The sequence below is a fragment of the Vreelandella titanicae genome (genome assembly GCF_014697095.1).
Classification (GTDB): domain Bacteria; phylum Pseudomonadota; class Gammaproteobacteria; order Pseudomonadales; family Halomonadaceae; genus Vreelandella; species Vreelandella titanicae.
The window spans coordinates 115,343-344,648 of sequence record NZ_CP059082.1 but is presented as its reverse complement, the minus strand read 5'-3'; the positions used below and the strand labels follow the sequence as shown (position 1 = coordinate 344,648).

General features: G+C 56.6%; 212 protein-coding genes, 1 tRNA gene and 1 pseudogene (2 of these 214 cut by a window edge). 113 read left to right on the top strand and 101 right to left on the bottom strand.

From position 1 onward, the window contains the following. The 4 genes from ftsY to rpoH form a co-directional block, all read left to right on the top strand. Positions 1 to 1,281 carry the 3' portion of a signal recognition particle-docking protein FtsY gene (ftsY, locus tag HZS52_RS01570; RefSeq protein ID WP_138800388.1) on the top strand. The gene continues 21 nt to the left of window position 1, outside the view, so 1,281 of the gene's 1,302 nt are visible here — the last part of the coding sequence; its start codon lies off the left edge, out of view; its stop codon occupies positions 1,279 to 1,281. Beyond that, positions 1,278 to 1,946 (top strand): cell division ATP-binding protein FtsE, encoded by a 669-nt coding sequence (ftsE, locus tag HZS52_RS01565; protein ID WP_022520212.1) that lies wholly within the window; start codon positions 1,278 to 1,280, stop codon positions 1,944 to 1,946. The genes ftsY and ftsE overlap by 4 nt, the downstream gene beginning before the upstream one ends. Beyond that, positions 1,943 to 2,992 carry a permease-like cell division protein FtsX gene (gene ftsX / locus HZS52_RS01560; protein WP_027957754.1) on the top strand — a complete coding sequence of 350 codons (1,050 nt, stop codon included), beginning with the start codon at positions 1,943 to 1,945 and terminating at the stop codon, positions 2,990 to 2,992. The genes ftsE and ftsX overlap by 4 nt, the downstream gene beginning before the upstream one ends. A gap of 211 nt (positions 2,993 to 3,203) precedes the next feature. Then, positions 3,204 to 4,070 carry an RNA polymerase sigma factor RpoH gene (gene rpoH / locus HZS52_RS01555; protein WP_022520210.1) on the top strand — a complete coding sequence of 289 codons (867 nt, stop codon included), beginning with the start codon at positions 3,204 to 3,206 and terminating at the stop codon, positions 4,068 to 4,070. 93 nt (positions 4,071 to 4,163) lie between these two features. On the opposite strand, the gene slmA is transcribed toward rpoH, so the two are convergent. The 5 genes from slmA to coaBC all read right to left on the bottom strand — a co-directional run bounded on the left by slmA (position 4,164) and on the right by coaBC (position 9,022). Beyond that, positions 4,164 to 4,772, bottom strand: coding sequence for a nucleoid occlusion factor SlmA (gene slmA, locus HZS52_RS01550; RefSeq protein ID WP_022520209.1), 609 nt, complete (start codon positions 4,770 to 4,772; stop codon positions 4,164 to 4,166). Between the two features lie 19 nt (positions 4,773 to 4,791). After that, positions 4,792 to 5,691 carry an acetylglutamate kinase gene (gene argB / locus HZS52_RS01545; RefSeq protein WP_007111740.1) on the bottom strand — a complete coding sequence of 300 codons (900 nt, stop codon included), beginning with the start codon at positions 5,689 to 5,691 and terminating at the stop codon, positions 4,792 to 4,794. A 121-nt stretch (positions 5,692 to 5,812) separates the two neighbouring features. After that, positions 5,813 to 7,210: a phosphomannomutase/phosphoglucomutase gene (locus tag HZS52_RS01540; protein ID WP_009288615.1), complete on the bottom strand. Its 1,398-nt coding sequence runs from the start codon at positions 7,208 to 7,210 to the stop codon at positions 5,813 to 5,815. A 61-nt stretch (positions 7,211 to 7,271) separates the two neighbouring features. Beyond that, positions 7,272 to 7,730, bottom strand: coding sequence for a dUTP diphosphatase (gene dut, locus HZS52_RS01535; RefSeq protein ID WP_009288616.1), 459 nt, complete (start codon positions 7,728 to 7,730; stop codon positions 7,272 to 7,274). Further along, positions 7,727 to 9,022, bottom strand: a complete 1,296-nt coding sequence (gene coaBC, locus HZS52_RS01530) for a bifunctional phosphopantothenoylcysteine decarboxylase/phosphopantothenate--cysteine ligase CoaBC (protein WP_190374050.1) — start codon at positions 9,020 to 9,022, stop codon at positions 7,727 to 7,729. The genes dut and coaBC overlap by 4 nt, the downstream gene beginning before the upstream one ends. Before the next feature lie 175 nt (positions 9,023 to 9,197). Here coaBC and radC point away from each other — a divergent pair, with 175 nt between their 5' ends. The 7 genes from radC to ald all read left to right on the top strand — a co-directional run bounded on the left by radC (position 9,198) and on the right by ald (position 14,726). Then, on the top strand, positions 9,198 to 9,872 hold the full coding sequence (radC, locus tag HZS52_RS01525; RefSeq protein WP_009288617.1) for a RadC family protein: 675 nt from the start codon (positions 9,198 to 9,200) through the stop codon (positions 9,870 to 9,872). Positions 9,873 to 10,130: 258 nt separating this feature from the next. Next, the gene (rpmB, locus tag HZS52_RS01520; RefSeq protein ID WP_022520205.1) at positions 10,131 to 10,367 is read left to right on the top strand and encodes a 50S ribosomal protein L28; all 237 of its coding nucleotides are present in this window, start codon (positions 10,131 to 10,133) and stop codon (positions 10,365 to 10,367) included. Positions 10,368 to 10,435: 68 nt separating this feature from the next. Beyond that, positions 10,436 to 10,591, top strand: coding sequence for a 50S ribosomal protein L33 (gene rpmG, locus HZS52_RS01515; RefSeq protein ID WP_022520204.1), 156 nt, complete (start codon positions 10,436 to 10,438; stop codon positions 10,589 to 10,591). Positions 10,592 to 10,748: 157 nt separating this feature from the next. Continuing rightward, entirely contained in the window at positions 10,749 to 11,591 is an 843-nt protein-coding gene (mutM, locus tag HZS52_RS01510) for a bifunctional DNA-formamidopyrimidine glycosylase/DNA-(apurinic or apyrimidinic site) lyase (protein WP_039860873.1), read from the top strand. A 152-nt stretch (positions 11,592 to 11,743) separates the two neighbouring features. Further along, positions 11,744 to 12,934: a class I SAM-dependent rRNA methyltransferase gene (locus HZS52_RS01505; RefSeq protein WP_039860875.1), complete on the top strand. Its 1,191-nt coding sequence runs from the start codon at positions 11,744 to 11,746 to the stop codon at positions 12,932 to 12,934. A gap of 64 nt (positions 12,935 to 12,998) precedes the next feature. Beyond that, on the top strand, positions 12,999 to 13,433 hold the full coding sequence (locus tag HZS52_RS01500; RefSeq protein WP_009288620.1) for an acyl-CoA thioesterase: 435 nt from the start codon (positions 12,999 to 13,001) through the stop codon (positions 13,431 to 13,433). 174 nt (positions 13,434 to 13,607) lie between these two features. Beyond that, complete coding sequence (gene ald, locus HZS52_RS01495) at positions 13,608 to 14,726, top strand: alanine dehydrogenase (protein WP_009288621.1); 1,119 nt, start codon at positions 13,608 to 13,610, stop codon at positions 14,724 to 14,726. Between the two features lie 60 nt (positions 14,727 to 14,786). Here the strand turns inward: ald and HZS52_RS01490 are convergent, their stop codons facing one another. Beyond that, positions 14,787 to 15,035, bottom strand: coding sequence for a SlyX family protein (locus tag HZS52_RS01490; RefSeq protein ID WP_190374049.1), 249 nt, complete (start codon positions 15,033 to 15,035; stop codon positions 14,787 to 14,789). Between the two features lie 112 nt (positions 15,036 to 15,147). On the opposite strand from HZS52_RS01490, the gene HZS52_RS24685 reads away from it, so the two are divergent. Further along, positions 15,148 to 15,693 carry a cold-shock protein gene (locus HZS52_RS24685; protein ID WP_022520199.1) on the top strand — a complete coding sequence of 182 codons (546 nt, stop codon included), beginning with the start codon at positions 15,148 to 15,150 and terminating at the stop codon, positions 15,691 to 15,693. A gap of 78 nt (positions 15,694 to 15,771) precedes the next feature. Here the strand turns inward: HZS52_RS24685 and HZS52_RS01480 are convergent, their stop codons facing one another. The 7 genes from HZS52_RS01480 to map all read right to left on the bottom strand — a co-directional run bounded on the left by HZS52_RS01480 (position 15,772) and on the right by map (position 23,576). Then, positions 15,772 to 16,161, bottom strand: a complete 390-nt coding sequence (locus HZS52_RS01480) for a hypothetical protein (RefSeq protein WP_009288622.1) — start codon at positions 16,159 to 16,161, stop codon at positions 15,772 to 15,774. Further along, positions 16,158 to 17,330, bottom strand: a complete 1,173-nt coding sequence (gene dapE, locus HZS52_RS01475; protein ID WP_190374048.1) for a succinyl-diaminopimelate desuccinylase — start codon at positions 17,328 to 17,330, stop codon at positions 16,158 to 16,160. Before dapE ends, HZS52_RS01480 begins: the two co-directional genes overlap by 4 nt. Continuing rightward, the gene (gene dapD, locus HZS52_RS01470; protein WP_009288624.1) at positions 17,317 to 18,342 is read right to left on the bottom strand and encodes a 2,3,4,5-tetrahydropyridine-2,6-dicarboxylate N-succinyltransferase; all 1,026 of its coding nucleotides are present in this window, start codon (positions 18,340 to 18,342) and stop codon (positions 17,317 to 17,319) included. The genes dapE and dapD overlap by 14 nt, the downstream gene beginning before the upstream one ends. 119 nt (positions 18,343 to 18,461) lie before the next feature. Beyond that, complete coding sequence (locus HZS52_RS01465) at positions 18,462 to 18,803, bottom strand: Spx/MgsR family RNA polymerase-binding regulatory protein (protein ID WP_022520197.1); 342 nt, start codon at positions 18,801 to 18,803, stop codon at positions 18,462 to 18,464. Positions 18,804 to 18,844: 41 nt separating this feature from the next. Further along, complete coding sequence (dapC, locus tag HZS52_RS01460; protein ID WP_190374853.1) at positions 18,845 to 20,041, bottom strand: succinyldiaminopimelate transaminase; 1,197 nt, start codon at positions 20,039 to 20,041, stop codon at positions 18,845 to 18,847. A gap of 68 nt (positions 20,042 to 20,109) precedes the next feature. Continuing rightward, entirely contained in the window at positions 20,110 to 22,785 is a 2,676-nt protein-coding gene (locus HZS52_RS01455; RefSeq protein ID WP_022520195.1) for a [protein-PII] uridylyltransferase, read from the bottom strand. Further along, entirely contained in the window at positions 22,785 to 23,576 is a 792-nt protein-coding gene (gene map, locus HZS52_RS01450) for a type I methionyl aminopeptidase (RefSeq protein ID WP_022520194.1), read from the bottom strand. The genes HZS52_RS01455 and map overlap by 1 nt, the downstream gene beginning before the upstream one ends. A 2-nt stretch (positions 23,577 to 23,578) precedes the next feature. On the opposite strand from map, the gene HZS52_RS01445 reads away from it, so the two are divergent. From HZS52_RS01445 to tilS, 19 genes are all read left to right on the top strand, one after another. Next, positions 23,579 to 23,845 carry a hypothetical protein gene (locus HZS52_RS01445; protein ID WP_027957764.1) on the top strand — a complete coding sequence of 89 codons (267 nt, stop codon included), beginning with the start codon at positions 23,579 to 23,581 and terminating at the stop codon, positions 23,843 to 23,845. Between the two features lie 63 nt (positions 23,846 to 23,908). Next, positions 23,909 to 24,658, top strand: a complete 750-nt coding sequence (gene rpsB / locus HZS52_RS01440) for a 30S ribosomal protein S2 (RefSeq protein ID WP_009288627.1) — start codon at positions 23,909 to 23,911, stop codon at positions 24,656 to 24,658. Positions 24,659 to 24,886: 228 nt separating this feature from the next. Then, positions 24,887 to 25,756: a translation elongation factor Ts gene (tsf, locus tag HZS52_RS01435; protein WP_009288628.1), complete on the top strand. Its 870-nt coding sequence runs from the start codon at positions 24,887 to 24,889 to the stop codon at positions 25,754 to 25,756. 159 nt (positions 25,757 to 25,915) lie between these two features. Further along, the gene (gene pyrH, locus HZS52_RS01430; protein ID WP_007111718.1) at positions 25,916 to 26,689 is read left to right on the top strand and encodes a UMP kinase; all 774 of its coding nucleotides are present in this window, start codon (positions 25,916 to 25,918) and stop codon (positions 26,687 to 26,689) included. 4 nt (positions 26,690 to 26,693) lie between these two features. After that, positions 26,694 to 27,251, top strand: a complete 558-nt coding sequence (gene frr, locus HZS52_RS01425) for a ribosome recycling factor (protein ID WP_009288629.1) — start codon at positions 26,694 to 26,696, stop codon at positions 27,249 to 27,251. Between the two features lie 93 nt (positions 27,252 to 27,344). Next, complete coding sequence (gene uppS, locus HZS52_RS01420; protein WP_022520193.1) at positions 27,345 to 28,133, top strand: polyprenyl diphosphate synthase; 789 nt, start codon at positions 27,345 to 27,347, stop codon at positions 28,131 to 28,133. After that, a complete protein-coding gene (locus tag HZS52_RS01415) occupies positions 28,126 to 28,956 on the top strand; it encodes a phosphatidate cytidylyltransferase (protein WP_009288631.1) in 831 nt (276 codons plus the stop codon). The genes uppS and HZS52_RS01415 overlap by 8 nt, the downstream gene beginning before the upstream one ends. After that, the gene (ispC, locus tag HZS52_RS01410) at positions 28,953 to 30,143 is read left to right on the top strand and encodes a 1-deoxy-D-xylulose-5-phosphate reductoisomerase (protein WP_022520192.1); all 1,191 of its coding nucleotides are present in this window, start codon (positions 28,953 to 28,955) and stop codon (positions 30,141 to 30,143) included. Before HZS52_RS01415 ends, ispC begins: the two co-directional genes overlap by 4 nt. A gap of 55 nt (positions 30,144 to 30,198) precedes the next feature. Beyond that, a complete protein-coding gene (gene rseP / locus HZS52_RS01405) occupies positions 30,199 to 31,557 on the top strand; it encodes an RIP metalloprotease RseP (RefSeq protein WP_022520191.1) in 1,359 nt (452 codons plus the stop codon). 100 nt (positions 31,558 to 31,657) lie between these two features. Continuing rightward, the gene (gene bamA, locus HZS52_RS01400) at positions 31,658 to 34,009 is read left to right on the top strand and encodes an outer membrane protein assembly factor BamA (protein ID WP_423250062.1); all 2,352 of its coding nucleotides are present in this window, start codon (positions 31,658 to 31,660) and stop codon (positions 34,007 to 34,009) included. A 74-nt stretch (positions 34,010 to 34,083) separates the two neighbouring features. Continuing rightward, positions 34,084 to 34,584, top strand: coding sequence for an OmpH/Skp family outer membrane protein (locus HZS52_RS01395; protein ID WP_027957768.1), 501 nt, complete (start codon positions 34,084 to 34,086; stop codon positions 34,582 to 34,584). 53 nt (positions 34,585 to 34,637) lie between these two features. After that, positions 34,638 to 35,672, top strand: coding sequence for a UDP-3-O-(3-hydroxymyristoyl)glucosamine N-acyltransferase (gene lpxD / locus HZS52_RS01390; RefSeq protein WP_009288490.1), 1,035 nt, complete (start codon positions 34,638 to 34,640; stop codon positions 35,670 to 35,672). Positions 35,673 to 35,819: 147 nt separating this feature from the next. Then, positions 35,820 to 36,263 carry a 3-hydroxyacyl-ACP dehydratase FabZ gene (gene fabZ, locus HZS52_RS01385; protein WP_022520189.1) on the top strand — a complete coding sequence of 148 codons (444 nt, stop codon included), beginning with the start codon at positions 35,820 to 35,822 and terminating at the stop codon, positions 36,261 to 36,263. Next, positions 36,260 to 37,027 (top strand): acyl-ACP--UDP-N-acetylglucosamine O-acyltransferase, encoded by a 768-nt coding sequence (gene lpxA, locus HZS52_RS01380; RefSeq protein WP_190374047.1) that lies wholly within the window; start codon positions 36,260 to 36,262, stop codon positions 37,025 to 37,027. The genes fabZ and lpxA overlap by 4 nt, the downstream gene beginning before the upstream one ends. Before the next feature lie 17 nt (positions 37,028 to 37,044). Then, a complete protein-coding gene (gene lpxB, locus HZS52_RS01375; protein WP_190374046.1) occupies positions 37,045 to 38,217 on the top strand; it encodes a lipid-A-disaccharide synthase in 1,173 nt (390 codons plus the stop codon). Further along, complete coding sequence (gene rnhB, locus HZS52_RS01370) at positions 38,207 to 38,854, top strand: ribonuclease HII (RefSeq protein WP_190374045.1); 648 nt, start codon at positions 38,207 to 38,209, stop codon at positions 38,852 to 38,854. The genes lpxB and rnhB overlap by 11 nt, the downstream gene beginning before the upstream one ends. Before the next feature lie 38 nt (positions 38,855 to 38,892). Then, complete coding sequence (gene dnaE, locus HZS52_RS01365; RefSeq protein ID WP_190374044.1) at positions 38,893 to 42,405, top strand: DNA polymerase III subunit alpha; 3,513 nt, start codon at positions 38,893 to 38,895, stop codon at positions 42,403 to 42,405. Between the two features lie 101 nt (positions 42,406 to 42,506). Next, the gene (gene accA / locus HZS52_RS01360; protein WP_022520184.1) at positions 42,507 to 43,463 is read left to right on the top strand and encodes an acetyl-CoA carboxylase carboxyl transferase subunit alpha; all 957 of its coding nucleotides are present in this window, start codon (positions 42,507 to 42,509) and stop codon (positions 43,461 to 43,463) included. Beyond that, the gene (gene tilS / locus HZS52_RS01355) at positions 43,444 to 44,742 is read left to right on the top strand and encodes a tRNA lysidine(34) synthetase TilS (RefSeq protein WP_190374043.1); all 1,299 of its coding nucleotides are present in this window, start codon (positions 43,444 to 43,446) and stop codon (positions 44,740 to 44,742) included. The genes accA and tilS overlap by 20 nt, the downstream gene beginning before the upstream one ends. Here the strand turns inward: tilS and ppx are convergent. Further along, positions 44,717 to 46,270 (bottom strand): exopolyphosphatase, encoded by a 1,554-nt coding sequence (gene ppx, locus HZS52_RS01350; protein ID WP_141440057.1) that lies wholly within the window; start codon positions 46,268 to 46,270, stop codon positions 44,717 to 44,719. The two genes, tilS and ppx, sit on opposite strands and share 26 nt — an antisense overlap. A 525-nt stretch (positions 46,271 to 46,795) precedes the next feature. Here ppx and rho point away from each other — a divergent pair. From rho to HZS52_RS01320, 7 genes are all read left to right on the top strand, one after another. Beyond that, complete coding sequence (gene rho, locus HZS52_RS01345) at positions 46,796 to 48,055, top strand: transcription termination factor Rho (protein ID WP_007111700.1); 1,260 nt, start codon at positions 46,796 to 46,798, stop codon at positions 48,053 to 48,055. Positions 48,056 to 48,114: 59 nt separating this feature from the next. Continuing rightward, positions 48,115 to 49,605 carry a 4-hydroxy-3-polyprenylbenzoate decarboxylase gene (gene ubiD, locus HZS52_RS01340; protein WP_009288495.1) on the top strand — a complete coding sequence of 497 codons (1,491 nt, stop codon included), beginning with the start codon at positions 48,115 to 48,117 and terminating at the stop codon, positions 49,603 to 49,605. 41 nt (positions 49,606 to 49,646) lie between these two features. After that, positions 49,647 to 50,387 carry an FAD-binding oxidoreductase gene (locus HZS52_RS01335; protein ID WP_027957775.1) on the top strand — a complete coding sequence of 247 codons (741 nt, stop codon included), beginning with the start codon at positions 49,647 to 49,649 and terminating at the stop codon, positions 50,385 to 50,387. 59 nt (positions 50,388 to 50,446) lie between these two features. Next, positions 50,447 to 50,575 carry a hypothetical protein gene (locus tag HZS52_RS24590; protein WP_261377686.1) on the top strand — a complete coding sequence of 43 codons (129 nt, stop codon included), beginning with the start codon at positions 50,447 to 50,449 and terminating at the stop codon, positions 50,573 to 50,575. Between the two features lie 560 nt (positions 50,576 to 51,135). Further along, entirely contained in the window at positions 51,136 to 52,233 is a 1,098-nt protein-coding gene (locus HZS52_RS01330) for a 3-deoxy-7-phosphoheptulonate synthase (RefSeq protein WP_190374042.1), read from the top strand. Positions 52,234 to 52,313: 80 nt separating this feature from the next. Then, positions 52,314 to 52,826, top strand: coding sequence for a DUF3087 family protein (locus HZS52_RS01325; protein WP_022520177.1), 513 nt, complete (start codon positions 52,314 to 52,316; stop codon positions 52,824 to 52,826). Positions 52,827 to 52,871: 45 nt separating this feature from the next. Then, positions 52,872 to 53,603: an MliC family protein gene (locus HZS52_RS01320; RefSeq protein WP_190374041.1), complete on the top strand. Its 732-nt coding sequence runs from the start codon at positions 52,872 to 52,874 to the stop codon at positions 53,601 to 53,603. Positions 53,604 to 53,624: 21 nt separating this feature from the next. Here the strand turns inward: HZS52_RS01320 and HZS52_RS01315 are convergent, their stop codons facing one another. Beyond that, the gene (locus HZS52_RS01315; RefSeq protein WP_190374040.1) at positions 53,625 to 54,695 is read right to left on the bottom strand and encodes a metal-dependent hydrolase; all 1,071 of its coding nucleotides are present in this window, start codon (positions 54,693 to 54,695) and stop codon (positions 53,625 to 53,627) included. Positions 54,696 to 54,823: 128 nt separating this feature from the next. On the opposite strand from HZS52_RS01315, the gene gloA reads away from it, so the two are divergent. Further along, on the top strand, positions 54,824 to 55,264 hold the full coding sequence (gene gloA / locus HZS52_RS01310; RefSeq protein ID WP_022520174.1) for a lactoylglutathione lyase: 441 nt from the start codon (positions 54,824 to 54,826) through the stop codon (positions 55,262 to 55,264). A 23-nt stretch (positions 55,265 to 55,287) separates the two neighbouring features. Continuing rightward, a complete protein-coding gene (locus tag HZS52_RS01305) occupies positions 55,288 to 55,743 on the top strand; it encodes an META domain-containing protein (RefSeq protein ID WP_035537745.1) in 456 nt (151 codons plus the stop codon). Positions 55,744 to 55,752: 9 nt separating this feature from the next. Here the strand turns inward: HZS52_RS01305 and HZS52_RS01300 are convergent, their stop codons facing one another. Then, entirely contained in the window at positions 55,753 to 56,892 is a 1,140-nt protein-coding gene (locus HZS52_RS01300) for an FAD-dependent oxidoreductase (RefSeq protein ID WP_190374039.1), read from the bottom strand. 32 nt (positions 56,893 to 56,924) lie between these two features. Next, positions 56,925 to 58,319 carry a GGDEF domain-containing protein gene (locus tag HZS52_RS01295; RefSeq protein ID WP_190374038.1) on the bottom strand — a complete coding sequence of 465 codons (1,395 nt, stop codon included), beginning with the start codon at positions 58,317 to 58,319 and terminating at the stop codon, positions 56,925 to 56,927. A gap of 165 nt (positions 58,320 to 58,484) precedes the next feature. Here HZS52_RS01295 and HZS52_RS01290 point away from each other — a divergent pair, with 165 nt between their 5' ends. Further along, entirely contained in the window at positions 58,485 to 58,880 is a 396-nt protein-coding gene (locus HZS52_RS01290; RefSeq protein WP_276316028.1) for a transcriptional regulator, read from the top strand. A gap of 39 nt (positions 58,881 to 58,919) precedes the next feature. On the opposite strand, the gene HZS52_RS01285 is transcribed toward HZS52_RS01290, so the two are convergent. From HZS52_RS01285 to HZS52_RS01255, 7 genes are all read right to left on the bottom strand, one after another. Further along, positions 58,920 to 61,082: an FAD-dependent oxidoreductase gene (locus tag HZS52_RS01285; protein ID WP_190374037.1), complete on the bottom strand. Its 2,163-nt coding sequence runs from the start codon at positions 61,080 to 61,082 to the stop codon at positions 58,920 to 58,922. Between the two features lie 84 nt (positions 61,083 to 61,166). After that, positions 61,167 to 61,778, bottom strand: a complete 612-nt coding sequence (locus HZS52_RS01280; protein ID WP_027957783.1) for a TIGR04282 family arsenosugar biosynthesis glycosyltransferase — start codon at positions 61,776 to 61,778, stop codon at positions 61,167 to 61,169. Beyond that, on the bottom strand, positions 61,768 to 62,499 hold the full coding sequence (locus tag HZS52_RS01275) for a TIGR04283 family arsenosugar biosynthesis glycosyltransferase (RefSeq protein WP_022520167.1): 732 nt from the start codon (positions 62,497 to 62,499) through the stop codon (positions 61,768 to 61,770). Before HZS52_RS01275 ends, HZS52_RS01280 begins: the two co-directional genes overlap by 11 nt. Continuing rightward, positions 62,465 to 63,103, bottom strand: a complete 639-nt coding sequence (locus tag HZS52_RS01270; RefSeq protein ID WP_190374036.1) for an ATP-binding cassette domain-containing protein — start codon at positions 63,101 to 63,103, stop codon at positions 62,465 to 62,467. Before HZS52_RS01270 ends, HZS52_RS01275 begins: the two co-directional genes overlap by 35 nt. A gap of 10 nt (positions 63,104 to 63,113) precedes the next feature. Further along, positions 63,114 to 64,787 (bottom strand): ABC transporter permease, encoded by a 1,674-nt coding sequence (locus HZS52_RS01265; RefSeq protein WP_190374035.1) that lies wholly within the window; start codon positions 64,785 to 64,787, stop codon positions 63,114 to 63,116. Positions 64,788 to 64,789: 2 nt separating this feature from the next. Next, positions 64,790 to 66,010, bottom strand: a complete 1,221-nt coding sequence (locus HZS52_RS01260; RefSeq protein WP_190374034.1) for an ABC transporter substrate-binding protein — start codon at positions 66,008 to 66,010, stop codon at positions 64,790 to 64,792. Positions 66,011 to 66,040: 30 nt separating this feature from the next. Beyond that, positions 66,041 to 67,084: an aminoglycoside phosphotransferase family protein gene (locus HZS52_RS01255; protein ID WP_190374033.1), complete on the bottom strand. Its 1,044-nt coding sequence runs from the start codon at positions 67,082 to 67,084 to the stop codon at positions 66,041 to 66,043. A gap of 339 nt (positions 67,085 to 67,423) precedes the next feature. On the opposite strand from HZS52_RS01255, the gene HZS52_RS01250 reads away from it, so the two are divergent. Beyond that, the gene (locus tag HZS52_RS01250; protein WP_009288510.1) at positions 67,424 to 67,939 is read left to right on the top strand and encodes a GNAT family N-acetyltransferase; all 516 of its coding nucleotides are present in this window, start codon (positions 67,424 to 67,426) and stop codon (positions 67,937 to 67,939) included. A 248-nt stretch (positions 67,940 to 68,187) separates the two neighbouring features. On the opposite strand, the gene HZS52_RS01245 is transcribed toward HZS52_RS01250, so the two are convergent. From HZS52_RS01245 to HZS52_RS01230, 4 genes are all read right to left on the bottom strand, one after another. After that, positions 68,188 to 69,306, bottom strand: coding sequence for an extracellular solute-binding protein (locus HZS52_RS01245; protein WP_223828025.1), 1,119 nt, complete (start codon positions 69,304 to 69,306; stop codon positions 68,188 to 68,190). Next, positions 69,296 to 71,047, bottom strand: a complete 1,752-nt coding sequence (locus HZS52_RS01240) for a chloride channel protein (protein ID WP_190374031.1) — start codon at positions 71,045 to 71,047, stop codon at positions 69,296 to 69,298. The genes HZS52_RS01245 and HZS52_RS01240 overlap by 11 nt, the downstream gene beginning before the upstream one ends. An 82-nt stretch (positions 71,048 to 71,129) precedes the next feature. After that, the gene (locus HZS52_RS01235; protein WP_022520159.1) at positions 71,130 to 73,976 is read right to left on the bottom strand and encodes a valine--tRNA ligase; all 2,847 of its coding nucleotides are present in this window, start codon (positions 73,974 to 73,976) and stop codon (positions 71,130 to 71,132) included. A gap of 175 nt (positions 73,977 to 74,151) precedes the next feature. Further along, the gene (locus tag HZS52_RS01230; protein WP_190374030.1) at positions 74,152 to 75,327 is read right to left on the bottom strand and encodes an MFS transporter; all 1,176 of its coding nucleotides are present in this window, start codon (positions 75,325 to 75,327) and stop codon (positions 74,152 to 74,154) included. Positions 75,328 to 75,488: 161 nt separating this feature from the next. Here HZS52_RS01230 and HZS52_RS01225 point away from each other — a divergent pair, with 161 nt between their 5' ends. After that, the gene (locus HZS52_RS01225; RefSeq protein WP_022520157.1) at positions 75,489 to 75,947 is read left to right on the top strand and encodes a Spy/CpxP family protein refolding chaperone; all 459 of its coding nucleotides are present in this window, start codon (positions 75,489 to 75,491) and stop codon (positions 75,945 to 75,947) included. A gap of 310 nt (positions 75,948 to 76,257) precedes the next feature. Here HZS52_RS01225 and HZS52_RS01220 read toward each other — a convergent pair whose 3' ends face one another. The 4 genes from HZS52_RS01220 to HZS52_RS01205 form a co-directional block, all read right to left on the bottom strand. Continuing rightward, positions 76,258 to 77,709 carry a Fic family protein gene (locus HZS52_RS01220; RefSeq protein ID WP_138800416.1) on the bottom strand — a complete coding sequence of 484 codons (1,452 nt, stop codon included), beginning with the start codon at positions 77,707 to 77,709 and terminating at the stop codon, positions 76,258 to 76,260. An 83-nt stretch (positions 77,710 to 77,792) separates the two neighbouring features. Then, positions 77,793 to 78,224 (bottom strand): DNA polymerase III subunit chi, encoded by a 432-nt coding sequence (locus HZS52_RS01215; RefSeq protein WP_022520155.1) that lies wholly within the window; start codon positions 78,222 to 78,224, stop codon positions 77,793 to 77,795. A 100-nt stretch (positions 78,225 to 78,324) separates the two neighbouring features. Beyond that, entirely contained in the window at positions 78,325 to 79,422 is a 1,098-nt protein-coding gene (locus tag HZS52_RS01210; protein WP_190374029.1) for a branched-chain amino acid aminotransferase, read from the bottom strand. 166 nt (positions 79,423 to 79,588) lie between these two features. After that, entirely contained in the window at positions 79,589 to 81,109 is a 1,521-nt protein-coding gene (locus HZS52_RS01205; RefSeq protein ID WP_159176006.1) for a leucyl aminopeptidase, read from the bottom strand. A gap of 146 nt (positions 81,110 to 81,255) precedes the next feature. Here HZS52_RS01205 and lptF point away from each other — a divergent pair, with 146 nt between their 5' ends. The 6 genes from lptF to HZS52_RS01175 all read left to right on the top strand — a co-directional run bounded on the left by lptF (position 81,256) and on the right by HZS52_RS01175 (position 87,509). Continuing rightward, positions 81,256 to 82,335 carry an LPS export ABC transporter permease LptF gene (gene lptF, locus HZS52_RS01200; RefSeq protein ID WP_190374028.1) on the top strand — a complete coding sequence of 360 codons (1,080 nt, stop codon included), beginning with the start codon at positions 81,256 to 81,258 and terminating at the stop codon, positions 82,333 to 82,335. Then, entirely contained in the window at positions 82,335 to 83,414 is a 1,080-nt protein-coding gene (gene lptG, locus HZS52_RS01195; protein ID WP_190374027.1) for an LPS export ABC transporter permease LptG, read from the top strand. Before lptF ends, lptG begins: the two co-directional genes overlap by 1 nt. Before the next feature lie 65 nt (positions 83,415 to 83,479). Continuing rightward, entirely contained in the window at positions 83,480 to 83,953 is a 474-nt protein-coding gene (locus HZS52_RS01190; protein ID WP_022520149.1) for an RDD family protein, read from the top strand. 158 nt (positions 83,954 to 84,111) lie between these two features. Next, the gene (locus HZS52_RS01185) at positions 84,112 to 84,318 is read left to right on the top strand and encodes a (2Fe-2S)-binding protein (RefSeq protein ID WP_008959830.1); all 207 of its coding nucleotides are present in this window, start codon (positions 84,112 to 84,114) and stop codon (positions 84,316 to 84,318) included. A gap of 191 nt (positions 84,319 to 84,509) precedes the next feature. Then, positions 84,510 to 84,992 carry a bacterioferritin gene (bfr, locus tag HZS52_RS01180; protein ID WP_009288515.1) on the top strand — a complete coding sequence of 161 codons (483 nt, stop codon included), beginning with the start codon at positions 84,510 to 84,512 and terminating at the stop codon, positions 84,990 to 84,992. Positions 84,993 to 85,337: 345 nt separating this feature from the next. After that, positions 85,338 to 87,509, top strand: a complete 2,172-nt coding sequence (locus HZS52_RS01175) for an esterase-like activity of phytase family protein (RefSeq protein ID WP_190374026.1) — start codon at positions 85,338 to 85,340, stop codon at positions 87,507 to 87,509. A 212-nt stretch (positions 87,510 to 87,721) separates the two neighbouring features. Here HZS52_RS01175 and HZS52_RS01170 read toward each other — a convergent pair whose 3' ends face one another. The 9 genes from HZS52_RS01170 to HZS52_RS01130 all read right to left on the bottom strand — a co-directional run bounded on the left by HZS52_RS01170 (position 87,722) and on the right by HZS52_RS01130 (position 98,123). Next, a complete protein-coding gene (locus HZS52_RS01170) occupies positions 87,722 to 89,191 on the bottom strand; it encodes a carbon starvation CstA family protein (protein WP_009288516.1) in 1,470 nt (489 codons plus the stop codon). Positions 89,192 to 89,379: 188 nt separating this feature from the next. Next, entirely contained in the window at positions 89,380 to 89,931 is a 552-nt protein-coding gene (sodC, locus tag HZS52_RS01165) for a superoxide dismutase family protein (RefSeq protein WP_041157540.1), read from the bottom strand. 81 nt (positions 89,932 to 90,012) lie between these two features. Next, entirely contained in the window at positions 90,013 to 91,185 is a 1,173-nt protein-coding gene (locus HZS52_RS01160) for a M20 family metallopeptidase (protein WP_190374025.1), read from the bottom strand. Beyond that, on the bottom strand, positions 91,170 to 92,591 hold the full coding sequence (locus tag HZS52_RS01155; protein ID WP_190374024.1) for a M20 family metallopeptidase: 1,422 nt from the start codon (positions 92,589 to 92,591) through the stop codon (positions 91,170 to 91,172). The genes HZS52_RS01160 and HZS52_RS01155 overlap by 16 nt, the downstream gene beginning before the upstream one ends. A gap of 38 nt (positions 92,592 to 92,629) precedes the next feature. After that, a complete protein-coding gene (locus HZS52_RS01150; RefSeq protein WP_101148341.1) occupies positions 92,630 to 93,643 on the bottom strand; it encodes an ABC transporter ATP-binding protein in 1,014 nt (337 codons plus the stop codon). Next, positions 93,640 to 94,689: an ABC transporter ATP-binding protein gene (locus HZS52_RS01145; RefSeq protein WP_190374023.1), complete on the bottom strand. Its 1,050-nt coding sequence runs from the start codon at positions 94,687 to 94,689 to the stop codon at positions 93,640 to 93,642. The genes HZS52_RS01150 and HZS52_RS01145 overlap by 4 nt, the downstream gene beginning before the upstream one ends. Then, positions 94,682 to 95,593, bottom strand: coding sequence for an ABC transporter permease (locus HZS52_RS01140; protein ID WP_039860523.1), 912 nt, complete (start codon positions 95,591 to 95,593; stop codon positions 94,682 to 94,684). The genes HZS52_RS01145 and HZS52_RS01140 overlap by 8 nt, the downstream gene beginning before the upstream one ends. Before the next feature lie 11 nt (positions 95,594 to 95,604). Further along, complete coding sequence (locus HZS52_RS01135; RefSeq protein ID WP_009288365.1) at positions 95,605 to 96,522, bottom strand: ABC transporter permease; 918 nt, start codon at positions 96,520 to 96,522, stop codon at positions 95,605 to 95,607. A gap of 83 nt (positions 96,523 to 96,605) precedes the next feature. Beyond that, positions 96,606 to 98,123, bottom strand: a complete 1,518-nt coding sequence (locus HZS52_RS01130) for an ABC transporter substrate-binding protein (protein ID WP_190374022.1) — start codon at positions 98,121 to 98,123, stop codon at positions 96,606 to 96,608. 182 nt (positions 98,124 to 98,305) lie between these two features. Between HZS52_RS01130 and HZS52_RS01125 the strand changes: the two genes are divergently transcribed. From HZS52_RS01125 to HZS52_RS01105, 5 genes are all read left to right on the top strand, one after another. Then, positions 98,306 to 99,253 (top strand): LysR family transcriptional regulator, encoded by a 948-nt coding sequence (locus tag HZS52_RS01125; protein ID WP_190374021.1) that lies wholly within the window; start codon positions 98,306 to 98,308, stop codon positions 99,251 to 99,253. A 130-nt stretch (positions 99,254 to 99,383) separates the two neighbouring features. Further along, entirely contained in the window at positions 99,384 to 100,157 is a 774-nt protein-coding gene (locus HZS52_RS01120) for a pseudouridine synthase (protein ID WP_190374020.1), read from the top strand. A 35-nt stretch (positions 100,158 to 100,192) separates the two neighbouring features. Further along, entirely contained in the window at positions 100,193 to 101,059 is an 867-nt protein-coding gene (tcdA, locus tag HZS52_RS01115; RefSeq protein ID WP_190374851.1) for a tRNA cyclic N6-threonylcarbamoyladenosine(37) synthase TcdA, read from the top strand. Then, positions 101,056 to 101,274: a DUF1653 domain-containing protein gene (locus HZS52_RS01110; RefSeq protein ID WP_022520136.1), complete on the top strand. Its 219-nt coding sequence runs from the start codon at positions 101,056 to 101,058 to the stop codon at positions 101,272 to 101,274. Before tcdA ends, HZS52_RS01110 begins: the two co-directional genes overlap by 4 nt. A 28-nt stretch (positions 101,275 to 101,302) precedes the next feature. Then, positions 101,303 to 103,303 carry a RecQ family ATP-dependent DNA helicase gene (locus tag HZS52_RS01105; RefSeq protein WP_190374019.1) on the top strand — a complete coding sequence of 667 codons (2,001 nt, stop codon included), beginning with the start codon at positions 101,303 to 101,305 and terminating at the stop codon, positions 103,301 to 103,303. A gap of 27 nt (positions 103,304 to 103,330) precedes the next feature. Here the strand turns inward: HZS52_RS01105 and HZS52_RS01100 are convergent, their stop codons facing one another. From HZS52_RS01100 to HZS52_RS01080, 5 genes are all read right to left on the bottom strand, one after another. Then, positions 103,331 to 104,752, bottom strand: a complete 1,422-nt coding sequence (locus HZS52_RS01100; RefSeq protein WP_190374018.1) for an FAD-dependent oxidoreductase — start codon at positions 104,750 to 104,752, stop codon at positions 103,331 to 103,333. After that, complete coding sequence (locus tag HZS52_RS01095) at positions 104,752 to 105,699, bottom strand: polysaccharide deacetylase family protein (RefSeq protein ID WP_223828024.1); 948 nt, start codon at positions 105,697 to 105,699, stop codon at positions 104,752 to 104,754. Before HZS52_RS01095 ends, HZS52_RS01100 begins: the two co-directional genes overlap by 1 nt. A gap of 4 nt (positions 105,700 to 105,703) precedes the next feature. Further along, entirely contained in the window at positions 105,704 to 106,657 is a 954-nt protein-coding gene (locus tag HZS52_RS01090) for a polysaccharide deacetylase family protein (RefSeq protein WP_190374017.1), read from the bottom strand. A gap of 28 nt (positions 106,658 to 106,685) precedes the next feature. Next, positions 106,686 to 107,351, bottom strand: coding sequence for an isochorismatase family protein (locus tag HZS52_RS01085; RefSeq protein WP_022520127.1), 666 nt, complete (start codon positions 107,349 to 107,351; stop codon positions 106,686 to 106,688). A 64-nt stretch (positions 107,352 to 107,415) separates the two neighbouring features. Continuing rightward, the gene (locus HZS52_RS01080; RefSeq protein WP_089690637.1) at positions 107,416 to 108,333 is read right to left on the bottom strand and encodes an isocitrate lyase/PEP mutase family protein; all 918 of its coding nucleotides are present in this window, start codon (positions 108,331 to 108,333) and stop codon (positions 107,416 to 107,418) included. Positions 108,334 to 108,560: 227 nt separating this feature from the next. Between HZS52_RS01080 and HZS52_RS01075 the strand changes: the two genes are divergently transcribed. From HZS52_RS01075 to HZS52_RS01050, 6 genes are all read left to right on the top strand, one after another. Then, positions 108,561 to 109,367: a GntR family transcriptional regulator gene (locus HZS52_RS01075; protein WP_190374016.1), complete on the top strand. Its 807-nt coding sequence runs from the start codon at positions 108,561 to 108,563 to the stop codon at positions 109,365 to 109,367. Between the two features lie 145 nt (positions 109,368 to 109,512). Further along, positions 109,513 to 110,952, top strand: coding sequence for a 3-isopropylmalate dehydratase large subunit (gene leuC / locus HZS52_RS01070; protein ID WP_190374015.1), 1,440 nt, complete (start codon positions 109,513 to 109,515; stop codon positions 110,950 to 110,952). Beyond that, entirely contained in the window at positions 110,952 to 111,590 is a 639-nt protein-coding gene (gene leuD, locus HZS52_RS01065) for a 3-isopropylmalate dehydratase small subunit (protein ID WP_159176019.1), read from the top strand. The genes leuC and leuD overlap by 1 nt, the downstream gene beginning before the upstream one ends. A 144-nt stretch (positions 111,591 to 111,734) precedes the next feature. Further along, complete coding sequence (dctP, locus tag HZS52_RS01060) at positions 111,735 to 112,733, top strand: TRAP transporter substrate-binding protein DctP (RefSeq protein WP_022520121.1); 999 nt, start codon at positions 111,735 to 111,737, stop codon at positions 112,731 to 112,733. Between the two features lie 61 nt (positions 112,734 to 112,794). Next, positions 112,795 to 113,301, top strand: coding sequence for a TRAP transporter small permease (locus HZS52_RS01055; RefSeq protein ID WP_138800442.1), 507 nt, complete (start codon positions 112,795 to 112,797; stop codon positions 113,299 to 113,301). Beyond that, positions 113,301 to 114,614 carry a TRAP transporter large permease gene (locus HZS52_RS01050; protein ID WP_022520119.1) on the top strand — a complete coding sequence of 438 codons (1,314 nt, stop codon included), beginning with the start codon at positions 113,301 to 113,303 and terminating at the stop codon, positions 114,612 to 114,614. The genes HZS52_RS01055 and HZS52_RS01050 overlap by 1 nt, the downstream gene beginning before the upstream one ends. 82 nt (positions 114,615 to 114,696) lie before the next feature. Here the strand turns inward: HZS52_RS01050 and zigA are convergent, their stop codons facing one another. From zigA to HZS52_RS01025, 5 genes are all read right to left on the bottom strand, one after another. Further along, positions 114,697 to 115,923 carry a zinc metallochaperone GTPase ZigA gene (zigA, locus tag HZS52_RS01045; protein ID WP_190374014.1) on the bottom strand — a complete coding sequence of 409 codons (1,227 nt, stop codon included), beginning with the start codon at positions 115,921 to 115,923 and terminating at the stop codon, positions 114,697 to 114,699. Positions 115,924 to 116,039: 116 nt separating this feature from the next. Next, complete coding sequence (locus tag HZS52_RS01040; RefSeq protein ID WP_138800445.1) at positions 116,040 to 116,315, bottom strand: TIGR03643 family protein; 276 nt, start codon at positions 116,313 to 116,315, stop codon at positions 116,040 to 116,042. An 18-nt stretch (positions 116,316 to 116,333) separates the two neighbouring features. Further along, positions 116,334 to 117,707 carry a PepSY-associated TM helix domain-containing protein gene (locus HZS52_RS01035; RefSeq protein WP_190374013.1) on the bottom strand — a complete coding sequence of 458 codons (1,374 nt, stop codon included), beginning with the start codon at positions 117,705 to 117,707 and terminating at the stop codon, positions 116,334 to 116,336. A 97-nt stretch (positions 117,708 to 117,804) separates the two neighbouring features. Further along, complete coding sequence (locus HZS52_RS01030) at positions 117,805 to 118,437, bottom strand: class I SAM-dependent methyltransferase (protein ID WP_190374012.1); 633 nt, start codon at positions 118,435 to 118,437, stop codon at positions 117,805 to 117,807. A 272-nt stretch (positions 118,438 to 118,709) separates the two neighbouring features. Further along, positions 118,710 to 119,057 (bottom strand): helix-turn-helix domain-containing protein, encoded by a 348-nt coding sequence (locus tag HZS52_RS01025; RefSeq protein WP_022520115.1) that lies wholly within the window; start codon positions 119,055 to 119,057, stop codon positions 118,710 to 118,712. A gap of 513 nt (positions 119,058 to 119,570) precedes the next feature. On the opposite strand from HZS52_RS01025, the gene HZS52_RS01020 reads away from it, so the two are divergent. The 3 genes from HZS52_RS01020 (at position 119,571) to mdoH (ending at position 126,370) form a co-directional block, all read left to right on the top strand. Beyond that, a complete protein-coding gene (locus HZS52_RS01020) occupies positions 119,571 to 121,916 on the top strand; it encodes a putative bifunctional diguanylate cyclase/phosphodiesterase (RefSeq protein ID WP_190374011.1) in 2,346 nt (781 codons plus the stop codon). Between the two features lie 355 nt (positions 121,917 to 122,271). Further along, the gene (locus HZS52_RS01015) at positions 122,272 to 123,858 is read left to right on the top strand and encodes a glucan biosynthesis protein G (protein ID WP_051052184.1); all 1,587 of its coding nucleotides are present in this window, start codon (positions 122,272 to 122,274) and stop codon (positions 123,856 to 123,858) included. Next, positions 123,851 to 126,370 (top strand): glucans biosynthesis glucosyltransferase MdoH, encoded by a 2,520-nt coding sequence (gene mdoH / locus HZS52_RS01010; RefSeq protein ID WP_190374010.1) that lies wholly within the window; start codon positions 123,851 to 123,853, stop codon positions 126,368 to 126,370. The genes HZS52_RS01015 and mdoH overlap by 8 nt, the downstream gene beginning before the upstream one ends. 90 nt (positions 126,371 to 126,460) lie before the next feature. Here mdoH and HZS52_RS01005 read toward each other — a convergent pair whose 3' ends face one another. After that, the gene (locus HZS52_RS01005; protein WP_009288377.1) at positions 126,461 to 127,408 is read right to left on the bottom strand and encodes a helix-turn-helix domain-containing protein; all 948 of its coding nucleotides are present in this window, start codon (positions 127,406 to 127,408) and stop codon (positions 126,461 to 126,463) included. Positions 127,409 to 127,622: 214 nt separating this feature from the next. On the opposite strand from HZS52_RS01005, the gene HZS52_RS01000 reads away from it, so the two are divergent. The 6 genes from HZS52_RS01000 to HZS52_RS00975 all read left to right on the top strand — a co-directional run bounded on the left by HZS52_RS01000 (position 127,623) and on the right by HZS52_RS00975 (position 134,597). Then, positions 127,623 to 129,038 carry an ethanolamine ammonia-lyase subunit EutB gene (locus tag HZS52_RS01000; protein WP_027957818.1) on the top strand — a complete coding sequence of 472 codons (1,416 nt, stop codon included), beginning with the start codon at positions 127,623 to 127,625 and terminating at the stop codon, positions 129,036 to 129,038. Next, a complete protein-coding gene (eutC, locus tag HZS52_RS00995; protein ID WP_190374009.1) occupies positions 129,028 to 129,864 on the top strand; it encodes an ethanolamine ammonia-lyase subunit EutC in 837 nt (278 codons plus the stop codon). Before HZS52_RS01000 ends, eutC begins: the two co-directional genes overlap by 11 nt. Positions 129,865 to 129,979: 115 nt before the next feature. Next, positions 129,980 to 131,419: an ethanolamine permease gene (eat, locus tag HZS52_RS00990; protein WP_009288378.1), complete on the top strand. Its 1,440-nt coding sequence runs from the start codon at positions 129,980 to 129,982 to the stop codon at positions 131,417 to 131,419. Positions 131,420 to 131,503: 84 nt separating this feature from the next. Then, positions 131,504 to 131,998 carry a CIA30 family protein gene (locus HZS52_RS00985; protein WP_022520108.1) on the top strand — a complete coding sequence of 165 codons (495 nt, stop codon included), beginning with the start codon at positions 131,504 to 131,506 and terminating at the stop codon, positions 131,996 to 131,998. Positions 131,999 to 132,079: 81 nt separating this feature from the next. Then, positions 132,080 to 133,840 (top strand): bifunctional isocitrate dehydrogenase kinase/phosphatase, encoded by a 1,761-nt coding sequence (gene aceK, locus HZS52_RS00980; RefSeq protein ID WP_190374008.1) that lies wholly within the window; start codon positions 132,080 to 132,082, stop codon positions 133,838 to 133,840. Positions 133,841 to 133,883: 43 nt separating this feature from the next. Continuing rightward, the gene (locus HZS52_RS00975; protein WP_009288380.1) at positions 133,884 to 134,597 is read left to right on the top strand and encodes an SIR2 family NAD-dependent protein deacylase; all 714 of its coding nucleotides are present in this window, start codon (positions 133,884 to 133,886) and stop codon (positions 134,595 to 134,597) included. Positions 134,598 to 134,783: 186 nt separating this feature from the next. Here the strand turns inward: HZS52_RS00975 and bioA are convergent, their stop codons facing one another. From bioA to bioB, 6 genes are read right to left on the bottom strand one after another with little or no spacing between them, the layout of a single operon-like run. Next, entirely contained in the window at positions 134,784 to 136,058 is a 1,275-nt protein-coding gene (gene bioA / locus HZS52_RS00970; RefSeq protein ID WP_041157554.1) for an adenosylmethionine--8-amino-7-oxononanoate transaminase, read from the bottom strand. Further along, positions 136,055 to 136,744, bottom strand: a complete 690-nt coding sequence (gene bioD / locus HZS52_RS00965) for a dethiobiotin synthase (protein ID WP_009288382.1) — start codon at positions 136,742 to 136,744, stop codon at positions 136,055 to 136,057. Before bioD ends, bioA begins: the two co-directional genes overlap by 4 nt. After that, on the bottom strand, positions 136,741 to 137,523 hold the full coding sequence (locus HZS52_RS00960) for a methyltransferase domain-containing protein (protein WP_190374007.1): 783 nt from the start codon (positions 137,521 to 137,523) through the stop codon (positions 136,741 to 136,743). Before HZS52_RS00960 ends, bioD begins: the two co-directional genes overlap by 4 nt. Continuing rightward, positions 137,520 to 138,266 carry an alpha/beta fold hydrolase gene (locus HZS52_RS00955; protein ID WP_190374006.1) on the bottom strand — a complete coding sequence of 249 codons (747 nt, stop codon included), beginning with the start codon at positions 138,264 to 138,266 and terminating at the stop codon, positions 137,520 to 137,522. Before HZS52_RS00955 ends, HZS52_RS00960 begins: the two co-directional genes overlap by 4 nt. After that, positions 138,248 to 139,405, bottom strand: a complete 1,158-nt coding sequence (bioF, locus tag HZS52_RS00950) for an 8-amino-7-oxononanoate synthase (RefSeq protein WP_190374005.1) — start codon at positions 139,403 to 139,405, stop codon at positions 138,248 to 138,250. Before bioF ends, HZS52_RS00955 begins: the two co-directional genes overlap by 19 nt. After that, entirely contained in the window at positions 139,398 to 140,477 is a 1,080-nt protein-coding gene (bioB, locus tag HZS52_RS00945) for a biotin synthase BioB (protein ID WP_159176033.1), read from the bottom strand. The genes bioF and bioB overlap by 8 nt, the downstream gene beginning before the upstream one ends. A 164-nt stretch (positions 140,478 to 140,641) precedes the next feature. Between bioB and HZS52_RS00940 the strand changes: the two genes are divergently transcribed. After that, a complete protein-coding gene (locus HZS52_RS00940; protein ID WP_159176034.1) occupies positions 140,642 to 141,442 on the top strand; it encodes a tRNA-uridine aminocarboxypropyltransferase in 801 nt (266 codons plus the stop codon). Here the strand turns inward: HZS52_RS00940 and HZS52_RS00935 are convergent. The 7 genes from HZS52_RS00935 to def form a co-directional block, all read right to left on the bottom strand. Further along, positions 141,377 to 142,651 (bottom strand): TraB/GumN family protein, encoded by a 1,275-nt coding sequence (locus HZS52_RS00935; RefSeq protein ID WP_159176035.1) that lies wholly within the window; start codon positions 142,649 to 142,651, stop codon positions 141,377 to 141,379. The two genes, HZS52_RS00940 and HZS52_RS00935, sit on opposite strands and share 66 nt — an antisense overlap. A gap of 45 nt (positions 142,652 to 142,696) precedes the next feature. Beyond that, positions 142,697 to 144,145 carry a TrkH family potassium uptake protein gene (locus tag HZS52_RS00930; RefSeq protein WP_022520099.1) on the bottom strand — a complete coding sequence of 483 codons (1,449 nt, stop codon included), beginning with the start codon at positions 144,143 to 144,145 and terminating at the stop codon, positions 142,697 to 142,699. A 52-nt stretch (positions 144,146 to 144,197) separates the two neighbouring features. Further along, positions 144,198 to 145,571: a Trk system potassium transporter TrkA gene (gene trkA / locus HZS52_RS00925; protein ID WP_039860535.1), complete on the bottom strand. Its 1,374-nt coding sequence runs from the start codon at positions 145,569 to 145,571 to the stop codon at positions 144,198 to 144,200. 175 nt (positions 145,572 to 145,746) lie between these two features. Next, the gene (locus tag HZS52_RS00920) at positions 145,747 to 145,953 is read right to left on the bottom strand and encodes a dodecin (RefSeq protein WP_008959783.1); all 207 of its coding nucleotides are present in this window, start codon (positions 145,951 to 145,953) and stop codon (positions 145,747 to 145,749) included. 50 nt (positions 145,954 to 146,003) lie between these two features. Next, entirely contained in the window at positions 146,004 to 147,338 is a 1,335-nt protein-coding gene (rsmB, locus tag HZS52_RS00915; protein ID WP_009288388.1) for a 16S rRNA (cytosine(967)-C(5))-methyltransferase RsmB, read from the bottom strand. After that, positions 147,335 to 148,327: a methionyl-tRNA formyltransferase gene (fmt, locus tag HZS52_RS00910; RefSeq protein ID WP_009288389.1), complete on the bottom strand. Its 993-nt coding sequence runs from the start codon at positions 148,325 to 148,327 to the stop codon at positions 147,335 to 147,337. The genes rsmB and fmt overlap by 4 nt, the downstream gene beginning before the upstream one ends. A 35-nt stretch (positions 148,328 to 148,362) precedes the next feature. Further along, entirely contained in the window at positions 148,363 to 148,875 is a 513-nt protein-coding gene (gene def, locus HZS52_RS00905) for a peptide deformylase (RefSeq protein WP_022520096.1), read from the bottom strand. Positions 148,876 to 149,097: 222 nt separating this feature from the next. On the opposite strand from def, the gene HZS52_RS00900 reads away from it, so the two are divergent. From HZS52_RS00900 to aroE, 5 genes are all read left to right on the top strand, one after another. Continuing rightward, positions 149,098 to 149,943, top strand: a complete 846-nt coding sequence (locus HZS52_RS00900) for a peptidoglycan-binding protein (RefSeq protein WP_159176037.1) — start codon at positions 149,098 to 149,100, stop codon at positions 149,941 to 149,943. 35 nt (positions 149,944 to 149,978) lie between these two features. Continuing rightward, entirely contained in the window at positions 149,979 to 151,103 is a 1,125-nt protein-coding gene (dprA, locus tag HZS52_RS00895) for a DNA-processing protein DprA (protein WP_190374004.1), read from the top strand. A gap of 43 nt (positions 151,104 to 151,146) precedes the next feature. Further along, positions 151,147 to 151,704, top strand: a complete 558-nt coding sequence (gene tsaC, locus HZS52_RS00890) for an L-threonylcarbamoyladenylate synthase type 1 TsaC (RefSeq protein WP_022520093.1) — start codon at positions 151,147 to 151,149, stop codon at positions 151,702 to 151,704. Between the two features lie 76 nt (positions 151,705 to 151,780). After that, the gene (gene hemF / locus HZS52_RS00885) at positions 151,781 to 152,734 is read left to right on the top strand and encodes an oxygen-dependent coproporphyrinogen oxidase (RefSeq protein ID WP_138800464.1); all 954 of its coding nucleotides are present in this window, start codon (positions 151,781 to 151,783) and stop codon (positions 152,732 to 152,734) included. After that, complete coding sequence (gene aroE / locus HZS52_RS00880) at positions 152,731 to 153,558, top strand: shikimate dehydrogenase (protein WP_022520091.1); 828 nt, start codon at positions 152,731 to 152,733, stop codon at positions 153,556 to 153,558. Before hemF ends, aroE begins: the two co-directional genes overlap by 4 nt. Positions 153,559 to 153,582: 24 nt before the next feature. On the opposite strand, the gene HZS52_RS00875 is transcribed toward aroE, so the two are convergent. Further along, entirely contained in the window at positions 153,583 to 154,542 is a 960-nt protein-coding gene (locus HZS52_RS00875; RefSeq protein ID WP_009288395.1) for a LysR family transcriptional regulator, read from the bottom strand. A gap of 118 nt (positions 154,543 to 154,660) precedes the next feature. Between HZS52_RS00875 and HZS52_RS00870 the strand changes: the two genes are divergently transcribed. From HZS52_RS00870 to HZS52_RS00840, 7 genes are all read left to right on the top strand, one after another. Further along, positions 154,661 to 155,794, top strand: coding sequence for an iron-containing alcohol dehydrogenase (locus HZS52_RS00870; RefSeq protein ID WP_190374003.1), 1,134 nt, complete (start codon positions 154,661 to 154,663; stop codon positions 155,792 to 155,794). 42 nt (positions 155,795 to 155,836) lie between these two features. Next, complete coding sequence (locus HZS52_RS00865) at positions 155,837 to 157,423, top strand: aldehyde dehydrogenase (NADP(+)) (RefSeq protein ID WP_190374002.1); 1,587 nt, start codon at positions 155,837 to 155,839, stop codon at positions 157,421 to 157,423. Between the two features lie 143 nt (positions 157,424 to 157,566). After that, positions 157,567 to 158,556 carry a TRAP transporter substrate-binding protein DctP gene (gene dctP, locus HZS52_RS00860; protein WP_039860559.1) on the top strand — a complete coding sequence of 330 codons (990 nt, stop codon included), beginning with the start codon at positions 157,567 to 157,569 and terminating at the stop codon, positions 158,554 to 158,556. After that, the gene (locus HZS52_RS00855) at positions 158,553 to 159,044 is read left to right on the top strand and encodes a TRAP transporter small permease (protein ID WP_190374001.1); all 492 of its coding nucleotides are present in this window, start codon (positions 158,553 to 158,555) and stop codon (positions 159,042 to 159,044) included. The genes dctP (HZS52_RS00860) and HZS52_RS00855 overlap by 4 nt, the downstream gene beginning before the upstream one ends. Beyond that, the gene (locus tag HZS52_RS00850) at positions 159,041 to 160,318 is read left to right on the top strand and encodes a TRAP transporter large permease (RefSeq protein ID WP_022520087.1); all 1,278 of its coding nucleotides are present in this window, start codon (positions 159,041 to 159,043) and stop codon (positions 160,316 to 160,318) included. Before HZS52_RS00855 ends, HZS52_RS00850 begins: the two co-directional genes overlap by 4 nt. An 86-nt stretch (positions 160,319 to 160,404) precedes the next feature. Further along, positions 160,405 to 162,090 carry a D-lactate dehydrogenase gene (gene dld / locus HZS52_RS00845; RefSeq protein ID WP_009288399.1) on the top strand — a complete coding sequence of 562 codons (1,686 nt, stop codon included), beginning with the start codon at positions 160,405 to 160,407 and terminating at the stop codon, positions 162,088 to 162,090. A 145-nt stretch (positions 162,091 to 162,235) separates the two neighbouring features. Further along, positions 162,236 to 164,140: an alpha/beta hydrolase domain-containing protein gene (locus tag HZS52_RS00840; protein WP_190374000.1), complete on the top strand. Its 1,905-nt coding sequence runs from the start codon at positions 162,236 to 162,238 to the stop codon at positions 164,138 to 164,140. Between the two features lie 136 nt (positions 164,141 to 164,276). Here HZS52_RS00840 and HZS52_RS00835 read toward each other — a convergent pair whose 3' ends face one another. The 17 genes from HZS52_RS00835 to HZS52_RS00755 all read right to left on the bottom strand — a co-directional run bounded on the left by HZS52_RS00835 (position 164,277) and on the right by HZS52_RS00755 (position 179,980). Further along, on the bottom strand, positions 164,277 to 164,537 hold the full coding sequence (locus tag HZS52_RS00835) for a hypothetical protein (protein WP_022520084.1): 261 nt from the start codon (positions 164,535 to 164,537) through the stop codon (positions 164,277 to 164,279). 17 nt (positions 164,538 to 164,554) lie between these two features. Continuing rightward, on the bottom strand, positions 164,555 to 165,358 hold the full coding sequence (locus HZS52_RS00830; protein WP_009288401.1) for a M48 family metallopeptidase: 804 nt from the start codon (positions 165,356 to 165,358) through the stop codon (positions 164,555 to 164,557). Positions 165,359 to 165,533: 175 nt separating this feature from the next. Then, entirely contained in the window at positions 165,534 to 166,148 is a 615-nt protein-coding gene (locus tag HZS52_RS00825; RefSeq protein WP_190373999.1) for a hypothetical protein, read from the bottom strand. Between the two features lie 226 nt (positions 166,149 to 166,374). Continuing rightward, positions 166,375 to 167,778: a ribosome biogenesis GTPase Der gene (gene der / locus HZS52_RS00820; RefSeq protein ID WP_022520083.1), complete on the bottom strand. Its 1,404-nt coding sequence runs from the start codon at positions 167,776 to 167,778 to the stop codon at positions 166,375 to 166,377. Continuing rightward, a complete protein-coding gene (bamB, locus tag HZS52_RS00815) occupies positions 167,775 to 168,944 on the bottom strand; it encodes an outer membrane protein assembly factor BamB (protein WP_190373998.1) in 1,170 nt (389 codons plus the stop codon). Before bamB ends, der begins: the two co-directional genes overlap by 4 nt. After that, positions 168,941 to 169,597 (bottom strand): YfgM family protein, encoded by a 657-nt coding sequence (locus tag HZS52_RS00810; protein WP_027957429.1) that lies wholly within the window; start codon positions 169,595 to 169,597, stop codon positions 168,941 to 168,943. The genes bamB and HZS52_RS00810 overlap by 4 nt, the downstream gene beginning before the upstream one ends. A gap of 67 nt (positions 169,598 to 169,664) precedes the next feature. Then, positions 169,665 to 170,966, bottom strand: coding sequence for a histidine--tRNA ligase (hisS, locus tag HZS52_RS00805; RefSeq protein WP_022520080.1), 1,302 nt, complete (start codon positions 170,964 to 170,966; stop codon positions 169,665 to 169,667). Positions 170,967 to 171,024: 58 nt separating this feature from the next. After that, the gene (gene ispG, locus HZS52_RS00800) at positions 171,025 to 172,140 is read right to left on the bottom strand and encodes a flavodoxin-dependent (E)-4-hydroxy-3-methylbut-2-enyl-diphosphate synthase (protein ID WP_039860545.1); all 1,116 of its coding nucleotides are present in this window, start codon (positions 172,138 to 172,140) and stop codon (positions 171,025 to 171,027) included. A gap of 8 nt (positions 172,141 to 172,148) precedes the next feature. After that, positions 172,149 to 173,186, bottom strand: coding sequence for a RodZ domain-containing protein (locus HZS52_RS00795; RefSeq protein WP_022520079.1), 1,038 nt, complete (start codon positions 173,184 to 173,186; stop codon positions 172,149 to 172,151). 47 nt (positions 173,187 to 173,233) lie between these two features. Continuing rightward, a complete protein-coding gene (gene pilW, locus HZS52_RS00790; RefSeq protein ID WP_022520078.1) occupies positions 173,234 to 173,968 on the bottom strand; it encodes a type IV pilus biogenesis/stability protein PilW in 735 nt (244 codons plus the stop codon). Positions 173,969 to 174,110: 142 nt separating this feature from the next. After that, positions 174,111 to 175,295, bottom strand: coding sequence for a dual-specificity RNA methyltransferase RlmN (gene rlmN / locus HZS52_RS00785; protein WP_009288408.1), 1,185 nt, complete (start codon positions 175,293 to 175,295; stop codon positions 174,111 to 174,113). Positions 175,296 to 175,384: 89 nt separating this feature from the next. Then, positions 175,385 to 175,810: a nucleoside-diphosphate kinase gene (gene ndk / locus HZS52_RS00780; protein ID WP_022520077.1), complete on the bottom strand. Its 426-nt coding sequence runs from the start codon at positions 175,808 to 175,810 to the stop codon at positions 175,385 to 175,387. Between the two features lie 230 nt (positions 175,811 to 176,040). Further along, positions 176,041 to 176,367 (bottom strand): HesB/IscA family protein, encoded by a 327-nt coding sequence (locus HZS52_RS00775; protein ID WP_022520076.1) that lies wholly within the window; start codon positions 176,365 to 176,367, stop codon positions 176,041 to 176,043. Positions 176,368 to 176,393: 26 nt separating this feature from the next. Continuing rightward, entirely contained in the window at positions 176,394 to 177,584 is a 1,191-nt protein-coding gene (locus tag HZS52_RS00770) for an aminotransferase class V-fold PLP-dependent enzyme (RefSeq protein WP_159176040.1), read from the bottom strand. 52 nt (positions 177,585 to 177,636) lie between these two features. Continuing rightward, positions 177,637 to 178,104 (bottom strand): Fe-S cluster assembly transcriptional regulator IscR, encoded by a 468-nt coding sequence (iscR, locus tag HZS52_RS00765; protein ID WP_022520074.1) that lies wholly within the window; start codon positions 178,102 to 178,104, stop codon positions 177,637 to 177,639. A 78-nt stretch (positions 178,105 to 178,182) separates the two neighbouring features. Then, positions 178,183 to 179,046 (bottom strand): serine O-acetyltransferase, encoded by an 864-nt coding sequence (cysE, locus tag HZS52_RS00760; RefSeq protein WP_138800467.1) that lies wholly within the window; start codon positions 179,044 to 179,046, stop codon positions 178,183 to 178,185. 169 nt (positions 179,047 to 179,215) lie between these two features. Next, positions 179,216 to 179,980, bottom strand: coding sequence for an RNA methyltransferase (locus HZS52_RS00755; protein ID WP_022520072.1), 765 nt, complete (start codon positions 179,978 to 179,980; stop codon positions 179,216 to 179,218). Positions 179,981 to 180,159: 179 nt separating this feature from the next. On the opposite strand from HZS52_RS00755, the gene HZS52_RS00750 reads away from it, so the two are divergent. After that, complete coding sequence (locus HZS52_RS00750; RefSeq protein ID WP_159176042.1) at positions 180,160 to 180,954, top strand: inositol monophosphatase family protein; 795 nt, start codon at positions 180,160 to 180,162, stop codon at positions 180,952 to 180,954. Between the two features lie 129 nt (positions 180,955 to 181,083). On the opposite strand, the gene secF is transcribed toward HZS52_RS00750, so the two are convergent. The 5 genes from secF to queA all read right to left on the bottom strand — a co-directional run bounded on the left by secF (position 181,084) and on the right by queA (position 186,770). Further along, on the bottom strand, positions 181,084 to 182,010 hold the full coding sequence (gene secF, locus HZS52_RS00745; protein WP_022520069.1) for a protein translocase subunit SecF: 927 nt from the start codon (positions 182,008 to 182,010) through the stop codon (positions 181,084 to 181,086). A 64-nt stretch (positions 182,011 to 182,074) separates the two neighbouring features. Next, positions 182,075 to 183,928, bottom strand: coding sequence for a protein translocase subunit SecD (gene secD, locus HZS52_RS00740; protein WP_053857131.1), 1,854 nt, complete (start codon positions 183,926 to 183,928; stop codon positions 182,075 to 182,077). A 132-nt stretch (positions 183,929 to 184,060) separates the two neighbouring features. Then, positions 184,061 to 184,387, bottom strand: a complete 327-nt coding sequence (gene yajC, locus HZS52_RS00735; protein WP_007111584.1) for a preprotein translocase subunit YajC — start codon at positions 184,385 to 184,387, stop codon at positions 184,061 to 184,063. Between the two features lie 136 nt (positions 184,388 to 184,523). Beyond that, positions 184,524 to 185,645, bottom strand: a complete 1,122-nt coding sequence (tgt, locus tag HZS52_RS00730) for a tRNA guanosine(34) transglycosylase Tgt (RefSeq protein ID WP_027957421.1) — start codon at positions 185,643 to 185,645, stop codon at positions 184,524 to 184,526. 93 nt (positions 185,646 to 185,738) lie between these two features. Next, positions 185,739 to 186,770 (bottom strand): tRNA preQ1(34) S-adenosylmethionine ribosyltransferase-isomerase QueA, encoded by a 1,032-nt coding sequence (gene queA, locus HZS52_RS00725; RefSeq protein ID WP_009286722.1) that lies wholly within the window; start codon positions 186,768 to 186,770, stop codon positions 185,739 to 185,741. A 114-nt stretch (positions 186,771 to 186,884) separates the two neighbouring features. On the opposite strand from queA, the gene HZS52_RS00720 reads away from it, so the two are divergent. Beyond that, a tRNA-Leu gene (locus HZS52_RS00720) sits at positions 186,885 to 186,971 on the top strand. Positions 186,972 to 187,077: 106 nt separating this feature from the next. Here HZS52_RS00720 and HZS52_RS00715 read toward each other — a convergent pair. Further along, positions 187,078 to 188,448: a glycosyltransferase gene (locus HZS52_RS00715; protein ID WP_190373997.1), complete on the bottom strand. Its 1,371-nt coding sequence runs from the start codon at positions 188,446 to 188,448 to the stop codon at positions 187,078 to 187,080. 198 nt (positions 188,449 to 188,646) lie between these two features. Here HZS52_RS00715 and HZS52_RS00710 point away from each other — a divergent pair, with 198 nt between their 5' ends. From HZS52_RS00710 to HZS52_RS00670, 9 genes are all read left to right on the top strand, one after another. After that, positions 188,647 to 189,414, top strand: a complete 768-nt coding sequence (locus HZS52_RS00710) for a helix-turn-helix transcriptional regulator (RefSeq protein WP_039858645.1) — start codon at positions 188,647 to 188,649, stop codon at positions 189,412 to 189,414. Positions 189,415 to 189,598: 184 nt separating this feature from the next. Beyond that, positions 189,599 to 189,955 carry a RidA family protein gene (locus tag HZS52_RS00705; RefSeq protein WP_008959745.1) on the top strand — a complete coding sequence of 119 codons (357 nt, stop codon included), beginning with the start codon at positions 189,599 to 189,601 and terminating at the stop codon, positions 189,953 to 189,955. A 1-nt stretch (position 189,956) separates the two neighbouring features. After that, on the top strand, positions 189,957 to 190,892 hold the full coding sequence (gene lhpI / locus HZS52_RS00700; RefSeq protein ID WP_190373996.1) for a bifunctional Delta(1)-pyrroline-2-carboxylate/Delta(1)-piperideine-2-carboxylate reductase: 936 nt from the start codon (positions 189,957 to 189,959) through the stop codon (positions 190,890 to 190,892). 138 nt (positions 190,893 to 191,030) lie between these two features. Beyond that, positions 191,031 to 192,104, top strand: a complete 1,074-nt coding sequence (gene dctP, locus HZS52_RS00695; protein ID WP_190373995.1) for a TRAP transporter substrate-binding protein DctP — start codon at positions 191,031 to 191,033, stop codon at positions 192,102 to 192,104. Between the two features lie 99 nt (positions 192,105 to 192,203). Beyond that, a complete protein-coding gene (locus HZS52_RS00690) occupies positions 192,204 to 192,749 on the top strand; it encodes a TRAP transporter small permease (RefSeq protein ID WP_190373994.1) in 546 nt (181 codons plus the stop codon). Then, complete coding sequence (locus HZS52_RS00685; protein WP_041157569.1) at positions 192,746 to 194,020, top strand: TRAP transporter large permease; 1,275 nt, start codon at positions 192,746 to 192,748, stop codon at positions 194,018 to 194,020. Before HZS52_RS00690 ends, HZS52_RS00685 begins: the two co-directional genes overlap by 4 nt. 21 nt (positions 194,021 to 194,041) lie before the next feature. Further along, positions 194,042 to 195,073 (top strand): histone deacetylase family protein, encoded by a 1,032-nt coding sequence (locus tag HZS52_RS00680; RefSeq protein WP_190373993.1) that lies wholly within the window; start codon positions 194,042 to 194,044, stop codon positions 195,071 to 195,073. After that, positions 195,070 to 196,176: a class II histone deacetylase gene (locus tag HZS52_RS00675; RefSeq protein ID WP_190373992.1), complete on the top strand. Its 1,107-nt coding sequence runs from the start codon at positions 195,070 to 195,072 to the stop codon at positions 196,174 to 196,176. Before HZS52_RS00680 ends, HZS52_RS00675 begins: the two co-directional genes overlap by 4 nt. Then, entirely contained in the window at positions 196,173 to 197,126 is a 954-nt protein-coding gene (locus HZS52_RS00670; protein ID WP_190373991.1) for a branched-chain amino acid transaminase, read from the top strand. The genes HZS52_RS00675 and HZS52_RS00670 overlap by 4 nt, the downstream gene beginning before the upstream one ends. Positions 197,127 to 197,307: 181 nt before the next feature. Here the strand turns inward: HZS52_RS00670 and HZS52_RS00665 are convergent, their stop codons facing one another. The 6 genes from HZS52_RS00665 to HZS52_RS00640 form a co-directional block, all read right to left on the bottom strand. Further along, positions 197,308 to 198,417 (bottom strand): pyridoxal phosphate-dependent aminotransferase, encoded by a 1,110-nt coding sequence (locus HZS52_RS00665; RefSeq protein ID WP_190373990.1) that lies wholly within the window; start codon positions 198,415 to 198,417, stop codon positions 197,308 to 197,310. A 22-nt stretch (positions 198,418 to 198,439) separates the two neighbouring features. After that, the gene (locus HZS52_RS00660) at positions 198,440 to 199,822 is read right to left on the bottom strand and encodes an FAD-binding oxidoreductase (protein ID WP_027957409.1); all 1,383 of its coding nucleotides are present in this window, start codon (positions 199,820 to 199,822) and stop codon (positions 198,440 to 198,442) included. A 35-nt stretch (positions 199,823 to 199,857) separates the two neighbouring features. Continuing rightward, complete coding sequence (locus HZS52_RS00655) at positions 199,858 to 201,498, bottom strand: ABC transporter ATP-binding protein (RefSeq protein WP_190373989.1); 1,641 nt, start codon at positions 201,496 to 201,498, stop codon at positions 199,858 to 199,860. Positions 201,499 to 201,507: 9 nt separating this feature from the next. After that, a complete protein-coding gene (locus tag HZS52_RS00650) occupies positions 201,508 to 202,341 on the bottom strand; it encodes an ABC transporter permease (protein ID WP_027957407.1) in 834 nt (277 codons plus the stop codon). Continuing rightward, positions 202,338 to 203,318, bottom strand: a complete 981-nt coding sequence (locus HZS52_RS00645; RefSeq protein WP_138801577.1) for an ABC transporter permease — start codon at positions 203,316 to 203,318, stop codon at positions 202,338 to 202,340. Before HZS52_RS00645 ends, HZS52_RS00650 begins: the two co-directional genes overlap by 4 nt. Before the next feature lie 77 nt (positions 203,319 to 203,395). Then, positions 203,396 to 204,952 carry an ABC transporter substrate-binding protein gene (locus HZS52_RS00640; protein ID WP_190373988.1) on the bottom strand — a complete coding sequence of 519 codons (1,557 nt, stop codon included), beginning with the start codon at positions 204,950 to 204,952 and terminating at the stop codon, positions 203,396 to 203,398. Between the two features lie 210 nt (positions 204,953 to 205,162). Between HZS52_RS00640 and HZS52_RS00635 the strand changes: the two genes are divergently transcribed. Together HZS52_RS00635 and HZS52_RS00630 are read left to right on the top strand one after the other, a co-directional pair. Further along, complete coding sequence (locus HZS52_RS00635) at positions 205,163 to 205,888, top strand: GntR family transcriptional regulator (RefSeq protein ID WP_041157577.1); 726 nt, start codon at positions 205,163 to 205,165, stop codon at positions 205,886 to 205,888. Further along, positions 205,866 to 206,894, top strand: coding sequence for a histone deacetylase family protein (locus HZS52_RS00630; protein WP_053856899.1), 1,029 nt, complete (start codon positions 205,866 to 205,868; stop codon positions 206,892 to 206,894). The genes HZS52_RS00635 and HZS52_RS00630 overlap by 23 nt, the downstream gene beginning before the upstream one ends. Positions 206,895 to 206,897: 3 nt before the next feature. Here the strand turns inward: HZS52_RS00630 and HZS52_RS00625 are convergent, their stop codons facing one another. Next, complete coding sequence (locus HZS52_RS00625; RefSeq protein WP_022520049.1) at positions 206,898 to 207,203, bottom strand: helix-turn-helix domain-containing protein; 306 nt, start codon at positions 207,201 to 207,203, stop codon at positions 206,898 to 206,900. Next, the gene (locus HZS52_RS00620) at positions 207,196 to 207,570 is read right to left on the bottom strand and encodes a type II toxin-antitoxin system RelE/ParE family toxin (protein WP_190373987.1); all 375 of its coding nucleotides are present in this window, start codon (positions 207,568 to 207,570) and stop codon (positions 207,196 to 207,198) included. The genes HZS52_RS00625 and HZS52_RS00620 overlap by 8 nt, the downstream gene beginning before the upstream one ends. A gap of 177 nt (positions 207,571 to 207,747) precedes the next feature. Here HZS52_RS00620 and HZS52_RS00615 point away from each other — a divergent pair, with 177 nt between their 5' ends. From HZS52_RS00615 to HZS52_RS00535, 17 genes and pseudogenes are all read left to right on the top strand, one after another. Continuing rightward, complete coding sequence (locus tag HZS52_RS00615) at positions 207,748 to 211,413, top strand: ATP-binding protein (RefSeq protein WP_190373986.1); 3,666 nt, start codon at positions 207,748 to 207,750, stop codon at positions 211,411 to 211,413. Continuing rightward, positions 211,410 to 212,045, top strand: coding sequence for a condensin complex protein MksE (locus HZS52_RS00610; RefSeq protein ID WP_035576708.1), 636 nt, complete (start codon positions 211,410 to 211,412; stop codon positions 212,043 to 212,045). The genes HZS52_RS00615 and HZS52_RS00610 overlap by 4 nt, the downstream gene beginning before the upstream one ends. After that, positions 212,042 to 213,286, top strand: coding sequence for a hypothetical protein (locus HZS52_RS00605; RefSeq protein ID WP_190373985.1), 1,245 nt, complete (start codon positions 212,042 to 212,044; stop codon positions 213,284 to 213,286). Before HZS52_RS00610 ends, HZS52_RS00605 begins: the two co-directional genes overlap by 4 nt. After that, complete coding sequence (locus tag HZS52_RS00600) at positions 213,283 to 214,152, top strand: DUF7281 domain-containing protein (RefSeq protein WP_190373984.1); 870 nt, start codon at positions 213,283 to 213,285, stop codon at positions 214,150 to 214,152. Before HZS52_RS00605 ends, HZS52_RS00600 begins: the two co-directional genes overlap by 4 nt. A 186-nt stretch (positions 214,153 to 214,338) precedes the next feature. Further along, positions 214,339 to 215,217 carry a hypothetical protein gene (locus HZS52_RS00595; protein ID WP_190373983.1) on the top strand — a complete coding sequence of 293 codons (879 nt, stop codon included), beginning with the start codon at positions 214,339 to 214,341 and terminating at the stop codon, positions 215,215 to 215,217. 91 nt (positions 215,218 to 215,308) lie between these two features. Further along, positions 215,309 to 215,890: a hypothetical protein gene (locus HZS52_RS00590; protein ID WP_190373982.1), complete on the top strand. Its 582-nt coding sequence runs from the start codon at positions 215,309 to 215,311 to the stop codon at positions 215,888 to 215,890. A gap of 223 nt (positions 215,891 to 216,113) precedes the next feature. Continuing rightward, entirely contained in the window at positions 216,114 to 216,317 is a 204-nt protein-coding gene (locus HZS52_RS00585) for a hypothetical protein (protein ID WP_190373981.1), read from the top strand. 124 nt (positions 216,318 to 216,441) lie between these two features. Continuing rightward, complete coding sequence (locus HZS52_RS00580; RefSeq protein WP_190373980.1) at positions 216,442 to 217,221, top strand: hypothetical protein; 780 nt, start codon at positions 216,442 to 216,444, stop codon at positions 217,219 to 217,221. Between the two features lie 46 nt (positions 217,222 to 217,267). Beyond that, a complete protein-coding gene (locus HZS52_RS00575; protein WP_190373979.1) occupies positions 217,268 to 218,059 on the top strand; it encodes a hypothetical protein in 792 nt (263 codons plus the stop codon). A gap of 260 nt (positions 218,060 to 218,319) precedes the next feature. Continuing rightward, positions 218,320 to 218,571: pseudogene (locus HZS52_RS00570) on the top strand (MBL fold metallo-hydrolase); the annotation flags it as partial. A 68-nt stretch (positions 218,572 to 218,639) separates the two neighbouring features. Continuing rightward, a complete protein-coding gene (locus tag HZS52_RS00565; RefSeq protein ID WP_141439980.1) occupies positions 218,640 to 219,485 on the top strand; it encodes an EamA family transporter in 846 nt (281 codons plus the stop codon). A 403-nt stretch (positions 219,486 to 219,888) separates the two neighbouring features. Beyond that, the gene (locus tag HZS52_RS00560; RefSeq protein WP_141439979.1) at positions 219,889 to 220,743 is read left to right on the top strand and encodes a Dimeric alpha-beta barrel; all 855 of its coding nucleotides are present in this window, start codon (positions 219,889 to 219,891) and stop codon (positions 220,741 to 220,743) included. Positions 220,744 to 220,814: 71 nt separating this feature from the next. Continuing rightward, the gene (locus HZS52_RS00555) at positions 220,815 to 221,513 is read left to right on the top strand and encodes a class I SAM-dependent methyltransferase (protein ID WP_190373978.1); all 699 of its coding nucleotides are present in this window, start codon (positions 220,815 to 220,817) and stop codon (positions 221,511 to 221,513) included. A gap of 110 nt (positions 221,514 to 221,623) precedes the next feature. After that, the gene (locus HZS52_RS00550) at positions 221,624 to 222,031 is read left to right on the top strand and encodes a GFA family protein (protein WP_190373977.1); all 408 of its coding nucleotides are present in this window, start codon (positions 221,624 to 221,626) and stop codon (positions 222,029 to 222,031) included. Positions 222,032 to 222,259: 228 nt separating this feature from the next. Continuing rightward, positions 222,260 to 223,222 carry a ribonuclease Z gene (locus HZS52_RS00545; protein WP_190373976.1) on the top strand — a complete coding sequence of 321 codons (963 nt, stop codon included), beginning with the start codon at positions 222,260 to 222,262 and terminating at the stop codon, positions 223,220 to 223,222. A 109-nt stretch (positions 223,223 to 223,331) separates the two neighbouring features. Next, a complete protein-coding gene (locus tag HZS52_RS00540; RefSeq protein WP_138800920.1) occupies positions 223,332 to 223,610 on the top strand; it encodes a type II toxin-antitoxin system RelE/ParE family toxin in 279 nt (92 codons plus the stop codon). 10 nt (positions 223,611 to 223,620) lie between these two features. Then, positions 223,621 to 223,908 carry a HigA family addiction module antitoxin gene (locus HZS52_RS00535; protein ID WP_022520034.1) on the top strand — a complete coding sequence of 96 codons (288 nt, stop codon included), beginning with the start codon at positions 223,621 to 223,623 and terminating at the stop codon, positions 223,906 to 223,908. A gap of 106 nt (positions 223,909 to 224,014) precedes the next feature. On the opposite strand, the gene HZS52_RS00530 is transcribed toward HZS52_RS00535, so the two are convergent. Then, positions 224,015 to 224,434, bottom strand: a complete 420-nt coding sequence (locus tag HZS52_RS00530) for a putative periplasmic lipoprotein (RefSeq protein WP_022520033.1) — start codon at positions 224,432 to 224,434, stop codon at positions 224,015 to 224,017. A 547-nt stretch (positions 224,435 to 224,981) separates the two neighbouring features. Further along, on the bottom strand, positions 224,982 to 225,503 hold the full coding sequence (locus HZS52_RS00525) for an NADPH-dependent FMN reductase (protein WP_190373975.1): 522 nt from the start codon (positions 225,501 to 225,503) through the stop codon (positions 224,982 to 224,984). Positions 225,504 to 226,167: 664 nt separating this feature from the next. Here HZS52_RS00525 and HZS52_RS00520 point away from each other — a divergent pair. After that, complete coding sequence (locus HZS52_RS00520) at positions 226,168 to 226,821, top strand: DsbA family oxidoreductase (RefSeq protein WP_190373974.1); 654 nt, start codon at positions 226,168 to 226,170, stop codon at positions 226,819 to 226,821. 99 nt (positions 226,822 to 226,920) lie between these two features. Here HZS52_RS00520 and HZS52_RS00515 read toward each other — a convergent pair whose 3' ends face one another. Next, positions 226,921 to 228,114: an E22 family MetX-like putative esterase gene (locus HZS52_RS00515; protein WP_190373973.1), complete on the bottom strand. Its 1,194-nt coding sequence runs from the start codon at positions 228,112 to 228,114 to the stop codon at positions 226,921 to 226,923. Positions 228,115 to 228,379: 265 nt separating this feature from the next. Then, positions 228,380 to 229,306, bottom strand: partial view of a PDDEXK-like family protein gene (locus HZS52_RS00510; RefSeq protein ID WP_022520027.1) — the 3' portion only. It continues 315 nt past the right edge of the window; 927 of the gene's 1,242 nt are visible here — the last part of the coding sequence; its start codon lies beyond the right edge, outside the window; it ends in the stop codon at positions 228,380 to 228,382.

Here is a 229,306-nt window from a genome sequence, read left to right as displayed (position 1 = left end):
AAGAATAAGCAAGATCCGCAACAGGCGCCTCAAGACAAGCAGGCGCAGGAGGAGCAGTTAAAGGAGCAGCCTCAAGAGCAAGCCGATGAGATGGACATTGCAACGCCCGAGACTTCCACTGACGTTGTTGAAGAGACCTCAGAAGCGCCGGAAACTTTGCCAGAGCCAGAGCCAGAGCCAGAGCCAGAGCCAGAGCCAGAGCCAGAGCCAGAGCCAGAGCCAGAGCCAGAGCCAGAGCCAGAGCCAGAGCCAGAGCCAGAGCCAGAGCCAGAGCCAGAGCCAGAGCTGACGCCCGCGCCCGCTTTGCAAGAGAAACCGGTGGCTGACAAAAGCGACCAGAAAGGCTGGTTTGCGCGTATCAAGTCAGGCCTGGGGAAAACCCGTGCCAATTTAACCGATGGCATCGCCGATCTGTTTTTAGGTAAAAAACAGATCGATGACGAACTGCTGGAAGATCTGGAAACGCAGCTGTTAATGGCCGATGTGGGCATTGATGCGACGACCGAGATTATTGGTCGCCTGGAAGCGCGGGTCTCGCGCAAAGAGTTGAACAACCCAGAAGCCCTCTACCGTGGCCTGCAAGAAGAGTTGTCCGCCATGCTGGCGCCGGTCGCCAAACCGCTTGTACTGGAAAAGGCGGGCAAGGGGCCGTTTGTTATTTTAGTGGTGGGTGTTAATGGCGTGGGTAAAACCACCACCATTGGTAAGCTCACCCAGCGTTTTCAGCGCGAAGGCAAAAGCGTTATGTTGGCGGCCGGTGACACTTTCCGTGCCGCCGCTGTCGAACAGCTCAAAGTCTGGGGCGAGCGCAACAAGGTGCCGGTCATCGCCCAACACACCGGCGCGGACAGCGCCTCGGTGATTTATGACGCGGTAGCGGCCGCCACTGCGCGAGGTGTTGATGTACTGATCGCCGATACCGCCGGACGGCTACATAACAAAAGCCACCTGATGGAAGAGCTGAAAAAAGTCCACCGGGTGATGCAGAAGCTAGATGACACCGCGCCTCATGAAGTGATGCTAGTACTGGATGCGGGCACCGGGCAAAACGCGATTTCCCAGGCCAGCACCTTTAACGACGCCGTGCCGGTCAGCGGGATCACGCTAACCAAACTGGACGGCACCGCCAAAGGCGGGATTATTTTCGCGCTGGCTAAACAGCTGGAAACGCCGATTCGTTTTATTGGTGTGGGGGAGGGCATCGACGATCTGCGCCCCTTCGAGGCCAATGATTTTGTCCAAGCGCTATTTGACCGCCAAGGGGACGATGCCAGCGCATGATCGCCTTTGAGCATGTGGGAAAACGCTACGGTGGACGCTTTGAAGCGCTGGCACATCTTAACTTTCGGGTTGCCCGGGGCGAAATGGTGTTTCTTACCGGCCACTCCGGGGCGGGGAAAAGCTCGCTACTACGCTTAATCATGCGCCTTGAGAAACCTAGCCGTGGGCGCGTCGTCGTAGCGGGGCACGACATTGCCCAGCTGCATGCCAGCCAAGTGCCGTTCTATCGGCGCCAAATTGGCGTGGTTTTCCAGGATCATCAGCTGCTCTTTGATCGCAGCATTTTTCACAATGTTTCTCTACCGCTGGAGATTCAAGGGGTTGAACCTCGGGAAGCCGCCCGCCGTGTGCGTGCCGCGTTAGATAAAGTGGGGCTGCTGCATCGTGAAAAGGCGTTGCCCATAGAGCTCTCCGGCGGCGAGCAGCAGCGGGTCGGCATTGCCCGGGCGGTGGTTAATAAGCCCGCGCTCCTGCTTGCCGATGAACCGACGGGCAATCTGGATCCCCAGCTTTCGGCGGATATCATGGCGCTATTTGAGGACTTTAATCGGATTGGTACCACCGTGATGATCGCCAGCCACGATTTGGCCCTAATTGCCCGACTGCGCCACCGCATCCTGCGCTTAAGCGACGGCAGGTTGGTAGCCGATGAGGGGGCGGTATGAGGTCATCCGCGACACCCAAGCGTCGTCAGGGAGCAGCATTAAAAACGCCGCGCAAAGCCGCTGTTAAACCAGCGGTTGAGAAAGCCCAAGCGCCACAGCGGGGCGCCAGGTCGCAGCAAACGCGCTTTTCCAGCCGCCTGCGGGCATGGGGGCGCCATCACCGCAGTATGGGGTGGGATAGCTTTCAGCGCTTGATACGCTATCCGCTGGGTAATCTCCTGACCATGCTGGCGATCGCTATTGCACTGGTACTGCCTGCGGCGCTGTGGCTAACCCTGGATAGTGCCCGCCTGCTGGATGCAGAGCTTGATGAGAGCGCCACCCTAACGGTCTACCTGGAGTTGAGTGCTGATGATGCCCAGTCGCTGCGTATCGAGGAGGCGGTCAACGCGGAACCGGACGTGCTCGAAACCCAGCTGATCAGCGCCGAGCAGGGTATGGCGGAGTTCCAGCAGTCGCTGGGGCTCGATGATGCCTTGGCAGGGCTGGAGAGTAACCCGCTGCCTATCAGTATGGTGGTGCGCCCAGAAAGCGTTGATCCAGTTGCCATGCAGCAGTTGGCCGCCCGTCTTGAAGCGCTCGCTGGGGTGGATGAGGTGCGTCTTGACCTGGCCTGGGTAGAGCGGCTGAGAAACCTAGCCGAGCTAGGTCGCCGTGTAGCGCTGGCGCTAGGGGTGCTGTTTGGTTTAGGCGTGCTGCTGGTGGTCGGTAATACCATTCGTCTCTCGGTGGAGAGTCGTCGCCGGGAAATTGAAGTCGTGATGCTCATTGGCGCCACGCATGCCTTTGTGCGACGGCCTTTCCTGTACAGCGGTGCTTGGTACGGCTTAGGCGGTGGGCTGTTGGCACTAGGTTTGTTAGGTCTGGGCAATCACTGGCTTTCCCTGCCGGTATCCGCTCTGGCGGCAAGTTACGGGGCGAGTTTTTCTTTACCCCAACTCGACGTGACAGGCTCTACAATTCTGCTATCTTGCAGTACACTACTAGGTTGGTTGGGTGCCTGGTTGGCGGTGACTCGTCACCTTTCGAGTATTCGGCCAAGATAATTGATGAATTCTAAGCAGCTAATGCGATACTGCTGGTAATGCTTAACCTGCGAACTTTATGCTTGCGTTAAGGTCTCAGTATCGCAGACATTCGTATGACTGAATGTGTATGACTGAATGTGTATGACTGAATTAGTATCACGGTTTTGTAATAGGTTATTGATAACGTGCTACGTCAACCACGATGGGTTACAGGGGAGACCACCTGCACATGAGCACTAGTCTTCTACCGGTGGGGCAGCTTTCGCCCGGCGGCGATCTGGGCGGTTATATCCGCGCAGTCAATGGAATTTCGGTATTAACGGCCGATGAAGAGCGTGAGCTCGCTTATCGCCTCTATGATGAAGGCGATCTGGAAGCCGCTCGTCGTTTGGTACTGTCGCATTTGCGCTTTGTGGTGCATATCGCGCGTAGCTATTCGGGCTATGGGTTGCCCCAAGCGGATTTGATTCAAGAAGGTAACGTTGGCTTGATGAAAGCCGTCAAGCGCTTCGATCCGAACCAGGGCGTTCGTCTGGTTTCGTTTGCCGTGCACTGGATTAAAGCAGAAATTCACGAATTTGTGTTGCGCAACTGGCGGATCGTTAAGATTGCCACGACCAAAGCCCAGCGCAAGCTGTTCTTTAACCTGCGCGGTGCGAAGAAGCGTTTGGCGTGGTTGAACAACGACGAAGTGGACGCCATCGCCAAAGATCTCGACGTTAAGCCCGAGATCGTGCGCGATATGGAAGGGCGCTTGTCGTCTTACGATGCAGGCTATGATGCTCCGGCAGGCGATGATGAAGAGAGCACCTATCAAGCGCCGGTGCACTTCCTGGATGATTCCGCTTCCGACCCTGCCACGCAGTTGGAAGATAGCAACTTCGAGGAAGACTCGACGCGCCGTTTGCAGCTTGCCCTCGAAGGGCTTGATGAGCGCTCGCGGGATATTCTTCAGCGCCGCTGGTTAGCCGATAGCAAAGAGACGCTGCATGATCTGGCCGACGTCTACGGCGTCAGCGCGGAGCGTATTCGCCAGCTCGAAAAAAATGCCATGAAAAAGCTGCGTCAGAAAATGGGTGAGGAAATGGTCGCCTAAGACCACGCTGAATGCACAATTTGTGGCTTTTCAGCATTAAAAAAACCGGCTCCCGTTAAAGGAGCCGGCTTTTTGTGCAGCCAGCACGCGAGCCTAAGCAGGCTGTGCCGTGGCGCGCAGTAAGTGGGCCGACAGCAGCGACCACTGATCTTCCCAATGTTCGGTGGGCAAGCGCTTAAAGTCGCTGCGCACATACTGTGAAATTCGCCCCTCCGCCTGGGCCGCTAACAAATTGGCAGCGGCAGAGGCCGGAATCGTGGGGCGTAGACCTTCACGCAGCTCGGCTTCGCGCAGGATCTGCTTGAGCTGCATTTCCAGGCGTTCAAACAGCTGATTAACCCGCTGGCGTAGCCGGGCGGTTTCGCCGGTGAGTACGTCGCCGCCCATCACCCGCGCCAGGCCAGGGTTTTTCTCAGCAAAGCCCAGCAGCAGCGCAAGTATGGTGCCGCAGCGGGAAGTGGCGTCGGGAACGTCTTCTAAAATACGCGTGATGCGGGCAAAAATGCTCTCTTCAATAAAGTCGATCAGCCCCTCAAACATTCGTGCTTTGCTGGGGAAGTGGCGGTAGAGCGCCGCTTCTGAAACGCCTACCTGGCGGGCGAGGGCGGCTGTGGTAATGCGCTTGCCGCTATCTTCCTCAAGCATCAGTGCCAGGGCTTGGAGAATCTGCTCGCGGCGGCGAGGTTTTTGATCTTCGCTCATAATGTGACCTCCGTCGCGGTTAGCTCGCGTCCTTGATTTGAGTACCTACCCCAGCGTTGGTGAAAATTTCCAGTAACACCGCGTGGGGGACACGGCCATCAATAATGTGCGAGCTGTTCACGCCGCCCTTCACTGCATCCAGCGCGCAGCGGATTTTGGGCAGCATGCCGCCATAAATCGTGCCATCGGCGATCAGGTCATCCACCTGAGCGGTGCTTAAACCGGTGAGCACTTCACCTTCGGTGTTCATTAACCCGGCGACATTGGTGAGTAGCATCAGCTTTTCTGCATTGAGCGCTTCGGCGATCTTTCCCGCTACCAGGTCAGCGTTGATATTGTAGCTGTGGCCTGCGGCGTCGACGCCAATCGGTGCAATCACCGGAATAAAATCACGCGCTGCCAGCATCTCGATAAGCTCGGTTGAGATCGACTCCACTTCGCCCACATGGCCAATATCGATGATCTCGGGCGCCGTCATTTCGGGACTTTGGTGCTCAACTTTGAGCTGGCGGGCACGAATTTGTGAGCCATCTTTACCGGTCAAGCCAATCGCTTTACCGCCGCTTTGATTGATCAGGTTGACGATGCTTTTGTTGACCAAGCCGCCCAGTACCATCTCGACCACGTCCATGGTTTGTGAGTCGGTAACGCGCATGCCGTTGACGAAGCGAGATTCAATGTTGAGCTTTTTGAGCAGGTCTCCGATCTGCGGCCCGCCGCCATGCACCACCACCGGGTTGATGCCGACTTCCTTCATTAACACGATATCGCGGGCAAAGGAGTCGATCAGGGTGCTTTCGGTCATGGCGTTACCGCCATATTTGACCACCACGGTTTTGCCGGAGAACTGCTGAATATACGGGAGGGCTTCGGAAAGCACCTCCACAACGACCTGGGGATCGCGACTGGCTGAACTCATGAGGTTGTCCCTTGCGAACGTTTATTATGCTGCTAACGTTTATGCTGATTAAGTGATGAGGGTCGCGCTTTCTAGGTGGTCGCGATCCCTCCAGCCCCGAGCTATTTAAAGAGCTATCTGTCTACTGGGGGAGCTCAATGTCTGGCGCGACGCGCCGAAGCGCGTCGTTAAAAATTGCTTTGATGCGTGCTAGCGCGGCCTCGTCTTTCCCTTCAAAGCGCATGACCAGTGCAGGCGTGGTGTTCGAGGGGCGGCACAGCCCCCAGCCATCCTGGTAGTCAACGCGAATGCCGTCCAAAGTTGTTTTTATACCTTCGCCGAAGTCGCCCTCGCGAGCAAGCTTATCCACCAGAGAAAATTTGTTATCGTCGGTAACCGCTATATTAATTTCCGGTGTGGCAACGTCTTGAGGGAAGTTGGCAAAAAAAGTATCGGCGTCGTCGGCTTGATTGGCGAGAATCTCTACCAGCCGAGCGGCGGCGTAGAGGCCATCGTCAAAACCATACCAGCGCTCTTGGAAAAAAATATGCCCACTCATCTCGCCACCAAGCTGAGCGCCGGTTTCCTGCATACGCGCCTTGATCATCGAGTGCCCGGTACGCCACATTTCCGGTTCGCCGCCGGCCTTGCTGATCACTTTGACCAAGTTGCCAGTGCACTTAATATCGAAAATAACCTTGGCCCCAGGTTGGCGCGCGAGCATATCGGTGGCAAACACCATCAGCAGGTGGTCGGGATAAATCAGCTTGCCAGTGGGTGTGACAACGCCCAGACGGTCGCCATCACCATCGAAAGCAAGGCCAATGTCGGCCCCGGTTTCGTGCACTTTGCGGATCAGATCCTGGACATTTTCCGGCTTGCCCGGATCAGGGTGGTGATTGGGGAAATGGCCGTCAATTTCCGCAAACAGCGGGATGGTCTCAATACCTAACCGTGCCAGCAGCTGCGGACCGAGTTCCCCGGCAACGCCGTTGCCGCAGTCGACCACGGCTTTTATCGGTCGGTTGATCTTAACGTCGCCTAGAATGCGCGTTAAATAGCGTTCACGAACATCCTGCTGGGTGATACTGCCTTGAGCATTGTCTAAGCTACTGTCTAGGTTGCCGGACTGGATACGTTCAAACAGGGCTGTAATCGCATCACCAGAGAGCGTTTCGCCGCTCAGCACAATTTTAAAGCCGTTATAGTCAGGCGGATTGTGGCTACCGGTGACCATTACGCCTGATTGGGTGCCTTCCAGTATGTGAGTGGCGAAGTAGAGCACCGGGGTGGGCACCATGCCGATATCGATCACATCGCGCCCTGCGGCGTTCAGGCCACGCATCAGCGCTGCCTGCAGCCGAGCGCCTGAAAGGCGACCGTCGCGGGCGACTACCACGCTGGATTCGCCCCGCGCGGCGGCCTCAGAGCCGACAGCACGCCCGATCATTTCTACCGTCTCTTCAGTGAGCGTGTCGTCAACGATACCGCGAATATCGTAGGCGCGAAAAATCGAAGCGGGTACAGACTGTGCGTTCATAGGGCTTCCCAGCTAAATAGACGTTTCCTTAAAAGGGTTCCTAAACAGGCGCGACCACTCGTTACTGACTGCCCGTACTGCCAAACCCGGCGCCGCCCCTTGAGGAGTCTTCAAACGCGTCCACCAAGGAGAGTTCGGCCTGTACCACAGGCACAAGCACGTACTGTGCCAGCCGATCGAAGGGGGTTAGCGTAAACGAGCTCTGACCACGGTTCCAGACCGAAATCATTAGTTCGCCCTGGTAATCTGAGTCGATTAAACCCACTAAATTGCCTAGCACGATGCCATGTTTATGCCCCAAACCGGAGCGCGGTAGGATCATGCCTGCCAAACCCGGATCTTCAATATAGATGGCAAGGCCGGTGCGTACGAGCTGGCAATCGCCGGGCGCTAATATTAACGGCTCATCCAGCAGGGCGCGCAGATCCATTCCCGCCGAGCCAGCTGTCGCGTAGGCAGGGAGGTAGTCGTGCAAACGCTCATCTAATACTTTGCACTGCAGGCGGGGGCGGGCACTCATGGGGATTCTCCAGATGTTTTCGTAGCGGCTGTTGTGGGTAGTAGGGCGAGCGCTTGACGGATGATGGTGGTGGCCAGCTGTGTCTTCGGCTGTGCAACTTCTGAGCGGCTCTCGACGCCTTGAGGGGTGCGCCAGAGTATCCAGGCGGCGTTCTGGTCGCTGCCAAAGCCCAGGCCAGCCTGGGAGACGTCGTTGGCGACGATCATATCCAGCCCTTTGCGCTGTAATTTATCCCGTGCGTAACGCTCAACCTCCTGGGTTTCGGCGGCAAAGCCGATCACCAGCGGGCGCTGTTTGGCGGGCAGTGCCGCGACGCCGGCGATGATATCGGGATTTTTAACCAGGGTCAGGGTGAGTGTGTCGCTATCATCCTGCTTTTTGAGCTTATGCTCGGCAGGGGCTGCCGCGCGATAGTCGGCGACAGCCGCGCAGCCGATAAACAGCGCCGCTTGAGGCGCTAGCCGCTGAGCTTCAGCGTGCATCTGCTCGGCTGACTCAACGTCAATTCGCGTCACGCCCTGGGGAGTGGGTAGGTCAACCGGCCCACTGATCAGCGTCACCTTGGCCCCTTCAGCTACCGCGGCTACGGCCAGGGAAAAGCCCATTTTCCCCGAGCTGTGATTGGAGATGTAGCGCACGGGATCCAGTGGCTCACGGGTAGGGCCAGCGGTGATCACAATATGGGGTGCATGTGAGTGAGGCGCTGTGGTGATAGGGGCAGCAAACAGCGCCGTAACCGCGCTAAAAATCTCTTCAGGCTCGCTCATGCGGCCTGGCCCCACATCGCCACAGGCCTGGTCACCGGCGGCGGGGCCTATGAGCTGCCAACCGTCATGCTCAAGCTGCGCTACGTTACGCTGGGTGGCGGGGTGGCGCCACATAGCCTGGTTCATCGCCGGGGCAATCAGTTTGGGCGCTTCTGAGGCCAGGCAGAGCGTAGTGAGCAGGTCGTCGGCCATACCGTGCACCAAACGAGCGATAAGGTCGGCAGTCGCCGGAGCGATCAGCACTATATCCGCCCAGCGGGCCAGCTCAATATGGCCCATGCCCGCCTCGGCTTCGGGGTCGAGTAAAGAGGTGCGCACAGGCTCGCCGGAGAGCGCCTGCAGCGTGAGCGGGGTAATAAAGGCCTGGGCCCCGTCGGTCATCACCACGCGCACCTCGCAGCCCACCTGCTTGAGCAGGCGCACAAGCAACGCGCTTTTGTAGGCAGCGATACCCGCACTAACGCCGAGCAGTACGCGTTTGCCGGCGAGCGTCGACGCGCTTGTCGAGTTAACAGCAGAGGCCATGGTCAGTGATCCATATCCGCGTTCGTAAGGAGGCTTACCATACCATTGGCACCAACAATTTGGCATATTGAGCACAAACAAGGTTAAGCTAGGTTTAATGAGGCTTATGGCTGTAAAGCTATGCGTGTTGAGGCTGGCTTCGATCGACAAAGATGGGCAGCGCGGGTGAGGTGCGATGGGAATTAATCACTGGCCGGAAGGTGAGCGGCCCCGGGAAAAGCTATTAAATACTGGCGCCCAGGCGCTCTCAGATGCCGAGTTGCTGGCAATTTTTTTGCGTGTTGGCGTACAGGGTCGTTCGGCGGTCGATTTAGCGCGGGATTTACTCAGCAGTTTCGGTGGTTTGCGCCAACTGCTAGAGGCCGATCAGGAAAGCTTCTGTGCTGCCCGTGGGTTAGGTAGCGCCAAGTACGCTCAGCTCCAGGCGACGCTTGAGCTGTCGCGGCGCCATTTAGCCAGCCAGTTGGCGCGGGGCAATGCGCTGACATCACCTGCCTTGGTGCGCCACTACCTGAGTTCGCAGCTACGCCATTTAGGGCATGAGGAGTTTGCGGTGCTTTTTTTGGATACTCAGCACCGAATTATTCGCTATGAATCGCTGTTTCGCGGTACCCTAGACAGCGCATCCGTTTACCCCCGCGAAGTTGCCAAGCGCGCATTAGAGCTGAGCGCTGGCGCCGTTATCCTGGCGCATAACCACCCTTCTGGTGTGGCAGAGCCAAGCGATGCTGATCGACGTATCACGGAACGCCTCAAAGAGGCGCTGGTACTTTTTGACGTGCGCGTGCTGGATCATTTCGTGGTGGGGGATGGAGAAGTGATCTCTTTTGCCGAGCGCGGCTGGCTATAAGCAGTATAAGAATGCACTGTTCTATGCCGTTTTGATTAAGTAAAATGAGCAAAAAAGTGCTTTTCCAGCCTTTTTTGTGGGTTTTGCTTGCTGTAAGTCGGGTGCTCTGGTATAAAGTGCCACCTTTAAACTTGGGTTGAATAACGGATTTGGATAAAGCTTGGCGGTTAACGGCGTCGACACCTTCCCTGCTCCGGTTTGCCCGACAGTTTTGAACACTCAGGTTATTATATCCTGGCCAAGCAGTTGGAGGCTCTAATGTCCAAAGTATGTCAGGTTACCGGCAAGCGTCCGGTAACTGGAAATAACGTTTCACACTCCCAGCGTAAGACACGTCGTCGTTTCTTGCCGAACCTGCACACCCATCGTTTTTGGGTTGAGTCTGAGAACCGCTTCGTCAAGCTGCGCGTTTCCACTAAAGGAATGCGCATCATCGACAAGAAAGGTATCGACACAGTTTTGGTTGCTATTCGTAAGCGTGGCGACGCTATCTAAGCCAGCTTTATTATACAAAGCCCTTTGGGCCAGGTATTTTGGGCCAAGCATTTTGGGAGAGTTAAACCATGCGCGATAAAATCAAGTTGGTGTCCAGTGCCGGTACAGGCCACTTCTACACCACTGATAAGAACAAGCGGAACACTCCGGATAAATTCGAATTCAAGAAATTCGACCCGGTCATCCGTAAGCACGTGATCTACAAGGAAGCGAAGATCAAGTAATCGCTTTTGCGATGTTGATCGGCTTCCACTGCAGGCGAGCGCCTGTTCAAAAACCCGGCCTCAAGCCGGGTTTTTGCATGCATGTCTTTCGTGTGTCGCATGCTTCGCTAAACCACCTTCATTAGGCTGTCACTACAGGCAGGTACGATGTCTAAATATGCCCGAACTTCCTGAAGTTGAAACCACCCGACGCGGGATTGCTCCCTATATTGAAGGCCAGGAAGTCACCGAAGTGCTGGTGCGTCAGCCGCGGCTGCGTGTGCCTGTGCCCGATGATCTGGCCGAGCGGTTGGTAGGTGCGCGCATTGGGGTGTTGATGCGGCGGGCAAAATACCTGCAGATTCCTATCCAGGCTGGCGGCGCGCTTGAAGGTGACGCTAGCGCGACGCTGCTCTGGCACTTGGGTATGTCGGGCAGTCTGCGGATTGCCCGGGTGGGGGATTTGCCTAAAAAGCATGACCACGTGGACGTGGTGACTGCCAGCGGCTATGTGCTGCGCTATCACGATCCCCGTCGGTTTGGCTTTGTGGATTGGCAGGTCGCAGACGCAGCGCAGGATAAACGGCTTGCTCACTTGGGCCCTGAGCCGCTGTCTGATGCGTTTAACGGCAAATGGCTCTACACGCTCTCGCGTAACAAGCGCGTGGCAGTAAAACCGTTTCTGATGGATAACCAGGTGGTTGTTGGTGCCGGGAATATCTACGCGGCAGAGGCGCTATTTATGGCCGGCATTGATCCCCGCCGCGCGGCGGGAAGAGTTTCCCGTGCTCGCTATGACGCCTTGGCCCTGGCCGTGAAAGAAGTGCTGGCGGCGGCAATTACCCAAGGTGGCACCACGCTGCGGGACTTTGTCAGTGGCCAGGGTGAGCCCGGCTACTTTGCCCAACGCCTTAATGTTTATGGCCGCCACGGCCAACCCTGTTTGCGCTGTGGCGCTGAGCTTCGGCGCATTACGCTTGGCCAGCGTGCTAGTGTGTTCTGCCCCGGCTGCCAGCGCTAATGGCTACCTATCAGTGCTACTGTTTTATTTAAGTATTGCTTTGCCTCATCTTTTGCCTTGTCTGAGTTTTTAAAACACGGGTTTTTAAGCCCAGGTTTTAAGACACAGGTTTTTAAGGCAAGGTTTTAAAGACAAAATTTTTGGAGATTGCTGTGACCCAACGCCTGCGCCTGAATAAAAATGCCGACCGCCGTCTTAAAGCGGGCCATCTTTGGATCTACTCCAATGAGGTGGATATCAAAGAGACGCCGCTGAAAAACTTTGCGGCAGGCGAAACCGCACTGGTAGAAGCCTCCAATGGCAAAGTAATGGCCGTCGCGTATGTAAACCCTCATTCGTTAATTGCTGCCCGGATAATGTCTCGTGACCCCGAGATGCGCTTGGATCGTTCGCTGTTTGTACACCGCTTTAATCAAGCGTTGGCACTGCGTCAGCGCCTTTATGCGCAGCCGTTCTACCGCTTGATCCACGGCGAAGGCGACCTGTTGCCAGGTTTGGTGATCGATCGTTTTGGTGATGTCCTCGTCGTGCAACTCAATACCGCGGGTATGCAGGCGCTGGCGGATGAGATTGTCGATGCGCTGGAAAAAGTCATCAAACCGGAGGTGATCGTCTTCCGTAACGATACTGGCGGCCGTCGTCAGGAAGGTCTTGAGGCCCACGTTGACGTCATCAAAGGCACGCTGCCTGACGAAGTGGTGCTCGAAGAGAACGGCGCTCGCTTTGTGGTGCCGGTGCTGAACGGTCAGAAGACCGGCTGGTTCTTTGATCACCGGGTTAATCGCGAGTGGATCAATCGCAATGTGGAAGGTAAGCGCGTGCTGGACGTATTCAGCTACGTAGGCGGTTGGGGCGTGCAGGCGGCTGTTCATGGCGCGAAAGAGGTGATGTGCCTGGACTCTTCAGGCCCGGCGCTGGCTCAAGTGGCGCGCAACGCCGAGCTGAATGGCGTGCAGGAGAAGGTAGCGGTTAGTGAGGGAGATGCATTTGAAGCGTTAGCAGCGTTGAAGGCAGAGGGCGAGGAGTTTGACGTGGTCATTCTTGACCCGCCAGCGTTTATCAAAAAGCGCAAGGACATTCCCAACGGTGAGCGTGCCTACGCCCGCTTGAACCGCGAGGCCATGCGCCTGCTGGGTCGCGATGGTCTGCTGTTGTCTGCGTCCTGCTCCATGCACCTGGCGCCCGAGCGGCTAATGGACGTAGTGCGTGGTGCGGTTCGCCACCAGGATCGTCACGGGCAGGTGATTTTCCAAGGCCACCAAGGGCCTGATCACCCGGTGCATCCGGCTATCCCTGAAACGTCTTACCTGAAGGCGCTGGGTGTGCGTGTGTTCCGCGACTAGTTCAGGTAGCTAGAGTTCAGAGAAGTCAGCGTGTAGGGGAGTAAAGGTACACAGGAGTTAGCCGATGGAGTGGGCGCTGCCCGATCCTTTTGTGATCGATATCCGCGTGGCCGATGAGGCGATCGATGCTTATCAGCACGTCAACAACAGTGAATACCTGCGCTGGGTTGAGCAGATTAGCTGGGCTCACTCGGTCGCGCTCGGCCTCTCTCTTGAGCGTTACCGAGAGCTTGATCGGGCCATGGTGGTTCACCGCCACGAGCTGGATTACCTGGCGCCTGCCTTTGCAGGTGATGAGCTACAGCTGGCTACCTGGATTGTCGATTGTGACGAGCGCTTTAGTTTGACCCGCCGTTTTCAGCTGGTGCGAGTCAAAGACGCTAAAACGTTGCTTTACGCCCGTACACGCTTTGCCTGCGTGGCGCTTTCAACAGGGCGGCCCAAGCGCCTGCCCGAGGAGTATCGGCGTATCTACGGCGGCGCAGTTATTGTGGAGTGACGTAGAACGAAGTGGATTTTTTCGTGTAGAACCGGCAATCGCTAGATTTTTCTCCTAAAAAACGCCTTAACCGGCGTTTTTTTTGTTTTTTGTTTCTGGGGTGGTGGTCAACGTTAGCTGTGCTGTAATTTGCTTAACAACATGACTGACCTTTAAAAGCACAGGAAAAATCCAATGAAAATTGCTGTCCCCAAAGAGATCAAAAATCACGAGTATCGCGTGGCCTTAACCCCTACCGGCGCACGGGAATTAGCCGGGCGCGGCCATCAGGTGAGCATTCAGGCCGGAGCCGGTGAAGGTGCAGGCTTTAGCGATGCTGATTTCCAAGCCGCCGGTGCGCACATAGAAGCAGATGTGGACACTTTGTGGCGCAACGCTGAGTTAATCCTCAAGGTGAAAGAGCCGCAGCCGGACGAGGTAGCGCGACTCGCCCCACAGCATACACTGTTCACCTATCTGCACCTGGCCGCCGAAGAGCCCCTTACCCGTGGGCTGATGGAGAGCGGTGCCACCTGTATCGCCTACGAAACCATTACCGATGCCCGCGGTGGCCTACCGCTGCTGGCGCCTATGAGCACCGTAGCGGGACGAATGGCGGTGCAGGCTGGGGCCCATAGCCTGGAGAAGGCCCAGGGCGGTGCGGGCGTGCTGCTGCCCGGTGTGCCGGGTGTGGCGCCAGGTAAGGTAACCGTGATTGGGGGTGGCGTGGTAGGCGAAAACGCTGCCCGCATGGCGTTAGGGTTAGGCGCGGAAGTTACCATTCTGGATAAGTCGTTAGCGCGGCTTGAAGTGCTGGATGACCGTTACCAGGGGCGCATTAAAACCGTTTACTCCACCGCAGACGCGCTGGAAACGGCCACCCGTGAGTCTGACATGATCATTGGCGCGGTGCTGGTGCCCGGCGCCGCTGCGCCAAAACTAATCACTCGCAGTATGCTGGCTGATATGAAGCCTGGCAGTGTACTGGTCGATGTTGCCATCGATCAGGGCGGCTGTTTTGAAACCAGCAAGCCCACCACCCATGCCGAACCGACCTATATCGTCGATGGGGTGGTGCACTACTGTGTGGCCAATATGCCCGGCGCGGTAGCGCGTACGTCCACCCAGGGGCTGACCAACGCCACGTTGCCCTTTGTACTCGCCCTGGCAGATAAGGGCTGGCAGCAGGCGCTGCATGACGACCCACACTTTCTCCCGGGCCTTAACGTGCACGCGGGGCAAGTCACCTACCAGGCCGTAGCGGATGCCTTTGGGCTGGAAAGTATCGACCCTGCGAGCGTTGTTGGCAGCTAAACTGTTGAAAGCTAGCTGTCGGCGGCTAATTAATTAGTCGCATCCGGGGCTGGCGTTAGTTCAGTAGTGGGGCGGAAGTTCATCCTCGGGGCGCTGGCCGCCCTGGGGTTCGCTTGCCTGGAGTGCCTGGTGCTGCTCACGCAGGCGTTCGCGCATTAGGCCGCTGAGCTGCTCCAGTTTCTCCAGGCGGCGCACCTGTTGTACCACCGCTTGATCCAGGGTATCCAGCCAATGCTCTTGATGGGCTATGCGACTCTCTAAAGATTCAAGACGTTGAGCTAGGTCAACAGGCGATAATTCATGTGTCATGATAACATTGCAGCCTTATGTAGTAGTATGCCGGTGCTATTGGGAATGGGCCTGATAGTGCGGGTATTGTCCTTCGTCTGTTACCCATACAACAAGAGAGCTTTTTTTTTCTATGAACCCAAAAGTTGTGTTTCGCTGTTTCTTAATCAGTGTATTACTTGCCGCCCCCACGCCACTTTTGCTGGCGGGGATTGTTCATTTAACCGATAGTGCCCTCGCCGAGCTGTGGATGGCCGAGTTGGCAATCAGTGGAGTTAGCGGTGTCTATATCGCCGTTGCGATAGGTAGTTTTATTGTTCTGTGTATTGGCACATTAGCGTCTGCCGCTTTTGCGCCCTCGATCGTGGTGGCGTCCGATGCTGTGGTTCGTCCCAAGCCAGCAACGCGCCAACCCCAAGCGGCTGCACCGTTGGACGATGATGAGGAGGAAGACATCATCGATCCTAACGATGGCCGCGAAGAGGGTGAAGTAAAGTGGTTCAATACCAACAAAGGCTACGGTTTTATTACCCGCGATAATGGCGAAGATGTGTTTGTACACTTCCGTGCCATTCGTGGTCGTGGCCCGCGTATGTTGGCAGAAGGCCAAATCGTGCGTTATCACGTGATTAAAAATGAGCGTGGTTTGCAGGCCGACGATGTCAGTATTATTGAGTGAGCCCAACGGCTAGTTAAATTGATCGTTGGATAGTAACGACCCCGCTTCGGCGGGGTCGTTTACGTTTAAAGCGCTCGATTAACGCCCTGAATCGGGCCACTCTATTGCCCCTTCTTTGCCACCGGGCAACACTTGCCAGAAGCGGTCAGGGTCATCACCGGGGTGCCAGCCACCCAGTGAGCAACGTATTTCGGTTTGCAACGCTTCCGCGGCCTGTTGGGCACACTCTTGGTCGGTCATCCACGGCGTGTGGTTGCTATCAAACCATAGGCTGGCAAAGCCATCAGCGGCTTTGTCTACCAGCAATACCGGCACGCAGTCACCCTGGTATTGGCCGCGGGTTTGCCATTTACCTTTGCCTGCGGGGCTCAGCGGTGGCGCGATTAGTGCACTTTTCAACCACTCATTGAGCGCATCAAGCGACACGCTGGCTAGGTAAATCTCTATATCGGGGTAACGCTCCATCATAGGTTTACCTCACCGGAGAAGAGTAGCGCTTGCAGCGTCGCTTCGTAAATCCGGCTTAAGTCGTCCAGATCGCTGGCGCGAACGCGCTCATTGACCTTGTGGATGGTGTCGTTGAGCGGGCCTAGCTCGACCACTTGAGCGCCAAGGGTGGCGATAAAGCGGCCATCCGAGGTGCCGCCGCTGGTAGAGAGCGCCGGGCGCTCGCCGGTCACCGCTTCAACGCCTTTAATGGCGGCGTCAACCAGCGCGCCTTCCGCGGTTAAAAACGGCTCGCCGTTGAGCGTCCAGTCTATCTGATATTCCAATCCATGCTGGTCGAGAATGGTTTCCGTGCGCGCTTTGAGCTCATCAGAGGTCACCTCGGTGGAGAAGCGAAAGTTAAACACCACTTCCACGTCGCCGGGGATCACGTTGGTCGCCCCGGTGCCTGCGCGCAGATTGGAAATCTGAAAGCTGGTGGCGGGAAAAAAGTCGTTGCCCGCGTCCCAGTGCTCGTTGACCAGCGCATCCAGCGCTGGCATGGCCTGGTGGATGGGATTGCGCGCTAAATGCGGATAGGCCACGTGACCCTGCACGCCTTTAATGTGCAGCGTGGCGCCCAGTGAGCCGCGACGACCGTTTTTGATCACATCGCCCAGGCGCGTGGTCGAGGATGGTTCGCCGACAATGCAGTAGTCGAGCCGTTCATTACGCTCGCGCAGGTGCTCGACCACCGCGCGAGTGCCGTCGACTGCCGGGCCCTCTTCATCGGAGGTAATCAGAAAGGCAATACGGCCATCGTGATTCGGGTGGTTGGCCACAAAGCGCTCAACGGCGGTCAGCATTGAGGCCAAGCTGCCTTTCATATCCGCCGCGCCACGTCCGCACAGCATGCCGTCATCATCAATGCAGGGCTCAAACGGTGGGTACTGCCAGTTGGTATAGGGGCCGCTGGGCACCACGTCGGTGTGGCCGGCAAAGGCCACCACCGGGCCGTGATGGCCGCGAACCGCCCAGAAATTCTTTACGTCGCCAAACGGTAGCCGCTCAATATGAAAACCGAGCGCTGCTAAGCGCTCGATCATGAGTTCCTGGCAGCCCTCGTCGTCCGGCGTTACCGAGGCCCGGCTGAGCAGCTCAAAGGCGAGCGTGAGCGTCGGCGACAGTCCTTCAGATTCAGTTGTGGGCATGCAGCGCCTCGTTCAGGGCGATAGCACTTTTATTGGTCAAGCACTCAATGCGGCCATTCTGGGAGTTGCGGCGCCATAGCTGATCGTCTTGCCCGGCCAGCTCGCGGGCGGCAACGGTGTTCACTTCCTGGCCCTGATCATCCAGTAAGGTCACTTTGGAGCCAGCGGTGATATACAGCCCTGCTTCTACCGTGCAGCGGTCACCCAGGGGAATGCCGATGCCTGCGTTGGCGCCGATCAAGCAGCCTTCCCCGACCTTAATGACGATATTGCCACCGCCAGAGAGAGTGCCCATGGTGGAGCAGCCGCCGCCCAAGTCGGAGCCTTTGCCGACCATCACGCCGGCTGAGATGCGACCTTCGATCATGCCGGGGCCTTCGGCGCCCGCATTGAAGTTGACAAAGCCTTCGTGCATGACGGTAGTGCCTTCGCCTAGGTAAGCGCCCAGACGTACGCGGGCGGTGTCGGCAATGCGGATACCGGTAGGCACCACGTAGTCAGTCATTTTGGGGAATTTATCGACACAGTCGACGGACAGCGCGCGGCCCGCCATACGTGCCTTCAAGCGGCGCGTAGGCAGCTCTTCAATGTCGATGGCGCCTTCGTTGGTCCAGGCAATATTGCGCAGAAGGCCAAACATGCCGGTGAGATCAAGACCGTGAGGTTTGACCAAGCGGTGGGACAGCAGATGCAGCTTTAAATACACCTCTGGCGCGGTTTGTGGCGCTTCGTCGCTCTCCAGGAACATCGCGACCAGGGGGCGCTGGCTGGCAGAGAGCGCTTCGGCAAGCTCTGCCTGGGCGGAGTGCCCCGCGGCTTCTAACGCTTTAGCCAGGCGTGTGCAGTCTTCGGGCAAAAAGCTGATGGCGGCGTTGCCTTGGGGGGCATCCAGAGCTTGTTTGGCGGCTTCCACCAGGCTGGCGGGTGGGTTGAGCAGCGGCGCCGGGTAGTAGATTTCCAGCCAGTCGCCCTGGGTGTTTTGGGTGCCGATTCCAAGCGCAAAGCTCAGCATAAGAAGGTGTCCTGTAGTGATAAATAGTGAAGAAAAGCAGGCAAAGCCAAGGTGCCTAGTTGCTTAAGTGCTTAGTTTCTCAAGTATCTAGTTGCTGAAGCACTTAGCCACTTGAGTACTTAGCCGAGCTTGTCGTAATCGCCCTCGCGGTAGCCGACTAAGATAGTGGAGTCGTCTACTTCGAGCAGCGGCCGCTTCAGCAGTGTGGGGTATTTCATCAGTAGCTGGCGGGCCGAGTTGGCGTCGTAATCTTTTTCCTCATCGGAAAGTTCGCGCCAGGTTTTGCTGCGTTTGTTAATGACTTCCACAAGCGGCACGCGATGTAAAATGTGTTCTAGTAGCGCAGCAGATAGACCATCTTTGCGCAGATCGTGGGTTTTATACAGCAGCGCTTTCTCATCTAACGCTTTACGCGCTTTGCGGCAGGTATCGCAGTTATCGATGATATACAGCGTCAGCATACGACCTCCTGAGAATGTTGAACCAGAGAATGTGGAATAAGTTAACCGCGCTCGATGAGATGGCGAATTCGTTGGGCGGCTTCAAGGGTGGGCGCTAGCTCAGCCACCAGCGCTAGGCGCAAACGCCCTGCGCCGGGGTTAACGCCATTTTCACCCCTGCGTCCCATTAGGCTGCCGGGCAGTACGCTAACGTGCTGTTCGGCAAACAGCCTCTGCGTGAAGGCGATATCGTCGCCACCGGGCACCGCAGGCCATAGGTAAAAGCTAGCTTGTGGCGCGGGAAAATCCATGACTGAGGCAAGCACCTGGGTGACCGCGCTAAATTTTTCGCGGTAGGCGTCGCGGTTGGCGCGTACGTGCTGCTCATCCTGCCAGGCGGCGATAGAGGCGTGCTGCAACGGCAGCGACATGGCACAGCCATGGTAAGTGCGGTAGCGCTTAAACGGTGTGAGCAGTGCCGCATCCCCCGCCACAAAGCCCGAGCGCAGGCCCGGCAAGTTGGAGCGCTTGGAGAGCGAGTGAAACACCACGCAGCGCCGGTAATCATCACGGCCCAGCTCGGCGCAGGCTTGCAGCAACCCCGGTGGTGGGGCTGTTTCGTCAAGGTAGAGCTCCGAGTAACACTCGTCCGAGGCGATAATAAAGTCGTGTTCGTCGGCGAGGGCAATCAGCTGCTTAAATTCATCAAGGGACGTGACCGCGCCGGTGGGGTTGCCCGGCGAGCAGATAAAGACGATTTGCACGTCGCGCCACGTCGCGGCGGGCACGGCGTTAACGTCAGGTCGAAAATTGTTCTCAGCGGTACAGTCTAAATAGAGCGGCTCACCGCCTGCCAGCAGCGTCGCACCTTCGTAGATTTGATAAAACGGATTGGGCACCGCGACTTTCGCCGGGCGGGTGCGATCCAACGCCGCCTGCACAAAGGCAAAAATCGCTTCCCGAGTGCCGTTAACGGGCACCACGTGCCGTTCGCTGTCGAGTTCGCGCAGTTGAAAGCGTTGGCTTGCCCAGTTGGCGATGGTTTGGCGGAGCGCTGGCAGGCCATTGGTCGCGGGATAACGGGCCATTTCCAGCTGGTGCGCCACCAGCGCTTCAAGCGCCGCAGGAAAGGGCGCGTGCTGGGGTTCGCCAATGGTCAGCGGAATATGCGCCAAGTCAGCTGGGGGCGTTAATGCGGCCTTCAGCGCGGCCAGCTTTTCAAACGGGTAAGGATGCAGGGCGTCGAGGTCGGCGTTCATGATGTGTCCGTTGGTGGCTGGCGGCGTAAACCGTCGATTATAGGCAAGCCCAGGTGCAGGCTCAAACTTCAAACTCCCAGCACCTCAATCAGACGTTCGCGCAGCTGCTGCTGGCGCTCTGGGTCGGTCAGTGGTTCGCCTGCTTTGGTGGTGATGAAAAAAACGTCTTCTACCCGCTCGCCGAGGGTGGCGATTTTTGCCGCGGAAAGCGAGATATCCTGCTCCATAAAAATCCGCCCCACCCGGGCCAGCAGGCCAGGGCGGTCGGGAGCCGTTAGCTCCAGCAGCGTGCGCTCATTGGCCGGATCCTGCTCAATCAGCACCTCCGTGGGTACCTTGAAATGCTTGAGCTGGCGCGGCGTGTGGCGGGTGACGATATCCGGGTAGTCATCAGGGTCATCAAGCTCTTCCACCAGGTGTCGGCGCATCTCTTCGATGTGGCCTGGGTCACGTATGGGCTGACCATGGCTGTCGAGCACAATAAAGGTGTTGAGCGTCCAATCGTTGTGGGAGGTCGCAATGCGCGCATCGTGAATCGAGAGCCCCAACTGCTCCATGGCAGCGGCGGTAGCAGCGAAAAGGTCGTCCACCGAACGGGTGTGGATAAACACTTTGGTGCCGCCTTCGGACATGTCCGCAGTAGGTGCGCTGATCAACACCAACGGCAGCGGCGACTGGTTGTGATTGAGAATGCCCTGGGTCTGCCAAACGATTTCGCTGGGGGCGTACTGCAGGAAGTAGTCTTCCCCTAGCGATTCCCAAAGATGATCGATTTGCTCACGATTAACGCCGATGGTTTGCAGCAAAGAGCGTGCTTCGGTGCGCGTTTCCCGCACCCAGTCGTCGCGGTCGGGCGGATTATTCAGGCCGCGGCGCAGGGCACGCTTGGTTTCGGCGTACAGCTGGCGCAGCAGCGACGCCCGCCAACCGTTCCACAGCGTGGGGTTAGTGGCATTGATGTCGGCCACGGTGAGCACGTAAAGGTAGTCCAGGCGCGTTTCGTTACGCACGATCAAGGCAAAATCACGAATCACGTCGGGGTCGCTGATATCGCGCTTTTGCGCCGTCATCGACATCAATAGATGGTGCTCAACCAGCCAACTGACCAGGTTCGTGTCGTGGGGCGAGACGTGGTGGCGCTGACAAAAATGCTCAACGTCCCGGGCGCCGATTTCCGAGTGGTCGCCGCCGCGGCCCTTGCCAATGTCGTGAAACAGCCCGGCGATCCACAACAGGTCGAGCTTGGGCAACTGCTGCATCAATGCCACCGCCACTGGAAAGTCACCCTTCGCTTCCGGTTTGCGAAAATTGTGCAGAAATTTGAGCAGCAGCAGGGTGTGGGCATCGACCGTGTAAATGTGGAAAAGGTCGTGCTGCATCAGCCCTATGGCGCGGCCAAATTCGGGCAGGTATTTGCCCAGAATCCCGTAGCGGTTCATGCGCCGCAACTGGCGGGGCACATTGCCGGGGGCGCGCAGAATAGCCATAAAGAGCCGCTGGTGGCGCGGGTCTTCCCGGTAGTGGTCGTCAATCTGGTGGCGATGATCGCGAATTAGTCGGATGGTATCGGCACGCACTCCTTCGATTTCGGGGTGCTTGGCCATCAGTAGGAATAGCTCCAGCATCGCCGCGGGGCGTTCACGGAAAAGTGTCCGCGAGCGAACCTGGATATAGCCGCCTTTGGTTTCAAAGCGCTCGTTGAGTTTGACGGTTTCCAGCGCTTCTTTGCCGCGCAGGATGACCTCGTCAAAGTGCTGCAGCAGCATATCGTTGAGTCCCGCCAGCGCGGTGACGTGCCGGTAATAGCGCTTCATGAACTGCTCAACCGCCAGACGTTCCGGCGTATCGCGAAAGCCAAACATTTCGGCGATGGTGCGCTGGTGGTCAAACAGCAGGCGGTCTTCGGCGCGGTCGGTAAGCATATGCAGGGCATAGCGCACCTGCCACAAGAACGCCTGCCCCTGGCTTAAAATGCGCAGTTCGGCGTCGTTCATAAAGCCGTTGGCGACGATATCGGTGTACTGTTCGGTACCGAAGTGGCGCTTGGCCACCCAGCCGATCATCTGGATGTCGCGCAGCCCGCCGGGGGAGCTTTTGAGGTTCGGCTCTAAGTGGTACTCGGAGTTGTTATAGCGGTAGTGGCGGGAAATCTGCTCCTGCCACTTGGCTTCAAAAAAGCGGTCGGCGGGCCAAATATGTTCGGCGCTGAGGCGTTCGCGCATCGCTTCGCGCAGGCTTTCTGGCCCCGCAATCAGGCGAGATTCGAGTAGGTTGGTAATCACCGTGACATCCGCTTCGGCTTCCCGCTCGCAGTCGCTAAGCGAGCGAACGCTATGACCAATTTCCAGGCCAATATCCCACAAGAAGGTGATAAAGGCGGTCAGCGGTTCACGATAGGCGGTGTCATCGTCCTGCTCCAGTAGCAGCAGCAGATCGATATCCGAGTGGGGGTGTAGCTCACCACGGCCATAGCCGCCTACCGCCACCAGTGCAATACCATCGTCGGGCCACTCATGCTGTGCCCAGGCAATCGCCAGCAACTGATCCAGGTACCAGGCGCGGCCGCGCACAAGGTCGCGAATGTCTGCACCGGCGCGAAACTGGTCGTCCAGGCGCGCCTGTAGCTCGCGCAGCGCGGCCTTGAAGGGTGCCACCGGCGAGCGTGAACCGGCAAGCTCAGTGCGGAAAAGATCCAGGTCGTAAAGCGTGGTGTCCGGCTCAAACCGGTGGTGGTGTAATAGCATCAGTTGGTTAGAAAACTGAAGTCTTCATCGCCACGCGCGGTCAGCACTTCAACGCCGCCCTCGGTCACCAGCAGCGTATGTTCCCACTGCGCTGAAAGGCTGCGGTCTTTAGTGACGGCGGTCCAGCCATCGCGTAGCACCTTGGTTTTATACCCGCCGACGTTAATCATCGGCTCGATGGTAAAGCACATGCCTGCGGCGAGCTTAATGTCGGCATCCGGTGCGTAGCCGTCGTAGTGTAAAAACTGCGGCTCTTCGTGGAATTCGGCGCCGATGCCGTGGCCACAGAAGTCGCGAACGACGGAGTAGCCGTTGCTTTCGGCATGTTTTTGAATCACGCGGGCAAGCTCCGAGAGGCGTACGCCAGGCCTCACCAGCTCGATGCTTTTATACAGGCATTCCTGAGTAATGCGACACAGCCGTTCGCCCTGAATCGTCTCACCCACTACGAACATCACGCTGGAGTCGCCGTGATAGCCGTCGGTGGTCTTAACGGTGATATCCAGGTTCATGATATCGCCATTTTTGAGCTTCTTGGCGTCGTCGGGGATGCCGTGGCACACCACATGGTTGATCGACGTGCAGGTCGCCTTGGGAAAACCATGGTAATTCAGCGGTGCAGGGGTCGAGCCTAGCTCGTTAACAATATACTCATGGCAGAGACGGTCAATTTCCCCCGTGCTAATGCCTGCCTGGATATGGGGGGTGATCATTTCAATCACGCTAGCCGCTTGGCGCCCGGCTTCGCGCATGTGTTCGATTTCAGAAGGCGTCTTGATAGGAACGTTCATGAATGCTCGATATGAATGCAGAATGGAAAATTGAATGGCGCAATTTAAGACCGTCAAACGGGGTGCGACTTCATCTTGGCAATGATCTATGGTATAAAGCCGCGCGCTTTCCTGCAATCGTGATTCCGAGCTTCTTGGCTGGGAAGTACGCAGTAGGGCAGGGCGATGAATCCGCAGCGTGCTCGACTTACGGGCGCGATGCTTACTATCAAGCCTTAAAAACACACATGCACCGGCACATGGTCCCGGGTGCCGCTGGCAGCGTCTAACGTGGTCAACGGTCGGATCCATGGGGTGCGTGGAGGCCTAACCCGAGTTTTAGGAGTTCTACCATGTCTCACGTTAATATGCGTGACCTGCTTAAAGCAGGTGCTCACTTCGGCCACCAGACCAAGTACTGGAACCCGAAGATGAGCAAATTTATCTTCGGTGCGCGCAACAAGATTCACATCATCAACCTTGAGCACACCCTTCCGGCGCTGAACGAAGCGATCGATGTGGTCGAGAAGATGGCGGCATCCAACAACAAAATTTTGTTTGTTGGCACCAAGCGCAGCGCTAGCAAGGTAATTAAAGAAGAAGCTAACCGTGCTGGTCAGCCTTTCGTCAACCATCGCTGGTTGGGCGGCATGTTGACTAACTTCAAGACCATCCGTCAGTCCATTAAGCGTCTGCGTGATCTTGAAACCATGCGCGAAGACGGCACGTTCGAGAAGCTGACCAAGAAAGAAGTCTTGATGGCGACTCGCGAGCAGGACAAACTTGAGCGTTCTATCGGCGGTATCAAGAACATGGGCGGCCTACCGGACGCACTGTTCGTGATCGACGTTGACCACGAGCGCATCGCGATCAACGAAGCCAACAAGCTGGGCATCCCGGTTATCGGCGTGGTGGATACTAACTCCAACCCCGATGGCGTTGACTACGTAATTCCCGGCAACGATGACTCTATCCGCGCTATCCAGATCTATGTAAAAGCGATTGCGGATGCGTGTGGCCGTGCCAAAGAAGCCAACGCTCAAGAGTTTGTTGAAGTGACCGAAGAGGCCGCTGCAGCTGAAGACAACACTGCCGCTGAGTAATCGCAGCAGTGGGTGCGGTGAGCAGGTGTGCCGCATCAAGATAAAGGGGGCTTTGCCCCCTTTTTCCCGCTACAGATGAACTGTCTGCGCGGACGAATTTGCCGGCACTCAATACCGGCCCCGTAATACAGAGAGACATAGGGCAGCGTGATACATGATGGTCATTTATCATGCCTATACTCTGTGTTGCGTCTAACTCTCATAGAACCATTTCAGAGGTGAATTCTCATGGCAGCTATCAGCGCCTCTCAGGTCAAGGAACTTCGCGAACGTACCGGTCTCGGCATGATGGAGTGTAAAAAAGCACTCACCGAAGCCGACGGTGATATCGAAGTTGCGATTGAAAACCTGCGCAAAAGCTCCGGCCTAAAAGCAGCGAAGAAAGCCGATCGTATCGCCGCAGAAGGTGTAGTGGTTACGCGTGTAGCGGAAGACGGCAGCTACGGCGTAATGGTTGAAATCAACTCCGAGACCGACTTTGTTGCTCGTGATGACAACTTCATCGCGTTTGCTGACAAAATCGCCGGTGCTTTCTTCACCGCGAAAAGCGAAGATGTTGCCGCCGTTATGGCTGGCGAACTGGAAACTGCCCGCGAGCAGTTGGTTCAGAAAATCGGTGAGAATATCGGTGTGCGTCGTGCCATCGTAGTGAACGCTGTTGACGGTGGTCTGGTAGGCGAGTACGTCCACGGTGGCCGCATTGGCGTTCTGACCGTGCTAACAGGCGGCAATTCGCAAGTCGCGAAAGACGTTGCAATGCACGTGGCGGCGATCAACCCTGCGGTTGCGCATCCTGCCGATATGCCCCAAGAGCAGTTGGATCAGGAAAAAGCGATTATTCTGGCGCAGCCGGATATGGCCGGTAAGCCGGAGCAGATCGCAGAGAAAATGGTTCAGGGCCGCTTGAAAAAGTACTTGGCAGAAAACAGCCTGACCGAGCAGCCGTTTGTTAAAGACCCGAACCAGACTGTGGCTGAGTACGTGAAAGCCGCAGGCGGCGAAGTGGTAAGCTTCACACGCTTTGAAGTTGGTGAAGGTATCGAGAAAGAAGAAGTCGACTTCGCTAAAGAAGTTATGGAACAGGCTGGCCGTCGCTGAGGTCAGAGGTTTCAGAAAAAAGATGGCGTGCGCGTGAGCGCACGCCTTCGCGTATCCGGCCCCTGTATAACCGGTGTTAGTTAGCCGACCCTGATAACGGGTTTATACAGCGGGGCTGCCCCGCCTGCCTGTTTACAGGTCTGCCTCAGGAGAGATGCCATGTCGCGTGATGTTCAAGAACCTACCCCCCATGTAGCACCCAGCAAGGCTGAGGGTTCGAAGTCAAAATACAAACGTATTTTGCTCAAGCTTTCTGGCGAAGCGCTGATGGGTGAACACGATTTTGGTATTGACCCTAAAGTGCTTGACCGGATGGCGTTGGAGATCGGCCAGCTCGTCGGTATTGGGGTACAGGTAGGCATCGTGATTGGCGGTGGTAACTTGTTTCGCGGTGCGGCGCTCAATGAGGCTGGCATGGATCGCGTCACCGGTGACCATATGGGCATGCTGGCGACCGTAATGAATGCGCTGGCAATGCGTGATGCGCTAGAGCGCTCCAATATCCGCTCGCGCGTGATGTCGGCTATCCCAATGAGCGGCGTTGTAGAGCACTACGACCGTCGCACGGCCATTCGCTACTTAACCTCCGGGGACGTAGTGCTGTTCTCTGCAGGCACAGGCAACCCCTTCTTCACCACCGATTCTGCAGCTTGTTTGCGCGGCATTGAGGTGGACGCCGACGTAGTGATCAAGGCGACCAAAGTCGATGGCGTCTACAATAAAGACCCGGTAAAACATCCGGATGCGGTGAAGTACGACCAGCTCTCTTACGACGACGCCCTGGATCAAAAATTGGGCGTTATGGATTTGACCGCTATCTGCCTGGTACGTGACCATAATATGCCGGTGCGGGTATTTGATATGAATAAGCCTGGCGCCCTACTGAATATGGTCGTAGGGGGCAAGGAAGGCACGCTGATATACAGAGGGTAATGACGTGATCAACGATATTAAGAAAGATGCCGATTCGCGCATGCAAAAAAGCGTTGAGGCGCTGCATAGCAACTTCAATAAAATTCGTACCGGTCGTGCTCACCCGAGCATTTTAGACGCCGTTACCGTGGACTATTACGGCAGCCAGGTACCGCTTAGCCAAGTGGCATCGGTCAACGTTGAGGACGCTCGCACGCTGACGATTGCGCCGTGGGAGCAGGGCATGGTGCAGAAGATCGAAAAGGCCATCATGACCTCTGATCTTGGCTTGAACCCGGCCAGTGCAGGCAACGTGATCCGTGTGCCAATGCCGATGCTCACCGAAGAGACCCGCAAAGGTTATATCAAGCAGGCGCGTAGCGAAGCTGAAAACGCTCGCGTTGCCGTGCGTAACGTACGTCGTGATGCTAACGGTGATTTCAAGTCGTTGTTAAAAGATAAAGAGATTACCGAAGACGATCAGCGTGAAGGCGAAGATGCGATTCAAAAGCTGACCGACAAGTATATTGCTGAGATCGATAAAGCGCTGACTGCAAAAGAGCAGGATCTCATGCAGGTATAAACCTGTGCTTTATTCAGCCGCGGGCAGCTTTGGCTGCCCGTTTTGCCACACTCTGGCTGGTTTTTTTATGACTGACCTTTGGTGCGAGAATCCATGACGTCACCGCAGCTTCCTGAAAAACAGCCGGACGACGCCAGCGCGTCTTCTCTGGCCGGGGAGGCCCCGCCGTCTCACGTTGCCATCATTATGGATGGCAATAACCGCTGGGCGCGCGCGCGCGGGCTTTCGGGGGTGCGTGGGCACCGGGCTGGGGTGGAAACCGTTCGTGCGGTGATTCAGCGAGCCGCCGAGCGCGAGGTGCAAACCCTCAGCCTGTTTGCTTTCTCCAGCGAAAACTGGAAGCGTCCGGCCGCAGAGGTCAACGCCTTGATGGAGCTGTTTTTGATGGCGCTTAAGCGTGAAGTCAAAAAGCTCAATGAGCGTAATGTGCGCCTCTCGATCATTGGCGAACAGCGGGGTTTTTCCCACGCCATCCAAAAGCATATTCAGCGTGCTGAAGCGTTAACCGCGGACAATACAGGGATGCATCTGGTGATTGCCGCCAACTATGGGGGGCAGTGGGATATCGCACGGGCGGCGCGCACCTTAGCCGAGCAGGTGGCGGCTGGGGAGTTATCGCCTGAGCAAATCGATGAAGCGTGCTTCGACACTGCAATGGGGACTGATGACGTGCCGCCGGTGGATCTGTGTATACGTACCAGTGGTGAGCAGCGGCTATCCAACTTTATGCTTTGGCAGTTGGCCTATGCTGAGCTGCACTTTTCCCCGCTGCTATGGCCCGATTTCGGTGCGGATGCGTTTGATGCGGCATTAAACGACTTCTGCCAGCGCCGTCGTCGCTTTGGCATGACGGACGAACAAATAGAGGCGCAGGGTGCTTAAACAGCGGATTATCACCGCAGCCTGGCTAGCACCCCTGGTGCTGGCTGGCCTGTTTGGTTTAGACGGCGGCGCTTTTGCGCTATTTACGGCGTTGATGGTGCTACTCGCCACTTGGGAGTGGGCCAATCTGGCGGGCGTTACCCGTACGGCACAGCGTGCTCAGCTAGTGGCCGTGATGGCGGTGTTGATGCTGGTCATGTGGCTGGCCGGAGCCGCCACCTCAATATGGCCGCTTTGGTTCTCTGCTGCCGGTTGGCTGGTGAATCTCTACTGGGTAACCCGCTACCCTGCGGCGGGTGAGCAGTGGCAGTCCACCGTGCGGCGCCTGGCGATGGGCCTGTGGGTGCTATTGCCCTGCTGGGTGGGCTTTAACGTTCTGCGTGACATCGGTATGGCTTGGCTGCTGTTTGTGCTGCTGCTGGTTTGGTGCGCGGATATCGGCGCCTACTTTGTGGGGCGACACTGGGGCAAGCGCAAATTGGCTCCCCACGTGAGCCCTGGCAAATCATGGGAAGGCGTATACGGCGGCTTAGCGGCGACCACTATTCTGGCTATTCTCTTTGCGCTGTGGTTGCCGCTGGGCCTGGTGGGTGGAATTACCCTGATACTCATCACCGCCGTGGTCACTTTGGCCTCTGTGCTGGGGGATTTACTGGAAAGCATGCTCAAGCGCCATCGTAATATCAAAGATTCGAGCCAGTTGCTGCCCGGCCATGGCGGTGTGCTGGATCGCATTGATAGCCTCACCGCGGCGATACCGCTGTTTGCACTGTTCTATGTGGAAGTACTGGTTGAGGTGTTTGCTCGGGTGCCGCCGCTATGAGCCAACTCGCTAATAGGCAACGTGTGACCGTGCTTGGCTCGACAGGCTCTGTGGGCACTAGCACGCTGGATGTGATTAGTCGCCACCCAGACCGCTATTGCGTGCATGCCCTGACCGCGCACACCTCAAAAGAGGCTCTGCTAGCGCAGTGCTTGGCGCATCGCCCTGCGGTCGCCGTGTTGGATAATGAGGCCGATGCCGCTTGGCTGCGCCAAGAGCTTAAGCGGGCTGGGCAGTCAACTGACGTGAGCGCAGGCCCAGAGGCGCTGTGCGATGTTGCCCGGGACGCCAGCGTCGACTGCGTAATGGCGGCCATTGTCGGCTCGGCGGGCTTACTGCCTGCCCTAGCCGCTGCGGAAGCAGGCAAGCGCGTGTTACTGGCCAATAAGGAGGCGCTGGTGATGAGCGGCGCGCTGTTTATGGAGGCCGTTTCCCGCTCTGGCGCAACATTACTACCGATTGATTCCGAACATAATGCCATTTACCAGTGTCTACCTGCGGAGCACCGCGGCGGACTTGCCAAGCACGGCGTTCGTCAACTGCTGCTAACGGCCTCTGGCGGGCCGTTTCGTACCTGGAGCCAGGCGGAAATCAATAATGTCACTCCCGAACAGGCCTGCGCTCACCCGAACTGGTCAATGGGACGTAAAATATCGGTGGATAGCGCCACACTGATGAATAAAGGGCTAGAGCTTATTGAAGCCTGCTGGCTGTTTGATGCCACGCCCGAACAAATCCAGGTGGTGGTGCACCCTCAAAGCGTGATTCACTCCATGGCGGCGTATCAAGATGGTTCGGTGATTGCACAGTTGGGTAATCCTGATATGCGCATCCCCATCGCCTACGGGCTAGCGTGGCCGGAGCGCATTGATGCCGGGGTTGAGACACTGGATCTTTTTCAGGTGGCGCGGCTTGATTTTGAAGCCCCCGATGAAACTCGCTTCCCCTGTTTAGGGCTTGCCCGTGAAGCGATGCGGCAAGGTGGCATGGCACCCGTTGTGCTCAACGCTGCCAATGAGGTTGCAGTTGAAGCATTCCTACAGCGTCGAATCGGCTTTACAGCCATTGGGCAACTGGTCGCCGACGTCTTGTCGCGCCCCTATCAAGGCCGTGTTGATAGCCTTGATAGCGTATTAGCAACGGATCAGTGGGCGCGACAGCAGGCGCTGGAACTGGTAACAAAATGATACGCTTAAGCATTCGCTGGGCTGGTCGTTAGAGCGGGGCATTAAGGAGTTCAGTGTGGGCCTTATACAGAATATTTTAGCGGTCATTGTGGTGTTGGGCCTGTTAGTGACCTTCCACGAGTTTGGCCATTTTTGGGTGGCGAGGCGCTGTGGGGTCAAAGTGCTACGGTTTTCTGTAGGCTTTGGTAAGCCGCTATGGTCGCGGGTTGACCGCCACGGCACCGAGTTCGCGATAGCCGCCATTCCGCTGGGTGGCTATGTCAAAATGCTCGATGAGCGTGAGGCGCCGGTTCCGGAAGAGCAGCTTGATCAGGCATTTAACCGCAAAACCGTGTGGCAGCGCATTGCGATTGTGGCGGCAGGGCCAATCGCCAACTTCTTGTTAGCGATTGTGGCTTACTGGGCACTGTTCGTGGCGGGTACCACGGTGGTGTCGCCAATGGTAGGTAGCGTTGCGCCTGACTCGCCCGCCGCCGAAGCCGGACTTGCCAATGGCGATGAAATTGTCGCCATTCAGGGCGATGAGATGCGCTCTTGGGAAGATGTTAACCTCAAACTGGTATCGATTATTGGTTTCAGCGGTGAGCTGGATATAGACGCCCGCCCCGAAGGCGCGAGCGACCCTCAACGTTTTGGCTTATCGGTGACTGATTATTTGGTTCGCCAAGATCCGCCACAGCCGCTGCAATCGCTGGGTATTACTCCTTGGCAGCCGGAATTTCCGGCCGTTTTAGGCCAAGTAGTGAGCGGAGAGGCCGCCGAGCAAGCAGGCCTTGAGGCGGGCGATAGGATGGTGGCGATTAATGGCGAACCAGTGGATGATTGGATGCACTTCGTTAATATGGTGCGAGGTAATCCAGGTGAAACGCTGCAGCTCACCTATGAACGTAATGGCGAGCAGTCGAGTGTTGATTTAACCCCCGGGCGTAACCGCTTGGACACTGGGGTTGAAATTGGTTATATCGGTGCAGGCGCCGAGCAGGTCGAGTGGCCAGCAGCGTTTCAGCGTGAAATCCGTTACGGCCCTATCGAAGCGGTAGGCCAGGCTGTTTCGCGCACTGGAGAGATGACGCTCTTAACCTTAGATGCCATACGCAAAATGTTTGTCGGGCTTATCTCGCCTTCCAATTTGTCCGGGCCAATCACCATTGCACAGATCTCTGGTGATTCGGCCCGTGCAGGGATGGAAGCGTTTATTGGCTTTCTAGCGTATCTTTCTATCAGCCTTGGGGTACTAAACTTACTACCTATCCCGGTGCTCGATGGTGGCCACTTGCTCTATTATTTTATGGAGGTCGTGCGTGGACGGCCAGTATCCGAAAGAACCCAAGCCGTAGGACTGCGCATTGGGCTTGCCATGGTCGGCACCCTGATGTTGATGGCCCTCTATTTTGATCTGATGCGCCTGTGGTAATGACGCGTGTAGCGCGCAGGATGCCTTGTCATCTGCCTGCACAAATGTATATGGTGCCTTTCTGGAATGATAGGCAGACCAACGCGAGCGAATTGACTGCATGAAAATCAAGACCCTTGGAATGGCGGCACTCTTGCTGGCAGGCGCCAGCGGCGCCCAAGCACAATCCTTTGATGTTTCAGACATTCGAGTGGAAGGACTGCAGCGGGTATCCGCCGCCTCGGTCTTCAATGCATTTCCGGTGAGTGCCAATGAGCGCGTCAGCGAAGAGCAATTAGCTGCTGCTGCCCGTGACTTATTTGCCACAGGGCTATTTGACGATGTCTCCCTGGCACGCGAAGGCGATGTACTGGTTATTCAGGTCGTCGAGCGTCCGACTATTGCGCGGCTACAGATCAGCGGCAACGATCAGATCTCCGAAGAGGACTTGCGCAATGGTTTGCGTGAATCGGGGCTCTCGGAAGGTCAGGTACTGGAGCTCTCTACGCTGGAAGAGATACAGCGCGAGCTGGAAGGCGTCTACCAGTCTCAAGGTCGCTACAGCGCCAGCATCGATACCGAAGTGGAAGAGGTTGATGAGGGCCGGGTACAGGTCAATATCAATATCAACGAAGGCGAAGTGGCCAAGATTCGCCAAATCAATATCGTTGGTAACGAAGCCTTTGATGATGAAACGCTGCGTGGCGTGTTTGAGTTAAATGATCGGCCAGGACGCTTTTTCGGCTGGTTCTCTAGCGACGAGTACTCCCGTGAAGCGCTTTCCGGTGATATTGAGCGGCTGCGCTCGTTCTACCTAGATCGTGGCTACGTCAACTTCGATGTCACCTCGACTCAGGTGTCGATTGGTCCGGAAAAATCCGAAATCTTTATTACACTAAACGTCGATGAAGGCGCCCAGTACCGGGTAGGTGATATTCGTTTCGCGGGTGATCTACAGATCAGCGAAAACGAAGCTCGCCAGTTACTCACCGTTAAAGAGGGAGATATTTTCTCCCGCGGCGATGTTAATGCCTCCACCGAAGCCCTGCGCCAGCGTTTGGGTGCCGAAGGCTTCGCCTTTGCTGATATTCAAGGCGTGCCTGAAATGGCAGGGGACGGTGAAACGGTCGATCTGGTGATTGCTGTCAATCCCGGTGAACGCGCCTACGTGCGTCGTATCGAGTTCTACGGTAATACGACTACTCAGGATGAAGTACTGCGGCGTGAAATGATTCAGTTGGAGGGCGCACCCGCTTCCACCGAAGCCATTACACAATCGCGTCAGCGCCTTGAACGCCTGGGCTTTTTTAGCCAAGTAGAAGTGGATACCCAGCCTGTACCTGGTGAGCCGGATTTACTCGACGTTACTTATAATGTCGAAGAGCAGCCCTCGGGGTCGGTCTCTGCCAGCGTTGGTTTCTCCCAGAGTGCCGGGGTTATTTACGGTGTCGGCTTGTCACAAAATAACTTCTTGGGTACGGGTAACCGGGTCAATGTAGGGGCTCAGCGCAGCGACACCTTTACCAGTGTGAACTTTGGCTTCACTGATCCCTACTGGACGTTGGATGGCATTTCTCGCGGCTACAATGTTTTTTACCGCGAAACAGATTACGCCGATTCGGATATTTCGACGTTCTCGACGGATGCCTATGGTGCCGGTATCAACTTTGGTTACCCCGTAAGCGAACTGTCGCGTCTTAACTTCGGTGCCAGCGTTGAAGACCTAACGGTGAAAACCTACTTCGACACGGCCTCAGAAATTCGTCGCTATGTGGAAGATCAGGGCGAAGATGCGCAAAGCCTGAAGCTGACCGCTAGTTGGACACGCAACAATCTCAACCGCGGTATTATGCCGACCGATGGCAACTATCAGCGACTGTCGCTGGAAACCGGCGTGCCGGGCAGTGATTCGGAGTACTACAAGCTGCGCGCCCGTGCTCAACAGCTCTTCCCGATTAACGATGACGAGTCCTGGGCGTTCAAATTTACCGGCAATGTCGGCTATGCCGATACGCTGGGCGGCAACGATCCCTTCCCCTTCTATGAAAACTTCTACGCGGGTGGTCTTGGCTCGGTGCGTGGCTTCACGTCGAATACGCTTGGGCAGCGCACCACGCCAGCAACCGAAGGCGGCCGTGACCGCACGCTGGGCGGTAACGTTTCAGTAGAAGGTAGCGCCGAGATCATTTTCCCGCTGCCCTTTGTTGAAGATCAGCGCGCGCTGCAAACATCGCTATTCTTGGATGGCGGTAATACCTTCCTGACCTCTTGCTACGATGTGCTTGCAGAAGACGCAGGGCGTCAGCAGTGTAACTCCGGCGTTGATCTAGGCGATTTGCGCTACAGCGCCGGTATTGGCCTCTCTTGGCTGACACCGGTAGGCCCGCTGACCTTTAGCATTGCTGAGCCATTGAACGATAAGAGCGGTGACGACACTCAGTTCTTCCAGTTCTCATTAGGACAAACGTTCTAAAGGGCAAACGTTCTAATTTTGCTAGACCGCGTGCCATGGTGGCGCGTGCTAGCGTGACCTAAGGAGATAACATGATGCGTAAACTGACAGCGGTGGTATGCCTGTTGGGCGCGATGATTTTGCCCGCTCACGCTGCAGAAGTAGCAGTGTTGGATTGGCGAGCAGCATTAATGAATACCCAGTCCGCACAGGCGTCAATGAGTACTCTGGAAGGGCAAATTGGCAATCAGCAGCGTGAAGCGCAAAACCTGGGTAATGAGTTGCAGCAGCTTCAGCAGCGTTTGCAGAACGAAGGCGAAACGATGGCTCAGTCCCAGCGGGAGTCGCTGATTAGCGAGCTTCAGCAGAAAGGCAGCCGTTTTGAACAGCTTCGCCAGGAAGTAATGCAGGCACAGCAGCGTTCCGAGCAGCAGTTTTTAGAAGGCGCCGAGCCTAAGCTGGAACAAGCGGTAGCAGAAGTGCTGGAACGCCATGGTATTGATGTGCTGGTTGAACCCCAGGGCGTACTGCACTCAGGTGTGGATCTGCCCAATGTGACCGATGAAGTCACCCAGATTTTTGATACCTTGAACTAAATTTAAACGCTAATTGGTGTGGTCAGGCCACACCAACGCTTCTCTGGGCTCCCATGACGCACGCTTCTCATCACTTTACCCTCGCAGACATTGCGCGCCAATTGGGCATTGCCGTCAGCGGTAATGCCCAGCAGCCGATACGCGGCTTGGCGACGCTAAAAGAAGCGCAGCCGGATCAAGTGGCTTTTCTGGCCAATCGTGCCTACCTGAAAGATTTGGCGACGACCAAGGCGGCCGCGGTATTGCTGCACCCTGAGCATGGCAAGCACTGCCCGGTAGCGCGTCTGGAAATCGATAACCCTTACTTGGGCTATGCCAAGCTATCGCAGTTGTTTGACCCACTGCCTGCCCGCGATATCGTCGGTATTCACCCCACCGCCGTCGTGGCGGAAGATGCTCAGCTAGGCGCCGATGTCTGCATTCAAGCTCATGCAGTGATTGAATCAGGCGTGGTGCTGGGCGACCGTGTGGTCATTGGGGCGGGCAGCGTGGTGGGAGCCGATACAATTATCGGCGAAGCAACGCGTCTGCACGCCAATGTCACCCTCTGCCATGGCGTGGTTATCGGTAAACGGGGCATCTTGCAAAGCGGCTGTGTGATTGGCGGCGACGGCTTCGGGTTTGCCCACGATGGCGCTGGCTGGCATAAAATCGCCCAATTGGGGGGCGTAGTGCTTGGCGACGACGTTGAAGTAGGCAGTTGCTCCAGCATCGATCGTGGCGCTTTGGGAGATACGGTGATTGGTGATGACGTCAAAATTGATAGTCAGGTACAAATCGCCCATAACGTCATTATCGGTGACCACAGCGCCTTAGCAGGCTGTGTGGGCATTGCTGGTTCGACCAAGGTCGGTAAGCACTGCATGCTGGGTGGTGGGGTCGGTTTATCCGGTCACCTAACCATTTGCGACGGCGTTCAGGTGACAGGTATGAGCCTTGTCACGAACTCAATCCATGAACCGGGGGTCTACTCATCCGGTACTGGCGCCATGGCTAATGCCCAGTGGCGTAAAAACGCGGTGCGTTTTAAACAGCTTGATGACATCGCTAAGCGCCTGGCTCGATTGGAAAAAAAGCAACGTGAATAGTAACGGCTGCATGACTTTTACCCGCTGCTGGTTTGAGACTAGATAACAGCGGGGTATAATCCACAGCCTTTTAACCAGTGCACGTGCTGGTATTTGCCTGACACTCTTCAGGAGCTGCAGGTTTTTGTTATTTTAGAGGTCGCTACGATGGTTATGGATATCAATGAAATTCGCGAGTACTTGCCCCACCGTTACCCCTTTTTGCTGGTGGATCGAGTAACGCAATTAACCACCGGCGAATCCATCGTTGCGTACAAAAATGTCAGCATTAATGAGCCATTTTTTAACGGCCACTTTCCGCATCACCCGATTATGCCCGGCGTACTGGTGATTGAAGCCCTGGCCCAGGTATGCGGCATTCTCGGTTTTAAAACGGTCAATAAACTGCCTGCCGATGGTTATGTGTACTATCTCGTGGGCAGCGATAAAGTGCGCTTTAAACGCCCGGTAATGCCGGGCGACAAGCTCACCTTAGAGGCCGACGTGATTAGAGGTAAACGGGGTATCTGGAAATTTGCATGCCGTGCCACGGTTGACGGTGAGCTGGCCTGCGAAGCAGAAATTATTTGTGCCGAGAGGAAGGTGGCTTGATACATCCGACTGCACTGGTCGACCCGGCGGCGCGCCTTGCCGACGACGTTGAGGTTGGCCCCTTTAGCATCATTGGCCCCGACGTCACGATCGGCGCGGGCTCCGTGATAGGCCCTCATGTGGTGGTTAAAGGCCCCACCTCGCTAGGCGAACGTACGCGTATCTTTCAGTTTGCCTCGGTAGGTGAAGACTGTCAGGACAAAAAATACGCAGGCGAACCCACGCGGTTAGTGATGGGCGACGATAATGTGGTCCGTGAAGGCGCCACGATTCATCGAGGCACCGTTCAGGATCGCAGCGAAACCACCATTGGTTCGCGCAACCTGTTTATGGCCTACGTGCATGTCGGCCATGACTGCGTGATTGGTAACGACTGCATTTTAGCCAATCAGGTTACCTTGGCGGGCCATGTCACCGTCGGTGATCATGCCATTCTGGGTGGGTTGGCGGCAGTGCATCAGTTCTGTCACTTTGGCGATCACGCCATGGCCGGTGGTGGCTCGATTATCACCAAGGACACACCCGCCTATATCATGATTAATGGCAACCCTGCCGAAGCGCGTGGACTCAACCTAGTGGGCTTAAAGCGCCGCGGCTTTAGCCGCGAAGCAATTAGTGCCTTAACCACTGCTTATAAAATGGTTTATCGCCAGGGGCTGACTACAGAGCAGGCGCTTGTCGAAATGCGTAGCCGCTTTGATTTTCCCGAAATTGAGCATTTCGCCGCCTCCATTGAGCGTTCCACCCGCGGCATCACCCGTTAACCCATGCTAATCATTTTATGACCCTGCAACGTGTCTATCTCGTGGCTGGGGAACTCTCCGGCGATATCCTTGGCGCTGGGCTGATGCGTGAACTTAAAGCGTGCCACCCTGGCGTCGAGTTTCGTGGCATCGGCGGACCGCGTATGCAGGCGGAAGGCATGGAGAGCCGCTTTCCTCTCGAAACGCTTGCGGTAATGGGGCTGGTTGAAGTGCTGAAGCACCTCCCTGAACTGATCCGTGTACGGCGCACCCTAAAAGCCGAAGCGTTAGCTTGGCAGCCGGATATTATGCTGGGTATCGATGCACCTGACTTCAATCTAGGCCTTGAGCGCCAGCTTCGCGAAGCGGGGATCACCACCGCCCACTACGTGAGTCCTTCCGTGTGGGCGTGGCGCCAGGGGCGGGTAAAAGGCATCGCTAAGTCGGTCGATGGCATGCTGACGCTGCTGCCTTTTGAGGCTGCTTTCTATCGCCAACATCGTGTGCCCGTCGCTTTTGTGGGCCACCCCCTGGCCGACGAAATGCCGCTGGAAAATGACCGTGTTGCCACCCGCCAGGCGCTGGAACTCGCGCCTGATCTGCAGGTGTTAGCGCTGCTGCCTGGCTCCCGGGCCAACGAAATTCGTTTTCTGGGCGATACCTTTCTTGCCGCCGCCGCACAGCTCTGCCAACGCCACCCTGCGCTGCACGTGGTTATTCCCGCGGCTACCGCTGATCGCCGCCATGAAATTAGCGCGCTGCTGGCCAACTACCCACAGCTGGCCGAGCGTACTACGCTGCTGGATGGTCAAGCCCGCGAAGCGATGGTAGCCAGCGATATCGTGCTGCTGGCCTCTGGTACCGCCGCGCTGGAAGCCATGCTGTGTCACCGCAGCATGCTGGTGGCTTACAAGATGGCCCCGACCACCCACTGGCTGGCCAAGCGAATGGTCAAAACCCAGTGGGTATCGCTGCCTAATTTGATTGCCCAGGAAACGCTGGTGCCCGAACTCATTCAAGACGCGGCCTCGCCGGAGGCGATTGCCGATCAGCTCAGCGCCATGCTGGCGGACGAAGATAGCCGCCATGCCCTGGAGGCGCGCTTTGCCCAGATGCACGCCACCCTTCAGCGTAACGCCAGCCGTCGCGCCGCCGAGGCAATTAGCCTGTTGGCCGCGGGACAGCCGCTGGAGACTGTTGATGGCCATTAAAAATAGGGTGACAGCGCACTGGTTGATCGAGCACAAGGATTTTCCAACGCTAGAAATTGCCTACAGCGGCGAGCTGCTGGCGGGAGTGGATGAAGTAGGCCGAGGGCCGCTGGTCGGTAGCGTGGTGGCCGCAGCGGTGATTCTCGACCCCGCGCAGCCAATAAACGGTCTTACCGACTCTAAAAAATTGACGGCGCGCAAACGTGAAGCGCTGGATAGCCAGATTCGCGAGCGGGCGCTGGCCTTTGCCGTGGCAGAAGCCAGCGCAGCGGAAGTGGATGCGTTGAATATTTACCACGCCACCCACTTGGCCATGCGTCGAGCCATTGATGCGCTGGCACCGGCGGCGGAATATCTACTCGTCGATGGCAACAAATTACCTGGTCATCTGCTGCCTGGCCAGGCCGTGGTGAAGGGCGATTCACGCCACTGTGCCATTGCCGCAGCGTCGATTTTGGCCAAGGTCGCTCGCGACGCACAGATGGTCGCCTTGGATGAGTGCTATCCTGAGTATGGTTTTGCGCGCCATAAAGGCTACCCGACCAAAGAGCACCTGACGGCGCTTGCCGCTCACGGGCCACTGGCCGAACATCGTCGTAGCTTCGCGCCGGTGCAGCGCCAGTTGGCGCTGCTTTAACGTATTTTTTCTTCACCTAGCGTTTTGCTGAGAGTCCCATGACGGTTCCGTTCGTTCATTTACGTTTGCACAGTGAATACTCCCTGGTCGATGGCTTAGTGAAGCTAAAATCGCTGGTCAGCACCACGGCTGAGCGGGCGATGCCAGCATTGGCCTTGACCGACGAAGCCAACCTTTTCGGCCTGGTGAAGTTCTACAAAGCCGCCCAGGGGGCGGGGTTGAAGCCGATTATTGGCAGCGATTTATGGCTGCACAATCCCCATGACGAGTCGCACCCCTACCGGCTAACGCTGCTGGCGATGAACGATGTTGGCTATCGCAACCTGACTGAGCTGATCTCGAAAGGTTGGACGCATGGTCAACGGCAGGGGCGCGCCATTCTCGATAAACAGTGGGTGCTGGAGCAGAGCGAAGGCTTGATTGCGCTTTCCGGCGCGCGGGAGGGTGAGATTGGCCGCCACCTGCTATCTGATCACGAACAGGATGCGCGGGTGCTGCTCGAAGAGTGGCAGGCGGCCTTTCCCGAGCGCTTTTATCTAGAGTTGATTCGCACCGGGCGCCCGCTGGAAGAGGCCTGCGTTCACGCCAGCGTCAAGCTGGCCATTGAAACAGGCACGCCAGTGGTGGCGACCAATGACGTGCGCTTTCTTGAGCGCGAAGATTATTGGGCCCACGAGACCCGCGTCGCCATCGGTGAAGGTAAAGCGCTGGACGACCCGCGCCGCGAACGCCGCTACACCGAAGAGCAGTACTTAAAAAGCCCCGACGAGATGGCGGCGCTGTTTGCCGATATCCCCGAAGCGCTGGAAAACAGCGTGATGATCGCCGAGCGCTGCAGCGTGGATGTGCGCCTGGGCGAGATTTTCCTGCCCGAGTTCGGCATTCCCGAAGGGATGACCCAGGATGAGTTCTTCCGCAAAGTATCCCATGACGGTTTAACCGAGCGATTGGATTTTTTGTTTCCCGCTGAACGGTACCCCCGCGACAGCGAAGAGTACCAGGCGATCGACCAGCGCTACCGCGACCGGCTGGAGTTCGAGCTCAACGTTATTATCCAGATGGGGTTCCCTGGCTACTTCCTGATCGTGATGGACTTCATCCAGTGGGCCAAGGACAACCGCGTACCGGTAGGCCCGGGGCGTGGTTCCGGTGCTGGTTCGCTGGTGGCCTACGCGCAAAAGATCACTGACTTAGACCCGATTGGCTACGACCTGCTGTTCGAGCGCTTTCTTAACCCCGAACGTGTCTCCATGCCCGACTTTGACGTCGACTTCTGCATGGAAAAACGCGACAAGGTGATCGAGTACGTAGCCGAGCGCTACGGGCGCAATGCGGTCTCCCAGATTGTCACCTTTGGCACCATGGCGGCGAAGGCCGTAGTGCGTGATGTGGCCCGTGCCCAAGGCCGTCCGTACTCGCTGGGGGACAAGCTCTCCAAGCTGATTCCCTTTGAAGTAGGCATGACCCTGGCCAAGGCGATTGAGCAGGAACCCGCGCTCAAAGAGTTTATCGGCAACGATGAAGAGGCCGAAGAGATCTGGGAGATGGCGCTCAAGCTTGAGGGCACCACCCGGGGCACCGGCAAGCACGCCGGTGGCGTGGTCATCGCCCCCACCAAACTGACCGATTTCTCACCGCTGCTCTGCGATGAAGATGGCTCCGGCTTGGTGGTACAGTTCGATAAAAACGATATTGAAGAGGCGGGGCTGGTCAAGTTCGACTTCCTGGGCCTGCGGACGCTGACGATTATCGACTGGGCACTAGAGATGGTCGACAAGGTGCGCAGCGTTAACGGCCAGGATCCGCTCAACATCGACAGCATCCCGCTGGACGACGCGCCCACCTTCGAGATGCTCAAGCGCGCCGAAACCACGGCGGTCTTCCAGCTCGAATCCCGCGGCATGAAGGAACTGATCAAGCGCCTGCTGCCTGACTCCCTGGACGATATGATCGCCCTGGTGGCACTGTTCCGCCCCGGCCCACTGCAGTCGGGCATGGTCGATGACTTTATCAACCGTAAGCACGGCCGGGCCGAAGTCTCTTATCCACACCCGGATTACCAGCACGAGCTGTTGAAACCTGTCTTGGCGCCCACCTACGGCATCATCCTCTACCAAGAGCAGGTCATGCAGATCGCTCAGGTAATGGCAGGCTACAGCCTCGGCCAGGCCGATATGCTGCGCCGTGCCATGGGTAAGAAAAAGCCCGAAGAGATGGCCAAGCAGCGTGACGGCTTTATGGAGGGGTGTGCCGCCAACGGTATTGATAAAGACCTGGCCGGTAACATCTTTGACCTAGTAGAGAAATTCGCCGGTTACGGCTTTAACAAGTCTCACTCGGCTGCCTACGCGCTGGTGTCTTACCAAACTGCGTGGCTGAAAGCCCACTATCCGGGGCCCTTTATGGCCGCCGTTATGTCCACGGAAATGGACAACCTGGATAAAGTGGTGCCGCTGATCGAGGAGTGTCGGAACCTCAAGCTCACCGTAACGCCGCCGAACGTCAACGTCGGTGGTTACAAGTTCACCGTCGATACCGATGCGCGTGTGGTCTATGGGCTAGGCGCCATTCGCGGCGTGGGCGAAGGGCCCATTGGCGCCATTGTCGAAGCCCGCGAGGCAGATGGCCCTTTCAAAGATATCTTTGATTTCTGCCGCCGCATTGATCCCAAGCGGATGAATAAGCGCACCCTGGAGGCGCTGATTCGCTCCGGCGCGCTGGATACTTTAGGCCCCAATCGTGCGGTGCTGTTTGCAGCGATGGAGGACGCGCTAAAAGCCGCTGCCCAAAACCACGCCAATCAGAACCTGGGCATGCTGGATATGTTTGGTGATGCGTTCGCCGCGGCCGATGAAAGTGACGATGACAGCAACGTTTACGCCGAATACATCAACGCCCGTGAGTGGACCGATCGCGAACGGCTCTCAGGGGAGAAAGATACCCTGGGGCTTTACCTGACAGGGCACCCGATCGACGAGTACGAGCGGGAGCTAAAACGTTTTGTCTCCACGCGGATCAGCGATTTAAAACCTTCTCGTGACCCCCAGCGCGTTGCTGGGCTAGTGGTCGGCGTGCGCACTATGAAGTCCAAGCGTGGTGATACCATGGCGTTTATCACCCTGGATGACCGCACCGGGCGTATTGAAGCTTCGCTGTTTGGGGAGCTATTCGAGCAACTACGCGGTCAGATTGAGGCTGATCAGGTACTCATCGTTGAGGGCGAAGTCTCCAGCGACGAATACTCTGGTGGCCTGCGCCTACGCGGTAAAGACGTTACACCAATGGTGACGGCGCGCATTCGCTACGGCCAAGCCGTGGAGCTGGCATTGGACGCGGGGCAGATCAATGGCCGCTTAATTGAAACCCTGCGCGACAGCCTGACGCCGTATCGCGATCAAGAGGGGTTGCCGGTGCGCCTGCAGTACCGCCACCCAGCGGCAGTGGCTTGGCTGGAACTTGCCGATGAGTGGAAAGTCGCACCGAGCGACGACTTACTGCTGGCGCTGCAGGATGTCCAGGGTCAGACAGGCGTACAGCTACGCTATCGATAAATAGTGACAGAAGGGCACTCACCTTGCGTGGCAGGGTCAGGGTGCGATAATACTTATTTTGATCAGGCTTGTTTTTGACAGGCAGCTTACAGGCAGAGCCGATGAATCCTAATTATCTCGATTTTGAACAGCCGATTGCCGAACTTCAGGCAAAAATTGAGGAGCTGCGTCTAGTCAGCTCCGATAGCCAAGTCAACCTTTCCGACGAGATCGCTCGGCTGGAAGAGAAGAGCCGCAAGCTGACGGAATCGATCTTCAAGGATTTGACTCCCTGGCAGGTTTCTCAGCTATCACGGCACCCTCAGCGTCCCTACACGTTGGACTACCTCGAACACATCTTCACCGACTTTGACGAGCTGCACGGTGATCGCAACTTCGCCGATGATGCCGCGCTGGTAGGTGGCATTGCGCGGTTGAATGATGCACCAGTGATGGTGATTGGCCATCAAAAAGGCCGCGATGTAAAAGAGAAAGTGCGCCGCAACTTCGGTATGCCGCGCCCAGAAGGCTACCGCAAAGCGTGCCGTCTGATGGAGATGGCCGAGCGCTTTAAAATGCCGATCCTGACCTTTATCGATACCCCCGGTGCCTATCCCGGTATCGACGCCGAAGAGCGCGGTCAGTCAGAGGCTATCGCCTATAATCTGGCCGTTATGTCGCGACTGAAAACACCGATTATCTCCACCGTGGTGGGCGAGGGCGGCTCCGGCGGCGCGCTGGCAATTGGCGTCTGCGACGAACTGCAAATGCTGCAGTATTCGACCTACTCGGTGATCTCACCGGAAGGCTGCGCATCGATCTTATGGAAAAGCGCTGAAAAAGCCTCTGACGCCGCTCAGGCTATGGGCATTACCGCCGAGCGACTGAAAGAACTGGGTTTCGTCGACTCGCTGATCAAAGAGCCGCTTGGGGGCTCCCACCGTCACCCGCTAACCACTGCTGAGCGGGTCAAAGAGGCGCTTACCGCGAGCTTGGGGCGTCTGCAGTCAATGGACACTGACGCGCTGCTGGAGCGTCGCTACAAGCGTTTAATGAGCTATGGCGCCCCAGCCGCATAATACGCTGCAACGCTTGCTCAACGACGCCCTGGCGGAGACCCCGCCGGGGCGCTCTATTTGGGTGGCACTCTCAGGTGGTTTGGACTCCTGCCTGCTGCTCGCGTTAGCCGCACGGGCCTGCGAACAAGCAGACCGCCATTTGCGGGCTATCCACATTAACCATGGCCTACAGGCAGCAGCGCAGACGTTCGAGGCGCACTGCCGGGATATGTGTGTGCGCTTGAACGTGCCGCTGACCGTGGTCAATGTGACGGTAAATACACAAGGTGAAGGCATCGAAGGTGCCGCTCGCAACGCCCGCTATGAAGCTTTTTTGGCCACCATTCCCACTGGCGATACGCTCTGGCTGGCCCAGCACCAGGATGATCAGGCGGAAACCTTTCTGCTCGCCGCTCTGCGCGGCAGCGGGCTACGCGGCCTGGCCGGTATGCCCTATCGCCGGGAGGCCCAAAGTACCACCTTGGTGCGCCCCTGGCTCTCCGTGCGCCGAGCTGAACTTGAAGCTGCGGCTGGGCTGCTTGAGTTGCGCTGGTGCGAAGATCCCACCAATCAAGATATTCGCTTTGATCGCAACCGCCTGCGCCATCGAATATTGCCAGCATTGCGCGAGCGCTGGCCCACAGCCGTCGCTGCTTTAGCCAATAGCGCAACCAACGCCGGTGACGCAGATGCGGTGCTTAGCGAGTATTTAGCAGCCGAGCTAAACGAGCTCGTCACCGGCGAAGGGCAGATAGATGCGAGCGCACTTAGTCAGCGCTCCCGTCCCCGCCAGCGGCTGCTGGTGCGTACTCTTTGCCAACAGCAAGGCTTGCCAACACCGCCCCAGAAGCGTTTAGAGAGCCTGCTGGATCAATTGAATGCCAAGGCGGGTGCCGCGGTGTGCGTTGAGTGGCCGGGTGCTCAGGCGCGCCTATGGCGCCAGCGGCTCTATCTGATGGTGCCTTTTGAAGCGTTATCGTCGTGGGAGGTTAGCTGGGATGGTCAAACGCCACTGGAAACGCCTATCGGGCCGCTAGGGTGGCAGGTGGCCTCATTACAAGAGCCGTCTCAACCGCTGAGAGCGACCTGGCGACAAGGTGGGGAGGTTATTCAACTGCCTAAACGAGGGCGGCGCGACCTAAAGCGGTTGCTACAAGAGGCGGATATGCCGCCCTGGGAGCGCCAGCGGCTGGTGGTTATCATGCAGGGTGAGGCGTGTATCGGGGTGGTTTGTCCCCCTGCTCAGCTGTTATGGCAGGCAGAGGGCGTTTGCTTTACACGTCTGACTTCGCCTGCTTAACGATCAGCTTAAAACCGGCGGCTTCCATAAACGCCTGCTCCTGTTCCAGGTCGGTACTCAGCAGGGTGGGTTCATCGCTGGCAGGCAGCGTGATCGTCAAGCTATCGCTGTCAGCGCTTATTTCCGGTAGCGAGGGCGCGGTTTCCGGGCGGGAATGGTTGAGCAAAACGGCTAAACGCAGCAGTCGGGCGAGCTTCTGGGTCGTCTCCTGTTGCGCTTCCGGCAGGGCCTGCCACTCCTTGAGCGGAAATTTACGCCGGTGCGCGCGCACTAAAAACGCCAGTTGGCGCTGTTCAGGGCGTGAAAAACCCGCGAGATCCGAATGCTCCAGCAGGTAGGCGCCGTGGCGATGAAACTGGCTGTGAGAGATCGCCAGGCCGATTTCATGCACGTGGCTAGCCCACTGCAAATAGCGCCCTTGGTCAAGGTTTAGCGACCACGCATGGCGTACCTGCTGAAACAGCCGCTCGGCAGTGTCGGCGACGTTAAGCCCTTGGCGGGTATCAACATCGTAAGTGCGCTGTAGCGACTCCAGGCTTTTCGAGCGCGAGTCTTCGGCGGTATTGCGCCCGGCCATATCGTAGAGCACGCCTTCACGCAGCGCCCCATCGGCAAAACGCATTTGGGTTAAATCAAAGGCTTCAAAAATCGCCCCAAGAATGGCAATCCCCGCCGGGAAAACTTTGGCACGGTCAGCCTTGAGGCCCTCCAGCGCGACTTTATCCAGTTGCTTGCACTTCAGCAGCCGTTCGCGCAGCTTCTTTAAACCGGCGCGAGTGATAACACCCTCGTGGGGCGTATCGCCATAGGCATGCAACACGCTGGCGGCGGCCTTGATCGTGCCGCTGGAGCCGACTGGGTCGTCCCAGCCCAGGCGTTGATAGGGGCGCTGAATGTTGGCGAGCTCTGAAAGAGCGGCGAGCTCGGCGCGGCGCATACGTTTTTCGTTCAACTCGCCGTCGGAGAAGAAGCGTCGGGAAAATGTCACGCAGCCCATGCGCAGGCTCTCCAGCGCTTTGGGCTCAAAAGCTTCACCAATAATGAATTCGGTCGAGCCGCCGCCAATATCGACGATTAATCGGCGGCCATTTTCGGCCAGCGCGTGGGCGGCGCCTAAATAAATCAGCCGAGCCTCTTCGCGGCCGGCGATAATTTCGATGGCGTGGCCTAATTGTGCTTCGGCGCGTTCGATAAATGTTTGGCTATTATCGGCATCGCGTAGCGCATTAGTGCCGACAATGCGCAAATTGGCGTTGGTGATATCGCTTAAAAACGGCGCGAAGCGGCCCAGGCAGTCTAGTGCGCGCTGCATTGCCTCTTCGCTGAGCAGGCCATCATCGTCTAAACCCGCGGCGAGCTGCACCTTTTCGCCCAATCGGGCCACCACCTGGAGGCGTTCATGCTGGTAATTGGCCACCAGTAGATGAAAGCTGTTGGAACCCAGGTCTATAGCGGCGAAGCGCTGCGGCGCACCGCTGTCTACCTCAGCGGGAGCGGTGGCAATGGGGAGCGAAATGTCCTTGGGCATGAGCTTTCCTTCGTGTTGGCTGTGCCAAGGTTGCGGCGACCTTTATCTATTGTCAATTGCTAGACACCTAAAGGCTTGCGTTTGTCGCGGCGCTTGACTACCATCGAGCTACTGGCCTGATCTGACCTGGTTAGTTAGCGTGTCCACAAGTACTTCGCAGCTGAGATGAGTCGCTGTTTAGATAAATCATCTTGCATGCGTCGTGCAAGTACGGCACCTTGGTCGCCCCAGACGTTATTCACTGTTTATCCCGTTAGCGTCAGCCAGAATTCCAAGTCGTCAGATAGCCCACTGGTTCAACCACTTTCCTGGGGTAGCCAGATTAAACAAGTGTTAGCACCCTCGAGTTGAGTCTTAATAACAACAAGCAGCAGCGTTGTTAGTTAAGTCCAACGCCGTTCCTTTCATCTTCGAGCGCGTGCCTTTACCGGGGTCTGAACGCATCACACGGCGTCACTTTCACGCCTCCTGTCTTATTCCCGGCGCCTGGCGCCCAGCTTCCATGAGCAACTTTCTAACACACCGATGAATCTCACTGAACTCAAGCAAAAAACCGTTCCCGAGCTCCTCGATATCGCCCGTGAAATGGGTATTGATAACTTGGCCCGTTCGCGCAAGCAGGACATCATTTTCGCCATCCTCAAGAAACACGCCAAAAGTGGCGAGGATATCTATGGCGACGGTGTGCTGGAAATTCTTCAGGATGGCTTCGGCTTCCTGCGTAGCGCTGACAGCTCCTATCTCGCCGGTCCCGACGATATCTACATATCGCCTTCGCAGATCCGCCGTTTCAATCTGCGCAAGGGTGACTCCATTTCCGGCAAAATCCGTCCGCCGAAGGAGGGTGAACGCTACTTCGCCCTGCTGAAGGTCAGTCAAATCAACTTTGACCGTCCGGAAAATGCCAAGCACAAGATCCTGTTTGAGAACTTAACGCCGCTGTTCCCAGACGATCGCATGCGTATGGAGATCGGTAACGGCTCCACGGAAGACCTTACCGCGCGGATCATCGATCTAACCGCGCCGATCGGTAAAGGCCAACGTGGTTTGCTGGTATCGCCGCCCAAGGCGGGTAAAACGCTGATGTTGCAAAACATCGCGACCTCCATCACGCGCAACAACCCAGAGTGTCATCTGATCGTACTGCTGATCGATGAGCGCCCTGAGGAAGTCACCGAAATGTCGCGCACCGTGCGTGGCGAAGTCGTGGCGTCAACCTTTGATGAGCCGCCAGCGCGTCACGTGCAAGTCGCTGAAATGGTTATCGAGAAAGCCAAGCGTTTGGTTGAGCACAAGAAAGACGTGGTCATTCTGCTCGACTCGATTACTCGCTTGGCGCGTGCTTACAACACCGTGGTGCCCAGCTCTGGCAAAGTGCTCACCGGTGGTGTCGATGCCCACGCCCTTGAGAAGCCAAAACGCTTCTTTGGTGCGGCGCGTAATATCGAAGAGGGTGGCAGCCTGACGATTATCGCCACGGCGCTGGTCGATACTGGCTCCAAAATGGACGAAGTCATCTTCGAAGAGTTCAAGGGTACCGGTAACATGGAAGCCCACCTGGATCGCAAGCTGGCTGAGCGTCGTGTATTCCCGGCGATCAATATCCGTCGGAGTGGCACCCGTCGTGAAGACCTGCTGGCTTCTGAGGATGAAATGCAGCGCATGTGGATTTTGCGCAAGCTGCTCAATCCGATGGAAGACACCGCCGCCACTGAATTCCTGATTGACCGTCTGAAAGATACCAAGACCAATCTTGAGTTCTTTGAAGCGATGAAGCGCCGCTAGCTTGTGGTGTAAAAAAGAGCGCCGCTAACGCGGCGCATTCGCCAGCCAGGGAGCGTGCCTTGAAGTACAAAGACTTGCGTGAGTTCATCGCGGCGCTTGAAGCCCAGGGTGAACTCAAGCGTATTCATGTCGAAGTCGATCCTTACCTGGAAATCACCGAAATTTGCGACCGCACGCTGCGTGCCGGTGGCCCGGCGTTGCTGTTTGAAAACGTCAAAGGCCACGACATGCCGCTGTTGGGCAACCTGTTTGGCACCCCTAAACGGGTTGCGCTAGGCATGGGCCAAGAATCGGTAGAAGCGCTCAGAGAAGTGGGTAAGCTGTTGGCGTTTCTCAAAGAGCCTGATCCGCCGAAAGGCTTGAAAGACGCCTGGGACAAGCTGCCGATCTTCAAGCAAGTACTCAGCATGGGGCCGAAAAACGTCAAGCATGCGCCGGTACAGGAAGTGGTCTATGAAGACGACGAAGTCGATCTCGGCCTGCTGCCGATTCAGCACTGCTGGCCTGGCGATGCGGGGCCACTGGTCACCTGGCCTCTGGTGATTACTAAAGGGCCGCACAAGAAGCGCCAGAACCTAGGGATTTACCGTCAGCAGAAGATTGGCAAGAACCGCCTGATCATGCGCTGGCTCTCCCATCGTGGCGGCGCGCTGGATTTTCTGGAGTTCCAGAAAGCCCACCCAGGCGAGCCTTTCCCGGTTGCGGTGGCGCTTGGCGCTGACCCGGCGACGATTTTGGGCGCCGTCACCCCCGTGCCGGATTCGCTTTCAGAATACGCCTTTGCGGGCCTACTGCGCGGTTCGCGTACCGAGCTGGTGAAGTGCGGTCATGCGGATCTTGATGTGCCCGCGTCCAGCGAGATTATCCTCGAAGGCTTTATCTATCCCGATGATATGGCGGCGGAAGGCCCCTTTGGTGACCACACCGGTTACTACAATGAGGTCGACCACTTCCCGGTGTTTACCATCACGCGGATGACCATGCGCCGTGATGCGATCTATCACTCGACCTATACGGGACGTCCGCCGGATGAGCCGGCGATTCTCGGTGTGGCGCTGAATGAAGTCTTTGTGCCCATTCTGTGTAAGCAGTTTCCCGAAATCGTCGACTTCTACCTGCCACCGGAAGGCTGCTCTTACCGTATGGCAGTGGTCACCATGAAGAAGCAGTACCCCGGCCACGCCAAGCGCGTGATGATGGGGGTATGGAGCTTTCTGCGTCAGTTTATGTACACCAAGTTTGTGATTGTGCTGGATGACGACGTGGACGCACGCAATTGGGAAGATGTTATCTGGGCGATCACCACCCGGATGGATCCCGCGCGGGATACTGTAATGGTCGAAAATACCCCCATTGATTATCTAGATTTCGCTTCGCCGGTCTCAGGTCTTGGCTCGAAAATGGGGCTTGATGCCACCAATAAGTGGCCAGGAGAAACTGACCGTGAATGGGGCACCCCTATTGTGATGGACGATGCCGTTAAAGCGCGCGTGGATGAACGCTGGGAAGCGCTGGGGATTGGTCTTGAATTGCCGCCCTCTCGCCGCTGAATGCGATGTATCGCTGACCAAATTTGTAAAAAGAGGCTTTCATGAGTGCAAGGACGTTGACTTGCCAAGTCACCGAGGTTGAGAACTTAAGCCCCGATGTGTTTGGCGTGACGCTAACTGGGCGCGCCGAAGCCATGCAGCATGCGCCGGGGCAGTATTTAGAGCTTAAGCTGGATGACACCACCTGGGTGCCGTTTTCGATCGCCAGTGCCGATCGCAGCGATGGTGTTATCGAGCTGCATATTCAACACTGGCCGGAGCGGGATAACTCAGCGCGGCTGCGGGAACTGCTGCAGGTAGCCAATCAGCTCACGCTGCGTTTGCCCGGCGGTGAGTGCGTGCTTGATCGTGAGAGCGAAAGACCGCTGCTGCTGATTGCAGCAGGAACCGGTTTCTCCCAGATGAAAGCCATTGTCGAAGCGGTACTGCATGAACAGCCCGAACGAGAAATTTCGCTGTGGTGGGCCGCCCGCGAACACCGCGACCTCTATTTAGAGCAACTGGCCAGCCAGTGGGCGCAAACCCACGCCAATGTCTGCTTTCATGCGGTAACCGAATCGCCCTTGGAAGAGCCGTTAGCAGCGGGCGAGCGGATTGCCCATCACCTGGGTCGTATTGATCAGGTGTTGAAAACCGCAGATATCACGCCAGAAACCCATGATGTTTATATCTCGGGTTCGCCCAACATGGTCTACGCCTGCCTGGATGTGCTCGACACAAAAGGCATAAAGCTTGAGCGGGTGTTTTCGGATGTGTTTGCCTACGCACCCCGTTCTACTTAATATGACCGCAGCGTTGTAACGCTCCCCCTGATATAGCGTTGTCAAAAAAGGAGGCTAACATGGCCCAACACGACGAAAACTTTAAAGACGATTCTGGTTTCCTGTCCATCTTTCTAGGCTTGGTGGTGCTGGTTAGCATGAGCGCGCTGCCCGCTACTATTGGTTGGGTACAAGCTTTTAGCGGTTGAGTGTTGCCATTTGCAGCGCTTGCAGGCAGGATAAAACGACAACGCCATGGCGGCAGCCCTGTCAAACGATTCACTGGGGCTAGTTATTGCCAGCGTAACTAACAGAATCTAGCGGAATATGGGCATGCAACGACTAACCACACCACATACAGTGAACCCACAACCAGAATTGGTTGGTGGTTTTGCGTTTTATGGGTATTGGTTTAGCCACGGTGTGCCCCTGGCCGACGCCTAACGTCGCGCCACCAGGCACACCACTCGGTTGCCTGCCGCAAGCACAGAAGCCCCGGTCGGTAACCCCGTCGGGGCTTCTGGCGTTTTGGGGCCCCAGCGATTTATAGACTGAGCGATTTTCGGCAATAGTTATTCACCATTATTTCATCAAGGAGCAGCATCATGATTTATCGCGCACTGACTAACGCTTTCGCTACCAGCTTTGTGGGTTATGGCTATAGCTGGCGATTTAGCGACGCGCGGTCGGTGCTAGCTGCCACCTCCGACCGTGTTCACTTGGGTGGTCACACAACCATACGATGTCACACGATTGCGGAGAATTAATCATGAATGCGTCTGTCAGCCCTGTTATTAATAAAACCGTTGTATCCACTGCCCATGCTACTTCCCGGCTAACGCCCTCAGCGCCTGAGCCCAATGCAAAGCGGCTGCCTACCCCCGCCGAACTCAGGCAACGTATCTCGTTAAGCGACCCGCTAAGTGAGCAAATTGCCCGCCAGCGCCACGCCGTACAGCAAATTTTGAGTGGTCACGATGACCGCCTGCTCGTTGTCGTTGGCCCTTGCTCCGTTCACGACCCAGATGCAGCGCTGGAATACGCCGACCGCCTGGCTGTGCTTAGCGAAGAGATCAGCGAACGTATTTTGCCGGTCATGCGCGTCTACGTTGAAAAGCCGCGCACCACTGTGGGCTGGAAAGGGCTGGCCTACGACCCAGGCTTGGATGGCAGCGGTGATATGCCGCGCGGTTTGGCGCTCTCTCGTGAACTGATGCATGCCGTAGCCACTCGCGGCTTGCCGGTGGCTACCGAGCTTTTACAACCGATGCTGGCGCCCTACGTAGACGACTTACTAAGCTGGGTGGCGATTGGCGCACGCACCACCGAATCGCAACTGCACCGTGAGCTGGCCAGTGATTTGTCAGCGGCGGTGGGGTTCAAAAATGCCACCAGTGGCGATGTACAAGTGGCTATCGATGCCATGAGTGCGGCGGCCCACCCGCACCAGCGTTTCGCGGTAGACCCGCAAGGCTACCCGATCGTCCAGCAAACTGCAGGCAACCCGCACACCCACGTGGTGCTGCGTGGCGGGCACGGCGAGCCGAACTATCAGACACAACACGTACGTGCAGCAACCACTGCGCTGCGTAATGCTGGGCAAAACCCACGGCTAATGGTGGATTGCAGCCATGCCAATGCGCGTAAAGACCATCGCCGCCAGAGTGAAGTGATGCTGGATGTATTGGCGCAGCGTCAGGCAGGCGAAGCCAACCTGGTCGCGCTGATGCTGGAAAGTCACCTGTTCGAAGGCAAGCAGCCGCTCAAGCCTGGCGCCATGCGCTACGGCGTATCGGTCACCGACGCCTGCGTGGGCTGGGAAACGACCGAACACTTACTCAAAACGGCCGCGGAGCGTTTGGCGTAATTGCTTTTGTAAACGCTATTACTTGTTTGCCCTGGCCAGCCCCGTATCATAGGACGTTTGCAGCGATAATGAGGCTGGCCATGGTATTTACCCTAGAACATCACGACCCCGAGACCTACCGCCGCAAAGCCCGCATGATCAGCTTTGCCATGGCGGGGCAACTGATTATTTTTGGCCTCCTGTTCTCAATGCTCCTTACCTCCACCTTTGGCAGCAGCCTATGGCTCAATGCCCTAGGCGTGCTACTTGGGCTATTGGCCACCAGCGCGCTATTTGCCGTGTTGCGTGAGCGCCCATGGATGACGGAGGTGCGCTATGTCTGGCAACTCAAACATCATTTGTCGCAAGTCAGTGGCTATCTTTCGCAACTGCGCAAAGCGGTGGAAGAGAGCAACCGCACGGCGCTGGATCTGCTCACTTTCTATCACCAGGGCATGGCGCAGTTGGCGGAGCTTAATGGGCGCACTACCGATGATGACGCCGAACGGCTAGCGGAAAAAATGCAGGTTAAAATCAAACGCGAAGAGCTGGGGTTGCCCCCGCAGGTGGAAAGTATCGATACGCATGATCTGCAGGCGTTCAAACGTGGGTAAGAAGTTCAGCAAGCAATAGAATTAGTTATATAGGGAGCATGGCATATGAATACGTTAAAAGCATGGGGTGGGGCCATCGCCGCAGTCGGTATGATGGTGATACTCGGGGGGTGTGCAGCCACGCCCTCCACAGAAACTAAAGCCGCTAACCAAGCAACGCTGGATAACCGGGCACCCTTTCTGCCCTCGGCGCTTTTTCCCGGCTCTGCCCAGCGTTTTGATGCGTGGCACTGCGAACCCGCTCAGCAGCACTTAGTGGCTGCCACCAACGCCAACGATTTGCGCCTATGGTCGCTGCACGGCGCATGGCGGTTGCCCCAAGCCGTCGTGGCCAGCGGCGCCCGCTACCAAGATGGTGAGATCAGCTTCTGGAACCGGGGTGACGAGGCGCTAGTGGAAACGCCACGAGGGCAGTTGCAGTGCTCGCTGGCCGAGCAGCGTGACGCCTTAACCCGAGCTGAAAAGCCCGGCGTGATGTTCTTTGGTCAGGGTAACGAACCGGGCTGGACGGTTGCATTAGCTAATGACACGCCGACACTGATGATGGAAACGAACTACGGGGAAGAGCGTCTCCAGCTACCTTATATGGTTAGTGTGATGGACAATGAAGCTGGTCGAGTCGTGATTGAAAACGCTGACGTGAAGCCCTTTTTCCGCGTGCGTATCGATGCTGGGGCCTGTTTCGATAATATGAGCGGCAAGCCTTTTCCCGCTCGCGTTACGCTGACCTATGGCGGGGAGCAATATAGCGGCTGTGGCCAAGGTATTGCTCCCTAAGGAATCTAATAAAGCGCTAGCTCAGCAGCGATAAACCACACGCTCGGCCCGCCACTCATGCGCCTCGAAATCGCTGGCGCACAGGGCCGAGGTGTTACCTGCGGCACGAGCGGCGAGGCGCGATAGCGTTTGCATCTGAATACCGCGGGTACTCTCCAACTGTTCGCTTACCGCAAGCGGTACCCAGTGTTCTTCCTCTAACGTTGCCAGGGTAAAGCTAAACGGATGGAAGCCTGGGAAGCCGAGCCGAATATCGGTAGCGATCAGCGTCTCTTTTCCTTCTAGCAGCCGCGTTTCATAGCGTAAAAAAGAACCCGCAAACCACATTAAACGCTCTCCCTGTTGGCTGGCCAGGGCGAACGCCTCTAGCCCAGCGTTACGAATTAATGGTTCGAAACGCGGTTGACGGTCGCCGTCAAACACACTAATCAGGCTTTCATGGTAGCGCTCCCCGTCGATTACCGTGGCGCGCCATAGCACAATGTTAAACGGCGTTGGCTGTATCAGTAGCGGAGCCTCTTCAAGACCCTGTTCTGCCAGGGCAGGGGCAAGACGTTGCTCTACCATTAATTTCGCCCCCGCTGCCATCATTAGGTAAACACTTGTGATGACCAGTCCCCATGTGCAGGCTTTGCGTACCCGCTGAGAGACCAAGGCAACGCCCAAGGTAAATAGCAGCGGCAGTGTATAGAGCGGATCGATAATAAAAATAATCGGCCACGCGGTGGGAGCAAGATCAAGCGGCCAAAGCAACTGGGTGCCGTAAGTGGTTAGCGCATCAAGCAAAGGATGGGTAATCAGAATAAGCGCAAAAAAGCACCACCAGCGGGGTAGGCTAATATCTTTTGCAGGAGCAAATCGTGTGCATAGCAGCGCCAACAGGGTGGCTAACCCTGTTAGTACAAAAAGCGAATGGCTAAAACCGCGATGCTCGGTGACATTAGCCACAGCGTCGCCATAATCCAGCGCTACATCAAAATCGGGCAGGGTGCCGAGTACGGCACCGATAAGGATGGCCTTACGGCCAAGGCGGCGGCCCAGTACGGCCCCGCCAATGGCTGCGCCAAGCGCGGCTTGAGTGACTGAATCCACAGGTTTCTCCGACGGGTAAACCCAGCTAAGATAAACGTTATAATTTAATTATACAGCGTTGCAGCGATTTATTTCTGTTGTCACGTTTTTGTAAAGTATGACCAAGGCCGTTTTTAACAGGAGTCGATATGCAATATCTACATACCATGGTGCGTGTCAGTGACCTGAATGCTTCGCTGCATTTTTACTGCGATCTGCTGGGTCTTAAAGAAGTTCGCCGAAAAGAGAACGAGAAAGGACGCTTCACGCTAGTGTTTCTGGCCGCACCAGAAGATGAGCCACGCTCAGAGCGGCTGACGGCTCCGGAGCTTGAGCTGACGTATAACTGGGATCCCGAAGAGTACACCGGTGGGCGTAATTTCGGCCACCTAGCCTATCGGGTGGATGACATTTATGCGCTCTGCCAACACCTTCAGGACAACGGCGTGACGATTAACCGCCCACCTCGTGATGGCCATATGGCGTTTGTTAAATCACCGGACGGAATCTCTGTGGAGTTGCTGCAAAAAGGCGATGCCCTAGCGCCACAAGAGCCATGGGCTTCTATGGAAAACACCGGTAGCTGGTAACAATGACAAAAGGAACGATCACCATGAAAGGTTGGCGCTTATTACCACTGTTGGCTTCCGCTGCGCTACTGTTAAGTGCTTGTAGCAGTTCGCCGGGGCCAAGTTCTACACCACAACGGGGCGCCAACGATGCCTCGCTTGAGGGCGCCATTGTTGAACAGCGTTGGAACCTACTGTTGGTGGGCACCGATGAGCGGCTCTCCATGCCGGAAACGCCTTTTTTCCAGATTTCAAAAGAGGGCAAAGTTAGCGGCCACGACGGCTGTAACCGCTTTACTGGCGAAGTAACACTCGGTGAAAACCAGCGCATTGAGTTTAGCCCGTTAGCCACCACCCGCATGGCGTGCCCGCAAATGGGCGATGCCAAGCGGGTCACGGATATGCTGGAGACCGCCTATCGGTATTTGATTGACCATGATCGGTTGGTCTTCTTTGGCCCGGATAGCCGGGTGCTAGGCGGCTGGCGCGAAGGTAACTGATTCAGCCAGTTAGCCTTCAAAAGGCGGATTGAAGCGGGCGATAAAGCGCGCATCAATCCGCTTTTTCCATTGCCATACCCACTTGCCGGATACCCCAAAGCCTCCGCGGCTGGCAATCGCGTGGCCGTCGCCAGTGCCAATGAGTGCCAACACCCGTTTGGGTGGCTGCCAGGGGAGCAATGGTTCGCCGTGGCAGGCGCGGCGAAGGTTATCTGCTAAGTGTGGCCCCATGCGCACCGCATAAACCCCTGCGTTGGGCAGCGCTGGGGTAAACGCTGCACAGTCGCCAGCGGCAAACATATTCGGCTGGTCGCTAACCTTCAGTGAATGGTCAACGCGGATAAAACCGTGTTGATCCAACGGCAGCCCAGTCCCTGCCAGCCATGGGTGGCCGACAGCCCCCGTTGCCCACAGGACGATGTCCGCATCGATGCGTTTACCGTTCTGGGTGGTTACTCCGCCTTCAATCAGCGTTTCGCCGCGTTGTTCAACGTGAACGGTAATCCCTGCCTGTGACAGCGCGCGTCGCATTAGCCAGCGTGGCACGTGCCCGGCATCGGGCAATAGAGCGTTAGAGGCGCTGAGCAAATGCCCCTGCCAATCAATATCCGGGCGCTGTTTGCGCAACTGAGCCAGTACGCTCATCAATGTTTCACAGCCCGCAGCGCCACCGCCAACGCCTACCACCCGTTGGGCGCCGCCGCTGGGTAAATGGCTAATATCATTTTGCAGTGCCTGCCAGCGCTGGTGCAGACTACTCAATGGGCGCATGGCGAGTAGCTTGGGGAGGTTCTCCCCATGCTGCTGAGGAGACGTCAGGGTCGAACCGATGTTGACGGAGGCCACGTCAAAGTTAACGCGCTCGCCATTTGCCAGCACTACGTAACGCTCCTGGGTGTTGATCGTGTTCGCTGGGGAAAGAATTAGCCGAGCATTGGCTCTTTGGCACAATGCTTCCACGTCGATCTGTGTCTTGCGCAGCGTACACTCCCCCGCTAGCCATGCGGGTACGCTGCCGGAGTAAGCTGCTAAAGGACTATCACTCACCACGGTAATCGCGATGCTTGGTTCAGGCTGTTCGGCAAAGGCTTCGAGTACAAAGGCGTGGGCATGGCCCGCACCCATGAGTAATAATTGCTGCATGGACATCGCCTATAGAAGAAGCAAGGTGCTGTTGGGGATTAACAGACAAAGACTTGGTTTTTACCCGCCAATTTAGCCAGATACATGCCTTGATCCGCCCGCTCAAATAGCTGGCGAGGCCGGTCGCCGGGCTGGGCGAGGGTCAGGCCGATACTGATTGTTAATTGGCCAGCGATGTCGAAGATGTGTTGCTCCACGTTGCGGCAGAGCCGGTTAGCCAGCTTTAGACTAGCGTCTTGGTCAAGCCCCTTGGATATAATGACGAACTCTTCACCTCCCCAACGCCCAAAGTGATCCTCATGTCTCAACGTTTCCTGCACTAACTGAGCCATATTACGCAAGATATCATCGCCGGTTGCATGCCCATAGGTATCGTTAATATTTTTAAAATCATCAATATCAAACATCAACATGGCAAAACTGACTGACGAATTGATCAAATCCTCAATCACCAGCTCTGTATAGTAGCGGTTCCAGCATTTTGTTAAGGGGTCGGTGTGGGCCAAGCCCTCAAGGCGTTGATTGGTTTTGGTTAACTGGCGGTTGAGATGAACGACCTCCTGGGCCGTTATGGCCACGGCTAAATCGTCGGCCAGCTCAATCATCATGGAGGCTTCCTGCGGCATCCAATAACTCAAGACGTCTTGAAGCATCGTATCAGCAACCAGAGCCGGGAGTAGCGGCTGTTGGCGAAATAGTAGTAACCAACCCAAGGAAGCATTGGCGACGCTTAGCGGGGCCGCTAAACCTCCTTGGCAGCTGCCATTCAGCTCGGCGATTTCGTCATGGGGATTGTGTTGATTCAACAGCTGTAAATGATGAAATAACTGGTGCTTCGAGGGACACTCGCCAAAGCAGTGAAGATCGCCCTGATAAGCCAGCGCAATGCCTTCGGCCTGAAAAATATCGCACCAGCTAGCGCCATGATGCTGCAAAATATCATCAATGGAAGTCAGTTTTTTAATATCTCTGGACAGCAATCTGCGGCGAGACTTTAAACCTGATTGGCGAGTGACCATACGCTCTGCTTTTAACAAGCGTAAGCGTTGGGATGCAAGATCGACGAGTAGCTGGATCCACTTGCCAGGCCCAGCGTGAACCGCAGGTGGATGCCCAATATACCCCCACACTTCATGCTCGCCCTTTAGTTCATACAGTTGCAGCTCTGAAGCGGCTAGGTCGTCGTAACAATGAATAGCGAGCAACGCGTGGTGAGAGGCGAGGGTACTTTCCAACGGATAGTAGTACGCCAAACGAAGGTTTCCTGTGCTTAAGCGGCGATAAAGTGCCACTGGTTGACCCTGGGTAAGCGCATGCAGCGTTTTGGTCAGCAGTTCAAAAAGCTCGAGAGGGGTTGCCGAGCGGCATAGTAGCGCCAGCTTATGACACAGGTCGTCGAGATTTTGCACCGATGGAGATAGTGTGCCACTCATTCTGAATGACTCCTCAAGCGCCGCATTTCAGCGCTTAGCATAGCAACTCGCCTAATACTGCTAAGCGAAAACTCGAAATTGAATTAATGATTCAATCAAAAGGTGAACCGTTATTCAACTGTTATTGAACAATCGCTTCACATTGGTGGCATGAATGAAAAAATCATGTTCGCCGAGCGTCTAAAAGCGGCACTGGAAGCAGCGGGTTACGAAGCGCGGCCGTCAGTGCTTGAGCGGGAATTTAATCTGCGCTATTGGGGAAAGCCGATCACGTTTCAGGCCGTTAGGCGCTGGCTGCGTGGTGATTCGATCCCCAGTCAGGATAAGCTCCAGGTTTTGGCTCGCTGGCTGTTAGTCGACCCGCACCACTTGCGCTACGGCGCCAGCACCGCTTATACGGTCAGCGAACCTTCCGCAAGTTGGGACGTTTCATCCACCAGTGAAGAGCGCCAATTGCTGGCACTCTACCGGGAGCTTCCCGCTGCCCAGCGTAAAGTAGTGCGCGAAATTATTGAAACATTCGCCAAAGTACACCCGCCTGCTAATGGGCGAAACGACTAGGCGCGCTTCTTGTTCCTAATTATGTTTCAACTTGGTGCGCTAGGAATCAATTGTTTTAGCTGACTTGTCACCGCGTCGCCAATTGAAGTAGTGCTTCAATAGTGCCAGCACTCGTTCGGGCTTGTGGGCGTTTTTCCACACCCCGGCCGTGGCCTTTGCCGCCTCGCCCAGCGTGGGGTAGGGGTGGATGGTACCCAGTAGTTTGTTGAGGCCCAGACCGTGTTTCATGGCGAGAGTAAATTCGCTCAGCCATTCACCGGCGTTTTCCGCCACGATGGTTGCACCGAGAATCTTGTCTCTGCCGGGCACGGTAAGCACTTTGATAAAGCCTTGAGTGGCGCCTTCGGCGATGGCGCGGTCGCTTTCGCCCATGGCGTAGCGGGTAACTTCAAAGGCAATGCTCTGTGCGTTAGCCTCTTTTTCGTTTAATCCCACCCTTGCCACTTCCGGCTGTACATAGGTGACGGCGGGCATATAGCGGTAATCCACCGCAAAGCTTTTCAGCTCGCCGAACAGCGCATTGACGGCCGCATGCCACGCCTGGTGAGCAGCAGCGTGGGTAAGCTGATAAGGCCCTGCCAAATCACCGCAGGCCCAGATATTGGGTAGGCGGGTTTGCAGGCGCTCGTTAAGTTCAAGGGGGCCCGCTTGGGTGGTCGTGATGCCCAGCGCTTCGAGCCCTAAGCCTTCCACATTGGCCTGGCGACCGGCACTCACCAGCAGGTAGTCCAACGGTAGTATTTTGCGGTCGCCGTCATGCTCCACCACTAGCTGATAGCCTGTCTCTCCGTTGAGAACTTCCAACGCCCTGGCATCGGTCATCACCGACACGCCTTCGCCCGCCAGGGTGCTTTCGACTAGCTCACCGACCTCTGGATCTTCACGGCCCAGCAGTTGGGAGACGCCTTCCACCAGGGTGACCTGGCTACCCAGGCGGGCAAAACTTTGGCTCAGCTCGCAGCCAATGGCGCCGCCGCCCAATACCACTAAGCGTTTGGGCAACTCAGTGAGCGACCAGAGGTTCTCGGAAGTTAAAACGGGGGCGCTTTCAATACCTGCTAGCGACGGCACCCGGAGCCGTGCGCCGGTGGCCAGCACGATATGCCGTGCAGTCAGCGTTTTATTGCCCACCTGTACTTCCCAGGGCGAGATCAGCCTGGCGTGCTCTTGGTACACCTCAACACCCAAGCCGTTATAGCGCTCTATACTGTCGTGGGGTTCGATATCGCTAATCGCCTGATGCACATGGCCCATCACCTTGGCAAAGTCGACCTGCGGCTCGCTGGCAGTCACTCCGAACCGGTGTGCGGTGCGAATCTCATGGGCGGCGCGGGCGGCACGAATTAACGCTTTAGACGGAACGCAGCCGGTATTCAGGCAATCGCCGCCCATCTTGTGTTTTTCCACCAACGCCACTTTGGCGTTCACGGCGCTGGCGATATAGCTGGTAACCAGCCCGGCTGAGCCGCCGCCGATCACCACAATGTCGTAGTCAAAGCCCGCTGGCCGGGTAAAACCTTTATAAGCTTTGCGCTTCTGAACCAGCTGTACAATGCGTCGAGCTATCCAGGGGAAGATGGCCAGCAGTAAAAACGAGGCGATAAGCGTCGGTGAAAGAATACCCCCCAGGCTCTCTAGCTCGCCCAACTGCCCACCCGCATTCACATAGATGGCGGTGCCGGGCAGCATCGCGAGCTGGCTTACCCCGTAAAAAGTGACGGTTTTTATGCGCGTTAGACCCATGACCAGGTTGATCATAAAGAACGGAAATACCGGCACTAAACGCAGGGTAAATAGATAAAGAGCGCCATCGCGCTCCACGCCGCGATTCACCGAGGCAAACTGGCGTGGAAAGCGCTTTTCGATAGGGCCACGGAAAAGAAACCGTGAAAGTAGAAAGGCCAGCGTGGCCCCCATGGTGCTGGCGAAGGAGACAATCAGTAGCCCCCAGCCGAGCCCAAATAGCGCACCGCCAAGTAAGGTCATCAGCGTGGCGCCCGGCAGTGAGAGCGCCGTTATCACCACATAAACAGCAAAAAAGATCCCCGCTACCTGCCAAGGATTTTGAGTAAATGCCGTTTGGAAGTCGCTTTGGTATGCTTTGATGGTTTCCAGGGTGAACCATTGATGGGCACCGCTAATGAAAAACACGCCAATGGCTGTGATCAGTAGCGCTGCAATAATCAAACGTTGTCGGGTCACAATAAAAACTCCAGCGCTAATAAGGGAAGTATCGGTTGTCACTGAGTGAGGAGAGTGCCCGTTTCCTTACACTGAAACGGCTAATTAGAGATTCTCTAGCTCCTTCCAGCGCTGCCAGTCTTCAGGGCGATCCACGTCCCAAATAGTCGCGGGGTAGGCGACCTGGAGGCCTAATGCTTCAATGCGCTGCTGCGTGGTGGTCAGCACGCGTTGGGTACCCCAGGGGATATCTTCAAACAACGCAGGGTAGTCTTGCCGGGTACCCACAAAGCCGTAGCCGCCATCTTCGGCGGGCAACATCACCACCTCAAAGCTGGCTAGCTGCTGTGCGCAGGTGGTGATTAGCGCGCTGGTGATGCTTGGGCAATCACTGCCCATTAGCATAGCGGGCCCTGGAGTACTGTTCAGGGCATGGCGAACCCTTGCGCCTAAGTCACCCTCTGGCTGGGCGCTTAGCGTCACACCAAATGCCTCGCGAAGCTCGATAAACAGCGGGTGGGCGTGATCAAGCGCTGTCCATAGTGTGACATTGGCGGCAGGCAGCGCTTTGCAGGCATTTGCGACGCAGTGGCGTACCAGCTCCGCGTGGGCGTTGGCCGCACCTTCCAAACCGAGTAGGGGCGACAGGCGCGTTTTAGCTTGCCCCGCCAGCGGCGCTTTGGCTAGCAGGTGCAGGTGGGGCGTTTCAGCGGGCATCGCGATACTCCTTGGCGAGTTGGGTTGCGCTAACGCCGCGCCAGTAGCGGTAGCGCAGCCGCCACATCAGGCGGATCGTTTTCCAAGCGCCGACCTCATCCCAGCGCCTGCCCGAGCTTACCACTTTCGCCTGCAAACAGGCGGGCCGAGACACCCGTTTGAGTCGTTTAGACAGTTCAATGTCTTCCATCAGTGGCTGTTCGGGAAAACCACCGGCTGCTTTGAAAGTGCTCGCGCGCATAAACATGCCCTGGTCGCCGGTGGCGATGCCGGTGAGCCGTGAGCGTTGGTTCATCATCCAGCTCACCACGGGCAGCCAGCCGCTGCGGCCTGCAAGCTCAATATCAAAGCGCCCCCAGGCGTGGCCGTTAAGCGCTTGGGTTATCTGCTCAACGGCGTTCTTGGGCAAGTGAGTATCCGCGTGCAGGAACAGCAGTGCGGGCGCAGTGGCATGCTGAGCGCCCAGGTTCATTTGCAATGCTCGTCCGGCTGGGCTACTGAGCACTCGATCTGCTAGTGGTTTGGCAATGTGAGCGCTGGCATCACTGCTCCCGCCATCCACGACAATGATCTCAACGGGTATCGCAATGCGCTGGTCGCGCAGTGCTTGCAGCGGCGTCAGTGACGCCTCAATTCCCGTGGCCTCGTTAAGCACCGGTATCACGATGCTCAGCCGAGGTGGTTGGTCAGCCGAGCTCAATAACCGGCCCTCCTGCTGCATTGGCGTCCTCGTGGTCGTGGGTGACCAGGAGCGCAGGCAGGCCTGCTTCGCGCAGTTGGCTAAATACCAGTGTGCGCATCTCCTGGCGCAGCGCCGTATCCAGCTTGGAAAACGGCTCGTCCAGCAGCACCGCCCGCGGCTTGGAGAGCAGCAGGCGCATCAACGCCACGCGTGATTGCTGGCCGCCGGAAAGGGTGGCGGGGTCGCGGGACTCAAAGCCTGCTAGCCCAACCTGTTCAAGTGCCTGAGTAACCTGCTGGCGCTTGTCTTTTAGATAGCGAGGCAGTCCGAAGCGCAAGTTGCCGCCCACGCTTAAGTGCGGAAATAGCAGCGGATCCTGAAACAGAAGCCCGATGTTGCGCTGTTCTGCGGGAAGGCTGAGCAAATCGCGCTCGCCCAGCCATACGCCGCCGCTGGCGGTGAATTCGCGATCAAGAAAGCCTGCAATATACGCCAATAAGGTGGATTTTCCCGACCCCGAAGGCCCCATTACCGTGAGTACTTCACCGGAGCTAATCGTGGCATCCACTGCCAGTAACTCACGGCCTGCCAGGGCGATGCTAATTTGCTCAAGGCGTAGCGGCGCGCAAAAAGAAGCTGTCACATTGTCCCTCTTAAGTAGCTAAATCACGGCGGTGGGTACCCAATAAACGGGGCAGCCCTAGCGCAAGCATAAAGCCAATCAACGGCAGGCCCGCCTGCACTAATGCCCAGACGCCGATTAAACGTCGATTACTGCCAGAGGCAAGCGCGACTGCCTCTGTCGTCACGGTGGTCACGCGGCCCGCACCGAGTAACTGGGTGGGTAAGTATTGGCCAATACTCACTGCCAAGCCTACGGCAAACGCTGTTAACAGCGGCGCGAGCAACAGCGGCAGGCGAACCCGCCAAAAAGCGGAGCTGCGTGACACCCCCAGTGAACGCGCTACCTTTAACCAGCGTGGATCCAATTGGCGATAGGTTTCGGCCAAGGAGAGGTATACATAAGGCAGTACAAACAGCAGGTGACCAGCGATAACCAGACCAAGTTGAGGGCGAATGCCCAGGCTTTCAGCGGCTACGATTAGCCCAAATAGAAACGCAATTTGCGGCACCAGTAGGGGCAAATAGAGTAACCATAACGCGCGCTTGGGTTGAATGTGCTGACGGTGTTCATTTTCCAGCGTTGCTAGCACTAGCACCGTGGCCAAGGCGGTAGAAACAAGTCCAATCAATGCCGTATTGACGAGTGGCGTGACCAGCATAGAGCCGCTGCGTTGCCAGTGATCCAGCGTTAGCATCTGCGGCAACACTTCTGGAAAGCGCCAAAAACCGGCCAGTGAAAATAGCCCCAACCCAACCAAGGCCGCCAGCGCTGTGATACTCGAAAACAGTAATGCCGAGCGGCCAACTATGCGCAGGATGATTTCGCCGCGCTGGCGGCTGCCATTGATCAGCCAGCGTCGCGTCAATATGCGGATCAGTTGTTCTAGCAACCACCAGCACAGCAGTGCAGCGACAGTGACGCCCAGTTGCAGTACCGCCGCCGCCGAGGCCATAAAACGATGGCTGATATCCGGGTCGTTGAACCAGCTCAAGATAGACACGCTCAGCGTGGGGGGCAGCTTCGGGCCAAGAATCAACGCCATATCGACGACCGAAGTGGCATAGGCGATCACTGCATAAACCGGCAGGCGAATCAGTGGGTAGAGTGAGGGAAGCACCGTTTTTAACCAGCCAATGGTGGGGGAATAGCCTAGCGACCTCGCCAGCAGTAAGCGTTTCTCCGGTGCTAACTGCGGCAGTGCCGCCAGGCTCATCAGTAGCAAAAACGGTACCTCTTTTAGCACCAGCCCCGCCATCAGGGAGAACCCCCAGGGATCGTTGATGATCAGCGCGTCTGGGGGGCTCTCCCAGCCCGTTAGCGACGGCGATATCAGCCGTGCCACCAAACCCGAAGGGGCAATCAAAAAGGCAAATCCAAAGGCGATAGCAGCGTGGGGGATGGCGAGCAGCGGTGATACCAACCGTCGTATGCCGCGATCTAGCCAAGTGCCTCGACTGGCGGCTAAAAACAGCGCCACAATCACCAGCGCTACGGCTGTGCTGACTAACCCGCTGGCAAAGCTAACCACCACCGAACGGCCTAGCCCCGGCTGGGCGAACAGCATTTGCCAGGGGGCTAAACTAGCGCCATAGCCGCCTAGTGCTGGCAAGTAGCCAAACGCAGGCAGCAGCACCATCATAAGACCCGCCCCAACGGGGAGTACTAGCAGGGCAATGATGAGTGCTGGGGCCAGTCGCAGCATCGTTAGTTAACGCCGTAACGCTCAAGCCAGGCATTTTGCAGGGCGGTCATCCAACTAGGGTGTGGTTCGGGTAGGGTGTTGGACAACGCGTCCGCCGGTAGCTCGGAAGGATGGCGATCCCCTTGCTCAAAAAGCGTTTGGGTCTCAGCGTCTAGCTGATCGATATCCAGCACGCTGCGGTCTCCCCACATCGCTAGCGACTGCTTTTGCGCCTGAGCTTCCGGTGAAAGCAGGAAATTGGCGAGCACCATGGCCCCGGCTTTATGCGGCGAGTTATAGGGGATCGCCACAAAGTGAACGTTACCCAAAGTGCCGCCTTCCAGCACGTAGCTGCGCACGCTTTCGGGCAGCTCATACTCCATGACTGCCACGGCGGCATCGGTGGGGTAGAACGAAAACGCTAAACTTAGCTCTCCGTCGCTCATCAGCGTGCGCAGGTTGGGGCCAGAGTCCGGAAAGGTACGACCACTACGCCACAGGTGCGGGTGCAGCGCATCTAAATAGGCCCACAGAGGTTCTGTGACGGCTTCAAAATCGCTTTCTGAAACCGGCTGGTAAAGTGCCTCCTCCTGATCGGTGAGTTCGATCAGCGCTTGCTTTAAAAAGGTGCTGCCGGTGAAGTCGGGAATACGCGGATAGCTGAACTGGCCGGGATTGGCGTTGGCCCAGGCGAGTAGTGCCTGCATATTCTGGGGTGGAGTCTCGGTTTGAGCGCTATCGTAAAAAAAGGTGATCTGCGCCTTACCCCAGGGCGATTCATAGCCTTCTGTAGGTAACGTGAAGTCGGTCACCACCTCAGGGTTATCGGCGGCATTGGTGAGCGCAAAATGGGGCAGCGACTCAGCGAAGGGGCCAAACAGCAGGTCGCTTTCGCGCATCGCAGCGAAGTTCTCGCCGTTGATCCAAATCAGGTCGATACTGCCCTCGGTGTGGTTGCCCGCCTGCTTTTCTGCCAGTACCCGAGCTACCGCGCTGCCGGTATCGTCCAGCTTTACGTGTTCCACATCGACGCCGTACTGTGCCTGCATTTGCTCCGCCACCCAATCGATGTAGCGATTGGTGCGCGTATCACCGCCCCAGGCATTCCAGTAAACGGTTTGGCCTTCGGCTTCCGCTACAACACTTTGCCAATCGCTGGGATCAGGGTTTGCCATGACCGGTAAAGAGAAAGCCAGCATCGCCACGGCAATCGTAGCACCCAGGGAGTTGCGTTTATTCGGCATCGCACACCTCATATCAGTAGGAGAAAAACGTTATAGGGTGGCTTGCAAGCACTGAAGCTCGCTATGAACGTGATCAATCGTCGGCAGCGAGAGGTAGTGTTCAACGCGGTCACGTACGTGATCGATTACTGCCGGGTCGGTGAGTTCCGCGGACCAGTCTTCGCCGCGTTGCTGGGCATCCTTGGCATTCAAGTGCTGGGCGCGCCACTTGGCACACCAGGTCAACGACCAGAGCCAGGTAGCGCGGCGGCAGGCAACCAGGGTGTTTGTATCGGGCGACTTATCCATGTTGGCTTGCCAGCGGCGATAAAAGCTAATCACGTCACTTAGCGATAGCACCGCTTGGCTGCTTACGTCCCAGGTGGTCGAGGTGTAGAGGCTGGTGTGGGCGAGGTCGATACCCGGCAGGCCGTAGCGGCACTTCTCTAAATCCACCAACACCGCGCGGCCATCGTCGTGGATTAAGAAGTTGCCAGGGTGGGTGTCAAAGCTAATCAGTGTCGGCGCGGCATCGCTTAAGTGAGGTGGCAGTAAGTCCAGCTCCTGCTTAATGCGCTGGGTGACCTTGCTCGAAAGTTGCGCGTCGCTCAACCAGTTAGCCTGCTGACGCACTTCATCTATCATCGCTTGCCATGGGTCTTCGGGGGCAAGCAGTGGTGCCTGCTCTGCGACACTGGGCAGCGGTTGGCTATGCAAGCTGGCTAGAGCATCCGCGATGGCAGGCAGGTCTTCCGGCAACTTGGCCAAGCGGCCACGGATAGCCTCAACCAGTAGCCCACCCCGGGGCAGTGCCTCGCTCGGCGGCAGAGTGTCGTAAAGCGTTGGCGTGTGTCCTCCAGGGCTAGAGCGCTGGTAGCAGGCAGTCTGATAGGCAAGGTTCTCGCTAGGCGGCAGATTCATCTGACTCTGCTTCGGCAGTCGCGCCACCCAGTCATCGCCCACGCTGCGATGGATCCACACATGATCATGGGCCAGCCCGGTATCCGCCATTGGCGTAAGCTCATGGTATGCAATCCCGGCCCGCTTTAATTCGCTTGCCAGCGCCTGTAAACGCGCTTCGGTTGGTGTCGGCATAGAGCAGTCCGTGTCGTTGCTGAATCAGCGATGCCACTTAGTGGCCGTTCTTGTACCAACCTTACACGTTTCGTAAGAAAATGTGGTTAAAGTGAGTGGTAAGGGGACCAATATGTCATGCGCTAGCGCTGCATAGATATTATGAGTCATAACTAATAAGTTAATTATCTTCGATATATATACCGCTCATGAAAATGTATCTTTCCGATGGTGGGGCAGATGATTCAAGTGCCAACAGGTCGTAGCAGCTCGCCAGAGTTACAGGAAGAGATGCTTGCGCGTTACGCACAGGATCTTTAGCACCTCAGGGGCCCCTCATCATGCAGGAAGATCTCGATCATGAGTGACGTAAAGAGCAGAGTATTAACCCCGCAAGATTGGCAGCTTTATAAGTTGGCGCGGTTGAACTCTCTTGAGGATGCGCCTGACTCTTTTGGCTCAACTTACGAGCAGGAAGTAACGCTCTCAGACACTGAATGGCAGACACGCTTGGATCTGAAATGGCGAGGCCTGGACGCTCTGCCCTTAATTGCTGAGTTGGAGGGCCAAGCGGTTGGCCTAGCCTGGGGGGTAATACATGAGCCCGATACGAAAATGGCGCATATCTACCAAATGTGGGTTTCACCTGCGCTGCGAGGGAAGGGGATCGCCAAGTCTCTTCTATATGAAATTAGTACCTGGGCTGTAAATAAAGGGTGTGAGTGTATAAAGCTCGCAGTAACAACAAGCAACGAAGCTGCAGTTGGTTTTTATACCTCGTCTGGATATCTTCCAACGGGGCCGCTTGAAGCGCTGAGGGTTGGTTCCGCGCTTATGGTGCAGCCAATGGTTAAACGGTTGGGTAATACGCAATAACACTCAGTCTGAGTGAACCGACATAGTAGCCGACAGCTTCAAATTCAAAAATATCAAATTTAATTTAAAAGAGCATTTCTGTTAGCCCAATGCTCTCAGTACAGCCTTTGGTTCCTTGGCAACGATATGCAGTAATGCCAGCGCTGGACCATGGGAAGTGCGATCACCTCGTTCCCAATGTCGTAGTACGGTTATCAGCATTGCCACGTTAACTGTAACCGCCCATTTTTTGAAACCGCACTGCGCATTCATTCTTGTGTCGTCAGGGCTTCACGAAACAGGGTCTCGCGAAAGAGGGCCTCAATGCGTTCCTGGGTACGGGCATACCAAGTCTCGTCCTTGGTCACCGCACCCTGGGCGTTGATGGGGTGGGTGGGAATATGCAGGCGCATGTCCAGGCCACTGTCGCGGTGGGTGGTAACCTGCATAGCAGCAGAGCGTCGCGTTGGGCCATAGGGGATATGCCGGGCCAACTCCACTTGGCGCTCGCTGGTGGTGGCGAAGCGGATAAATGTTTGGGCCGCCTCGGGGTTCGGGGCACCGCGGGGGATCGCCCAGGTCTCATGTTCCTGGAGCTGGCCGTCCCAGAGGATCTCGATGGGCAGGTCGCGCTCCACCATGGCGGCGAAGAAGCGGCCATTGTAGCCGGAAGCCATGACCACCTGGCCCTCCTCCAGCAGGCGCACCGGGGTTTCACCGGCCTCCCACCAGTGGATATTGTCGATGCTTTGCAGCCGGGCGAAGGCCAAGTCCAGGCCGCGGCGGGTACTGAGCAGACGGTAGAGTTCTTCCCGGGGAACCCGGTAGGCGAGTAGCGCCCACTCCAGATTAGCCGCGGGGGTGCGCTGTAAGGCCCGGGGGCCAGGGAAACGCTGTTGATCGAAGAGATCGGCGATGCGAGTGGGGCGCTCCCCGGGGAAAGCATCACGGCGATAGGCCACGACGGTGGCAAAGATCGAATGGCTGATAAAACAGCGACCCAGGGCGCCAGGAAGGAAATCTTGGGATGCCGGAGTGCCGTCCGGCGCTGGGGCGGCTAGCTCGGGGGGGAGTGGCTCCAGTAGGCCCTCTTCGCAGGCTGCCATGGCCTCGCTGCGGGTCATATCGAGTACGTCCCAGGGGACATCGTTCTCCGCCACGGCCTGGCGCAGTTCCGTCAGGCCGCCGTTATAGCTGTCCACTGCCACCGGTATATCATGGCCCTCGGTGAAGGGTGTGAAGAGGGCAAGGCGCTGGGCGTGCTCGTAGGCACCGCCCCAGCTCAATACCGTCAGAGAGTCGGCAGCGTCGGGCACTCCCGCCCTGATGGGGGTTGCCAGGACGAGCAGCCCGGCCAGAAGTCCTGGGATCAATCGTCTAGCCAGCACCGTGTTCCTCCCGTCGTAGGGCGTCGCTGTGATGCAAGAAGGCTCGAGCAATGCTCGACTCATAGGCCACCCCCAAGAAGCGCCGTTCGTCATCCACGACGGCGATGGCCTCGCCGGTGACCTTTTGTAGCTGCTGCATTGCCTCCCAAAGCGAGGCGTGCGGATCGAGCACTGGGCGGGGCGTTTCGGGACAGTCGGCCAGGGTTGTAGCCTCGCTGCCTTCGCGGAGGGTCTCAAGGCCTGCCAGAGTCACGCAGCCTTGGTAGCGCCCTCGGTCGTCCACCAGATAAGCTTCGCCATGGCCCGCTTGACTAAGGCGCGAGATGGCCGCTTTCAGTGGGGTCGCGGGGGCCAGGGTGACGGCATCATGACTAATCAACTCGGTCAACCGCGCCTCCTGGAGCACGGCGCGGCTGCGGCCAGCGGAGAGATCCAAACCACGGCGGGCTAATTGAATATCGAATAGCGAGCGGCCGAACAGTTGGGCGGCCAGAGGATTGGCTAGCGTGACGCTGGCCAGGGCGGCGGTGGTCAACGCATAACTGCCGGTAAGTTCGAAGACGATCAGCAGGGTGGTAAGAGGCGCGCCGAGAACCGGTGCGGTGACCGCGACCATGCCGCACACCGCATAGAAGATAAACGTCTCCTGGCCGCCCCTCAGCTCCGCTACCAGGGTGCCCGCTAGGGCACCGAAGAGGGTGCCGATCACCAGCGCTGGGCTGAAGACACCACCAGCGAAGCCCAGCCCCAGGCACAAAGCGGTCGCGGCCAGCTTTAGTAGCAGTACCATCAGCAGCTCGCCGCCGCTATAGGCCCCGGGCAAGGTGGCGAAGCGCAGGGTTTCTTGGCCCATGCCGAGAATATCGGGTACCCAAAGAGCCGTTAGGCCGAGCAAAGCCCCGGCTAGTGCGGGATGAAGGCTGGTGGGCAGCGGTAGCCGCTTGGCCAGCTGGCCCATGGCAAGAATGGCATGCATATAGCCTCCAGCCACCAAGGCGCCTAGGCCACCCAAGGCTAGGAAAAGGGCGAATTCCCAAGGTTGAGGCACGTCAGGCTCAGTGATATGGAACAGCGTCCCCTGAGCAAGCAACTGAGTGGCCAGCACATAGCCGACGATGGCGGCGGAAGCCACTGGCGCGAAGGCGCGCAGGGCATAGTGGCGTAGCACGACTTCGTGGGCGAAGACAATGCCCGCCAGTGGTGCATTAAAGGCCGCAGCGATGGCTGCCGCTACCCCGCAAGCGATAGTGATATTGTCCTCTGAGCGCCCCAGGCGCAGCAAGCGTGTGATTAGGGAGCCGAGAGTCGCGCCGAGATGTACCAGGGGGCCGTACTGACCCACCGAGGCGCCTGCGCCTAACGACACCAAACCGCTTAACGCTGAGAGAGCACCAGCCTGGGCGGGTAGGCGACCTCGGCGGGTCTGGACGGCTGCGATGGCGTCGGCAGGGGTATGGGGGCGGCCCCCAGGCAGGCCGCGGTGCAGTTGACCAACGAGCAGCCCCCCAAGGGTTGGCACCAGCAGGGTAGCCAGTATCACCAGAGAGGTGTCTGCAGCCATCATCTGGCCTCGGGGGGAGATCAACAGCAGGTCGTTGAGCCATACCACCGCATTGACGAAGCCAACGGCTACAAGAGCCGCCACTCCGCCGACGACACTGCCCAAGAGTACCAAGCCAAGGAAACGCAAGACTGCCAGGGGGTGTCGGGGCGAAACGCTGTCTGTGCTGGGGGAGTCCATTTACCCGTTATAGGCGCTATCCGATCAGCGGGCAAGCGCGCCGGCGCCATGCAGTCAGAGCTGCCTGGCGCCGGGGGAGGACTTACAGCGCTGAGATTTTAGCGCGCTGCTCTTCCAGCAACTGCTTGGTGGCTTGGAATTCGGCTAGCTTGCCGCGCTCTTTATCCACCACCGCTACCGGGGCTTTGGCGATAAAGCCGTCGTTGCTAAGCTTCTTCTCGATGCCGCCGATCAGCTTGTCCTGCTTCTCAATCTCTTTGCTTAAGCGGGCGATTTCGGCGTCTTTGTCGATCAGGTCCGCCATCGGTACCAGCACTTCCATGTCGCCCACCAACTGCGTGGCTGAGAGCGGGGCGTCGTCTGGGTTTTCAAGCCAGGTAACGCTTTCGAGCTTGGCGAGTTTGGAAAGGAAGCGACGGTTGCTCTCCAGGCGCTCGGCGTCTTCGGGCTTGCCTTTGGTGAGCAGCACGTCAAGCGGTTTGCCGGGGGCGATGTTCATTTCGGCGCGGATGTTACGCACGGCGATGATGACGCCTTTCAACCACTCGATATCCAGGCTGGCCTGGTCGTCGATTTTGCTTTCGTCGGCTTCTGGCCAGGCTTGCAGCATGATCGACGCATCGTCACCCATATACACGCCTGCCAGCGGCGACACGCGCTGCCAGATCTCTTCGGTAATATAAGGCATCATCGGGTGAGCAAGGCGCAGAATCGCTTCGAGTACGCGTACCAGCGTGCGGCGGGTACCGCGCTTGGCTTCTGCCGTGGCATTTTCATCCCACAAAACAGGCTTGGAAAGCTCCAGGTACCAGTCGCAGTACTCGTTCCAGACGAACTCATACAGCGCCTGGGAGGCGTGGTCGAAACGGTACTCGTCCATCGCCTTGGTGACCTGGGCTTCGGTTTTCTGCAGCTGCGAGATAATCCAGCGGTCGGCCAGTGAAAGCTCAACCTCTTCACCACCAGTGCCGCAATCTTCGCCTTCGGCGTTCATCAGCACGTAGCGCGAGGCGTTCCACAGCTTGTTGCAGAAGTTGCGGTAGCCGTCCAGGCGGCTCATATCAAACTTGATATCACGCCCGGTGGTGGCTTGGGAGAGGAACGTAAAGCGCAGCGCATCGGTGCCGTGGGCTTCAATACCGTCTTTGAACTCGTCCTTGGTCGCTTTGGCAATCGCCTTGGCCTGTTTCGGCTGCATCATATTGCCGGTGCGCTTTTCGAGCAGTTCATCCAGCGTGATGCCGTCGATCAGGTCGATGGGGTCGAGTACGTTGCCCTTGGATTTGGACATCTTCTGCCCTTGGCCGTCGCGCACCAAACCGTGTACGTAAACCGTCTTAAACGGTACCTGCTTGGTGAACTTCAGGGTCATCATGATCATCCGGGCAACCCAGAAGAATATGATGTCAAAGCCGGTCACTAGAACGCTGGAAGGGTGGAAGGTCTCCAGCTCCGGGGTTTGTTCCGGCCAGCCGAGGGTGCCGAACGTCCACAGGCCCGAGCTGAACCAGGTATCGAGTACGTCTTCATCTTGCGTCAAGGTTACGTCGGGGCCGAGCTCATGCTTCTCGCGAGCTTCGGCTTCGCTACGAGCAACGTAGACATTGCCTTCCTCGTCGTACCAGGCCGGGATGCGGTGGCCCCACCACAGCTGGCGGGAGATACACCAATCCTGCAGGTCGCGCATCCAGGCGAAGTACATGTTCTCGTAGTTCTTGGGCACGAACTGGATATCGCCATTTTCCACCGCTTCGATGGCGGGCTTGGCGAGGGACTCCACGGCTACAAACCACTGGTCGGTGAGCAGCGGCTCAATGACATCGCCCGAACGGTCACCATAAGGCAGGGTGTTGTTAACGGCTTCGACTTGCTCTAGCAGGCCCAGGGCGTCCATGTCGGCAACGATCTGCTTGCGCGCTTCAAAGCGGTCGAGACCTGCGTACTTGGCAGGCAGAGTGGCGTCTACATCGGGCTGGGGCTGTCCTTTCAGGTCGAAGATCTCGGCCTGTTCAAGGATCGCCGCGTCTTTGGAGAAGACGTTTATCAGCAGGTGGTTCTGGCGCTTGCCGACTTCGTAGTCGTTGAAGTCGTGGGCGGGGGTGATCTTGACGCAGCCCGAACCTTTCTCCATATCGGCGTGCTCGTCAGCAACCACCGGAATACGGCGACCGACCAGCGGTAGCTCAATGAACTTGCCGACCAGAGAGGCGTAGCGCTCATCGTCTGGATTCACCGCCACACCGGTATCGCCCAGCAGGGTCTCCGGGCGGGTGGTGGCGACTACGAGGTAATCCTTGCCATCGTTGGTTTTGACGCCGTCCGCCAGCGGGTAGCGGAAATGCCAGAAGCTGCCCTGCTGCTCTTTGTTCTCCACTTCCAGGTCAGAAATGGCGGTGTGCAGTGTCGGATCCCAGTTGACCAGGCGCTTGCCACGATAGATCAACTTCTCTTCGTGCAGGCGCACAAACACTTCTTGTACCGCCTTGTAGAAGCCGTCGTCCATGGTGAAGCGTTCGCGAGACCAGTCGACGCTAGCGCCCATGCGGCGCAGCTGGCGGGTAATATGGCCGCCGGACTCGTGTTTCCACTCCCACACTTTGTCGATAAACGCATCGCGACCAAGGTCGTGTCGGGTCTTGCCCTCTTCAGCCGCAATCTTGCGCTCCACCAGCATCTGCGTCGCGATACCGGCGTGGTCGGTGCCTACCTGCCACAGGGTGTTATTGCCCTGCATTCGTTTCCAGCGCGTCAGGGTATCCATAATGGTGTCCTGGAACGCGTGGCCCATGTGCAGGCTGCCGGTCACATTGGGCGGTGGAATCATGATCGAAAAAGGCGTGCCCTGGCCGGAGGGGGCGAAACGGTTGTCGGCTTCCCAGCGCTCGTACCAGCGGGTTTCGATCTGTTCGGGTTGGTAGGTCTTTTCCATGGAGAGTTGGCTCACGGCTGGCGAGAAATGTGCAAAAATGTATAAACGCATAAATGCGCAAATGCATAAATGCATAAATGCATAATTTAATGGGCGTGAGTATACCGCGTAAGGGCAGTGGTCGTCAGGGGCTACTCACGCTCTATTGTGGGTGCACAGTACGTATGTGATGTGTTTATGAGAGCTGTTTATGGGCAGAAAATCCGCGCATGGCGATTAGCCCGAGGATGGGGCCCGGCAATAGCCAACAAATGACAGCCAGCGACTGGCTCGACCACAGCGCTGTGACCAGTGCAATGGAAGGAATGGTCAGCCCAAAGCCGATCGCATTCATCATCGCCAGCGCTGCTCCTAGCCGCTCGGGTGGAGCCGTGGCGCTGGCCAGCGCAGAGAACTGCGCGGAGTCGGCAATAACGCTAACGCCCCATACGCCGAGAAGCACCAGCAGCAGCCAGGGCGAGGCGCTGCCCAACAGGGGATAAACCAAACAGAGCGCACCGGAGGTAGCCAATGCCACGCAGGCCACTCGGGCACTGCCAATCTGTCGGCTCCATTTGCCTGCCAGCACGCAGCCCGGTAAGCCCAACGCGATCACCGCAAAACTTAGCCACGGTTGAGCGCTGTTTGCAGCACCCAAGCGCTCCAGCTCCCGGGCGACCAGAAACGGCACCAGCGCCCAAAGGGCGTAAAGCTCCCAGCAGTGGCCGAAATAACCCAGTGCGGCGGCACGAAAGCGGGGCTGTTTGAAAGCGGCCAGGCCTGCCCAGGGGCGGCCGCTTTTGGCGGTGGCTGGCAGGTGGGGGCCAACGCCCAGCTTGAAAATCATTAGCGCAGCGGCCAGCGCCAGCAGTGACGCCAGCAGCAATGGCCACTGCCAGGGTAAACTCAGCGTTAAACCGCGTAGCAGATGCGGGGAGGCAATACCCAAGGTGAGCATGCCCACCAGCCAGCCCAGTGCCGCCCCGGCATGGCTGGGTGTCCAACTCACCACCAGCTTCATACCCAGCGGGTAGATACCCGCCAGACAGAGCCCGGTCGCAAAGCGCGCAACAGCGGCGAGCGTTACGCTCTCGGCCACGCCAATAAAGGCGGCGTTGATCAGTGCGCCGAGAACGGCAGAAATCGCAAACAGGTGGCTGGCACGAATTCGGTCGGCAAGACCAGTGGTTGCGATCAGCAGCGTGCCGGTAATAAACCCTGCCTGAACGGCGATGGTGAGCAGACCCAAATCGCTTTCGCTGAGGCCGACGGCCTCCTGAAGCGCCAAGCCAACGCCATTAACGCTAAACCATAGCGAGGTGCCGAACAGCTGGGCGATGACAATCGTAACAAGCGGGTAGCGCGTGAACACGTTTACGTCTCCATGAGGGCAAAGGGCGCGGCCAGAGCCCGCTAATGGTAATCAACAATTTACCGTTACGACGAATTTTTTAAAAACAGCAGTGTCGGATCACAAGACCCGTCAGGATTCGTCGGGCAGGAAGTACAAATTTGTTCGCAATTGGAGTTTTTATGCACGTAGCCAAGCTTTTCCTTCCAGCCGTTGCAGCACTGGCATTCAGTGTTCCCGCCATGGCCCAGCAAATGGCTGGTAGCACTCCCAGTGTCGATGACCAAGTTGATCAACTTGACGAAATGGTCGATCTGAATGATGGGCAGAAGGAAGAACTCAGCAACCTTTTGACCCAGATGCAAGACGACGTTGGTGCCAATGAGCAGGAAGCCCAGCAGTTGCAACAGCAACTCAGTGAGCACGTTCAGACTGATTATGACGAAGCCGCCATTCGGGCAGATGCAGAGCGTCTTGGTGACCTAACGGCCGAGATGACCGCGGATAGCATTATCATACAGTCTCAGATCGAAGGCGTTTTCACTCAGGAGCAGCGCGATCAACTGGATGAGGCCGTGGCTCAACAGCAGCAGCAAATGCAACAACAGATGCAGGAGCAGATGCAGCAACAGGGGGGCTAAGGCAAAGACGCCTGGGACGCACTGACAGCGATTGCCGACTTCCGTTGATGACCCCGCCAAGTGCGGGGTCACGTGTTTGTGGCTGATGATTTTCTCGGGCTTCTTCGAGATGTTGGTATGTTCGAACAGCATTGACTGGATGCGTTGCTGAAGTTGGTTAGCGGCCACCGCTCCAGACGGCACGCTCAGAGCAGAGCTCACGCTGCCGAGGGGAGCTCGCCTTCGCTGGCACCTTGACGGATCGAATCAATCAATTCTCAGGGCATTGACCTTGACCAGTCTTCCCTCTTTTCAGGTTGGTTTGCCCATATCAATGTTGTCTTCCTTGAGTGGCTACCCATTTCTGCCCGGCTGCTGTCAGACGGTACTTCTGACGGCTGCTGCGTGGCTTGTCTGGAATTGTCATTTCAATAGCGCCGACCTTTAATGCCGGACGCAGATAGGATTCCCGAAAGTGGTCTTCATGCTTCAACCCAAGCGCTGCTTGTATATCTGAGCGCTTCATTTCGCCTTGCAAGACCGCGAGTAGTCGTGTGACTTCCCCGGTGACTTCCCCGGTGACTTCCCCGGTGACTTCCCCGGTGACTGGTGGGGTATCGTCCGTCCACTCCGCCTCTGGCCGCCAAGCGATTGCACTGAATTGATTGCCTGAAGGGTCATTAAGCAAGTCAATCTTTGGCCATGCCTCAAGCGCTCGTGGAATGCCACTGCCCATACCGCGATAGGGTAAGATATGGCTGGCATGTTCGGTGAGCGTAGGATTACGGCGGATGGTCTTACCCCGGCGAATGTCCTCAGCGCTCAGGCTATCCGGCAGGTGGCCAGGGCTGACAATCTCCACACGATCGGCAAAGACCATCAAGCGGACGGAAGCGCTGGTGAAGTAGTCTCGGTGAATCAAGGCATTGACCAACAACTCTTCCAGCGCCGTTTCGGGAATCTCCAACTCGCCCAGGGTGTTGAAACTACGCCCGTGCTGCACATGGTGCAAATTGCGCTTGATAAAGGCAAAAGCGCCACGGAACTGCTCCAGTAGGGTGCCCTTGATATCTTCGCTATCCAGGTAGCGAGTATCGTGCAGCGCGGTGCCGGGGAAGGCCACTGCCTTCACTTCAAAGGCCGGACGCCAGCGCTGAGGATTGCGACCAAACAGCATCAGCCCCGCCAGATTCAACTCCTGCCCATCGCCCAGGCCCAAGTTCTGCAGCAACTGCTCCCGTGTCAGACCGGAGAACTCGCTGCTCTCACCATAGCGGCGATTGAAGTAGCCAGTAAACGCCTTGTCATCGATATCCTCCACCGAAGTACCCGCTACTGGTACTACATCAGCGTAAACCAGCCCAGAACGCTGGAACATGCGCTGCAGTTCTTCGCGGGAGGTCACATGCCGTTTGTCCGACCCCTGCTTGACCCAAATGCGGCCTTGATTATCAAGATACGGTTTGGCCAGCCCATCGGGCACCTCCATCACTATTACAATGCCCTGATCTGTCTGCACATTCTCGGTCAGCGGATGCACGGGAGGACGTACATGCTGGGAGGCAGCGTTGCCAAGTAGCTGGTTCAACCGCCGTACCGCCGCGCCATCCAGCCCTGCAATTGAGCCGTCATCATTGACGCCCAGCAACAACCACCCGCCGCCACTGTTGGCAAAGGCGGCCATCTCAGCGGCAAGGCCATCCGCGTTGGTGGCATCGCGTTTGAACTGGTGGCGGCTGTCTTCGCCGCGTGCGACCATATCAAGAAGTTCACTTATCGTCATGGCTTACTTCGCTTCAGCTCGCGATGGAGAAAGGCGTCAATTTCAGCGTCTGGTCAAGCCTCTTCGCGTTGGATGCATTGTGCCTACCCCAATTTATGCGGCACGACCTCATGGCCCATCTCTTTATAGCGCTGCCAGCAGGCGCGTTTGGCGACCAGCACCTGTTGGTGCTGATTAATAATCTCGGCAATTCGCGCGTAGCGCTCTACGCCTTCGGGTATTTCCGGGTGTAGATTAAGCAGCGCGGTTTCTTCCGTGGGCACCGGCAACTGCTGCCAACCTAGCGTAATCGGCACGCTGGCAGCCATCTCGCTATCTTCTAGAGCATGGGGTAAATAGGCGTCCGGGCGGAAATTCCATAGCGCGTTATCGGCCTGCTCGGCGAGGGCTTTGTCTTCACAGTGGAGATGCAGGCGGTAGCCTTTGCGCCAGATGGTCTCGGCCAGTTTGCAGGCGAACTGCAAGCGCGCCTCCAAGGTGGTATCGGGCAGAATGTAGAAATCAATGCGCGCCATAGCGGTTCCAGGTAAAACGATTTCAGATACGTCGATTGCAAACAGCACCGCCGCAAGAATGCGGCGGTGCTGAAAGGATAAGCGCTGGTTTTAAAACCGCTTAAACCAGCTGGGTTAGCCAGCCGTACTTATCTTCGCTGCGGCCATACTGCAGGTCGAGCAGCTTGGTACGAATGCGCATGGCAATCTCATTATTGCCACCGGCAGCTAGCTTGATACGCTCGTTTTCGCTGACCAGTTCACCTACTGGGGTGATAACCGCGGCGGTACCGCAGGCAAAGATCTCGGTGATCTCGCCAGACGCCGCGCCTTCGCGCCATTCGTCAATGCTAATCGGGCGCTCTTCCGGCGTTAGGCCTTCATCTTTCGCCAGGGTTAGTACCGAGTTGCGGGTCACGCCTTCCAAAATCGTGTCGGTCAGGCGCGGGGTCACCAAGCGGCCATCTTTGAAGACGAAGAACAGGTTCATGCCGCCGAGTTCTTCCACCCACTTGTTTTCAGCGGCATCGAGGAACGCGACCTGACCACACTGGTGGGCTTCGGCCTCTTTCTGCGCAGCCAATGAAGCAGCGTAGTTACCGCCACACTTGGCAAAGCCAGTACCGCCGGGGGCTGCGCGCTTGTAGTTAGACGAGAGCCAGATTGATACCGGGGCAATGCCGCCTTTAAAGTACGCCGCCGCGGGGGAGGCGATCACGTAGTAGTCCACCTCATGGGCGGGGCGTACGCCCAAGAAGGCTTCCGAGGCGATCATAAACGGACGCAGGTAGAGGCTGCACTCGTCAGAGGCGCTGGCGGGTGTCGGTACCCAGACATGGTCTTGCGCTAATAGCGCTTTTAGCGAGCCAATAAAGTCTTCATCGGAAAGTTCCGGCAGCGCTAACCGGCGGGCACTGCGGCGGAAGCGCTCGGCGTTTTTCTCAGGGCGGAACGTCCAGATAGAGCCGTCGGCATGGCGATAGGCCTTGATGCCCTCAAAAATTTCCTGGCCGTAATGCAGCACAGAGGCGGCGGGATCCAGCGTTAGCGGGCCGTAAGGGCGCACTTGGTGTCCGTGCCAGCCGGCGTCAACCGTCCAGCGCACATGGGCCATGTGATCGGTAAAGTGTTTGCCAAAGCCGGGGTTTTTGAGAATGTTGTCACGGATCTCATCGGCTATCGGCTGGTTGGATGGCAGAATCTCAAAGTTAGTGGGCACGGCATGTTCTCTCTACTTGATCCAAGCCCTGAAGGGCAAATATAGGCGTCGTAATATAAGCGTTAAAGTGGTCGTAGCGTGTGCCTTGAGATAAGGCACACGCTAATGGGTTTAGGTGTAACGGTTGCGTCAAATAAAGGCAACCGTTGATTGCCCGATTGTGTTGTTAGACGTCGCTATTTTCTACTTGGGCGTCTGCTTCACGGTCAAGCAGGTACTGGGTTAACAGCCCAACGGGGCGGCCGGTGGCGCCTTTTTGCTTGCCGGAGTGCCATGCGGTGCCGGCGATATCCAGGTGCGCCCAGGGGAAGTGATCGGCAAAGCGTGACAAGAAGCACGCAGCGGTAATCGTGCCCGCGGGGCGGCCACCAATATTGGCAAGGTCGGCAAAGTTGGACTCAAGCTGCTCTTGATACTCATCCCACAGTGGCAAGTGCCAGGCGCGATCCCAGGCGGCTTCGCCCGCATCCAGCAGATCCAGTGCCAAGTCATCGTCGTTGGAGAGCAGGCCGGTGGCGTGGTGGCCCAGGCCAATAATCACGGCGCCGGTGAGAGTGGCGATATCCACTACACTGGCGGGAGTAAAGCGCTCGGCGTAGGTGAGTGCATCGCACAGCACCAGGCGGCCTTCCGCGTCGGTGTTAAGCACTTCGACGGTCAAACCTTTGAGGGTTTTGATGATGTCACCGGGCTTGGTGGCATTGCCATCTGGCATGTTTTCCGCGGCGGCAACGATAAATACCAGGTTGAGCTTGGGTTTAATCGCCAATACCGCTTTGACGGTGCCGAACACGCTGGCGGCGCCGCACATATCGAACTTCATTTCGTCCATGCTTTCGCCGGGCTTGAGCGAAATACCGCCGGTATCAAAAGTAATGCCTTTGCCTACCAATACATGGGGTGCTTCTTCGCTTTCTTCGGCGCCCTGGTACTTCATAACGATCAGGCGTGTCGGCTCTTTGCTGCCGCGGCCTACGGATAGTAGCGAGCCTGCACCCAGGGCTTCCAGCGCTTCTTCATCGAGAATATCGACCTCGAGCGCGCCTTGTGAGTCGCGACCCAACTGCTCTGCCTGCTCGGCTAAATAGCTGGGCGTACAGACGTTACCGGGCAGGTTGCCCAGCGTGCGGGTGTAGTTGATGCCTTGGCCAATAGCGTTGCCCACTAGCGCACCCTGCTTAGCCTGCGGGACAGCGTCGGCATCGGTGATAATTAACGTCAGCTTGGCAAGGCTGGGGGTTGGCGTGGGCGAGGATTTGAACTGATCAAAGCGATAGATAGCCCGCTCCGCAGCTTCCATTACCTTGCGTGCTTTCCAGGCCGCATCGCGGTCAGTCAACGGAACATCGCCAAATACTACGCTGGCTTCGTCAATAGGCAGTTTCACTAGCGCGGTCATGGCCGCATCCAGCGCCTTGATGAAGGCCGCTTCCTGGCATTTTTCGCGCTCTCCCAAGCCCACCAGCAAAATGCGTTCGGCCCCCAGGCCTGGCGCAAAGGGTACCAGTTGCACGTTGCCCAGTGCTGCGTCAAAGTCGCCGCGTTCGAGCAATTGGCCAATCAGGCGCTCGCTGGCGTCGTCCAGTTTGGCAACGGTGGGCAGGAAGTCGCCCCCTTTATAAACCGGCACCAAAAGGCAGGGTGTTTCAGCTTTGGCTGGGTTCGCGGTCTGAACGGAAAATTCCATGACGTCTCCAACAAGACAAGCATCGAGGGATTCGGGATAATGCCCCGTTGCTTTTGATTTTGAAAAGGGACTGAAAATAGTTTGATTAGTGTACCCAAGCCATACGCTTATTGCATGGCATCCTGCACGACTAGCCGGAGAGCGCGTTGATTTTATTTCGGTATCTAACTCGCGAAGTATTACTCACCATGTCGGCAGTCGCTGGCATTCTACTGCTGGTGATTATGGGCAGCCGCTTTATCCGCTATTTTTCGGACGCGGCGGAGGGCGATATTCCCGTCACCATGCTAGGCAGTCTGATGATGTTTCACCTGCCTGGCTTTATGGAACTGATTCTACCGCTGTCGTTTTTTCTAGGCATCCTGCTCGCCTACGGGCAGCTCTATATGAACAGCGAAATCACTGTAATGGTCGCCTGTGGGATGAGCTCCACGCGGCTATTGAAGGTGACGTTGCTGCCTGCCAGCGTGGTGGCGGTACTGGTCGGTGTCTGCAGCCTGTGGCTAACGCCTTTTGGGGCGCTGCAAACCGAGACCGCGCTGGAAGAGCAGCGCAGTCGCCTGGATGTTTCCGTGTTGGCGCCGGGGCGCTTTCAAGAGTTCGGCGGTGGCCGTACCGCCTATATCGGCAGCTTCTCAAGCGACGGAACGGAAATGCAGGATGTGCTGGTGCACGAGCAGAACCAACAAGGCGACGAAGGTACTCACGACTACGTTACCCGGGCGGCATCGGGCTATCAGGAAACCCGCCTCGAAACGGGTAGCCGTTTTCTGGTGTTGGATGACGGTGAGCGCTACGGGGTGACGCCGGGCGATAAGAGTGCCGAGCGGCTAACGTTTGAGCGTTATACATTGCGACTAGGGCTGAATCGCGACCGGCAGGAACTGGATTCACTGGAGTACGCCACTACGCCTGCGCTATGGAGTAATCCAAGCCCCCGTGCCCAAGCCCAGTGGCAGTGGCGGGCAGGACTCCCGCTTATGGTGTTTGTGCTGGCCTTGATGGCGCAGCCGCTTTCCCGGGTTAATCCCCGCCAGGGGCGCTTTGGTAAACTACTGCCCGCCGTCTTTTTATACGTCGCCTATCTCAGTCTGCTTCTGGCAGTGGTCGATGCTACTGGCAGCGGCACCTGGCCGACTACGTTGGGGGTGTGGCCGGTACACGGACTGTTCTTAGGGTTGGGCCTGCTAATGCTGTGGCGCTCGCAACGTAAGGGGACGCGCTGATGCTGAAGTTGTTAACGGTAGCTGATCGTCTTGATCGTTACATCGCCCGCAACGTACTGGCGGCCATTATCGTCGTCCAGTTCGTGCTGCTTGGGTTGGATATTACCATTGCCTATATCGATGATTTAGGTGATGTACAGGCGGGTTATACCGCACTCGATGCATTGCTTTACCTGCTTATGCGCACGCCTTGGCGCTTTTATCAGTATGCCCCGGTGGCGGTGTTGATCGGCGCGCTAATTGGCTTGGGCAGTATGGCCTCAAGTAACGAACTCACCGTTATGCGCGCCGCTGGGCGTTCTCTGGCGCGCATTGTATGGGGGGTGATGAAACCCGTGCTGGTGGTCGTGGTCGTGGTGCTGTTAGTTGCCGAATACGTTAGCCCACGCACCGAGCAGTATGCCGAGGCGTGGCGGCTGGAAAAACTCCAGGGTGAAGGCGCTGTGTTGACCAGTCGCAGCGGCTGGCAGGTAGAGGGTGACAGCGTCTACCGTTTTGGGGCAATTCGCGCGGATAACGTCGTGCTCGATTTAACCCGCTATCGCTTTGATGACCGCCAACTGGTCGAAGCCACTTACGCTCAGCGCGCACACTGGGAAAACGATGCCTGGCGTTTGGAAAACGTCGCTACCACGCGTATTTTTGACGATCACACCGAGTCTGAGCAGATGGCAAGCATGGGTTGGGACACCTCTTTCACCCCCACCCAGCTAGAGAGGCTGCTGCGCGATATTGAGAGTCAGGCGCCCAGCGAGCTTTGGGCCTATGCCCAGTTCCTTGAAGAGCAGAACCTGCAGAATGATCAGGCACTGCTGTATTTTTGGCAGAAGATGCTGATGCCGCTCACCATGGGGTCGCTGGTGCTGATTGCCGCCTCCTTTGTATTTGGCCCGCTGCGCACCGTGGCCGCTGGTACTCGGGTGTTTTATGGCGTTGTCACTGGGCTGAGCTTTAAGTACGTTCAGGATCTACTGGCGCCCGCCTCGACGATATTTGGCTTTTCACCCGTCTGGGCCGTACTGGTGCCGACTCTGGCCTGCGCTGGGGTCGGGATCTACTTTCTACGTCGCAATGGTTAATGCCGCAATAGTAGCCATCACAGCCTCGTATCGTCCAGAAACAGCCAGCAACCACGAAGAGAACTATGCAAACACGACGCTTTACTCAGTTGGACAGCGTATGGCCAGCCGGTCTTGGCCGACGACTGGGCGCCATGCTGTATGACGGCTTTTTGGTCACCGCGATTTGGATTGCGGTGACCGTCGTGCATATGCTGTTTTTCCGCTATGTGCTGGGTCAACAGCCCGAAGAGATTGGCACTACGGCCAGCGATGTTTTGAGTTTGCAGCTCTTGCTGGTGTTTTTTGTCACGCTGTTTTTTGTTTTCTCCTGGTCGCGCGGTGGTATGACCTTGGGTATGCAGGCATGGCGATTACGGGTGCAAACGGTAGACGGGTATTCACTGAACTTGAAGCAATGCCTCATCCGCTGCGCGGTGGCGTGGCTCTCGCTGCTGGCGTTTGGTTTGGGCTACTTATGGGTGCTGTTCGATAAACAGCGGCGTAGCTGGCCGGATATTGCTTCCAACACGCAAACGGTGGTTTTGCCGAAAAAATAATTTCAGCTGGTATGGGGCAAAAAGTGCTTTTACGCCAGTACGTTATTTTGCTGCTCTTGCTTATTAAGACGAATGGATAGCAAAAAGCAGTCATTTCTACTTGATAAGATGTATGCGAATCATTTACATTCATCTCATGATTTTTATGAGGTGTCGCCATGTACGTTTGCGTGTGCAAGGGAGTAACCGATCATCAGATTCGCCAGCACGTTAGCGACGGAGCGCGCAGCTGGCGAGAAGTACGCGAGGCAACCGGCTGCGCAACGCAGTGCGGTAAGTGCGCGTGCTACGCTAAATCAATTACCCGCGATGCCGTTCAGGAAGCACGTCAAGAAGCCGATATGGGCCTTGCCTACGCCGTGTGACGCGAATCACTATTGTTAGGGTTATCTTTAGCAAATAACTGATTTGCTTGAACTTTTAATCATCTTATCTATACTCTCAGAAACGCTGGGGGTATAGCTATTTGCGCCTATACTCTTCTCCAAACGTAACTGCTTGATCGTATTGTCTAAACTAGATTAAACATCAGCATTACAGTAGAAAAGGTGACGTCATGAAAGGTGATACGAAAGTTATTGAGCATCTCAATAAGGCGCTCGGCAACGAACTGGTTGCGATCAATCAGTACTTTTTGCACGCCAAGATGTACAAAGACTGGGGCCTAAAAGCACTCGCCAAGTGGGAATACGATGAGTCCATCGAAGAGATGCAGCACGCTGACAAGATCATCGAGCGTATCCTATTCCTGGAAGGCATTCCCAACCTGCAAGACCTGGGCAAGCTGCACATTGGCGAAAACGTCAAAGAAATGCTCGAAAGCGATCTAAAAATTGAGCACGATGGCCGCAACGACTACATCGAAGCCATCACCTATTGTGAAAGCGTTAAAGATTACGTTACCCGCGACATGCTCCGCGATCTGCTCGCCGACGAAGAAGACCATATCGATCACATCGAAACGGAACTTGGTTTGATCGACAAGGTGGGTATTCAGAATTACATGCAACGCCAAATGCAGATGGCAGGCGACGAGTAAAACGCTATCGCGCGTATGTCGCGTATGTATAGAAGTAAGCTAGCAACCAAAACTAGCTAAAAAGCAGCCAGTCAGGGCTAACTGACTGGCTGCTTTCGTTCTAAGGTCTCCTTTAACCTATCGATTTTCCTGCTTCCCTTTTCCCCTATGCGTTCCTTCACTACTTACCCATCTTCGCGGCAACCTGGATTTCGCGCTGAGGTGTGCCGATAGCCAACGGCGCTAACTTAGCCAGTGAGTGTCATAAGCCTGACATCGTTATGATGTTGGATGGTTAATCGGACATAGCAAGTTTAATAACTTAATCAGTCGTTTCTTAAGCTTAGGCAAGGGATTAACTCCATCATGATACTCAAACGCAGACCAACCCTGTTGGCGCTGGCTGTTGTGCTGGCCGCCACGCAAGCGGCAGGCGCGGCAGATAAACATTTCAACCGCATCGCCAGCTTTGCGGTTCCCGATAATATGGCTGAGGGCGAGGATCGTACACGCGAGACCGCGCCTGAAATCATTGCTGCCTCCGGTGATGGCATGACGCTGGTGTATACCGATAGCCCGCTGGGCGTGATCGGGCGCATCGATATCAGTGACCCGGCTAATCCGCAACCGCTGGGTAATATCGTTATGGACGGTGAGCCTACGGCCGTATCGGTGCTCGGCAATATGGCCTATGTCGGAGTGAATACATCGGTTTCCTACAGCGAGCCTTCCGGTGAGCTGCGCACGGTCGATTTAGCCAGTGGCGAGATACTCGCCTCCTGCCCGCTGGACGGACAGCCCGATAGTGTAGCTTCCGCTGCGGCCCCCGATGGGCGCTTTGTCGCTGTCGCCATTGAGAACGAACGCGACGAAGAGGCGGGCGATGGACGTGTACCGCAGATGCCCGGCGGTTCCGTGGCACTGGTGAAGATCAATGCGGAAGGGCTGGTTAACTGTGACAGCCTGCTCTACGCCGACGTAACCGGGCTCGCCGAGATCGCCCCCGAGGATCCCGAGCCGGAGTTTGTCGATATCAACACCCTGGGTGAGACCGTCGTGACCGTGCAGGAGAACAACCACCTAGTGGTGCTCGACTACGCCGGTAAGGTGGTGGCGGATTTCAGCGCCGGGACTGTCGACCTGGACGGCATTGACGCCAGCGATGACGGTGCACTGATCTTCAACGAGCAGCAAGCCGAGCGTCTGCGCGAGCCGGATGCGCTGCAGTGGATCGACAACGACCACTTCGCTATTGCCAACGAAGGCGATATGGATGGCGGCGCGCGCGGCTGGACGATCTTCAACAAGCGTGGCGAGGTGGTATACGAGTCAGGTACTTCATTCGAGCGCGCGGTGATTGAAGCGGGTCACTACCCCGATAAGCGTTCGGATGCCAAAGGCAGCGAGCCGGAGGGGATGGAGTTTGCGGTGTTCGAAGGTACGCCCTATGTCTTCCTGCTTTCCGAGCGCGGCTCGCTGGTGGGCGTTTATGACGTTAGCAACCTGGCCGAACCGCAGCTCACCCAGCTACTGCCCTCGGGCCTGTCTCCCGAAGGCGCCGTGGCGATTCCCAGCCGTGGCCTGTTAGCCACCGCCAATGAAGGGGATCTGGGCGAAGACGGCGGCCCCCGCGCCCATGTCATGATTTATCAATACCAGGATGCGCCAGCGGTCTATCCCACCCTGACCTCGGCGGGCGCTGATGAACTGATCGGCTGGGGCGCACTTTCCGGTTTGGTCGCCGCTGATGACATGCTCTACGCGGTCAACGACAGCTTCTACAGCGCCCAGCCGCGCATCTTTACCATCGACCCCTCAGCCTCCCCGGCGCGGATTACGGCAGCACTGGACGTGACCCGCAACGGTGAGCCTGCGCTAGGGCTGGATATGGAAGGCATTACCACCGATGGTGAAGGTGGCTTCTGGGTCGCTTCCGAAGGTAACGACAAAGGCCTTGCCAACACCCTTTATCATGTGGGTTCCGACGGCGAGATTATCCAAGGAATTGCACTGCCCGAGGCGCTCGCTCAACAGGCATTGAAGTGGGGATTAGAAGGCGTCACGCGCATTGATGATCAACTGTGGCTGGCGGTGCAGCGCCCTTGGCAGGATGACCCCGAGGGCATGGTCAAGCTGCTGCGTTTTGATATCGACAGTGGCGAGTGGGCCGCTGTTCATTACCCGCTGGATAACGTGGAACAGGGTTGGATTGGCCTCTCCGAAATCACCGCCCATGGCGATTGGCTTTATTTGATCGAGCGCGACAACCAGATCGGCGCCGAGGCGAAGGTTAAGCAAGTGACCCGCGTTGCCCTGGACGGCCTGGAACCCGCCCCGCTGGGCGGTGAGCTGCCGGTGGTCGAGAAACAGCTAGTGCGCGACCTGATTCCCGACCTGGCCAGCTACAACGGCTTTGTGGTGGACAAGATTGAAGGAATGGCGATCAACGATAATGGCAACGCCTGGCTGGTCAGCGACAACGACGGTGTGGACGATAGTTCCGGCGAGACCTACTTCTGGTCGATACCCCTAGAGTAGGCCCTGCCTGTATTCGTCTATACCGCAGTAGCATGGAAGCGATAAACATGAGGAGTAGGGGAGAAAAGGTAGGATAAAAGAGATAGTAGAAAAAGCGAGGGCACGCATCAAACACGGTTATGTGGCTGATGTGTGCCCTTTTTTGTGGCGTGACTCTTGTGTGAAGAGCGTCCTATGAAGAGAGTGTGGCGGTAACGTTATGGAGCGCCTAACTATTTAGCGGCAATCGCCTCACCGCTGTCCACAAACTGGCTTGGTACCGCCGGCTCATCAACAGCAAAAGTTGCCCGGCTTAGGCGACGGACACGCTTCATAAACAGCGCAATGCAAAGGAGTGTGCCTAACGCGGCCACCACATAGCTTAGCTGCAGCGGTAGACCAAAACCGATCGGCGCGTAGGCTAAGTAGGTAAACGTGGCCATGGTCATAAAGGTGGCTGGGATCGAGGTAATCCAGTGAGGCTTACGCGACAGCACCAAGTACATGGTGCCTACCCACAGCGCGATCACGGCGGTGGTTTGGTTCGCCCAGGAGAAGTAGCGCCACAGCAGTGTGAAGTCCATGTGCGTTAACGCGTAAGACACCACAAACAGCGGTAGAGCGACCATGACGCGCTTCATAATCGGCTTTTGATCGATCTTGATGTAGTCGGCGATGATCATCCGCGCGCTGCGGAAAGCGGTATCGCCCGAGGTGATTGGCAGCACAATAACGCCGAGTACCGCCAGGGTGCCGCCTATAGCGCCGAGCATGGTGGTAGAAACTTCGCTGACCACCGCAGCAGGGCCACCGGCCGCCAGCACATCGGAAAGCGACTGGTCGCCATAGAACAGGCTCATGGCGGCGGCCGCCCAGATCATCGCGATAATGCCTTCGGTGATCATCATGCCGTAGAAAATTTTGCGACCATTGGTTTCGTTTTGGGTGGTGCGCGAAATAATCGGCGTTTGGGTGGCATGAAAACCTGAAAGCGCGCCGCAGGAGATGGTTAAAAACAGCAGCGGGAAAATCGGTGCGGCGTCAGGGTGCATGTTCTGGAACGAGAGCTCAGGAATCGGAGCGCCCGTGATGATCAAGCCGATACCGATACCCGCCGCGCTGAACAGCAGCAGGGCGCCAAAATAGGGGTAGATACGGCCAATGACCTTATCAATCGGCAGCAGGGTGGCAATCAAGTAATAAATAAAGATAGCGACGATGATCAGCGTTAACGACAGCGAGGTCATATTGGCCAGCAGCGCCGCAGGCGAGGTGACGAATACCGTACCGACTAAAAGCAGCAGCAGAATCGCGAAACCATTGACCACATGCTTCATCGCTTTACCCAGGAACTTGCCGGCCAGTTGCGGCAGGTGAGCGCCGTGGTTGCGGATCGAGATCATGCCGGTCAGGTAATCGTGAACAGCACCGGCAAAGATACAGCCAATCACAATCCACACAAACGCCACTGGCCCATACAGAGCGCCGAGAATCGGGCCAAAAATAGGGCCGACACCGGCAATGTTTAATAACTGAATGAGTGAATTGCGCGTAGTGTTCATCGGCACATAGTCAATGTTGTCGCGCATGCTGAAAGCGGGCGTTTGACGCTTGCGGTCAGTGACAAACACACGCTCAACGAATTTCCCATAGGTAAAGTAGCCCGCTATCAGCAGCAGGATCGATACGATAAAGGTGATCATCTAAGGTACCTAGAGCAGTGAGGGGGATGGGCGAGCATGTCGGAGAGCATGCAAGCAGGCACTTCTTTAGCAGAGCTGAATGTACAGATAACCACTATAAAATCACAGTTAGACTTTAGTGGGCCGTAAGCAAAAAAATGGACAGCTGAGTGGCTGCCCATTTTGTCGATTAATAACAACGGTAAAGCTTAAGACTCAACGACGCCGCAGGCCATCCGGGTGCCGCCGCCGCCCAGGTGGGGTTCATCTTTGTAGGTGTCGCCGCCTTCGTGAATCATCAAGCTGCGGCCAGGCATATCTTCCATGCTCAAGCGCGGCGCCAAGACGGGGAGATTGGCTTCGCCATCTTCATTAACCGTTAGCACCGGTAGATCGCCTAAATGACCTTCTCCATAGGGGCCTTGGTGAGTGCCGGTTTCTTCAGGGTCATAGTGTCCGCCAGCCGACAGTGCTGCGGTCATCTCGCCACTGTCATTCTCGGCGGGATCACAGCTGGCATTCTGGTGAACGTGAAAACCGTAGACCCCAGGCTCAAGGCCCGTCAATGAAGGTGTTAGCAGTAAGCCGTGATCCGTATGTTCAAGGGATACGGTACCGATTGACTCTTCATTACCCTCGGTGCTGACTTTATGCATCTCGACATCAAGCGTTTCATTGGCTTGTGCCGCTGAGGTGGCGAGCAGCAGCGAGGCGGCAATAGCGGTAAGCGGTGTTGAGAAACGTATAGTTGAATAGCGCATGTTGATCTCCTTCCGAATCCATGGAAACGCTGTAGCAGCGTTGCTTACTCAAGGTAGTTGGCTAGCAGTTACATTGCCAATTTAACGTGCCGAAGCAAAGGATACATCGTGCAAATTCAATAACGTAGCAGCGAGTGCCTGAGTGCGCGGCACCAGTGTGTCCAGCAAACAGTACTCTTCGTCAGTGTGCATTTTTGCGCCGACAGGGCCAAGACCGCACAGAGTGGGAATGCCCAGGCTGGCCGTCCAGCCCGCATCAGAACAGCCGCCAGTGAATTCGCCGTCAACAGCAAACCCGATCGCCTTAGCCTGAACCTGATAAAGCTCAAACAGCGCGCTGCTCATACGTGCTTCGAGAGGATAAAATTCAGAGGTTTGTTCTATGGTCGCAAGAGTGTCGGGAACGTCGGATTCCGCGATAATCGCCTCAATGGCTTTATACAGCTGATCACGCTGGGCGGTGGTAACAAAACGAGTGTCCAACTGTGCCGACGCGAAAGGAGCGACGGTATTGCGTGATACACCACCGGTGATGGTGCCCACATTGGTGGTGATACCTGCCTCGTAATCGGTCAACGCATGCAGCTTGATGATCTTGCGGGCGAGTGTTTCGATGGCGCTGGCGCCATCGGCATGGCTCACGCCGGAGTGGGCGGCTTTGCCGGTGACGTTGATCAAAAAACCAGCACCTCCTTTGCGGCCAGTGACCACATTGCCGCTGACCCGCCCTGGCTCGACATTTAAGGCGGCGCGTGCCCCCTGGGCAGCCGCTTCGATAAACGCCCGCCCCTCTGGCGAGCCAATCTCCTCATCAGCGGTAAACAGTACGCGAACGGGAAGCGGGCAGTTGGGCAGGCGGCTTAATGCGCGCAGCACAAAGCAGTTCATCACCAGGCCGCTTTTCATATCGGCAACGCCAGGGCCAAAGCCAACGTTGTCTTGCTGGGTATAACCTCGGCTAGCCACCGTGCCGGTCGGAAAAACCGTATCGCGGTGGCCCATTAAGAGCACATGGCCTTGGCCAGTTCCTCCCAGTTGTGCTTCTAAAATATCGCCTGACTCAGGGCGCTGGTGGCGTATGACGGTGATGCCATCTTGTTCAAGCCATTGAGTAATCTGATCGGCAACCGCATCCGTGCCTGCTTTGTCGTAGCTGTTGGAATCGATATTGACCAACGCCTCAAGGCAATCTTGCATCGCCTGCTGCTGGCCTTCCAGCCACGCGCAAACCTGTTGGGTTAGTTCGTCTTGCATAAGGCTTTCTCTCTCATGATGTCTGATCCTTGGTCACTCAAATCCCAGAATAGCCCCGCCATTAAGATCAGTGCCTCTGAAGCGATGCTCCCCAATAGGTGTTCGTCAGGCGCGTGCTGGGAGCAGGAGGGGTAGGAGTGTGGAACCCATAGCGTGGGTAAGCCCAGGGTTTCGGCAAACACATCGTTGGGTAACGAGCCGCCTAAGTTGGGTAGCAGCGTCGGCGTTTTATGGGTGGAGCGTTGCATAGAGGCCAACGCCCAGCCCACCCAGGTGTCTTCAGGATCGAGTCGTGTCGCCGCCATTTGCGACATGCGCGCAGCGCTTACCTCAATATCGTGATAGCCGTGTTGATCCAGGTGATGGCGTAAATGGACGAGAAAATTGTCCTGGTCGCTGCCCACCACATAACGCAGTTGGCAGTGGGCATAGGCCGTTGGCGGAATAGCATTGGCCGGGGCATCCGGGGTGCCCGCCTTCATGGCGAGCACTTCTAAGGTGTTCCAGCCAAACAGTCGTTCAGCGGGCGATAGTCCTGGCTCACCCCAGTCAGTGTCGATAGTGGGGGCATTGTCGCCGACGCCGACTTCCAATGCGGCGAGCGCTTTACGCACGGCTTCGGGTATTGGGTCAGGCCGTAGGCCTTGGATTTGAATAACGCCGTTGGCATCCACCAGTGTGGCGAGTGCATTGGCCAGACGCACCGCAGGGTTTTTTAATACGCCACCCCAGTTGCCCGAGTGGTGAGCGCCTTCACGGGCCTGGAGTTTAAGGTCGAAATTGAAGGAACCCCGTGAACCTAAAAACAGCGTGGGAGCGTCGGCATTCAAACGCGGCCCATCTGAGCCAATAAACACATCGGCGGCGAGGCGGTCACGGTAGCGGTGGCAGATCTCTTTTAAGCCAGGGGAGCCCGTCTCCTCGCCCATTTCCAGCACCAGCTTAACGTTATAGCCCAGGCGCCCATTGCTTGCTTTCAGCACGCAGCCCAGCGCGGCTAAATTGATGGTGTGCTGGCCTTTGTTATCCGCCGTGCCACGCCCGTACCAGCGATCACCTTGCTGGGTGATTTTCCAAGGCGAAAGCCCTTCAGCCCATTGGTCGTCATAGCCGCGGATGACATCGCCATGACCGTAAGTTAATACGCTGAACGAGGCTTCTGGCTCAAGGCGCTCAGCAAGCAGAAACGGCCCAAACCCTTCAGCCGGGTTATCAACAATGTCCCAGCTAAAACCGAGCTGCTCAATATCCGGAATGATCTGTTCAGTAAGGTAGCGGTGAAGCTCTTCCTGTCTATTCGATTCCTGGCTTTCGCTGCGGATGGCAATGCGCGGGGCAAGCTGGTCATAAAAATCGCCGCTGTCAAAGTAATCTTTGGCATGATCTAAGGCGTGTTGGCGCGTCATAAGCACTCCTTTTAACGTTAAATATTGATTAAATATGTTTAGGCAAGGTGGCAGGCGACACGCGCCTGGCTGCCCTTGCCAAAAGCTTGACCGGAAGCATGCGTAATAGCGCTCAGCTTGGGTGTCTGCTCTGAGCATTGCGGTTGAGCGATTGGGCAGCGGGGGTGAAAAGCGCAGCCTGAAGGTGGCTGAGTGGGGTCGGGCTGGCCTGCCCCCAGGCCTATGTCGGGCACGCCTAGACCTGGCTCCGGGGTCAACGCGGAAGCGAGTAGCGCTTGGGTATATGGGTGGCGTGGTGAGGTGAAGATTTGCTCACGGGTACCCTCTTCGACAATCTGGCCTAGATACATGACCGCGAGCCGGTCCGCGAGATGTTCGACCACGGCGAGGTCGTGGCTAATAAACAGGTAGGTAAGGCCAAACTCATCTTTAAGGTCGAGCAGTAGATTGAGGATCTGCGCCTGGATCGATACATCCAGTGCGGAAGTGGGTTCGTCACAAATCACCAGATCAGGGCGCATAATTAGCGCTCTGGCAATCGCCACCCGCTGGCGCTGCCCCCCTGACATTTGCCCGGGGTATTGCTGGGCGGCGCGTTTGGGTAGGCCGACCAGGTCAAGCATCTGATCGACCTTCGCTGCCTGTTCACGGGGAGTGCCTAGCGCGTGAATACGTAGCGGTAGACCAACGATCTGAGCAATCCGCTGGCGTGGGTTAAGCGACGAATAAGGGTCTTGGAAGATCGGCTGTATATGCCGGGCCAGTGCCTTTTGGTTAGCGTTAACAATCGCTTTGCCATTGATCAGCACATCGCCCGAACTAGGGGGTGTCAGCCCCAGCAGCATCTTGGCCAAGGTGCTCTTGCCACAGCCTGATTCGCCCACCAGCCCCATCACCTGGCCGCGCGGAACGCGTAGCGATACCTCATTGACTGCTTTTAAGGTTTGAGGCTTATGTAGCATGCCACCGCCCAGTTTGAACGTTTTAGACAGCGCGCAGAGTTCAAGGGCAAGAGGATCCATACTGTCTGCAGGAGAGGTGGTGCTTGTCATGACGTTACCTCCTGATCGTTTAGTGGCGCTGGGCTGGCTAGCTGATGGGCAAAGTGGCAGCGTGAAAAGTGCTCGCCTGCCACTGCCTGTAAGGGGGGCGTGGTTCGGCACCGCTCATCCGCTTGATCGCAGCGATTGCAAAAGGCGCAGCCCTCGATTTTGCCTACCAAGCTGGGCACTACGCCTGGGATCGCCTGCAAACGACTGCCTGGCAGTGTCTTGCCGGGCGTCGGTATGCAGCGCAACAAACCTTGGGTATAGGGATGGCTGGGGGCTTTAAAGAGGGCCTGTGCAGAGGCGGTTTCAATCACTTCGCCGGCATACATCACGGCGACCCGGTCGGCGATACGCGCAACGACACCCAAGTCGTGGGTGATGAAAATGATCGCCGTGCCAAACTCCTGCTGTAAGTCGCGTAGCAGATGCAGGATTTGCGCCTGAATCGTCACATCTAATGCAGTGGTGGGTTCATCGGCGATGATCAAATCGGGCTCACACATTAGTGCCATGGCGATCATCACCCGCTGGCGCAACCCGCCCGAAAGCTGGTGGGGATATTGGCGCATTCGCTCTTCTGCAGCGCTAATGCCGACTCGTTTAAGCAAATAGAGGGCGCGATCGTGGGCCGCTTGACGCGATACCCGCTGGTGGCGGCGCAGGGCTTCGCAGAGCTGATTGCCCAGGGTGTAGGCGGGGTTGAGGGCGGTCATGGGCTCTTGAAAAATCATCGCCATGCGTGCACCGCGAAGATTGCTGCGCTCACGTTCAGGCACCGTAAGGAGATCAACGCCGTCAAAGTTGAGGCAGTCGGCGTTTACCTGCGCCTTGCGCGGCAGTAGGCCCATTAATGCCAGCGAGGTCATGGATTTACCACAGCCTGATTCACCTACAAGACAGAGCATTTCTCCACGCTCAACGTGAAAGTCGATACCCCGTACCGCGTGAAGGGTGCTCTTTGCCACGGGCAAGTCGACGCGCAGCTGTTTAACCGTCAGTAGAGGCGAGCTTGTTGCCGCGGAATGCTCAGCGGTTGATAGATTACTCATTGCGGCCTCCCGGTGCGCTGAGATCGCGCAGTCCATCACCCAGCAAGTTAATCGCCAGCACTAGCATAAACAGCGCGCCGCCAGGGATCGTAATCACCCAGGGCTGAAAGAACATATAGGTTTTGCCTTCGGCGATCATTAGCCCCCAGGAGGGCGAGGGTGGCTGCACACCCATGCCTAGAAATGACAGCGTTGCTTCGAGCAAAATGGCGTTGGCGACCTCAAGGGTGGCGACGACAATCAACGCGCCTGCAATGTTAGGAAGCACTTCGCGTAGCAGAATGTAGGGCAGAGGGCAGCCCAACGCCTGGGCGGCTTGCACATACTCGGCATCGCGCAGTTGCTGGGTGGCCGAGCGGGCGACGACCGCGAAACGATCCCATAGCAGCAGGCCTAGCAGTAGCGTAACGGTTAGCATTGATCCGCCGATCAGCGAGGCCATGGCCAGCGCCACTAACACCACGGGCATGGCCAGGCGGGTGGTCAGCAGGTAACTCACCACCGCATCAACGCGACCACCAAAGTAGCCCGCCAAGACCCCCAGAGTGGTACCAATCAGGCCGGAAATCAGCGCGACCACCAACCCAATAAACAGCGAAATTCGCGCGCCAAAGATAAGGCGGCTCAGGTAGTCGCGGCCAAGGCGGTCGGTACCTAAGGGGTGCGTCCAGCTACCGGTGTCGTGCCAAAAAGGCGGCACCATGCGATTAGCGGTGTCCTGTAAGTAGGGATCATGGGGAGCCAGCCACGGTGCTAGAAGCGCCACAATCCCCAACGAGGCAATGATTAAGAGGCCGATGGCCAAGCTGCGATTATTGAGCGTGCTGCGCCATAGACGCGTCTGCCAAGCAGGAGTTAATTGGCTTTGTAGCGCGGTAGCCGATGGGGTAAGAGAGTCTGTCATGGTGTTCTCCGTTAGCGCGCGCGCAGGCGTGGGTCGAGGGCTGCGTTGAGAATGTCGGCCAGCAGCGTCAACACGATATAGAACAGCGCAATGATCAGTACGATGGCCTGAACGACCGGATAGTCATTGCGTGAAATAGCGTTCCACGCCAACTGCCCCAGCCCGCGTAGTGAAAACACGGTTTCGATAACCACTGACCCGCCGAGCATAAACCCGAGCTCCACGGCGGCCAGCGCGACCACCGGGATCACCGCATTGCGCAAGGCGTGTTTGAAGATCACCGTGCCGGTGCGCAGACCCTTGGCCCGGGCGGTGCGAATGTAGTCTGCCTCCAGTACTTCCAGCATGCCGCTGCGGGTCAGGCGCATCATGGCGGGGGTGGCGTAATAGCCCAGTGCAACGGCCGGTAGCACAAAGCCTTGCCAGCTATCGCTACCTGCGGCTGGAAACCACTGCAGCTTGACGGCAAACACGATGATCAGCGTTAAGCCAAACCAGAAGTTGGGCATTGCCTGGCCGGTGACCGCAATCGCCATGGCCATACGGTCTATCCAGCTGCCACGTTTGAGCGCGGCGACCACACCGAGGGGAATAGACACGCCCAGCGCAATCGCCAAGGCCAATATTCCTAGGGTCATCGTCACCGGTAGTCGCTCAACGACTAGATCCATTACCTCGCTTTGGTAGTAATATGAACGCCCAAAGTCGAGCTGCACGGCTCCCCACAGCCAAGTGGTAAATTGCTGAATCACCGGGCGGTCCAGGCCGTAATCAACGCGGATTTGTTCTACCTGCTCGGCGGTGGCCTCGGGGCCACCAATGGAGAGCGCCAAGTCACCCGAGAGCTGCAGCAGACTAAAGCAGAGAACCGAAATAGTCAGAGCGACGCTAAGCGCTATTAGCGTGCGCTTGAAAACAAATGCCCACATAAAGCATCACTCCCTCGCTGTGGAAGGCTAGCCGTGGTGATTTCCACGGCTGCCGTTAACTCGATCAGATGCCATCGGTAACGTTATTTCCAGCTCGCCTCGTAGAAGCGGGGGAGTTCATCAGGGTAGGCAGTGAAGTCGAGATCAGCGGTGTGGGCGTAGTAGGTGGAGTAGGAAAACAACGGTGCCCAGTACGCTTGCTCGGAAATGCGGGCGAACGCTTTTTGGTAGTGCTCTAAGCGTACATCAGGATCTACCGAGGTATCGGCGACTTGTAACCACTCCTGCACCTGAGTGTCCTGCCAGAGATCGTCAATGCCGCCTGTGAAGTAGACGCTGACGAACGCCGAGACATCGTTAATAGAGAAGGAGCCCCAGGCTTTGAACGACATATCGGTTTGACCGTTGCGCTGAAGCTCCAGCAACGCGGGGGAGGTCATAAAGCGCAGGTTGGCATTGATGCCCACTGCACGCAGGTCGCCAATCATCGCTTCGGCGTAGTCACGTTCACGGTAGGCGTGAAGGTCAATGTCGAAGCCATCGGCGTAACCGGCCTCGGCGAGTAGTTCGCGGGCTTTGTCAGGGTCGTACTCATACTCAATAACGTCTTGTGTTTCACAGCCAAACTGAGTCGGGAAGCAGGGGGCGTAGAGGGGCTGGCTGCCGCCGCGTACTAGGTCGTTAGCGAGCCCTTCCCGGTTCATCGCATGATTGATGGCTTGGCGTACGCGAAGGTCATTTAGCGGTGAATCTTCCCGTGTTGCGGCATCCAGCCCGATATAACCCACCCGCATGGTTTCGCCGCCAAGCACGCTAAGCTGAGACATACCGCTTAACGACTCAGCTTGATCCGACGGCACGCGCCAGATCCAATCGACTTGACCGGACATTAATTGCGCCATACGTGAGTCCGCATCGGCAATGGCCTTGAACTCGATATTAGCGATCTCCGGCTGACCAATAGGACTGTCGGCAAAGTAGTCATCAAAGCGTGTCAGGCTAACCCCATCCCCGGGGCGGACGTTGGTAATCCGGTAAGGGCCGGTACCTACGGGCTCACGACTAAAACCCTCGATACCCACTTCCTGGAAATACTCATCGGGGTAAATTGGCATTGGGCCGGAAAGGTACTCAAGGGCTGCCGGGAAAGGCTCTTTGAGGTGAATGCGCACTTCGTACTCATCAAGCTTCTCAACGCTTTCAATCCAGTCAACATTTTGGCGTGTCACCACTCGCGATTCGGGGGATACCGCGTAGTTGAAGGTGAATGCCACATCGTCAGCGTTGAAGGCTTCGCCGTTGTGAAAGGTCACGCCTTCGCGCAGCACAAGGTCCAGGGTTTTATCATCGGCCCACTCCCACTCGGTGGCCAGGCGCGGCTCATACTCGTTGGTTTGCGGGTTGCGGTAAATCAGCGTGTCCCACGCTAGGTGGGCGAGGATAACGCCTTCACGCAGATTGTTATGGTAGGGGCTAACGTTCTCGGGTTCGCTGTCAGACGCATAGACCAGCGTATCGTTGGCCTTGCCAGCTAATGCGGGTGTCGCGATGCTGAGTAAAGCAAGTGACGTAATGCAGTAGAGAGTTCTAGGTGTTTGCATGCCATACCTCGTTTTTTAATAAAGGAAGGTTATGAGCGTTTGGCGTACCAGCGAGGCTTTTATTTTTTTAGATGAGCCGCCGCCTTGAGTTAAAACTAATCTATTGATTAGTCATGCCGCCAGTGCAATGTTTAGAATTTATCATTGCCGTTTTGGCAATGCTTATGGCTAAGGGAGACGTTATGAATCCACGCGTGTTACAAGAAACGGCGTTACGCTACTTCCTCGAGGTGGTGCGCTGTGGCTCTATCAGTGAAGCCTCAGGGAAGCTAAATGTGGCGCCTTCAGCCATCAGTCGTCAGATTGCCCGGTTGGAGAGTGAGCTGGATACCTTGCTGTTTGAACGCCGTGCCCGCGGCATGGTGCCCAGCGCCGCAGGCGAGCTGCTGGCGGTGCATGCTCGCCATATGCAGCTTGAAGCAGACCGCATTGGTAGCGAAATAATGGCGTTGCGTGGGTTACAGCGGGGTAAGGTACGTTTGGCTAGTTCGGAAGGCTTTGCCGTGGATTTTTTACCCGCGGCAATCGCGGCTTTTCGCAAGCGTTACAGCGGTATACATTTCCACCTGATGGTGGGGGCGCCCGCCCAAGCGACTCGGTATGTAAGGGAAGGCGATGCAGATATCGGCATTACTTTTAGCCTCAAGCCTGAGGCGGATATTACCGTTGCCCTTAGGCAGCCCGCGCCCATTATGGCGCTGGTTTCTCCGCACCATGAGCTTGCCGTTAAAAAACATATCTCGCTGGCGCAGCTTCAGCGCTATCCGCTGGCGTTACCCTCGCCAGACACGACCCTGCGCCAGCTGTTTGATATCTGCTGTAGCCGTCAAAACCTGGCGTTTGAATCCATTTTTAGCAGCGATTACACGGAGGCTTTGATTAACTTCGCCATGCTCGGGGGCGGTGTGGCGCTGGCGGGGGAAATCTCGGTGCGCTACCGCATTCAACAGCAGCGTGTGGTCGCGATTCCTATTCGAGACCAGGGCATGGACTCCCGCTTTATCGAAGTCCAGACCCTTGCCAAGCGAACATTGCCGACGGCGACGCAGGCATTTTTAGCGTTTCTAAAAGAGCATATCCCGCCTGGGCAACTGCCGCTCTTTCCTACTCCACCAACAATTAACTGCTGATCACCTGCCTTCTTAGCAAGCGCTGGCGTGAATAGCGTATTGCGCGGATGACATCTCACGGCCTAGCCGCGACAATGGCGCCCTGTTTAGATTGTTAGCTACTATTTATTAGCCACTATCGGGGAGCGTTATGACGCCACTCAACATCCTCTATCAGGATGAGTATCTCGTCGCGGTGCATAAGCCGTCAGGGCTTTTGGTGCATCGCTCGGCGTTGGCGCGTGGTGAAACCGAATTTCTGCTTCAACGCTTACGCGACCAGCTTGGCAAGCGGGTTTACCCCGTTCACCGGCTGGATCGGCCGACCTCTGGGGTAATGATATTTGCTCTCTCGTCGGCAGTGGCTGGCCTGCTCAGCGATGCGTTTAGCGAGCGCCAGGTGGAAAAGCGCTACCTGGCAGTGGTGCGCGGTAAAGCACCGGAAAATGAACGTTTGGATTACCCGCTACGGGAAGAAGACGGTACGCGCCCCAAGGCCGAAATGCCCGCCATGCCCGCGATGACCGATATTCGCCGCCTGGATAGCGTCGAGCTGCCCGTGCAGGTCGACCGCTACCCGGTGGCGCGCTACTCCCTGGTAGAGGCGCGGCCGATGACCGGGCGCCGCCATCAAATTCGCCGCCATCTTTCCCGGCGTGGCTACCCGATTATTGGCGATGCCAAGCACGGTAAAAGTGTCCACAACCGCTTTTTTGCCGAGCAGATGAAGGCTCCGCGCTTACTGCTCGCCGCGACCTATTTGGCCTTTGACCATCCGCTGTTAGACAAGCGTGTACAATTGAGCTGTGCCTTGGATGACACCATGATCGCGCTGTTTAACCAGCTTGGCTGGGCGGGGCATTTACCGATGGATAGCGTGCGCACGCCGCCCCACCCCACGCCTTCCGCCCTTCAAGCGTTATGAGTGAGTTTGTGATGTCCTCAGCTACTCCATCGAGCATGCCGTCCGCTTCGCCTGTGCCTACGGCTAACGTGAAACCTCCTTCTGCAGATTATGATTTTCGCTTTGGCGGCATTCGCCGTCTTTATGGCCAGCGTGCAGCCGAGGCATTTCGTCATGCCCACGTGGTGGTGGTGGGTGTCGGCGGGGTAGGCAGTTGGACGGTAGAGGCGCTGGCACGCTCGGGCATTGGCAAGCTGACGTTGATCGACCTGGACGACGTCTGCGTTTCCAACGTCAACCGCCAGCTCCATGCGCTGGATGGTACTATCGGTCAGCCCAAGGTTGATGTGCTGGCCGAGCGCTGCCGCTTGATTGCCCCGGAAATTGAGATTGTGGCGGACACTGCCTTCGTGACACCCACCAACCTGGCCGAGCGGATTCCCGATGGTGCCGATCACGTGGTGGATGCCATCGACAGCGTGATCGCCAAAGCCGCGCTGATTGCTTGGTGCAAGCGGCGCAAAATCCCCATTACCGTAACCGGTGCAGCCGGTGGACAAACCGATCCCACGCGTATTCAGGTCGCGGACCTCACCCGCACCGAGCATGACCCGCTGCTATCCAAAGTGCGCTCGCGGCTGCGTCGGGATTACGGCTTTTCCCGCAACCCCAAACGGCGCTTCTCAGTGGAGTGTGTTTACTCCGACGAGCAGTTGATCTATCCCGGCGCCGACGGTGAAGTGTGCCTGCAAAAGCCCGGTAGCGGTGATGCTACGCGTTTGGATTGCGCCTCAGGCTTCGGGGCTGCCACTTTCCTGACTGGCACCTTTGGCTTTGTCGCCGCTTCAAAGGTGCTCGAACGCCTCGCCAAAAAAGCCAACCAGCCGACTGCCGCAAACGCCACTCAAGAGGAGAGCCAATGACCGCCCCCGTTCCCGGTATTTATCGCCACTATAAAGGCAGCCTCTACGAAGTGCTTGGCACCGCCCAGCACAGCGAAAACGAAGAGCCGCTGGTGGTGTATCGTGCCCTTTACGGTGACTACGGCCTCTGGGTGCGCCCGCTTGAGATGTTTACGGAAACAGTGACGAAAGAGGGCCACACCCAGCCGCGCTTTGCGCTGGAGAAGGCGTTTTAAGGCGGAATTTCGTTATCAAGGAGTGCTCATGCCCCCCTCATCACCCCAGCAGACGCTGAAAGAAGTATTCGGTTTTGACGACTTTCGCGGCGGCCAACAGGCGGTGGTGTCAAGAGTGCTGGAAGGGCACTCCACGGCGGCGATTTTTGCCACCGGCGCGGGGAAGTCGCTTTGCTATCAACTCCCGGCGCTGCATTTGCCGCACTTAACCCTGGTGGTATCGCCGCTGCTGGCGCTGATGCAGGATCAACTGGCGTTTCTGGCCCGCCACGGCGTGGCAGCGGCAAGCATTGATTCCACCCAAGACCGTGATGCTACCCGGGAGGTGATGGAGCGCGCTAAAAGCGGCGAGCTGAAAATCCTTATGATCTCGGTGGAGCGGCTCAAGAATGAGCGCTTTCGCCACTTTCTGCGCCAAGTGCATATTTCACTCATGGTGGTCGATGAAGCCCACTGCCTCTCTGAGTGGGGGCATAACTTCCGCCCTGACTACCTCAAACTGCCGGACTACCAGCGCGATTTTGCTATCCCTCAGGTGCTACTGCTCACCGCCACGGCGACCCCAGCGGTGATAGCCGATATGGGTGAGAAGTTTGCCATTGCGCCGGAGAACGTGATTACTACCGGCTTTTACCGTTCCAATCTTGAACTGCTGGTATCTCCGGCCATGGAAGGTCGCCAGCAGCAGCTGATCAACTGGCTGAAGCCGCAGATGCAGCCGGGTAGCGAAGCGCCGACGATTATTTACGTCACCCTGCAACAAACTGCCGAGCGAGTCGCTAAGGCACTGGCGGCCCAGGGGATCGCTGCCCAGGCCTACCATGCAGGGCTAGATTCCCAGCGACGGGATGAGATTCAGCGGCAATTTATGAGCGGCGAGTCGCCCTGCATCGTGGCCACTATCGCCTTTGGCATGGGCATCGATAAGGGCGATATTCGCAACGTGGTGCATTATGACCTGCCCAAATCCATCGAGAACTATAGCCAGGAGATTGGCCGGGCGGGACGCGACAGCCTACCTTCCACTTGCCTGACCCTGGCCGGGCGGGATGGCTTGCGGGTGCTGGAAAACTTCGTTTACGGCGATACCCCTGAATATGCTGGTATCTATCGCCTGCTGGAAGAGATCGCTGCGGCAGGTCAAGCGCCGGATCGTCAGTGGGAGGTGCTGCTCAATACGCTTTCCCGTGACACCAATATCCGCCCGCTGCCGCTGAAAACGCTGCTGGTGCGGTTGGAAATGCACGGCATTATCGCTCCGCGCTTCGCATTTCTAGCCGAGTACCGGCTGCGCTATCATCTTGAGCCAGACCAATTAGTTAGCCGCTTTGAAGGCGAGCGGGCGGCCTTTGTGCGACTTTTAGTCGATAGTATTCCTATCGCCCGCACCTGGGGAACGGTGGATTTTGATCGCCTACACCAAGCGGGGCTAGCTCAGCAGATCGACGCCTCCCGCGCTCGAGTGATCACTGCCCTTGAGTACTTTCAAGATAAGGGCTGGCTAACTCTGGAAGGCAAGCGGATGACTGACGTTTACGAGGTGTGTCAGCCCGGTTTTGCCATTGAGACGCTGGTGAGCCAACTATATGACGAGTGCTTGCATCGTGAGCGCATCGAAATTGCGCGGCTGCAATCGATGCTGGCGCTATTTGAGTCGGAGAGCTGCCTAACGCGGCGGCTGGCAGAGCACTTTGGCGATAGTACGTTTAATGCCCCCCTTCAGAGTGAGGAGGGCCACTGTGGCCACTGCTCGGTGTGTTACGGCCATCCGGTAAAACTACCGGATGCAGCTCCACAGCCTGAACTAACCGCTGCTGATTTTCAGTGCTATGCCACGCCGCTGATTCAGCGCCACATCGAGCAGTTCGGCCAGCCGCCAAGTGCCCAACGGGTGGCACACTTTTTGTGCGGTTTAACCATGCCGATTTTCACCCCGCTCAAAGCCCGAAGCCTTAACGGTTTCGCGATTTTCGAGCAGCGCGCTTATCCTGAGGTGCGCCAGTGGGCTGAAACAGCACTTGGTGCTTAGACCTGTGCAGAGCAACAGGTCAAAGCGCTAAGGCAGCACAGCGGAACCTAGCTTGAGGTGCAAAAAATCAGCGGCACTTCTGCCCGCTACAGCCCCCAGTACAACGGCGCTCAGCAGTCCATTGCCAGAAAGGTAGCCGCTGTCGTTGGAGCCTGAAACGCCGCGAGCAGCACCGCCTGCGGCGAACAGGTTGGGCAGCGCCTGACCTTGGATATTGAGCACGCGCGCGGTGCGATTCACTTCTAAACCACCCTGGGTATGAAACAGCGCTCCGGTGACACGAATAGCGTAGTAGGGTGGCTTGAGCAGGTTCGCCGCTTCAAAACGGCGGCCAAACGCATCCGCCATTTGCTGCTCTGCATGCTGCTGCATCTCCATGAAAGTAGTCTGCAGTGTGGCTAGTGGCAGGCTCAAGCCAGCGGCCATCTCTTCAAGGCTGGCAAAGCTTCTTACCGCGCCGCTCTCCTGGGCATTACGGTAATCCTCGAAGGCTTGAGCGGACTCATGAATGCGGGCGTCATACAGATTCCAAGCCACTTGCTCTGGCTGTGCCAAGACCTTGGCGGCTTGTTCTGAATAGCCGCCGTGCTCGTTAGAAAAGCGCTCGCCCTTAAGATTGACTTGAATGCCCCCTTGCATCATCAGTGCCCAACTAATCAGCGTTTGGTGAGGGGTGGCGAGCGAACCATGGCCCTGGCAGGCACCTAAGTCTTTAGTGCTTGCCCCCATTTCCTGGCCCCAAAGCAAGGCGTCGCCCTGGTTGCCTTCATGGCCGTAATAGAGCGCATGTTTCAGCGTTGGCAGATAACGCTCTACCAGTTTTGAATTACCACCATAGCCGTTGCAGGCCAAAATCAGCGCGTCGCAGCCAATGCTTTCGCGACTGCCGTCCGGGCGCTCGAGCGTGACGCCCCGTACTCGCTGCGTGTTGTCAACGTGCAAATCCACTACCCGTGCTTGGGTCAGAATATCAACGCCCGCCGCTTCAGCGGCATTGAGCAGCGCGCCCATCAGCTCTTCGCCGGTTCGCCTTGGCGTAGCATGCATGCGCAGGTGGCGGTGACCGGGGTAGAGAAAGCCCTCCACCAGCTCAAAGGGCACGCCGTGCTGATCCGCCAGCCACTCGATGGTTTGGCCTGATTGAGTGGCGAGTAGTTCGACAATAGCGGGGTCTGCCTCAAAACCGTTCTTCTTTTGAATATCTTCCGCCATGGCTTCAGCAGAGTCAGTGACGCCCAAATCACGCTGAAAGCGCGTATTGGCAGCGGGAATAAAGCCCGACGACATCGCCGTGCTGCCCCGGGGAAGCGCGTCGCGCTCTAAAACGGCAAGTTCTACGCCCGCTTCCTGGGCGGCCAATGCCGCGACCAAGCCGCAGGCGCCCGCGCCGATGATCAGCAGCGGCAGGTGGGCGTCGAAGCCTTCGTGTGTATAAGGAAGTACCGCCATTACGCCTGCTCCGTTGCATGGTGGAAGGCATCCATAATCTCGCCCGCCGGAGCCTGCCATACCTCAGGGTGGCCACTGATATGGGCCAGCACTTCTTCCAGGCAGGCTATGCGGTGGGGCTGGCCCACCAGCCAGGGGTGCAGGTTCAGTGCAAACAGGCGGCCACCCTGTTCGCGGGACTCTTCCAGCAGAAAATCGAAGGCGTCTTTTACCTGGGTTACCCAGGAGTCTTCTGAATGCAGGTTCTGGCTCATCACGAACTGATCTTCAATTTCAGTCGCCAAGGGCATCATGGTCAAACTGCCCGTCTTGGTTTCACAGGAATATGGCATATCGTCATTCACCCAGTCGGCGCAGTACTCAATGCCGTTTTCTGCCAGCAGGTCAGGGGTGTTGAAACTCTGGTGCTTGGCGGGGCTTAGCCAGCCGCGAATAGGTTGACCGGTGACGCGGCGCAGAGTGTCCACAGAGCGCTTGACCAGCTCGGCTTCCTCTTCAACCGGTTGGCCACCGTAGTGCAGGTGATCCATGTTCCAGCCGTGGGCGATAAATTCGCCGCCGTGCTCTTTCAAGCGCTGCACCAGATAGGGCGTCTGCTCCGCCAGCTGTGCGTTGATCGCAAAGGTCGGCGTGATGCTGTGTGCCGCCAGCGCTTTTAAAACGCGATAAATGCCCACTCGGTTGCCGTAATCCCGCAACGAGAAGTGGCGTAGATCCGGGTAGGGCATGGTCATGCCATTAGGTACTTTAAATGGCTTGCCGCGCTGGTTAAGTGGGTAGAACTGCAGCGAAATATTGATCCACACCGCTAGGGTTTTGCCTTCGGGCCAGGTGACCGGCGCGCGCTCACTCAGCATCGACCATTCATAGCGCTTATGGTCGTAGCCGTGGCGGCGGTGGGGGTAGTCGAGATAGTCGTCGTTGAGCGCCATGTCTTTGGATGCCATTGGGTTAGCCCTCCCTGAGTGCGGTGGCGGCCTGGGCCTGGATGCTGTCGAGGGCGGCATCGTAATAGTGGGCCAGGTAGTAGTCGGCAATCTCGCGCCCGGTAGCGACCCACACATACGGGTGGCCGGTGATGTACTCCAGCGCCTCTTCGAACGCCTTAATACGATGCGGGCAGCTCACCTGATAGTTATGAGTGGGAATGCACATCACTGTGCCGGACTCCGCGCCCTCGGCATAGAGGCGGTCAAAGTGGCGCTTGAGCATGGTGGCGTACTGGCGCGGCTCTACTTTATTCACCGCGTAGACGATGGTGTCGTTCATCTCCAGCGAGTAAGGCATGGAGATAAAACGTTTGCCGGAGCGAACGCTGACCGGCGTCGGCTGGTCATCGTGGAAGAGATCACAGGTGTAAATCCCTCCTTTGTCACCGAATAACTCTTCGCCCACTTCGGCAAATAGATCCAGGGTGCGCTCTGAATGGGAAAGCGCGGGCGCCAGATAACCTGCACAAGCCTGGCCAGTATGGCGGTAAATGGTCTCCATGCTGTCACGGATCATTGCCCGCTCCTGGGCTTCGCTCAACCCATAGGTGTAGCGGGTGTTGTAAATGCCGTGGCTGAAAAACTCCCAGTCGCGCTCTTTGCACATCTGGATAATCTCGGGGTGGTGCTCGCACAGTGCGACCGAAAGTGACACCGAGCCACGAATGCCGTACTTATCCAGCAGGGTCATCTGGCGCTGGTGGCCAACCCGGTTGCCGTAATCGCGAATGCTGTAGCCGGGTACCGAAGGGTGCGGATGCGGCCAAGGGTTACGCTGGGGGTTCAGCGGTGGGTCGAGTTCGTAATACTCGATATTGGGTGCGACCCAGAAGGCCACCTTGGCGCCTCCTGGCCACTCGATTTTAGGGCGTTGGTCGTAGGCCCAGTAGTCGTAAACGCCTAGTGACTCTTTCATAACCGGCTCCTTTGAAACTTGGTAGTCCTTAGGTGTTGCCATTTAGCCATTCGAGTACATTGGCAACCGGCAGAACGTCGGCATACTTGAGATGCAGGTCGGTCAGGTTGGCGTAGTGATAGCTTTCGTGTTTATCCGCGACGCACTCCATGGGCACGATGGTGCGGTAGCCCCGGGACAGGCTCTCCACGGCGGTGGCGCGAATGCAGCCGGAAGTAGAGCCGCCTGTGATGATCACCGTATCGATCTGATGCCACACCAGCAGCGACTGCAGCGGCGTTTCAAAAAATGCCGAGGGCATACGCTTGGTGTAGATCACATCACGGCTGCGGTCTATCTCGCAGCGCTCGTCGAATTCAGCGCGTTCAGAGCCATACTTAATGTTTTGCAACGAATCAGGCGTATCGGTACGAGTACCCCAAACCCCGGCGTCTTCGGCGGAGTCTAGAAACGCCACGTGGGTCCAAACCACCGGCCAGCCTTTCTCCCGAAAACCGCGGGCCAGTTGGTTGGTGTACTCCAACTGCTTGGGGTCTGTTTCATAGGCGGTTTTGAAGAGATCGGTGCGGGTATAGGCCTTTTGTGGGTCGACATTCACCAGCACCGCTTTGTTGCCAAAGCCAAAGGGTACCCGCTGAGGGTTGGCCATGACGTCGTTAAAAATCTCTCTCGCCGTTTTGTCGGTGGTCTGCATCGTCGTCTCCTGAATAGTTATTTATTCGCACTTATAAATATTGGGCACGGTTTGATGAGAGGCACTAGCGATTGTCGTACTGCTCGCCGAGCTCCAGCATCGCCTGGGTGCCTAAATAGTCGTTAAGCTGTTTGAAATCGAGCATTTGGTCGCGGAAGGCATCGGTGGTGCCATCCTGCTTAAGCGTGGCAAAGAAACGGCTGGCCATGTAGGTAATCGCCCGCACCAGTGCGCCGGGGAAAATCACCAGCGAGAAGCCTAGGTCTTCAAGCGCCTGAGCGTTCTGCAGCGGCGTGTCACCCCCCTCGACCATATTGGCCATGATGGGCACCTTGCCTTTGAACTGGGTCATGATTTTGCTGATATCTTCGTCACTACGGATACCTTCGATAAACAGCATATCCACGCCAGCTTCATAATAGGCTTGGGCGCGCTCAATGGCGCTGTCGGTGCCTTCCACGCCCAGCGCATCGGTTCGGCCAATAATAAGTGTGTTGTCATTTTCACGGGCGTCCAGTGCGGCATGCAACTTACCGACCATTTCGCTTTTGGAGACCAGGGTTTTACCGCGCAAGTGACCGCAGCGCTTGGGGTAGGTTTGATCCTCAAGCTGAATGGCGTTAGCGCCAGCGCGCTCCAGCAGTCTAACGCTGCGCATCACGTTCATGGCGTTACCAAAGCCGGTGTCGCAATCCACGACCACGGATAAATTGGTGCGCTCGCGAATATGCGACATGGCGGTGCAAATTTCAGTAATGCTGAGCAGGCCAATATCCGGCCGCCCCAGTTGGGTGTAAGCCAGACTGGCGCCGGAAAGGTAGACCGTATCGAAGCCCGCTTGCTCAGCTAGGGATGCGCCTAACGCATCAAACACACCGGGGGCGACCACAATGGAGCTATCTTTCAGTTGCTGTCTAAGCTGGGCGGACTGTTGTGAAACGTGCTGTGAAGCCTGGTTTGAAGAGCGGTGTGGGCGTGTCATAGCGATCTCATCTGTTTTAAGTAAGCGTCAGCGGCGAATATGAGGCCACCTAGTTAGTGATACTTAAGAGCGCTGGTTCTGTAATAATGGCTCTCAAAGGGGCAGCAGCAGTTGTATTATTGATTGGCTATCAATATGTATTATATGTAATACATTTTTATGTCTATTATTATCCCTACGTCAAGCCAGATTTGAATTTTTTAACCATTTTCTAAAGAGAGGCGTGGATGAGTGAGGCACAACCCTCCGCGGTGGGCGGCACCAAATCACACCGCATCTACCTGCTGTTGAAAGACGCTATTTTGAGTGGGCGGCTGCCAGCGGGCAGTAAACTGCCAGGCGAAAATAAACTGGCCGAGCAACATGGCGTGTCACGCGTCACCGTTCGACGTGCGATGGAAGCGCTGCAAACGACAGGATTGGTAGAGCGTAAAGCCGGCGTGGGCACGGTGGTGTTGGAGCAGCCGTTGGATGCCACGGTGATGACCGCCAGCGTGTCTAACCTAATGCCCAATATGGTCAAGATGAGCCAGGCTTCTCAGGTGCGGCTGCTGGAGTTTGCTTATGTGCTGCCACCGGAAATGATTCGCGAGCGGTTAGGCATGGGGCCGAGTGGTAAGGTGCAGCGTTCGGTTCGTGTCCGCATGGTCGACGACAAGCCGTTTTCCCATTTGGTAACCCATGTGCCTGAATCGATTGCCCTGCACTACAACGAGATGGATTTAGCCAATACACCGCTATTTGTGCTGCTGGAGCGCAGCGGCGTGAAGGTCGATCACGCCTCCCAATCGATTTCTGCCACTCTGGCCAGCCACGAAGTGGCCGAAGCGCTGGATGTGGCCGTGGGTTCCCCGCTGATTTCTCTCACCCGTGTGGTGTTTGATGAGCAGGGCCGGGGGGTAGAACATCTGGATGCACTTTACCGTCCAGATCGTTATCGCTTCCAAATTGATCTGGAGCGAAACGGCGATGATGACTCCCGCTACTGGGAGCCCAAGGTGGGCGGAATGCCGACCAGCGGGAAGGCTGAGTAGAGTGATTGGGCTGTTTTTTAATGTATTAAATTTAATACAGATTTAAAATTACAAAAAATACATTTGACCTGTGTTGTGGAATTGCGCTAGTTGTATTGGGTGAGAATGATAAGTCTAACGAAGGCCGAGGCAACGAGCGACGACCATGAGTACCCCAACAACGCTGTTTGACAAAGTTTGGCGCGCCCACGAGGTTCACCGCAGTGAAAGCGGTCAGAGCCTGCTGTGGATTGACCGACACTTTGTCCACGAAGGCTCCTTCCACGCGTTCAATAAGCTGGCTGAACGCCAGTTGCCCGTTGCACGGCCCGATTTAACCTTTGGTATTGCTGACCACTACGTACCAACGCTGACTCGCGACCTGGCAGGTGTTGCCGACCCCAAAGTGCGCTCGATGATTGAGCAGCTCTCCCACAATACCCAGCGGCATGGGGTGACGCTGTTTGGTCTCGATGACCCGCGTCAGGGCATTGTTCATGTGCTAGGCCCCGAGCAGGGACTCACTCAGCCCGGCATGGTGATGGTGTGCGGCGATAGCCATACCGCCACCCATGGCGCTTTTGGCAGCATTGCCTTTGGCATTGGCGCCTCGGAAGTGGCCCACGTGCTGGCCACGCAAACCTTGTGGCAGAGCAAGCCCAAGGTGATGCGGATTAGCGTCGAGGGCCAACTCGCCGAGGGCATCACCGCCAAAGATATTGCGCTCACCTGGATTTCGCGGCTAGGCGCCGACGGCGCACGGGGTTATGCCATTGAGTACGCTGGCGAGGCGATCCGCTCGCTCTCCATGGAAGCGCGTCTCACGCTGTGTAATCTCTCCATTGAAGGCGGCGGCCGCTGCGGCATGATTGCTCCAGACCAAACCACCTTTGACTATTTGCGTGACCGCCCCTGGAGTCCGAAAGGGGGAGCCTTCGAGCAAGCCTGCACCTATTGGGCCACGCTCTACAGCGACCCAGGCGCCCGTTTTGATCTTGAAGTGACGCTGCATGCGGACGAAATCGCGCCGACGGTGACCTGGGGCGTCTCGCCCGAAGAAGCGCTGCCGATTGATCGCGCTGTGCCCGACCCTGAGAAATTGAGTGATCCCGCGAAAGCGCGCCAGGCTCGGGAGTGCTTGGCCTATATGGGCTTAACGGCGGGCCAAAAACTCACCGATATCAACATTGATCGGGTCTTTATCGGTTCTTGTACCAACGCGCGTATTGAAGATTTACGGGCCGCTGCGGCTGTCCTGGCAGGCCACAAAAGCCGCGTGCCCGGCGTGGTCTCGCCAGGCTCAACCCTGGTGAAAACCCAGGCCGAAGCCGAAGGGTTAGACCGTATCTTTATTGATGCCGGGCTTGAGTGGCGCCACTCCGGTTGCTCCATGTGCGTGGGTATGAACGGTGATTTAGTGGCCAGCGGCGAACGCTGCGCCTCGACCACCAATCGCAATTTCAAGGGCCGCCAAGGGCCTGGCGCGCGCACTCATTTGATGTCACCCGCCATGGTGGCCGCAGCGGCGGTGAGTGGGCGGCTAGCCGATGTGCGTACGTTAGCAGCGGGCGCTGATTCATCCGTTCAGGCTTCAGGAGCGCACTAATGCAACCGATTACCGTACTGGACACTCTTGGCGTTGCCCTTGCCGCGGCTAACGTGGATACCGATCAGTTGATTCCCGCGCGCTTTATGAAAGAGCCGCGCAGCGTTGGCTACGGTCAGTTTTTACTTTATGACGTTCGCCACGACGAGCAGGGCACACCGGACAAAGAGTTTATTCTTCATCGCCCTAATGCTGCCGACGCTGAAGTGATGGTCAGTCGCCGCAACTTTGGCGCGGGGTCATCGCGGGAAGCGGCAGTCTATGCACTGGTCGATTACGGCTTTCGCTGTGTGGTGGCGCCAAGCTTTGGCGATATTTTTGCTTCTAACGCCGTCAATAATGGCTTACTGCCTGCGGTGGTGGAAGAGGATGAAGCCGAGCGTTTGTTATCAGCGCTTGGCGATGCACCGGCGGCGATACACGTTGACTTAGACAAGCAGGTCGTCCGTGTCGCCGAAGTAGAAGTCAGCTTTTCAATTAGCCCGGTTTGGCGCACCAAGCTGCTTAACGGTTGGGATGATATTGATATGACCCGCCAGCATGCTGACACCATTACTGATTTCTCAGCACAGTACACGGCACAGTTCCCTTGGACAGCGGCTCAGCCGCCAGAGAGTACCCTTATCAGCAAGGGGTAGAAACGGCCTGGAAGTATATTGCTAACAACAGCACGCACGTTTGCAACAGACGTTTATAAGAAGGGTTAATAAACAGCAGCTTATAAAAACGGTTTAGAAACAAAAACGCTATAACGCAAATTATCTTGTGCAGGAGACAAACTAATGAAAAAAGTAACCCTTACCCTGGGCGTGCTAACTGCCCTGGCTTCCACTCAAGTGCTGGCCGTTGATCAAATTAACGCAGTGCATGCATTTCCCCCCTCGTTGATCTATACCCAGAGCTTTTTAGAGTTCGTCGATAAGGTGAACGAACGCGGTGAAGGTGTGGTGCAAATTAACGTACGCGGCGGCCCTGAAGTGATTGGCCTTTCCGAGCAGCCCGACGCAGTTCGCAACGGCGTGGTCGATATGGCCTACACCGCTGCGAGCTTCTACGCAGGTACCGTACCAGAGCGCGATGCCATGGTCGCCTCGAACACTAACGCTATCTACGCACGCGAAAATGGCGGCATCGACCTGCTTAATGAAATTCATCAGGAGAAGATGGGCACCTACTATCTGGGCTGGTTCGACAGCGGGGTCAGCTACAACTTCTACACCATTGATGAGCCCACCGTCGATGGCGAAGGTAACCTAAACGTTTCGGGCCTACGCCTACGCAGTAATCCGGTGTATGACGCCTTCTTCCAGGACTACCTGGGCGCTCAGCCAATCAGCCTGCCGACCACCGATGTTTACGCGGCCCTGGAGCGGGGTGTAGTGAACGCGACTGGCTGGACTCAAATTGGCCTGAAAGACCTAAATTGGGATCGTTTTCTTAACTATCGGGTTGACCCTGCCTTCTTCTCCACCGATATGGGGGTGATCGTTAACCTGGATAAGTGGAACCAGCTCAGCGAAGAGTCGCAGCAAATTCTTCAGGAAGTCGCCATTGAGCATGAGCGCGACAGCGCCGAACAACTGGCTGAATTAGCCAACGAGCAACAGGCTCAGCTTGAGGCCGATGGCATGCAGGTCATCACCCTGGAAGGCGAAGCAGCACAGCGATTCTCAGACGCTGCCCGGGATGCCACCTGGGAACGTATGCGTGGCCAGATGGAGCGCCACCCCATGGGGCTTGAGCACTACGATACGCTGATCGAAAAATTCAACGATCTATAGAAACGTAGGGGCGCCGAGTCATCAAGCGCCCCTTTGTTTAGCTTTTCTCTAGGGTTTTTTTATGCGCTACGCACAACGCGGCTATCTGCTGCTGCTCAACGGCATGGCCCTGCTGGCCGCCATCATGCTGGTTTGGCTGATGGTGGCGGTGGTGCTTTCGGTGGTGATTCGTAACTTAGGTCTTCAGCCCTCTGCATGGTTTTTTCTCTCCACCGAGTACGCCATGTTCTACCTCACTCTACTCGGGGCTCCCTGGCTGGTGCGCCAAAAAGGGCATGTGCATATTGAGCTACTGACCTCGGTGTTGCCGCCAGCAGCGCTAAATATCCTCAGCCGAGGGGTAGCGCTGCTCTGTGTCGTGGTGTGCGGCGTGCTGGCGTGGAAGGGGCTTGATCTGGTGCTGCTTAATATCGAGCGCACTGACTATGACGTGCGGGCTTTCTTTGTGCCGAAATGGATACTGACCATTGTTTTCCCCATCAGCTTTACCCTGATGGCGATCGAATTTGGCCGCTTTGTGGTGGGCCATGAAATTCTTCACAGCGGCGAAGCGGGGATTAAAGAATAATGGAATGGTACTTTGCGCTCGCTTTCCTGCTCTCGTTGATTTTGATCTTTATGGCGATTGGCACCCCCATTGCCCTGGCCTTTTTGGCCGCCAATGTGATTGGTGCCTGGCACTTTATGGGCGGCCAAACCGGCATCTTGCAGATGCTCAACAACGGTTTCGGCGCACTATCCAGTTTTAATTTGGTGCCCATCCCGCTGTTTCTGTTGATGGGCGAGCTGTTTTTCCGCACTGGTCTAGGCATGAAAATGTTCAACGCTATTGACCAGCTAATGGGCAAGGTGCCGGGGCGTTTATCTTACGTAACAGTGGTGGGTGGGACGGCTTTCTCCACTCTCAGTGGCTCCTCCATGGGCTCTACGGCATTAATGGGTTCGCTACTGGTGCCAGAAATGGAGCGGCGGGGCTATAAAAAGAAAATGGCGATTGGCCCGATTCTGGGCACTGGCGGCCTGGCGATTATTATTCCGCCTTCTGCGCTGGCAGTGTTGTTAGCAACCTTGGCAAAAGTGGATATTGGCGCGCTGCTTATTGCCGGTATCTTGCCGGGGCTAACGCTGGCGGGGTTCTATATAGCGACCATTTTTATTCAGACCAAGCTGGATCCTCAGGCCGCCCCGAATTATGAGCTTGAGCCGGTGCCGATGAGCGCGAAGCTCAAACTGATTGTGACAGATATTCTACCCATGCTCAGCGTGATGGTGATTATCGTCACGTTAATGCTGATTGGGTTTGCCACGCCGTCAGAGGCTGCAGCCTTTGGCGCGCTAGGTGTGATTATCCTGGCGTTTATTTTCCGCTGCATGACCTGGGAGGCGTTTAAACTTTCGGTCACCGGGGCATTAAAAGTCACGCTGATGGCCTACCTGATCGTGTTTGGCTCGGCTACCTTCAGTCAGTTGCTTGGTTTCTCAGGCGCTTCGGGTGGTTTGATCGGCTGGGCAACCAGCTTTGATCTGTCGCCGATTCTGATGCTCCTGGCAATGTTTGCTGTTCTACTGGTACTGGGCACCTTTATGGAGCAGATCTCTATCATGATGCTGACCGTGCCGATCTTTTTCCCGCTCGCCCAGGCGCTTGGGTTTGATTTGGTGTGGTTCGGTATCGTTGTTCTACTGGCGCTTGAAATTAGCTTCTCAACGCCGCCCTTGGGTCTTTTGTTGTTTGTCATGAAAGGGGTCGCACCGGCAGGTACTACCATGAGAGAAATATACTCGGCAGCGATTCCCTACATTCTTTGTTCGATGCTGCTGGTCGCAGTGCTGATAGTGTTTCCGGGCCTGGCGACTTGGTTGCCCAGCATGTTGCAATAGAGCGTTTAGCAAGAAAAGTGCAGGTAGTAAAAAAGAGAGAGGCTGCGGCCTCTCTTTGCGTTTAAGCGTTATTAGCTCTTACTTATTCCCAGGACGGGAATGGATCGGGCAGTTTCTTCCACGCGTTCATGCCTTGCAGTAGTTCCGCTTCGCTTATCAGGCAGCCATCCAGCGCTTCACGCATTTTATCTTGTTCCAGGTTCTGGCCGATAAAGACCAGCTCCTGGCGCATATCCCCGAACGGTTCCTGCCACTTCTCCATAATAAACTGACGCGTTTCAGGGTCTGTTGGCCAACGCTCCTCGGGAATCGCCTTCCAGAACACGCCTGCAGGGCCGTGGTGGGCGATGCCGCCTGCCTGGCTCCACTGACCGGCGGCTTGAGGGCGAGTGGCCAGCCAGAAGAAGCCTTTCGAGCGCAAAAGGCCTTTACCAAACCACTCCTGATTCAACAGATCGTGGAATTTCTGCGGATGAAAGGGGCGACGGGCATGATAAGCAAAGCTGCCAATCCCATACTCTTCGGTCTCTGGCACATGCTCTCCGCGCATCTCTTTTAGCCAGCCTGGTGCCAGCTGGGCGCGCTCGAAATTGAACTTGCCGGTATCCAGCACTTTATCGAGCGGCACGCCGCCTTGAGTGATCGGCACCAGTTCCGCGTCGGGGTTCAGCGAGTGCAGGATAGCCTTCAGCGCCTCCAACTCTTTCTCATTGATCAGGTCAGTTTTGCTAATCAGCAGCACATCACAAAACTCGATTTGATCGACCAGCAGGTCGGCGACATTGCGCTCGTCATCCTCACCTAAGCTTTCGCCCGCTTCGGCGAGGCTTTGCGCTTCGCGGTACTGTTCAAGAAAGTTGGCGCCATCAACGACGGTGACCAGCGTATCCAGCCGGGCGACGTGGGAGAGGCTCTGGCCGCTTTCATCTTCAAAAGTGAAGGTTTCCGCCACGTGCAGCGGTTCGGAAATCCCGGTGGACTCAATGACCAGGTAATCGAACTTGCCTTCCCGGGCCAACTGGCTGACTTCTTCCAGCAGGTCTTCGCGCAGGGTGCAACAGATGCAGCCATTGCTCATCTCTACTAAACGCTCTTCAGAGCGGTTCAGAGCAACATCACCATCCAGCGTCGACTCACCAGGGCCACCGCGCACCAGTGCACCGTCGATATTTACCTCGCTCATATCGTTCACAATGACCGCGACGCGGCGGCCTTCACGGTTGGCGAGAATATGATTGAGAACGGTGGTTTTACCGGCACCTAGAAAGCCCGAGAGCACCGTCACAGGCAGGGGAGAAAATGCGGTCATTGCTAGGGCACCTCTAAATGGGTTTATGTTATGTGATAATATAACAATTTAGGTGCTTAGAGGAAGATTTGTTTCAGAGGAGGTCGAGTCAGTTTTCGTACAAAGCCTAGTGGATTTCAGCGCTTATATTGCGTTGGGCAATATCCACGTAGAACATCCGGCGAGCGCAGAGCTTGGTGTTTGGTGGCGCGGCCGGTGACACGTGTGCGCCAGAGGCGAAACGAGGCGGGTTTAAGCTGGTGGCGCATCACCTCAATCACATCGGGCTCGGCAAGCCCAAACAGCGTTTCGATCGCTTCAAACGGCGTGCGGTCTTCCCAGGCCATTTCTATAACGCGTGACTGTTCGTCATCGGGTAAGCGGCGAAAGCGCTTAACGGGGGCTTTTGGCATCGTTCACCTCAAGGTATGTTATTGGTGGGTATTAAGTCTGCGGGCAGTGTAGCGCTTTTTAATAGACCAGCGCAGCGCATCAATCACGATGAAAATCGCCAGGCTTACACCCAGTACGGGCAGTGCTACGCCAAGCGTGATAGCGACGAACAGCACGCCGAGTTGGGTCGTAAGCGGAAGCATTAGCCAGGGTTCAGTCACCGTTGGGAAGCGCTGACCACTCGCCGTGCGTAGCCGCCGCCACGCCATTACGTAACCCCACACCATCAGCGTCACAAGCCCCGCGGCGATCAACGCCAGCACTATTTGATTAGCGATACCAAACAGTACGCCCATATGCAGATCAATCCCCCAGCGGGTAAGCTTGGCGGCTAGTGGGAAGGTGGTAAAGTCGGTTTGATCGGTCACAGCCATGCTTTGCGGATGCAGCGCCACCTGGTCTACCTGCGTAGGCCACTGGCGATCAATTTCCGCTACCCGCCATGCCTCCTGGGAACTGCTCGGAGGCGTTAGTTGGATGCGCGCTGCGCTAAGCCCCGCCTTACGAGCAGCGCTCAGCGCCCGGTCAAAGTCCTCTAACGTGATAGACGTGGCCACCATTGCCATATGGCCGTGATGCTCAGCATGTTCATCGGCTACCTGGCTATCGGTATCGATCAGTGCCGTTGAGGCACTTGGCGTGCCCCAGCCCCAGGCATGACGAAGTTCCGCAATATTGCTCCCTGCCCACTGTGACCAAGTGAGCCCCGTTGCCGAAAAGAACAGCAACCCGAGGGAAAGCACTACGCCTAGTGTTGCGTGGCGCTGGCGTGTGGTGTGGGCGCCTGACAGTGCTTTCAGTGTGCGGCGTTGGCGAATCCACAGCGTTATGCCACCCAGCGCGGCAAGCCAAAGCCATGAGGCAGCCAGCTCACTATAGAGACGCCCCGTCTCGCCCATTAACAGCTGGCGGTGAAAATGATCGATCGCTGTGCGCAGCGGTAAAATACCGCTGGTACCGTAAACCGTCGTATCACCGGTCACTTTCAGGGTAATGGGATCGACAAACAGCGCCCGATGTTCAGAAGGCCCCAGCCCTGGCTCGCTAAACATGAGTCGGGTGGTGTCGCCTAACGCCGGTGCAGGGCGCACCGCGCTGGGCAGGGTTGGTTCGCCCAGGTATTGCTGGGCCGTAGTGATCTGTTCGGCAAGTGAATGAGGCTCGCCCTGAGTAGCGCCATACAGGGTGTCATGGTAGAGCCACTCTTCAAGTGGTGGGCTAAGCAAGTAAGCGATACCAGACAGTGCCGCGATAAGAATAAAAGGGCCGACGAAGAGGCCAATATATAGGTGTAAGCGGCTAAGCAGGGCAAAAAGCAGCTTGCCGGTGCGGTTAGAGGAGTGGACTGTCATTGACTTGAATCCGAGTGGTATCGGTAAATTAGCCAGACAGCTTAGATAGTTTGATTAGCAATCGCTAGCCTGTGCGTAGCGGTAAAAAGTCACACGCTTAGCGGCTAGACGGATCGGGCTTGACGGCCAGGAGTGCACGGAACAGACCATTCATTAGCACCGGTTCGTCGTGGTGAATCTGAAACCCAGCTTCGCTGAGCAGTGGCTGTGCTTGGCGTGTAATGTCGGTGGCAAGTGCCGATGTGACTCCATTCAGAAGACGTCGGCCCGCGCCCACAGATTGACCGTCTGGCTGGAACTTATCCATTACGCACAGCTGCCCACCGGGTTTTAACACGCGGTACGCTTCGGCAAGCCCTCGCTGTGGATCAGGCATTACCGCAATAATCAGATGCATGATGACGGCCTCAAAGTGCTCATCGGGGTAGTTGAGCGCCTCGGCATCCATCACACTACATTCCACATCGTGGCGAAGCTCCTCGGCTCTTTTTGCCGTGCGCTTCACCATGGCCGGAGCGATATCGGTGGCGTGCAATTCGATGTCATGAGGCAGAAAAGGCAGGTCTAACCCTGTGCCAGCCCCTACCAGCAGCACCCGCATACCAGGCTCCCAATCTACTTGTCCAAGCGCAATACGCCGTGGCCTACGAAACGCACGGGCGGCGACCGCATCGTAGAAAGGTGCGTAAACGGTGTAGCGAAGGCGATTCCACGCGGTGGTGTTGAACATAACGCCCCTTTGCAGCTCAACGCTGCGATTGCTGAATGCCGGGTGTCGACTATTTACATCAGACTACCTATAGCATGAAAGCAATCATTCAACCAATAAAGCGTGCTCATGTTGGATGATTTATTTTATATGGCTAATATTATCACCTTATCAAATTTATTGTGTGGGGTTTATGAAATAGCAAACATTATAGTGATCCTTTGGTTGATTTTTTGTAGTAATTTTTGATTGGTCTTAAAGTTGTAGAGATAAGATTTTGTCATTGTGTTTGATTACCCTTTTTGTAGGCGTGTAGTTAAGCTTTCAACAATATCGATAACTAGCTGTCGATCATTTTGATTTAAAGGCTCTAAAAGCTGTTTCATTCTGCTTGACTGATCATCGATATGAAAACTGGCTTGCCCAAATAACTCAGCTGCCTCGCAGTTGAAAATTTCAGCAAGCTCTATTAAGCGCACAATGTTGGGGATCACCCGCCCGCGCTCGATGCGCGAAACGGCTTCGTTACCAACACCTAGGCGCTCAGCAACTTCCTCTTGGGTCAATTGACTGCGAACCCGCTGTTTGGCAATTGCCCGGCCGATACTGCCTGCAAGCCGTTTCTGTTCTGTTTTATTCACAATGTCCTCCATTAGACCTAGATGGTTGAGGAACGACCTATTGACATGAAGGACTGTTTAGGTTGAATATCATCTTCTAAGGTTGATTTGGATGCCTTTAGTTACTTTTTGTTTCGTTTGGTTACGCCGTGAAATGTGTAATTAAGGGGTAATGATTTAATTGGGTAGCCAAAAAAAATAAAAAGCATAGGTGTGATAGGTGGAAATGCCCGAAGCTATAAAGCATATAACTGAGGGCAGCTTTAGTAGTGTAAGTTATCAATATGTTTTCAGTGTTAATGTTCAAGTTGCTTTGGTTGGTTGTTTGAAGGTTGTTTAAAAGCTTATGAAAGAAGATTGTGAGGTGTTGAATGTTGGGTGGTTTTTCTTTTGTAAGCTTTAGGCGTTTATAAACTTTAGTCGTTGATCGGTTACCGAATGGCGTTTATGCGGCGGATCGGTGCGTTTTTTTAAATACTGTTCAGCAAGAGCGGGAGAGAAGCTTGATGTGTAAATCCGAAGGCGCTTAATAACATGCTCCCTACTTCTGCACCAGAGATTTTTCGACAGTTGGCGGATAAGTTGACCTGCGTCAGTGAAGAGGGCTTTTTTCAACACCTTGTGCGATCCCTGACGGGTATCCTTGGCGTTGATCATGCCGTTGTTGAATATGTCGATAGCCGCCAGGGCACTGTGAGCACATTGGCAGCGTGGTCTCAGGGTGAGTTCATTGAGACAGCTCCGTATTCACTACAAAGCACGCCATGCCAACAGGTCGCGGAACACTCACGGTTGTTTGTGCCTGCTTCTGCTCGTCAGCAGTTCCCGGATGATCAGCGGCTGGACTCCCTGAGCGTTGAGGGGTATTTGGGTATCTCCATCGCAGCGCCTGGTGGCGGCTTTTTGGGGGCTATTGCGCTAATGCACTCATCCGTCCTGGAGCTTCCTTCTTATGCCGATGAAGTGTTACGTATCTCTGCGGCGTTGGCTGGCGCAGAGTTGGCGCGTCAGTTAGCAGAAAGCCAAACGCGCGAACGTCTGTTATATAAACAGCAGGCGTTGCAGCGCATTGGTCGACACAACACCGCCCTGATCAACACCATTAATGAGCAGCAACGCTTTCAACACGCCGTTGTTAGCTTGGCAACTGCGGTCTCAGCTGAGAATGGCGAAGCGTTTCTGCGCCGGCTAACCGCCCATATGGCCGAAGCGTTATCCGCTGAAGTGGGGTTTATAGCGCTACTGGACGAGCAGGATTCCGATATCGCGCATACCTTAACGCTGTATGTAAATGGTCAGTGCCAGGATAATTTTGCTTATTATCTTCCCGGCGTTCCTTGCCATAAGGTAATGGTGGAGCAAGAGTGTATCGTTCACGAGGGTGCCGCCATTAGGCTGCCTGCTGAAACCAACGGGGCGCTTTCGTGGGTAAACGGCTATGTTGGGCGGCGGCTGGATGATAGCCATGGTCAGCCGATGGGGCTTATTGGCGTCATGTTTAAGAAGCCGCTGGACGATGTGGATGTTGTGCGCAATGTCTTGCAGATATTTGCTGCGCGGGCCGCTTCAGAGCTTGAACGCCAACAAGACGAAGTGCGCATTCGCCAATTGGCTTTTTCTGATTCGGGGACTCAATTGCCCAACCGTGCTGCCTTTATGCTCCACTTAGAGCGAGTGGTCGCCGATACGCAGACCACTGAATTGGCGCTATTGCTACTGGATCTTAATCATTTCAAAGAGATCAATGATACCGCTGGGCATGACCTGGGCGATTTAGTCCTAAAGGCCGTGGCCGAGCGCTTTGCAGCTTCGTTGACGGAGGGACAGTATTTAGCACGCTTAGCTGGTGATGAGTTTGTGGTGGTTTGCCCTGGTGTTGAGGCAAGCAGCGCGTTAGCCACAGCTCAGCAATTGTGCGACAGTATCGCGCAACCGTTTATTGTTGAGCAACACTCCTTTGAGCTTTCTGTGGGAATCGGTCTGGCGCTATATCCTCAGCATGCGGCAATGCCATTAGAGCTGTTGAAACACGCCGACATTGCCATGCATCAAGCCAAGCGGCAAAAGCTTCCCGTATGTGTATTTGAACCCTGGATGGGGCGCGTTGTGGCTGAACAGTTGCATATCGCCAAACGCCTGGCGTCCGCCATTGCCGAAAAACAGCTGAGCCTGCACTTTCAGCCCCAGGTAGATTTGCACACCGGCCAGTTAATTGGCGCTGAGGCGCTGTGTCGGTGGCACGATGAGGAACTGGGTGACGTTTCACCGGGTAAATTTATTCCTATTGCCGAGGAGCGCGGCATGATTGTCGCGCTCGGCAGTTGGGTGATAGAGGAAGCCTGCAGGCAACTTGCCGCATGGCGAGAGCAGGGGCGCTCTATGCCTGGCCAGTTAGCGATTAATATTGCCGCCCAGCAGTTTGAAGAGGATGATTTGGTGACTGGCCTGCTCGGTTGCTGTGTCGACTTTGGCGTTGAGGCGTCACAACTTAGCCTGGAAATTACCGAAAGCGGTATCATGGAGAATCCTGAAAAAGCGATTGCTATGACCGAAGTGTTAAAGAGCAAAGGGTTAGGGCTTTCCATTGATGACTTTGGCACCGGGTATTCGTCGCTTGCCTACCTAAAGCGCTTCGCCGCCGATAAAATTAAAATCGATATCTCCTTCGTCCGCGATATGCTCACCAGCGACAACGACCGTGTCATTGTGGCAACGATCATTGCCATGGCAAACACGCTGGGCCTTGAAACCATTGCGGAAGGGATTGAGAACCAAAACCAGATTAACGCATTGCTTGCAATGGGCTGTGCCCAGGGCCAAGGCTACTACTTTGATCGGCCATTGGCAGCTAAAGAGTTTGCCCAGCGCTGGCTGCGCTAGGTAAGTAGGTCGTTTTTGCATTGAGCGTTTTTGAAGGGCGCCCACCAAACTGCTATCTATAATAGACAATAAGCTTAAGGTAGCGCCTGTTCTCCCGGTTCAACGAATCGAGCCCATTCTAATTTTAGCCTCAACCCTTTCAAAAAGCCCGGTTAGTCGGGGTGCCAAGTAGTCTAGACTCATGCTATACCTAAAACGTAACCTCATCTTCACATACGCTCGAGGTGCGCGCTTTAGGATGGTGAGAAAATCAAAAGGACGCATTTAGCTGATCGAATGGACTCTTTCGTATGTCGATTCGGCAAGTAAGCGAATTTGAATTTAGTCAAAGGATTGTACAGGAGCATGACGCTAAATGAGTGGATCGACCCGGTTAAGTAAATTTTCAAGCTGCAAAGGTTTTTTTTCAGTCGCCGTTCTGGGTGGCCTGCTGGTTGGAAGCATCCCTCTTGAGGCTTTTGCATTTGGCTTCGATGATGTCGCTAGAAAAGCAGAGGAACTAGCCCAACAGGGCTACCGAGCCCCGGAAACATCTTTGCCTGATGAGCTGCGCGAACTCAGCTATATGGAGTATTCGCAAATACAGTTCAAGCGAGATCGCGATGTGTGGAGCGGTAAAGGCGCACCGTTCACCCTGAGCTTTATCCATGAGGGTATGCATTATGACAGTGCCATCCAATTAAACAGCGTTGATCAGGAGGGGGGGGTACATGGCTTTGCCTATAATCCGGATGATTTTACCTACGGTGATTTAGGCATCTCCGACGAAGTGAAGAATAGCGATGGCATTGGTATTGCCGGGGTCAGGATCAACCATGCACTCAATGAAGGTGATCGCAAAGATGAGGTGATGGTCTTTCTGGGGGCTAGCTATTTTCGCGCTATTGGCGAAGGGCAGGTTTATGGGCTTTCCGGGCGAGGACTTGCCGTTGATACAGGGCTACCTTCGGGCGAGGAGTTCCCTCGCTTCAAGGAAATATGGATCGTCGAACCTGGCCCGGAAAGCCAGTACTTGACTATTTTCGCACTGCTTGACTCACCTAGCGTGACCGGTGCATACCGCTTCGTGCTGCGTCCCGGAGAAGACACTATAGTCGACGTACAGTCGCGGTTATATTTGCGTCGGGCTGTCGAGAAACTAGGGATAGCTCCACTCACCAGCATGTATCTTTACGGCCCAGAGCAGCCCTCTTCGACACAACACTATATCCCGGCAATCCATGATTCTAATGGCCTTTTGATCAATGATGCGCAGAATGGCTGGCTGTGGCGCCCGCTAGCCAATCCGGCCAGATTGATGATGAATAGGCATGCAACACCTCAGTTACGCGGTTATGGCTTGATGCAGCGTGGCCACAATTTTAGCGATTATCAGGATATTGCCGCACGTTATGATCTGCGCCCAAGCGCCTGGGTCGAGCCACAAAACGAATGGGGGGCGGGTAGCGTTGAGCTGATTCAGATTCCGACTGACAACGAGACCAACGATAATATCGTCTCGATGTGGCTGTCTGATGAACCCCATGAGCCGGGAACACCGCTGGCATTCGATTACCGTATTACGTTCACAACCAATGAAAGCCGCCACCTTGATCCTCAGCTTGCCTGGGTTGAAGAAACACGTCGCTCACGGGGAGAGGTGATGCGCGATAACCTAGTGCGCGAGCCCGACGGGACACTCGCTTTTGTCCTCGATTTTATCGGGCCCTCGCTTTCCGGTATCGGCAGCGATGCAAATATGACCGTTGAGGCAAGCGTGGGCGATAATGGAGAATTGGCGACTAGCCGCGTTGTTCATAACCCAGCGACCAACGGTTGGCGTGTATTTGTCAATGTGAAGCGGAATAATGGCAGCCAGCCCTTGGATATCAGGGCCAAGCTAATGCTCGATGGCAAGCAAATGTCCGAAACCTGGTACTACAGGCTGCCTGCTAATGGCTGAAATGATGTCTTCATCGCAGGCAACGCCAACGGATATTTATTTAGAGCGCTTGGCGTTGGAGACCCAGAATCGTAAGGAGCGCTACAAGTTACTGGTCGGTGATCTTGATAAGCACGACATGGCGTCGCTACACGCTGCGTTGAGCGAGGATAGTGATGGGGATGGTAATTGGCAGAGAGGTGACAATAGTGATCCTGCAGCGCTGTCAGTAGGTCGGCGCCTGGCGCTTGCCTATGCAGAGCCGCCGCTAGCGCCGCCAGACGTGCTGTCTACGGACACCTCCGGTATTACCCGCCTGCAAACTGCGCCACCGATGAAGCGAACGCCGTTGGCGCCCCAGCAGTGGTCGACCAATCCTTTCGTGAATATTGGTCGCCGCTTCAAGCGCTGGGCAAATGGTGATTTTCGTCGGCGCAGAAGAGAGTCACCCTCCGCGTCCTGGAAGTGGGTCGCCACTAGGCGACGCTGGGTTTTGCTAGTGCTGATTTTCGGTCAAAGTATCATCGCTGCCAATCAGATGCGTACTGTCCTCCCCGGCCAGGGCCTGCAGTGGCTTGAGATAGCTATCCTGTCGTTATTTGTATTGCTATTCGCTTGGGTATCCGCCGGGTTTTGGACTGCCTTGATGGGGTTTTTTCAGCTATTACGAAGCCATGACCGCTACGCCATTGACAGCAAGGTGGGCGACGAGCCGATTGATGATGAGGCACGCACAGCGCTATTGGTGCCAATCTGTAACGAGGATGTTGCCAGGGTCTTTGCCGGGGTGCGCGCCACCCTGGAATCCCTGCGCAGTACGGGTAATGACCGGCATTTCGACATCTTTATTCTGAGCGATACGTCCGATCCCGATATTGCCATTCAAGAAACCTATGCCTGGCTGGTGTTGTGTCGTGATCTGGATGCTTTCGGTCAGGTTTTCTATCGCCGCCGACAGCGTCGAGTCAAACGCAAGAGCGGTAATCTTGACGATTTTTGCCGCCGCTGGGGAGCGCTCTATCGTTATATGGTGGTGCTGGATGCCGATAGTGTCATGAGCGGCAAATGCCTTACCCGGCTGGTGCAAATGATGGAGGTGCACTCCAGGGTTGGCATTATCCAAACAGCGCCACGCGCTTCGGGGCGCCTCAACCTGTACGCTCGGATGCAGCAGTTTGCGACACGGGTATACGGACCGCTGTTTACTGCCGGGCTTCATTTTTGGCAACTGGGCGAGTCGCATTACTGGGGTCATAACGCGATCATTCGCCTCGCCCCGTTTATGCAGCACTGCATCCTGGCGCCACTGCCCGGTAAAGGCTCGATGTCTGGGGAGATACTATCCCATGATTTTGTTGAGGCGGCGCTGATGCGGCGAGCCGGTTGGGGGGTATGGATTGCCTACAAATTGGAAGGCAGCTTTGAAGAAATGCCACCTAACCTGCTCGATGAACTCAATCGCGACAGACGCTGGTGCCACGGAAATTTGATGAACTTCCGGCTGTTTTTCTCGCAAGGCATCCACCCCGTCCACCGTGCCGTTTTCCTGACCGGTTTAATGTCTTATCTTTCCGCGCCGCTATGGTGTCTTTTTTTAGTGCTTTCGACCGCGCTTTTAGCAGTGCATACCTTTAGCACGCCCGACTACTTTCCTGAGCCGGGAATGTTGTTTCCTGTTTGGCCACAATGGAATCCAACCTTAGCGGTGGGGTTGTTTGGTGTGACGGCGTTACTGCTGTTCTTGCCTAAGCTACTCAGCGTATTGCTGCTGTGGATACAGGGGAGTCGTCAATTTGGCGGGCCTCTCAAGGTATTGGAAAGTATGATTCTCGAGTCGCTATTCTCGATGCTATTAGCGCCGGTAAGGATGCTGTTTCACACCCGCTTTGTACTGACGTCATTGATGGGGTGGGCGGTTCAATGGCGCTCACCATCACGTGAAAATAGCGACACGACGTGGGGGGATGCGTTCCGCGCACATTGGAGTCAAACCCTAATAGGGGCTGTGTGGGCAGCGGGTGTTTACGTTATGGAGCCTACATTTCTGTGGTGGCTCTCGCCCATCGTCGTCGCTTTGATGCTGTCTATCCCGGTATCGGCACTGTCGAGCCGTGTCTCGTTAGGGTGGTTCTGCTTTCAAAAGCGGCTTTTCCGGATCCCCGAAGAAACACAGCCGCCCCGTGTGCTGCGGCGCATGGTGAGGTTGCTTTCCCACATGAATACCGGAATGGCGGCGCCGTCTTTTGCCCAAATGGTGGTAGATCCTGTGCCGAATGCGTTGGCTACTGCTTTAGGCACATCACGGCATACCGATGCCGAGCCAATACGCCAACGTCGGGCCGAGCGGGTTGCACGCGGAGTCAGGATGGGGCCTGCGGCAATGAGTAAGCTGGAGCGTTTGGATTTTCTAGATGACCCGGTGATGATGTCGCAACTGCACTACCACGTTTGGGAAGACAGCAAGGCACATCACAGTTGGTTTGACTGTGGTCTGCCAGGCCGTGAATCCAAGCACCTCCCAACCTTCAACTAGAGCCCTAAGCTGACGGTCTTTTTTAGTTACTCTCGCATTTAATCAGGCCGGCTGAGAGGCTGGCTTGTATTGCCGCTATCACTGACTCGCTTATAACGTTTTCGCACTGAGCGTTTGCGATGGGCTCTCTCCGAACTGCTGCTTGTAGTCGTGGGCGAACTGTCCCAAGTGCCAAAAACCCCAGTAGGTGGCTATTTCCGTGACCGATTGTTGCGGAGATGCCGCCCGCAGCGCCCGGCGCACGCGGTTCAGCCGGGTCAGGCGTAAGAACTGTAGCGGGCTGATGCCCAGGATGGTGGTGAAGCTGTACTGCAGTGTGCGGCGGCTAACGTGGGTAAGCTGACAAAGCTCCTCCATCGTCACGGGGCCTTCCAGATGCTCATCCACGTAGCGCTTGACGCGATCAACCACTTCCTTGCGATGGGCATAGCTGGGTGGCAGCTCAGCACTGGGCTGCTTGACCTGCAATAACTCCAGTAGCGCCATCAGCAGAATGTCTTGATGGATATGGCTGGCGATGGACAGCGTCTGACTGGTGAGTAGACGTTCAATGAGGAACGACACGGCGCGCAGGGTGTCACCGGCCGCTTGGCGACGGGGCATGGCGTGCCAGTGTGTATCCAGGCTGACCCCCTGCCGCTTGGCTGCCGCCGTCAAGGCGGGCAACTGGATCACCAGCCCATAGATGTCGAATCCTTCCGGCGTCACCAGTTCAAAATCACGTCCACCCGGGCGGCACATCACCTCGCCCGCACTGAGCGCTTGTCCATTGATGCGCGAGCCTTGATGGGTAGTGGGAATACCGATCCACAGCGACTCAGGCCATACCCGGCAGTCCTGACGTAGCGCTTGCCCGGTATGCTCCTTGAAGACCTGCATGGTTTCCAGTGCCACCTCATCCAGCCGCCCGTAGAAACTCCCTGGGCTGAGCTGATCGTACTCCTGTTGCCATCGCGTCAGGTTCTGCGCGTGCTCATCGGCATCAAAGGCCTCTTGAATGCACCTTGTTGGTGCAAATGAGCTGTCGAGCGTGGTCATGAAGCGCTCCTCGCAGTGATAAGTTGGCTAATCATAATTTATGTAACGCCTTAACTTTTTGTATTTACTTGAGTAAAGCGAAAGTTAGTGAGTTTGCCAAAACTTGATACTCCCTCTCTATTGATAACGCTATGGTGGAAACAAGCAAGTTTTGTACTTCAGCGCGATGTCAACGCGATCAACAACAGCCATCGTAATAAAAAAGGATAGCCCCATGGCGCAGACCTATCACACGACGGTGGGGAGTCGCAGCTATCGCTTTGCATGCCTGGCAGAGCTGATGGCTAAAGCCACGCCGCCCCGTTCAGGCGACCGTTTGGCCGGAGTAATGGCGGAGAGTGCCGAAGAGAGGGTGGTCGCCCAGATGGTACTCGCCGAGCTCCCGCTTACCACTTTTTTGAATGAAGCCCTGATTCCATACGAAGAGGATGAAATCACTCGGCTGATTATCGATGACCATGACTCCGACGCTTTCGCCCCCATCCGTCACCTCACCGTCGGCGATTTTCGTAACTGGTTGCTCTCCGACCACGCTACCAGTGAGGTGTTAGCAGAAGTAAAAACGGGGATTACCCCCGAAATGGCCGCTGCCGTCAGCAAGCTGATGCGCAATCAGGATTTGATTCTGGTGGCCAAGAAGTGCCGGGTCACCACCGCTTTTCGCAACACAATTGGCCTGCCGGGGCGGCTTTCCACTCGGCTTCAGCCCAATCACCCCACCGATGATGTGACCGGCATTGCGGCCAGCATTCTGGACGGCCTGCTCTACGGCAGTGGCGACGCGGTGATTGGCATCAACCCAGCGACGGATAACGTTGCCCAGAGCGTCAAGCTGATGCGCTTGATGGATGAAGTGATCCAGAAGTATCAAATCCCCACCCAGTCCTGCGTGCTTACCCACGTAACGAATACGCTGGAAGCCATAGAGCAGGGTGCCCCGGTCGATCTGGTCTTCCAGTCGATCGGCGGCACTGAGGCCACCAACCGCAGCTTTGGCTTCGACTTGAGCACCCTGGCCGAAGCCGAAGCGGCGGCGCAGTCGCTCAATCGCGGTACGGTGGGGCGCAACGTGATGTATTTCGAAACCGGCCAGGGCAGCTCGCTTTCTGCCGACGCTCACCACGGGCTCGACCAGCAAACCTGTGAAGCCCGCGCCTACGCCGTTGCACGCAAGTTCAAGCCCTTGCTGGTGAATACCGTGGTGGGTTTTATTGGCCCAGAGTACCTGTTCGATGGCAAGGAGATCACCCGTGCAGGCCTTGAAGACCACTTCTGCGGCAAGCTATTGGGCGTGCCCATGGGCTGCGATGTCTGCTACACCAATCACGCCGAAGCCGACCAGAATGATATGGATAACCTGCTCACGCTGCTCGGCGTGGCGGGCTGCAACTTCATTATGGGTATCCCAGGCTCTGACGACATCATGCTCAACTACCAGACGACTTCGTTTCACGACGCGCTCTATGCACGGCGGGTACTGGGGCTGAAGGCCGCGCCGGAGTTTGAGCGCTGGCTCGAAGAGATGCAGATTTTCCAGGATGTTAGCACCCACCGGCTCAATGACCAGCTGCCCGCCGCCTTTGCCAACAGCCTGCGCCACCTGCCCAAGGAGCCTCGCCATGGCACATGATCCATCATCACCCATCGTGGTGGAGAACCCCTGGGAGCGGCTGAATGCCTTTACCGACGCGCGAATTGGCCTGGGCCGCGCTGGGGTCAGCCTGCCGACCAGCAAATTGCTGGCGTTTCAGTTGGCTCACGCCCAAGCACAGGATGCGGTTCACTGTCCGCTGGATGTAGCAGCGCTGGCCTCCGAGCTGACCCAAGCCCTCGATTTGTCTGAGGCACCGCTGCGCCTGCACAGCCATGCCCAGGATCGTGCCATGTACCTGCAGCGGCCCGACTATGGCCGTCGCCTTAACGACGAGACCCGTGAGCACCTGCAGAAAGCTGCCGCGTCCCAGCAGCGCTATGACCTTGCGATCGTCGTGGTCGATGGGCTTTCTGCGTTGGCTGTACAGCAAAACAGTGCTCCGTTTCTTGGCGCGCTTTATCAGATGCTGAGCAGCGATGCTGCTGATTGGCAGCTAGCACCACTGACGCTTGTCGAGCAGGGGCGGGTGGCGATTGGCGACGAAATTGGCGCACTGCTCAATGCCGACGCCGTGCTCGTCATGATCGGCGAACGACCGGGGCTGAGTTCGCCGGATAGCTTGGGGTTGTATATGACCTGGGCGCCCGAGCCGGGGCTCAAGGACGATCGACGCAACTGCATTTCCAATGTGCGTCCGGCAGGTTTGCAGGTGGAAGAGGCCGCCAGACGCTTCTTTCTGCTGTTAAAAGAGGCCCGTCAGCTCAAATTGTCGGGCGTTAAGTTGAAAGACCGCAGTGAAGACGATGTGCTGGAAGGTGACTCAGCATCAGGCTCGACGCGTAACTTCCTGGTGGCGGATTAACGTCACCCAAAAAGCGACAACCTATAACAACGATCACACAACAAAACGGAACAACGTTGGTAAACCACAGCACGCCGCTGACGACGATTTCGTTCCACACTGAAAGGGCAAAACGATGACACAACCAACGATAGATCAAGCGTACCTGGCAAAACGCCAACTGCGCAAAGGCACCGCTGGCTGGATGCTGCTGGCGGGCCTCGGGGTTTCCTACGTAATTTCCGGTGATTTCGCCGGGTGGAACTTTGGTATTGCTGAAGCTGGCTGGGGTGGCTTTGCGATAGCCGCGTGTCTGATGGCGTTAATGTATCTGGCGCTGGTGCTGTCACTTGCCGAAATGTCGGCGGCGATACCAGCGGCTGGAGGCGGCTACAGCTTTGCCCGCCAGGCAATGGGGCCTGCTGGCGGCTATCTGACCGGGTTGGCCGTATTGATCGAGTATGCCCTGGCGCCAGCGGCCATTGTGATCTTCATTGGCGCCGCCGTAGAGTCGTTGCTGGGTATCAACGGCCCGCTGGTCTACCTCATTTTCTACGCGCTGTTCATCGGCATTCACCTGGCGGGTGTGGGGGAAGCGCTAAAAGTCATGATGGTCATCAGTGGCTTGGCAGTGTTTGCCATCCTGGCCACCGCCGTCGCACTGATCGGTGATTTTGATGCCGCCAACCTGTTTGATATTGCTCCCACCGATGCGGCAGGTGCGAGCACCTTTATGCCGTTTGGTTGGTACGGCGTCTGGGCGGCACTACCCTTTGGTATGTGGCTGTTCCTGGCGGTAGAAGGCGTACCGCTTGCGGCCGAAGAGGCTAAAGATCCTGCTCGGGACATGCCCAGAGGTATCATCGGCGCGATGTTGTTCCTGCTCTTCACAGCGCTGTTAGTCGTGGTGCTGCTGGCCGGTGCCGCGGGCGCCGAGATGATCGGTCAAAGCGGCGTGCCGCTGGTAGATGCGCTGAATGCAGCAGGTAATCCGACCCTGGCAACCGTGGTGAACGTACTGGGCCTGGCGGGGCTGATCGCCTCCTTCTTCTCGATTATTTATGGCTACAGCCGGTTGGTGTTTGCGCTCTCACGGGCAGGGTACCTCCCCAAGGCGCTGTCGCTGACCAGTGGCCGTAAAGTGCCTTATCTTGCCCTGATCGTGCCCGGCGTGTTTGGCTTTCTGGTGTCGTTGAGCGGTGAAGGCGACCTGATGCTGGGCATGGCCGTGGTCGGTGCGACGATCTCTTATGCGCTCATGGCACTCAGCCATATTCTACTGCGGGTAAAACAACCCGACCTGCCGCGTCCGTATAAAACGCCTGGCGGTGTCGTTACCTCGGGGATTGCACTGGTGCTTTCCCTGGTTGCGCTCACCGGGGTATACGCCTTCGACCCACGCGCCTTTAACTACACTATCGTGCTGTTCATTGTTGGCGCAGCCTACTTCTTCCTCTACAGCAAGAATCACCTCGTAGCGAAAACCGCCGAGGAGGAGTTTGCGTTGGTGGTCGCGTCACCTGAAGATCTGGATGATATTGACTCAGATCCTGTGGTCACGACAGCGAAGCTGTAATTCACAAGACTAATCAGCCTAGGCTGAACAAGCCTCTTTGCCCAGCGGCAAAGAGGCTTTTTTGGCTAATGATAAGGAGTCGTCATGGCGTTGACATTTGATAGTCCCAGCGAGCAGCAGCGCTGGTACTCCGTTGATGATGGCGTGATGGGTGGCGTTTCAAAGAGTGGTTTTTGCGTTACCGATGGCGTAGGTCGCTTTCAGGGCGAGGTGTCGCTTGAAAACGGTGGTGGCTTTGCCTCCGTTCGCCGCGAGCCCAATGGGTTCGAGCCAACGCTAGCGGATGCCCAGGGCATAGAGCTGACCGTGCGGGGCGACGGACGTACCTATCAACTGCGCTTGAAAAGCACCTCCCTTGGCAATGCCTCAGCGTACCGAGTGAAATTTACGCCTTCTCAAGATGCCTGGGAGACGCTGTACTTCTCATGGGATGCTTTTGAAGCGGTGAGGCGGGGAACGCTATTGAGTGACGCCCCGGCAGTAACGCCAAGCGAGATTCACCAACTTGGCTTTTTAATCGCTGACCGCACCGCGGGGCCTTTTTGCTTACGGCTCAAACGTATTGCGGCAGTGCGCTAAACTGGGGCTACCCAACCAAGGTCGTCTCGCATGTAGTTTGCCGTTAGGCAACGCTAGCGCAAATCAACAGGAGCCCAGCCCGTGAAGCACTCGCCTGCATACCGCTTAGCGACGACGATTTTGCATGGCTTTGATGAGTACCGTGCACGTTTTAAGGAGATTACCGCCGATGCCAGCCGTCGTTTCCGTGACGCGGCGTGGCGCGAAACGCAGCAGGCATCCGCCGAGCGTATCAATCTCTATAAGGAAAAGATTGATGACACTCTGGGGCGCTTAAAGCGTACCTTTGATCCCGAGGTGGTGTCTCACTGCGAGTGCTGGCGCGAGGCGCGCAACCACTACGCTGAGTTGATCAGCCACCGACTCGATTATGAGCTCGCTGAAACCTTCTTTAACTCACTGTTCTGCGCTATTTTCCATCATCGCCATATCCGCAACGACTGGATGTTTGTGTATAGCTCCCGGGAAGATGCCGCCCACCGCTCGGGAATTGACCTATGCCGTCGCAAACAGGTTAATGGCGACTGGCAGGCTGCCCTCAAATGGGCACTTATCGATGCCCCCTTCGAAAATCGCTTTGCGGAAATAGATCAGGATACTCATCTCGGCGCCACCTTCTTACAGCAGCACTTACCCTCGGCGATTTTGAATGCCAGTGATGCTGAAATCGAGCTACTGAATAGCGTCTTTTATCGCAATAAAGGCGCCTATTTGGTGGGGCGAATCCTGGGCAGCGGCGAGCAGGTGCCGCTGGTGCTGCCGGTACTCCATGGCGAAGGGTTTGGTGAGCAGCAGGGGGGCGACCCTTGCCTACACCTGGATACGGTACTGATCGAAACCGACGAGGTGTCGATTATTTTCTCCTTCACCCGCGCCTACTTCCAAGTTGAGGTAGCGGTACCCAGGGAGTTTGTCGATTACCTGCAGCAGCTGATGCCGCACAAACCGGAAGGCGAACTCTACGCTGCCATCGGCTTCTTCAAACATGGTAAAACCGAGTTTTTCCGGGCACTGAATCGTCAGGTCGCTAAGCGCGAGGATCAGTTTATTATCGCCCCAGGCGTGCGCGGCATGGTGATGGCGGTGTTTGTACTGCCCAGCTTTCGCACCGTCTTTAAGATCATTAAAGATAAATTCGACCCGGCCAAAGACGTGACCCACGCCGTAGTGCGAGAAAAGTATCGGCTAGTGAAACGTCATGACCGGGTAGGGCGCATGGCTGATACTCAAGAGTTCTCCAATTTTATTGTCCGCCAGGATCATTTTGCGCCGGAGTGCCTGGAGCACTTACTGGAAGTGGCTCCCTCAACCGTTGTGTTGAAAGACGATAAGGTGATTATCAAACACTGCTATACCGAGCGGATGATGACGCCGCTGAACATCTACCTGGAACAGTGCAGCGACCAAGAGAAGGAGACGGTGCTTAAGGATTACGGCAATGCCATTAAGCAAATGGCCGCGGCGAACATCTTTCCTGGCGATATGCTGCTGAAAAATTTTGGCGTGACACGCCATGGAAGGGTGATCTTCTACGACTACGATGAAGTTTGCTACCTCACCGAGTGCCGTTTTCGGCATATACCCAAATCCCAGGGCAATGACTTCCAGGGGGGTGATACGTTATCTATCGGCCCTAACGATATTTTTCCTGAGGAGTTTGGGCCTTTTATGTTTGCTAATAAGATCCTGCGCGACATGTTCATGGCGCAGCACCCCGAGCTATTTGATCCGGATTACTGGCTGGAACTGCAGCAGGCGATCATCGATGGCCGTGTCATCGACGTTTATCCTTACCGCAATAAGCAGCGTTTTGCGGGCAGTATCGGCCAGCTAGTATATTAGTGTCTTACTTAAGAAACAGTGAAACATAAACAACGAGGTCATCATGGCAGCAAGCCCGCATTTGGTGGTGTTTACCGGCTCGGGAATTAGTGCTGAGAGTGGTATCAAGACCTTCCGTGCCAGCGACGGCCTATGGGAAAACCATCCTGTCGAAGATGTTGCCACTCCCGAGGCGTGGCAACGTGACCCGCAGCAAGTGCTGGATTTTTACAATCAACGACGTGATCAGATCCGTCGTGCCAAGCCCAACGCGGCGCACAAGGCGCTAGCTGCCCTGGAGCAAGACGGCTTTAGCGTCAGTATCATTACCCAGAATATTGATGACCTTCATGAGCGTGCAGGCTCCCGCCATGTATTACATCTACACGGCGAGATTTTAAAAGCACGTTCGTCAATCGATGAGCGCATGCGCTACCCGCTGCCGAAAGGCGGCATCGAACTAGGCAATGTGTGCGACAAGGGCAGCCAACTGCGACCCGACGTGGTCTGGTTTGGCGAGTCGGTGCCGCTGTTTGCGGAGGCCTGTGAACTTGTCAGTCAGGCTGACTTTCTACTGGTCGTCGGCACATCGCTGGCAGTTATGCCCGCCGCTTCGCTGCTCTCGTACATTGACTACGACACGCCCTGCGCACTGGTCGACCCGGAGGCGGATATGCTCAGCCCGCCAGGTGTATTGGCAATTAACACCACCGCTGGAGAAGGCGTTCCAGCGTTGGTAAACCGCTGGAAGCAGCAGGGTAATCTACTGTTGTCTTGAAAATTCGAGACTGGATCGGCACAGCCTTCTGCGGGGGCGCTGTAAACCCGTCCATGGGCGCTACTTTTGTCATCTGACCGCCATGGATGGCGGAAATGCCGGAATTGTTGGGAACATTTTCCGGTCATGACAAAAGACCCCCGCTACAGGCTGATCCCGATCTCGTGTTTAGTAATCATTGTGGCTTTATTGAGGCCTTAAGAACCACGCCTTCATTACATCGGTAATCTGGCTAATTTCCGCTTCAGAAGTAATGTAGGCGGGCATGGTATACAGCCAGCGGCCAATGGGGCGCAGCCACACGCCGCGCTCGCGGGCGAAGTCTCCTACGCCTTTTAGCACCTCGGCGGAGTGCGCTTCGATCACCGCGGTGGCGCCAAGGACTCGAACGTCGGCCACTGCCGGATGTGTATTCAGCGCTTGGTCTTCAAGTAGCTCACGCTGCAGCTGCTGGCTGAGCTTCGCAATCTTACCTAGATAATTCTCTTCCTCGAAGACGCGCAGGCTTTCCAGCGCCACCCTGCAGGCCAACGGGTTGCCCATAAAGGTAGGCCCGTGCATAAAGGCGTGCTGGGGTGTATCGCCGATAAAGGCGTCGTGGACACGATCCGTGGCGAGCGTTGCGGCGTGACCCAAATAGCCGCCGGTCAAGCCTTTGGAGAGCACCATAATATCCGGCGTGACGCCTGCGTGGTCAGCGGCAAACAGCTTACCGGTGCGGCCAAAGCCGGTGGCGACTTCGTCAAAAATTAGCAGCACCCCAAACTCATCGCACAGTTCCCTGGCGCCAGTAACATAGTCCGGCGAGGTCATATTGAGCCCGCCAGCTGCTTGTAAAAGTGGTTCCATCAACAGCGCGGCGATCTCATCATGGTGGCGCTCAAGTACGCTACGCAGGGCGCTAAGGTCGTGCTCGACCTGTTCAGCGGTGGCATCAAAAGGGGCCGTGGGGGCCGGAGCAAAATGGTGCTGGGGCAGTAGGCTGGCGAACAGACTGTGCATGCCTTCTTCAGGGTCGCACACTGCCATGCAGCCGGTGGTGTCACCGTGGTAGGCCTTCATCAGCGAGAGCATCTTGTGCTTACCGGGGTTGCCGGTGAGCACCTGGTACTGGAGGGCCATTTTCATCGCCACTTCCATGCCCACCGAACCACTGTCTGAATAGAAAACGTGGTTCAGCCCGGCGGGGGTAATGCGCACCAGTTCACGAGCTAATTGATCGGCGGGCTTATGCGTCAAGCCGCCAAGCATCACGTGGCACAGCTCGCCTGCCTGTTCGCGAATGGCCGCCACCAAGCGCGGGTGGCCGTAACCGTGGATCATGCACCACCAGGAGCAGGTGGCGTCCAGCAGGTGTTCGCCGCTCTCAAGCACAAAGTGAACGCCGTCGCCGCCGACTACCTTGGGGGCGGGTGTCTGGGTTTTTAGGTGTGCATAAGGATGCCAAACCGGCGTGTTCATAACGGCTCCAGGGATAGGTAGGGGGCGGCAGTCGCGGCACTGGGGGCATCTAGATGGGGAATAATGCCTAAACAGGGAGCCGTCAGCTTGGCGTTTAGATGGGCAATATTGGCCTCAAAGCGGGCTGTGTCAGCCGCAAAAGCGGGGTCTACCACGCTGCCTGCCCAGCCGGCTAATACCAAGCCGTCGGCGCGAATGGCTTCTGCGGTTAAGCGGGCATGATTCAAGCAGCCCAGCTTTAGGCCAACCACCAGAATCACCGGTAGCTCAAGCGCCATCGCCAGGTCGGCAAAATCTTCCTGTTCGTTTAACGGTACGCGCCAGCCGCCGGCGCCTTCAATCAGAGTGATGTCTCTGGGTGTTTGGCTAAGCGTTTCGCGCAGCAAGCTAACGATGGTGCTAATCTCAAGCGGCTGACCCGCCTCTAACGCAGCGAGGTGAGGCGCAATGGCGGGGGCAAAGGCGATGGGATTCACCGTGGCGTAGTCGACCGGCGGCACGCTTTGATGCTGAAGGGCGAGAGCATCACTATTTTGCAGGCCTTCAGGCGTCGCTTGGCTGCCGGAGGCGATAGGTTTCAAGCCCAGCGTGCTCAACTGCTGTTGGCGGGCGGTATATAGCAATCCGCTGGTCACCAATGTTTTACCCGCATCGGTATCGGTGCCAGTCACAAACCAGACGTTCATAGCGATTTTTCCAATTGCAGCGTTAAGCAGTGGTAACTCACGGGTAGGCCTTCCGGTTGGCGGAGTTGTTCAAAGCGCGCTTGTGCGGCGGCGATGTCTCTTCGACTAAGGCTGGCTTGTGGCCGGGCAATCTGGGCGCCGACACCTTTGATGGACGCCATTACCGCCTTCAAGTCAGGGTAATAGAAGCGCTCAACGGTGGCCGTCTGCCGGGTGATGGTTAAGCCGCTTTCGCCGATGGCTCTCTCGACGCTGGCGCGATCAGGCGTTTGCAGCAGCGCCTCGGGGCGCTGCCAGGCAAAGGCGATCTCCTCCAGGGTGCCGGGCAGCAGCGTGGTGATATGCGCCTGCCCTCCAGGAGAGAGAACCCGGTAAAGCTGCTCCATCACCGCGCCAATGTCGGGGCACCACTGCACCGCCAGGTTGGAAAACACCAGATCAAATGCATGCTTACCAAACGGCAGGGCCGCAGCGTCGCCCGGTTGCCAATAAATGCTTTCACCGTGGCGCTGGCGGGCCTGTTCCAGCATACCGGGGGCTAAATCTAACCCCGTTATACGAGCATTCGGGTAATGTTCAGCTAACCGCTGAGTCCAGACACCGGTACCGCACCCCATATCCAACACGTTAAAAGCGCGTGGAGGTAACGAACCCCAAAGCTTCTCGCCTATGTGGCGCTGGGCAGTGGCGAGCACATCATAGCGGGGGGCAGCCCGGGAAAAGGCGTGGGCGACCCGTGCCTGCCAGCTGACCTTACTGTTCAGCATTAGGTCGCTCATAAAACCGCCATACTGGCGTTAGCCATCTGATTGGCATGATGGCCAATCGCGGCGGCGAGTGCATGGGGCTGTGAGAGCATCGGGCAGTGGCCGACACCGCTTAGGGGCTTGCTTACGCGGCGCTGGGCGGGGCTGATGAATGGATCATGGTCGCCGATGAGACGTACCACTGGGCAAGGGGGCGCCGCTAGGCGTGGGCGATTATCAATGGTTGCCAGCCAGTGTAGGCCGGTAGCCAAGGTGGGGCTGTCGGCAGGCGGTGTATCGCCCAATAAATCACGCAGTTGCCGGTGAACTTGCCGGGGGCCGGGCTCACCTTGGGTCTGCCAGCGCAAAAAGTGTTGCCAGGTCGCGGTGGGGTCGCGCTGAAAGGCGCGTTGGAAGGCACTCAGCTCGGCGCTAGTGACGCCACCTTTGGCGCTGACCTCGCCTTTGACACAGAACGTCTCCCCCGCACCGAGCAGAATCAGGCCCCGAGGTGGGGGAAGATATGCCAGTAGCGCCGTAGCAAGTAGCCCACCCAATGACCAGCCGACCCAGACCGCATCGCTGGCTAACGGCTCGGCCATAGTGTCGGCCAGCTCTTCCAGCGTAGCGTTCGCCCTCAGCGGGGGTGCATCGCCGTAGCCGGGCCACTCCACCGCGTGGGAAGATAGGTGAGTGGGCCAGTACGCCTCAAGCGGCTGCCAAATACGCTGGTCGATTCCCCAGCCGGAGAGCAGGATTAAGCGCAGGGGCTGCATAACGCCTCTTGGTGCTGGCAGTGGTGGAGCGCGGCTAACAGTTGATCAATATCGTCGTGCTGATGGCGAGCGCTTAAAGTCACACGCAGACGGGATTCACCCTTGGGCACTGTTGGCGGTCTAATCGCCCCCACCTGTATACCCTTTTGCTGGAGATGTAATGCCCAGCCTAGGGTGCGCGTTTCATCGCCCAGGATCAGCGGCTGAATGGGGGTGGCCGAATCGCTGAGAGCTAGCCCCAGGTGCAGCGCCTCACGGCGAAAGTAAGCGATATTGGCGTTTAGCTGAGCGCGGCGTTCCGGTTCGCCCTGAACGATCTCCAGCGCTTTTAAAGTCGCGGTGGAGATGGCCGGAGGTTGGGCGGTGGTATAGACATAGCTGCGTGAAAACTGGATCAGGTGATCGATTAACTCGGTATCACCAGCAACAAACGCCCCGGCGGTGCCTAATGCTTTTCCTAACGTGCCGACAAGAATCGGCACGTCCTTACTACTCCAGGTGTTGCCCACGCAGCCGCTGGCATTGTCGCCTAGCACGCCTACGCCGTGGGCATCATCGATCATCAGCCAGGCGCTGTGCTGCTGACTGACTTCGACCAGCGTGGCAATATCGGCGATATCGCCATCCATACTGAAAACACCATCGCTGACCACGAGCTTATGCGCGCACTCACTGCGTGCCAGCAGGCTGTTCAGATCAATGGCATCGCGGTGATGAAAGCGCCGCGAGCGGGCACCGCTTAACGCGGCGCCATCAATTAGCGATGCGTGGTTGAGGCGATCCTGGAAAATAGCGGTATGGCGATCTGCCAGCGCTTGCAGCACACCGAGATTGGCCATATAGCCGGTAGAAAACAGCAGCGCACGTTCGCGGCCTGTCCAGCGCGCTAACGCTTCTTCCAGGGTGTCGTGAATCTCTAGATGACCGCTGACCAAGTGCGAAGCACCTGCACCCGCGCCAAACCGGCGCGCGCCTTCCGCCTGGGCTTCACACACGCGAGGGTCTAGGGTGAGGCCCAGGTAGTCGTTACCTGCAAAGTCGAGGGTATTGTTTTTGGCTACCTGACGAGTTCGCCAGCGCTCCGTCTGTTGACGATGAGCGCGGGCGTCGGCCAGACGCTGTTGCCACGCTTCAGACACTGGCGTCTACCGCCAGCTCGGCAACCCTTTCGGCGTGCACCTGCTGCTGTGCCTGTTGGGCAAGGCGTGCTGCTTGAGTATCTTCGCTTTCGCAGGTCTCGCGCTTCTCAGGGTGCAGGCCCAGCTTGGCAAACAGGGCACGGTCACGATCCACTTGGGGGTTGCCAGTGGTCAGCAGTTTGTCGCCATAGAAGATCGAGTTGGCACCGGCCAAAAACGCCAGCGCCTGGGTTGATTCGTTCATCTGCTCACGGCCAGCGGAGAGCCGTACATGGCTTTGCGGCATCAGAATGCGGGCGACCGCAATGGCGCGTATGAACTCGATGGGGTCTAAATCTTCAACATTTTCCAGCGGTGTGCCGGGCACTTTCACCAGCATATTGATCGGCACGGATTCAGGGTGCGGGGAGAGCTTGGCCAGCTGTTGCAACAGGGCGCTACGGTCTTTGGCATCTTCACCCATGCCGAGAATCCCGCCAGAGCAGACCTTCATGCCCGCATCGCGCACGTTGGAGAGCGTTTCCAGCCGGTCGCTGTAGGTGCGGGTGGTAATGATCTCGCCGTAGAACTCTGGCGAGGTATCCAGGTTGTGGTTGTAGTAATCGAGCCCCGCCGTGGCCAGCCGACTAGCTTGCTCGCCGTCGACCATCCCCAGCGTCATGCAGGTTTCAAGGCCCACGGCTTTCACCTGACGAACCATCTCTTCGACCAGCAGTAGATCTTTATCCCGCGGGCTTCGCCAGGCGGCGCCCATGCAAAAACGGCTGGCACCTGCCTCTTTCGCTGCCTTGGCTTGTTCGACGACCTTTTCAATTTCCAGCAGCTTCTCTTTCTCCAGCTGGGTGTTGTAGTGGCCGGACTGCGGACAGTATTTGCAATCCTCGGGGCAGGCGCCGGTCTTGATCGACAGCAGAGTAGAGACCTGCACCGCGTTAGCGTCGAAGTGGGCACGGTGAACCTGCTGGGCTTGAAACAGCAGATCATTGAACGGCAGCGCGAAAAGCGCGTTGATCTCATCCAGCGTCCAGTCGTGGCGCTGCGCATGAGGAAGCTGTTCGTGGGGCACGGTCATGGTGTAAACCTTTTTACCTTTAATAGTTGACGAGACTTTAGCGGCGTTGCGCTTTGGGTGTCAACGTTGGAGATTTTTTAGGTTTACGGTGGTGGTGGAAACATTCGTCAAAAGATGATGCGCTCATTTATACTCTGCGCCCTTTTTCACATTCTGGAGCGTGGATGTCTGATGTTGATAGCTCTGTTGACGAGAGCTCTGTGAATCATGATTCAGCCGCTGAACATCCGCGTCCGCCGCGGCGCGAGTTCAAGGCGCGGGGCAGTTTTGTCACCCGCTGCGATAACTGTCAGCTCCCCGTACTGAATTGCCTGTGCCCCTATCAGGTGAAGGCGGAGAGCCATGCTCAGGTGTGGTTATTGACCCACCCCTTGGAGCATTACAAGCCAACCAACACCGGGCGTTTGATTGGTGATGTGGTCACGACGACCCAAGTGTTTACCTGGTACCGCACGGCGCCGGATGCACAGCTGGCCGCGTTGTTGAAAGATCCTCTTTACGCGCCCTTTGTGATCTTTCCCGATGATCAGCCCGACTATGCGGATCGGGTGGTTGGCATAGACGCGGTGCATGCGGCGAAAGCGCAGGCGCGCATTCCGGTATTTATTATTCTGGATGGCACTTGGCGTCAGGCGCGGCGCATGTTCCGTAAAAGCGCTTATCTAGATGCTTTGCCCGTGCTGCCATTGAGAACCGAGCGCGAGACGCGCTACCGGCTGCGCAAACCGGCGTCAAAATCGCACCTTTGTACTGCGGAAGTGGCTATCGAGCTGCTGCGCCAGGGCGGGGATACGGTTGCTGCGGACGTGCTGGATGACTACTTTGAGGTGTTTAACGATAGTTATGCGGCGAGCCGATTGCATCACAAAATCGACCCGCCTACTGCAGCGATGCGGCGCCTAGCCGCCAAACAGAGCACCGGCGATTCTGAATCCGGCCACCCAGGTGCCCACCGCGGAGCCTAGCGTGGCGAGAATAAACACCAGCAGGGTGCGCGATACACGGTTTTTCCACCAGCCTTTCAACTGCGTTACATCGTGGCGTAGCGATGAAAAATCGCGCACTTTGGGTTTGCGCATAAAGAGCTCAACCCCAGCGGCCACAAAGCCAGCGCCGATGGTGGGGTTCAGCGAGGTGAGCGGCGCGGCAAAGAAGGTGGCAATCACGGTCACCGGGTGCGCCATGGCGATAATCGTCGCACCGCCAGAGAGAATACCGTTAATCAAGAACCACTCAAGCACCAGTTGCCAGCCAAGGTCGGTGTTGCGTGAAAAGCCAATCGCAAAGCCGGTAAGCACCAACGCGGTAATCAGCCACGGCAGCGCTTTCCAAAGCTTGGACGGTGGCGGGGTGGCTTCCAGCGATTCGCGCTCTACTTTTGGCTCCGCGGGTAGCGGGGCTTCAAGATGTTCGCCGGTACCTTTGAGGTGGCCTGCGCCGAGCACCACTAACACGTGCTGGTAGCGCCCCGGCGGCGCGTCTTCGGCCAAACGCAGTGCCATATAGCGGTCGCGCTCGCGAATCAACGGTGTATAGAGCGCTTCGGATTCGGCGGCGAACTCGCTGAAGGTGGCCTCCAGCATATCGCCCTCTTTGAGCTTTTCGATGTCCTCTTTGGAGACATCCTGACGCGATAACACGCTGCCAAGCAGGCCTGAAAACAGCGAGAAGCGCTGCCACCAGGGCACATTGCTGTAAATGCGTTTCAGCGTTACGCCGACATCGCGGTCAACCAGCAACAGCGGCAGTTTCAGTCGGTTAGCTTCCTCAACTGCCGCACGCATTTCGGCCCCCGGCTGAATGCCGGATTGGTCGGCAATCCGTTGCTGAAAGGCGCCCAGCGCCAGGCTTGCGGCCACCATGCCCGCTTTACCTTGTTTAAAGACTTGGAACAGATCCTGCTCGCCCATGGCATCCGGGTTGGACATGCTGTGGTGGCGGGCGTCACATAACTCAATAGCCACTGCATCAAAGGCGCCGCTTGCCAATAGCGCATGCACGTCGTCGGCACTTTCCGCCGACACATGGGCCGTGCCCAGCAGCGTGTAGCGGGTTTCACCGACAGTGATTGTTTTTAACGGCCCGCTGGTGGCTGGCAGCGAAGTCGGTGTTTCAGCCAGCGACTCCGCTTCTGCGTTGGGCGTTTCGTCGTGAGATGTATCTTCGTGGTTCATTAACAGCTCTCAAATCGATCAATAAGGGGGGCAGGCGTGAAGCGCTTAACGCCGCCAGAAAGCGGGGGTAAACAGCACCAGTACCGTAAAAATTTCCAGGCGACCGAGCAGCATAGCCATGACCAGTATCCATTTCGCCAAGCTAGGCATGTCGCCATAGTGAGTGTGGGATTCACCCAGTGCAGGGCCGAGATTATTGAGGGCCGAGCCCACCGTCGACCAGGCTGTGACCTGATCAACCCCGGTTGCCATGACGCCCACTAGCATTAAAAAGAACAGCATCACGTAGACTGAAAAGAACCCCCATACCGCTTGAGCAATGCTGTCGGGGACACTGACTTTACCTACTTTGACCGCAATCACCGCATTGGGGTGGATCAATCGCATGATTTCACGCATGCCCTGCTTGAGGATCAGAATGATCCTTATCACCTTCATGCCGCCACCGGTAGAGCCGGAGCAGCCGCCAACAAAGGCTGCCACAAACAGTAAAAAGGGCAGGGCGCCGGGCCACATGGAAAAGTCGGCAACGCTGAAGCCTGCTGTGGTGGCCACCGACACGACTTGGAAAACCCCATGTCTCAGACCGCGCGCGGTGTCGTAGGTGTCGGTTAACCACAGAGAGAGCACGGTGACCACGGACAGCGCGAGTAGAAATAGCATCAAAAAGCGCGCTTCGGGGTCGTGAAAGTAGTGCATCAGGCTTTTTTCACGCCAAGCGATAAAGTGTAGGCTAAAGCTGAACGCCGAAATCAACATAAAACCCACGCATATCATCTCGATGGTAGCGCTATCGAAATAGCCGATGCTGGCGTCGTGAGTGGAGAAGCCACCAATGGCGACGGTGGAAAAGCTATGGCTCAAGGCATCGAACCAGCTCATGCCCGCTAACATATAGGCGATCATGCAGGCCAGGGTGAGCGTGGCGTAGATATACCACAGCGCCTTGGCGGTTTCGGTGATGCGTGGTGTGAGCTTGGAGTCTTTCAACGGCCCAGGAATCTCGGTGCGATACAGCGCCATACCGCCCACGCCTAGAGTGGGCAAAATGGCGACGGCCAAAACGACGATCCCCATGCCGCCCAGCCACTGGAGCTGCTGGCGATAGTAGAGAATCGACTCGGGTAGAAAATCGATGCCGGTAATCACCGTGGCGCCGGTAGTGGTTAAACCGGAGAACGACTCAAATACCGCATCGGTGACGCCGAGAGAGCCTTCGCCGAATAGCATCAGCGGCAGTGAGCCGAACAGCGCCAGCACCGTCCAGAACATCGCGGCGATAATAAAGCCGTCGCGGATACGCAGCTCTTTTTGCGAGCGTCGATTGGGAAGGTAAAGCAGTAATCCCGTCGCCACCGAAATCGCAATACCGCTAATAAAGGCACTCCACACGCCGTCACGAAACCAGAGTGAAATCAGCGTTGGGGGGAGCATGGTAAGGCTGAAGAGCATCAGCAGCAGCCCCAAAATGCGCAAAATAACCCGCAGACTCATGGTTGTCGCATGCTCCTGTTATTAGCAGCCAGTGGCCGTGGTTCGAGGGTTATCAAAAGAACGTTAAGCCGACTTGGAACAGGCGCTCCACATCGCGAATGCGGCGCTTGTCGATCACAAATAGAATCACGTGGTCACCGCTCTCAACCATCACGTCGCCGTGGGCGATAATGACTTCCTTGCCGCGCACAATCGCACCGATGGTGGTGCCCTCGGGCAGGTCGATCTCGCGGATGGTACGCCCGACCACCTTGGAGGACTGCTTATCGCCGTGGGCGATGGCTTCAATGGCCTCGGCGGCGCCCCGGCGCAGCGAGTGAACGTTGACGATATCACCCCGACGCACGTGGGTGAGCAAGCTGCCGATGGTCGCCTGCTGGGGAGAAATAGCGATATCGATCTCGCCCCCCTGCACCAAATCCACGTAAGCGGCGTTGTTGATCAGCGTCAGCACCTTCTTCGCCCCCAAACGCTTGGCGAGTAGCGACGACATGATATTGACCTCGTCGTCGTTGGTCAGCGCGCAGAAGATATCGCACTCTTCGATATTCTCCTCTTCCAGCAAGCGCTTGCTGGTGGCACTGCCGTGGAGCACCACGGTGCGATCCAGTCGCTCGGAGAGGGTGGTGCAGCGCTCCAGGCTGTGCTCGATGATCTTGACCTGGTGGCTATGCTCCAAATGCTCCGCCAGCCGCTCGCCGATATTGCCACCCCCGGCGATCACGACCCGACGGAAGTCCCGCTCGACCCGGCGCAGCTCGCTCATCACTGCGCGAATATCCCGGCGGGCGGCGAGGAAGAACACCTCGTCGTCAGCCTCGATGACCGTATCGCCACGGGGAATGATTGGGCGGTTACGGCGGTAAATCGCCGCCACCCGGGTATCCACGTTGGGCATATGGCGGCGCAGAAAGGCCAAATCCTGGCCCACCAGCGGGCCACCGTAGAACGCTTTCACCGCCACCAGCTGTACCAGGCCACCGGCAAACTCCAAGACCTGCAAGGCGCCTGGGTGTTCGATCAGGCGGCGTACATGGTCGGTCACCACCTGCTCTGGGCTGATGAGTACATCAATGGGAATCGCTTCGTGGGCGAAGAGCCCTTTACGGGTCAAGTAGGCGGTGGCGCGTACACGGGCAATCTTGGTCGGGGTGCGAAATAGCGTGTGGGCGACCTGGCAGGCGATCATATTGATCTCATCGCTGTTGGTCACAGCGATCAACATATCAGCGTCTTCGCAGCCTGCCTGACGTAGCACAATGGGGTAGGAGCCCGCCCCGGTAACGGTGCGGATATCGAGTTTGGTATGCAGCTCACGAAGTTTTTTGGCGTCAGTGTCAACGACAGTGATGTCGTTCTCCTCGCGGGCGAGGTGTTCTGCCAGTGTGCCGCCGACCTGGCCGGCGCCGAGAATGATGATTTTCATTGCTGAGCATCGGTTCCATTAAAAGCGCCAGCGCAATATCGTTAAGACCAGGAGACGGTCTTAGGACTCAGTCCTGACGTTGAAGACGTAAATGGTCGTTCAGGTACGTCTATCATGCGCTGCAATAAAGACGGCGGCCAGTGTAAACCAGCCGCCGCCGAAAAGCAGGTGGGGATTACTCTAGCGTAAAGCCGACTTTAACCGTTACCTGCCAGTGGGCCACTTGGCCATCTTCAATATGGCCACGGGTATCGACTACTTCCAGCCAGCGCATGTGCTTAATCGTTTCTGACGCCTTGGCCAGTGCATTCTGAACCGCTTCCTCAATGCCCTTCTCGGAAGAGCCGGTCAATTCCACGTGCTTGTAAGTATGATGACTCATAGTACCTCCTTCCTTGTCATGAAATCACTGCCCCCGACATCAGTGAGCGCCTAGGCAGTGCGCTTCTCTAGTCTGGCATAAAAAAAGCCATCGTGACTGTTCTGGGCTGGAAACAGCTGGCGACCCGCGCCGCTGGAAATGCCCCAGGCAACATCGTTAGGCGTGGTGACATGGGCGTCAGGGGTGCGGGCGAGAAATGCCTCAATCTGCTCACTGTTCTCTTCCGGAAGCACCGAGCAGGTGGCGTAGAGCAGGGTGCCGCCTTCGCGCAGCATCGGCCAAAGGTTGTCTAACAGCTGACGTTGAAGCTTGGCCAGCGGCCGGATATCGTCTTTGCGCCGCAGCTTCTTGATATCCGGGTGACGGCGGATAACACCGGTGCCAGAGCAAGGGGCGTCGAGCAGGATGGCATCAAACGGCGTGCCGCTCCACCAGTCGCGCTCGGTCGCATCGGCGTGTTGGAGAACGGCCTCTACGCCTAGTCGGGTAAGGGTATCTTCCACCCGTGCCAGGCGCTGATTATCGCTATCGATAGCGGTAAGATTGATGTCGAACAGTTCGAGCAAATGGGCCGTTTTGCCGCCGGGGGCGCAGCAAGCATCCAGAACATGTGCACCTGGCCGTGGCGCAAGCACGGGCCCCAGCAGTACTGCCGAGAGTTGGGCGGCCTCGTCCTGAACGCTAATATGTCCCGCTTCGAAGCCAGGCAGCGCCGTGACATCGCAGGGTGTTTCCAGCGTGATGGCGTCTGGGGCGTGGGGGCACAGGTGACCACTCAACCCCTGCTCGGTCAACTGCGACAAGTAGGCTTCACGATCGTTGTGGTGCTGATTCACTCTCAACGTCATCGGGCCTGACTGGTTGTTGGCTTCGACAATCGCCCGCCACTGCTCTGGCCATGCCTGACGCAAGGCGTTAAGTAGCCAGGGTGGATGTTCTAACGCGACGCTCTCATCCCGGTCTACTTGGGCCTGGAGCGCCTCGGATTCGCGCTGCAATCGCCGCAAACAGCCATTTAACACGCGGGTGGCCCACTCCTTATTCAGCAAGCGCGCAGCGCCCGCGGTTTCACCTACTGCCGCGTGGGCTGGAATGCGCATGTACAACAACTGGTAAATACCCAGCAGCAGCAGCGCCTGAACATCGCTGTCGCGCTTTTTAAACGGTTGCTTAAGTAATGTGCCCGCTAAGGCTTCCAGACGCGGTAAGCGGCGGCAGGTGCCAAAGCAGAGCTCTTTGAGCAGCCCGCGGTCGCGAGCCACCACGCTGTGCTCATCCAGCCCCGCCAGTGAGCCTTGGTCGCTGAGCACCGGGGCCAGCGCGCGAGCCGCCGCGGCGCGGACTTCCTGACCACTGCCGCCTTGGGGGGAGCGCTTTTGGCTCATGGTGTTTCTCCTTCGCTGGCCTGAGCCGCTGGTTTACCAAGACGAGTACCGGTAGCAAGGCGCGCGTGGCGGGCATTGAGTAAGTCACGCACGTCCATGGCTTTACCGCCGGGCAGCTGTGCGCTGGTCACACAAAGTACCTCGCTGCCGTTTTCCCCACAGGCAATCCGCAGATGATCGTCGCCGTGGTCTAGTAGCATGCCGGGCTCGCAGGCTGGCTGATCGCCCTCTTCTACGTTCGCCATTAGCAGCCGCAGGCGATCATCGCCTAATGCGCACCAAGCCACCGGCCAGGGGTTAAAAGCGCGAATTTTGCTGGCTAACTGCTGGGCGGGCTGGGCAAAGTCGAGCTCGGCTTCCGCTTTGCTCAGCTTGGCGGCATAGGTGACGCCTTCCTCGGGCTGAGGCGTGGCATGCGCGGTGCCGGTGGCCAGGGCATCCAGCGTGTTGATCAACGCATTGGCGCCTTGAATCGCGAGACGGTCGTGCAAATCGCCGCCGGTGGTGCGGTTCGTAATGGGCGTGCGCACTTCCGTGAGCATCGCCCCGGTATCCAGGCCAGCATCCATCTGCATGATAGTTACACCCGATACGCTATCACCCGCCTCGATCGCCCGCTGTATGGGGGCAGCGCCGCGCCAGCGGGGCAGCAGCGAAGCGTGAACGTTAACGCAGCCGAGACGCGGTATGTCCAACACGGCCTGAGGAAGCAGCAGTCCATAGGCCACAACGACCATAATGTCGGCATTGAGCGCGGCCAGCTCGGCTTGAGCCTCGGGTTGCTTTAACGTCTGAGGCTGATAGACAGGCAGGCTGTGTTCCAGAGCCAGCTGTTTGACCGGGCTGGGCGTTAGCTTACGGCCGCGGCCAGCGGGGCGATCGGGTTGGGTATACACCGCCACCACCTCGTGCTGGCTTTCCAGCAGCGCGGCAAGGCTAGAGGCGGCGAATTCAGGTGTGCCAGCAAAAACAACGCGCAATCGTGACATATAAAGAGGGCTACCTGGCGTGAATGAGAGAAGTGTTAGGCGTCCTGCATCTGCTTGTGGCGTTTCTGCATTTTTTTGCGGATACGGTCGCGCTTTAGCGGCGACAAGTAGTCAACAAACAGCACACCCTCAAGGTGGTCGTACTCGTGCTGAATACAGTGTGCCAGCAGACCCTCTGCCTCTAACTCATAGGCCTCGCCATTACGATCCAGCGCGTTGAGCTGCACCTTAAGATAGCGCGGCACTTCGGCGTAGTGCTCGGGAATCGACAGGCAGCCTTCCGATAGTGGCTCTTTCTCGTCGCCAATGGGTGTATAGCGCGGGTTGATGAGCACCAGCGGCTGGGAGTTATCGTCGCTGACATCCATGACGACAATACGGCGATGGACATCGATCTGGGTCGCGGCTAGACCGATACCACGGGCGTCATACATGGTCTCCAGCATATCGTCGACGAGCTGGCGTACCTCATCGTCGACGGTTTCCACCGGAGCGGCCTTGGTGCGCAGGCGCTCATCGGGGAATTCAAGAATAGGAAGTTTGGCCATGGCGTTACAATCACCGTTATGCTGAGTCTAAATTAAGTCAAGCTAGGTAGTGACGAGCGTCTTCTAACCTAGGTACTTTATGATGGGTCACTATATCATGCTGTCAACGTTTCTGGGCATGGGCGCCCGATACGCACTGGGTTTCAGCAGCAACAGAATGACTGCGCTTATGCAGCGCTTCGACATGGAACTAAGAGTGATGCATTTTCTTGGGAGAACTGGATGGCGGCAAAACAACACGCCTACCGGAGGGCTTTGAGTGGTTTGCTGCTGAGCGCAGTGGTGCTGGTGAGTATTGATGCCACCGCTTGGGAGCGTGATCAGACAGTGATTACACTCTCGCCTCAGGTGCGTACCTTGCCCCATCGTGAAGCGATCGAGCCCATCGCCTTGGAGGAAGCACGAGCCTTTCTGCGCGAACACCGCGTCGTCGATGATACCGAGGCGTTGCAGGAACTGGCTTACGTAGTGGCGGGAGATGATCGCCGCTTGATCAGTGGTGCGGGAGATAGGTTATACGTGCGTGGCGTTGTGCCACACCATGGTCAGGTGGGTATCTATCGGCAGTCGGAGCCCTACCTGGCAATGGATGGCACGCCGCTGGGCTTAGAGCTGATCAACGTTGGCATCGCTCGCCACGTCAGCAGTGAAGGCGATATTGCGCAGCTTGAAGTCGTTAGCTCCCATCAGGAAGTGCGGGTTAACGATATTGTGTTGCCCTTGGAGGAGCGCGAGCTGAGCCGTGAGTTTATGCCCCGCGCGCCGCCCAATGCGGTTGAGGGTCATGTTATTGCCGTGCCAGGTGGCGTGCGTTTTATTGGCCGTTTTCAGATCGTTGCGCTGGATCTTGGCACCCTGGATGGTTTGCAGGCGGGGCATGTGCTGCGAGTCAATCAGCAGGGTGAGCTGATCAACGATCCACGTACCCAGGAGCTGGTGCAACTGCCCAGCACAGAGGCGGGCAGTGTGATGGTCTTCAAGCCCTATGATCGCGTCAGCTATGCCTTGGTGATGCAGGCGTCCCGGATACTGGAAGTGGGCGATGGGGTTGGGTCAGCGACGAACTAACAGGCGGCACACAAAGACGTTTAAAAGGAGGAAGTATGGACGCCCAGGCGTGGCTGGTGGTCAATGCGTTGCCGGGTATGGGGGCGCTGCGTATCGCGCAATTATTAGCCCGTCAGCCGCAGTGGCCAGAAGGCTGGCTGGCAGCACTGCCGAGCCGTGCTGCCAGCGAGTTGCGCCTGTGGCTTGAACATCCCACGCGCAGCCCGTTGCAAAATGTGGTTGATGAAACCCTGGCGTGGCAGCGAAGCGGCCCAAGTCGCCATGTACTGCATCGAGATCACCCCGCTTGGCCTGCGCTGTTAAATGAATTGCCCGACCCGCCTGTGGTGCTCTGGGCCCAGGGGGATCTTAGCGCCCTGGAGGGCCCCAAACTTGCCATGGTAGGCACTCGTCGCCCCACCGGCGAAGGTACCCATAACGCCCAAACCTTCGCTCGCGATCTAGCCCGCCGCGGCTGGTGCGTGGTCAGCGGTATGGCCTTGGGAGTTGACGGTGTTGCCCAGCGCGCAGCGCTAAATGCCGGTGGGCGCACGATCGCTGTACTCGGCTGCGGCGTAGATGTGATCTATCCCGCCTCTCACCGTGATCTTCACGAGCAGCTTAGCTCTCTACCCGGTGGCCTGGTGGTGTCAGAACATCCGCCAGGTACGCTGGCCCGCCCGGCGTTTTTCCCGCGGCGCAACCGAATCGTTACCGGCCTCTCGCTCGGTACCCTAGTGGTCGAAGCCACCGAAAAAAGCGGTTCGCTGGTCAGTGCACGGCTTACTCTAGAGCAAAATCGCGAACTGTTTGTGCTGCCCGGTTCGCTACACAATGTACAGGCCCGCGGCTGCTTGACACTACTGCGTCAAGGCAGTGCGCATCTGGCCTGTAGCGTCGACGATATCATCGCTGATCTTGGCCACTGGGCGGAGGCGTTTATCCCGCCTGAGACGGAAGAACAGCCATCTGAGCCAGAACCGCTACCTGATAGCTTGTCTGACAATAGCTTGCCCGATTCCTTATTAGCGTCATTATCGGCCACGCCGACGCCTATTGATCTCTTGGTGCACGCCACTGGCGTGACGGTCAGCGACTGCCAGCAGCGCCTACTGATGCTGGAGTTAGAAGGCTGGGTTGCACAGCAGGCGGGAGGCTGGGTGCGGTTGCCGCGGTCATGATAGGATAAAGTCATTAAAGGCCTGTTAGCCGTGAGGAGAGAGCATGAGTTTGGCGACCGATCTAGCCCCTGCGATTAGCGCGCTGCGTAGTGGGGGAGTGATTGCCTGTCCCACTGAAGCGGTTTGGGGGCTCAGCTGTGACCCCGAAAACGACGCAGCCTTAGCCCATCTAATGCGCATGAAAGAGCGCGACCCTGCCAAGGGCGTCATCCTTGTTGCTGCCAATATTGGCCAGTTCCACCCCTGGTTGAGCCAGCTTCCCCTCGCGATGCATGCTCCTCTTGCGGCAAGCTGGCCGGGGCCCAATACCTGGCTAGTGCCTGATTATGGCCGCAGCCATGGGCTGGTGCGTGGCGCCCACGAGCGCGTAGCGCTGCGGGTGACCGACCACCCGGTGATGAAAGCCCTGTGCGAAGCTTTCGGTGGTCCGTTGGTATCAACCTCGGCCAACCGTTCGGGGGAACCGCCCGCGATGAGCGCCGCCGAGATTACTGACATCTTTGCTGATGAAGTGGCCTATATAGTGCAAGGCGAGCTGGGTGGCAATGCCAAACCCAGCACTATTAGAGACCTAGCCACCGGTAAAATCATGCGTTCTTAAACCGGCTCTCCAACTATTCACCACTCACCCATTACGACTCACCCATTACGACTCACCAATGCCCCCAGGAGTTACCGTGGCCCACGAGCACCTTGATGACGTTAAACGCTACCTTCTTGATCTGCAGGATCGGCTCTGCGCTGGATTGGCAAAAGCCGATGGCGCTGCCCAGTTCCAAGAAGATAGCTGGGAGCGTGCCGAGGGCGGTGGTGGTCGATCACGGGTGATGACCCATGGCGGCGTATTTGAAAAAGGCGGCGTCAACTTCTCCCATGTCTATGGCACCCAGCTGCCGCCTTCGGCCACCGCCGCGCGCCCTGAACTGGCTGGTCGCAGCTTCCACGCGGTGGGCGTTTCCTGGGTGCTGCACCCGGAAAACCCCCATGTGCCTACCAGCCATGGCAACGTGCGCTTCTTTATTGCCGAGAAAGCCGGCGAGCCGCCGGTGTGGTGGTTTGGCGGCGGTTTTGACTTAACGCCGTTTTATCCCGTGATGGAAGACGTGGTGCACTGGCACCGGGTGGCAAAAGCCGCCTGCGACCCCTTTGGCGATGATGTTTATGCGCGCTATAAGGCCTGGTGCGACGAGTACTTTTACCTTAAGCACCGCGATGAAACCCGCGGCGTCGGTGGGCTGTTTTTCGATGACCTGAACGAAGGTGAGTTTGCCGATTGTTTTGCCGTTCAGCGCGCGGTGGGCGACAGTTTCTTAGCGGCTTATTTGCCCATCGTTGAGCGCCGTAAAAATGACGCCTGGGGCGAGCGGGAGCGCGACTTCCAGCTTTACCGCCGTGGCCGCTACGTGGAGTTCAACCTGGTGTGGGATCGCGGCACGCTATTTGGCTTGCAGAGCGGCGGGCGCACGGAGTCAATTTTGATGTCAATGCCGCCAATGGCGCGCTGGGAGTACGCCTTTGAGCCAGAGCCCGGCAGTCCCGAAGCGCGTTTGCAGGATTTCTTATACCCCCGCGACTGGCTCGGTGAATTCGCTGAGGATGCAGGTCAAGGAAAAAGCGGAGAGCTCTCATGACCGATCGCTACTGCGTGTTTGGCAACCCGGTCAAACACTCCAAATCCCCGCAGATCCACGCTGAGTTTGCCCATCAAGCCCAGCAGGCCCTTGAGTACACCGCTGAAGAAGCACCGGTGGATGGTTTTGCAGGTGCGTGGCGGGCGTTTATCGACGCGGGCGGGCGTGGCGCCAACGTTACCGTGCCGTTCAAGGGCGATGCTTTTGCGCTGTGCGACACCTTGAGCCACCGCGCCCGTCGTGCAGGGGCGGTGAATACTCTGATTCTGGGTGGTAATGGCCGTACCTACGGCGATACTACCGATGGCATTGGCCTAGTGCGCGATTTGGCCTATCACCGTGTGGCGTTAGCAGAAAAGCGCATTTTGGTGGTAGGCGCAGGCGGCGCCGTGCGCGGCATTCTGGAGCCCCTGCTTGCCGAGCAGCCCAGTGAAATCGTCGTGGTCAACCGCACCGCCGCCAAGGCCGAGCAGCTGGCCAGCGATTTTGCTGATCTAGGGCCTATCCACGGCGGTGGTTTTGATACCGTTAATGGCACTTTTGATGTGGTGATTAACGGCACCAGTGCCAGCCTATCAGGCGATTTACCGCCGTTGCCTGATACGTTGTTCAATACCAATGCCTGGGCCTACGACATGATGTACGGGGCCGAGCCGACGGTATTTTTACAGTGGGCAGGCCCGCATGGCGCGAAGTTGCTTGACGGCTTAGGCATGCTGGTCGAGCAGGCCGCCGAGTCGTTTTTTCTGTGGCGTAATGTGCGCCCAGAGACGGCATCGGTACGCGAAATGCTACGTCAGTCGCTGGAGTTTGACGCCTTTTAATGATGAAAGACGTTAGAGAGGCACTCAAAGGGACTCAATATATGCCTCCACATCTGCATGTAGATTGCCAACTAAAGCGACTTCCCTCATGAACAACTGAGTGGCTGGCGATAAGCTAGCCCCTTTTCGGGTGACTAATTCGTAGGGTTCGCTACGCGAGTGCAGTTGGATAGGTAGCCGATACACCATGCCCGCATCAACAAAAGGTTTTGAGGCATCGACGGACATGAGTGCGACTGATTCGCGGTCATGGCCAAGCATTGAGATGCTCGTGAAAGCGGATGCTGTTTCGATAGGGTAGAGCGGAAACGGGATCTTGGCCTCGTGAAACTCGCGTTCCAGCAATAGCCGCATCGGCATATTGGCGGGATACACAATCCACGAGGTGTCAGATAAGTCGGCGAGTGTCAGCGCTGAATGGCGAGTGAGCGGATTGTCAGGATGGCAAATGACCGCCAACTCCTCCTCGTGGATGTCCAGACTGGTGTACAGATGCGGCCTTTGATTCACTCGCGACCGGCAAATGGCGGCATCGAGTCGACCACGGTCAAGTAAGTTGAGCAGGCGCGCGCTGGTATCTTCGACCACCTCTATGGATATCGCCGGCTGCAGGCTGCGAACCCGCGACAACGCCGCCGAAATCAGTGGCACAGCCCCCATGATCAATCCCACCGCCAGTCGGCCACCACGGCCTTGCTGCATGCTTTCCAACTCTTCATGGAAGTGGGCCAGATCCGTGTTGATCAGGCGTGCATAGCGCACCGCACAGAGCCCCATGTCCGTCGTTTCCAGCCCCTTATGCGTACGCTGAAACAGCTGTACGCCCAGCATGGCTTCGATTTCATTGAGTGCTTTGGTGGCCCCTGGCTGGGTCAGCGCCACGGACTCGGCCGCTTTTTGCACCGTGCCATGTTCATGCAAGGCAATCAGCAGGCGTAAGTGGCGCATGCGCAGGCGGGAAATGATGGACGTCAGTGTAGACATGAATTTTTGTTATGCCGCTATCAGAGGTTGTCATTATCCAGCGTTGGGCCGCGCGAATATAGTCAATGCAGCAAGTCACTCTCTATTTCCGAATAATTAACAAAGACGACAACACGCTATGGCACTCATCAACTACGTGACCCAAGTACAGTTTGGCGACGGCAGCGTCGATCTATTGCAAGACGAATGCACCCGCCTGGGTATCCATCGCCCGCTGATTGTAACAGATGAAGGGATTCAACAGGCGGGACTGCTGGAGCGGATACAGCGTGTCCTGGATCACCCCGCTGCTGTCTTTACCCGTACGCCGCCCAACCCGAATGAGGGCGCGGTACGCGAGGCGGTGGCGTTTTACCAGTCCCAGCAGTGCGATGGTGTGATCGCACTGGGCGGTGGCTCGCCCATCGATCTCGCCAAGGGCGTGGCGGTGAGCGTGGCGCACCCTGGGCCGCTGCGCCAGTTCGCCGTCATCGAAGGCGGCATGTCACGGATTACCTCGGCAACCGCCCCAGTGATTGCCATCCCGACAACGGCGGGTACCGGCAGCGAAGTCGGCCGTGGAGCCATTTTGATTCTCGACGATGGCCGCAAGGTGGGCGTGCTGTCGCCCCACGTCGTCCCCAAACTGGCGATCTGCGATCCCGAGCTGACGCTTGGCTTGCCCGCCCGCATGACCGCAGCAACGGGCATCGATGCCATCGCGCACTGCATGGAAACCTTCATGGCACCCTCGTTCAATCCTCCGGCAGATGGCATTGCCCTGGATGGCTTGCGGCGCGCCTGGGCGCATATCGAAACCGCGGTCAACGAGCCGAGTAACCGTGAGGCACGCACGAACATGATGAGTGCCTCCATGCAGGGCGCGCTGGCCTTTCAAAAAGGGCTTGGCTGCGTGCACAGCCTGAGTCACTCGCTGGGTGGGCTCAATCCGTCGCTGCACCACGGCACCCTGAACGCCATTCTGCTGCCCGCAGTGATCCGCTTCAACGCCCAGGCCGACACGATGGTCAAGGACGACAAACTGGCCCGGATGGCCCAAGCGATGAACCTGCCAGCGGGCCAAGACGTGGCGGATGCCATGCAGGCGCTAACGCAGCGTCTGAATCTCCCCACGGGCTTGGGCGAGCTCGGTATTACCTCGGCCATGTTCGACGACATCATCAAGGGGGCGCTGGCGGATCATAGCCACAAGACCAACCCCATCGATGCCAGCGCCAACGACTACCGCCAACTTCTCGAATGTTCGCTGTAAGTCTTGGCGAGCGATTCCTCTGAACCATCGGGAGAGCAATGTATGAGTACCACGTTGACCGGCCAGCAGTTCATCGGCGGCGAGCGCAGCGGCCAGGGCCAGGCCTTGCTCGCCAGCGTCGCCGCCGCGGATGGTAGCCACCATGATCTGGCCTACTTTCAGGCGACGGTGGAAGAGGTCGAGCAGGCGGTAGCGGCCGCCTCTGCGGCTTATCCAGCTTTTCGCCAGCTCGCGCCAGAAGCGCGTGCACAGTTTCTGGAAGCGATTGCCGACGAGCTCGACGCACTGGGCGATGACTTCATCAATGACGTCGTGCGTGAGACGGCGCTACCCGCCGCCCGCATCAACGGTGAGCGGTGGCGTACCAGCGGGCAGTTACGGCTGTTTGCCGAGGTGTTGCGCCGAGGCGACTTTTTAGGGGCGCGCATCGATCTGGCTTTGCCTGAGCGCTCCCCTCTGCCGCGCCCTGATCTGCGCCAGGTCAAGATGGGCCTTGGGCCGGTGGCGGTCTTCGGGGCCAGCAACTTTCCGCTGGCGTTTTCCGTGGCGGGGGGCGATACCGCGTCAGCACTGGCCGCTGGCTGCCCGGTCGTGGTCAAAGCCCACTCCAGCCACGTGATGACCGCCGAATGGGTCGCACAGGCCATCGAGCGAGCGGCACGCAACGCCGCCATGCCTGTGGGCGTGTTCAACATGATCTATGGCAGTGGGGTCGGTAAAGACCTGGTACAGGCGTCGGGTATCAAGGCGGTGGGCTTTACCGGCTCGCTGTCGGGCGGGCGGGCGCTTTGCGATCTGGCCGCGCAACGTCCGGAGCCCATTCCTGTGTTTGCCGAGATGTCGAGCATCAACCCCGTTTGGCTGATGCCGGCGGCGCTGCGGGAAAGAGGCGTGCGCATTGCTACCGATCTAGCGGCGTCGGTCACCCTGGGGTGCGGCCAGTTCTGCACCAACCCGGGGCTGGTGTTGGCGGTGGACTCCCCGGAAACGGAGCAGTTTATTGCCGCGTTGGGCGACGCCCTGGCGAGTGCCGATGAGCAGGTGATGCTCAACCGCCAGACCCTGGAACACTACCAACAAGGCGTTGCGCGGCTCGCCGAACTGCCCGGGGTCACCCAGCTAGTCGGGGGCGGCGCTGTGCCGGGCAAAGCGCGAGCACACCTGTTCCGCGCGACGCCCGACTCTCTCTTCAGGTCGGATCGTCCGCTGGAGGACGAAGTCTTTGGGCCGACCACCATCGTCGTGACGGTGCCGGAGAGCGAGACGCTGGCGCGCTATTTCGACGTCATGCAGGGGCAGTTGACCGTCACCCTGCACGCCGAGCCGGAAGATCTCTCGGCCCACACGGAGATGATGACGCAGTTAGAGCATCGCGCCGGGCGCCTGCTGCTCAATGGCTACCCTACGGGCGTCGAGGTGTGTGATGCGATGGTTCATGGCGGGCCTTACCCGGCGACCTCGGATGCCCGCGGAACCTCAGTCGGCACGCTGGCGATCGACCGCTATCTACGCCCCGTCTGCTTCCAGAACTACCCCGATGCCTTCCTGCCGAGTGCCCTCCAAAACGCCAATCCGTTAGGGCTGATGCGCTTGGTCAACGGGCAACTCAGCCGGGACTCACTCGGTTAGCACGCCGGTTCACGCGCAACACATCACCACAATAAAACAACACAGGTGCCATAAAAATGAAATCCAAAACGCCAACGTTAAAAACCTTCGCTGTTCAAGCGGTAGCACGCATCAATACTAAAAATAATTTAGGAGCTAATCATATGACTTACTTTAGATACGACAAAATCGCCGCGATAGTGGGAACGCTAGCGCTCTCCATGAGCTGGGGTGTATCAACGGCATTGGGGCAAACCGTGTTGACCGTCACCCACTCGTCACCCGCCGACAGCCACTTCGGTGAGGCGGCCATCGCGTTCGAGCAGAGCCTCGAAGCGCAAACCGAGGGTGCCATCGACGTCGTCATCCAGCGTTTGGACAATGAGCGCGAGGCGCTGGAGAGCGTCCAGTTCGGAACGCAGGAGTGCGCCATCGTATCAGCGGGCCCGCTGGGCAACTTTGTACCGGAAACCCGCGTGTTGGACGTGCCGTTTATGTTCGATGGCTACGACCACGCGCGCGGGGTGCTGGATGGCGAAATCGGCCAAGAGCTGCTGGCGCTTTTCCCTCGCTATGGCCTCGAAGGGGTGGCCTGGATGGAAAACGGCTTTCGCAACCTGACGACGGGTTCCAAAAGCATCGTGTCGCCGGACGACCTGGTGGGTATGAAGATCCGCACCATGGAGAACCCTATCCACATCGCGGCTTGGCAGGCGGCTGGCGTGTTGCCTACCCCGATGGCGTTCTCTGAGCTTCCGCCCGCCCTGCAGCAGGGCACGGTGGATGGCCAGGAGAATCCGATTCCGGTCATTCTGGCGAACAACCTCGATATGATGCAGCAGCATCTCTATCTGACGCGTCACGTTTACTCCCCCGGCATTTTTGCCTGTAATCCCGATTTCGTTGCGGGGCTTGACGAGCAGCAACAAGCGGCCCTCAAAACGTCCGGGGCGTTTGCGGCAGCCGCGAACCGTAAACGGGTGGAAAAGGATGAGTTAGTCGGCATCGAGACGCTACGCGACCGCGGTATCGATATCGTGGAGATCGATGACATCCAGGCGTATCGCGATGCCATGGCCAGTGCCTACGCCGATTTCGAAGCCGAGTTCGGCGCCGAGAGACTGCAAGCCATCCGAGACTGGAGCGCCGAATGAGCAGGGGCATCGCCACGATCCAGCGCATCGATCGAGGCATTGCAATGGGGGTGGCGTTAGCCGCCTCCTGCGCCTTGGCGATTGCGGTAGGAGCCAGCTTCTGGCAGGTGCTGGGCCGATTCGTCTTCCAAGCCCCGTCGGTCTGGTCCGAAGCTCTGACCCGCTTAGCTCTGGTCTGGATGGTACTGCTGGGCTGTTCGGTGGCGTTGCGGCGGGGGGCATTCGTAGCCATCGATTTAGCCAAGGTACTGACCTCGGGCCGAGTGCGACGGTCGATCGAGCTGGTCACGCTACTGTCCTGCCTGACGCTGTTTGCCACGCTCTTCTGGTTTGGCTGGGAGGTGGTGTCCCGCGTGCGTTTTCAGCAGATGGCGGGGTTGGATATCTCGATGAGTTGGGGATACGCCGCCCTCCCGGTGGGGGCGGTGTTAGCCATGCTGGGTAGCATTGTTCACTTTATCGAAACAGGTAGAGGAGAGGCACCATGACCAGTGCGCTGATCACCTCCATGCTGATTCTGTTCGCGATATCGGTGCCTATCGCGATTGCCATCGGTTTGGCCTCGATGGTCGGATTGGTGGGCTTTACCAGCCTGCCGCTGCTCGTGGTGCCGCAGCAGATCTTTATCGCGCTGGATAAATTCCCGTTGGCCGCCATTCCGTTCTTTATTCTTGCGGGCAATTTGATGGAAGTAGGTGGGCTGTCGCGCAGGCTGGTCGAGTTTGCACGCGCCTTTACCGGCCAACTGCAGGGGGGGCTGGCTATCACCTGTGTACTGACCTGCATGATGTTTTCAGCCATTTCCGGGTCGAGTGTCGCCACTACCTTTGCCGTAGGGGCCATCCTCATTCCTGCCATGCGCGATTACGGCTATCCCATTGGCTTCGCGGCCGCCCTGATGGCCGTATCGGCGGAGCTTGGCGTGATTCTCCCGCCTTCGATTCCCATGATTCTGTACGGTGTCGCCACGCAGACCTCCATTCCGGATCTGTTTCTCGCGGGGGTGCTGCCAGGGGTATTGATTGCCGGTAGCCTGATGGCCACCATCTTCATCTGGTGCCGGATCAAGGGGTGGGGAAAGCGCGATGGCGATGGAAGGCTCTCTCGCCTCGACGCGATCCGGCGAGCGGTCTGGTCGCTGGTGATGCCCGTTCTTATTATGGGCGGTATTTATGGCGGTGTGACCACGCCCACCGAGGCCAGCGTCATTGCCGTGGTCTATGCGCTGGTGGTAGGGCTTTTCCTGCATCGTGAAATGACGCTCAAAGACGTTGCGTTGGCGTTTCGTAAATCGGTGGTCACCTCCGCGGTGATCATGTTCATCATCGGTGCCGCCAGTTTGATGGGCTACTTGTTGAATCGTCAGGGGGTGCCCGATGCCGTGGCGCTCTGGTTGACTAGCACCTTCGATGGCCCAACCTCGCTGATGCTGGCCATCAACTTTATGCTGTTCGTGGTGGGCATGTTCATCGAGACAGGCGCCAGCATTGTAGTGCTCGCACCGATCCTTCAGGATGCCGCACTGCGCGTGGGTATCGAGCCGGTGCACTTTGGCACCGTCATGGTGGTGAACCTTGCGCTGGGGATGATTACACCTCCGCTGGGCGTCAACCTGTTTGCTGCCGCGCAGATTGCCGGCTGTTCGGTCACGCATATGCTGAGACCGTTGCTGGTTTTCCTGGGCGTCATCATCGTCTGCCTGATGATCATCACCTTTGTCCCTCAGCTCTCGCTGTTCCTACCTGGCACGATGGCGCGTTAACAAGGCAGCTAAAGCATTCGGAGTGCGCTCTCCCGGCATAGGGGTAGCGCTCTCTGCTCACCATGAACATTGATGGGTATTTATAGATGGTCAGTTCGCTTATTGCTCAGCTCCAAAGTGTCACGGGCAAGCGCTATGTACATGTCGGCACCCGCGCCACCCATCGCTTCCGTAAAGGGTACCGTTACGGCGACGGGGAGGTGATGGCCGCCGTCGAGCCGGGCACGCTCTGGGAGCAGTGGCAAGTTTTGCAAGCCTGCGTGGACGCCGATGTCGCGATCATCATGCAGGCCGCCAATACCGGGCTGACCGGCGGTTCCACCCCTTTCGGGACGGGCTATGATCGGCCCATCGTCATCGTCAATACCCTGCGGATTGACCGGGTCGATCTGATCGACGAGGGTCGTCAGGCTATTTGCTTTCCCGGGGCAACGCTGGATAGGCTGGAGCGTGCGCTGCGTCCTATTGGCCGTGAGCCACACTCCGTGATTGGTTCGAGTTGCATTGGCGCGTCGGTGACCGGCGGTATTTGCAACAACTCGGGCGGCTCGCTGGTACAGCGTGGGCCAGCGTATACGCAGCTATCTCTATTCGCTCAGGTGACCCCGGAGCGCAAGCTGGTGCTGGTGAATCACCTGGGTATTGAACTGGGGAGTTCGACAGAAGAGGTGCTGACGCGGTTGGACAGTGGCCATTACTCACAAAGCGATATCCAGATGAGCGAGACCTCCTGGGCATCCGATCGAGAGTACAAAGCGCATGTGCGCGATATCTCAGCGTCGACGCCAGCGCGCTTCAACGCCGACCCGCGCCGCCATTATGAAGTGTCCGGCTCTGCGGGGAAGCTGGCCGTGTTTGCCGTGCGCATGGACACGTTCCCCGCCGCGTCCAACGAGCGCGTCTTCTATATAGGCACCAATGATCCCGCACAGTTGCAGCAGATCAGACGAGACCTGCTCGGCCAGTTCCAGCATCTGCCCATCGCGGGCGAATACATGCATAAGGACGCCTTCGACATGGCGCATGTCTACGGCAAGGATGTGTTTCTGTTTATCCGCCGGTTCGGCACCCTGAATGTACCGAAAGCCTTTGCCGCGAAAAGCTGGTTCGATGGTGTCACCGAGTCGCTGCACCTGGGCCGCCATCTGTCTGACCGGCTGCTTCAGGCTGCATCCCGGCTGTTCCCCGAACATCTGCCACGACGCTTGCTCGATTACCGTGACCGCTACATACACCATCTGATGCTGCGCACAGGGGAAGAGTGTATCGAGGAAATGCGCGCCTATCTGGCGGAGCGTTACCCAGCCGAGCACGGTGAGTTCTTCGAGTGCACCGATGAGGAGGGCAGCGCCGCGTTCCTCAATCGCTTCGCCTCAGGGGGCGCCGTGGTGCGCTACCGAGCCGTTCATCCGCGAACGGTCGAAGATATCGTGGCACTTGACGTGGCGCTGCCGAGGGATGCCCTCGACTGGTTCGAGACCTTGCCGCCCGAGATCGAGGCGCGGATCGAGCGCAAGTTCTATGTAGGGCACTTTCTGTGCCATGTTCTGCATCAGGAGTATCTGGTGAAAAAAGGCGAGGATTGTCACGCCTTGGAGCAGGAGATTTGTGCGCTGCTCGATGCCAGGGGGGCCGAATATCCAGCCGAGCACAATGTGGGACATCTGTATCACGCCAAGCCAGCGCTACGTGATTTCTATCGGCAACTCGACCCCACTAATCAATTCAACCCCGGAATTGGTAAGACATCAAAACAGCGTGATTGGCGGTAAAACTAGCCTGCAATAAGAGCTTTCAAAAAGAGCGTAGTGGCGATGGTTCTCTGTCTTAGGAGCCAACGCCAAAATGAGTTGTTAGCTATTTATATAGCTGACGCTTATGATTATGGGTACATAAAAATAATACTTAGGAGTTGTCATGAAGCATCTTCCACACATAGCATTAATGACATTGGCGGTGGCTGGGGGAATGGGGTTATCACCTGATATTCAAGCCAGAGTCACTGGGTTTGAAATCGGCAACACGGTCGTTGATTACGACGGTGAACGCTTTGGAGAGTCTGGTGCTTACGAGAGAATTGAGGCCGTGGCAAGCTTTGCTATTGATCCTACGAGTGCTAGAGCCAGTAACATTGCCGATTTAGAAAAAGCGCCTGTTAATGATCAAGGTGAAGTGGCCTTTAGTACGGAAGTGGTGATTCTACGACCTACTGAGCAAACCTCAGGAGTGCTTTTCTACGAAGTCCCTAACCGTGGCCGCAACTTGAGTTTTCCGTTACTTAATCTAACGAGTATCTCGGGCGACTTTGCAGTCGATGAGCCAGGTGATGGTTTTTTAATGCGCCAGGGCCACACCATGGTATGGAGTGGCTGGCAGACCGGTTTGAGCGATAGTTTGATCGAGATTGATTTGCCGGTTATTGAGGGGGTAACGGGTGAATCTCGTGAGGAGTTCGTTTTCGATAACCATGAGTCGGTAAGTGTTGCGTCCCTTACATACCCTGCTGCAGACCTAAACCCCGAACATGCCTCTCTAACCGTTAGGCCTACGCCTGATGCGCCTCGTCAAATGGTGGAGGGTTTGTCGTTTCGTTATTTGGATGAAAATCGTATAGAGATTCAGCGGCCCACTAGTATGGATGGCGGCGCTATATACGAGTTTATTTATACCGCTAAGGATGCAGTGCCCGCCGGGTTAGGGATGCTCGCGACGAGCGACTTGGTCGCCTTTCTGAGAGGTGCGCAAGGACATGATGTTGAAACACCACTGAACGATATTGAGCATACCGTGGCAATGGGGATTTCTCAGTCAGGACGCTTCCTGCGCGACTTGATATATCAAGGATACAATGCTGATAGTCAGGGCAACCGAGTATTTGATGGCGCCATGGCGCATATTGCGGGATCACGGAAGACGTTCACCAACTACCCTTTTGCTCAGCCTGGTCGCTTCTCTCGACAGCATGAAGATCATGATTCGGTAGGAGATCAGTTCCCCTTCAGTTATGTCGAGATGCTAGATCCGTTGACGGGGCAGAGCGACAGTATTTTGGCCGTCTGTCGTGAAAACAATACGTGTCCGAAACTTATGCACACCGACACGTCGGCAGAATTTTGGCAGGCTCGTGCGTCATTGGTTTCTACATCCCCCACTGGAGACCCCCTGACTATGCCTGATGATGTGCGATTATATTTTTTCGCTGGGGCGCCGCATTTTAATGCTTGGGGAGGATCGGCTTCGGCTAGTGAAGTATGTAAATATCCGAGTAATCCAATTAGTGTGGCGCCTAGCATGCGTGCGCTTGTGAGTGCGATGGAGTCTTGGGTCGTAAATGATATAGCCCCGCCAGCAAGCCGTTATCCAGGTTTGAAGGGTGATGGGCTTGTGGCGAATGAGGAGTTGAATTTGCCGCCCTTACAGGGAGAAGTGCCTAAGCCGCCTGTCAACGAGCTGTATGCCAGAAACCATACTGTGGTGCCACCTGAAGAGGGTGAACAATATTCGGTGAAGGTGCCAGAAGTGGATGAAGATGGCATTGCCTTGGGAGGCATTCGCCAACCCTATGTGGCTGTGCCTCTAGGTACTTATTTAGGCTGGAATTTGCGCGATCAAGGGTACGCAGAAGGCCAATTGTGTAACTTATCCGGCAGCTTTATCCCTTTTGCGAGTAGTAATGATGGTAGAAAGTCAGTATCAAGCCGATACTCAAGCCCTGAGTCATACCAAGAATCCTTAGGTGACGCTATAGATGAGCTAGTAGATATTGGCTTTATGCTTGAGAAAGACCGTCAATGGGTGATGGAGGATGCTCCAGAACTATAACCCGCATTTTTAAAGAGTTTTAAATGAGGTCTTTTTCCTCGCTAGTATCAATCTTCATTGATCAACAACATAGCTAAAAAAGTGGGGGCGGATAATATATCCGCCCCCACTTTTTATTGATGCCACTAATAACGTTTCACTTAGTGCGTTTGACGTACAAGCCCACCGTGCACATCGCCAGCCCCACTACCGAGAGCAGCATGCCGCCATTGACTAACAGCGGCGAACGCTCCAGCCAGGAGACAAACGGTTGCGGGGTGTCTCTACAGGCACTCTCGATATAGTCCCAATGGCCGCCATCAAGCTGGCACGCGCGTATGTCGTTTAGCTCCCAGAAATACACGCCCATCAGCACAAACAGCGGCAGTACCAGTAGCAGTAATCCCAGCTTAATCATTTAAACCTCAAGATCCGTTAAGGACGCGGGCAGTTGGGTGTACGACCATTGCTGCGAGCCTGCTCGTACAAGGCAAGTGCTTGATCCATATTACCCTGCAGCCCTTGAATGCGCTGGCCTTGGCCAGGGTGAGTCGACATCCACTCGGGGGGCGCACCGCCACCTGTGGCCGCCTGCATATTTTCCCAAAGGGTCACGCTCTCACGGGGATTGAAACCGGCTTGAGCCATGAGATCCAAACCAATCACATCGGCCTCACTCTCATGGGCCCGGGAGAAGGGAAGTACGATGCCGTACTGTGCGCCCATGCCGAGCACGCCCATGAGTTGCTGGCCACCGGCAGACTGCATGCCAGAGGTGCTGGAAATCACCGACAGGCCTAATGAGGTGGCGCTCTCGGTGGAGGCGCGCTCATTGGCATGGTTGGCCAGTACGTGACCAATTTCGTGACCGATAACGGAAGCAAGCTGATCCTGGGTCGTGGCAATATCCAGCATGCCGGTATTCACGCCCATATAGCCGCCGGGAAGCGCGAACGCGTTGGGCTGTTCGGACTCAAATACGCGAATTTGCCAGTCTAGCTGCCGCTGTTCGGCGGGGAGTTCCGCCACGATGGCATCGGCAATACACTGCACATAGCGGTGGCTGGCCTGGCCCGCCGTGGGCAGCTCCTGCTGATATTGAGTGAACGCTTGGCGCCCCATCTCATTCAATTCGCTATCAGAGAGCAACAGCAGTTGCGAGCGTCCGGTGGGCGAGGTGGTACAAGCGGCGATAGACGCACATAGTGCGGTAACAGCGAGAGGGCGAAGCCAGCGCATGAGTCGGTTTCCTTATAGACGAAAGAGTTTCTTGCACACAAGATAACCGCTGATAGCAGTAAATCAATCCCCCATCATAACCCACCTAGTGGTTGAGTATGGATGCTGAATTGAGTCCCCTCTGAACCAAGGCTAGGCCGCAGACGATTGGCTGCAAGCTCCTAGACATAAACCCTTAGCGCTGGGGTACTAGCTGCCCATCGGCACCTACGTTTAAGCGAATTGTCGGCGTTAATAATCCTGACGGTAGTTTCATACCCAACCCGCGCAGATCCCCAGGCGTGATGGCCAGTTGACTGCCAGGCGGTAGCTCGCCTTGAGACGCCAACTGGCTGGCAAGCTCCAGCATGGGGGCCAGGCGTTGGGTGTCGGTGGCGAGTACATCAAAGGCAACCGGTAGGCGTAAATTAGCATCATCGCCAGAGGTCAGCGTGACGTCCTGTTCATAGTTACCTTCCACAGGATCAACGCCCGGCATATCCAGCGCCCAGCGAAAGCCTGACATCTCCACCGGTGGCATGCCCGCAGGTAAGCCCAGCCCCATGGCAATGGTGGCCTGAACGGGCAGGCTACCGGCACCAAGGCTAGACGCAATCAGGTTGGTTAAATCGCTGGTGTCTAGCCCCGCATTAATGCTGTAAGGGCCAATGCGAACATCCTCAACCCCCAGAGAGGTCACCGCCAAACGAAACGCAAACAAACCGGTTTGGGGCAGGGCGAGACAACCCGTGAGTAGGCTGGCAACGCCAAACAAGGTCAGCCAGCGCCAGTAGCGAGCAATATAAAGCATAAGATAAGAGTTCCCTTAAGTAGGACGTAAGCAGTGGGGTAACGACGCTAAGTGTAAAGTGCTGATGCAAGCTTGTTAGCTTCGGGCTAATAAGCGCGGCTATTTGAGGGCTGAAGTCATTTTCTGTCAACAGAATTTACGTGTTCAAGCGCCTATTTAAGGCTAGAACCAAAACGCCCGCTTGATGATACAAGCGGGCGAATTCAAAAGGCAGCTAATAAGGCGTTTAACGACGGCTTTTACGCGCCTCTTTGGTGCGATTAAGCTCGCGCTTTTTAGCTTTCTCTTTGTCGCTGGCGCCCGCCATGTCATCGAACGGGTTACTGCCCGAGCGGAACTCAAAGCGAATTGGCGTGCCGCGTACCTTGAGCACCTTGCGGAAGGTGTTGGTCAAATAGCGACGATAGGCTTCTGGCAACGCCTCGGTTTGGTTGCCGTGGACGACGATAATCGGCGGGTTGCTGCCACCCTGGTGAGCCATCCGCAGTTTAATGCGTCGACCGTGCACCATCGGCGGTGGGTTTTGGCTTACCGCGTCCTGTAGCAGGGTAGTGAGGCGGTTGGTCGACCAGTGGGCGTTAGCGGCGTCAAAGGCGCGATCAATCGAGGGGTAGAGATCCCCCACTGCCGTGCCGTGTAGAGCAGAGATGAAGTGCAGCTCGGCATAATCCGCAAAGCCCAGGCGGCGCTTCACTTCAGTGCGCATTTTGTCCTTGGCTTCGGTCTCCAGGCCGTCCCACTTGTTGACTGCAAGCACCAGGGCACGACCGGTGGTCAACACGTAGTCGAGCAGGTGCAAATCCTGCTCCACCAGACCGCTGGAGCCATCCAGTACCATGATCACCACATGGGACTCTTTGATCGCATCCAGCGTCTTGATGATGGAGAATTTCTCGGCGATTTCGCGCACGTTCTTGCGCCGCCGAATACCCGCGGTATCAATCAGCACATAGGGCTTGCCGCGGCGCTCAAAAGGAATCTCGATAGCATCGCGGGTAGTGCCCGCCTCATCAAACACGACGACCCGATCTTCGCCCAGCAGGCGATTGACCAGAGTCGATTTGCCCACGTTCGGGCGGCCAATCACGCCGATGCGAACGCCTTTACTGCCGGTGTCGGCAGGAATGCTGGCATCGCGCTCCGGAAACGGTTCGAGCACCACATCGATCAGGGTGGAAACGTTGCGCCCGTGGGCGGCAGCAATTGGCCAGGGGTCGCCTAGGCCGAGCGACCAGAAGTCGCCCATTGCCGAATGCTCTTCTAACCCATCGGTTTTATTCACCACCAGCCAGGTTTTTTTCTGGTTAACCCGCAGGTGGTTGGCAATCGCCTGGTCAGCGGCGATAAGGCCGGCGCGAGCGTCGACCATAAACAGCACGATATCGGCTTCATCAATGGCGGCGAGTGACTGCTCTGCCATAGCGGCATCGATGCCTTCTTCGTCACCGCTGATACCGCCGGTATCAATCACGGTATAGACCTTATCGCCCAGCATGCCATTGCCGTACTTACGGTCGCGGGTGAGGCCAGGAAAGTCGGCCACCAGTGCATCACGCGAGCGCGTTAGGCGGTTAAACAGCGTCGATTTGCCCACATTGGGGCGACCGACTAAAGCAATGACGGGTGTCATGGAGTTACTTCCAGGGTTTCCAGGCGACCATTGTTGGCCTGGACATGAATGGTGCTGCCTTCAGTGACCGGGCGTACGCTGATGCCCGAGCTGTGCACGCGAGTGCGACCCACGATATCGCCTTCGCGAGCGTCGATCAGGTGAACATAACCTTCAAAATCGCCGAACACTAAACGGCCATCGGCGAAGGCGGGGGCGGTCAACCAACGATCTTCTAAATCGTCGTTGCGCCAAATTTCGCGGCCGTTGTTAGCGTCGAGGGCGACGACTTGGCTGTCATCGGTGACCACAAACAGGAAGTCGCCGACCAGAATCGGGGTATGGCGACTGGAGAGATCCGCTTCCCAAAGTACGTCGCCTTGAGTTGCTTCCAGCGCCACCACGCGGCCGTTATAGCTGGTCACGAACAGGCGGCCATCGGGGCTGATGATCGGCTGGCCGGAAAGATCGACCAGGCGTTCCACTTCACTACGCCCTTGGGGGGTGGCAATCTGCATTTCCCATAGCGGCTGGCCGCTGCGGTTATCCAGCGTGGCCAGGCGGCCATTGGCCAGGCCAACAAAGCTGACTGGATCAATGACCATCGGTGTACCGGTACCGCGCAGGGTGAGTGACGGCTGCGAACTGGTGTATACCCAGCGCTCTTCACCAGTGGCGCGATTCAAGGCAGTCACACGGCCATCGACACTTTGCACGACCAGCAGTTGCTGGTTGGCCTGGGGCGCGGCAAGCACTTCGCTGGATACCCGCGAGCGCCATTCTTCGCTGCCGTCACGTTGATCCAGCGTGATCACTTCGCCGTTACCGGTGGCCAGATAAACCTGACCGGCAATTGCCGTTAGCGCGCTGGAAATAGGGGTATCAAGGTCGATTTCCCACTCGACGTCGCCGCTGTTGGCATCCATCGCCATCACCACGCCTTCGACATCGGCCGCAAACACGGTGTCGCCTTCACGGGAAGGCGCGATGGGGTAACGGGCATGGCCCAGGCCATCGCCCACGTTGCGCCGCCACTGAGTTTCCAGCGAGGAGGTCTCGTCGAAACTACGCAGCTCTTTGGGGGTATAGGCAGGCTCGCCTTTACTCGCGCAACCGACCAGCAGTGCCAGCGACAGCGCGCCTAAGCTTGCGCGTACTAGCTGTTTCGTTGGGATACCAAAAGTCATTGTGTCGCCTCCTCAGCGCCGAGATCGTCAAGCTTGAACTGCACGCCGTAAAGCGGCTGGTCTTTGGTTTGAGACACTTCTAGAGCGGTTTCCCAGGCATCGCGGGCCGCCTCGGTGTCGCCTTGGGCGGCGAACGCATCGCCGCGCACGTTAGCTTTTTGGGCCGCTAGCGCATCACTAATCGGCTCGTCTAACAGCGCATGCGCCTGTTTAGGGTTACCGTCGGCAAGCTCGATACGGGCTAAACGTAGCCACGCCAAGCTTTGCACATAGCGGCGCGAGGAATCGGCTGCGCTTTCCAGTGCGGTGCGTGCTGCTTCCAAGTCGCCTTGCTGAACAGCCAAGCGGGCGTCGAGCAGCAGGGCGAGTTCGGCGTAGAGCGTATCGCCATGCTCGTCGGTCAGTTCGCTAACCATTTCCCGCGCGCTTGCTAGTTGCTCCTCGTCAAGCTCGTTGCCAGCGGTCATATTGACTAACTGCTGATAGCGCATGGAGGCCGCTTCAGCCTGGCCTTGCTGATAGTTCTGCCAGGCATTCCAGCCGAACACCCCGGCCGCCGCCAGGACAGCGCCTGCAATCAACGACATGCCGTTCTCTTTCCACCAGCGCTTGACGGCGTCTAGCTGTTCTTCTTCGCTTCTCAGCTCCACCACGGGCGGGCTCCTTTCTTCTAAAGTCGTATGTTTAGACCGTCGCATGCAAGCAGGCAGCCTGCAGGGCTTATGCGTTAGCCGTTAAAAGCTCGCCCAGCGTGCGGCCTAATGCGGCTTGAGGAACGCTTTGCTGTTCGCGGTCATCGCGCAGAAACTTGACCGTTGCCGACTGCGTCGCGATTTCATCTTCACCGATCAGTATGGCTATCGTAGCAGCGCTCTTGTCGGCTTTTTTGATTCGGCTTTTAAAGCTGCCGCCGCCGCAATGAAGCTGTAGACGCAGTTCAGGCAGCTCGCCACGCAGTTGCTCGGCCAGGGTGATCGCTGCCGTGGTGGCGGTATCATCCATGGGCAGCAAATAGACATCGCAGCCGCCAAGGGCGTTCTCAGGAATCAGTTCCAGGGTGTCGAGTAGCAGAATCAGCCGCTCAATGCCCATGGCAAAGCCTACCGCTGGGGTAGGCTTGCCGCCCAGCTGTTCGACTAGGCCGTCGTAGCGTCCGCCTGCACACACGGTGCCCTGGCTGCCCAGCGCAGTCGTGGTCCACTCGAACACGGTGCGGCAGTAGTAGTCGAGCCCGCGCACTAAGCGTGGGTTGATCACATAGTCAATGCCTGCTGCTTCAAGCATCTTCGTGAGCTGCTCAAAGTGTTCCTGGGATTCGGCATCCAGGTGATCCATCAACTGCGGCGCGCCGTCGAGCATCTCCGCCATGGCCGGATTTTTGGAGTCGAGAATACGCAGCGGGTTGCTGGTCAAGCGGCGTTTGGAGTCTTCATCGAGAGCGTCTAGGTGCTGCTCAAAGTAGGCCACCAGCGTATCTCGGTAGGCTGCCCGCGCCTCTGATGAACCTAGCGAGTTTAGCTCCAGGGTAACGTGCTCCATCAAGCCGAGTTCCTGCCACAGGCGCGCTGAAAGCAAGATCACCTCGGCGTCGATATCCGGGCCATCAAAACCGAAGGTCTCGACGCCGATCTGGTGGAATTGGCGGTAACGGCCTTTTTGCGGGCGCTCATAGCGAAACATCGGCCCCTGGTACCACAACCGCTGAGTTTGGTTATACAGCAGGCCGTGCTCCATGGCCGCGCGCACGCAGCTGGCAGTGCCTTCGGGACGCAGGGTCAAACTCTCGCTGTTGCGATCATCGAAGGTGTACATCTCTTTTTCGACGATATCGGTAACTTCACCGATAGAGCGTGCAAACAGCGCGGTTTGCTCAACGATAGGCGTGCGGATTTCATTAAAACCGTAACGCAGCATTAGCTGGCGTACTTTGGCTTCAAAAAATTGCCAGCGTGGGCTATCGCTGGGCAGTAGGTCGTTCATACCACGAATGGCTTGAATTTTTTTAACGGCGGACTTGCTCAAAGAAAACTCCTTATTCTGCCATCAGGCGTGGCGCACCCAGGCTGGCAGCCAGCCCCAGCTAAACGCTGCGGGCAATCATATCGTCTTGCTGCTGCTGTTTTTCGCGCACTTTTTCGCGAATCAACTGCTCGAGATCATCTACCAAGTGGTCGTTGCGCAGCTTGCTGGCGGGCTTGCCGTCGATATACACCAGGTTAGCGGGACTACCGCCGGTCAGGCCGATATCGGTCTCTTTGGCTTCGCCGGGGCCATTGACCACGCAGCCGATCACCGAGACGTTGAGCGGTGTCATTACGTCTTCCAGCCGCTCTTCGAGCTGGTTCATGGTGTCAATGACGTCGAAGTTCTGGCGCGAACAGCTGGGGCAGGCAATAAAGTTGATGCCTTTCGAGCGCAGCTTGAGGCTGCGGAGCATATCAAAGCCGACCTTGATCTCTTCCACCGGGTCTGCTGCCAGCGAGACGCGGATCGTGTCGCCGATTCCGTCCATCAGTAGCATACCCAGACCAATCGATGACTTGACCGTGCCCGAGCGCAGACCTCCCGCTTCGGTAATCCCTAAGTGCAGCGGCTGCTCGATGCGTGCGGCAAGGTCGCGATAGGCGGCCACGGCCATAAATACATCCGAGGCTTTGACGCTGACTTTGAAGTCGGGGAAGTCCAGGCGATCCAGGTAGTCAATATGGCGCATGGCAGACTCCACCAGCGCTGCTGGCGTGGGTTCGCCATATTTCTTCTGCAGATCTTTTTCCAACGACCCTGCGTTGACGCCAATCCGGATCGGAATGCCATGATCGCGGGCCGCGCTAACCACCGCGCGTACGCGGTCTTCACGGCCGATGTTACCTGGGTTGATGCGCAGGCAGTCGACGCCGAGTTCGGCGACGCGTAGGGCAATTTTGTAATCAAAATGGATATCGGCAACGAGCGGTACATTGACGAGTTTTTTGATCTGACCAAAGGTTTCGGCGGCGTCCATATCAGGTACTGAAACGCGTACGATATCCGCACCGGCTTTTTCCAACTGCTGGATCTGGGCCACGGTCGCGGCGACATCCAACGTGTTGGTATTGGTCATGCTTTGAACGGCAATGGGGGCATCACCGCCCACCGCGACGTTTCCAACCTGAATCTGGCGGGAATGGCGGCGTTTTATCGGAGAAGGGGCGTGCATAAGACGGGTCACTCTCCCAAGGTGAATCGGGCAACATTGTTGGCGCCTGCGCGGGCGGGAAGATCAACTTCCTCGCCTTGGTAGCGCAGCTCAACGCCGGTGGCATTACCTACGGTTAAGCGAAACGGAGGCTCACCCTCGACGGTTGTCGAGGTGCCGGGCGTTTGTAGGCCCACGAAGACGCGCTGGTTGGTGGCATCAAAAATTTCCGTCCACGACTGCTCGTTAAACGTCAGTTCGAGGACGTTGGCATTGGCGGTTTGCTCGGCGGCAGCGTTTTGTTCGCTATCAGTATCGCTCTCTTCAATACTGCTTTGCTCAGGCCTGCTAGGCTCATTGCTATCGTCGGCGGTGCTGGCCGTATCGGTGGTGCTATCCAGTGCGGATTCGTCGAGGCCAGTCACTGCGTCAACATCAGCTTGATCGCTGGGCGCTTGTTCTTGCGCAGCCGTCGGTGAAGGCGTGACGTTGGTGGCATTACTGGGCAGCGTCGCGCTTTCATCGCCACTGGTGAAGCTTGAATCCGTACTCTCTGCTGTTTCAGCGGGTTCACTGGTCGGCTCTGCCGGGGCGGTAGCGGTCTCTTCCGGGGAGGTTGAGCCAAAGCCCGGCGGCTCATTGCCACCCCGGCTTTGCCACCACATCACGGTCACCGCGATAAGACCCACAATTACCAGCAAAGTCACCAACTTGAACAGCCAGGCGCCAATACGGGAGGGTGGCCTCGCCGTGGAGACCGGGGTAACTTGGCGTTCGGTGTCGCTACCGCCGCTGCGGGCTTGATAAGCTTCAAGCACCAGCCGGTCATCCATGCCCAGGTATTTAGCGTAAGAGCGCAGGTAGCCGCGTCGATAAGCGGCGACAGGGATCTCTTGGTAGTCATCCTGCTCAAGCCCTCCCACCACGGCGGGGCGCAGGTTGAGCGCCCGGGCCGCATCGGCGAGCGGAATACCAAGCTGCTCGCGCTGGCGAGCAAGAAGTTCGCCAGGAGAGGCGCTAGTGTTAGGACTATCAATGACGTTTTCTTGTGACTGTGTATCGCTCATGGCTGAGCATCCTTCATTAAATAAGCGGTGATCAGGGCGTCAATCAGTCAGTCGTTGCCAAGCAGGCGCTGGTATTCGGCGGCGACGCTATGCTCGCCGCGTGAATGAGCGATATCAACCGCCATTCTTAGCGCTGCTTGGTTGGGCTCGGCGAGCTGTAAATAGGTTTGCAGCGGTGCCCAGGCCTGAGAGTAATTGCCCTGCGAATATTCGAGTTCAGCTAACATTAAATAGCCGCGTGAATTACGCGGATCAATACTTTGCGCGCGCTCCAATCGAGCGCGCGCCTTATCAAATTCTTCCAGCGCCAGATAACACTGCCCTAAATTAGTAAATAGCTGGGCACGGTTGGCGTACTGGGCATCCTGTGATGCGGTTTCTAACTGCTCACAGGCGGCGTTTAACTGGCCCTGACTGAACAAGAACGCCGCATAGTTGTTGCGGGCGCGGGTGAAGTCAGGCTCGGCATTCACCGCCTGTTGAAAATAGTCGTTGGCAAGTGCACTTTCGCCCTGGCGTTGATAAACCAGTGCCAGTGCTTGCAGCGCTTCTGCATGGTGTGGGGCAATTTCAAGTGCCCGATCCAGTGCGTTGAGAGCGCGGGGAAGATTATCGCGCTCTAAATAGGCGACGCCAAGCTGGGTATAGGCTTCTGCCGCCGCGGGGGTAGCTTGTGGTGAAAGGTTGTTGGACGAGGCACAGCCGGCTAGCCACAAGCTACCGATAAGCACGGTGAGCATGGGCACCCGCGATGGGTGTTGGCGCCTGCGGTGAGCGATCATGTAAATCCTCTTGTGGTGAACGTCCAACTGCGAGTAAGGCAATACATACAAACAGCAGTGCTAATCTAAATAAAAACCGTGACCATCAAAGCGCCGTGCCAAGCGGAAGTCAAGATAAGCCCGGTTTTCGACACTCCACCCCCTAGTCCGCGTCGAGCTGTACTGACTGGATATAGCGCGCGCTGCGTTTGGTGCGGTCTTTCACGCGACCAACGAGCTGGCCACAGGCAGCATCAATATCTTCACCTCGGGTTGTTCTAACCGTGGCGTTGTAGCCTAAATCATACAACCACTGCTGGAAGCGCATAACCTGATTACGCGACGGTTTTTCGTACCCAGAGTTTGGGAACGGGTTAAACGGGATCAGGTTGATCTTACACGGCAGCTCTTTAAGCAATGCAGCAAGCTGCTCGGCGTGCTCCTGCTGATCGTTGACGTCCTTGATCAGCGTGTACTCAATGGTGACCTGACGATTGTCCGGGCATTTGGAAAGGTAGCGGTGGCAAGCATCCAGCAACGCGCGAATATTGTACTTACGGTTGATGGGCACCAGCTCATTGCGCAACTCGTCCGTAGACGCATGCAGCGAAATCGCCAAGCTAACGTCCATTTCATCGCCGAGCTTGTCGATCATCGGCACCACGCCAGAGGTCGACAGCGTCACGCGGCGCTTGGACAGGCCATAGCCGTTGTCGTCGAGCATCAGCTTCATGGCAGGCACAACGTTGTCGAAGTTGAGCAACGGTTCGCCCATGCCCATCATCACTACGTTGGTCACCGGACGGTTCGCCGTATCACGCCGCGGGCCAACGCTGCGCTGAGCGACCCATACCTGGCCGATAATTTCAGCAGCGGTTAAGTTGCGCTGAAACCCCTGCTTGCCGGTGGAGCAGAAGCTGCAGTCCAGCGAGCAGCCGACCTGGGAGGAAACGCATAGCGTGCGGCGCTTACCGTTCTCCGCCGGGATCAGTACCGTTTCTACATAGCTGCCGTCTTCCACTTCCAGCACCCACTTACGGGTGCCGTCGCTGGAAGTACCCTCATAAATCACCCCTGGGCCACGAATTTCTGCCAGCCGGGCCAGTTTTTCACGCAGTGCTTTGGAAAGGTTCGTCATGGCAGCAAAGTCATCGCTGCCTTCCTGGTGAATCCACTTCATTAGCTGCGCGGCACGGAACTTCTTTTCGCCGATCGACAAAAAGAAGGCTTCCATCTGCTCACGGGACATGCCAAGCAGGTTTTGACGCTCAGGCGTCGCTTTTGCAGCAGGCTTGCTGGCGGCGTCAGTATGTGGGGCGGGCGTGTGTTGGGCTACAGTGGTGGTCATGGCGGTCAGCGTTATAGAAAGGGGCGGGGGACTAGCCCCCGCAAAATGGCCGGCAACGAAAGTTGATTCGGCGGCGCTACCTTAAAGGCTTAGCGCGGGCAGATTTCGTCGTTGCCAAAGAAGTAGCTAATTTCGCGCTCAGCGCTTTCCGGAGAATCAGAACCATGGACAGCATTGGCGTCAATTGTTTCCGCAAAATCGGCGCGAATAGTGCCGGGTGCCGCTTCTTTCGGGTTGGTCGCACCCATCAGGTCACGGTTTTTAGCGATGGCGCCTTCACCTTCAAGCACTTGTACAACCACCGGCCCAGAGGTCATGAAGCCAACCAGGTCTTTAAAGAACGGACGCTCTTTGTGTTCTGCGTAGAAGCCGCCAGCCTTCTCTTCAGAGAGATGAACCATTTTGGCTGCGACGACTTTTAGACCCGCTTTTTCGAAGCGAGCAATGATGTCACCGATAGCATTCTTGGCAACGGCATCAGGCTTGATAATAGAAAGAGTGCGTTCAGTAGCCATGTAAATGGTCTCCTTAAAAAGGCTTAAGCAAAAAGTGCCGCCCTAGAAGGCCAGGGCGGCCCAGAAAATGATTCAGTTAATAGCGCTTCGGCAGTTAGCGTTTTTAAACGCTAATGTGTCAAAAAAGCATGCGGGCGTAACCCGGCTGCCTGCGCTTGTGTATCCAGGGGCGTGATTATAGCGCTTAAGCCGGGGTATGAATACCGGCGATGAAGCTGACCAAGCAATGCTTAGACGGTAAAGCTCTCACCGCAGCCACACTCATCTTTGACGTTAGGGTTGTTGAAGCGGAAAAAGCGGTTCAGCCCTTCGCTGACGTAATCCACTTCGCTACCGTTAAGCATCTCTACCGCATCGGGAGCGACATAGACGCTGGCACCGTGGGCTTCAAAATGGACTTCTTCGTCACTGACGGTGTCGGCAAAATCGAGCACGTAGCTATAGCCAGAGCAACCGCTTGGCTTGACCGAGACGCGCAGGCCGAGGCCTTGGCCGCGCTCGTCGAGCACGTGACGAATCTGTTGTGCGGCAGCCGGGGTAATATTGAGTGTTGCCATGAGGCGTCCTCCTTAAAAATAGTCAGCTAGTCAGCCGCTTGACGGGGCGGTGTACGTAAACCGCTCACCGCATGGCGTATGAGCGTTAGCGCATGATCAATGTCGGCTTCGGTGGTAAAGCGCCCGAAGCTAAAACGCAGCGATGAGAGCGCCAGCGAGCGTGGTGTGCCGATGCCGAGCAGCACATAGGACGGGTCGACGCTGGCCGAGTTGCACGCCGATCCGGTGGAGACCGCTACATCGCGCAACGCCATCAGCAGTGACTCGCCGTCGACACCTTCGAATGCCAGATTGAGAATGTTGGGTACTGCTCGCTTTTCAGTGTCATTCAGCGGCGTGTTCGAGAACACACCATCAAGCCCCTCCAGGCCACGCAGAAAGCGCTGCTGCAAGCCCATAATATGGACGTTGTCTTCGTCGTACTGCTGCTGCATCAGTGCAAAGGCTTCACCCATGCCAGCAATTTGGTGTGTCGGCAGGGTGCCAGAGCGCATACCGCGCTCATGACCGCCGCCATGTATCAGCGCCTCAACGCGGATGTCCGGGTGGCGCTTCACATAAAGCGCCCCGACGCCTTTAGGGCCGTAAGTTTTATGGCCGGACAGCGACATCAGGTCGATCTGCTGAGCCACTACGTCTAAGGGAATACGCCCCACCGCCTGGGCAGCATCCGTATGAAACGCCGCGCCAAACTCATGGGCAACGGCCGCTAGAGCCGAGATATCGTTGATACTGCCCAGTTCGTTGTTAACCGCCATCAATGAAACCAGCGCGGTGTCATCGCGCATCGCTGCGCGCAGCTGTTCGGGTTCAATACGGCCATCCTGGCCCGGCGTTAGCCAGGTAATCTCAAAGCCCTCTTTCTCCAGCGCATGGGCAGTGTCAACGATGGCTTTATGCTCAATCGTCGAGGTCACCAAGTGTAGGCCACGCTCGCGGTTGGCGCGCATAAAACCAATCAGCGCTAGGTTGTCAGCTTCGGTGGCGCCGCTGGTCCAGACGATCTCTCTCGGGTCGGCGCCAATGGCATCGGCCACCTGGCGGCGCGCCTGCTCAATCACCTGCTCTGCCTGCCAGCCCAGCATATGGCTGCGCGAAGCCGGGTTGGCAAATAGCTGGTCAACCGTCAGGTAGCGTTGCATAACCTCAACCACGCGGGCATCCGCCGGCGCGGTGGCGGCGTAATCCAGGTAAATGGGCAGCGTGGGTGTGGTCATCGTTACGTTCCAGCGGTTGATCGATCAAGGTAATCGGGTTTGTGTCGTGGGGTCAGGGTGAAGAGGCGAGAATGCCTGCCTCGGCACGCTGTTTCTGTCGCGACGCAATACGTATGACATCAGGACGCAGCATCAGTTGTGCCAGGGTCATATCGTCAAGAAAATGGCGTATCTGCACGGAGAGCTCGCACCACAAATGGTGGGTCAAGCAGGTGTCACCCTGTTGGCAGTCAGAGAGCCCCTGGCAACGGGTGGCATCAACGCTTTCATTTACTGCGTCAATCACCTTTGAAACGCTAATCGCGTCCGCAGGCTGCGAAAGCAGATAGCCGCCGCCTGGGCCGCGCACGCTGTTGACCAAGCCTGCACGGCGCAGGCGAGCAAAAAGCTGCTCTAAATAGGAGAGCGATATCTCTTGACGCTGGGAGATATCGCTTAGGCTGGTCGGGCCGTTGTGGGCATGCAAGGCTAAATCGAGCATGGCGGTAACGGCGTAACGGCCTTTAGTGGTCAAGCGCATGGCAAGCCCCTCGACGCTGAAAGCTCAGCGCACTAACGGCAAATGTGCTGCCATTATGGGAAAACCTGAGTGCTTTGGTCAACCATTACGCGGCGGCAGCGTTTCTTGCTCGGCTGATGGTGGAGTGGCCGAGTGCTTGCCAACGCCGGTGCAGCCGGTATCGTTCTCGTCCAGAATATCGGCAAAATCTTCATCGCGCAGCGCCGGTAACTGGCCGTCACGGTAGTTGTCATCTAGCTTACGCAGGGTAGAGCACATGCGCTCAATGCGCTCATCCACGGCGTGCATATGGTCGAGCATTGCCTGCATCGAACGGGCTACGGGGTCGGGCATGTCCTGGCTGACGCCGTAGGCGTCAAAGCCAAATTTTTGGCAGATGGCTTCGCGTCGGGCGGGGTCGACATCCAGTGCTTCTTCCACATCGGGGTCGGCGCGTTTAACGATTTTACCGGGAATACCTACCACCGTGGCGCCCGGCGGTACTTCTTTGGTGACCACGGCATTAGAGCCAATTTTCGCTCCAGCGCCGACCGTAAAGGGCCCCAGTATTTTGGCGCCCGCACCGACAATCACGCCATCCCCCAAGGTGGGATGGCGCTTGCCTTTGTTCCAGCTGGTGCCGCCCAGGGTGACACCTTGATAGAGCGTTACGTTATCGCCCACCAGCGCCGTTTCGCCAATCACCACACCCATGCCGTGATCAATAAAAAACCGCCGACCAATCGTGGCGCCAGGGTGAATTTCAATGCCGGTGAGCCAGCGTGAAAACGTCGATAGCGTCCGCGCTAGCCACTTGAGGTTTTTTTTCCACAGCCAGTGGCCGCAGCGATGCAGCAGGAGGGCGTGCAGGCCAGGATAGTTGGTCAGCACCTCAAGAAAGTTACGTGCGGCCGGGTCGCGGTCAAATACGCTGTTGATGTCTTCACGTAGACGTTGAAACATGAGGTGTTCCTTGGCGTTATATAAGGCGGCGTCTAGCTATTGAACTATTAGAACGGATTTTTGAAATATCGCCGGTTCTTGGAATATCAATAGAGAAATTACGTTAGCAGAATAGCGAAGTTGGGGCACGCAGCATCAACTTCAAGTTTAGCGTTTCCTGCCTACTAAATTACGGCTTGGGTGGCTTGGTGTTCGCAGCCTTTTCGGTAGCCGACAGAATTCCACGCAAAATATTCATTTCCATGCGTTCTGGGCGAGCGCGCAGGTACAAGCGGCGCAGTCTCGCCATTAGCTGTCGTGGCTGATCAGGGTCGTGGAAGTCAATACCAATCAGCGTGCGCTCTAAGTGCTCAAAGTAGCGCTCTAGCTCGGCGTGGGTGGCCAGATCATCGTCATCATTTGGCACAGTTGGAGGTGCATCCGCTTGGCCATCTGATTGGCTTAGCCACGCCATGCGACACTCATAGGCAAGCACCTGAACCGCTGCGGCCAAATTGAGTGAGCTAAAGTCGGCATTGGTAGGAATATGCACATGTGCGTGGCAGCGCTGTAATTCAGCATTGGTAAGGCCGCTGTCCTCGCGCCCGAATACCAGCGCCACGCGGGACTCAGCAGCCTGGCACTCGGCGGGCAGCCGGTCAGCTAACTCCCGCGGTGAGAGCATCGGCCAGGGCAGAGTGCGTGAGCGCGCACTGGCGCCCACGGCCAGAGTGCAATCAGCTACCGCCTCTTCCAGTGAGGCATGCACACTGGCTTGATGAAGGAGGTGGTCAGCGCCGGAGGCACGGGAAATGCTGTCCTGGGTAATCACTTCACAGCGGGGGGCAACGAGGGCTAAATCTGCCAGGCCCATATTGTGCATGGCGCGTGCCACGCCGCCGATATTGCCGGGATGGCTGGTGCCGATAAGAACAATGCGAATGCGCTCAAGCATGATAAGGCTCGGTGAATAAAGAGGGTGATTATTATTGCGTAAAGCGCGCAGTCTAGCATGAGTCGGTGGTATGCCCGAGAGTGGTCTGCTAGAATTGCGCGCCAAAGGCGGCACCTGCGCCTACTTATGCTCTATGATTAGCATCACGTTCTTTAACATCACTGTCACAAGGCCCGATCATGAATCCGATGGTCCAATTTACGCTGCGTGCTGCACGCGGCGCTGTTGAGCACTTCCTACGCGTACGCGAACGTATTGAAAACGCGCACGATGAATTTAACCTTGACCGCCTACTCGACGAGACGGCGCGCAAGGCCGAAGCGACGATTGTTCAGCAGTTGGAGCGCGGTTATCCCCAGCACGGTGTTACCGGCCGCTTTACCCCGCACCGCGCGGGTGAAGGCGAAGGCGCGGATATCGTCTGGAAAATTGAACCGATGCACGGCTACTCTAATTTAGCCGTTGCCGGCAAGGGCTTTGCACTCTCAGTGGTGTGTCTTATCAAAGGTCGTCCCGAACACGCGGTGATTATCTGTCCGTTCGCCGACGATGAATATATCGCCAGCCGCGGCCGCGGCGCCCAGCACAACGACAAGCGCATGCGCGTTAGCAAGCCTACCGCCATTAGCGGCACGCGTATGGCCATGAGCCTGCCGGAAGTTTGGCTTCGCCCCCGTAATTTACCTGCTTATTTAACCGTTTCACAGCAGCTTGCCCCACAGGTAGAAAACCTGCTGGCCACCGGCTGTGGGCTGCTGGATTTGTGCGAGTTGGCTACTGGGCGAGTGGATAGCGCTTTTGTGCTCGGCCTGGAAGAGCAGGATATGCTGGTAGGCACGCTGTTCCTGAAAGAGGCGGGCGCCTTGATGGGTACGCCGGACGGCCAGCCCACGGTGAAAGTGGAAGGGCAGCTAATGGCAGCCGGGCCGCGTCTCTATAAAGCGCTGATCAAGCAGCTCACGCCGCACTTTTAAGTAGCAATGCTAAGCTTTTAAAGATAAAAGCTTTAAAGACGACCGTTTTTAAAGACAAAAAAAGCCCCTGCTGAATTCCCAGCAGGGGCTTTTTTGTAGGCTAAATAAGAGGAGTATAGAGATGCGCCGTTAAGGCAGCTCTTCCTCTTCTTCGTCGAACTCTTTCTTGGTGGGAATCAAATCTTCTCGCGACAGCTTCAGTGGTAGCAGTAGCGCCGCAGCAATATAGATAGACGAGAACGTACCCACAACGATGCCGACCAGCAGCGCAATGGCGAAATTCTCAATCATATCCCCGCCCAATAGCAGCAGAGCGAGCAGTACCAGAATGGTGGTGCCCGAAGTTGCCAAGGTGCGCGAGAGCGTGGCGTTAATCGCTTCGTTGAAGATCTGCGGCATATCGTCGATACGCGAAGTGCGGATGGCTTCGCGGACGCGATCATAAACCACGATGGTATCGTTCAGCGAGTAGCCGATAACTGCCAGGATGGCTGCCAATACGGTAAGGTCGAAATCGAGCTGAAACAGAGCGAACACGCCCACTACGATAATCACATCGTGCAGCAGTGCCAGCAGTGCGCCAATCGCAAACTTGTACTGAAAGCGGAAGGCCACATAGAGCATGACCACGCCGAGCGCTACCAGCAGACCCAAGCCACTCTGGTCACGCAGTTGGTCACCTACCTGGGAACCAACAAACTCAGAGCGAACAAGGTCAACGCTATTACCACTCGCGCGTAGCAGGTTTACTACCTCGCCGCCTACATCAGCGTCAAACGCCTGCTGGAGACGAATCAAGACTTCGGTTGATGCCCCAAAGGTTTGCACCGAGACATCTTGAAAGCCGCTCTCTTCGAGCAGCACACGAATAGCGTCCAGGGAGGGCGCAGCGCCGTAGCGCACCTCAATCAGAGTACCGCCAGTAAAGTCCAGCCCTAGGTTGAGCTGCTGGAACAGGATGGCGCCAATCGACACGATCAGTAACACAGCGGAGACGGCAAACGCGATGTTGCGCCGTCCCATAAAGTCGATTCGCAGGTGTGATAGGGGTTTCATTACCACCTCTTCAGTTCTGGGCTAAGCGCGTGGTTTAAATTCATGCTTTTCAAATCCATGCTCTTTAAATCCACAGCTTTTTGACGGGTTTGCTGCCATAGGCCAAGTTGACCATGGCGCGAGTCACCATCAGAGCGGTGAACAGCGACGTCAAAATGCCGATAGAGAGTGTGACGGCGAACCCTTTCACCGGGCCGGAGCCAATCGAGAACAGGATAACGGCCACCAGCAGTGTGGTGATGTTAGCGTCGACGATGGAGGTGAAGGCGCGCTCATAGCCGGCTTGGATCGCTTGCTGAACTGACATGCCGTTACGCAGCTCTTCACGTATTCGCTCGAAAATCAGCACGTTGGCATCTACCGCCATGCCCAGTGTCAGTACGATACCGGCAATACCTGGCAGCGTCAGCGTGGCGCCCAGCATCGACATCACTGCGACCAACAGCGTTAAGTTCAGCGCCAGGGCGATATTGGCAAACACGCCAAACACCTTATAGCGCACCAGCATAAACAGCACGACCAGCAGCAAGCCAATCTGTACCGAGAGCAGGCCCCGCTCAATGTTTTCAGCGCCCAGGCTTGGCCCAATGGTGCGTTCTTGGACGAAGTAGATGGGAGCCGCAAGGGAGCCCGAACGCAGCAGCAACGCCAGCTCAGCGGCTTCTGTCGGCGAATCCAAACCGGTGATCCGGAAGCTGTTGCCAAGCGCACTCTGAATAGTGGCCAAACTGATCAGGCCGCGCTCAACGTAAGGCTCGCGCTCAATGGTCTCTTCGCCCGTTTCCGGGTCGACCACCACGGTGTCTTCACTCTTATGCTCGATGAACAGCACCGCCATATTGCGGCCGATATTGGTGCGTGTGGCACGGTTCATTAGCGTACCGCCGGTGCCGTCCAGATCAATATTGACCTGCGGGCGACCATTCTCATCAAAGCTGTTGCTGGCACTGGAGACACTATCGCCGGTAATGATCACGTCGCGCATTAGCTCGGCAGAGCGCGAAGGCTCATTTCGGAAGGTGAGGGTTTCCGTTTCGTTATCCGGCGTATCGTTGCGCGCTTCCAGGCGGAACTCCAGGTTCGCCGTTGCGCCGACAATACGCTTGGCCGCCACGGTGTCCTGGATGCCCGGCAGCTCCACCACGATCTGGTTGGGGCCTTGGCGCTGCACCATAGGCTCAGCCACGCCCAGCTCATTGACCCGGTTGCGTAGGGTGGTCAAGTTCTGGTTGATCGCGTAATCCTGAATTTCGTTTACCGATTGATCGCTAAGCGTCATTACCAGCGTTGAAGCGCGGCCATCGCCTTCACTGCTGTATTCAAATTCAGGAAAGTCACGGCTGATCAGGCTGCGGGCCGTATCGCGGTCTTCGGCGCTGGCAAAATCGATCGACAGCGTGCGCTCCTCGATATCGGTATTACGATAGCGAATCCGCTCGTCGCGTAGCAGCTCACGCATGGCGCTGGCGTTGACTTCCAGACGCTGGGTCAGCGCGGCGTCCATATCCACTTCGAGCAGGAAGTGCACGCCACCGCGCAAATCAAGGCCCAGCGTCATGGGGGAAGCAGAGAATGCCTGTAGCCATTCTGGCGTTGCTTCGGCGAGGTTTAGCGCTACCGTCGCATCATCGCCTAAAAGGTCAGCGGCAATGTCGCGAGCAGGAAGTTGATCGTCATCGTGGCGTAAACGAATAAGCCACTGCCCGTTCTCTTCTTCGAGGGCTTTGATCTCAATATCGTGTTCGCTGAGCGCGGTTTCAACACGGTCTATCTGACGCGCATCCAGCGAGTCGCCTTGGGCGCTGCTAATTTGGATGGCGGGATCTTCGGGGAATAGATTGGGAAGCGAGTAGATAAGGCCAACCACCAGGACGACCAGTATCAGCAGATACTTCCACAGGGGGTAACGGTTGAGCATGCAAGCCCTGCCTTCAATTACAAACGGAATGCTGTGCACGGACACGCCGCGCACAGCAAAGTTCACCATCATTCATACCATGTCACCCCTGCCGGGGTGGCTGGCACTGGCTCGGCAGGGGTATTACAAGGTTTAGATGGACTTGATGGTGCCTTTAGGCAGTACGGCGGCAACGGCGTTCTTCTGCACGTTAACTTCGGTGCCTTCAGAGATCTCGATGGTCAGGAATTCGTCGCTCACCTTAGTGATACGACCTACCAAACCGCCGCCAATAACGATCTCATCGCCTTTGTCCAGGTTGGTGACCAGCTGCTTGTGCTGCTTGGCGCGCTTGGCTTGCGGGCGCCACAACAGGAAGTAAAAAATCAGCACGAAACCGACCAGCATGACGATTTGCGCAATACCACCGCCAGCGGCGGCTTCTTGGGCATGGGCTGGTGAGATGAAGAAATCCAGCATTGCAGAGAACTCCTGAGTTAGAAAAGCTTAGGTTTTTAGATGCTTGGTTTTGAAAGCTTGGTTTGTAAAAAGCCTGGTTTTTAAAACATAGCCAAACAGTTTAAACCACGCGCCAAGGCGCGTGGCGATTAATTCGTCAGGGCTGGCTTAGCGGAGGCACTGGCAAGCCACGCCGCGCATAGAAGCCTTCCACAAAGGTCGTCAATGTACCCGCTTCAATTGCCGCGCGCAAATCGGCCATCACACGCTGGTAGTAACGTAAGTTGTGGATGGTGTTGAGCATCGAGCCGAGCATTTCATTGCAGCGATCCAAATGGTGCAAGTAGCCTCGTGAGAAATTCTGGCAAGTATGGCAATCACACTCTTCATCAAGCGGGCGGGTGTCAAAACGGTGCTTAGCGTTACGAATTTTGACCGTGCCTTCCGAGGTGAACAGGTGGCCGTTACGCGCGTTGCGGGTGGGCATTACGCAATCGAACATATCCACACCCCGGCGCACGCCTTCCACCAGGTCTTCGGGTTTGCCGACGCCCATTAGGTAGCGAGGCATCTCATCCGGCATCCAGGTGGGCAGGTAGTCGAGCACCTTGATCATCTCTTCTTTCGGTTCGCCGACGGAAAGCCCGCCAATCGCCAAACCATCAAAGCCGATTTCCAGCAGCCCTTTGAGCGAGCGTTCGCGCAGCTCAGGGTGCATGCCGCCCTGAATGATGCCGAACAGCGCGGAAGGCGAGTCGCCATGGGCATCCCGCGAGCGTTTGGCCCAGCGCAGCGATAGCTCCATGGATTTCTCGGCTTCGTCAAACGTGGCCGGGTAGGGCGTGCACTCGTCAAAGATCATCACCACATCGGAGCCCAGCGAACGCTGAACCGCCATGGACTCTTCCGGGCCCATAAAGACTTTGCTGCCATCCACAGGCGAGCGGAAGTGCACGCCCTGCTCGGTGATCTTGCGCGTCTCACCGAGGGAGAAGACCTGAAAACCGCCGGAGTCGGTCAGAATCGGTTTGTCCCACTGGGCGAAGTCATGCAGGTCGCCGTGAGCTTCAATCACCTCGGTGCCAGGGCGCAGCCACAGGTGAAAGGTGTTGCCGAGGATGATTTCGGCGCCGATCTCTTTGACGGAATCCGGCGTCATGCCTTTCACCGTGCCGTAGGTGCCTACTGGCATAAACGCCGGGGTCTCCACTGTGCCACGGGGGAAGTGGAGGCGGCCACGGCGCGCACGGCCATCGTCGGCCAGGCGCTCAAAGCGCATAAAGCATTCGTTTCGCATATAAAGTAACTCGTTAATCTCGTTCGTTTGGCGCGACGGGTGCAGGGCAAGCGGGTCAACAATCAGCAGCAATACCTAGCGGGTCAACAGCATGGCGTCGCCATAGCTAAAAAACGCATAGCGCTCGGCCACTGCCCGTTGATAGGCGTGCATGATGGTGTCATAGCCCACGAAGGAGGACACCAGCATTAGCAGCGTCGATTCCGGTAGGTGGAAATTGGTAATTAAAGCATCCACGCAGCGCCACTGGTAACCGGGGTAGATGAAAATGTCGGTATCGCCACTATAAGGCGCGATCTGTCCGTCGCTACTTTTCATGCAGGCGCTTTCCAGGCAGCGCACGCTGGTGGTGCCCACTGCCACCACCCGCTTGCCTGCTGCCAGGGTCTCGCGCACTTGCTGGCAGGTAGCTTCCGTGACCTCAATCCACTCGCTGTGCATATGGTGTTCAAGGATGTTGTCGACGCGCACCGGCTGAAAAGTGCCCGCGCCCACATGCAGCGTCACAAAGGCACGGTTAATGCCTTTATCGGCAAGGGCGTCCAGCAGCGGCTGATCAAAATGCAGCCCGGCGGTCGGCGCCGCCACTGCACCGTCACGTCGGGCATACACGGTTTGGTAACGCTCACGGTCGCTGAGTTCGTCTTCGCGGGTAATATACGGTGGCAGCGGCATATGGCCGTGCTTTTCGAGCAGCGCAATCATCGGCGTATCGCCCAAAAAGCGCAGCTCGAACAGGGCATCACGGCGGCCTTCTACGATGGCGTGAATATCGCCCTCGAAAATCAGCTCGGTGCCGGGCTTCGGCGACTTACTCGAACGAATATGCGCCAAGCCACGGTGAGCATCCAGCGGGCGCTCCAGTAACATCTCCACTTTGCCGCCGCTGGCCTTATGGCCGTGCAGGCGCGCCGGAATCACCCGGGTGTCGTTAAACACCAACAGGTCACCGGGCTCCAGAAGCTCAAGCAAATCGGGAAAGCGGCGGTGTTCCAGCGCGCCGCTCTGGCCATCCACGCACAGCAAACGGCAGTCGCTACGCTGTTCAGAAGGGTAGCGAGCAATTAATTCGTCGGGTAGTTCGTAATGAAAATCCGCGCGCTGCATGGCGTATAACTCTTAGCGTTGATCAAACAGGCGGCATAGGATAGCGCTTTGGCTGCATAAAGTCAGTCAATGTGATTGACCTACCTCGACATTTACGTATAATGCGCAGCCATTGCCGGTGTGGCGGAATTGGTAGACGCAGCGGATTCAAAATCCGCCGCCTTTACGGGTGTGCCAGTTCGAGTCTGGCCACCGGCACCAAATTTAAAATCAGGCACTTAGGTGCCTTTTTTTATGTCTGCAATTTGAGTTTTTCCCTCCTAAGTGCCCGAATGTGTCCACAAAGTGTCCACGTAGGTTCCGGCGCTTACTTTCTCTCACTAGCCAAACGCTCAGCCGCGATCTGATGATAAAGACTCGCGAGTTCCGCACTTTTGGCATCTTCGTGCCAGCTGGCGGCGTAGGTTTGGGCGCGTTCGGCGAGCTGTTGGCGCAGGGTGTCATCGCTTAGCAGGCGGTTGACCTTGGTGGCGAAGTCGTCATGGTTATCCTCGGCGATTAGGCAGCCTTCTCCTTCTTTTAGTACATCAAGCGTGCCCATCATGGCGGTGGAAACCACCGGCGTGCCTAGTGCCATCGCTTCCAGCAGTACCAGCCCCTGGGTTTCCGTGCGTGACGCAAATACAAAAACGTCGGCGGCGCGGTAGGCGGCTTGCAGCGGGCCGCTGCGGTTGAGATAGCCGAGGAACAGCACCGATTCTGCCACGCCAACTTCCTGGGCGCGCCGGACAAGCGAGTCATGGGCCGGGCCTTCGCCGGTAATGATCAGCCGGGTGTTGGGGTGTTCGGCTAATACCTTGGGCAGCATATCGATCAGAAAATCGATGTTCTTCTCAAAGGCGGCGCGGCCTACATAGAGCAGCAGGCGTGCTTCTTGGGGTAGATCGTAATGAGCACGAAAGTCGCTATCATCCTGGGTTCCCTGAGAGTGGCAGAACGACTCCAGTGACAAACCGGTGGGAATGACCGTGGAGGGCGTGGTCACTCCATAGCGGGTAAGGGCTTCCTGCATTGCCCGTGAAGGAGCAACCAAAGCGTCGATCTGCTGGCACTGGCGCACTGAAAGCCGACGCGCGGCAAGTCGTAGCCAGCGTCGTGGAAGCCAACGGATATAGTGGTGAACATACTCCTCAAACAAGGTGTGGTAGGTCGCTACCACCGGAAGCCCGAGCCGACGACCCAGCGTTACACCGGCGTAGTGGGCGGTAAACGGCGTGTGGACATGAATAAGATCGAAGGCTTCAGCGGCAAGCTGCGGTTTCAGAGTGATCAAGTCCCGGTAGCGCATCATGCGATCCTCCGGGTCGCCGGGTACCTGGCGCGAGCGGATGCGCAATACGCCCGGTTCGTCCACTTGGCCCACAGGATAATCGGGGCAGATCAGCATGACCGAGTGGCCCAAACGCTCAAGGGCGCTGCGAAAACTGGCGATAGAGGTGGAAACACCATTAACGCGGGGGAAGTAGACATCCGAAATCATCAGTATCTTCATACCGCTCAACGGTGTCTCGGTCGTTGACGCCGCTGAGTGAAGCAGCGTTAAAGTTGGCGCTAGTCGTGCTTCGCGTTCAGCTTTACGCTGTAGATGTAGGGCATTGCCGTTGGCTAATTGAGTGAGGGCCGCGACTTCCTGGTCACTGAGAGGAGAGTTGAGAGAGGGGCGTCGGCGCTGTGGCATGTTGTTTTGACTCTTGTGGCAGCTTACGAATAAGCTATCTTGAGTCCATGACTGGCGGATGACAGCCAGCGCGCTTAGATAAATACCGTGCACTTACCGGGAAGAGCGTTAGCCCACAGTTGGCTTCACTCTCGCTTTTTGTTACTTAGCCGTTTTATAGTGCTGGAATAGCATTCGATGTACAGACGGTACCCCACCATGGCCCATTTTGAGCTGCATAGCCGCAATTTAGCCCAAGAGCAGGTGGCCCATACCCACGACTTTCATCAACTTATTCTAGCTACCTGTGGTGTTACAGAGCTTTCGATGGAAGGTCTGGGGGAGCGGGTTACCGCCCGCCGTGGGTGTCTGATTCCCTCGTCGCGCCACCACGAGTACCAAGGCGATGGCAGTAACCGTACCTTAGTTCTGGATATACCCGTTGCCCAATTGGCTTCGCTTGAAAAAGGCAGCGAGATTGAGCGCCTGTTCGATAAACCGCGTTTTTTCAGCGTCCCCCCCGCGTTAAACCAGCTTACCCACGCCCTGGCGAATCAGCTTGAACAGTGCCCCGCGCTACAGAACGAAATTGCGATTCTGCTGTTACGCGCGCTGACCATGTATCTGCATGACACCTCTTCCACAGCGGTTGGGCAGTTGGGCCAACACTGTATTAGCGAACGCCTGGATCTTGCGCGTTTGGATGCCTGGTTGGATCAGCACCTGGCCGATGAGATCCGCGTGGAGCAGTTAGCTGCTTTGTGTGCCTTGAGCCCAGGCCACTTTCACTCCTGCTTTCGCGAGCTGACTGGCGTAACGCCGCTGGCCTATGTACAGCGCAGGCGCTTAGAGCATGCCCGCACCTTGGTTCGCCATAGCACACTCAGCCTGGGGCATATCGCCATGCTGGTTGGCTTTCGCGACCAAGGCAGTTTTTCCCGCGCCTATCGGCGTTATTTCGAGCTTTCCCCTTCTTCCGATCGTTAGGCCCTCATCTGACCGCTAGCCCCTCGCCGAACCGTTAGTGATAAAATTTTCTTGCCTGCATGACTTGCGGGCAAATCTATCTCAGCTTCGGGCAAGTAATTTGCCTGCTAGCGCTTTAGTCTTTGACTAATCCCTTATATCAAGACCCTTTTTATCAGCAGCACCGCTTTCAAGGAGCAACACCATGGGCGTTACCTATCAAGACAGCAATGCACGTATGAGCCAAGTGGCGATTCACAACGGCACCGTTTACCTGGCAGGCCAGGTTCCTCCTGATGCCACGGCGGATATGCGCGGCCAAACCGAGCAGGTGCTTGCGCGTATCGATCAACTGCTAGCCCAAGCGGGCACCTCGAAAGAGCATTTGATTTCGGCGCAAATATGGGTCACCAGCATGGCGGAGTTCGACCAAATGAACGCTGCTTGGGACGCCTGGGTCGTGCCCGGTCGCCCACCTGTGCGTGCAGCGCTTGAAGCCCAGCTCGCCAAGCCCGAGTGGAAAGTGGAGATCATGGTGGTAGCCGCGCTGCCGGAGGCCTGATATGCGGGTTGTTTCTGCCGAAGAGGTCACTCGCCACCTAACGTGGGATGGCTTGATCAAGCGGCTACACACGACGTTCGTGAATGGCGTGGAGTCTCCTCCCCGCCATCACCATGCGATGCACCGGCCAGATGGCGAAGCCACCATGCTGCTAATGCCCGCCTGGGAAGCGGCGGGTTACATCGGCGTGAAAATGGTCAACGTGTTTCCGCAAAACGCCGACCACGGTATCCCGGCGATCTCTGGGCTCTACTTGCTCAGCGAGGGCAAGCACGGCCAGCCGCTGGCCTGTATCGATGGCAGCGAGCTAACCCGGCGTCGCACGGCGGCGGCCTCCGCGCTGGCCGCTCAAGCCTTGGCCAATGAAAACGCAGAAACGCTGCTGGTGGTGGGTACGGGGAAGTTGGCGCCTATGGTGATCGAGGCCCACGCCAGCGTACGCCCCATCAAACGTGTGCTGATCTGGGGCCGCAATCCCAGTAAAGCGGCGGCGATTGCCGACGAGTACGCCGAACGCTTCGAAACCCATGTGGTGGAGGAATTAGCGGATGCTGTCGCTGAGGCGGACATCATTAGCTGCGTAACGCTCTCCAATCAGCCGCTGATTAAAGGTGAGTGGCTAACGCCCGGCACTCACCTGGATCTGATCGGCGCGTTTCGACCACAGATGCGCGAAACCGATGCACTGTGTCTGCGTCGCTCAGAGGTATTTGTGGATACCTACGCCGGTGCCAAAGGCGAGGCGGGCGACATCCTGCAAGCCATTGAAGAGGGCGAATTCCAGTTCGACCAGATTCAGGCGGAGCTTGCTGAGGTGCTAGCAGGGACTAGATCGGGGCGCTCCGCACCGGATGCCATCACGCTATTCAAATCGGTAGGGGCTTCGCTGGAAGACCTGGCCGCTGCCATTGAAGTGTGGGAGTCGCTTCCCGAATAACCATAGCTTTTTCAGGAGACATAGTTTTTTCAACAGATATGGTTTTTACAACAAAAATAGTAATCACCACATCGTCACCGATCAGGTGGCAACGCCAGTCATAACGAAGACCGACTAATAAACAAAATGAGGTGTGTTATGAACGCAAAAAAATCAGTATTTTTCGCCGCCCTGGCGGCGCTCCCGTTGGCTATTGCCAGCGCCAATGCCCAAGCGCAATCCTATGAAATGGTGATCGCCACGCAGTTGCCAGAGGATATGAGCAATAACGAAATCTATCCGGCGCTGGTGCATTTCAAGAACCTGGTGGAGGCGCGAACCGACGGGGATCTTGAGGTCACGATCTTCGGCGGCGGCCAGCTAGGCTCCGAGGTGGAAAACGGCTCGGAAGTGCAGGGGGGACGAACGCTACAGTCGACGATTATGTCTGCCGGGGCGATGTCATCCTTCTACGAAGACTACCAAGTAGTCACGGCGCCTTTCCTGTTTACCAACTGGCGTCAGGCGTGGAGTTTCTTTGATAGTGAATGGTTCGCCGACTTTATGTCCGGCACCGTCGAAGCCGCTGATATGCGTTATTTGGGCACCTTCGACGATGGCGGTGGCTTCGTCGCCTTCACTAACAACGTGCGCTTGATTGAGACCGTCGAAGATTTAGAAGGCCTCAATATTCGTACTGAAGAGAACCCCGCCCACGTGGCGATCATGCGCTCGCTAGGCGCTTCGGCCACCCCGTTGCCCTGGGGCGAGCTAATCACCGCGCTGGAAACCGGACTTGCCGATGGCCAGTTCAATGCGCCGGTGCTCAACACCACCTTCAACTTCGATGCGGTGACTGACTACACCACGCTCACCGGGCATGTGTATAACAGCGCCCCCTGGGTGGTTAGTGAGTCCTGGTACCAATCGCTGCCCGAAGAGCATCAGCAAGCGGTGATCAGCTCCGCCCGGGAAGCGATTCAACTGAGCCACGGCATGTCGGGTGCCTTGGCTACCGCAAGCTGGGTGGAGTCCTGTGGGCGCTTTGAAGAGTGCTACCTGATGCCCGACGCTGAGCGTGAGCGGATGGCAGAGATTGCGCGCCCCGCTTGGCAGGAGTGGATCGTCGATGACTTCGGCATGGACGAAGCCCGCGTACAGGGGCTGCTTGACGAAGTTGAACGCGTCGGCCAGCAGTTGGCAGAAGACGACTACCGCATTTATGGCCAATAAAACCTAGGCCAATAAAGCTGGGTCAAAAAAACAAGGCCAATAACGGTTAGCGAACGATATACGCTGGGGCAATGTGAGGCCCCAGCGTGAGGAAAAACCATGGGCGTTTTAACTCCTTTGCGCCGCTTGAGCGATCTCGTCAATCAGGTGGCCATCGTGGTGTGTGTGGGCTGTATCCTGGCGATGCTGGGCATCTCGTTCACGGCGTTTATCTACAAGCTGATGACCGGTAGTGCGCTGAGCTGGACCTACTCGCTGGCGCGGCTGTTTCTGCCCTGGATCGGCTTTCTTTCCATGACGATTTCGTTGCGCTACGGCGAACACGTCGCCATGACCCTGCTGGTTCGCAGCTTGCCCCGCGTGATGGTGCAGGTAGCGGCCGGGCTCTGTTTGGCGGTGATTGGCCTATTTGCACTGATGCTGACCTGGTACGGCTGGGACTATTTCATCAGCGCCACCCAGGTCTACATGGTCTCCGATCAGATCCGCATTCCTAGTAAAGTCACCGCCATTGTGGTGCCTCTCAGTGGCGTCCTCATGCTGCTGCATCTGGTGCATGGCTTTGCCCTGCTGGAGCACCTCATTGATGAGCAGGACGTGATTAGCGAACTCATCGACACCACTGACGGGGAGCACCGCTCATGACCCCTGCAATTATTGCGTTTGTCGTGCTGCTGTTTATCGGTGCACCGGTAGCGGTGGTGATGGCCATGTCGGGACTGGCGGGTGGTTTTGCCATCGGCGGCGAGCGCATGCTCGGCATCATTGCCGACCGCATGTTCTCCGGCGTCTCCGGCTTTCTGCTGATCGCCGTGCCCTACTTTATTTTTACCGCTGAGCTGATGAACCAGGGCGGGCTGACCCACAAGCTGATCGCCTTCAATAATGCGCTGTTCGGCCGGGTGCGCGGGTCACTCTCCCATGTGAATATCTCGGTCTCGGTGTTCTTTGCGGGACTCACCGGCGCGGCGGTCACCGATACCGTCGCCATCGGCAAGATCATGATTCCCGAGATGAAAAATCAGGGCTACGATGCCGAATACGCCGCTGCGGTTACCGCCTGTTCCTCCATCATCGGGCCGATTATTCCGCCAAGCGTGGTGATGGTGGTGTACGCCACGCTGCTGCGGGATATTTCGGTGATTGACCTGTTTGCCGGTGGGATTATTCCTGGCCTGTTGATGGCGCTGGCACTGCTGGGCGTCAGCTTCTTCCTGGCCTGGAAGCGCAATTACCCGAAACAGGCACCTACACCCTTTAAGGCGGCCATCATTGCACTGTTAGTCGCGCTGCCTGCGATGGTGGTACCGCTGATTATTCTTGGCGGAATTCTCTCCGGGCTCACCACGATTACCGAAGCCTCGGGTTTTGCGGCGGTTTACGCCATCGTGATTGGGGTGGTCTTCTACCGTAATCTTACCTGGCGCAAAATTTGGGATGCGCTGGTGACCACGGTGCGCTTCTCCGGCGTGGTTTTTTTCCTGTTAGCAACCTCGGCGGTATTGGGCTGGTTCGTCACCCGCTCGGGCATCGCCAGGGATGCGGCCAGCATGATCACCACTTTCAGCGATGCGGCCTTTGTGCAACTGATGCTGGTGTGTCTGCTACTCTTGGTGATTGGCACGGTGATGGATGTGCTGCCCGCACTGGTGGTGATTGCCCCGGTGTTGGTGCCAGCGATGATCCAGCTGGGCTTTGACCCGCTCCACTTCGCGATCCTGATGATCGTGGTGCTCAATATCTCCAACGTGACACCGCCAGTGGGGATGACGCTGATGACCGCCGCGCGAATAGCCGAGGTGCCTTATGAACGGGCAATCGTGGCATCGCTGCCGTTTTACGTGTCGTTCCTGGTGGTGATTGTGTTGCTGGCGGCGTTTCCGGCGCTCTCTACCTGGATTCCGTCACTGCTGTAATTTAGCTAAGGACTGCGACCCATGAAGTGTCTTTATCACCCTGATCAGGCGCTGCATGCGCCGCCGACTTTCCTGCTGCGCGGCCAGCCTGCGCCTTCGCCGGAAGGCCCGGTGCGCGCTGAGCTGCTTACCCAAGGGCTGGCAACGGCAGGGCTGACCCTGTCCGCACCAACCGAGGCGGATTCGCCTAAGCTGCGCAAGCGCCTGGAACAGATCCATACGCCGCGCTATCTAACGTTTCTGGACACTATTTACGCCCGCTGGCAGGCGCTGCCCAATGCGGCAGAGGTAGTTGCGCCTAATATTCACCCCTGTGGTGGCGGCTACCACTACCCTCGCCACCCGATTGGCCAGGCGGGCTGGCACCTTCACGATATGGCCTGCCCGCTAAGTGCGACCAGCTTTCAAGGCGCGCTGGCTTCGGCTGCCAGTGCCGAAGCGGCGGCTGAAGAGGTGCTTAATGGTGCGCCAGCCGCCTACGCGCTGTGCCGTCCGCCGGGTCACCATGCTGGGCCTGAACGCGCCGGGGGCTTTTGCCTGCTGAATAACTCGGCGCTGGCCGCCACGGTGTTGCGCGAACGCTTCGCCAAAGTAGCCATCATCGATGTGGATCTCCACCACGGCAACGGCACCCAAGATATTTTCTATCACCGCAGTGATGTCTGGACGGGCTCGCTGCACGCCGACCCCAGTGATTTCTACCCGTTTTTTTGGGGCGGTGCTGATGAAGAGGGCTTTGATGAGGGCGTAGGTGCTAACGTTAATCTGCCCTTACCGGTAGGCAGCGACGGGGAGGTTTATCTCGATGCCCTGGCGATTCTGATTGATCACCTACAGCGCTACGAGCCCGATGCCGTGGTGGTAGCGCTAGGCTTGGATGCCCACAAAGATGACCCGCTAGCGGGGCTTACGGTAGAGACCGAAGCATTTATCGAAGTGGGCAAACGCTTGGCAGCACTTTCGCTACCCATGGTGATTATTCAGGAGGGTGGTTATCCCACTGAGCATCTAAGCGCCAACCTGACCGCCTTTATGCAGGGTTTTAAGGCATGAGCAGAACCGGTTTTTATTGGCACGAACGCTGCTTTTGGCACGATCTGGGCGCGATTGGGGTATTTTCCGCACCCGGTAAGTTTTTACAGCCCCAGGCCGCCTCGGAAAGCCCGGAGAGCAAACGGCGGCTGAAGAATATCCTCGAAGTCAGCGGGCTGATTGACGAGCTTCAGGTGGTTAAACCGCCCGCCGCCTCGCTGGAAGACTTACTGCGCTTTCATACTCCGCGCTATTTAGATGAACTGCAGGCGGGGGATAAAGCCCGGGGCGGCAATGGTGGCGACTGCGCGCCTTACATGCCCGGTAGTTGGGCGGCGGCCACGCAGTCCGCAGGGCTGGCCATTGCCGCCGTTGAAGCCGTAGCGCTGGGCGAGGTGAGCAACGCCTACGCCCTATGCCGCCCGCCGGGGCACCATGCCGAAGCCGATCTAGGCCGTGGGTTCTGCCTGCTGGGCAATATCCCCGTGGCGGTGATGCGCGCCCGCGCCTTGGGGCAGGTTAACCGTGTGGCGATACTCGATTGGGATGTTCATCACGGCAACGGTCAGCAGGCGGCATTTTATGGCGAGCCCGATGTGTTGACCGTTTCACTTCATCAGGCGGCGAACTACCCGCTGGAAACCGGCAGTTTTGACGAGCAGGGCGAAGGCGCTGGCCTGGGTGCCAACCTCAATCTGCCGCTGCCACCGGGCTGCGGGCTAGGCGCCTATGCCTACGCCATGGAAAAACTGGTGCTGCCTGCGCTGGAAGCCTTTAACCCCGAGCTCATCCTGGTGGCCTGCGGTTACGACGCCTGCGCTAAGGATCCCTTAGGAAAAATGCTGCTCAATAGCCAAGCGTTCGCCACCATGACCGCTCAGCTTAAAGCGCTGGCCGAGCGCTGCTGCGATGGCAAGCTGGTGTTTATTCACGAAGGTGGTTATTCAGAAGGCTATGTACCGCTCTGCGGCCACGCGGTGATCCAGACCCTGGCGGGCAGCGCCACTGCCGTGCCCGATCCGCAAAACGATGAAATTGCTGCCTGGGGCTATCAGACCCTGCAACCGCACCAGCAGACGTTGATCGATGACTGGTGCCAACAGTGGGAGCAAACAACCCGATGACACCGCTTTATGATCGTGATGGCTGGATTTGGCAGGACGGCGAGTGGCGTGAGTGGCGCGACGCCAAGGTGCATGTTTTCACCCATACGCTGCACTACGGCATGGGCTGTTTTGAGGGCGTACGCGCTTACGCTGGCCCCAGCGGCACGCATCTATTTCGTGCTGCTGAACATACCCGCCGCTTGGCAGAAAGCGCCCATTCGCTGGATATGCCGCTGCCGTTTAGCGAAGCTGAGTTGATCGACGCCCAGCGCCAGTGCCTGGCTAAAAACAACCTGAGCAGCGCCTACCTAAAGCCCACGGTGTTTTTCGGCGCGGAAGGTATGGGGCTGCGTGCTAAAGGATTAACCACCCATGTCATGGTGGCCGCTTGGGATTTGGGCCCCTATATTTCGCCACAGGCCGCGACCCACGGCTTGCGCGCGCTGACGTCATCTTGGGCGCGCCACCACGTCAATATCAGCCTCTGCCGGGCAAAGACTAACGGCCACTACGTCAACTCGATACTGGCACTGAACACGGCGATCAAGGCCGGGTTCGATGAAACCATCATGCTCGACCCGGAGGGCTATGTGGCTGAAGCCTCAGCGGCGAACGTCTTCTTGCTCCGCGATGGCGTGCTGCACACCCCGGAAGTGACCTCCTGCCTGCAAGGCATCACCCGGGATAGCGTGATTCAGCTGGCGCAGAAGGTGCTGGGTCTTGAAGTGCGTGAACGGCGGATTACCCGTGATGAGCTCTACACCGCCGATGAGGCGTTCTTAACCGGCACCGCCGCTGAAATACTGCCGCTTCGCGAGCTGGATGGTCGGAGCATTGGTGGACGGGCTGGTGCACCGCCTGTTAACGAACCCATCAGCCAAGACAGCGTCACTGCTCGACTGCAGGGCTTATATCGCCAGGCGGTGCGCGGTGAGTTGGACGATTTCCGACATTGGTTAACGCCTTAGGGTTATAGGGGGTGGAAGTAAGAACTATGCAACCCCTGTCACGCGCTGCGAGGGCAGGTTGAAGCGAGGGTCTTTTTCCAGGGATGGAAAAAGTAGCGCCCAGGGATGGGTTCACAGCGCCCTCGCGGAAACCTGCCCTCGATGCACCTTGCCATCCGCTTGCTCAATTTTACCAACTGTATCAGACGTGTTCTGTAATAGCCTGTTCGAGAGCTGCCAATCTCCCCGGCTCCAGAGCTGCCTGCACCGCCGTAATTCGAATCACATTGGCCAGCTCAGGATGCGTCAAACGAGCGACCAAAACGCCTTCGGCGAGTAGTTGCTGATGTACCTCAGCGGCGAGGTCGGCGCTGGGCAGGCGAATGCCGATAAAGTTGGTGGCGCTGGGGAGTACGTCGGCACCAAGTGCGCGAAAGTGCTCAGCCAACTGCTCACGCCGGGCTTTTACATCAGCGACGTGTTGGTGAACTTCGTCAGGGTGATCAAGCACCACTTCCGCAGCGGCCAGGGTCAATGACGATACTGCGTAGTGAATACGCACCTTCATCATCATCGCCAGCACGTCAGGGTCGGCGATGGCGTAGCCAATGCGCAGGCCCGCCAAGCCGTGAGCCTTGGAAAGCGTGCGTAGGCGAATCACTCCCGGTATTGCTTTGGCAGCGAACTCGCTGCCCGCGTCATCACGAAAATCCCCATAGGCTTCATCCAGCAGCAGCCAGCAGGTGTCGGGCAGCTCCTCGCGCAGTTTGAGAATGGCGCTGTCGCTGTGTAAGTGGCCGCTGGGGTTATCCGGGTTGGCCAGATACACCAGTCGTGCGTTTTCCTGATGGGCAGCGGCGGCCAGAGCTTCCAGGTCGGGGGCCAGCACGCCGGGCGCTTCATAATAGCTGGGCTCTACCAGGTTACAGCCCTGGCCTTTGGCAAAATAACCCAAGGTGGGGTAAGTGCCTGCGGTGCTCACCACGGTTTCACCCGGTTCGCAGGTGGTGCGCAGGGCCAGGGCAATCAAACTATCGGCACCGGCATCTACCAGCAGGGTTTCAAGCGCCATACCCTGTTGTTTGCTAATACGTTTGCGAACACCCAGCGCCTCGGCGTCGCCGTAGCAGTAAACGTGTTCGGCCAGGGCATCGCCAAAGTGATCGCGCAGGGCGCGGTGAGGCATATCCAGGCCTTCGTTAGAGCCCAGCCGATGGGGGATTACCTTGCCAAGTCGGCGTTCTAGCACCTTAATGCCCGGAAATGGATTAGCAGGGCCTTCACTCAGTAAGTGGTTGGGGTAGCGGGGCATGTTGATATCCTAAAAACAATTATTAACTCAATATTTTACCGCGATTGAGAAGGCGATGTGGGTCTAGCGCCTGCTTGAGCGTATGCATCAATTCAATCTCGGCGCTGGAGCGGCAAGTGGCGAGCCAGGGGCGTTTCTCCAGGCCAATGCCGTGTTCTGCGGAGACTGAACCGCCCAGTGTGGCCAGCGGCTGGTAAACCATGGCTTCAACCTCTCGCCGAACTTCGATCTCAGCGCTCCCCACGCTAACGGAAATATGAAGGTTGCCATCGCCCAGATGGCCAAAGACCACCAAACGCGCCTCCGGCCAGCGCTGGGTTAGCTGTGTTTCCAAGGCATTGGTGTAGCGCTGCATATCGGCAATCGGCAGGCTGACATCGAAGGTAAGCACCGGCGCCAAGCCTTTGACCAGCCCCTCAATATCCTCACGAATCGCCCATAGCCCATCGCGCTGGGTAGTCGACTGTGCAATCACCGCATCGACAATCAGCTCGCTCTCTAACGCGCTTTCTAATGCTTCGCTGAACTGAGTGGCATTGCGCTCGGCGTCGCTGCCCAGTGAATCAATGATCACATAAAACGGGTGCTCGGTGGCAATCGGCGGGGTGTGGCGGCCCAGGGTTTCAGTGAGCAGCCGGTAGTGGTTTTGCCACATCACCTCAAAAGCACCCAGGCTGCCGCCAAGCGCTTTGCCCATATGGCTGAGCAGACCAGTGAGCGACTCAAACGAAGGGCAGGCAACCATCGCCGTTTGCTCGCTGGGGGTGGGTGGCTGTAGCCGCAGCACAGCCCGAGTCACAATGCCCAGAGTGCCTTCGCTGCCGATAAACAGCTGCTTTAAATCGAAACCGGCGTTATTTTTCAGCATGCGGTTCATGGAACTGACCACCCGGCCATCCGCCATCACTGCTTCCAGGCCGAGCACCTGCTGGCGCATCATGCCGTAGCGAATGACCCGGACACCCCCGGCGTTGGTGGCGATATTGCCGCCAATGGTGCAACTGCCCCGGGCGCCAAGATCCAGCGGGAACTGCAGGCCGACCTCTTTCGCGGCTTCTTGAACCCGCTGCAGCGGTGCCCCCGCCTGCACGGTGAGGGTGCCGCCCACTTGATCAATCTCTTCAATCGCGCTCATACGTTCCAGAGAAATCACCAGCTCATCCGGGCTAGCCTCTGCACCGTGCACCAACCCGGTTAATCCGCCGTGGGTGACCACCGGCTGCTGCAACTCATAGCAGGCGCGCATCACTGTGGAAAGCTGCTCGGTATCCGCCGGGCGAACAATCGCCCCAGCCTGGCAGGGCGCACCGGTCATCCAATCCACGCGGCGGCTGTGCACATCGTCGCCGGTCAATACATGGCCAGGGCCAACAATGGCGCGCAGCGCCTCCAGGGTTATTTGCATGTGTTTTCCTTAGCTTGTCTTTCCTATCCGATAAATTACGCTGTCGCTGCCACGGGCGCTTCGCGGCCGGGAATTGCCTTGAGCAGCGCCTGGGTATACGCCTCTTTTGGGGCGAGGAAGATCTGCTCGGCGCTGCCTTGCTCGACGATGCGGCCGTGCTGCATCACCACTATACGGTCGCAGATATGCGCGGCGACGCGCAGGTCGTGGGTAATAAACAGCAGCGAAAGCGACAGCCGCTGCTTCAACTCTTCCAGCAGTTCCAGTACCTGGGCTTGAATCGAAACATCCAACGCCGAGACGGCTTCGTCCGCCACGATCAGCTCGGGGTTGAGCGCCAGCGCTCGGGCAATGCCGATACGCTGACGCTGGCCGCCGGAAAACTCGTGGGGGAAACGTTCCACGGCGCTGGCGCCTAAGCCCACCATGTCGAGCAGCTCGCCCGCCTGCTTGAGCGCCGCGGCTTTGGGCGTGCCGTTGGCAATCGGCCCCTGGGCTATCGCCATGCCCACTTTGGTGCGTGGGTTGAGCGAGGCGTAAGGGTCTTGGAAGATCATCTGCACCCGGTGGCGTTCACGGCGTAGCGCATCGCCTTTGAGTTGGGAAAGATTCACGCCATCCAGCAGCAGCTCGCCGCTGTCGGGGTGCTCCAAACGTACCACGCAGCGCCCAAGGGTGGACTTGCCCGAACCGGATTCGCCTACAATCCCCACCGTTTCTCCCCGTGCTAGAGTGAGCGAGACATCCTCAAGGGCACGCACTTCGCGGGAAGGTTTAAGGAATCCGCCCCGGGAGCGAAAGATCTTATTGAGCTGCTTGATCTCCAGCAGCGGAGCGACTTGGCTGGTTTCACGGTGGGGCGGCACCGCATTGCTGGGAATCGCTGCAATCAGCGCTTGAGTGTAGGCGTCTTGAGGATTTTCAAGCACCGACTTGGCGTCACCCAGCTCGACGATCTTGCCGTGGCGCATGACGCAGACGCGGTTGGCGATTTCGGCCACCACGCCAAAGTCGTGGGTGATAAACATCACCGACATGCCGCGCCGCTGCTGAAGGTTGCGAATAAGCTCAAGGATCTGCGCTTGGGTCGTCACATCCAGCGCCGTGGTGGGCTCGTCGGCAATCAGCAGAATGGGTTCCAGCGCCAGCGCCATAGCGATCATGACCCGCTGGCGCTGGCCGCCGGAAAGCTCAAACGGATAGGCGCGAATGGCCTTCTCCGGCTGGGGAATACCCACTTCGATCAACAGCTCCAGCGCGCGGGCCTGGCGCTCTTTGGGGTTGAACTGGCCGTGGGCTTCGAACACTTCGGCAATTTGCGCGCCTACCCGCATCAGTGGGTTAAGGGCGGTCATCGGCTCCTGGAAGATCATGCCAATTTTTAGCCCGCGCAGGGCGCGGTGCTGCTTTTCCGTCAGGGCAAGTAAATCCTGCCCTTCAAAGAGTATCTCGCCCTGAGTGGCGTTCACGCCCTTGGGCAGCAGCCCCATCACGGCGTTGGCGGCCATCGATTTACCGGAGCCGGACTCACCCACCACGCACATGATTTCGCCGCGCTTCACCTCGTAGCTAACGTCTTCCACCGCCAGGGCGCGATCCGCCCCTTTTGGGAGCGCAATGTTGAGGTCGCGAATGCTGAGGACGGTGTCAGCCGATTGATTCTCTGTAATAGGCATATAAAGTCCTTAGCGCTCGCGTGATAGTTTGGGGTTCAGTGCGTCGTCTAAACCTTCACCCACCAGGTTTAACGCCAGTACCGTCAGCAAAATCGCCACGCCAGGGAAGAAACTCAGCCACCACGCCTGGCGAATCACCGTGCGCGCAGCGCCTATCATATAGCCCCAGGACATCACGTTCGGGTCGCCCAGGCCGAGAAAAGACAGCGCCGACTCCAGCAAAATCGCGGTGGCCACCATTAGCGAGGCCAGCACGATAATCGGCGACAGCGTATTGGGCAGAATCTGACGCAGAATGATCGTGCTATTGGACTGGCCGACCAAGCGCGCGGCTTCGACATACTCGCGGTTACGCAGCGACATAAACTCGGCGCGCACCAAACGGGCCACCGGCGGCCAGCTGACAATCGCAATCGCCAGCACGATCGAGGTGATGCTGGGCTGCATGATGGCTACCAGCACAATCGCCAGGGCGAAGTTGGGGATGGTCTGGAAGAACTCGGTAAAGCGCATCAATATGTCGTCAATGAGGCCGCCGTAGTAGCCTGCAATGGCCCCCAAGGGAACGCCAATCAGCAGCGCCACGCTGGTGGATACCAGCCCGATCAACAGCGATACCCAGGCGCCGTGCATCAAGCCTGAGGCCACGTTGCGGCCCATGGTGTCGGTGCCCAGGGGAAAGCCATCCTGGGAGAGCGGCGGCAGAAAGGGGCGCTGCACCATGCGCCAGGGCGATTCAGGAAACAGCAGCGGTGCCAGTATCGCCATAGCGATAATCAGCAGCAGGATGATCAGCCCGACGAGGGCGCCACGGTTTTGCGCAAAGCGTGCAAAAAAGCTCATGCGGCCCCCTTCTTGATGCGCGGATCAGCCAGGCTGTAGACCAAATCGGTGATGATATTGAAGACGATAACCAAGGCCGCCGAGAAGAAGAAAATGCCCAGCAGCAGGTTGTAGTCGCGCTGTTGCAACGCTTCGAACATCAGCCGCCCGATGCCGGGCCAGGCAAACACGGTTTCGGTCAGGATGGCGCCTCCGACCATCTGCCCCGCCTGCAGGCCGGCTAACGTGATGATCGGCAGCAGGGCGTTACGCAACACATGGCGGCGCTGAATAATGCTGGGCTTCAAACCTTTGGCGCGGGCGGTTTTGACGTAATCCTGCTGCGCGGCATCCAACATCGAAGTGCGCGTCATGCGGGTGTAAATCGCCATAAAAAATAGCGCTAAGGTGGTCGCCGGGAGCACTAAGTGCTTGGCAACATCGAGCACCAGCGCAAACCCCGTATGGCCTGCCCCCACGGTGTAGAGGCCGTAGGCGGGCAGCCAGCCCAGGTAGACGGAAAACACCACCACCGACATCAGTGCGACCCAGAACAGCGGCGTGGCGTAGAACACCAGCGCTAGCGCCATGATCAGTGATCCAGAGGGTTTCTTGACCCGTGCCGCGGCCATGGAGCCCGCCACGATGCCCAGCACCAACGAGAGCACGAAGGCAGTGCCAGTCAGCAATAGGGTGGCAGGTAAGCGATCCATAATCAGATCAAAGACAGGGACGCCCAACCGGTAGGAGTAACCGAAGTCGAGCATGGCGATACCTGATACATAGCGCCACAGCTGCACATACATCGGCTGGTCGAGCCCAAAGCGCTCGCGCAACTGGTTGAGAAACTCCTGGTCGGCAGCACCTGCTTCACCGGCCAGAATGGCGGCCGGGTCACCTGGGGCCAGTTGAATCAGCAGGAAGTTAAAAATAACGATTAAAAACAGCACAATCACGGCTTTAAATAGCCGCATCAGAATGAGGCGCGCGTAAACCATAAGTCGTTTTCCTGACTAATACCTTCAAGACATAGCTAAAAAACCCAGGTAGCTCGCGCTACCTGGGTGGCTTGGGTTTAGCGATCTAGCCAAGCATCTTTAAAGCCGTCGTTAACACCCACGCCGGAAGTAACCAGGTTCTGCACATCGCAGCGATACAGGGTCGGGAAGCCCAGTTCCATCAGCCAGCCAACGGGCACGTCTTCATGGAGGATTTCCTGTACTTCGCGGTAAAGTTTTTCGCGCTCTTCGTCGGGGAAAGCCGTGGAGGCCTCGTTAAACAGCTCGTCGACGCGCTCGTTTTCGTAGCCTTCCACGTTATTCCAGGGCGAGCCCTTGGCAATGTTGTCGGAAAGGTAGGTGCGTGAAATACCCAGTGCCGGGTCGCCATACTGGTAGAGATAGGTAAAGGCGAGGTCGTAATCCCAATCGCCCAGGCGCTGGTTCCAGCCGCCTACGTCGGTGGCTTGGGTTTCAACGTTAATACCCACTTCACGCAGGTTCTGCTGTACGGCTTCGGCCCAGCGCGTCCAGGTTTCGCCATAGGGCAGCGGCAGAATGGTGATCTCTTCGCCGTCGTAGCCCATTTCATCCAGCAACTCACGGGCGCGTTCGGGGTTGTGATCGTAGGGTTCCAGGTCGTCGTTCTGGAAGCGCGCATTGGAGCCAAAGGCGGAGAGCGGAACATTGCCCAGGCCGTTCCACAACACATCTTTGGCGAACTCGCGATCCATGGCGTACATCACCGCCTGACGGAAACGTTTATCCGCAGTGGGGCCTTCGCGGTTGTTCATCCACAGCATGGCAAAGGGGCTGAAGTATTCGTGGCCCTCTTCGGTCATGCAGACGTTATCCATCTCGGCCAGGCGGGGAATATCGAAGTTCTCGACGGTACCGCTGGGCAGCACGTCGATGGTTTCATTTTCAAAGGCCACAGCACGGGAAGCGCCATCGGGAATGATGTGCCAGTTAACGCCATCTAGGTAGGGTAGGCCCTCTTCATAATAGTCGTCGTTTTTAACCAGTTCGATCACCGTGCCGCGTTCCCAGTTGGAGAACTTAAACGGGCCGGTACCGATGGGGTGGTCGTTGTGCTCGTTATCGCGGAAGTCGGTGCCCGCGTAGAGGTGCTCGGGCACCATGGTGAAAGTGCCCGCCTCGAAGGAGAGCAGGAAAGGGCCGAAGGGTTGGGTCAGGGTAAATACGACGGTGTGGTCGTCGGTGGCTTCGATGCTCTCCACGTGCTGTAGCACGGCGCGGGCGCTGGGGTTCAACTCACGGTGGAAGACATCGGCGGAGAACACGACGTCATCGGCGGTAAAGGCTTCACCGTCGTGCCAGGTAACGCCTTCACGCAGATGGAAGGTGTAGGTGCGACCATCCTCGCTGACCTCCCAGGACTCCGCCAACTGCGGCATGGGTTCAAGGTCGGTGGAGTAGCGCAGCAGGCCTTCGTAGATATTGCCCGAGACGGTACGTGTGGGCGCGTTCTGAACCATGCCCAGCACCAGGCCAGGCGGTTCGGGCTGAATAATGGTGTTAACGACGCCCCCTTCTTTAGGGTCGTCTGCCATAGCGGCGGAGGTAAAAGCGAATGCTGCAGCGGAAATAGCCAAAGCTAAAGGTTTTTTCATGTTTCCTGCTCCTCGGTTATTAGCACGTAATGAGGTTACGTAGTCGTTAGGCGAGCGAGGCGTGTCAGACCCTGTTGTGATGTTTGTTAGGGATCTGTTTTGACCATAGCAGCACTTGGTAAAACTGTCGACAGTCGGCAATCGTTCGTCGACAAGTGGCTTTTTTTCGTCATACTGGGAAGAACACGTCATATCCCATGAGTGAATGCGATGGCCTCACCAACGGCGGCTCCCAGGGCCTTTATCCAGCAGCAGAACCTGGTCGAACAGGTGGCTGACTATTTAACCCAAGCGATTATTCAGCAACACTTTTTACCCGGCGAACGGCTTTCTGAAGTGCAGCTTTCCCGCGACTTGGGTGTTAGCCGCGCACCGGTTCGCGAGGCCGCTCGTTTGCTGGAAAGCCGTGGTTTATTGATCTCGAAACCGCGCCGAGGCTTCTTCGTTCGCGCGTTGAATGCCGTTGAACTCGAAGATGTGTTTGATTTGCGGCTCTGCCTTGAGCGCCATGGGATCGAACGCCTGGCAGAACGCTATACCGCCGATGCCCAGCGCGCTCTCAAGCAGCAAGTAGAGGTGCTATGTGAAGCGGCAGCCGGTAACGATGGCACCCGCCGCATCGAGGAGGATTTGCAGTTTCATCGACTGATGCTGCATTACGCAGGTAACGAGCGTCTACTGCGCGCCTTTGACGACCTGTCCCATGAGCTGCGCCTCTGCATCACCCTAATTACCAAAACCCATGAAGCCCCCGACACCATTGCCACCAGCCACTTTAAGTTGCTCGACGCGCTGGATAGTGGCAGCCCTGCTGCCTGCCGTGAGGCGATTGACTACCATATCGGCGTTGCCCGCGATTTCGTAGTCAAGGGTGTGGGCGAAACCGGAGATAGTTCTGATGAAGATAGTGCCGATGAAGACGTTCTTCCACGCTGACCAACTGCTTCATCAGCCGCAAACCTACTTCTCCCGGGGCAAAATGCGCACACCCCAGGAAGTGCCCGAGCGTGCCACGCACCTGCTGGCAGCCGCCAAGCAGCTAGGGTTTGATATTCAAGCACCCGCGGATCATGGCGTGGCGCCGTTAAGGGCGGTGCATTCGCTGGCCTATTTGCGCTTTCTCGAAAGTGCCCATCGGCGCTGGCATGCCCTCGGCGAGGATTGGGGTGAAGAAGTTATTTCCAATATTTTTGTGCGTTCGCCCAATGCTCTGCGCGGCATCTTGGCGGAAGCCGGGCGTTACTTGGCTGACGGTAGCGCTCCCGTGGGCCAGCACACTTGGCAGTCGGCTTATTGGTCGGCGCAGAGTGCGGTCGCCGGGGCTGAGGCTTTATTAGCCGGGGAGCGATTTGCCTATGCGTTATCGCGCCCGCCAGGCCACCACGCGGGCATCGATTCCGCCGGTGGCTTCTGTTTTCTCAATAATGCCGCCATTGCCGCGCAGCATCTCACCTCGCGCTACCCCCGCATCGTCGTGTTAGACCCGGATATGCACCATGGGCAGGGCATTCAGGAAATTTTCTACCAGCGCGACGATGTGCTGTATATCTCGATCCACGGCGATACCACCAACTTCTACCCCGCGGTCACCGGCTTCGAAGACGAGCGCGGGCAGGGCGCAGGACTGGGTTATAACCTCAACCTGCCGATGCCTCATGGGTCAGAGGAGTCGGTGTTCTTTGACCGCCTGGAAGAAGCCTGCCAGACCATCCGCCTGTTCGAGCCTGATGCCATCGTGCTGGCGCTGGGGTTTGATATCTACGAGCGCGACCCCCAGGCCAAGGTGGCTGTCTCCACGCCAGGGTTTGGTGAGCTGGGCCGCCGGGTTGCGGACCTGAACGTACCCACGCTGGTGGTCCAGGAAGGCGGCTACTACCTGGAAGGACTGGAAGCCAACGCGGTGAGTTTCTTCGAGGGGTTGCTTGGCAACAAAACGCCCTGACGATTAAGCCAGTATTTCCAAGCCCTTTTCGGCCACCAGGTTCAGCAGCTTAAGCGAAGGGCCATTAGGTTTCTTCTGGCCTTGCTCCCACTTTTGAACCGTGGACACACTAGTATTCAGGTAGGCCGCGAACACGCCTTGGCTGGCGTGATTCTTGGTGCGAATCCGCTTGATTTGTATTGCTGTGTACTCTTTTACCGGCGGCAGACAGAGTGCATCGAACTCGCGCAGCGTGGTTTCTTTCATCACACCAGCCGCGTGAAGGTCTTGAGCTGTTTCATGCACCATATCTAAAATGGATTTATCCATCGTTTTCTACCTCAATTAACACGCCATGCTTAATGGCATTGGCTAATGCTTTGTCACTGTAACCTATTAGTTCTTTTGCCAAATGTTTCAACGCTTTTAGTTCATCAGCGCTGATGTTAGCGCGAGCATTTTTGGCAAAACCATAAACAAAGAATGCCTTATTACCGACCTTGTAAGCCAACAGGGTTCTAACCCCGCCACTCTTACCACGACCACTGATCGCCACGCGTTTTTTCAACACATGACCACCTAGATCGGCGTCAATAAGGCCGCGTTCAATTTCATCAATGGCGGCCAGCAAGGCAGCATCATTTAGACCTTCCTTTGCAGCCCATTTATTGAACACTTTGTTTTTAAATACTCGCATCTGATACCTGTACTGTTATCCTCAATATATAGCACTAAGTGTTATAGTGAGCCAGCTTTTTTTAGCCGCGTAGCCGCTTTGGTCTGTGTCTGGCACTATAGCCACTTTCAGCGATCAGCAAAACGATCCGGATAGTCATTGAGACAGCCATTGAAATAGTCATCGAAAGGACACGGCATGGCCCACCTGCTACGCATCGTGATGATTCACGGCCACCTGGAAGGCGTGGTCGAACTGAGTGTGGACGGCCACACCAATATTTGCGGCACCAACGCCTCCGGTAAAACTACGCTACAGCGCCTGGTGCCGGTGTTTTACGGCGAATTACCCAATAAGGTCGTGCCCAAAACGCGCATGAAGTTTGATGCGTTTTACCTGCCTCACCGCAACAGCTACCTGGTGTACGAATACCGCCGCGAAGCGGGCAACATCTGCCAGGCGGTGCTGACCCGCAAGGCCGAGGGCGGGGTGGAGTATCGCTTTGTCGGCGCGCCCTACCAGCCGGAGGATTATCTGGTGGAGAGCGACGCGGGCGTGGCGGCGCTGGACTACACCCAGTGGGCCAGCGGCCTGCGCCGCAACGGCACACCGGTGTCGCCCAAGCTGGGCGCTACCTCTGAATTTCGCTCGGTGATCCAGAACGACTTTACCCAACTGCACGGCAACAGCCGCGATGGCCTCAAGCTGCGCCAGATCGCGTCGCAGTTCAGCCTGGTCAAACCCGAGCGGCGCATCCGCCATATCGAAAAGCTGGTTTCTGCGGTGCATGCCAAAGAGGGCAAGATGGACACCCTCAAAACCATGCTGGCGGCGATTTTCGAAGAGGATGGCGTTGAACTCCCGGTAACCCGGATTCGCAACACCAAGGCGCGGGAGTGGATTGCCCAAATGCGCCAATCCATGCGCCTGGAACCGCTGCAGGCATCGCTGGCCCGACTTGCCGGTATCGACCGTGAACTCGCCGACCTGGATGCCACGCTGTGGCAACTGAAACCCCAGCTGGAAGACGACCGCCAGCAAGCAGAGCGCCGTATGGCCGATGTGGATGCTGAGCTTGCCCGCCACCAGCGCGAATTCCAGCAGCGGGAGAGCGACTACGCCGAAGCACGGGATAAGCTGAACGACCGCCACAGCGAAGTGGTCAGCGATCTGCAGCAGACCCAGCGCCGCCTTAATGACCTGCAAACCCAGTACGAGCAATACGCCGATGCGGACATGCCCGCCCTGGAGCGCGACATCAACGCGCTGCCCCAGTGGCGGGAGCAGCGCGACCAGCTGCGCGCCCACCTGAACGTGATGCAGGACGCGGTAAAAGAGAGCCAGGCGCGCCTGGACGGTCGGCTGCGCGAATTGTCTGAGGCGCTGGCCCGCCAGACCCGTGAATCCCAGGAACTGATCGACGCCCTGGTCGAAGAGAAAGCCCTGCGCCGGGAACAACAGTGGGAGTCCGAACAGCAGCTCAACGAACGCTATCAGCAGGAGCGCCAACGCCTGGAGGGCGAGTACCAGGCGCAACTGGAACTCGGCGTCGAACAGCTAGCTGAGCTAAAAGCGCAGCTCTCGCTCTCGACCCAGACCGCCGAAGAGGCTTCCGAGGCGGAGCTTGCCCAGGCGCGCCTGGATCAGGCCCAGCAGGAGCGCAACGCATCCGCTGCTACTCTGGATGGCCTGCGCCGGGAGTTTGAAAGCCGCAAACGCGAGCGCGACGGTGCCGAACAGCAGCTGGTGCAACTTCGCCAACAGTTGGAGCGCGCCGAGCAGCGCTGCTTTGCGCTCTATCAGCAGCGCGACCCGGAGCAGGGCAGCCTGCGCCATTTCCTGCGCTATCACCGCCCCGGTTGGGAGCAGCAGTTAGGCAAGGTGATTGCGCCAGAGCTTCTAGAGCGGCGTGACCTCGCCCCGCAACTGGCAGAAGGCGCTAGCGATGATCTGTTTGGGCTGGCGGTGGATCTTTCCGCCATTGCTTTGCCCGATTACGCCCAGGATGAAGCCAGCCTGCTGGCCGCCATCGAAGAAGCGGATGGCGCCAAACGCCGGGTGCAGACCGAGAGCCAAGCCGCCGAGAAATCGCTCAAACAGCATAACGAGCGGGTGCAGCAGGCCGATGAAGCCCAGGATCAGGGCCGCATGGCCCACAAGCGCGCCGAGCAGGAAGTCGAGTTTGCGATAGAGGCCCGCCGCCAGCAGCAAGAGCGCCATACCAAGCGCCAGCAGGAGCGTCGCGCAGCGCATCAGACCGCGTTAGCCAGCCAGGAGCAGGCGCAAAAGGAGCTGCGCGAAGAGAAGCAGCAGGCGCTCGCCGCCCTTAGCGAGACCCATCAAAGTCAGCTATTGGAGCTCAAGGCCGACGGACAGAGCCAGGTGGATAGCCTGGATGCCCAACTGCGCCAGTATAAGCAGCAGTTGAGCGACGCCAACACCGAACACAAACGCCAGCGTGCGGAACTGGAAGAGGCCTTTAGCCAGGAACTGGCCGAGCAGGGCGTTGACCCCGCCAAGCTAAAAGATACCAAGGAGCGGCTGGCAAGCCAGGATGAACGCATTCGCGTCACCGCCGCCCGTCAGGATGAACTCACCGAATACACTCGCTTTATGCGCGTCGAGTGGGGGCAGCACAAGCCGCAGCTGGTCGCGCAAGAAGCCGAGCTGGAGCAGGCGGAGCAAAAGCTGCAGCGGGATAAAGAGCACCTGAAAAATGACTTCCAGGCCGCGCGCAAAACCCACCAAAGCACGATCAGCACGCTGAAAACCCAGCGGGAGAGCGAATACGCCTGCCTGGAAGCCTTGAAGCCGCTACTCACCCAGCTGGAAACCTTGGCCATTGAACCCGATGGCCAGGCGCCCGGTACGCCACTGGGCGATGTGGACGAGCGTATCGAGCGCGCCCGCCAGGCGCTGGGCAATCGCCACCAGCTTATCGAACAGCTGCGCCGTGGCTGCCTGGAAGTCGAAAGCCAACTGATCAAGGACGCCAGCAGCGGCTTTGCCGAAGCGCTGGAGAGCGAACGCAGCAAACTGCAGAGCGATAACCCGCGCCTACAGCTGCCGCTACTGCGCGACATGCTCAAACTGCTCGAAGATCAACAGCAGCAGCTGATTCAGGAAGGGCGCAACCTAAGCGACGACCTGGATAAGTTCTTCACCGTGTTCCGCGATTTGAACCGGCGCATCAGCGCTCAAAGCCGCCGGCTTTCTGAAGAGGTCGCCGATGACCTGCGCCTGGAAGGCATCACCAAGGCCGAAGTGCGCATCCAGTCCACCATCGATGAACTGGGCTTTTGGGAGCCGCTGAAGCTGTTCGCCCAGCGCTACAAGGAGTGGCGCGAATCCGGCCAGACGCTACCCAGCGACGACTACCTCAACGCTCTGGCAGACGTGGTCGACTTGCTGCGCAGCGACCAGCAGTACAGCTTTGAAAGCCTGCTGCGCCTGGAGCTGCACCTGAACGAAGGCGGCACCGATCTGGTGATCAAAAACGACCGCCAACTGCTGGAGTCCTCCAGCCACGGCATGGCGTACCTGATTCTGTGCAAGTTCCTGCTCGCTTTTACCCGCCTGCTGCGCGGCGGTGCGGAAATCGCCATCCACTGGCCCATCGATGAGATCGGCACCCTGGCGTACCACAACGTCGAAAAACTGTTCGACGCCTGCGACAGCAACCGTATTCATATTGTCGGCGCCTTCCCCAACCCCGAGTCCGATGTGCTGCTGCTGTTCGCCAACCGCTATCTGATCGACCGCGATGAGGCCAACCCCAACAAACGGGTGTTAAAACGCATCGAGCCACGGCTAAGCCGCCTGGCCGAACGGCTCCAGGAGCGTCAGCAGGAGGTGACGGTATGATCGAACATGGCCCACTGCTAGAGCGCCTGCTGGCTGGGGAGTTTGTCTGCCCGATCAGCGATGAGAGTGGCTATCGTCACCTCACCAATGAAGAGACCCGGGAGGAGATCGATACCTACCTGCGGCCGCTTAACCGGCGGCTGGCCAGCAATGAGGATGGCAGCGTCTATTTTCTGGCCTGGCGTCAGCTCAATGATAACGCCCGGGATCAGCTCTCCCGCCAGCTCGGCGATACGCTCAATAGCCTGCTGCCGTTGCTGGAGTGGCTGCAACTGGTTCAAGAAGCCCTGGGCCGCGATACTCTGGCTGCCCCCGGCGACGTGCTCAAACCGGCCGAGTTCAGCGCCAAGTGCGAAGATAACCAAAGCCTGCGCGAACGCCTGGAACGCCTGGCCACCGACAGCTTTTTTGGCTCGCAAAGTGACCAGCTTGATGCCCAGGTAAAGCAGGTCTTCAAGCGCCTCAAAGAGCACGGCTACCTGCTTCAGCCCCACGCTGAGCGGCAGGTATTCGTGGTCACCGGCAAGATCGACTACCTGGTGGATCTGGTGCGCTTTATTCGCGATGAAGAGAACCTGCCCATCGAAGAGGGTAGCGAGGAGGGCTCCGGTTCCCAGGAGGCCCTGTTGTGAATTCAAACAGCGAACACGCTCTGGAAAGCCGCCTGCTCAAAACCGGTAGCGAACGGCTGGCGCTGCTAGGCAAGCATGCCGATGTACTGATGCAGGCCTACACCCGCGATGAAGTGCCGCTGGAATCGCTCAGCGATAGCGCGCTGCGCAAGCTGCTGGCAGCGCGCATCCTGTGGCGACCGGACGAGCAGAGTGGCGTGAAGCTGGCGCCCAAGGTGCGCGAACTGATCGCCGAGATGCTTGCCGACGAGACCCGCCGCCATGTGAACGCCGATGTAGCGGAAACCCTGGAGCTGATTCGCGCCCTGGTACACAGCTACCGGGAGGCGCGCAGCCGTGGCGAGCACTGGCGGCTGGAACAGCAGTTGATGCGCCTGCGCCAGGAAGTCGATGACCTGAACGGGCGCTTCGCCGATGCCATCGACAGCTTATGGCAGCGGCTAAATAGCGATTTTGGTTTCGTCAGCCAGCTCAACGACAAAATCCGCGAAAACGACCGCGCCCAGAAGCAGATCGCGAGGCTGCTGGACGGCCTGGCGCTGATCGACTTCGACGAGCTGATCGAGCTGGTGGGCAGCGATGGCAGCCTGCGCAAGTTATTGATCAGTCAGCTTCAGCAGCAGTTAAGTAACCACTACACCGGCCTGCGCGAAGTACAGCGGCGCTTGATCGAGCTGATGGCGCGCTTTCGTAAACAGCAGGCGCGCAGCCGCCTGATCAGCGGCATGGCCGCCTTTATGCGCGAACACCCCGGCTTTGTGCCAGGCAACTATGCAAGGCGCAGCGAGGTACCAGGGCTGGTCAATCAGGCTGCACCGCTCAGCGCGGCTGCCGCCCCGGCGCTGGATCGCAACCTGGATAGCCGGTTGCTCGCCGAGCTGCTGCACCAGCTACCCCAACCGCGCCACACCACGCAAACGGTTGAAGCCGCGGCCCCGGCCCAAGCCCAGGAAAGCAGCTTAGCCGCCGCCCGCCAGCAGGCGCTCAAGCAGGATGTGGAACACTTCTATTTAAGCGTGATCGACCAACCCCAGGCGGAGCCGGTCAGCGCCCTTGAGTACCTGCGTGACAGCCCGCTGGAATGGCCGGATGAGATTTGGCTCTTCCAGGTAATTTCCGAGTACCAGGGCCTGCCGCGTAGCGATCAGAAGGCGTTTCGGCTCAAACAGCAGGAGAGCCAAGCGAGCCAATTCAACCACCTGCGCCTGATCCACGATGTAGAACTGCAGCTGGCCGTATGAACCTACCCAGCCGCGCACGCACTGGCCTTAACGGCGTCGCCCGTGAACTTCTCCGCCAACCCACGGTGGAGAAGCCGCGCCGCCAGTGGGTAGACGACGTGGTGGCCTGGTGCCACCAGCACGACATTGACCTAGCCTCGCGAATCAACGGTAAAACGCTGCGTTTTGACGCCGCCTTACTGGCGCAGATTAATGACGTACTAGAAAGCGCTCGCCTGGCACCACTAGGCCGCTCACTCAGCGGCCTGAGCAGCAGCGCCCAAGCGAAAGAGGGCGTAGAGGAAGACAAAGCAACGCGAGAAAGCCCCCGTGCGAGGCGGGTACTCGTCAGCTTTCCACCCCAGCCAATAGCAGGGCTTGCCAACGAGCCACGCGCTATTCGTGATGTAGATGTACTGGGACTAAAACTGAGCGCCTTTAGCGCCCTGGTTCAGGTCGAAAACCTCGACAGCTTCTATGAGTTCTCACCAGAATTGCCAGCACTAAGCGGCTACGCAAACCCGCTGATCGTCTACCGTGGCGACAGCCACTACGGCGGCGGCTTTGCCTTACTGGCAGAGGCCTGGCACAAAACCCGCCGAACACACATCTACGCCGGTGACTTTGATATAAAAGGCGTTACGGTAGCGCTGGATAGCAACGCCACCCACTTGTTCCTGCCCTCTATTGAATGGCTTACTCAACATGCCACGTCGTTGCATGTGCCTGCTGAGCAGTTTCCTTACCAGCGTAGGCTGCGCAAACATCTTGCCGTGCAGCCATCTGGTCATCCATTGCGTGACTACCTAGCTCTGCTGCTGGAAAAGCAGCGGGGGCTAAAGCAGCAGTGGTTTGGTGGGGAGTTAGTGCGTGTGGCGCTTAGCTAGAATTGGACGGATCAAAACACGATGGCACGCGAACTCTGGTTATATCGCCGAAATTTACTTTGCAGGCAGAAGAATCAATGGGGTAGAGTCATTTGCATGGCTACATAACCCCAATCAATGTGCCCAAGCGTTCATTGAGGTTATGTAGCGGGGCGTATAATCACTGTTATATTTTCTTGAGGCATCATGGTTCCCATTCAAGATTTTTTAAAGCATGTAGACATATCTGACTTGCATGAAAAAATATGCAAGTTTAGAGACCTAGACTTCAAAAAATTAAGCTATCAAGAAGTCCAGAATGAAATATCAAAAGTCATCACATTTGATACGCCATATGGAAATATTTCAATATTAACACCAAGCTCTGGAAGCTACCCTGCAGGGACACGATTCTACAGGGTCAGAGCGATAGATGAAGATGATAGAAATCTACCATTAAGATCAATGAGTAAAATATGCGACTGCTGGGAGCCACCTAGCAATATCGTTAAGGCCGGACGCTTAAATAAAGAAAAAGAATCCTTGCTCTACACCTCCCCAATGCAGCCACACATTGCTGTAGAGGAAATGAAAGCCAAGGACAATCAACTATTTTCACTAATAGTTTACGAAGCCATAGAGCAGGTAAATGTAACGATCATTGGAGCCCCAGCAGTACATGATGGGCTATCAAAAGAAGAGATGCTGAAGTCCCGAATGATCCAAGACTTTTTGCGTCATGAGTTCATTAGAGATGTAGGCTCAGGCACTGAATATCTTTACCGAATATCCGAGTCCATAGCGAAAGACTACTTTGATCTACCGCCAGAGTTCCATGATGCATGGTGTTACCCATCTGTAGCAAAAAAAGGAGGCTACAACACCTGTTTCAGGCCTGAGAGCAGATCAAAGCTACGCCTATGCGGCGTACAAATAGCTTCAATCTCTCGGCAAGCAGACGACTATCTATTTCATATTAAGCTTATTGCAAAAGATTCTGGTGATGGCCAGACATTGAGCTATCACGCGGTCGGCTCTGAAGAGCAGACTAAAATTTTCCCTGAGATTTCAGTAGAAAAAATATAACAAATGGTTCAAATCGTTCGCTTCGCTCTCTGGGACGGGCTAAAGCCCGCCCCTTAACCAAACGTTATGTAGGCAAGGAGATTTACTTTACGTGTTAGAAGATATTCTCACCCAGATTGGATCGACCGCGTTAGTTATTTCTATTGGAGCATATGCTGCGAAGAAATGGATTGAGCACCAAATGGACAAAATTGCGACGCAAAATTCCCATGAGCTAGCGCAGCAACTTGCAAAGTTAAACGTCCATGAGCCGTACTTACACAAACGACGCGTCGAGGTAATCGAAGCTATATATGGAAAAGCACTGGATGCAGAGTTCAGTTTGAAGAGTTTCCTCGTCACATGGTGGGGCCATTCAAACCGAGATGAGCTTCCTGATGGAGTATGCCCTGACGGTCAGGGATTCTCAAAAAAAAGGGGGCTAGAATTCTGTGAGGCGTTTACTGAAATTAACACCATGCTCCACAAGAACGCTCTGTATTTTGACGATCAGTTTATCGAAGGCGTGCGCGGCGCCTACAAACCGCTTTTTGATGAAATTCTACATATGGATACAAGTAATCCGCCCCCGTTCCCCGATGAGTACGCCGAGATAATTGAAAAGGGACAAGAACCTCGTCAATCGATGATTTCGTTGTTTCGCCGAGCGCTGGGGGTTGAGGGGCAAGCATAACTGGGCTGTTATGCACTTGTGGGAGGAAAGCATGGAAAAGTGTACAAACGAAAGCTGTAAAAAAGATTTCTATGTCACCAAGATTGGTGGCGGTGTTCCTGGTGGTAAGGAGCGGGAGCCAGTTATCTGCCCTTATTGTGGCACCACTGTAAGAACCGAAATGACTTCCGCTACGTTCTCAACCCGCCGAGTCGAAGACGTCAAAAGTTAAAAGGGGCTGTTCATGAGCGACGAGCACAAAAAGAAGATAGGTATTCCAGACGCGCACGACCTTGCTCAAACAGATACCAAGTGGGAGCAGCGCAGGGGAAGGGATACCGATTATTACTTATATGATGAGGTAGACGCTGATGGTAACGTGGTCGGCAAGTATGAAGTCTCGGAATCAATGTCAATCTATCCGCCTTTTGGCACAACCATGAGCTGAAAGAAGCTGTCGTAAAATGCATAACCAATCGCTCAAGTTCGTTCCCGGCCTAACGGCCGTCCACCGGACGTCCCTGACGGGCCGCCGCTTAGCTTTGCGTTATGTTTTCAAAGGGAGATCTTGAGTGCCAACTGAATTACATGAATTTACTGGTCATTTAGAACAAACCATTAGAAACTCATTGAGCAGTATTTCAGCTCATGCATGGGATGAAGATCACATAACATACACATTGTTAAAGGATTTGCAGAGTGCTCTCAAGGGTTCTCGGTTTTCTGGGCATGATCCCAGAAGCGCAATAAACTGGGAAACATATAAGTTAAAAGGGAGTTATGAAACAGATTTTGGAGATATTGCTTTAGTCGTGAATATTAATTATAAAGATGGTAGCTCAGTTAATGGTGTAGCCTTTCTAGAGGCGAAAAAACGTGACTGGAGAAAAACTACTTTTAGTGCAATGCGAGTAAATCAGGCAAAGAGAATACTAAAAAATGCCCCTCGCGCTCAATATCTCCTTTACGATTATGACGAAATAACCGGTTTCTTAAATGGGTCTTTGTATTCTGATGAAATGGAGTACTATTACTTCAGAAGGGGGTTAACAGTACCCTTTTCACCTATAACAAGGAGTGTCTGCGTTCCTTTAAATTTGGCTCTTACTAAAGGAGATAAAGACACCCTCTTGTACCGCCATGGATTACCCTTATCTTTTGTGCTCTCAACTCGCTACTTTCAAGGTTTAGACCTGGAGTTTGATGAGAAGTCAAAACAGGTTGCAACTGGTTTCCTAAACAAGTTTGGGTTATCCAAGTATGTGGTTAAGGTTGATATAATCGAGAGTGGTGCTGAACTTAGTGATGATGATCTGCGTGTCAATCAAGCTGAATATATTCAGGCTGACTAAAACATAATCACTGTTAGTGAGTCAATCAACAAATTTTGGAGTACTGATGACAAAAGCGAACATTCGTGGTGATTTCAAGGAAGTTGAGAGCCAAATTGCCAGGCTCCTAGCTATCGGTGAAGGATTTCGCGAGAAGGATAGAGATTGGTCTCACATGAAGAACAAAGAAGATTGGGAGCGCAATCTGTACAAAATTTCCGATGGCAGGAAACGTGCTACTTGGGAACGGATTTATAGCGATGGTCGTGATATGGGGCTCTTCATGTCAGATGCGCTATGCTCAATCAACTATGACATCACGACCTATCCCACACTCACAAGAGTAATTGAAAGGTTTGATGGCTCCTGGATTGATTCTGATCTAATACCTGTTGTCGAAGATGCTATTAAGGTAAACGAGGAATATGAGCTAAATTGCTGGGCATTTGATCAAATGGTAACGCTCTTTAAAGACCAGCAAAGCTTGGCTCAAGTGGTGAAAAACACTTTGGAGCTCTTGAAGGGGTCAGATTTGTACAAACTGGAGAACGGAATTCCCGTGAATAAAGAAACGTCAAACATCACCATTAGTAATGTTTCCGGAAGCAATATTTCTGTGGCCTCGTCGAATGTAGATCAAAAGGTCGAAGGCACAGATGCAATTTTTGCTGACCTAATGGCTGCGATTGATGAAGCAGATATTGAGCAGAAAGAGGCACTAAAAGAAAGTGTTTCAGAAATGCAGGATAAACAAGGAACGTCAGGATTTGGTGCTGCTTACAAACGATTCATGGCTGCAGCCGCAAACCATATGACCATCGTCGCCCCATTCATCCCAGCCTTGTCTGCCCTGCTTTGATGACTAAAACCATTTGATTCAGTTCGTTCCGGGCCTCTGGCCCTCCACCGGACGCACTAAAGTGCGCCGCTGATCAGGGCGTTATGAGCTAAGAGCGCTAATGATTTAACCACAAGTAGCTTCATTAAAATTTGGCGAATGTAGGTGGCTCTCAACAGTATAAATGCACGCATAAATATGATTGTAAAAGCATTAATCTTTAAACGTAGCTGACTGGCGATTTCATCGCCTTGGTCTTAAAGTGAGATCACAAATAAGCTATGAACTTACTCTTCCTCGGCACCTCCGCTGGTGTACCCACAAAAAACAAAAACGTCTCCGGGGTCGCCTTACGAGAGAGCAAGGGGAAGAGCTGGTACCTGATCGATTGTGGTGAGGGCACCCAGCATCAAGTCTTGCACACCAAGCTGTCGTTCCACTCTTTGAAAGCCATCTTGATTACCCACGTGCACGGCGACCACTGCTATGGGCTGCCGGGCATACTCGCGAGTGCAGCCACCTACGCGCATCGTAATTTGGACTATGCTGGGAAAACTAGTTTTTCTTAACGTAGCATCCTGCCGCTCAAGGATACGATGACATGAGCCTAGAAATAACAATGGTTGTACTGCTCGCCGCCATCTTTAACGCCAGTTGGAATGCGATCGTTAAAGTGAGTGGCGACAGGATCGCCGTCATGGCGGTGATTACCTTATTGGGCAGTCTAGTTTCTGTATTCGCCTTGCCTTTCGTGGCACTCCCCGATTCTGCCAGTTGGCCGCTTCTTGGCTTGGCCATCTTGATTCATACGGCATATCATTTTTGTTTGCCCATGGCTTACCACTACGGTGATTTTGGTCAAGTCTATCCCATTGCCCGAGGATCGGCGCCATTACTCGTTACCCTAGGCGCAGCCGCATTCGCTGGCGAAATGTTGGGGTTTCTCCCGTTACTCGGTGTGCTGTTTCTTGGCGTTGGCGTGATGTCGCTTTCATTCGATACCAGTACCGGTATCACCAGAAACCCCCGCGCTATTCTCCTCGCTCTTGGTACGGGAGCCCTTATTGCCTCCTACACGCTAGTGGGTGGCCTGGGCGCCCGACAAGCTGGCTCGGTGTTCGGCTTCGCGGTTTTATTGACCCTCGGCAACGGATTGCTGACGTTTGCGATTGCTTTGACGTGGAAATCCAAGGAAATAAAAAGAGTTATATCCAGCAATTTGGCTCCCGCTATTGTTGGCGGGGGAATGCAGGTCGGTGCGTATTGGATCGTTATCTGGGCCATGGCCTACGCCCCACTCGGCATGGTCTCGGCTTTACGAGAAACCAGTGTGCTGTTCGCCGCCCTCATTTCTACCATCATTCTGAAAGAAGGCTTCGGCGTATGGCGGTTTGTTTCTTCTGGCCTGATCGCCTGCGGCATTACGTTGACTCGCTACAAGCCTTAAATAAGTTCACGTGCCGTGATATGGCTCGGTCCACTTCCCGCATACCTAACCAAACAATACAAAACCGCCAGTGTCTTCTCAATTAGCTCTAACCTTGCTCAGCTTGGCCACGCCTATCCATATAAAGGCGAAGTGATTTTTTCATTGTGAGAATGAGGGCTGTCCCTTGATATGCCCTCGTCTAAATACTCACTTCCATGAGGTAAGTATCATTAGAGCTGGAAAAGCGCGCAGGTAAGCGAATTTTGGATATTTTATCACCAAAATTGGCTTTGCTCTCAGGGGAGGCAATGAGGTAGAGTCGAATAAGGAGGTTACATAACCTCAATGACTGCGCCGAGACGTTTATTGAGGCCCTGGAGCCTTCCGTATAATTACTGCTAAGCTTGAGTGTGGAATCGAAATGAATATGCCCTTCTCAATTGATAAAGAGTCATTCAGTAAATTCTTAGAAGAGGCTGGCATAAGAAAAGTGGCTTTTGTTTTCCACCTGAAAGTTAAAGATCTAAATGGCTACAGTAAGTTTTTGAAAGAGAGTGAAAATAGCTTCAATAGCAAAAGGCTGTTTCGAGTTAAGGCAGACCCTGTTGCACGAGAAGGGATGTGGATAGATGAAATTATCATCGATGAGTTTCCATCCACCCAAGCGGCTTTCAAGTTTCTTTCGACCTTCGATGAAGCTCTAGATCAGGTTTGCGCTGAGCATACCGTCCTTGCAATCAAGCCAGAACCATCAGTGCTTTTTTCTATGGTTAAGGTTGCCTCTAGTGCTGTTAGGTTGTTCAAAGGTGTCACCGACAAAGGAATCCCTACAGCTACATGGAAAGCTGAGAATGACGCAGTCTGGCCCGATGAGAATCAAATGAAAGTAGCAAGAGCCCAAAATCTTGACGAGCCTCTTTTTGTTTACAATTTGAATAAATATAAACCGAAAGCCGAATATAATAATTCTTACGAGGTCACTAAAGGTATTAGCGGCAAACAGGCCTATGACCGCTACTCCAAAATTGCGGGATTTGAATTGCTGCGAAGGGGCGCATATCCAGTTTATGGTGGAAAGCCCCTTGGGTTATTCAGCAGTGACAAGGAGTGTATGCTAGCTGATCGCTGGGATCATTTTATATTTGTACGCTATCCTCAGCGCCGTAACCTTCTGGCCACCATTGAGAGCGAAGAATTTCACAAAGGTGAAGTTCATCGCGACGCTGGGTTGGAACGAGTCGCAATTTTTATGGCAAAACCTAACAAGAAAAATTAACTCGGATGCAAATTTCGCTGCGCTATATTTGCACCGGTTATTTGAAGTATTAGACAGAATCGGATATCTGCATGAACCAAGACGAACTTAAGGCTATTTTTGACCAACAGGCTTCTGGCTATGAACAGCGGCAAAAGAAGCTTGCGCCAGTCCATGAAGGACTTCATTTTCAGCTTGAATGGATATTGTCGGACTTGCCACGCGAGGCCCGTATACTTTGCGTCGGCTTAGGCACAGGCGCAGAACTTTCCTATTTAGCTAATAAATTCCCAAACTGGAGCTTCACCGCCGTCGAGCCTTCTGGCGCGATGCTCGATGAATGCCGTCTAAGAGCTGAGAAAGAAGGGTTTAGTTCTCGCTGTATGTTCCATGAGGGCTATCTGGAATCTTTGCCAGATGTTGAGCTTCATGACGCAGCTACATGTTTTATGGTTTCGCAATTCATTATTGATGCTGAGGCACGCTCGAACTTTTTCCATGCTATCGCGGACAGGCTGCACCCTGAAGGAATTCTGGTGAGCGCAGACCTCTCGTCAGAGGTTGGTTCATATGAATACAGAGCATTGCTTCAGGCATGGGTAGCCATGCTGCACGCTGCAAACGTTCCTTCTGGTGCTATAGAAAAGACCCATGCAGCATGGGCGAAAGATGTCGCAATACTCCCTCCCGACGATGTTAAATCCATCATCAGGCGTGGCGGTTTTGACTCACCAGTTCAATTTTACCAGGCAGGTTTTGTTCATGCTTGGTTCTCTAAGCGTTCGCCATAAAGTACCGTCTGACAATCCAAGGCAGTGGGCATATTTTTCTTCGCTGCGCTCAAAACGCAAGTATGCCCCTTTGGGCCATTACCTGTACAAAAGATAGAGGTTCATTATAAATGAAGTATCCAATTACCGGCTCATGTCTATGCGGACATATCACCTACAAGCTTTCTAAACCCCCGATTGCTGTAGCCGCGTGTCACTGCAAACAATGTCAAAAGCTTTCGACGAGCGCTTTTAGCATTACCGCAATGATAGGTTCAGACGCCATTGATATAAGCGGAGAAATGAATGAGTGGAGCAGAACTGCTGCAAGTGGAAACACAAGCTCAGCTAAGTTCTGCCCGGTGTGCGCTAACCACATCTACCATTACAATCCAAGCAATCCTCATCACCTAATGTTGAAGCCTTCCACGCTTTCAGATACAAGCGATATCAACCCCACCATTCACGTTTGGGTCTGTGAAAAGCAAGACTGGTTCCAAATACCAGAAGGTGTGTTGGCCTATGACACACAGCCGTAGCGAGCTAACAATCGTGCAAGCTAGCGCCTATTGCGCGTGCCCTCTGAGTTAGGTTCGCTAATGCCTTAGCCACACGTGGCGTCAACTCAGTTTGGTGGATGTAGGTAAGCCTTAACTGTATTAATGTATGCCTAGTCATTGTATAAGCACTACTGTTTTCATTTAGCAGATTTGAAATCTGCATCCTTACCCTCAAAGCGAGTGCATAAGCGAGCGCACGAACAAGATATGAACTTACTGTTCCTCGGCACCTCCGCTGGTGTACCCACAAAAACCAGAAACGTCTCCGGCGTCGCTTTGCGAGAGAGCAAGGGGAAGGGCTGGTACCTGATCGATTGTGGTGAGGGCACCCAGCATCAGGTTTTGCACACAAAGCTGTCGTTCCATTCGCTGAAAGCCATCTTGATTACCCACGTGCACGGCGACCACTGCTATGGGCTGCCGGGCATACTGGCGAGTGCGGGAATGGGCGGCCGGAAAGCGCCGCTTACCATTGTGGCGCCCGCAGGCATCAAGGCATGGTTGGAGGCTACCTGTGAGGTCACGCAGCTTTGCTTGCCCTTCGCCCTGGAGTTTATCGACTCGGACGAGCTGCCAAGCGTTGAGTTTGAGAGCATTGCGATTACCACGCACAGGCTTTCGCACCGGGCACCGTCCTACGCTTATGGGTTTACGGAGACAAGGGTCGACGCTGCCTTGGATGTGGATAAGTTAGCGCAAAAGGGCATTCCGAGAGGGCCGTTGTGGGGGCAGTTGAAGCAAGGGTTTGATGTTGAGTTTGAGGGTAAACAGTTAAAAAGCCATGAGTTCTTGATCTTCAAGCACAAGCCGAGAAAAGTGGTGATAGCTGGGGACAATGACCAGCCTGACTTGTTGAATGAAGCGTGCGCGGGGGCACAGGTGCTGGTGCATGAAGCCACCTACACCGAAGAGATGGCCCAGAAGGCTGGTGATGTCGGGCATAGCTACGCCAAGCTGGTCGCCGCGTTTGCCGAAACGGCAGAGCTTCCCAATCTGGTGCTGACGCACTTTAGCCCCCGTTACCAGCCCCACCCTCTTGCCTCGCCTTCCATTGAGGAGATCCGCCAAGAGGCCCTGCGCGTCTACTCGGGCTCGCTTTACCTGGCGCGGGATTTTGGCGAATACACCCTGGATAAAGCGGGCCACTTTACTGAAGTGGCGGGCGAGTAGTCTTTAACCTAATTGTGTTATCAACGGTAGGGACATAGCACGTTTATCGACTCTTTTTGATTTGCACCATGTTTTTGACACCTGATACGTTGCAGGGTACATTTTATAGATGATCCGAAGCTTCAAACACAAAGGCTTGGCAAAATTCTTCAAATCCGGCAGCACTGCAGGGATTCAGGCTGCGCATGCAAAGAGGCTTCGGCTTATTCTTGGTCGACTTAATGCAGCGTCAGATGCCAACGATATGGACTTGCCAGGTCTTCGCTTGCACGAACTCTCAGGTAAGCGCTCTGGAATCTGGTCAGTCACGGTTAGTGGTAACTGGCGCGTGACGTTCCGGTTCGAGGACGGAGATGCCGAGATAGTGAATTATGAAGATTACCACTGAGGTACCGCCAATGCTGATGCACAACCCTCCCCATCCTGGTGAAGTATTACGCGAGCTTTGCTTGGAGCCCCTTGGTCTTACTGTTACAGCCGCTGCGGAAGCGCTCGGCGTAAGTCGCAAAACGCTCAGTGCTGTGCTGAACGGCAAGGCCGGTATTAGCCCTGAAATGGCGGTGCGGCTTTCTATCGCGTTTGATACCTCTGCGGAAAGCTGGTTGAACCAGCAGTCCCAATACGAGCTTTGGCATGCCGAACAGCATCGCAAAGAGCTTAAAGTAAAGAGGCTGGTTGCCGCTTAAAGCAGCGGTGGTTTAAGTACACCCTGGATTAAGCGGGCCACTTTGCTGAACTAGCGGATGAATAACTGCTTTTATCCCGCCGCTCCTTGAGTGACCACCGCTCAGGTCAGTCGCGGCAATAGCCTTCACCTGTTGCGACTACCAAGCAATCTTCCTTTTCCAATAGCCACTTCATGCCGGTGGCTTCGCCGTCGCCCGAGCGAAGCAACTGCGGGCCGTCTCCGCGGTTGAAGCTAATGCCTTCGGTGGTGGCCTGCCCTTCGAAGGTGCCGATTTGGTCGTCATCCAGGCCGTAGCGCATGTGAAGGAGATAATGTCCCGGGCCTGCAGGCTCGTCCTTGCTGATTTCCAGGAATAACCCTTCAACGCCAATCCATCGGCCGACCCATTGATCGGTAACCTGATGGTGGGGTTGGTTTTGCTCGGTTGCAGTATCTGAAACGGGCGCGTTTGATGCGGTGGTGTTGCTGTTGCTACACCCACTTATCAGCATCGTAGTGATTAGCGCTAATAATGCTTTTTTCATAGCTGGCTCCTTATCATTACTGGGTGTTGCTCAGTATAGGACGAAATGTACTTTCATCAGTTTGAACGTATTTTGGTATATGTCGATGGGCTATGTACTGCTGAGGTATTTTAAAAAGGTACACACCGGTTTGCTGGTTATGAACAGGGGTACGCCCGGTGGTTGTTTCAAACACTGCTGAATTTATTTTTGCTCGTGAGGGAATCAATGGGATAGAGTTAAATTAATTTATGAAATCACTGTTAACTAGATATCTTCAGGATTTCCCATGTCTTCAGACCCCTGGCTTCAACGTTGGTTACCTCTTATCACTGATCGAGCTGACTGCGGGCCAGTCCTTGAGCTTGGTTGTGGTGCTGACCCATATCGTGAAGAGCTCAACGTGAAGAAGCTTGTTATGGTCTGGAATAGCACATAGCCAGATCGTTCTCCAAGTGACATTTCCTTCGAGTCGCAGCGGTTTTGCCACTGGTGATGGCAGGCGCTATCAGTTTCTATAGCGCCTGTAATGACAGACTGCAGATGATTTCCTAAAAATAGAAAAAAATTAAATCTTACTTAATATTCCAAGTAAGTCTCGGTTAAACTGCTGGTTAGTGACGATGCCCTGCTCTAAGTCAAAATTTTCGAAAAAGCTGGGTAAGGAAAGCGCGCCTATAACGGTTGCTGAAAAATAAGGAGCTGACGCTTGTGCGGAAGCTAAGACACTTTGCGCTCCACCTTGACCAGGCGAGGTAGATAGCATAAGAACGGGTTTATTTTGAAATACTTTCATATCTATTCGTGATGTCCAGTCAAATAGATTTTTATAGGCTGACGTATAAGTCCCATTGTGTTCCGCGAATGACATTACGATGACATCTGCTTCACCGATAGCGTTGTAAAAAGCATGCGCCAATTCAGGGATGCCAGACTCTTTTTCTCTTTCTTCGCTAAATATTGGCATTTCAAAGTCGTTAAGATCGATTAACGAAATATCTGCATCGCTGACTTGTTGTGCTGCATAAAAAGCCAGCTTTTTGTTAATGGAGCTTTTGCTGTTGCTAGCGCCGAAGGCAAGTACTTTCATTTTAAAATCCTCTGAGTTGATTTTTCCAAGGGTGTTGGTTTGGTTTTAGTTACACGTTTTTAATAAAAATGTTATCTGAAGCGATAAGATTGAGTTGGCTTTGACGTAGGGCTATTCTGAAACCTCAACTAAGGTTGAGGTCAAGAGGGGCGCGAAAAATAAACTTATAGGCATTTTATTTGAGCTTGAAGAGCTTCCGAATCATACCCGTGTCACTCTTGTTGATTGGGACAAATTGGGCTCTAGGTGGCGAGGCGAGCTAAACAGGAAGATAACGCAGTTAATTGAACTGAGAGATATGATGACAGACTGCATCGGGTGTGGTTGCCTTTCTCTTGATAAGGTGCAAGCTACATTCTTGAAAGCCATGACTCCTTAATCTTCAAACACAAACCAGGAAAAGTCGTGATTGCCGCGTTTGCCGAATCGACAGAGCTGCCCACCTGGTGCTGACGAACTTTAGTCCTCGTTACCAGTTCAACCCCCAGCGTCGGAGCCAGTAAGATGCTAAGCCGTGAGTAAGAGGCTTTTGCTTACCAACGCCGCCAATGGGTTGGAAAAAGTGCACACCTACTGGGTTGGTTGCGTTTAGGTGTTGCTTGATAAAAGCCAAGGCTTAGCGCAGTTTGTGCGCTGATGACCGAACCCAACGAGGAGATCCATCATGCAGAAGGTAAGAATTGATCTAGTGTCCGATGTAGCCTGCCCATGGTGCGCGATCGGCTATCGGCGCTTGGAACAAGCGCTAGAAACCCTTGATGGCGAGATCGACGTTGAGCTTTTCTGGCAGCCCTTCGAGCTCAACCGGGATATGCCGCCTGAGGGCGAGCCGATCCTGGAGCACTTGTGCCGCAAGTACGGTAAGGATGCTGCCAGCATGGCGCAGTCCCAGCGCGAGATTATGGCGGTGGCCGAAGAGCTTGGATTAAATTTTCGTGGTGCCCAGGAGCGTCGGGCGAACAACACTTTCGCTGCCCACCGCGTGCTTGCGTGGGCTGCAACGCAGAACCTAGAGACACCCCTGCAATTGGCACTGTTTGATGCCTACTTTGGTGAGGCGAAAAACCCTTCAGACCCAGAGGTTCTACGCGAGAAGGCCATTGAGGTCGGGCTTGACGGTGACGTTGCTGAGTCCATCGCCCGGTCTGATCAGTACGCAGACGAAGTTCGAGCGGCAGAACAGCGATTCATGGAAGCAGGGGTCACTGCCGTGCCGGGATTCATCCTCGACGGGCGCTACCTGATTTCGGGCGCCCAGCCAGCTGAAGTGCTTGTCGATGCGCTTCGTCAGGTGGCCGAAGAGAACGCCAACCGCTAATGTTTTAGAGGCTCTGGCCTGAATGGCGGCTAGTTAGTCTGGTTCATATCGCAACTTCTTAAGCGCTGGCTTTAAGACTCAAAGCCAGCGCTACCCCCCTTACTGCAAAAACGCCCGCAATGTATCGCTAGCTTGATTGATGGAAACAACGCCATCCAAATGGCCTCGATCGCCTTCCAGGGTTTCAAGCGTCACCTCAGTGCCATCTGCCTCAATTAGCTCGGCGGTTCGACGCACACCTTCAGGCGCGAAGACGAGGTCGTTTTCGCTATACAGCATCAGTGTCGGTGCTTCGATGGCGGCAAGTCCTTCCTCTAGCGAGTCGCCGTGGCCTGCCATAAAGGTTTGGTTGGCGCGCACCAGATAGAGCAGATGGTTGGCATCGGAGGTGGCCGCACGGGCGGCGGCGATATCATCCAGCGTTTGTTCGATCGCGTAGCGGGCGTTGATATCCTGGGCGGGATCGCGCGCTTCGTCGGCCCAATCGCGGTTAAAGGTTTCATTAGCCCACTGCCAGTGGTTGGCGTTGAGTGTGACCAGTTTTAGCGCTTCTTTTAGCCCGTCGGTAGGTGGTTCGCCGTTGTAGTAGTTACCCTCGTTCCAGTTGGCGTCTAAACGAATCGGCGCTGCCCAGGCGCTTAGCGTGGCCAGTAGCCAAGGGTCGGCAACGCCGCCGCCAATCACTGAGATTAAGCGTTCAACTCGGTCAGGGTAGGCGCTGGCCCACTCGATAGCTTGTAGCGCGCCCATCGAGGCACCCATCACCGCATGCAGCGATTCAATGCCTTGGCTTTCGAGTAGCTCGCGCTGTACCTCGACAAAGTCGCGGATGGTGACGACCGGGAAGTCCATGCCCCAGGGCTCGCCGGTGCCAGGGTTGATGGAGGCGGGCCCGGTGGTGGTGACGTTGGGGTCATTGGCATTCAGGTTAACCAGCGTATCCGAGGAGATGATGTAGTACTCATCGGTATCGAGTGGCTTGCCGGGGCCAATGATGGCATCCCAGTAGCCGGTCGGCTGCCCATTTTCCTCATAGCGGCCTGCCGCATGGCTGGTGCCAGAGAAGAAGTGGGTGATTAGAATGACGTTATCGCGGGCGTCATTGAGCTCGCCGTAGGCTTCCCAACCCACCGTGACGTTGGGGATCGTCTCGCCGCCATGGGTAGTGAAGCTGTCCATTTCAAAGGTCTGTTTCTCGACGACCCCATTCCAGGCCCACAGGGGGGAAGCCAGAAGGAGGCTAAGGCCGGAACAGAGCGTTGCCGTGAACAGCGCGTATCGTGTAGATGCCATAGGGTTGCCTTTAACGAGGGGTTATTGTGATTGTTATGGGCCACCGGCAGTGACCACCCTCTCAGCGTAGTAGACCCTAGCGCATTTTGAATGGATTCAACCCGTTGGCTTGCTGCATCATCATTCAGCACCGTTTAACATATTAAGTGCTTGAGGAAGAACGAGTGGTTAACAATGTTTACCACGGGGGACCACTACTAGTAATAGACGTCTTTGCTCCGCGCTGATGCCTTGATGCTACTGCGGCCTCTCGTCCGCCCTAGCCTCATGAGTCGGCTATATTGGTTTCTGTCTCGAAAGCGTGTTCATCCACCCATTTGGCTAAATCACCCAGTGCTTTCATCGCACCTGTCTTGGTGTACTCCCGGGGCCAAGCACTCAAAGCCAACCAGCGCCCAGCGGTTTCAGGCCAAGTGTCGTTGCCATGGCCTTCTCTGTACCAAGTACAGTCTGGGTGTTTGGTGACAGGCGTTACCTTTAAAAATGCCCGTTCGATTTTTTTCAGCCAAGGGTCACTGCTTACCTGGCTTTCCAAGTAGGCCCGAACTTCAAAACCGATGCTTTCATCACCTTCCGACTCTGATGAAGGATAATAAACGAGGCATATTTGGGAGGCTCCTGTATTACTCCAAGCACTGGGGAAGAAACGCCATACTCTTGTCTCTTCACTCCAAATTTCCGGCTTTTTCTTGGTATGGATATCGCTGGTAGCTATTTGCAATGCAGCCGCAATATGGCTTTTACCTTCCGCCATCAACTCCTGTTCGAATTGCTCCAAACGCTGAGATGCTTCATACAGGTCATTGAAATGCTTCAACGAAAAATTCAGTTCGACTTTCGTCATTGTCTTTTCTTCAGTTGGATGGGCGATAGAAGTGAGGTGCTGTAACAACTCTTGATAGAAAATTTGCCATTTCGTCTGATCAGATGGGGCTACGTCTTTCCCGTACAGTTCATAAGCTGAGACCAATACTTCCGAGTAGGATAACGTTGGCCAGCCTGCGTTAGTGGCGGGTGCCTGAACGCCTTCCTTGGAGTCATCTGGGCATAAAACGCATTTGTAGATATTAACTTCATAGCTTTTCAGCAAGTCGTCATAGGCATAAAACGGATTATTAGTCGCCGAAGCCCATACTTTATGCTCAATGCCCAATACGAAGTTGTTTCCTGAAACCAATAAGTCCAAGCGCTT

Excerpts from the sequence above, each read along its gene's own strand:
- dprA (WP_190374004.1), top strand. The coding sequence starts at position 149,979 with ATGGACGCCCAGGCGTGGCTGGTGGTCAATGCGTTGCCGGGTATGGGG.
- HZS52_RS00550 (WP_190373977.1), top strand. The coding sequence starts at position 221,624 with ATGAAGTATCCAATTACCGGCTCATGTCTATGCGGACATATCACCTAC.
- HZS52_RS01110 (WP_022520136.1), top strand. The coding sequence starts at position 101,056 with ATGACCGCCCCCGTTCCCGGTATTTATCGCCACTATAAAGGCAGCCTC.
- HZS52_RS01035 (WP_190374013.1), bottom strand. The coding sequence starts at position 117,707 with ATGACAGTCCACTCCTCTAACCGCACCGGCAAGCTGCTTTTTGCCCTG.
- mutM (WP_039860873.1), top strand. The coding sequence starts at position 10,749 with ATGCCCGAACTTCCTGAAGTTGAAACCACCCGACGCGGGATTGCTCCC.
- dnaE (WP_190374044.1), top strand. The coding sequence starts at position 38,893 with ATGACGGTTCCGTTCGTTCATTTACGTTTGCACAGTGAATACTCCCTG.
- bioA (WP_041157554.1), bottom strand. The coding sequence starts at position 136,058 with ATGAACACGCCGGTTTGGCATCCTTATGCACACCTAAAAACCCAGACA.
- HZS52_RS00530 (WP_022520033.1), bottom strand. The coding sequence starts at position 224,434 with ATGAAAAAAGCATTATTAGCGCTAATCACTACGATGCTGATAAGTGGG.
- dapE (WP_190374048.1), bottom strand. The coding sequence starts at position 17,330 with ATGCCCACAACTGAATCTGAAGGACTGTCGCCGACGCTCACGCTCGCC.
- leuD (WP_159176019.1), top strand. The coding sequence starts at position 110,952 with ATGCAACCGATTACCGTACTGGACACTCTTGGCGTTGCCCTTGCCGCG.
- HZS52_RS01030 (WP_190374012.1), bottom strand. The coding sequence starts at position 118,437 with ATGTTCAACACCACCGCGTGGAATCGCCTTCGCTACACCGTTTACGCA.
- gloA (WP_022520174.1), top strand. The coding sequence starts at position 54,824 with ATGCAATATCTACATACCATGGTGCGTGTCAGTGACCTGAATGCTTCG.
- bioB (WP_159176033.1), bottom strand. The coding sequence starts at position 140,477 with ATGACCGTGCCCCACGAACAGCTTCCTCATGCGCAGCGCCACGACTGG.
- ndk (WP_022520077.1), bottom strand. The coding sequence starts at position 175,810 with ATGGCTACTGAACGCACTCTTTCTATTATCAAGCCTGATGCCGTTGCC.
- rho (WP_007111700.1), top strand. The coding sequence starts at position 46,796 with ATGAATCTCACTGAACTCAAGCAAAAAACCGTTCCCGAGCTCCTCGAT.
- HZS52_RS00920 (WP_008959783.1), bottom strand. The coding sequence starts at position 145,953 with ATGAGTCATCATACTTACAAGCACGTGGAATTGACCGGCTCTTCCGAG.
- HZS52_RS00955 (WP_190374006.1), bottom strand. The coding sequence starts at position 138,266 with ATGCAGCCCCTGCGCTTAATCCTGCTCTCCGGCTGGGGAATCGACCAG.
- HZS52_RS00615 (WP_190373986.1), top strand. The coding sequence starts at position 207,748 with ATGGCCCACCTGCTACGCATCGTGATGATTCACGGCCACCTGGAAGGC.
- HZS52_RS00665 (WP_190373990.1), bottom strand. The coding sequence starts at position 198,417 with ATGCCCCGCTACCCCAACCACTTACTGAGTGAAGGCCCTGCTAATCCA.
- ald (WP_009288621.1), top strand. The coding sequence starts at position 13,608 with ATGAAAATTGCTGTCCCCAAAGAGATCAAAAATCACGAGTATCGCGTG.
- HZS52_RS00750 (WP_159176042.1), top strand. The coding sequence starts at position 180,160 with ATGAATCCGATGGTCCAATTTACGCTGCGTGCTGCACGCGGCGCTGTT.
- argB (WP_007111740.1), bottom strand. The coding sequence starts at position 5,691 with ATGAGTTCAGCCAGTCGCGATCCCCAGGTCGTTGTGGAGGTGCTTTCC.
- HZS52_RS00870 (WP_190374003.1), top strand. The coding sequence starts at position 154,661 with ATGGCACTCATCAACTACGTGACCCAAGTACAGTTTGGCGACGGCAGC.
- cysE (WP_138800467.1), bottom strand. The coding sequence starts at position 179,046 with ATGTTTCAACGTCTACGTGAAGACATCAACAGCGTATTTGACCGCGAC.
- HZS52_RS01305 (WP_035537745.1), top strand. The coding sequence starts at position 55,288 with ATGAAAGGTTGGCGCTTATTACCACTGTTGGCTTCCGCTGCGCTACTG.
- eat (WP_009288378.1), top strand. The coding sequence starts at position 129,980 with ATGACACAACCAACGATAGATCAAGCGTACCTGGCAAAACGCCAACTG.
- HZS52_RS01135 (WP_009288365.1), bottom strand. The coding sequence starts at position 96,522 with ATGTGGGCATTTGTTTTCAAGCGCACGCTAATAGCGCTTAGCGTCGCT.
- tcdA (WP_190374851.1), top strand. The coding sequence starts at position 100,193 with ATGCCGTCCGCTTCGCCTGTGCCTACGGCTAACGTGAAACCTCCTTCT.
- zigA (WP_190374014.1), bottom strand. The coding sequence starts at position 115,923 with ATGACCGCATTTTCTCCCCTGCCTGTGACGGTGCTCTCGGGCTTTCTA.
- bfr (WP_009288515.1), top strand. The coding sequence starts at position 84,510 with ATGAAAGGTGATACGAAAGTTATTGAGCATCTCAATAAGGCGCTCGGC.
- lptG (WP_190374027.1), top strand. The coding sequence starts at position 82,335 with ATGCTGAAGTTGTTAACGGTAGCTGATCGTCTTGATCGTTACATCGCC.
- HZS52_RS01455 (WP_022520195.1), bottom strand. The coding sequence starts at position 22,785 with ATGCTATTACACCACCACCGGTTTGAGCCGGACACCACGCTTTACGAC.
- HZS52_RS00585 (WP_190373981.1), top strand. The coding sequence starts at position 216,114 with ATGAGCGACGAGCACAAAAAGAAGATAGGTATTCCAGACGCGCACGAC.
- HZS52_RS00600 (WP_190373984.1), top strand. The coding sequence starts at position 213,283 with ATGAACCTACCCAGCCGCGCACGCACTGGCCTTAACGGCGTCGCCCGT.
- iscR (WP_022520074.1), bottom strand. The coding sequence starts at position 178,104 with ATGCGCTTGACCACTAAAGGCCGTTACGCCGTTACCGCCATGCTCGAT.
- HZS52_RS01490 (WP_190374049.1), bottom strand. The coding sequence starts at position 15,035 with ATGACACATGAATTATCGCCTGTTGACCTAGCTCAACGTCTTGAATCT.
- HZS52_RS00560 (WP_141439979.1), top strand. The coding sequence starts at position 219,889 with ATGAATATGCCCTTCTCAATTGATAAAGAGTCATTCAGTAAATTCTTA.
- HZS52_RS00855 (WP_190374001.1), top strand. The coding sequence starts at position 158,553 with ATGAGCAGGGGCATCGCCACGATCCAGCGCATCGATCGAGGCATTGCA.
- HZS52_RS01250 (WP_009288510.1), top strand. The coding sequence starts at position 67,424 with ATGAGTGACGTAAAGAGCAGAGTATTAACCCCGCAAGATTGGCAGCTT.
- HZS52_RS00690 (WP_190373994.1), top strand. The coding sequence starts at position 192,204 with ATGGGCGTTTTAACTCCTTTGCGCCGCTTGAGCGATCTCGTCAATCAG.
- lpxD (WP_009288490.1), top strand. The coding sequence starts at position 34,638 with ATGACGCACGCTTCTCATCACTTTACCCTCGCAGACATTGCGCGCCAA.
- HZS52_RS01040 (WP_138800445.1), bottom strand. The coding sequence starts at position 116,315 with ATGCCAAAAGCCCCCGTTAAGCGCTTTCGCCGCTTACCCGATGACGAA.
- HZS52_RS00770 (WP_159176040.1), bottom strand. The coding sequence starts at position 177,584 with ATGACCACACCCACGCTGCCCATTTACCTGGATTACGCCGCCACCGCG.
- HZS52_RS01255 (WP_190374033.1), bottom strand. The coding sequence starts at position 67,084 with ATGCCGACACCAACCGAAGCGCGTTTACAGGCGCTGGCAAGCGAATTA.
- HZS52_RS01215 (WP_022520155.1), bottom strand. The coding sequence starts at position 78,224 with ATGGCGCGCATTGATTTCTACATTCTGCCCGATACCACCTTGGAGGCG.
- secD (WP_053857131.1), bottom strand. The coding sequence starts at position 183,928 with ATGCTCAACCGTTACCCCCTGTGGAAGTATCTGCTGATACTGGTCGTC.
- HZS52_RS01125 (WP_190374021.1), top strand. The coding sequence starts at position 98,306 with ATGAATCCACGCGTGTTACAAGAAACGGCGTTACGCTACTTCCTCGAG.
- HZS52_RS00650 (WP_027957407.1), bottom strand. The coding sequence starts at position 202,341 with ATGAGCTTTTTTGCACGCTTTGCGCAAAACCGTGGCGCCCTCGTCGGG.
- HZS52_RS00935 (WP_159176035.1), bottom strand. The coding sequence starts at position 142,651 with ATGAACCACGAAGATACATCTCACGACGAAACGCCCAACGCAGAAGCG.
- tsaC (WP_022520093.1), top strand. The coding sequence starts at position 151,147 with ATGAGTTTGGCGACCGATCTAGCCCCTGCGATTAGCGCGCTGCGTAGT.
- rpsB (WP_009288627.1), top strand. The coding sequence starts at position 23,909 with ATGTCTCACGTTAATATGCGTGACCTGCTTAAAGCAGGTGCTCACTTC.
- HZS52_RS01220 (WP_138800416.1), bottom strand. The coding sequence starts at position 77,709 with ATGACGATAAGTGAACTTCTTGATATGGTCGCACGCGGCGAAGACAGC.
- HZS52_RS01080 (WP_089690637.1), bottom strand. The coding sequence starts at position 108,333 with ATGACACGCCCACACCGCTCTTCAAACCAGGCTTCACAGCACGTTTCA.
- leuC (WP_190374015.1), top strand. The coding sequence starts at position 109,513 with ATGAGTACCCCAACAACGCTGTTTGACAAAGTTTGGCGCGCCCACGAG.
- HZS52_RS01280 (WP_027957783.1), bottom strand. The coding sequence starts at position 61,778 with ATGCCCGCTGAAACGCCCCACCTGCACCTGCTAGCCAAAGCGCCGCTG.
- HZS52_RS00960 (WP_190374007.1), bottom strand. The coding sequence starts at position 137,523 with ATGAGCGACCTAATGCTGAACAGTAAGGTCAGCTGGCAGGCACGGGTC.
- dut (WP_009288616.1), bottom strand. The coding sequence starts at position 7,730 with ATGAGTGCCCGCCCCCGCCTGCAGTGCAAAGTATTAGATGAGCGTTTG.
- HZS52_RS00595 (WP_190373983.1), top strand. The coding sequence starts at position 214,339 with ATGGTTCCCATTCAAGATTTTTTAAAGCATGTAGACATATCTGACTTG.
- ispG (WP_039860545.1), bottom strand. The coding sequence starts at position 172,140 with ATGCACGCCCCTTCTCCGATAAAACGCCGCCATTCCCGCCAGATTCAG.
- HZS52_RS00610 (WP_035576708.1), top strand. The coding sequence starts at position 211,410 with ATGATCGAACATGGCCCACTGCTAGAGCGCCTGCTGGCTGGGGAGTTT.
- yajC (WP_007111584.1), bottom strand. The coding sequence starts at position 184,387 with ATGCTGGATTTCTTCATCTCACCAGCCCATGCCCAAGAAGCCGCCGCT.
- bioD (WP_009288382.1), bottom strand. The coding sequence starts at position 136,744 with ATGAACGTCTGGTTTGTGACTGGCACCGATACCGATGCGGGTAAAACA.
- HZS52_RS01130 (WP_190374022.1), bottom strand. The coding sequence starts at position 98,123 with ATGCAAACACCTAGAACTCTCTACTGCATTACGTCACTTGCTTTACTC.
- accA (WP_022520184.1), top strand. The coding sequence starts at position 42,507 with ATGAATCCTAATTATCTCGATTTTGAACAGCCGATTGCCGAACTTCAG.
- dapC (WP_190374853.1), bottom strand. The coding sequence starts at position 20,041 with ATGAACGCCGACCTCGACGCCCTGCATCCTTACCCGTTTGAAAAGCTG.
- HZS52_RS00865 (WP_190374002.1), top strand. The coding sequence starts at position 155,837 with ATGAGTACCACGTTGACCGGCCAGCAGTTCATCGGCGGCGAGCGCAGC.
- HZS52_RS00535 (WP_022520034.1), top strand. The coding sequence starts at position 223,621 with ATGCTGATGCACAACCCTCCCCATCCTGGTGAAGTATTACGCGAGCTT.
- HZS52_RS01075 (WP_190374016.1), top strand. The coding sequence starts at position 108,561 with ATGAGTGAGGCACAACCCTCCGCGGTGGGCGGCACCAAATCACACCGC.
- HZS52_RS01465 (WP_022520197.1), bottom strand. The coding sequence starts at position 18,803 with ATGCTGACGCTGTATATCATCGATAACTGCGATACCTGCCGCAAAGCG.
- HZS52_RS01275 (WP_022520167.1), bottom strand. The coding sequence starts at position 62,499 with ATGCAGCAGGAGGGCCGGTTATTGAGCTCGGCTGACCAACCACCTCGG.
- HZS52_RS01325 (WP_022520177.1), top strand. The coding sequence starts at position 52,314 with ATGGTATTTACCCTAGAACATCACGACCCCGAGACCTACCGCCGCAAA.
- HZS52_RS01155 (WP_190374024.1), bottom strand. The coding sequence starts at position 92,591 with ATGACGCGCCAACACGCCTTAGATCATGCCAAAGATTACTTTGACAGC.
- HZS52_RS00555 (WP_190373978.1), top strand. The coding sequence starts at position 220,815 with ATGAACCAAGACGAACTTAAGGCTATTTTTGACCAACAGGCTTCTGGC.
- HZS52_RS00520 (WP_190373974.1), top strand. The coding sequence starts at position 226,168 with ATGCAGAAGGTAAGAATTGATCTAGTGTCCGATGTAGCCTGCCCATGG.
- HZS52_RS00575 (WP_190373979.1), top strand. The coding sequence starts at position 217,268 with ATGACAAAAGCGAACATTCGTGGTGATTTCAAGGAAGTTGAGAGCCAA.
- lpxB (WP_190374046.1), top strand. The coding sequence starts at position 37,045 with ATGACCCTGCAACGTGTCTATCTCGTGGCTGGGGAACTCTCCGGCGAT.
- HZS52_RS00755 (WP_022520072.1), bottom strand. The coding sequence starts at position 179,980 with ATGCTTGAGCGCATTCGCATTGTTCTTATCGGCACCAGCCATCCCGGC.
- HZS52_RS00565 (WP_141439980.1), top strand. The coding sequence starts at position 218,640 with ATGAGCCTAGAAATAACAATGGTTGTACTGCTCGCCGCCATCTTTAAC.
- der (WP_022520083.1), bottom strand. The coding sequence starts at position 167,778 with ATGACACCCGTCATTGCTTTAGTCGGTCGCCCCAATGTGGGCAAATCG.
- HZS52_RS01100 (WP_190374018.1), bottom strand. The coding sequence starts at position 104,752 with ATGGCGGTACTTCCTTATACACACGAAGGCTTCGACGCCCACCTGCCG.
- uppS (WP_022520193.1), top strand. The coding sequence starts at position 27,345 with ATGACGTCACCGCAGCTTCCTGAAAAACAGCCGGACGACGCCAGCGCG.
- HZS52_RS24685 (WP_022520199.1), top strand. The coding sequence starts at position 15,148 with ATGAACCCAAAAGTTGTGTTTCGCTGTTTCTTAATCAGTGTATTACTT.
- HZS52_RS00620 (WP_190373987.1), bottom strand. The coding sequence starts at position 207,570 with ATGCGAGTATTTAAAAACAAAGTGTTCAATAAATGGGCTGCAAAGGAA.
- HZS52_RS01445 (WP_027957764.1), top strand. The coding sequence starts at position 23,579 with ATGCTCGATATGAATGCAGAATGGAAAATTGAATGGCGCAATTTAAGA.
- HZS52_RS00930 (WP_022520099.1), bottom strand. The coding sequence starts at position 144,145 with ATGAGTCTGCGGGTTATTTTGCGCATTTTGGGGCTGCTGCTGATGCTC.
- HZS52_RS01225 (WP_022520157.1), top strand. The coding sequence starts at position 75,489 with ATGCACGTAGCCAAGCTTTTCCTTCCAGCCGTTGCAGCACTGGCATTC.
- HZS52_RS00625 (WP_022520049.1), bottom strand. The coding sequence starts at position 207,203 with ATGGATAAATCCATTTTAGATATGGTGCATGAAACAGCTCAAGACCTT.
- pilW (WP_022520078.1), bottom strand. The coding sequence starts at position 173,968 with ATGATCGCTCACCGCAGGCGCCAACACCCATCGCGGGTGCCCATGCTC.
- HZS52_RS01050 (WP_022520119.1), top strand. The coding sequence starts at position 113,301 with ATGGAATGGTACTTTGCGCTCGCTTTCCTGCTCTCGTTGATTTTGATC.
- HZS52_RS01295 (WP_190374038.1), bottom strand. The coding sequence starts at position 58,319 with ATGAGTGGCACACTATCTCCATCGGTGCAAAATCTCGACGACCTGTGT.
- HZS52_RS01015 (WP_051052184.1), top strand. The coding sequence starts at position 122,272 with ATGAGTGGATCGACCCGGTTAAGTAAATTTTCAAGCTGCAAAGGTTTT.
- HZS52_RS01000 (WP_027957818.1), top strand. The coding sequence starts at position 127,623 with ATGGCGCAGACCTATCACACGACGGTGGGGAGTCGCAGCTATCGCTTT.
- HZS52_RS01140 (WP_039860523.1), bottom strand. The coding sequence starts at position 95,593 with ATGACAGACTCTCTTACCCCATCGGCTACCGCGCTACAAAGCCAATTA.
- rpmG (WP_022520204.1), top strand. The coding sequence starts at position 10,436 with ATGCGCGATAAAATCAAGTTGGTGTCCAGTGCCGGTACAGGCCACTTC.
- HZS52_RS00525 (WP_190373975.1), bottom strand. The coding sequence starts at position 225,503 with ATGAAAGTACTTGCCTTCGGCGCTAGCAACAGCAAAAGCTCCATTAAC.
- HZS52_RS01105 (WP_190374019.1), top strand. The coding sequence starts at position 101,303 with ATGCCCCCCTCATCACCCCAGCAGACGCTGAAAGAAGTATTCGGTTTT.
- map (WP_022520194.1), bottom strand. The coding sequence starts at position 23,576 with ATGAACGTTCCTATCAAGACGCCTTCTGAAATCGAACACATGCGCGAA.
- ftsX (WP_027957754.1), top strand. The coding sequence starts at position 1,943 with ATGAGGTCATCCGCGACACCCAAGCGTCGTCAGGGAGCAGCATTAAAA.
- ppx (WP_141440057.1), bottom strand. The coding sequence starts at position 46,270 with ATGCCCAAGGACATTTCGCTCCCCATTGCCACCGCTCCCGCTGAGGTA.
- HZS52_RS00705 (WP_008959745.1), top strand. The coding sequence starts at position 189,599 with ATGGGCGTTACCTATCAAGACAGCAATGCACGTATGAGCCAAGTGGCG.
- lhpI (WP_190373996.1), top strand. The coding sequence starts at position 189,957 with ATGCGGGTTGTTTCTGCCGAAGAGGTCACTCGCCACCTAACGTGGGAT.
- HZS52_RS01265 (WP_190374035.1), bottom strand. The coding sequence starts at position 64,787 with ATGCTGCGACTGGCCCCAGCACTCATCATTGCCCTGCTAGTACTCCCC.
- HZS52_RS00795 (WP_022520079.1), bottom strand. The coding sequence starts at position 173,186 with ATGAGCGATACACAGTCACAAGAAAACGTCATTGATAGTCCTAACACT.
- rpoH (WP_022520210.1), top strand. The coding sequence starts at position 3,204 with ATGAGCACTAGTCTTCTACCGGTGGGGCAGCTTTCGCCCGGCGGCGAT.
- slmA (WP_022520209.1), bottom strand. The coding sequence starts at position 4,772 with ATGAGCGAAGATCAAAAACCTCGCCGCCGCGAGCAGATTCTCCAAGCC.
- HZS52_RS01480 (WP_009288622.1), bottom strand. The coding sequence starts at position 16,161 with ATGATGGAGCGTTACCCCGATATAGAGATTTACCTAGCCAGCGTGTCG.
- HZS52_RS01330 (WP_190374042.1), top strand. The coding sequence starts at position 51,136 with ATGAATGCGTCTGTCAGCCCTGTTATTAATAAAACCGTTGTATCCACT.
- HZS52_RS01290 (WP_276316028.1), top strand. The coding sequence starts at position 58,485 with ATGTTCGCCGAGCGTCTAAAAGCGGCACTGGAAGCAGCGGGTTACGAA.
- HZS52_RS00515 (WP_190373973.1), bottom strand. The coding sequence starts at position 228,114 with ATGGCATCTACACGATACGCGCTGTTCACGGCAACGCTCTGTTCCGGC.
- fmt (WP_009288389.1), bottom strand. The coding sequence starts at position 148,327 with ATGTCACGATTGCGCGTTGTTTTTGCTGGCACACCTGAATTCGCCGCC.
- HZS52_RS01090 (WP_190374017.1), bottom strand. The coding sequence starts at position 106,657 with ATGAAAGAGTCACTAGGCGTTTACGACTACTGGGCCTACGACCAACGC.
- HZS52_RS01540 (WP_009288615.1), bottom strand. The coding sequence starts at position 7,210 with ATGAACGCACAGTCTGTACCCGCTTCGATTTTTCGCGCCTACGATATT.
- ftsE (WP_022520212.1), top strand. The coding sequence starts at position 1,278 with ATGATCGCCTTTGAGCATGTGGGAAAACGCTACGGTGGACGCTTTGAA.
- aroE (WP_022520091.1), top strand. The coding sequence starts at position 152,731 with ATGACCGATCGCTACTGCGTGTTTGGCAACCCGGTCAAACACTCCAAA.
- HZS52_RS01260 (WP_190374034.1), bottom strand. The coding sequence starts at position 66,010 with ATGCCGAATAAACGCAACTCCCTGGGTGCTACGATTGCCGTGGCGATG.
- trkA (WP_039860535.1), bottom strand. The coding sequence starts at position 145,571 with ATGAAAATCATCATTCTCGGCGCCGGCCAGGTCGGCGGCACACTGGCA.
- mdoH (WP_190374010.1), top strand. The coding sequence starts at position 123,851 with ATGGCTGAAATGATGTCTTCATCGCAGGCAACGCCAACGGATATTTAT.
- HZS52_RS01205 (WP_159176006.1), bottom strand. The coding sequence starts at position 81,109 with ATGGAATTTTCCGTTCAGACCGCGAACCCAGCCAAAGCTGAAACACCC.
- rlmN (WP_009288408.1), bottom strand. The coding sequence starts at position 175,295 with ATGACCACCACTGTAGCCCAACACACGCCCGCCCCACATACTGACGCC.
- pyrH (WP_007111718.1), top strand. The coding sequence starts at position 25,916 with ATGTCGCGTGATGTTCAAGAACCTACCCCCCATGTAGCACCCAGCAAG.
- rsmB (WP_009288388.1), bottom strand. The coding sequence starts at position 147,338 with ATGAGCCAAAAGCGCTCCCCCCAAGGCGGCAGTGGTCAGGAAGTCCGC.
- HZS52_RS00670 (WP_190373991.1), top strand. The coding sequence starts at position 196,173 with ATGACACCGCTTTATGATCGTGATGGCTGGATTTGGCAGGACGGCGAG.
- HZS52_RS00835 (WP_022520084.1), bottom strand. The coding sequence starts at position 164,537 with ATGATTAAGCTGGGATTACTGCTACTGGTACTGCCGCTGTTTGTGCTG.
- HZS52_RS00545 (WP_190373976.1), top strand. The coding sequence starts at position 222,260 with ATGAACTTACTGTTCCTCGGCACCTCCGCTGGTGTACCCACAAAAACC.
- HZS52_RS00985 (WP_022520108.1), top strand. The coding sequence starts at position 131,504 with ATGGCGTTGACATTTGATAGTCCCAGCGAGCAGCAGCGCTGGTACTCC.
- ispC (WP_022520192.1), top strand. The coding sequence starts at position 28,953 with ATGAGCCAACTCGCTAATAGGCAACGTGTGACCGTGCTTGGCTCGACA.
- HZS52_RS00680 (WP_190373993.1), top strand. The coding sequence starts at position 194,042 with ATGAAGTGTCTTTATCACCCTGATCAGGCGCTGCATGCGCCGCCGACT.
- HZS52_RS01160 (WP_190374025.1), bottom strand. The coding sequence starts at position 91,185 with ATGCAAGACGAACTAACCCAACAGGTTTGCGCGTGGCTGGAAGGCCAG.
- HZS52_RS00875 (WP_009288395.1), bottom strand. The coding sequence starts at position 154,542 with ATGTCTACACTGACGTCCATCATTTCCCGCCTGCGCATGCGCCACTTA.
- HZS52_RS00685 (WP_041157569.1), top strand. The coding sequence starts at position 192,746 with ATGACCCCTGCAATTATTGCGTTTGTCGTGCTGCTGTTTATCGGTGCA.
- dld (WP_009288399.1), top strand. The coding sequence starts at position 160,405 with ATGGTCAGTTCGCTTATTGCTCAGCTCCAAAGTGTCACGGGCAAGCGC.
- HZS52_RS01190 (WP_022520149.1), top strand. The coding sequence starts at position 83,480 with ATGCAAACACGACGCTTTACTCAGTTGGACAGCGTATGGCCAGCCGGT.
- def (WP_022520096.1), bottom strand. The coding sequence starts at position 148,875 with ATGGCCAAACTTCCTATTCTTGAATTCCCCGATGAGCGCCTGCGCACC.
- HZS52_RS01395 (WP_027957768.1), top strand. The coding sequence starts at position 34,084 with ATGCGTAAACTGACAGCGGTGGTATGCCTGTTGGGCGCGATGATTTTG.
- eutC (WP_190374009.1), top strand. The coding sequence starts at position 129,028 with ATGGCACATGATCCATCATCACCCATCGTGGTGGAGAACCCCTGGGAG.
- HZS52_RS01145 (WP_190374023.1), bottom strand. The coding sequence starts at position 94,689 with ATGAGTAATCTATCAACCGCTGAGCATTCCGCGGCAACAAGCTCGCCT.
- HZS52_RS24590 (WP_261377686.1), top strand. The coding sequence starts at position 50,447 with ATGGCCCAACACGACGAAAACTTTAAAGACGATTCTGGTTTCCTGTCC.
- dctP (WP_190373995.1), top strand. The coding sequence starts at position 191,031 with ATGAACGCAAAAAAATCAGTATTTTTCGCCGCCCTGGCGGCGCTCCCG.
- HZS52_RS00900 (WP_159176037.1), top strand. The coding sequence starts at position 149,098 with ATGGCGGCAAAACAACACGCCTACCGGAGGGCTTTGAGTGGTTTGCTG.
- rpmB (WP_022520205.1), top strand. The coding sequence starts at position 10,131 with ATGTCCAAAGTATGTCAGGTTACCGGCAAGCGTCCGGTAACTGGAAAT.
- HZS52_RS00710 (WP_039858645.1), top strand. The coding sequence starts at position 188,647 with ATGGCCCATTTTGAGCTGCATAGCCGCAATTTAGCCCAAGAGCAGGTG.
- HZS52_RS00540 (WP_138800920.1), top strand. The coding sequence starts at position 223,332 with ATGATCCGAAGCTTCAAACACAAAGGCTTGGCAAAATTCTTCAAATCC.
- tgt (WP_027957421.1), bottom strand. The coding sequence starts at position 185,645 with ATGCGCTTTGAGCGCCTGGCCGACGATGGCCGTGCGCGCCGTGGCCGC.
- HZS52_RS01240 (WP_190374031.1), bottom strand. The coding sequence starts at position 71,047 with ATGGACTCCCCCAGCACAGACAGCGTTTCGCCCCGACACCCCCTGGCA.
- HZS52_RS01055 (WP_138800442.1), top strand. The coding sequence starts at position 112,795 with ATGCGCTACGCACAACGCGGCTATCTGCTGCTGCTCAACGGCATGGCC.
- HZS52_RS00825 (WP_190373999.1), bottom strand. The coding sequence starts at position 166,148 with ATGCTTTATATTGCTCGCTACTGGCGCTGGCTGACCTTGTTTGGCGTT.
- bamA (WP_423250062.1), top strand. The coding sequence starts at position 31,658 with ATGAAAATCAAGACCCTTGGAATGGCGGCACTCTTGCTGGCAGGCGCC.
- HZS52_RS01095 (WP_223828024.1), bottom strand. The coding sequence starts at position 105,699 with ATGGCATCCAAAGACATGGCGCTCAACGACGACTATCTCGACTACCCC.
- secF (WP_022520069.1), bottom strand. The coding sequence starts at position 182,010 with ATGAAACCCCTATCACACCTGCGAATCGACTTTATGGGACGGCGCAAC.
- HZS52_RS01335 (WP_027957775.1), top strand. The coding sequence starts at position 49,647 with ATGAGTGCAAGGACGTTGACTTGCCAAGTCACCGAGGTTGAGAACTTA.
- HZS52_RS00630 (WP_053856899.1), top strand. The coding sequence starts at position 205,866 with ATGAAGACGTTCTTCCACGCTGACCAACTGCTTCATCAGCCGCAAACC.
- HZS52_RS01175 (WP_190374026.1), top strand. The coding sequence starts at position 85,338 with ATGATACTCAAACGCAGACCAACCCTGTTGGCGCTGGCTGTTGTGCTG.
- HZS52_RS01500 (WP_009288620.1), top strand. The coding sequence starts at position 12,999 with ATGGAGTGGGCGCTGCCCGATCCTTTTGTGATCGATATCCGCGTGGCC.
- dapD (WP_009288624.1), bottom strand. The coding sequence starts at position 18,342 with ATGCTGAGCTTTGCGCTTGGAATCGGCACCCAAAACACCCAGGGCGAC.
- radC (WP_009288617.1), top strand. The coding sequence starts at position 9,198 with ATGGGAATTAATCACTGGCCGGAAGGTGAGCGGCCCCGGGAAAAGCTA.
- HZS52_RS01170 (WP_009288516.1), bottom strand. The coding sequence starts at position 89,191 with ATGATCACCTTTATCGTATCGATCCTGCTGCTGATAGCGGGCTACTTT.
- HZS52_RS00830 (WP_009288401.1), bottom strand. The coding sequence starts at position 165,358 with ATGCGCTGGCTTCGCCCTCTCGCTGTTACCGCACTATGTGCGTCTATC.
- HZS52_RS01300 (WP_190374039.1), bottom strand. The coding sequence starts at position 56,892 with ATGTCCATGCAGCAATTATTACTCATGGGTGCGGGCCATGCCCACGCC.
- HZS52_RS00840 (WP_190374000.1), top strand. The coding sequence starts at position 162,236 with ATGAAGCATCTTCCACACATAGCATTAATGACATTGGCGGTGGCTGGG.
- dctP (WP_039860559.1), top strand. The coding sequence starts at position 157,567 with ATGACTTACTTTAGATACGACAAAATCGCCGCGATAGTGGGAACGCTA.
- HZS52_RS01085 (WP_022520127.1), bottom strand. The coding sequence starts at position 107,351 with ATGCAGACCACCGACAAAACGGCGAGAGAGATTTTTAACGACGTCATG.
- HZS52_RS00975 (WP_009288380.1), top strand. The coding sequence starts at position 133,884 with ATGGCAGCAAGCCCGCATTTGGTGGTGTTTACCGGCTCGGGAATTAGT.
- HZS52_RS00640 (WP_190373988.1), bottom strand. The coding sequence starts at position 204,952 with ATGAAAAAACCTTTAGCTTTGGCTATTTCCGCTGCAGCATTCGCTTTT.
- HZS52_RS01185 (WP_008959830.1), top strand. The coding sequence starts at position 84,112 with ATGTACGTTTGCGTGTGCAAGGGAGTAACCGATCATCAGATTCGCCAG.
- sodC (WP_041157540.1), bottom strand. The coding sequence starts at position 89,931 with ATGCGCTATTCAACTATACGTTTCTCAACACCGCTTACCGCTATTGCC.
- tsf (WP_009288628.1), top strand. The coding sequence starts at position 24,887 with ATGGCAGCTATCAGCGCCTCTCAGGTCAAGGAACTTCGCGAACGTACC.
- HZS52_RS01020 (WP_190374011.1), top strand. The coding sequence starts at position 119,571 with ATGCTCCCTACTTCTGCACCAGAGATTTTTCGACAGTTGGCGGATAAG.
- fabZ (WP_022520189.1), top strand. The coding sequence starts at position 35,820 with ATGGTTATGGATATCAATGAAATTCGCGAGTACTTGCCCCACCGTTAC.
- rnhB (WP_190374045.1), top strand. The coding sequence starts at position 38,207 with ATGGCCATTAAAAATAGGGTGACAGCGCACTGGTTGATCGAGCACAAG.
- HZS52_RS00715 (WP_190373997.1), bottom strand. The coding sequence starts at position 188,448 with ATGCCACAGCGCCGACGCCCCTCTCTCAACTCTCCTCTCAGTGACCAG.
- HZS52_RS01005 (WP_009288377.1), bottom strand. The coding sequence starts at position 127,408 with ATGACCACGCTCGACAGCTCATTTGCACCAACAAGGTGCATTCAAGAG.
- coaBC (WP_190374050.1), bottom strand. The coding sequence starts at position 9,022 with ATGGCCTCTGCTGTTAACTCGACAAGCGCGTCGACGCTCGCCGGCAAA.
- HZS52_RS00635 (WP_041157577.1), top strand. The coding sequence starts at position 205,163 with ATGGCCTCACCAACGGCGGCTCCCAGGGCCTTTATCCAGCAGCAGAAC.
- HZS52_RS00850 (WP_022520087.1), top strand. The coding sequence starts at position 159,041 with ATGACCAGTGCGCTGATCACCTCCATGCTGATTCTGTTCGCGATATCG.
- dctP (WP_022520121.1), top strand. The coding sequence starts at position 111,735 with ATGAAAAAAGTAACCCTTACCCTGGGCGTGCTAACTGCCCTGGCTTCC.
- HZS52_RS00655 (WP_190373989.1), bottom strand. The coding sequence starts at position 201,498 with ATGCCTATTACAGAGAATCAATCGGCTGACACCGTCCTCAGCATTCGC.
- HZS52_RS00660 (WP_027957409.1), bottom strand. The coding sequence starts at position 199,822 with ATGCAAATAACCCTGGAGGCGCTGCGCGCCATTGTTGGCCCTGGCCAT.
- HZS52_RS00940 (WP_159176034.1), top strand. The coding sequence starts at position 140,642 with ATGTCTGATGTTGATAGCTCTGTTGACGAGAGCTCTGTGAATCATGAT.
- HZS52_RS01150 (WP_101148341.1), bottom strand. The coding sequence starts at position 93,643 with ATGACAAGCACCACCTCTCCTGCAGACAGTATGGATCCTCTTGCCCTT.
- tilS (WP_190374043.1), top strand. The coding sequence starts at position 43,444 with ATGGCGCCCCAGCCGCATAATACGCTGCAACGCTTGCTCAACGACGCC.
- bamB (WP_190373998.1), bottom strand. The coding sequence starts at position 168,944 with ATGACTTTTGGTATCCCAACGAAACAGCTAGTACGCGCAAGCTTAGGC.
- HZS52_RS00775 (WP_022520076.1), bottom strand. The coding sequence starts at position 176,367 with ATGGCAACACTCAATATTACCCCGGCTGCCGCACAACAGATTCGTCAC.
- HZS52_RS00645 (WP_138801577.1), bottom strand. The coding sequence starts at position 203,318 with ATGGTTTACGCGCGCCTCATTCTGATGCGGCTATTTAAAGCCGTGATT.
- HZS52_RS00675 (WP_190373992.1), top strand. The coding sequence starts at position 195,070 with ATGAGCAGAACCGGTTTTTATTGGCACGAACGCTGCTTTTGGCACGAT.
- HZS52_RS01320 (WP_190374041.1), top strand. The coding sequence starts at position 52,872 with ATGAATACGTTAAAAGCATGGGGTGGGGCCATCGCCGCAGTCGGTATG.
- queA (WP_009286722.1), bottom strand. The coding sequence starts at position 186,770 with ATGCAGCGCGCGGATTTTCATTACGAACTACCCGACGAATTAATTGCT.
- HZS52_RS01120 (WP_190374020.1), top strand. The coding sequence starts at position 99,384 with ATGACGCCACTCAACATCCTCTATCAGGATGAGTATCTCGTCGCGGTG.
- HZS52_RS01235 (WP_022520159.1), bottom strand. The coding sequence starts at position 73,976 with ATGGAAAAGACCTACCAACCCGAACAGATCGAAACCCGCTGGTACGAG.